The organism is Haloimpatiens massiliensis, assembly GCF_900184255.1.
Classification (GTDB): domain Bacteria; phylum Bacillota; class Clostridia; order Clostridiales; family Clostridiaceae; genus Haloimpatiens; species Haloimpatiens massiliensis.
Map to the genome: position 1 here is coordinate 2,157,401 of NZ_LT854640.1, position 204,507 is coordinate 2,361,907.

A 204,507-nucleotide genomic window follows, 5' to 3' on the forward strand; every position below is an offset into this window, starting at 1 on the left:
TTATTTATAAATATAGGGAACTCCACATTCAATGGAAGATCACTATTTTCCATTGCAAAACTCAACACAAGTAATTTTCTACCTTTTACTTCTCCATGAAAACCCACGGTTTTCTCACCTATTTTAAAGACACTTTTCCCCCAAGATGGCAATTTTATATCCTTCATTTTTGAAACTACAAAGTTAGAGTTCTCCATGTAATTAGTTATATCACTCTTTTGTACTCCAACTTGTCCCCCTTTTATTTCCTTTCCTACAGAAAAAAATTTATTACTTGTAGGATTTATAAATATAATATTTCCTTTCTTAGGCAAGTTTTTAGGCGTCTCACCTATAAATATATAAACATCATAATTTTCATCTAAAGCATTTAAATCACTAGTTTTATAAACTTGTATTCCCTCCACTGTAGATAAGGCTTTTTCTATGAATAAATCACCCTTTGAAAAAAGTAAAACCTTACACTTTTTCTCTTCTTTTACTACACCATATATTACATTATCCCTATCTAATCCATCCTTCTCACTTATCTCTGCATATATATAATCTGATAATTTATTTACATTTTCAAAATATATAGTCTTAATTTCTTTAGGTTCTAACTGAACGTTCTTTACCCCTTGTATTTTTTCACCACTGTAAAGAGACACCTCTCTACTCAACTTAGAATTACTCCTATTGTTTATTCTTACCAAAGCTTTTAGATGATCTTCCTGAGATTTTTGCCATATATAATCCAAACTCACATTATCCACTTTTGAGTCAAGACTTATACTTTTGCCATTTATATCCTTTAAATTAATTTGATCATCTGTGTAAAAATAAGCTATGTAGTTTCCTAGCACCTTTCCCATAGCTTTTGTCATAGATATAGCATCATCCATATTTCCATAGGAATCTGTGGCTGGTATATTCTTTATCTTATCTACAGCTTCACTTTTACTACCTGAACTAACTTGAACTTTTGCGTACTTAGCAGATGAAATTACAGTGATTTTAGCATTGTTTGGCATTTTCTTTATAAGTTTTATAGCCTCTTCTTTCCCCTGCTCTAATCTAGTTTTTTCATTGTATAATGCATTCATACTTCCACTATTATCTAATATTATTATGGCATTTTGTACATTCTTACCATTTAGCTTTAACAATGGATTAGCTGCTGCAAGTACCAGCAAAGCTATAATAATAAGCTGGATAATCAAAAGAAGATTATTCTTCAGCTTTTGCCAAGGCTTATTTACTTCCACATCCTTGAGTGCATTTTCCCAAAGAAATGTACTTGAAATCTCTTTTTCCTTAAGTTTTTCCTTTAGCATGTACATAATTATAACTATGGGTATCATTGCTAAAAATAGGAAAAACCATGGATATGCAAAGGACATATCACCACATCCTTCCTCACTACAAAATTTCCATAGACTTGCAATTATTACTTATGCTTACCTATTATTTGTCATTTATCACTTGAAACTACTTATATTTTTGCACTTTCACTTGCTTGCCTCTGTGTTTAAAACATAACATCAAAGCTCACATATTAAATACTTTTATTTTAGCAAGACCAAAAATATTCCTTAAAATTTACCTGTTATGTAATTCCAAAGTTTTTTAAATATAATTTCTTCTAAAGACTCATCACTAGAAATAGCTACATATCTGCCACCTAATCTTCGAGAAATATTATTTAAATTTACAGTGAATCCCTTTAGTGCTTTATTATATTTTTTTACCATGTTATCAGTTACGGTTATATCTTTATATCTCTCTGTTTCACTGTCCTTAAGCCTTAAATGCCCCCGTAATTTAGGATTTAGTTCTTCTGGAGATAATATGTGTATAAGTATAAAATCTTGTTTTTTATACTTTAAATATTTGAGGCTTTCTTCTAAATTCTCCTCCGTAAAAAAGTCCGATATAATTATTGAAAGACCTCCTAAAAGTTTATGTTTCTTTTTTATACATTCATTTATTTTTGTTTTTCCCTTAAACTCTATACTTTGAAGAAAATCTGTATAATACTTAAAACTATTTTTGCTATTTAGTGCCTTAGAACTATAAAGCCCATTTTCCCCTAAGATATTTATACACACTCTATCAGAATCCTTTAAACTTAAAAAAGCTAAAGCTGCAGCTAATTGAAGAGCCCTTATACTCTTTTTTTCTTCTCCAAAATCCATAGATCTACTAGCATCTAAGAATATGTTAACTTCTGCTTCCCTTTCTTCCATAAAAAGTTTTAAAAGCAATCTATTAGATCTGCCATAAGCATTCCAATTAATTTTTCTTAAATCATCCCCTGGTGAGTATTCTCTAAAGTCTGAGAACTCCTGTGACCCTCCAACATCTTTAGATTTCCTAATACCTGAATTTCCACAGTGTGTTGACACTTTTATCTTTAAAGATATATTTTGTAGTTTTCTTAAAAAATCGCTGTTAAATATATCACTATACATACAAAACTCTGCTTTCTACATGTTGTACAAGGTATGCCCCTTGTCATGGCAATTTTTAAACTTCTGTATGGCAATACTGTAAAATTTCCTTTATAATTTGTTCAGTAGTTATTCCTTCAGATAATGCCTCAAAATTTAATAGAATTCTATGCCTTAATACTGGATAACTTACATATTTTATATCATCGAAAGATACATTATATCTTCCATTCATTAACGCTCGCACCTTTGCAGTAGAAATTAAACTTTGTGCTCCTCTAGGACTTGAACCATATCTAATATATTTTTTTGCTACCTCTGGAGAATTTTCTCCTTCTGGATGAGTAGAAAGAATAATTTTTAAGGCAAAATCCTTAACTGATGATGCTATAGGTATTTCCCTTGCTACCTTTCTTATTTCTAATATACCTTCTCCATCTATTACATTTTCTAGCTGCACTTTTTCATTGGTAACAGTTATATCTACTATGCTGCTAAGCTCCTGCAAATTTGGAAATTCCACATTTGTTTTAAAAAGGAATCTATCTAGTTGGGCTTCTGGCAAAGGGTACGTACCTTCCATCTCAATAGGATTTTGCGTAGCTAAAACCATAAAGGGCTGTGGAAGCTCATAACTACTTCTTCCTACAGTCACTGTACCCTCTTGCATAGCCTCTAATAGCGCTGATTGAGTTTTTGGTGTTGCTCTATTAATTTCATCTGCCAAAACTAAATTTGCAAATATAGGACCTTTCTTATATTGAAACTTACTACCTCCTTGGTCTTTAATAATAATATCCGTTCCTGTAACATCACTAGGCATAAGATCTGGAGTAAACTGAATTCTTGAAAAAGAAAGATTCATAACCCTGGATATGGTCTTTACCAATTGCGTCTTACCTAGTCCTGGCAGTCCCTCTAAAAGTATGTTTCCTCCTGCCAATATTCCTATCATAACCTGATCTATGACAGCACTTTGTCCTATTATGCCTTTAGAAATTTCTTCTTTTACTTTATTTATTTTATCCACAATTTCCTTTAGCCTAACTTCACTTATATCCACATTTTTTCCCCCTTAGTTAGTAGCTTTTATACTATGCCTTGTTATTTCTCATCTTTCTCATTCCAAAGATGAAAAATAACTTTTAATAATTTCTTTCATTCCCTCTGGTATGCTATAGGAATTTATATTATCCATGGCCCTACTTTTGTATTCTCCTACTACTTCATTATAAGGAACTGATTGACCTCTTAGGGTAATTCCATTAGAAGTTCTTATTTCTTCTACCTTTCCGCGTTCCCCTCTTTTACCATCTATATTAGAAGTATCCCCTTCACCTCCTAGGGTTTTTGTAGTAAATATTCTTGGATAATCCCTAACATTATTTTCAGCTCCATTCTCCTTTTTACTTATACCCGCACTTCTTGTACTACTACCTTCATCTTCCTTTCCTTGACTACTGCCGCTACCTGTACCATTGCCAGAACCATTTCCACTAGAGCTTCCTTCATTACTTGTGCCTTGACCATTTCCAGAATTATCCTTACCACTTCCAGCATTTCTAGAGTCCTCTTCATCAGATTTTGCCTGTGCATCTCCATCTAAATTACCATCATTTTCTCCAGAAGCCGCTACATTGGAAGCCAATGAATTTTCCGCTTCTCTTACAGCCTTTTGAAAATCCGTATCCTTCATCAAATCAGCTAGCACATCATTTAATTTCTGCATTTCACTAGATAAATCTCCTAAATCTCCTTTAGCTATAGACTCTCCTAGCTTTTTAACTGCAGAGGCAAGTTTAGGATTATTTTTTAAGTCATTAGCCAGTTTTTTGTATGACTCTGCTAATTTTTTTCTATCCTCTGGAGAAATTTTCTTAAGTTTTTTTGTATTTTCCTCAATAAACTTTTTAATTCCCTGTGTATCCTTATTTTTTAAAGCTTTACCTAAATCCTTAGTAACATTATTTTTCATAAATTCTTCTGCAATTTTTTGCAAATCATTTTTGCCATATTCTTCTCTTAAAAGTTCCAATTTCTTTGAAGTTTTTTGCAAAGATTTATTTATTTCCTCTTTACCTTCAGATTTTTTTATTTCTTCTTGAAGCTTTGTAAGGTTATGCCTTAAAGTTTTTTTCTCCCACTCTTTAAGACTATTATTTTTATTTACATCTTTTTTAATCTGTTCTACTTTTTTCACTTGAGCATTTTTAGCCACTTTAACTTCATGTATATTTCGTGCTGTATCTTTTAAGGGATCTGGCAATATAAAAGTGCTTATCATTGCCACTGCTATAATAGAAAGTTTCTTTATATATTTCTTATTTGCTTTAAGTTTTATAGCTCTATAATTTGTGTTACTCAGGAATTTCAAGGCATCCATCTTCTGAATTTCATAAATCTCCTTAGATTTTTTCTTAAGTTCTACCGCAGTTACTATCCTCTCTTTAAGCCCAAAAGAATCCGCTGCCATAGCCGCTTCTTTCTCATTAGGATATTTCACAAGAGAATAAATCACAGATATAAAGCTAAAACTTAATATTATCCACAAACTTTTAATATAAGGTGTATAAATTGGTATAAACTTAGATAATATAATCAAACATATACAAGCTATAACAGCGTAAAAGGAAAAATTCATAAAATTATCTATTGCTTTTTTGAAAAAAATCCTCCTTCTCCACTTTTTAAGTTTTTTGCTTATAGAATCATCTAAAGTGTTCAAGCTGCTAAAAACACCTCCTTTAATATTAACTCTTCATATTATCAATATGAATTATAAAAACTAATAATATGATTAAACCATAAAAGGTACAATGGGGTAGAATTATGTAATGCTTTTTGTGGAATAATCATAATATATTTACAGTTATTTTATTAATTCCATATCTAGAAGCTTATCTTTTCTTCTTCATAGGATCTAATTTATATATAGATAAAGATAACATTATTGCTGAAATTATTACATCTATTATCATATTCACTGCCCAAAATGGCATAGCACCAAGATTTACAATACCAGGTATACCAATACTTGCATTCTTTCCAAACTGGTCCATAACCAAAGATACAAAACCTGCTCCAGGATTAAAATACATGAGAGGTAATCTTTGCCCCATAGGATTTGTACTGTATCTATACTCTATACTCATATAAAATATGCTTATTATAAGTGTTCCTAGCATTAAAAATAGTATGGCTCCATAAGTAAGCACTGTAGAAGTGGTAGTCTTTTTTATATACGTTGAAAAAAACATTCCTATACTTCCAAAAGTCACTGCAAGTATTATATAATAAGCAAACAATTGAAGTATTTCTTTAATGGAAATTCCTCCAAATAAAAACATTATGGAAAATATAGGCAATGCAGACATTATAAGTAGCAATATCTGACTTATGGATGTTACAAGTTTACCTATCACTATAGAGGAAGGCTTTAACTTAGTACAAAGCAACAAATCCAAAGTTTGCCTTTCTCTCTCATTAGAAATAGCACTTGAAGTAAATGCTGGCACTATAAAAGCTATTAGTAGAAACTGAATTCCCGCTAATACTGCATAGGAAGTTATTATATCATTATAATTAAATCCTTGATTGTATGGATCAAAGACAGTATTTAAAAGTGCAAAAGCAGCTATAAAAGCCAGTATTCCTATATAAATTGCTATGAGAAAAGGAGCTCTCCAAGTTCTCATCCTAACTTTAACTTCTTTTCTAAGTATAGGATTAATCTTTATCTTTTCCATTACTCTTCGCTCCTTTCAGTAACTTTCATAAATACATCTTCTAATTTTCCACTTTCTTCTCCGAAAGAAATAACAGGAATTTCATTCATTATAAGCTTCTTAAGTATATTTTGTAATTCTTTATCTCCACCATTAATAGAAATTTCTATATTATTTCCATTTCGTCCCGCATTTATAACCTTAGGCATTTCTTTGATTATAATCATCGCCTCTTCTACTTTGTTTATGACTCTCATTTTAATAGTTCTATTGCTCTGAAGCTTCATCATTATATCTTCAACTTTTCCATTAGCCACCATTTTACCCTTATCTATAATTCCTATACTAGTACATATCTCTGAAAGCTCTGACAAAATATGCGAACTTATAATTACGGTTTTCCCCATATCTCTTAGTGATTTCAAAATTTCCTTCATTTCAAATCTAGCCCTTGGGTCCATTCCTGATGCAGGCTCATCTAATATTAGAAGCTTAGGGTTGTGTATCAAACTTCTAGCAAGACATAGCCTTTGCTTCATTCCTCTTGAAAGTGAATCCACATATTCACCTTTTTTATTAGACAAATCCACTAATTCTAAAAGATCATCACATATTTTATCCTTTTCAACACCATATATATCATATATAGAAGCGTAGAAATCCAAATACTCACTTACCTTTAAATTATCATACACACCAAAAAAGTCTGGCATATAACCTATATGTTCTTTCACCTCTCTATAGTCGCTTAGTGCATCTACGCCATCTACATATACCTGTCCTGAAGTTTCCTTTAGAAGTCCAGCTACTATTTTCATGGTAGTGGTTTTTCCAGCTCCATTAGGCCCTACAAATCCGAATATTTCTCCCTCTGGTACATGAAATGTTAAATTATCCACTGCAGTAAATCTTCCAAACTTTTTACATAAATTATTTACTTTAAGCATTATTTAACACTTCCTTTCACTGAAATTTTAGGAATTTCTCCTTTTGTCTTTTCATTAACCATTTGAAGTTTAATTTTTAATTCTCCTGTTTGGGACAAATATTTATTTAAATCCTTCTTTTCTATTACAAAATCCCTAAAATCACCCTGTTGCCACTTTCCTTCCTTCACATTCCAAATAAATTGTTTTACAATTTCCTGCTCACCTTTCAATATGTCTAATCTATAATTCATAGTTATTTTTTCAATATCTATTTTTTCATTTATACGAAATGTTGCTTTATATTCCTTACCCAAAAAAATCTTTTCAAATTCATCATATCCTCCATCTTTATCATTTTGTTCAGGTTTAAAATAGCCAAAAGGATATTCTATTTTATTGTCTTTTTTATAGCTTAGATTTATAGGTACAACTACCAAACTCTTTTCGATTTTTTTAAAATCTTTTCCATTTACATCTAATTTTTTGATGAATTCTCTATTATTCCATCCAATTAGTACAGGCCCATCCATTTTCATTCTATTTTGCATAAAATAAGCCATAACTATGTCTCTTTTCTGAGAAATCTTCCTCATACTATCCTTAGGTAAATTTTTATTACTACTATTATACATATCTCTAGTAGGATATAACATTTCTACAAAATTATACAATTCGCCATAAGTGTTTCCTTCAGTATTTATACTCTTTTCCTGTGAATTTTTAAAATCACCTATTTTTATATAGCTATTTTTAGTAACTACATAACACTCCTCTAAATCCAGCATAGTATTATTTTTTATATTTCCTGTATACTTTCCATCGTAATAACTTAATTTACTCTCTAGCTTACCTAGCAATATATTAGGCATTTTAATTTTCAAGATATTATTTGCAAAGACTGGTGAGTCATAAAACTCTATATAATTATTCTGTCCTTCATTAATTTTCATTTGAACTTTTTTAGTTTTTGATAAATTAGTGTTACCACCCTGAGGTCCCCAAGCTCCATTTAACATTTCTTCTTGATATGGATACACCTTAAGTCCACCATTACCTTTAACTTTTATATCACCTTTTTTTGGAGAAAATATATTTGCATTACTAAAAATTTGACTTTCACCACTTTTATCTATTTCAATTATATTTATTATATTTGCTATATTTTTAGTATTTCTAGTTCCCATGCCTGAAATATAAATTATAAATACAAATACTAAAGCTAAAATAGGTACTACTACCCACATATATTCTCTTTTATCCTTTTTCTTTAATATAATATAAGATATGGGTGATACTAAAATTATATATATACATATTATAATTAATATATTATTACCCTTTGGAAGAGGCATTTCCACTATATTGTTAAGAGCACTTCTAATAGAGTATATATCTTCATTCCTATCTCCCTCAGGAATATAAGATCTTTCAAAATGAGAATGTTTAACAGCACTTTGCATAAGAGCCGATATAAAATCCTGCTTCATGTTCCAACTAGTTAATGCATCTTCCCCTAAATCAAAAGAATTAAAACATACAATTCCTTTACCTTTTTTTATATTAGTGGATAGTATATCTTTGCCTTCTGTAATTAACTTTTCACCATTCTTAAAATTAAACTCCAATGAATTTATGTTTAAAGGAGTCCCTTTTCTCTTTTCTTCTGGAAGAATACTGTAAAGAGCTGACGAATTTATTTTTTTCACATTGCCAATACTTCCAGTTAAAAAATCATCCTTAAAAATTGCTAAAGTTTTATTATAAAAAGCTCCTGTACCTATTATTAAAATTCCACCTCTATTTACCCAAGCCTTTACAGCTTTATACTGTTCCTTAGAAAGTTTTGAAGTATCAAAATCATTTAATATTATTAAATTAATTGCATCCATCTCTTCATTTTCATCTATAAGATTCTTTTCATTTAAATTTATATAATTTATAACTGCGGAATTACCACCTAAACTTAAAGATTGTACTGCCTTTATATAGTTTAAATTTTGTATTTCGTTACTTAAAATTCCCACTACTACCTCTGGTCCTGAACTCCCTGACTTTATAATTTTCTTTTCCTCATAAACCACCTTTTTATTATCTAATATTTTAACGTTTACATAACCCAAATTTTTAACTACAACCCCAGACATGTCTATAGTTTTAATAGAATTCATAGGAAGATTTACTTCTTTAGAATACACTCTCAATTGATTATTTTCGTTTATAACTTCTATTTGAACTTCTCCATTTATATTCTTTAACTTATTTTCTATTTTAAGTCGAAAAGGCGTCCAATGTTTTAATTTGTAATATCCATCAAACCCAACTTCCATATCTACTTTCAAATTTCCTTTGGCATATACTCTATTGCTACCCTTGTGTCCATTAATATTAGTATTACCATTATTACCAGTAATACTGAAAGCCATAGTAGAAACCATAAAAGTCATCATAAACATAACTACAACTTTTGGCAGCCACAACATTGACCTTCTCTTAGATACTAGCACAGTTTTTACGTTTATTTTGTTTAAAAATTTCACTATTCCCCCTCCTTATTCTCAGCATATCTGTATTTATCCTCATTAGTATCTTAATTTATATTCCTATTACCAAGCGACTCAATAAAATTTTACCATTATCATACAGTTAATTCAATTAAAAAATAAAGAAACAAAGAGTTAATTAAACTTTCAAGAAAAATATTGCATATTTATAATTATAGTTGTATAATTATACACGTAATTGATTAATTATTCATCAACTTAATATATACTCAAAATTTAAATGAAATTTTATTACAGTTACATACAAAAGATATAATAAGGAGGATTTACAAATGAAAAAATTTAAACTAAAAAACATATTATCCATATCACTAGTAGCATTATTAAGTTTTTCACTAGTAGCTTGCGGAAAATCAACAGAAAAAAACAGTTCTTCTTTAGATAAAATCAAAGAAAATAAAAAAATAGTTCTCGGAACCTGTGCTGATTATCCGCCTTATGAATTTCATAAAGAAGTAAATGGTAAAGATACTATAGTAGGTTTCGATATAGAAATTGCTAAGGAAGTTGCTAAAGATTTAGGGGTAGAATTAGAAATTAAAGATATGAAATTTGATGGACTTTTGCCAGCTTTATCTTCTGGAAATATTGATTTTATAGTAGCCAGCATGACTCCTACAGCTGAGAGAGCAAAAAGTGTGGATTTTTCAAAAATATACTATAAAGCAAGCCAAGCTATAGTAGTAAAAGCTGGAGAATCTCATAAATTTACTTCTTTAGACTCTCTTAAAGGTCTTAATATAGGCGCTCAAAAAGGTACTCTTCAAGAAGAGATAGCTAAGACTCAAATATCAAATTCAAAAGTTAAATCCCTTCCAAAAGTTACAGATCTTATCTTAGCTCTTAACACAGGTAAGGTGGATGCAGTAGTTATGGAGGAACCTGTAGCAAAAGCTTATGTTGCTCACGATAATTCTATAAGTCTTACAAATATTAAAGTAGTAGACGAAGATGGTGGCTCTGCCATAGCTGTGAAAAAAGGTTCTTCAGATTTTGTAAAAGTTTTAAACACAACTATAGATAGACTTCAAAAGGAAAATAAAATAGATCAATTTGTTATAGATGCAAATAAGCTTCAAAATTAATTAATATTGAAAAATAAGCGCTGAGGATATTCCTTAGCCTTTATTTTCTAGTGAGTTTTTAAAGGAGGTTTTCACATTGGATTTATCATTTTTATCTCAATATTATGGTTTTTTCCTAACTGGAGTAAAAAATACAGTGCTTATTTCTATTTTCACTGTACTTTTAGGCGTCATATTCGGGATTTTCATAGCCTTAATGCGATTGTCTAACAATAAAATACTCAAAATTATTTCCAGCGCTTATATAGAATTTGTAAGGGGTACACCTATTATGGTTCAACTATTTATAGTTTACTATGGCCTTCCTAGCATTGGAATTCCTCTTCCTACAATACCTGGTATGGGAAGTGAAGCTTCTGATATTTTAGCTGGTATAATAACACTTTCTATAAATAGTACTGCATATGTAGCTGAAATAATACGAGGTGGAATTAACTCTGTAGATAAAGGTCAAATGGAAGCAGCTCGTTCTTTAGGTCTAACTAATGCTATGGCCATGAAAAATGTTATAATTCCTCAAGCTTTCAAAAATATATTACCAGCTCTTGGTAACGAATTTATAACCGTCATAAAGGAGTCTTCCATAGTTTCAATTATTGGCGTTCCAGAACTTATGTACAATGCTGACACTGTAAGGGGAAACACTTTTAAAGCTTTTGCACCATTATTAGTAGCTGCAGTTCTTTACTTTCTACTTACATTTACATTATCTAAAATTCTAAAAATATTGGAAAGGAGGATGGCTACCAGTGATTAATGTAGAAAATTTAAGAAAGAACTTTGGAAAACTAGAAGTATTAAAAGAGGTAAATGCTCACATAAAAAAAGGAGAAGTAGTTGTTGTAATAGGTCCTTCTGGTTCTGGGAAAAGTACATTTTTAAGATGTCTTAATTTACTAGAGATGCCTTCCTCTGGCGATATCATATTTGAAGGAAAATCTATATTATCTAAAGAAAATAATATAAATAAAATGCGTGAAAAAATGGGAATGGTTTTTCAACAATTTAATCTTTTTCCCAATATGACAGTTTTAGAAAACATAACTCTAGCTCCAATAAAGGTAAAAAAGTTGACCAAAGAAGCTGCTGAAAAAAAAGCCTTTATGTTATTAGAAAAAGTAGGTCTTAAGGACAAGTCTCACGTATATCCTAATAAATTATCTGGAGGACAAAAACAAAGAATAGCTATTGCTCGTGCTCTAGCCATGGACCCTGATGTTATGCTTTTTGATGAGCCTACATCTGCTCTAGATCCAGAAATGGTAGGTGAGGTTTTAAACGTAATGAAATCTTTAGCTAAAGAAGGCATGACTATGATAGTAGTAACACATGAAATGGGCTTTGCCAGAGAGGTAGGTACTCGTCTATTCTTTATGGATGAAGGGAAAATTTTAGAAGATGGAAATCCTAAAGAAATTTTTTCAAATCCAACACATCCTCGAACAAAGAATTTCTTAAGCAAAGTTTTATAATTTCATAAAACTTTAATGTTCAATATATGAATGATCAATTAACTTTAAAATTTCTTCAGTAGTTTTTGAAAATGTAATTAAAGAAATTCCTGTGTAAATTCCATCTTCATTGATTATTGAGCATTGCACTCAATAATTTTAAATATAAAGCAAAAGAGATGGCTAAATAAAGAACCATCCCTCTTGCTTTATATTTTGTTTCACCTTTTGTTTTCTATTTTATCTTAATCATATGTTTAAGTTTCTTTTCATAATTTTTTACAAGCAAAATTAATTTATTCTACTTGTTTTGATTTTTTTGTTTAACACTTGTACTTACATTAGTTTATTATACAATTTTTAAGCGTGAGTTATTTTTGTTTCATTTTTCTGTATAAATGTTTGTTCTATATAATTACCCACACATTTCCACACTGCTAACATGGTGACTATTTTTATAACTGCCATTATAGCATTTTTTATAGCTCTTGGAGCCAATATTGCATAAGCAGCCTTTCCTGTTATCATTGTTAGCCATAAAGTATTTAAGCACATATCCACAAATACAGTTACAATAATTACTGATGCAGCCATTCTCCAAAGGTTTTTAGGCTTTTTGTATAAGAATATTCCATATACAAATGCACCTAAAAATGCACTTAATGAAAATCCTGGAAAATATGCCCCTCCAGCTGGATTTATCATTACTCCTATAAAGTCTGTTACAACTCCATAAATTCCACCAACTATAGGACCAAATAACATAGCTGTAAGCATGTAAGGTATGAATCCAAATCCAATTCTAAGTATCGGTGTTTGAATTGAAAGAAATCTTGTAAGTACTATTTGTATAGCACCTAACATTGCTAGATAAACTAATGTTTTTGTGTTAAATATTTGTTTTTTTTGCATCAAAAAAACCTCCTACAACAGGACATGCCACATAGAGGTTATACCTTCTATGACAGCGGAAGCGAATTAAGAATCGTAACTCTTCACTATGAGTAAAGAGTTTTCGTCTAGAGGCAACCTCCCATCCTCTAGCACTTGACGCTCTTACGTCTACTCTGTCCATATATTTTATTATTTGTTATTATTATAACACAATTATCCAAAGAATTGTATATAATATTTTCAATTTTACTAACTTTTGAATTTTTTCTTGCACGATAAAATTAATTTATGCATCTTTAAGTAACAAATTTCAAGTGACAAGAGATAATCTATAGCAGCATATCTTGTAAACTTATCTCTTGTCACTTTTTACTTTTAACTAAAATAAATCTCATGATTTTTTTCAAATATATTATTTTAACATATTATTAATATATTAAATACCATTTACAAAAATATAATTACTCAAAGTTTTATACTGCCACTAATGAAATAAATTTAAAGATTTTCTTTTATAACTCTCAAAGTATTTTTATAGAAAATTTTCTCTATATCTACTTCTGAAAATCCATGCTTTTGTAGTGCGTCTACCAATTTATCCATCTCTCCTATGTGTTTTATTTCTGGTGGATTGTCAATCCCATCAAAGTCAGTACCTATTGCTGCTACATCTATTCCACCTATATTTACTATATGCTTTATATGACTAATCATATCTTCAACAGTAGCTACCTTGTTTTTAGATAAAAATGGATTACAGAAATTAAGCCCCATAACTCCGCCATTTTCTCCCAAAAGTTTTATCATGTGATCCGTTAAATTTCTTGAATGAGACTTCACTTTTCTAGCATTGGAATGTGATGCTACTATTGGTTTTTTAGAATATTTTATAGCATCATAAAAGCCTCCGTCAGAGAGATGTGACACATCTACTATCATGCCTAGATTATTCATTTCAGTTATAAGTTCTTTTCCAAACTCAGTAAGCCCCTTCTCCGCAAATTCTTCTACACATCCTGGATACCCTATTTCATTTTGATAATTCCAAGTTAAAGTTATTAACCTTACTCCTAATTTATAAAAATTTCTTAAATTTGAAAGTTTACCTTTTAAAGCCTCTCCACCTTCTATGGTCAATATTGCGGATATTTTATCTTCTTTTCTATTTGTAACTATATCCTGATAGCTTTTAGCAATAGCAATTGTCTCCCTGTGTTTATTAATTTCTAAATAAAGCTTATCCACCATATCTAGCGCTCTTTGTAAAGGATCCTTGTCTCCCTTTAAATCTACAAAACAAGCAAAAAACTCAGCAATAGAATTAGACCTCTTTAACTTGCTTAAATCTATTCCATAATTATTATTTTTAAAATTAAACTCTTCCTCCCTACCCATCATTTTAAGTATAGTATCACAGTGCATGTCAATTAAGTTCATTTTATATTCCCCCTACCGCTATAATTTTGTTCATCTAGTATCTACTTAACATAATACTCTCATTTCTATAAAAATACATCATAATGATAGGTACATCTTTTAATAACAATTGTATATAACTGATTAACCCACAAAGCATTATATTACTTGAATTATGAAATTTCTCTGGAATGACTTGCATAAGAAGCGAAGGAACTATTTAAATTTAATTTTAGAAATTCTTCTTTTAGACATATAAAATTATCGTAAGCCTGGCAAGGACGCCAGGCTAGCGAACCTGAGGCAGGACGCTGAATGTGAGCGTTAGATAATTTTATATGTCTAAAAGATTAGAATTTCTTAAATTAAATTTATTGTTCCGAGCTTTTATGCAAGTCATGGAGGAGAAATTTCATAATTTTACCACATTGTACCTTACTGTGGGTTAATCATATAACTGCTTAATAAATCCTTACACAATTTCTCCCATCATTTTTAGCCTTGTACAGTGCTTTATCTGCATCATGAATAACCTTTTGAATTTCTTTATTACTATCTCTATCACTAGCAGCTATACCAATACTTATGGTTACAGTAACTTCATGCTTTTCAATATTAAATCTTTTATTTTCTACTTCCTTTATGATTTCTTTAGCTACTAATTGTCCCTTGTCTAAAGTTGCGTTAAATAAAATAAATATAAACTCCTCTCCCCCAAACCTTACTAGTATATCATCTTTTGTACTGTGTTTTTTCATTATATTTGAAACTTCTTTTAAAATTTTATCTCCAACATCATGTCCATAAGTATCATTAATCTTTTTAAAATAATCTATATCTATCATTAACACAACATAACTTTCAATTAACTTTTTCTGTTTTTTAAGTAAATTCATCTTTTCATCTACATAACGTCTATTATATAGCCCTGTAAGGAAATCTGTCTTAGCTTCCTGTTCTTTTATTAAGTTATATGCATAAAGTTCATCATTAATAATCTCTAGCTGTTTCCTTTTATAATCCAGTTCCTGATTAGATTTTATAAGCAAATTCATTAATTTTTCATTTTCTATTAAAGTAAAGAATTGTCTTGTAATTATAAGAAATGAGCAAATACCAAACCCTACTATGATACTATTAACTCTTTCAATTTTATAAGCAATTATAATTACTAAACTTATAACTCCTATATAAGGAATAAATTTTTTTAACATATTTATTTCTCTACTATAAATTTTGCTTTCTACTTGTTCTTCACCATTTTGTATCATATCATCATAAACAATAGCTGAATATGATATGAACAATAATGATATAACCCAAAATGGATCTAAAAATTCTAATGAAATATGAATGTTGTTAAAGGTAATATAACAATACAATAAATCTATAAAGCTTTCTAACAATAATCCCCACATAATAAGAAAAATTACTTTACTAGGGAAAGCCTCTCTTGCTAATAGTATGATAAATAATCCTGAAAGCAATACTCCTAAATCTCCTATAGGATTTGCCAATAATGAAATCTTTTTTAAAATCTCTAACCCTATTTCTGAATAAACAGGTTCCATAATATAAAACCAACTTATAGATGCAATAGCAATAACTGTTATTAGAATATCCATAACCATCTGAAAAGTAAGAAATTTACTTTTCTTCTTATACACTATATATAACATTCCTATTATACTTAAAGGATATTGACTTAAATAGAAAAACTCCGATATATAGCAGGTAGTTAAAACATTTCCCAGGTATATCTCTGTAATTATCCAAATTAAATCTCCTATGAAATAGCTTATTATAGCCAAATCTATAAAAAGCCAAAAATTTTTTTCTGCACCAGAGCTTTTTCTATAGGTGTTAAAAATAACTTTACAAGCTACAAACTCCCCTATTATAAGAAATACGTTATTCCCCAACACCTTATAAAAATTATTTTCTCCGAATGTACAAATATAAAAAACCCAAAGAAATATATACGCAAACATTATATGTATTATATTCTCTTTTTTTACAACCCTATTCAAAATTTCCACTTCTCCCTTATATCTTTATGAAATCCGCCACATACAAGTATTATACCTATTAAATATACTATAACTCAATATGTTCCTATGAGTTTTTTATTATAAATTTAAACTAAAACATTAACAATAAGTATTAGAATAAATTGTGAAGCAAGTGCCATAAGAAAAATCTGTCTTTAAGTCCACAATAAATATATTTTTTAAGACTGCTCGCAATACGCCAAGAAATTCTAATGTCTTCAAATATCAATACCTTAAAGCTTTCAAACTCGCTTCTAACGGCGCTCAAACATGAAAGCTTCTTAACGGGTATTGATATTTGAAAACAAAGAATTTCTAAGGCTAGCTCAATAGTCTAAAAAAATATATTTATTGTTACCTTAAAGACAGATTTTTCGGTTCATACGTACATTACTTATGGGCGAGACAGCCTACTGAAGGAGAATTTTCCTCCACTATGTTACGGAAAATCTTTAATTAAATAAATGGAATAGCAAAAAAGCTATAACTATTTCATTAAACGGAATAGTTATAGCTTTTTCTTTTAGCGCTTTAAAAATCTTTTATTGGCGATATCCAACCTAAATACATAGAAATGATTAAGATTTATACAAACCAATGCCTCACGGCAAAATATATTAACTCTTACATATTAATGTATTTTCATAATCAATTATTCATTAGTATATAATCAAAGTTAATAATTCTATCTCACAATTAATAAAAATAATATTGTAGATTAAACGAAAGGCTACGCCTAAAAAAATATTATGAGCGTTTTTTTATAAATTAAAGATTTTCCATAGCGAAGAGGAGGAAAATCATCCTTTAGTAGGCTTCTCATCTCAAACCACATACATATTAAACTAAAAATCTGATTTTAATGTAGTAATAAATGTGGAATTTGGGACTATTGAACTAGCCTTAGAACTTCTTATGTCTCACAGTTAAAGACCCGTTAAGAAGCTTTCATGTTTGAACGAGGAACGAGTGAGTTTGAAAGCTTTAGGGGCTTTAACTGTGAGACATTTAGAAGTTCTTAGCGTATTGTGAACAGTCCCAAATTACACATTTATTACGGAATTAAAATTAGATTTTTCTTCAAAGTATTGCTTCACAATATTTTTATATAGTGCATCATTAAGTTTTTTAGCTGTCTATTTTATATAAATAAATGTAAATATTACCTTTTCCTAAAAGCTTTAGTATATATCCATAGAGGGATACATTTAGCCTATTAGCCGTATGCTGAGCAATAAAAAGATCATTTTGACCCATAAATGGATTAAAAACTTTATTATGAATTACCTGAGTATGATAAGGAAGTGGTTTTCCATATTGAATAACGTCTCCCACCTGAAATGTATTATAAATATATGAAAAATTTGTTATGGCCTCTTCTGGAGTTATTTTATAGAACTTATATGCTCTGTTAGCTCCCATACCATTTTCATTTCCCCAATGTCTCATAAAATATCTAGCTGCCCTCCAAGTAATAGCAACTTTTTTTAATGTTTTTTCCTCTGAAGTTCTGCAAAACCAAGAATCAAAATCATCCCATGAATTTCCCACCTCCTCCATCCCACCAGCTTTTAGGACTTGAGATACAAAATTAGTGCAGTCATCACTTCTATAATAAGGATATTGTTGAACATTAGGACTTAAAGCATACTTTTCTGCATAGTGCCTAGCTGCCACTCTATCATATTGCAGTCTTAACATATTATTATCACTCCCCTTTTATTTGGCTTTTTTAATTTTATAGGTTAATTTTTTACCTTATTATTGGTTATATTATATTTATATTTAAAATACTCTAATTAAGTTACAATGTTTATCCAATATTTACATCTTAGCAATGTGCTATACTATTTATTTTTTTACTGTTATTATGTTTTTATTATTTAATGCACCAAATTCCATTAAAAAGAATTATTTTTTTTAATAAATTGCATTGCATTATATATTTGTGTGTCATATAATGATATCATACGTTAAAATGAATTTATGCAGTATAAAATATTTCATATATAAGTGAGGTGCTAATATGTCAATTAAAAACTTCAAAAGAATTCTTGTGGCAAATAGAGGGGAAATTGCTATACGAATATTCAGAGCATGTGGCGAATTAAATATTCGAACCGTAGCCATTTATTCAAACGAAGATAAATGCTCTCTTTTTAGGACTAAAGCTGATGAATCATATCAAATAGGGAAAAATAACAATCCTGTTGATGCATATTTAAATATAGATGAAATTATAAATCTAGCCTTGAAAAAAGGTGTAGATGCTATCCATCCTGGTTATGGATTTCTTTCGGAGAATCCAGAATTCGCTAGAAAATGTGAAGAAGCTGGTATTGAATTCATAGGACCAACTGCCACTATGATGGAACAACTTGGAGATAAAATAAAATCTAAATTAGTAGCTCAAAAGGTTGGAGTTCCTACCATACCTGGAGTGGAAGAACCAATAAAAACCGAAGATCAAGCACTTGAATTTGCAAATTTCTGCGGATATCCAGTTATGCTAAAGGCAGCTGCCGGTGGTGGTGGAAGAGGTATGAGAATTGTAAAAGAAGAAAAAGATTTAATTTCTTCCTTCAGAAGCGCCAAAAACGAAGCTAAAAAAGCCTTTGGTATAGATGATATATTTATAGAAAAATATCTAGAAAATCCAAAGCATATTGAAGTACAAATTCTTGGAGACAAATACGGAAACATCGTTCACCTTTTCGAAAGAGATTGTTCTATTCAAAGACGTCATCAAAAGGTTGTAGAATTTGCACCCTCCTTATCTCTTTCCGAAGAAAAGCGAAAAGAAATTTGTGACGATGCCCTTAAAATAGCCAAAAGTGTTAATTATAGAGGAGCTGGCACACTGGAATTTCTTCTTGATAGCAAAGGAAATCATTACTTTATAGAAATGAATCCTAGGATTCAGGTAGAGCATACTGTAACAGAAGTAATAACTGGAGTAGATATTGTTCAAAGTCAGATTCTCATAGCTCAAGGATATACTTTAGATTCTGAAGAAATAGGATTATCCTCTCAAGATTCTATAAAAACTAATGGTTATGCTATTCAGTGTAGAATAACTACTGAAGATCCATCAAACAATTTTGCTCCAGATACAGGTAAAATTGATGTGTACAGAACTGGCTCTGGCTTTGGTATAAGACTGGATGGTGGAAACGGATTTACAGGAGCTGTAATAAGTCCTTATTATGATAGCTTGCTAGTTAAGACTACAGCTTATTCCAGAACCTTTAAGGATGCTGTTAGAAAATCTCTTCGTTCTGTAAAAGAACTTAAAATATCTGGAGTAAAAACTAACGTAGATTTTTTAATAAATGTACTAAATCACCCTACTTTCCAAAAGGGACTATGTACTACTAATTTCATAGGAGAAAATCCTGATTTATTTATAACTACTTATAAAGCTGATGAAGAATACAACCTTCTAAAATTTATAGGAGAAAAAGTAGTTAATGAAACTCATGGTGTAAAGAAATCCTTTGATGTACCTGTAGTTCCTACAGTTCCTGAAGTTAAAGATTTAAAAGGCGCAAGAAATATACTTTTAGAAAAAGGCCCTAAAGGATTAGTTAAGTGGATAAAAGCACAAGATAAATTACTTCTAACAGACACTACCATGAGAGATGCCCATCAATCCCTTATGGCCACTAGAATGAGAACAGTAGATATGGTTAAAATAGCTGATGCCACTTCCTATTTAGGTAAAGATTTATTTTCCCTGGAAATGTGGGGAGGTGCTACCTTCGATGTCTGTTATAGATTTTTAAAGGAATCTCCTTGGGAAAGACTTAGAAAATTAAGAGAAAAATGCCCTAACGTACTTTTCCAAATGCTTATAAGGGGAGCCAACGCCGTAGGATATAAAAACTATCCTGATAACGTAATAAGAGAATTTATAAAAGAATCTGCAACTTCTGGCATAGATGTATTTAGAATATTTGACTCTCTAAACTGGCTTAAAGGTATGGAAGTAGCTTTAGATGAAGTATTAAAACAAGGAAAAGTAGCTGAATGCTGCATATGTTACACTGGAGATATACTTGACAGTTCTAGAGATAAATATACTTTAGACTACTACGTTAAAAAAGCTAAAGAAATTGAAAAAATGGGAGCTCATATACTTGGCATAAAAGATATGTCTGCTTTATTAAAACCTTATGCTGCTTTTAAACTTATAAAAGCCCTTAAAGAAGAAATAAGTATTCCTATTCATCTACACACTCACGACACTACTGGAAACGGTGTGGCTACAGCCTTACTAGCAGCAGAAGCAGGTGTTGATATAGTGGATACAGCTTTTGACAGCATGGCAGGACTTACAAGTCAGCCATCTTTAAACTCTATAGTGGCTGCCCTTGAAAATACTAAAAGAGATACAGGCATAAATCTTGAAGATATACAAAAAATATCAAATTACTGGTCTGCTGTAAGACCTGTTTATACTTCTTTTGAATCTGGACTAAAATCTGGCTCTACAGAAATATATAAATATGAAATTCCAGGTGGACAATATTCTAACTTAAAACCTCAAGTTGAAAGTTTTGGACTTGGCCATAGATTTGGAGAAGTAAAAGAAATGTATAAAAAAGTTAATTCTATGGTAGGTGATATAGTTAAGGTAACTCCTTCATCTAAAATGGTAGGCGATCTTGCTATATTTATGGTTCAAAACAATTTAAATCCTGAAAATATTTTAGAAAGAGCTTCAAACTTATCTTTTCCAGACTCAGCAGTATCCTATTTTAAAGGTATGATGGGTCAACCAGAGCATGGTTTCCCAGAGACTCTTCAAAAGATGGTATTAAAAGGAGAAGAACCTATAACCTGCAGACCAGGAGAACTTTTAATGCCTGAGGACTTTGGAAAAATAGAAAAACATCTTAAGGAAAAACTAGAATTAGAGCCAACAAAGAAAGATATTATAAGCTATGCTCTATATCCAGATGTATTTGAAACCTATGTAAAATATATAAGAGAAAATGGTGACTTAAGTAGTGTAGGTAGTGACATATATTTCCATGGATTAGATGAAGGTGAAACTTGTGAAATTAAATTAGCCGAAGGTAAAATATTAGTAGTAAGACTTTTAGAGATTACAAAGCTAAACAAAGAAGGCTTTAGAACCTTAATATTTGAAGTAAACGGTAATAGACGTGAAATTAAAATAAAAGACAAAACAAGAGCTGAATTAAAAGAAACTTCTGAGGTTTTAATGGCTAATCCAGAAAACAAAAATGAAATAGGTGCCAGCATACCTGGAACTATTTTAGATGTACTTGTTAAAGAAGGAGACGAAATAAAAGAAAACGGAAATTTAATAGTTGTAGAAGCCATGAAAATGGAAACTATAATTACCTCTCCTATTTCGGGCATAGTGGAATCTATCCACGTGTCTAAAGGCCAACAGGTTAAATCTGGTGAAATGCTGATAAAGTTAAAATTTAAAAATTAATTTAATTATTTCGCTTAAATTTTCCTGATATTTTACAATTTCCAGTCACAAAATCTATCCCCTCTTTTTTAAAAATATTATGGAAACTATAAACTTCTCTATTAGAAAAGGACAACTAATTTAAATTAGTTGTCCCTTTTCAATTTTATTTATGCTCTTTTTCTTCTTCTAATAAATACGAATCCACAAGCTATTAAAACTCCGCCTATAGTTACTAACAAAGTTGCATTCATTCTACCGCCTGTTTGAACTAATTTATTATTAGAAGTTTGGCTACCTTTTTCATTTACATTATTGTTACTGCTATTGTTATTGTTGCTATTTGAAGCACCGTTAGAGCCACCATCTGCTGTATCTTTCAAACTAAACTTAATAGTTTTAGAAGAAGCATTTCCTGCTAAATCTACAGCAGTTACTATTAAAGTATAATCTCCTACTGAAGATATTCCTTTACCATCATAATTCTTTCCATTAAGTGTTACTGTAACTTTAGCTGTGTTGTCATCACATTTAACTACAGGAGTTACTTTATTATTATATACTTTACCATCCTCTACACCTGTTACTGTTATCACTGGGAAAGTCTTGTCTATAATAAAGTTAATCTTATATTCAGAAACATTTCCTGCCAAATCTACAGCTTTTACTACTAATTCATGGATGCCTTCTGTAGTAATCTTTTCTCCCTTATATGCTTTACCATCAAGAGTTGTAGTAACTTTTGCTTTTTCACTTGATGTGATTTTTGGCATAACATCTTTATTGTATAACTTTCCTTCTTCTACGCCTGTTATTGTTATTATAGGTTTAGTCTTATCAATTGTAAATTTAGCCTTATATTCAGAAGTGTTTCCTGCTAAATCTACAGCAGTTACTACTAATTCATGAATTCCCTCTGTAGTAATTTCTTCTCCTTTATATGCTTTACCATCAAGAATTGTAGTAACTTTTGCATCTTCATTACAAGATACTTTTGCTATAACATTGCTGTTATATACCTTTCCATTTTCTACACCAGTAACTTTTATTACAGGTTTTGTCTTGTCAATTGTAAAGTTAACCTTATACTCTGAAGTATTTCCTGCTAAATCCACAGCTTTTACTACTAATTCATGAGCGCCTTCTGTAGTAATTTCTTCTCCATTGTATGATTTTTTGTCAAGAGTAGAAGTTATAGTAGCAGTTTTATTAGAAGTAATTTTTGGTGTAACATTCTTATCATAAACTTTGCCATCTTCTACACCTGTTACTGAAATAACTGGTTTTTCTTTATCCACTACTACATTAATATTCTTAACAGTTTCATGACCAAATGCATCTACAGCTTTTATTTCTAAGAAAGAGTTATTAGTAACAGGAACTTCATAATCAAAAGTTCTTTCTGTTACATCATTTCCCATTTCACCATCTACAAATATATCTAGTTTTTGTTCTCCATTAACATATAGCTTGTATCCATAAGTATTGTCAGATACTTTTCCTTTAACGTTAATGGTGTCATTATTAACATATACTTTTCCATCCTCTGCAATCTTAGGAGATTCAAGTTCTATAACAGGAGCTGTAATATCGCAATCTACTTTATATGAGAAATCTTTTAGAACTGTGCCATCGAAATCCTCAGCATATATCTTTACTAAATTTCTGCCTTCCTCAAATGTAACATCCACTGAGAAAGTTAAATCTTTGTTTATCTTAACATCCTTATCATTTATCTTAAATACTTTTGGAGCATATCCTACAGAACCAGTTATAGTTAGATCTTTATAATCTACAGCCATTCTAGAGGATAAGTTATCGAATTTTAAATCAAATGATGGATTACCTTGTACAACTATTACATCTTTAACACCAACGTTAGATGCATAATCTATAGCACCTATAGATATAGAATTGTTTACATTTTCTTCTAGTGTTAAATCGCAACTATATACTCCATTTTCATCTATAGTTATTTTTGAAACATCCTGTTTCTTTCCATTTAAGTAAACCAAGCCAAATTTTCCGTCACCAGATAATTCATCAGATACTTTCCACTGTAGCTTATAATTAGACTTGTCTGATTTTGTTGCAGATATTACTTCTATAGTTGGAGCTACAGTGTCTATCTTTACTGGGATTTGAAGATGTTTTTCTTCTGCATTATCTATATCTACCTTAGTTACATAATCAATATAGTACTGACCATCTTGCACTACACCCATTTTACCTGTAGATGGATCATAAATCTTTCCATCCCACTTCCAACTCATATCCTGTCTATATCCTGGGTCATTTTGTGCTGAAATAACATTCTTTCTAATATCATTAGAAGTTGATAATTGTTTTATGAGCTTTCTATTCTTGTCTAATAATCTGATCTCCATAAACTTAGCATTTCTTAAGAATGCTAGGAATGGATATATATTATCATTTTGGTTATCACCGTTAGGAGAAATAGCAATTTTATCTTCGTCTATAATTGGATTTCCATCTTCATCTTCTCCTGTAACTCCTAAATAGTATAATGTGTCTCCATCTTCTCCTAAAGTTAACATTCTTGTTCCACCCAAATAGCTTTCTTTATCCCACATAGGCTTATCTATAACAGCCTGTTTTGACCAATTTCCATAGAAACCTATATATGGTACTACTAAATCTGGATTGTCTTTAGGTTCAGTAGATTTTAATTTAATAAAACCTTCTACAAAGCTTTCTGTTGGTAAATTATTTGGTAAATTAACTGTTACATTTACTTTTACAGTTCCATTAGCTGGTACTGTTACTGTAGGATTATCAAATGTAACCTTAGCATCCTTTATTTTTACATCATAAGACATTGCACTTGTAAACGGAAGTTTTTGCTCAGTTAAAACTCCTCCTATATCACTTAAATCAAAAGTAATAGGCTTATCCTTATAGTTCTTTAAATTCAAAGCAAAAGTTTTAGTTTTTCCTATTTCCTTTAAAGCTACTGCTGCATTGCCTCTATCGTCTTTTACTGTTACGCCATTGTTTACGGCATTTACTATTTGAACCAATCCTGCCCCTTGTCTTCTTGGAGAATAAGGAACTTGTGAATGGAATTTATCCATAATAGTTTTTGCAGTATTTATGGATGTAGTTTTTGCAAAATCCACCAATTCTTTTCCTGTTAAGCTTGGATGATTTTTCTTTACTCCTTGTAATATTAAAGCCTCAGCCCCTGATGTATGAGGTGCTGCCATGGATGTACCAGACATATTCTCATATTTATTATTATTAACGGTGGACCATATATTTCCACCTGGAGCTGATATTTCAGGTTTAAATTCTAAATTTGGAGCTGGGCCCCAAGAAGTAAAATCAGACATATCATTTTTATCTGTATTTTCTAATGAAGTCAAAGTTCCAGGGAATTTAACCTTTAATCCTGAAGAAATCTTTTCCTTAAGAGCTAAGCCATCAGCTGTTGTCATTCCTATGACTGGAATATTAACCGCTGGATCTACAAACATGCCTCCGATATAACCATCTCTATTATTGTAAATAATTATAGCCTTTGCGCCTGCTTTTTGAGCATTAACTTCTTTTTCTCCAAAAGTAAGTCCGCCCCTTTGCACTAATGCAATTTTTCCATTAACGTCCTTACCTTTAAAATCTGTTTCTTGCCCTAAACCACAATCTACCAATTCAAATTCAGATTTAAAAACTTCTGCTGGATTTAAATTATTTACTTCATAGGTATAACTTCCATTACCACTTGTACTAGTATATTCCACATTGAATAACATTATATTAGTATTCTCATAAGAAGCCACTTGTAAAGATTCTTTAGCAATACCAGGTGACCCTACTACTCCTGTGTCATATAAATCCCCAATTTTGTATGGAGCTGTGTTATATTGAGAGTTTCCTGCAGATACTACTACAACAACTCCATTTTCAGTAGCATTTTTTATTGCCTTTTGTTCAGGTTCATCTGATTCTTGAAATCCTGAATTAGAACCAAGGCTCATATTTATGACGTCTGCCCCATGTTTAACTGAATCTTCAATAGCTGCTATTATATCGTCAGAATATGCGCCACCTATTTCAGGATCATTAGCAAATACTTTCATTGCAAGTAATTGACATTCTGGTGCTACACCTTGTATAGCTTCTTTTTTATCCACTTCTGTCTTATTCCCATTAGCACCTACTATACCAGCAACGTGCATTCCATGCATATCTCCAGTATCTATTACATTATAATTTTGTTCAGCAAAATTATAACCATAAGGCACTTTGCTTGTAAAATATTTTCCAGGTCCTTCTGAGCTTTTTGATTTTATTTTTCCCTGTGAAGCATCTGTAAGTTTCATATCCTTATGTCTATAATCTATACCAGTGTCTATAATAGACACTACCATACCCTGTCCTTTATATCCATAAGATGAACTTTGAGCCTCATAAGCTTGAGTTAAACTTTTTGCTGATGTCATATCTGGATAATACTTATTAACTAGGGTTACGCTTTTTACCTCTGGTAAAGCTTTAATTTTATAGATTTCACTTTTCTTTACCATCATACTAAAGCCATTTAAAACTTTAGTATAAGTATTTCTAATTTTCGCCTCTTCTAAATCTGCAACTTTTGATTTTACAGATTTTTGTGTACTTTGTATAAAATTTAGCCCCTTATTGCCTTTTTCTAATAAAGGCTTGTCCTTTAACTGTACAATAACTCTAACTGTCTCTTCAGGCCTTATACTTAGTGGTTTGTTTTCATTCAAAACAAAATTTTTTCCGTATTTAGCCTTCATAAAGGTTTCAATGTCTTTTTCTGAATACTTAACCCTTAACGGATTATCAGATGACATTTGTGCTGAATTTGTATTTTCTTGAGCTTTTACTTCATTACTTCCAAATCCAGACACAAAGGACATTATCATCATTGATGACACGAACAATGACAATAACTTTTGATTCTTTCTTTTCATAATAACCCCCCTTTTATATTTTTTAAAATTTTTAATAAAGTTATTAACCTTATTAAAAAAATTAATCATAGTTCTAATAAGCCCCAATGAACTATATGAAAAGTTGAGTATATTTACATATACTTATTCCTTTTCCATTTATTTCTATGTAGATTCTACCATACTATTTTGTATTTTTCAATACCTGGATAATATTAATTTTATTACCATGTAAATTATTGTATATAACATGAATTAAAGTTCTAGATTTCATATAAATGTTTAACTACCTATTAAATCTAAAACTTGCTGTCCGTAAAAATGGCTACTACATTATTGCCTTTTTAATAGAATATGAAGCTATTAGAATAAATATCCATAAAGTAAATTCTATTCTTTTAAAAGTGTTAAATAAAATTATTGAAAATCAATTGTAATTTTACAGTCAAATTTACAATGCCAATAAACAAGTCATAATAAATAAAAGATGGTTAGGCATGTTTAATTACTAATTAGTTAAACAATACTTAACCATCTCTAAATTATATATTTTCTATTTTTTCAAGTTATATACTATAATGCTCACTTCAAATATAAAAAACAACACTTCATATAGTTTCTTTAAAATCTTTTTTGCAAGAATTTTTCTTCATCTTACCCTTTTTAGATTCTTTAACCTTTTTTATTTTCTCCTTTTTTGCCATGAACTCCGCTTCTTTTTTAAGTTTAATATAACTTTTATATCGTTTTTCAGATATTATACCTTTACTAATAGCTTCTTTAACAGCACAACCAGGTTCTTCATTATGAGTACAGTTTCCAAACCTACAATTAATAGTTAATTCTTCTATATCCCTAAAAGCACTTTCTATTCCATCCTCTATATCCATAATAGGAAGTTCCCTCATACCTGGGGTATCTATAACTACTCCGCCCTTAGGAATCACCAACAATTCTCTATAAGTAGTGGTATGCCTTCCTTTTCCATCACACTCTCTAATTTCTGAAACCTTCATTTTCTCATATCCAAGAAACTTATTTATAAGAGTGGATTTTCCAACACCAGATGAACCTATAAACGCCACTGTTTTCCCCTTAGTAATATAGTCCTTAACTTTATCTATACCTTCATTAGTCAAGCTACTTACCACTAATATATCTACACCAATTGCTACCTTCGAAACTTCTAGTAGTTTTTCATCTAAATCTTCACATAAATCAGCCTTTGTAAGCAGTACAATTGGCTTTGCTCCACTTTCCCATGCAGTGCTTATATATCTCTCAAGTCTTCTCAAATTAAAATTATTATTAAGAGACATGGTTATAAATACAATATCTATATTTACAGCTATTATCTGCTCATCATCTTTAGGTCCAACAGTTTTTCTTGAAAATTTGCTGTACCTTTCAAGTGTCCCATGAATTATAGCCTCTCCTTGAGAGTCCTCATCTCTATCCATAGCTACCCAATCTCCCACCGCTGGATAAGAAGCTATACTACAGGCATTATACATTATTTTACCTGAAACTCTAGCACTTATAACTCCTTTTTCTGTAATGACTTTATAATAATTTTTTTGCTCACAAGCCACTCTACCTAAATACATACCCTCATATAAACTTTTAAATTCCTTTATTATATTATCCTTCAATCCCAATTCTTTCAAATCAAATTTATTCAAATTCCATTCCTCCATATTAAAATAGTGTATTTAGGGCATAAAAATACCCTGAAGTCTTTCTTCTGCCACTCCAGGGTAATATACACAATAATGATATGAAAATTATCTGAATGAGATTTTATAACTCTTAATAATCAAAACATAAATTATTCATCAATGGATAAAACATAATTTACCCAAGGAGCAGCCCCTATGAAATTTTTCATTAATAAAAATTCTCTCATTTTTTTCATAAGACATCACTCCTTTCAAAAATTATAAAAATATCACAAATTCATTATATCACCAATATAAGTAAAAAACAACATGAAATTCATTTTCCTCCTCTTACATAGTTAGACACATTCAAATAATAACAAGTCAGTATGCTAGTCTATTTTGCATCATACTGCGTCAACAACCCACCCATAGTATCACCAAAGACGGAACCTGCTTCCTTGTCTGACACAAAATATACCAGCATCTTTGATTGTTATTTCTTTTCATGTACCTTACTATTTATTAAGTTCAATTTTAAACTTCAAGTCTTCTCTTACTTCCACATTAGAAAGATCACTTGTACAAATGCTATATTTTTCATTAGGCTTTAAGGCTTCATATACTATAGTATATTCATTAGGCTTTTCTGGGTTCATTGCTGCTAAAGGCATTTTTACTGAAACTCTTTCTCCCCTCTGATCCTTTATATAAACTTCAGAAGATTGAAGATACGGTGCTTTTCCCTTTGCTGTAAAATTAACTATAGTCTTATCATCTTCTACTTTTATATTATTCACTACAATTTTTCCTATTTTACCTTGAGAAAGTTCTTTAGGATATGCTCCATCTATGATACTGCTAACTTCTTTAAATTCATACCCCTCCTTATTTACTTTTGTAACTTCTTTACCATCTTTATAAGAACCCATTACACTGCCTTTATAAGGATTAACTTTACATGGTACAACAGTCAAATACTTAGGAATATGGTTCACTCTATTATATTCCATTTGAGATTGAAAAGTTGGCTTATTCATGTCAATGGTTCCACCGCCTATGCTCCTTGATACAATTTGTTCTCCATTATCGTCATAAATCATCCAATAGAAATAATCAAACACCCCAACATCAAAAGGTTTTTTAACACTTTCATCTTTATAATTTCCATTTACTGAAATATAAGTTCCCATGGGAGAAAAAGTAACCTTATTTACATTTACTGTACTCTGTGGAAAATCCACTTTAGTATTTGGTTTAAACGTAACACTTTCTTTATATATTTCATCCTTTGAAGTGGTAAAGGCTAAATTCCACTTTCCCTTTACATCCCCTATTTCATCTATATCAAGATTGATTTTGCATTTTTTAGGAATTTGAAATGGGCTAATACTAAGCTCTTCCTTACCAACATAAGTATAATCATCTATATATTGTCCTACACCATCTCCTGTTGATGCGAAATATTGGTTATTTATTTCTAAAAATCTCCCCAAACCAACTCCATGTAAATCTCTAATTTTTTTATCACTTTTTATAGTGTAACTTACTATTATTTTTGAATCATCCGCTATTATATCATTTAAAGTAAATGTCACTCCATTATCTTCAATACTTTTGTTTATTACCTCAGAATATTTACTATTTTCTTCATAAACACCCATATTTGCATTAAGTGCTTGTATAATAGAATTAAGGATTGGTACATCCTTTGCAAAAGATGGTGCCGCCTTTCCTACACCTATTAAACATACCAAGCTTATAGCCGCCGCTACCGAACCATACTTTAATATTGATTTTCTCTTATTATTATTAATTTTTTTATGAAGCTTTTTCTTCATTCTCTCCTTTTCAATAGTACTTACCTTTTCAGACTCATCATCAAACTCACTTTCATCTATTTCTATTTCATTAAACAATTTATATAAATCTTTCTCTTCCAATGTTAAACCATCCTTATTCATAACTATATATCTCCTTCCAAACATATAATCTTTTCCTTTAGGAATTTACGTCCTCTTGAAAGTCTTTTATCTATGGAATTTCTATTTACTCCAAAGTCCTTTGCTATATTCTCTATTTCCTCACAAAGAAAGTACCTTCTTATGAATATCTCCTTATCCTGTTGTTTCATGCAATCTATTGCTTTCATAAGTTCCTCTGTATCTTCTTTTAATACTATAGTTTCCTCTGTATTTTTATCATCACTTAAAGAATAATCATCTATACATTCAACAGTGCTATGCTTAAATAATTTTCTTTTATAATCTATAGCTTTGTATTTTGATATTGCTATTATCCAACTTTTAAAATTTCCCTTTTCTTCTTGAAAACTTTGGATATTAGTCCATATAGACCAAAATATATCATTTGCACATTCTTCCACATATTGTGAATGAAAACTTGAATTCAAAACATTATGCACAACTTTGAATACCAAATTGCTGTAATTATCCACAACAAAATCCAAAGCCTTGGGATTTCTTTTTTTCATTTGTTTTATGAAATTTTTCTCATCTACAATCATGCCTATACCTCCTTGAGAAGCTTCTCATAACATAATACGAAGGAACTTATGGTTTTCTGACATTAGTATATCAAAAAAATTAAAATACTTAGAATATATTGTGACATAACACATTGAAAAAGATCTGATCTTAATTCCGTAATAAATTTGTAATTTGGGACTGTTCACAATACGCCAAGAACTTCTAAATGTCTCACAGTTAAAGCCCCTAAAGCTTTCAAACTCACTCGTTCCTCGTTCAAACATGAAAGCTTCTTAACGGTTCTTTAACTGTAAGATATAAGAAGTTCTAAGGCTAGTTCAATAGTCCCCAATTCCACATTTATTACTACATTAAAATCAGATTTTTAGTTTAATATGTATATGTTTTGAGAGGAGATGCCTACTAAAGGATGACTTTCCTCCACTACGTTACGGAAAATCTTTAATTTATAAATGAGAAAGCGCTCATAATATTTTTTAGGCGTAGCCTTTCGTTTAGCACCTAATCTCTAATTACCAGGCTACAAATGGGTTAGTAGTAATTTTAAATTTAAAAAATAATGTAACTCTTGAAATTCATATGCGAAAGTCAAGTTCTTAACCATATCTTTGTATTTAAGCTGGCTACCGCCAATAAAAGATTTTTAAAGCGTTAAAGAGAAAAGCTAAAACTATTTCATTGAATGAAATAATTTTAGCTTTTGTCACTTTAACTTTTTATCTAATTAAAGATTTTTCGTAACATAATGGAAGAAAATCATCCTTTAGTTAGCTGTATTTTCCCATAGATAGCTTATGCATGAACCGAAAAATCACACTTTAAGGGAGTGAAAAAATTGTAATTTGGGACTATGGAACTAGCTTTAGAACTTCTTATGTTTGCAGATTTCAATTCCCGTTAAGAAACCTTCTTGTTTGAGAGACGCAAGGAGCGAGTTAAGGTTTTAGGGGATTGAAATCTGCAAACATGTAGAAGTTCTTAGCGTATTGTGATTAGTCCCAAATTACAATTTTTTCACGGACTTAAAGTGTGATTTTTCTTATAGCACTTGCTTCACAATATCCTTATACTTCCACACTATTATCTTCTAACTTCTTAAGCGCCTTCATAAACATAGCGGATATAAGCGCTACTGCTCCTAATATAAACCAAGCCTTTTGTACACTTATATACATTAAAACTTTTCCCATAACTACAGGACTTGCTATATATCCAAAGCCCATTATAAGTGGAAGTATTCCACTCATTCTTCCCCTATGAGAAATAGGAGTGTGATTAGCTATAAATGGCATAACACTTATAGATAAAATTATTTCTCCTATAGTAAACACAAAAACAGATATGAAGAAAAATATCATGCTGTTTACTAAACCAAGCATTCCAAAACCTACAGTATAAAAAATCCCTCCATATACTATACTAGTTAAATTTTCTGTTTTATTTAATATCTTTGTAATTAATGGAGTCATAATCATAACTACAATTCCATTGAAACTAGCTAAATATCCATAATATTTTGAGCCTAAAGCTCCGTAAGCCTGTGAAACTTGAAGAGGGAACATAAATCCCCATTGGTTATAAACAAAATTATATCCAAAAGTTATAATAGCAAAATACAATAAAATTTTTCTATTCCACAAAACCTTAAACATGGATCCCTCCTCTTTCTTTTCAAGTTTTCTACTTTCATCAGTTATGTCTTCTTTTGTAAGATGAATAGTTTCATTAACAAAGAAAAATATAAGTGTCAAACCAATAAGTGCTGTTAAAGCGTCCCCTATAAATACCCATTTAAGATGATTCTCAAATAAAAGTCCTCCAATTACAGGGCCTACAGCAAATCCTATATTCCAACCCATATAATCAAGAGCATAAGCTGCATTTCTATTATTTGGTTCTGTTAAATCTGCTATGATGGAATCATGTGCAGGTCCTGCAAATCCCATAACAGCACCTGCTGCCATAAGTACGTATATCATATATATACTGGGTTCCATAAATCCACACACTATATATAAAAAACAAGCTAAACCTTCAAATATAATAATCATTTTCTTTCTTCCTACAGTATCTGCAAGTTTTCCACCGATTACACCTGTTGGCATAAACAAAAGTCCTGATATGCTCATATAAAGTCCTGCAGCTTCTGTTGAAAGTCCTATCTTCTTAGTTAAAATAAGTGTCATAAGTGGTCCTACAAAGCATCCCATAGCATTTATAATTTTAGATGCAAATATTACATATATCTCTTTGGGTAATCCCTTGTATGGTTCTAAAAGCTTCTTTAAATAATTCATTATAAATTCCCCCTTTTATGCATATAAAGTTTGATAATCTTAGATTTCATCATCATGTTTTTAATAAATATCCCCGTATTAAATTTTGATGCTCACCTCTTCTCTTAACTCTATGAGTTATAACATTTAAATTGATATAAAAAAGCCCATCAGTATCACTATTTGTATACTAAAGGGCTTTATATTCCAAAATTCTATTGTTTATAAACATTGACTATTATAAAACTAAAAAACCGCTAAGCAAAAATGCTAGCGGCAATAAATTCCATATATTTTATATAAACTAAATAAATTTAAATTAATTTATAAATTATGAATTTCAGCAAATACATTTTTACTCTCTTTCAGTATACTACTATATGTAATTTTAGACGCACTTCTCCCATTAAAATTAAAATTCGCTTTTAAATTAGCATTTCCTATAACATTAGAATTTTCATATACCAAAAGTTGTAAAAACATACTTACACCTCCTTCATATTCATAATTTTATAATATTACAAAATTTATTATACTCTCTAAAATAACATTAGTAAAGTTTTTTTAATCCATTCACAAAAATTGTTTAATTATCGTACAAATCAAATAATATTCTTATAACATAATATTATTTGGATGGGTTTCACCATAGCACTTGTTCCACTTATACTCGCTTTATCTAAATTTAAACACCTATTACTTAAATTTTCTCAAAGTTATCAAATTGTACTGTTTAACTATTTTTATAAAAGTCTTTAAATGTCTTTATGAAGCTATTTTAATACTAAAATGAAGCTTAATTGCAAGAAATATTATAATAGTTAGTCGTATAATAAAATATTATGTACATATATAGTACACATGATTGAAAACGTATTCTTAGCTTCTTTCATTTGTCTAAAAAAGTAATTATTTGCACTTAAATTATTCATATCTTGTAAATCTCTATGGCCATTAGTTCAAACATAGATTTTGTTAATAATTTATTTACTTTTTGCGCCTAAATTTTTTATATTTTTTGAATTTATCTATTGATAATAATTCATTTTTCTTGTATAATTAAATTACAGTAAAGCTATTTTCATAAATGTGTGAAATGTTTAGTTTCTCCATTTAGCATTTCCCTTGAAAATTGTTTTCCTTAACAATTATTCCCCTCAAATTTCTAATTATTAGAAATTTAACCCCCTTAGGAAGCCAGAGCGTAGGGCTTCCTTTTTTTATGATCTTTTTTATAGTATCCTTTTACTTTTTTGTCAATTCTTAATCTCTAATTTCCAATACTTTAATTATTGTAATACTTTTGTAATACTTTTTTATAATTTTGTAACTCATTAAAGCTTTATATTTATTAAATTATTATAATAAGATACTTTTTAGCGCACACAGAAATCCTGTTAGGGGTTACTTATATCTTTATGAAAGTATATAATTAATATATAAATGAAATTATAAGTTTGAGGTGTTTTATAATGGTAGAAAAAATATTAGTAGTAGAAGACGAGAGCTCCATAAGAGGATTCTTAAAAATAAATTTACAAAGAAATAATTTTCAAGTTATAGAAGCTGAAACAGGAGAACAGGGCATACAAAAAGCTTTCATGGAAAGACCTCAGATAGCCTTATTAGATGTAATGCTTCCTGGAATAAATGGCTTTGAAGTTTGTAGAAAACTTAGAGAAAAATTTCCTCATATGGGAATAATAATGCTAACAGCCAAAGGTCAAGATATGGATAAAATAATGGGATTAGAATTTGGAGCTGACGACTATGTAGTTAAACCTTTTAATCCATTAGAATTAGTTTTAAGAATAAAAGCCCTTTTAAGAAGAATTGAAGAAAAAGATGGCGATATCAAAGATAACACTATAATAGAGTTCTATCCTTTTAAATTAGATACTTATTCTCAAAAAGCTTACAAAAATGGATTAGAACTAGATTTAACTCCTAAAGAATATATGATTTTAAAAATATTTATTGAAAACCCCGGCAAGGCATTTAGCCGAGACGAATTATTAAATACAATTTGGGGGTTAGATTTTATAGGCGATACAAAAATCGTAGATGTAAATATAAGACGTCTCAGAACAAAAATAGAAGAATGTTCCTCCAATCCTAAATATATAGAAACTGTATGGGGAACAGGTTATAGGTGGAATAAAAATGAACAGCATTAAAAAACGTCTTAGTTTAAATTTTCTAACTGTAATTTTTATAACTGTAGCCATATTTGAAACGCTTATTATAAGTGGTACTAAACAATATTATTATAAAAACATAGAGGACTCACTTACTAATCAAGTAAAAATCTCCTCTGAATTTTATACAAAATATTTTTCAAATTCATCTTTAAAGGAAAATGTTCAAGAAAATGTAGATGCGTTTTGGAAACAAACTTCAGCTCAAGTTCAAATAATAGATGAAAAAGGAAATATACTAATGGATTCTATAGGTGTAATTCCTTCTGAAATAATTAATGATGAATCCTTTAAAAGTGCTCTTGATGGTAACCTAGGGAAATGGCATGGTAATGTACCCTATTCTAAGCATAAAGTATTTTCTGTAACCTACCCTTTAAAATCCAATAATAAAATAGTAGGTGCCCTTAGATTTATAACTTCTTTGGCACCCGTGGACAAAGAAATTTTTGCTATATCAATGATTCTATCCGCTATTGGATTTATTACTTTGTTTACAGCCCTAGTTGTAAGTATATTTATGTCTAATACAATAGTAGGACCTATAAAAAGCTTAACAGATGTAGCACAAAAAATGGCTGGTGGAGACTTAAAAGTACGTAATACTAAGATATATGACGATGAGGTTGGTAAACTTTCCGATACCCTAAATTACATGGCAGATGAAATACTAAAAAAAGAACAGCTAAAGAATGAATTTATATCGTCTGTCTCCCACGAACTAAGAACTCCCTTGACTTCTATAAAGGGTTGGGCTATAACCTTAAAAACTGATGAATTAGATGATAAAAACCTTATAAGGGATGGCCTTCAAATAATAGAAGAAGAAAGTGAACGTCTTACTAACATGGTAGAAGAACTTTTAGATTTTTCAAAATTTGTATCTGGTAAAATTACTTTAAATAAAGAAATGGTAGATATTAATATATTGCTAGAATACATTAGAAAACAAATGAGTCCTCGTGCTAATAGAGATAATATTAATTTTATAGTTAAAAAAATTGAGAATGTTCCAACTGTAGCTATGGATCCTAATAGAATAAAGCAGGTACTTTTAAATCTTATAGATAATGCTTTTAATTTCACACCAGAAGGTGGTACAGTAACAGTTTGGACAGAAATTCAAAATAAATATCTAATACTTCATGTGGACGACACTGGCTATGGCATAAGTGAAGATGATCTTCCAAAAATTAAAGAAAAATTTTACAAAGGTAAAAGTAGCAAATCTAAAAATGGAATAGGATTATCTATATGCGATGAGATAATAAAGCTACATAATGGATTTTTCATCATAACCAGTGAGCTTAATATTGGAACAAACATTTCTGTTAAGCTTCCAATAGAAATTTAATTTCGAAAAAATACACAGGGAGATAATATACAATGAAGAAAAAGGAAGTACTTATACCTATTTTAATAATCATATTATTACTAGGGTTTTTTACACAATCTTGTAAATTTCCCAACATTAATCCCAAGGAAAAAATAACTGCGCCTAAAAACAAGCTTATTCCTATACAAGGAACTTGGAAAGTGGTGGATTATAAAACTCCTAATAAAAATATTAAACCTAATAAATCTACTATAGGAAAAACAGCAGAATTCAATGAAAAAGGAGCTATATTTTCAGATGAAGCTTGTAAATATCCTAAATATAAAGTTAAAGTAGTAAACGCCGTTGACTATTTATTTTATAACTATAAAGTAGTACCAAAGGATTTAGGTATAAAAAAAGATAAAATAGAAATTATTTCTGTAACCTGTAATGAGAATCTTTTCTATGATTTTATACTTATAGATAAAAATAAACTTTTAATTTATATGGATGAAACATTCTTTATACTACAAAAAATTTCTGACGACACTAAAAATGTAGAAAAAATACAAAATAACACTACTTATAAAAATAAAAATGTCAGTGAAGATTCTCAGCTTAATTCAGGAGTTTTCATTGGACTTCGCTCTGAAAGTTCAGATATATCAAATTCTCCTTCAACTTATAGAACAATCTGGATTTCATCAAAAGATAAAAAAACAACTAATATTTTAGAACACAAAGGAATATTTTTTCCTAGAAAAACTGGTTTTTGGTCTATAGATGTAAATAGAATTTCAACAAAAGGTATTATAGAAGATGCTATAGACTCTCATACAGTAGATGGTAGTGATAATAAAAACTCTAAACTGATTAAACTTCCTTTTAAAAGTTCTAAACAAAATTTATTTAGAAATATTTTATTTATATCTAATGATTATATAGGCACTGAATATTCCATAGGCTCTGTGTATAATAATACTTTAAATAAACTTCAAGTACTACCAGTAGATAACTTAGAAAATAAAAAAGGAATAAAAATATCTGACCTAGTGGGCAACATAGGCTCTGGAATTTTAAAAGATAGTATAAATTCTTTTTTATCTGTACGTAGTGACAAAAAACAAGCTTTTCAACAACAAATTATTGATGAAGAAAACTTTAGGTTATCCAGAAGAAATGGTCATTGGATTATGATGGGAAGATTGAATTCTACTGAAAATCAAAATGACTATATAGATTTTGACTTAAACGTTTTTCCTCCTAAGAAACTTTTAACTTACGATGAATTATCCTTGTCTTGGAGTGATGTAAAAAACAATATTCCTAGTGCCACAGATGTATTTACTTCACCAAATGGAGATATAGCCCTAGTAGTTTCTAGAAACAATCTTTATATTTACTCTATAGAAAACAGAACTCTATCTTCAGAGGCCATAGAAGAAATCCCTATTAAGGGGAATGAATCAATAATCATGGCAGAGTGGGCTACTGGAGACTATGTAGAAAAATGGACTCAAAGCTTTAGGGACTTTATAAAAAGTGAAAAAAGTAAAAAATGATTAAAAGCTAGAGTATTCCTTTTATAAGAATAACTCTAGCTTTTTTAATTGCAAATTACTAATCTTCTTTTATCTAGCCCTCTAGCACACTGATAAACTAGTCCACTAAAAACATAAATTACTTCTCAATTTATGCTTGTTTCACCCCTACTATTTTGTATACCTGCTCCATATCTAGATTTTCTCTAACTATATCTGCTAATTTATCTAGTTCCTTTTCCCTTAAGCTTTCATATTCATTAACAACTTTATGCTGTAATCCTTTTTTCATTCTCAAGGTATTTACCACATAATCCCTAAAGCTTAATCCATCAAAAACTCCGTGTATATATGTACCCATTACATTCCCTTTATCATTTATAGCCCCATCAAATACATCTACCTTTTCTCCATTTCTATCCTTTATTTTGAAAAGCGGCTTGCACCCCTCACCATAGGAGCTTATGCCCATGTGTATCTCATAGCCATAGACCGTTTTGTCTGTAATTTTGTGTCCTTCCAATTCCTGTAGAAGTTCCGCATTTACCCTAGTGGTAACCTTCTCCTTTTCAAATGTAGTAGTCATATTCAAAAGTCCCATGCCCTTTACTTCCTTTACCGCTGTCTCCACTTCATATGGATCTTTAAGCAAATCCCCTAGCATTTGATATCCTCCACATATGCCTATGACCATTCCAGTTTCACTGTACTTTTTAATTTTATCTTCTAGTCCATTTTTTCTTAAAGAAATCAAGTCTTCTATAGTATTCTTACTTCCTGGTATTATTAAAAGATCTGGATTTCCAAACTCTTCTATCGTTTCAACAAATCTTACTGAAACATCCTCTTCATTTTTAAGTGCATCTAAATCTGTAAAGTTTGATATATGTGGAAGCTTAATTACAGCCACATCAATATCTCCTTTAATTTCTTTGTTGAAACTTACAGCTCCATCTTCATCTTCTAGTGCTAACCTAAAATGTGGAATCACGCCAAAGCATGGTATTTTTATTATATCTTCTAACATATTAAGGCCAGGTTTTAATATTTCCACGTCTCCTCTAAATTTATTTATTATAGTTCCTTTTACTCTCTTTCTCTCTTCATCATTAAGAAGAAGCATCGTTCCTGCCAGTGAAGCAAAAACTCCCCCCTTATCTATATCTCCTACTAAAAGTACAGGAGCATCTATAAGCTCCGCCATACCCATATTGACTATATCTCTATCTCTTAAATTTATCTCAGCAGGGCTACCAGCACCTTCCATTACCACTATGTCAAACTCTTCCTCTAATTCTTCAAAATGCTCTTTTAACATATCTTTAAATTCCAATTTCATGTTATGGTATTCCATAGCGGTACTATTTCCATAGACCTTACCATTAACTATTATCTGACACTTTTTATCAGATGTAGGTTTTAAAAGAATAGGATTCATATATACTTCTGGTTCAAGTCCTGCAGCATAAGCCTGGAGTACCTGTGCCCTCCCCATTTCCTTTCCGTCTAATGTTATGTATGAATTTAAAGACATATTTTGTGATTTAAACGGACAAACCTTATATCCATCTTGCTTAAATATTCTACATAAAGCTGCTACTAATATACTCTTACCTACTGAAGATGCTGTTCCCTGAATCATTATTTTAGCCATAAATTTTCCCCCTCTATTAGTTTGTTTATAATTTGATGTTAAAACTTAATTATATTACCTAGCTATTCTCTATTTACAACTCTCACTTGTATTTTTAACTTCTACTACAAAATAAATTTAAATATGATTTTTATATTTTTAAATCTTTATAAAGATTATGGATTTCTTATATTAAAAATTTACGTCATTAGGTACATGAAAATAAATAACAAGTCAAAGATGCTGGTATATTTTGTGTCAGACAAGGAAGCAGGTTCCGCCGCTAGTAGAACTATCGGTGGGTTCTGCTGACGCAGTATGACGCAAAATAGATTAGCATACTGACTTGTTATTTATTTCAATGTGCCTTACATTTCAAATTCTTATATACTTTTCACTCTTTCTAATTTTTATATTAACAATTTACCCTTGATATTGCAATACTTTGTAAAGTATCTATATCTGCTATATTATACTTAACTACTTCACTTGCTTACACTTTTCCTTTAAACATTAGATTATCAAATAGCTTAAATTTATTTACAATACTCTGTAAATTTTCTGTAACACATATTTCTGTTATTTATTGTATTATTAATGTAGTATATTTGAATTTATTAATAAATTGTTTTAAAATAGTAATTAAGATTAAACTTTATCGAGGTGATTAACATGTATAGTAAAAAATTAGCTAAGTTAACACTTCCTTTAGCCTTTTGCTTTATTTTATCTATTGGAGGCATTTTTATGCCTACTAATTATAAAACAGCAAATGCATTTGGAACTAAAATTTCTATAGAAAATTTAATAGAATTTTTAAATATATCTTTTCCTTCTAAGGACAACAAAAAATCTTCTCATATAAAAGCTTCTTCTTATTCAATAAATGAAGATATTAATGGGGATGGAGAGAAAGAACTTATTATATGGAATCACGATACTAGAGATGCGTACAAAGTAGAAGTATTAAAGAAAAATGGTTCTGACTATGTGGACGACCCTCTAATGTATCCTTATTATTTTCAAAACGTAGTTAACTACTATAAAGCTCAAATTAAAAAACCCTATAATAGCAAGAGCCCTATAATGTGGTATTATCTAAGTGACGCTGAACTAAAGATAAATAATCCCAAAGAAGCACTTCTTTCTATTGAACAAGGAATATCTAATCTTAAAAATAACGATAGCGTCTTATATGGAATGTTTTTATCTCTTAGAGGAGAAGCTTTAAGACGCCTCGGTGATTATGAAGCTGCCTTAAAAAGCTTAGATAAAGCCATGAGTTCACTAGTATCATCTAAATTTAGTGACAATGAAAGTATTATAAATACTTATTTTTATATTGGGAAAACTCTAGATTCCATTGGTTATGATGAAGTTCAAAAAGAATATTACACAGCCGCCTTATCTCTTTCAGCAAAAGAATATGGTGCTAATTCTAAAAATTATAATAAAATAACCTATAAAATTCAAAGAAGATTAAACAAAATATCATGCACTCCTAAAGTAAGCGGACAAAAACTGGTTAAATAATGAATAAGTATAAATTCACACAAATTTATAAATTTATAATAAAGCATGCATAACATTTTGAAGGAAAGTTAACTTATTAAAAACCTATAGGATTGTGAAAAATGAAAAAGCACCCTTTTAGGGTGTTCTTGTTGTGCAATCTATTTCATTAATATTAAAATTAAGGCATAGAAATACTTCATAATCTCCATGCCCTTAAAATTATTATCATAAAAAGCTGTTTACAAATTTTTTTACACTCTCATTAAAAATAATTAGCCGTGCCCTATTTTATTTATATATATTCATTTATATTTCAATTCTATTTTTTCTATTATAACTCATTACAATAACTTCATTACAACTATTGTCTTTTCTTACTAAATAAACTTCCTATAAAACTATCTATACTAAATTTCACATTGCTCTTTCTTCTAAACCTTTTATTATAATCTTTAAAATTCCAAATTTCTAAAAATCTTTTCCCTGCATAATATCCTGCTGTATATAATGCTGCAGCTTTCTCTTTAGTAATATTGAACTCTGTTGATTCTACACCATCCACAGGAATAAATACAGTTCTGGCAACATCCCTTTCACTGAGTTCTTTGTATATAGAGTATTCACTCATAGTACTAGCTATATCAAATAAAAAGGACATAGGATCATTCTTGCCTTTTGAAGTCAAGCTTTCTTCCTTCTCTTTTGTTTTAAACTTGAATCCTATTATAGGCGTTTTCATATTATCCGTGTCAAATATATTTATGGGATAATTACAAGTAACTCCTCCATCTACCATATAACTAATTTCATTCTTATATTTAAACTCCACTGGCTTAAAGTAAAGAGGTATGCTTATGCTCATTCTCACAGCCTTAGCCACTGAAAATTCTCCTGGTTCTTCTCCATAATCCACCAAATCATCCGGAAGAACCACTTTTCTCTTTAAAGTTATATCCGAGGTTATAACCCTTAGCTTACTCTCTCCATTTTCCATAACATCTTTAAATTTAACTATACCTTTTTTCTCTAAAAGCTCTTTTATCCAGTTTTCAAAATAATCCCCCGAATATATACCCTTATCTCTAAAAATCCCTAATGCCGCTCCAAATAATGGTATTTTATTAACAGAATCTTTATCTAAGAATTTTATAAAATCCATTTCGGACAATATCTTCTCTAATTCCTTAGCTTTATATCCTGCTATTACAAGTGCTGCTATAATAGCTCCTACAGAAGTTCCTGCTGCCCTTTGCCATATATAATTATGTTCCTCAAAGCTCTTAAGAGCTCCTACTATGCCTATTCCTCTTATGCCTCCACCTTCAAAAACAGCCTCTGCTTTTATAAAGCTATTCATCTATATCCCTCTCCTATGCTTTTTATTATTATTATACAGCATTTTTCTTATAAATGTACAAACTATCGAATAAGCCGGTATAATTTAGTTAAACTACTTTATTAATAATTTCACAAATTTATCAATTCATTTTTATCTACCACTAAGACTCTCCCCCTATCTATTAAACGTAACTACATCACCCATTAGTGTTATTTCATCCTCATCTAATACAATTCCTCCAGTGTTTTTAATAGCATAAATACTATCTGTTTTTTCTTTTAATACCCGCTCTATGCACTTGTTTTGTATATGATTATCTTCATAATGTACTTCAATGTAAAAATTCTTTTTTATTAATCCCAGCCCTTCGCAATATTTAAATTCTGGATTGCCCTCATCTGTCGATATATAATAATTTTTAAGTTGCATTAAAGCTCCTGCGCTTGATCCAATAATTACTTTACCCTTCTCTATGCTGTGAAGTAAACCCTTTTCTAAAACACGTTCAACTGCATTTTCAGTATCACCACCTGTTAAGAATAAAATATCACTACTTTCTATAATTTTCTTCATCTCCTCAACAGTATGCTGAAAATAGTTAATCCATATAATATTTTCTTCACTAATTCCTAAATCTACAAAAGGCCCAACTGTTTCTCTGTAGTACTTACCATTATTTTTGTTGTACATATTCTGCCAATCCATATCATTACTTATCCCTTTACCAAATGAAAATGGAATAATTGCAACTTTATCATTACAATTTATATATTTTCTCATTGTATCTCTAGCCCATTCTTCATTAAAATTATACTGACTTAATAATGTATTTACCATTTTAATCCTCCCATTAAGTAAAATCCTATATTATATACCCTTATATCCTTGAATTCATATTTGCAAAATCATAAGATTATTGCAAATAACTATATTTATGATTTTGCCACAAAAAGCATTACATTACCTGAATTATACCTTTTTTTGGGTTAATCATATTTATTTTTAATTTTTGTTCCTTGGTGAAAAATCATCTGCCACCTATTATCAACAAGTTTCCATATGGAACTTCTCATGGCCTTCGCTTCATCTCCAATGCCTATAATAGTCGAATAAGTAATCAAAACAACATCCTTTGATAAAATTTTACCTTTAAAGTCATATGCCTTTATTTCTATTGGTTTTGAATTAGGTATACCTTCTAAAACATCTTTTTTATCACATACAAAACCTGATGAACAAAACTCAATAAATTCATCTGCTATCAATCTATCTAACTCTTCTCTAGATGCTCGTATTTCTGACTTGAGTGATTTTTTCTCAAGGTCTATTACTTCTTTTAACATGTCATTATCATTTATCATATGTCTGCGTCTCTCCTTCTTATAAATATATAAATTAAATATTAAATCCCTATTTACTATCTTAAAAATTACTTAACTGTCACCTATCTTACCCTCTATTTTCTGCCTTACTTATCTTTTATATCTTTCTGTATTCTCTTATTTGCCTGTTTCTACGCATATTATTCCATATAAACATTTTTATGGCTACACTAATTTTGTAAAATCAATATTGTCTGCTTTTTTAACAGTAATTAACTTGTCTTCATATTGGTTCAGCATTTCTTGAAAATTCACTCTATTTTTTTCAAAATCCCTAGTCCATTTATACATTAGTTTTAACATTTTTAAATCTGATTTGTAATGACATTTCTCTATTTTAAGTTGCTGCTTCACATAACGTAATAAAATACGACATTTTCGTTTCCAAAGTGGGGTATCAAGGAAAATTATTTTATCAGCCATATGAAATAATAAGTGACAACTTTCTCTATAAGTACCTTCTATAATCCAATCTCCTAATCTATCAATATTTTTAATGACCTCCACTTGTTGCTCCGGGGTTCGCTTATATCTACCTTTATCAGTTTTATGCCAAACGATACAATCCAACTCATAATGAGGAATTTTTAATTTTTTTGATAATTCCTTAGCTAAAGTAGTTTTTCCACTTGCCACTATCCCGATTATATATATCTTGCTCAACATCTTCACCTCAATGAATACACTAAATTTCTTATAGTATCTTTACTCAAGATTATAATTCAAATAAATTTTCTCTAACATAAAGTCTGCAAAATCAACTAATGATTGGGGATTATAATTAAATTTAGTTGTATTTTCATAGGATGATAAAGCTTCTTTTATAATATCAACGTACTCCTTCTGTAAAGAAACATTAGAATACACCCATTCGCCTCCTTCTTTTTTAGAACATATTGCCCCTTCCTTAAGATAATATAAAACCCTGCAAAGATTTAGAATGGTATACACGGGTAAATTAAGTATTTGTGATTTTGCATTATCTACATCATAAAGAATTGATTTAAAATAGTATTTTGGAGGAACAGGCTCAAATACATCCTTTATAGACTTCCCAAAAATACAAATGCCCCTTGCAATAGTAACCGTAATATGCGCAGCTAAATCTGGGTCTTGTCCATCTTCACACATATAACTATAGTCGTTTTCATATTTTTCCTTATGAACATTTGAATAATGTAAAATAAATGGCGTAGGATATCTAAAATGTTTTACATCATCTTCTAATAAAATACTCATTTCAAGCCCCTTATGTGGTCCCTTCTTAGACAGCTTCAATAAAATATCTATTAACTGCCTTTTAGTATTAAAATTTATTCTTTCCTTTATTACAACTAATAAATCAATATCACTTACATCAGGATTAAAACAATTCATTGCTAAAGACCCATGAATATAAATACCTATAAGATTATCCTGTAAAATATCATGGTAACTTTCAATAATACTATCCAATATATTTTCTACAGATTTCACTATTCATCCATCCTCAATTTCATTATTTAAATTAATCTTTTTACATTCTCTATAATCCCTTAATAATATTTAATAATTGTTTTCAACTATTACTTAATGCGCTTGCTTTTAGGTATAAACTCGTATCCATAAAAAACTTTTAGTACCTCATTGGGTATAATTGGACCTATGATCTCTATTTTCTTGTGTCCTGTATTAATTATGCTATTACAACTTGGTTTTGGTTTTCCTCCACTAATTTCTTGGAGCATATTCTGAGATACACTGAATATAACTTTAGAAATTTTTGGTCATTTTCTTCATGCTTCTCTTTTCTTTCCTATCCATTCTCTTTTTAATAATCCATATAGTATATGATTCACATATCTATCATTTAGCCATTCAGCATCTCTAATTATTCCTTCTTCTGTAAAACCGTACTTTTTAGGAAGTGCTCTGCTTTTTAAATTTTCTTCTGCAATAGTGATTTCAATTTTATTTAATTCCATTTCTTTAAATCCATAGTCAAGAAATACTTTTAAAGCTTTTGTCATTATTCCTTTCCCTTGGTATTCCTGTCCAAGCCAATATCCAATAGATACAGCTCCTCTACTCTTGTCCACATTATAATAACCTATCAATCCTGCAAACTTCCCTTTAAAAATAATTATTGCTTTAAATCCCTCATCTGAAACATATTGCCTTTGAGCTTCTTCTATAAAAGACATTATATCATCTACTGATTTAGTTTCTATTACCCAAGGCAGCCACCTTTTTAAATGTTCTCTACTATTATCAATTAATTTATAAAAGCGCTCAGCATCCTGTTTATTAGGCAGCTTTAACTCAATATCATTGTCTACTATATATTTGAACATACTTCCACCCCATTTCTAAACATAAATAATATTATTTTATATCTAATGTTATTTACGTTTATTTTTTAAGTCCATTTGTATTTATATAATTTAATCCTAAATTCTCTTACTCTTACTCGTTTTGTTCTAAACTTACTTAATAATTCTGTTTTTCACACTGTATGCACTATATATTTACTATTTATTAATTATATTTTTTCTTTATCAATACTTACTTTCTTTATATTTTTTATACAAGCATATATTTGCTTAAAACCAAATACCACCAAAATGCCTGAAAGAATACATTCTGAGTATCTTTTTTCATAAAGTGTATGTATGAAATAAATAAATAGTAGTATAGGCCATATTATTCCCCAAATAAATTCAAACAATTGTTTATGTTTATTCTCTCTATAATCTTTTATATAAGTAAGTATTTCTAAAAAACTAACTACAGCAAAAGTACTAAGTAGAATGACTTCCATATAATTTTTTTGATAAAATCCATATATAACACCACTCAACATTAATATAAACCATGCAATTTGTAGAATAACTTCAGATATTTTTTTACTTTCATCATTTTTTCTCAACATTTATGCCCCCTTTTTCCTCCCCTATTTATGTTTTAACATTTATAACTTATTGTACAAAACATATGTATTTGTAATTGTATAAATACTTTTATTATAAAATCACTTAATAGTTGTAGACTTTTCCATTATATATCTACTATCATGGATATTCTCTACAATTTTATATCCATTTCTAAGATATAAATTAACAGCTCCCTTATTTTTAACAAATACATATAGAAATATATCCTTATTTTTATCTTTTGAAACTAAATCAATATATTTCAGAACTTCCGTCCCTATACCTCTTCCTTGAAATTCTTTAAAAATATATAAATCATCCAGTTCAAGCTTTTCTCCATCAGTGTGCAAATAAAAATATCCTACCTTAACACCTTTAATATAAATACACATATAACTTTCTATATTATTTTGTATCTTTTTCTTAATCCAAGTAAATATCTTTTGAAAATCAAGCTGGAAATTAGTTTCGTACTTTTCAATAAGATTTTTATTTAACTCAAATATTTTGTCTTTATCTTCCTCTGTAGCATTTTTAAAGGTTATTTCCATAGTCTCACCCCAATAGTCATAAAAATTTATGGTTACTGCATATTCTTTACAGTTGCACCACCATTACTTCTTCCTCCCACATTATCTCACCAGTTTTCTCAAATCCCATGCTTTCATATAGCTTCTTGGCAACTATATTTTCAGGTACAACACTTGTGTAAAATTTAATTTTGCCATACTTCTCCCTAATCAATTCTAGCAATTTAACTATAGCTGCTTTTCCATACCCCTTATGTTGAAATTTTTTATCAATCATTAATCTACTCATTTCAATTCTTTTTGTTTCTGGATCTAAATCGTACATTAAAAAACCAACCATAGCATCTCCATCATAAATACATAATGGATAAAGCTCTTCTTCAAACTTAGACTCCAATATAGAATACCAATTTGTAGCAACATATTCCTTCTGCTCACTTAATACTTCTAAGTCAATACATTCTTCCCAGTTCTCTCTATTTATTTCTTTAAAAATAATATTCATGCTCCCAGCCCCTATATTCTATAAATTAATATATTTTGTCTTTAATACATTTGCTAATTTTCTAAATAATATTTTTGAATCATATTAAGCGTAAAATAGTATAGTTTCCGTCTAAAATTTCCCTGCAGAAGTTTGACATTTTGTTTGTTCAAATAAAAATAATATAAATCTTCAATTACTTCCAAGTCCGCCCTATCTGAAAAGATAGTTTTAGAGAACAGAAAAATATCACTTTTCCTTATGCTTAACATGCCATTATGTATACATATACACCTAATGGCTTCCCAAGCATTTTTTATTTGAGTTATACCTCCCTTATCCAATTCGTAATTAGAAACCCTATCATTTAAATCCATAACAGATCTTTGTATTCTTTCCACGCGAATAGGAACAAAAGATTTAGGTTCAATTTTAGTATAAAACTCTGTTATGTCTTGTCCATATATTACCTTATGATTTTTAATGCTATCAAAAGCATATAGCCACAATTTTGGATATCCTCTTGGAATATTATTTAAATTCCATTCATTTAATCGCCTTTGCCCACAGTCTTTTACAGTATCAATATCTTGCCATTGAATATCGTAAATTAAAGGTTTTCTTGGATATCCTCTTTTGGGCAGTTTACTTTGAATATTTTTCACTACTTCTTCTATATGCTGCTTAACTTGTAAATCTACCTTTTTATTTAACGTTGTAATTGTAATATCAATATCGCTGGAATCTTCAATAAAGTCTCCCCTTATAACACTTCCATCAATAATCACACTAATAATTTCACTTTGTATTAATGAACTTACCTTTTGTAACTCAAATTGTAATAGTTTTATATTTTCTAAAACTTCATTTAATATCAATATTTGTACACCACCTGAAATTCTTCAAATACTACCAACATGTCTTCTGAAAAATTCATTCCTTTCTCACTTAATTCTTTAGTAAAAAAGTCTATATGCACTTTTCTCCAATATTTTAAAGATTTATCTCCCTCACCTTCTATTTCAGCCAATTCTTCATTTACATCTCTAAACGGAACTAAAACAACATTTTTGTTTCTTATAATGCAATTTGCTATTCCATTCCAATCAGTAATAACGCTATATTCCCCTTCCTTAGGCAATTCCTCTTTTTCTAACTCATAAAGACAATAAAGTGAGGAGGTTCCTCTTTTTATTCCCTTATTAACTAATTCAGCTAAATTATTAGCACTTTTTTCATTATTGCAAAAATACCATGAAGTGTAATTTTTATTAGTAGTGGTGATATTCTCCCCTATAGATGTTAAATAATCTTCCCACATTTTTTTCACTGATTTATGCTCTTGTTCCATCATTTAAACTCCCCTTTATCTTATAATTTAATATTGTTCATTTAAAACATAAAAAAATGTAGCTTGTGGTGAACTATAGTTTATACTCATTACCTCTATAAGCTTCTTTCAATTTATCTTTCAATTTAGGATGCTTCTTAATACAATAATCAATAATATCCGTTTTACCTTGTTTATAAAAGTATACTGCTTCTTCAACTAAATCCGAATCATCTGAAGGTATATCTGGATGCCTCCTTGGATATCTATAAATTCTGATGTTTACTTGTTTCTCCATTGCCATAAGTTTTTCAAGTATATTCTGAATTTTTTCTCCATTAATTACTTGAGCTTCACCTTTTGAAACAACTTCTCCTTCAAATCTCGTCTGTTCTTCTAAAAAAACACTTCCATCCAATGTATAAATATATCCCTTTTTATTATCAAGTATTTCTTCTAATGCGCCTTCATACCTTTCGGTAATTTCCAAAATACTATCATATCCATATGCCACATTGAAAATAAAATCATTCCATCTTTGTAAAAATAGTAATGCAAGCGCTTTGTTTTTTGTAGCATAAACATAAGCTTCCCCATGTGTAGAAACATGTGGCCTAATTACTCTTAAGCCTCCACTTGGTGATCCATGATAAACTAAATTCATAATTTATGCCCCCTAAAATTCCTCAAATATTTTTCGTGCACTCATTTTCTTTTAAAATTCCTAAATAATCTAATTATTCCCTTAATAATAATTACTTTCTATGAATTTATAAGAATAGCAACCTAACTTTAACAACATAGAATCGTATCCATAATACTCTGCCAAAGCAACAATTATTGAATCAAAACAATCATTAAAAGCATTAGTATTTGGATGAATTTTCCATCACATGTTTTACGCCCCCCTACCTTTGTGATAATTATAAATTAAACAAAACACATTATTTCAGCATACACACCCTAACGTTCATACCACTGTGCTTGCGATTGTAATAGCTTGTAATATCTACCTTTCATGTTTAACAATTCCCAATGAGTTCCTTCTTCTACTATTTCACCTTTATCCATAACTATAATTCTGTCTGCAATTTTAGTTGAACCTAATCTATGAGTTACAAAAATGCATGTTTTCTTAACACTTATCCTTTTAAAAGACTCAAATACATTAGCCTCCTCAATTGGGTCAATAGCTGAAGTAGGTTCATCCAATACAATTAGATTATGTGTCCTATAAAGCCCACGGGCGATTGCAATTCTTTGCCATTCTCCACCTGAAAGGTCTTGACCTCCAAACTCCCTAGATAGAATTGTGTTACCTTTGATATTTAGTTCAGGTAAATTTATATCTACCTTATGGAGAAAATCCTCTATTGCTAGTTCAGATGTGATATTACTGATTTTGATATTGTCCTCTATTGACAACTTGTATTTAATAAAATTTTGAAAAACAGCACTAATTCCTTTGAACCTTGAAGCACTTGAATAAGTATGGAGTGATTTGTCTCCGTACAAAACCTGGCCTTTTGTAGGGTCATATAACCCCATAATTACCTTCGTCAATGTACTTTTCCCCGAACCATTTTCTCCTACAATTGCCAAGGATGTTCCAGACTTAATGGTAAGATTGATGTTCTTAAGCGCATTTCCACTAGCATTTGGATAAGCAAAACTTACATTTTTTAATTGAATATCTTGATCCTTTAGAATATCAGCATCCTGACCTAAGTTACAATTATCATCAAGAAGTCTCACTAAGAATGAAGTATTTGAAATACCAACAAGTGCTCTTCCCAGGTCTTCAATTGCTCTTCTCAGCATTGTTGTTATTTTAGAAATAGAGTAATAAATAGCTGCAAACAAACCAATTGATATAACTCCTGAGTAGACAAAATACACTAAAAGCATAAGTACACTTAAGAATCCTATAGAATTTAGCAACTTCATAAACACTGATAACTTAAGGATATGTCTTTTAGTAGAAACAAATTCTTTACTGAATTCCTTGTTTGATTCATTAAATAGTTTATAGAAATACTCAAAGGAACCATTAAGCAATGTATCTTTAAAGTATTCTCTTGATATGATACATTTTTCAAAGTACTCAGTTTTTCTTCTCCTGTTGCCCATTTTATCTTCAAAATCAAAACTTTGTTTTACCCTAATTTTCTCTAATAATAATGTAGGGATAAAAATCAGAACAATTACAAGTACCAACACAGGATTTATATTCATCAAATATATTAATAAACTTAAAATATACGGTATATATAAAAACAAAATCTGTACAATAACACGAAGTCCACTGGGAGCATCCTCACTGCCAAAGCTTGCTTTTTTCAGCCTATCCATATTAGCTGAATCCTCGAACTCTATAGGCTTCATAAGTTTTGTACGATTATGATGTAAAAATTTCATATATCCACTGCCACGTCTCCAAAAATAGCCTTTTGCCATGTACTCAATCCATTCCCCAAAAGGATACAATGCCAGAATCACTAGTAAACTTAGAATAGGCTTATAAATCAAATCTATTGTTGCTCCATTTGCAACATCTACAATACTATCAAACAATGTCTTTATTAAAACAATTTCAAGGAATCCAAGGGCACTCATAAATAAGGAAGAGATAACAAGTAGAACAAATGTTATAGGGCTTGCATGCCAAGTATATTTTATTAATCTTCTTATAACCCCTATCCCAGACATTTTTTTATTTGTCATACATTTCACCTTGCTTTCTAAATAATTGTGCATAGACATTATCATTCTTCATTAATTCTTCATGAGTTCCTTTTTCAATAATTTGTCCTTGATCAAGCACAATAATCTCATCAGTTATTTTTGTTGAACCTAACCTATGAGTTATCATAAATAGAGTCTTTTCATTGGCTATGTTTAAAAACTGGTTATAAATCATACTTTCTGCCGTTGGACTTAAGCTTGCAGTGGGTTCATCCATTATCATGAAAGGCGAATTCAAGTATAAAACACGTGCAATGGCAAGCCTTTGCCACTCCCCACCAGATAGATCACTTCCATCATCATAGATCTTTCCTAGATGACTATTCTCTTTCTTAGGTAAATCATTAACTACTCCCTCTAACTCCATCAATCTAATCACTTCACTAATATCTGCTTCTGAATCTTCAAATGCTATATTCTCTTTTAGTGATACATAATATTTTGCAAAGTCCTGAGAAACTACAGAAAATATACTTCTTAACTCTCCAAATTTATACGACTTTAAGTCCTTTCCATTTAGAAGTATTTCACCTTCATAATCACGATATAACCCTACCATAATTTTTGCCAAGGTGGATTTACCAGCTCCATTCAATCCAACCAGTGAATAAGATTTACCCTTATTGAGTGATAAATTAACTCCTCTCAAAATGTATTCTCCAGAATCCTCATACCTAAACCAAAGATCTTTTATCACAAGACTTTCAAATGGTATTTTCTCTCTAATCTCTGAACTTTCTAATCTGTTCCTTTTCAGTTTTGTAAACTCATCTAAATCTTTCGCATACTCATAGTGTCTTGAGAATTCTAAAATCAATTCAGATGACTGAAAAGCAACTATCTTACTTAAACTAATCATGCTTCCTGATATAGACGTAAACATACCTACTGATAACGCACCACTGGATACTTTACGTGACAACATAAAAATAATAAATACAGCTGCAATACTAGCTACAACATTCACCATCATACTGCTTGATGTCTCTTTAGCTAAAACCTTAGTATTATAGTTTGACCTAAACAGATGTGCTTTCATGAATCTTTTGTTAAGAGAGGGGGAAAATCCGAATAAAGCTCTTTCATTGGCCGTTTCCCTATTAACCAATATTTCTGACAAATAATTCATCTGTCGTGTAACAAATCCAACCTTTTTTTCTTCTTCATAGACGACTATACCATTCTTGAATGTCAGAAGTATTGTAGGAATAATAATAAATAGATATACGAAAACAATCCACAAGTTCACTGTTGCAACCGCATAAAGAACACCAAATAGTTGTATTAATACTGAAATTGCAGTATTAACTGAACGAATTACATCTACAATCTTAATTTCAATATCTTGTGTAACTCTTAACAAAAGGTCTTGAGTTTTAGTCGCTTCAAACAGCAAATAATCAATAGAAAATTGCTTTTTAATAATTTGTGCTTTAAATTCTTTTCTCAAATCATCTTCTAATAAATTGTAACTATATTGTCGAAAATCTTGACCTAATTGCGTGTACAAATAGCCAAGAACTGTGAGTCCTAAGTATATTAACATTGTTTTAATTTCCGGATTTGACGATGTTACTGTCATTGCTGCATCAATAAATTTTGCTACAGTAAACAGCATAAAAGGCACCATTAAACCTTCTACAATGGTTAATATTAAACATACTGCAAAATGAAATGGAGAATAAAGTGTAACAATTTTTATTAAAGATAATATCTTATTTTTTCTTTTCTCATCATATTTTCTCATAGTAAATCCTTTCTCGTTTTACAACCCTATTTTTTGATACGAAAAACAACCTACATTTATAAAAAGTAAATCCATTTATATCCTGTTTGCTAAACTATTTATCCAGAAACATTCTCTAAAAACTCACTTCTCAATTTATTCCTATCAACCTTACCACTATTAGAATGGGAAGTGAACTAACTTCAAGGATGTTATCCGGTATCATATAGTCAGGAAGTTTTTCTTTTAGTGAATTCTTTACATGTTCAACTGTACAACAATTTTCAAACATAACAAATGCATATATCATGGGATTAATGCTATCTTTATTAAATATTACTTCTGCTTCTCTAACTCCTGAAATGCAATATATCTGTGATTCAATTTCTTCTAACTCAATCCTATAACCTCTCAACTTAACTTGTTGATCACTTCTTCCTAAAAACACAATTGAATTGTTTGATGATACCTTTGCCAACAGCATGCGGTCCAAATATAACAACAAGTTTCATCTTTACATCCCACCTTGTATGAATTTAGTATATTTTCAAGCTTATATGAGCTTGCTTTCTTTTGTATTCAGGTTCACAACTCGAGTTCTTGTATCTGACTTTGATATAAATAAAGGTTCTCCACTACTATCAATACAATACGCAATAGGCATGGATATCCCGCAATTTTTATAGGAACCGTCTGCGTGGCTTGTACCCACTATAATTGTTTTATATGTTTTTGCAATTCTTCTAGCTTCATTTATCCACTCATCAAATTGGTCATCACTAAACATGCCTACACCTATTGGATGTGCTATAAAATTAATTTTTCCACTTATATTTTTTAAATCTCTAACTCCCTTTAGAATCTCCATACATAATAAATATCCAACTATCATCTGGCCATATTTAACTACCAATGGTGGATTTAATTGAATTTGTTCATCCGGTAGAGTTTTTGCCCTTTCTAAAATTTTCTCACCGTTATTATTTATTATTACTGCTCTATCTTTGTTATTTTTTCCATAAGATGTGATTATTGTAATATTGTTTTCTTTTGCAACATTACAAGCACTTTCTAATACTTCTTCACTTGATAAGTATCCTTCAGGATATAATACAATATCAATTCCTTTATTGCTCTCTATTTCTTTTTTTAACTGTTCTATTCCTTGTTCATGTATTGGTTGTCCTATTAAGACTTTCATATTTACTTACCCCTTTATAATTATTTTAGTTTAGCAACTAAAAAACAACTATCTTTTAGCTTAGTTAAAAGTTCCATTTATTGTAAGTACACTAACAACTCACTATTTATTTCTATAATTGAAGTATTATCCGTTTTAAATCTCATCATTTCATTAAAAGGAGTATTGGTTATATAACATTGTAAGCACATAATTACAGCACTATGCGTTATAATTATTACTACTCTACATAAACATTTGAATACACCAAGTTTTATAATCATGCTTTTTATAAAATTTAATAATACTTTCCATGTCTTTTGTGGAAGAATAAATTAAAGATCTTTTAACTCCATTTTCTTTAGCAATTTCTAATATTTTATCTAATAAAATTGTACCTATATTAAAACCTCTATTTTCAAAAGACACATAAATATCATCTATTTCAATATAAAATTGTCCATTATCCATTACAGCCATATTTTGCGATTTATGAACTGTACCGTAAACAAATCCTACAATCCTCTTATTTAACTCAGCCACAAAAAAATATTTTCCCAGTTTACTTTCTAAATAATCTTTATCAGCAGCAACAAATCCATAAGTTATCTCTTCTTTAGCCCATTGCTGTTGTAAAGCTATTATATAATCTAAATCTTTATATACACATTCTCGAATAATTAAATTATTCATAATATCCTCCAAAATTTTTAACATAAATTTGAGGTATTTAATAATTTTTATCCCTTAAATTTATATAGATTCTACTTAACCGTCCCTACAAATCATAACAACTTTATTTTATATTTTTTTCCTATTTCTTTGACATCTTCCCCATCAATAATAATTCCTGATTCCTCATATAGAATGTATAATTCATTATTATAGCAATCAATAAGTTCATCATCTGTTTCTTTATAATGACACCAAACATCTTTATTGTTTAAAAAATTTAAACCTTTTGAGTCTTTTAAATTAACAATGTTCTTATCTGCATGTTTTGCAGAATCAATTGTTTTTCCAAATATGATAGCTCCAGCAGAACCTCCATAAATAACACCACCATTATTTAAGAATTTAATGCATTCTTTATCAAACTTGGTATCTTTCAATGTTTTTAGCAGTTTATAAGTATTTCCAAGTTTCCAACTGTTACGCTAAGGATGTTTCTTTTCACAATCAATACTTTTATATTTTAAATAAGAAATAAGAATTATACTCATTTGATTACATTTCGTACTTCCAATTTCTATATAATGTATTACCACCATTAACTATGATATGACACAAAATTGAATAAATAATAGATTGAGTAACAAGGGTTAAATAAGCTATTTTACTCATTTATACATTCCCTCTTTAATTTTCATATTATATAAATAAAGTTTTATGTTTACTAAATTCTAATTTCATAATCTCATTTTCTATGGAAAGCCTTTGCCCTTCATATAAATTACTATAGATAATACTAAATTTGTATTTTAATTAATAAATTTTTGTTGCATCCCTTGGCAATTCTTTAATGTGTTTTATGAATGCAAAGCTTCTTTTGGCTTCATCATAATTATATTCATACCCAAGCATTTTACCTACTTTAGGTGCAACCTCCATAAATAACTCACATGTTGCAATCAATGCATTCCACGCAGAATTATAATCCCTCATATTAAAGGTACTCATGAATTTCGTCCACAAGTCTAAATCTAGATATTCTTTTAAATTTTTACTTGCTTTTCCCATACTTACCTTAAATTCCGTTTCAGTACCAACGTACCAATCTAACATGGTTAGTAACTCTTGTCGTACATAATTATTCATTACTTCTATTGTAAAAAGAATCTCCTCTCTCCAAAGTCCCTTTGCACAGTATGGGGCCACCCACCAAAAGTTATTACAGCGGCTAAAATATTGTCCATATGTAGGCTTTTTAATCCAATAATCTTCGTCAGATGCTACTGAAATTTGTGGCAAACAATTATCTTTATCAAGCAAAGGAACAGTGAGCTTGTCCTTTCCATATTCTTTTATTAATACTTCCATAGGCTGAATATGCAAGTCAATTCTATTTCCATCTGTAAACTGCATTAAATATGTATAACCCTTCTTAAAATCAATATCTTTTCCTTGCATTCTATCCAGTTCATCAGGGAATTGAAAAATAAGCTGCTCCCCAAATACATTTATCCAATCCTTATCTTGAATAAATGGCTCTGTTTCAGTAACTACATAAACAATGTCATAGTCTTGAAAAATATCCTTTTTCACATTAGGATTTGCCCTAGAACCATTCATATAAACAGCCCTTATTCGCTCCTCTCTATTTGCAACACCTAATATTAAATCAAACATTTCCTGCTCGGTCCTCATAACAACACTCCTTTTATTTAAAATAATCCTCTATAAAAGTAACAAAATGGCTCTTGGCTCTGTACTCCAGATAACTCAAGCCAATTAGATAAAAAAATTAAATATATTAAACTTAATAATTTATCCCTCTCCATATGTTTCAGTAAAATATAAAAATCCCATTTTTTTAACCTTATAATTACTTATCACATTGCCTGTTAATCTATCATATTCAGTATAACCCTCAATAGTGTAAACCATAGCATTTTCCTTATCAAGCATATCTTTATCTGCTTTATATAAAGAATCCATAGTTTTTATATTTCCTCTAAATGCTCCTATTGGATGTCCATATATAAATAAATGTGCTCTAATGGACATTGACGGATTTATATGAGCTATGATAAATCCACATATAACTATTGTAAAAATACATAATGTTACTATAATTTTTTTTGAAAATTTCATGTTCTTTCTCCTTTCTAACTTTATCAGTACCTATTCAACTACTATAAACACTGTAATTTTAATTGTATCTCTCAATGCACCTTTTTCATATTTAGAATAAAGAGAAAAAATTGCCTATCATTTATTCTCTTCTATAATCATAAATTTCATTTTTAACTCTTAATTGTACACCATTTATTTTTATCGTCTCATTATTTATCCATTCCATATGAACTTTTTCACAGTGGTACTGCCAATAAATATTTTCCGTTTTCTTGGTTTTATTATTCTTTAATGTTCCTAAAACCGCAAAACCTGTTGTGGCTCCACCATTATTCAAATAAACGGTTACAATATATGTTCCATTAGGTGAAGTTGATTCACTAAGATATTCTTCACCTTTAATTCTCTGAATATCAAAAATGAATAATTTTACATTTATAATAATTATAACATTTATACCATAATATATAAATTAATATTATGATTAACCCACAATAAGTATTACATTACTTGAATTATTATAAATGAGTAAGTTCAACTTACCAAATCAGAGATTTAGAGTTTCACTTATAGTTGAATGTGGGCTACTGGTATCACTCACCTTTCTTGTGAAAGGAGGTGATACATATGAGTAACGGTACTTTAATGTTACTATTTCAGGTAGGATTATTTTTATTAGCACTATTAACATTTATAGTGTTACTTATTGATAAAATGTCAAAAAAAATAGTAGCCCCAAGTCGAATTGGTTAGCTACTAATTTTTTATTATATATATTATAGTGATGCCAGTTGCCTAAGCAACTAATAAGGATTAATATAAAAATATACCCCTATAGCAATAATCATAATCAATACAATTACGGAGATTATTCCTAAAGCCTTATTTTTGTTAGTTATTCCATAGAGTATGCCTATAATTGCGGCTATTGCAAGAACAATCCCCAAGGCCATAACTGATCACTCCTTATTTTAATGCTTTTAACTATTTCTAAACATAAACCCCAAATATATCTTTCCCTTGCACTCTTATTCTCTCTTCTTTAAACTCTTTATTTTTATTAAAATTAAATATAACCAAGTATCCCTTATCCAAAGAGTTAATATCCAAGTAATCACAAAGCTGATTTACTCCATCTTCATGATATTTCTGCCCTCTCCATATCTTCATTTCTATGATATATTTAAAATTATTATAGGTTATAACCATATCTAATCTCTTTTCTTCGGAAATTTGAACTTCCTTAAAATCAAATCCAACTCCATTTATTATTGGCTTAATAAATGCTAAAAATAATAACCTTCCGTGGTGTTCTATAAATTCTTGATCTTTAGAGGAATATTGTTCTTTCATAAACTGCATAAATCTTTGGAGTATTTTTTCTACATTAAGTCCTCCATTTGGTTCTATAAATGCACCTTTAAAATTATAATCATCCATTTTACTATATATATTTTCAAGCTTTGATACCATGTAATTATACATTCTTTCTGAAAATATCTTATTAGCTATAGCAACTTTTCCATGGCTATTTTTAAAATATCCATAAGTTATTCCTAAATCTATAAGTGGATTATCTTTGTTAAAAGTCTTCTGCACTCCCCTTATGATTATATCTTCTATATAATCATAAAGTTCTTCATTATTTTCTAAGTTCTTTATCATAGTATCAAATAAGGTATTCTTTTCATCTAAAATTATTTTTACAGCCTTTTGAACATCCCATATACTCCAAGGCTTTTTATCCAATTCATAAATTCTTTCATCTATAATTTGACATATCCTACCAACTAAAAATGGGTAGCCTTCTGTAAAGAAGTATATTTCTTCACTAAGTTCTTTTATATCCATAGAAATATTATTCTCATCACAATATTCCTTTAGCATTGTGCTAATTTCAGCTGGTGAAAAGCTCATATCCACATTAAAATCTGCTGCTATGTTCCAAGGAGAATTGTATTTAGATTCCTGTTCTGGTCTCAATTTTAGTTTTAAACTTTTTACATCGTATACCCCAGCTAATATAACAGATTTAAAGGTATAATCTTTGCCCATTTCCCTTGATAAATATTTATTTCTAAGCATTCCTATAAAACTTAAAAACAATTGATTGTTTGAGCTTTTATCTACTTCATCTATGATTAAAATAACTTCCTTTTCTGCATCTTCTACGAAGCTCGTTATTACTTCTGACAGTTCTGCAATATCATTAATTTTTCTATTTCCTTAAGCTTACTACTTATATCAACCATGTAATGTTTTCTACTAACACACACTCCTGTAGTATTAAATCTTTTTTTCATAAATGAATTTTCACCACCTATAATTTAATTACTTACTTTCCCACATAATTTCCAAGTTCTACCTGTCAATTTATTCTAATCCCTAATCCCCAATCTCTAGTCCTAAAAAATTTCGTAGCGATGCTAATCTTTTTCTAGGTTCTAGGATCAGTATAGTTTATATATCTATTTTATCCTTTAACCCATTATAACATAAGCCAATGATACTTTTAATATCATTGGCTTTTCTACCTATTGGCTTCTTACACAAAATTTAAATGCATTCACAATGAGACCCTTATATTATGTTATATCTTAAGAAGGGTACGCTATCCCTTAAGCTATAATTATGTTACTTTAATCCTACAAGTTGGGAATTTATCAACTTAGTGTTATGCTCATAATCTCATTAATAAACTGAAATTTATATGTCTACTTCAACCCCTAATGCTCGGCACTTCTCCAAGGCTTCTGGGTGTCCATTAATTGCAGCCTTTTTATACCATTCTTTGGCTTTCGCAGTGTCCTTTTCCACAACAACGCCTTCCGCATAAAATAACTCTGCAAGATTATTCTGAGCGTCTCTATCTCCGTGTTTTGCAGCACGTTCTGTCCAATAAAAAGATTTTTCTAAGTCCTTATCAACACCAAGTCCATCATAATAGAAATATCCAACTTGACATTCAGCCAATGGATAGCCCTTTTCAGCAATTTTCAGATGACCTTCAAAGCATTTTCCATACTGTTTAGTCAAGAAGTATTTCTCAATCAGTTCATTGCACTCATCAAATTCTTTACATGGTTTGTAATAATTTTGTGACATATTATTTCTCCTCTCAATTTCTGTTTATAAATAATCTTCTCTACAAAATTACTATTTACTGAATTATTTCACATCTTGCATGCATCACAATAGTAAAAGGATTACAAAACTTATTCCATTTTATTTCATATTCTTCATGAAGTATTAATTTTAAATCATATTAAAACACACTCATTTTTCTCCTGTAATCTTATATAGTCACATAAATTATTATAATAATTGGCTACAGAAAAAAATTCTTTTTAATAGTTAATTAATCCCATTGCCCTGGAAATCTTAATTTTTGTAGTCGTGGAAACTTTTTATTATATTTTTCCACTTCTTCTTTTGGAAGATTTTCGAAAACTTCAGATTCGTAAAATTTTCCTTTTATGCCTTTCATACTATCTTCTGCCAATTCAATTCCCATAAATGCATCAAAGTTTTTACCATCTGCAGTGGTAATATTAAAGTTGTCACATGTTTTAAATCCTATTCGAGGATAGTAATCTGGTTCTCCAAAAATTACAATACCTTTATACCCTTTATTTGCAGCTAAGTTCATTGTTTCCCTTAATAGCAGTTCACCAACTCCACAACCTTGCCATTTAGGCTCTACGCAAAGAGGTCCAAAGGTTATAATTTCATGTGTATCTGTACCATCAACAACTCGTGCCTTAGAATACATTATGCATCCTATTACCTCTCCATCCTTTACTGCTATTCTGCTTAGCTCTGGAAGATAGTCTTTATCTTGACGTAATTTGTGCACGAGGTAATGTTCGTCACATCCAAGATGATGTTTATTCCAAAATGCATGCTGTGTCATTAGCTCTACATTGTACCAATCATCCTTTGTTTCCATTCTTATTTCTATTTCTTCACGATTTAATCTTTTCTTTTCCTCTGGAAACCATCCAAATTCTAACCTCACTTCTTTTCTTTGTAAATCATTGTTCTTATAGCAACAAGTGTCCATACCAATCAAGGTAAAACCCTCATGCTGATAAAAATCTACTGCATTAACATTACACGATTGTGTTTCTAGTATAATAGCTCTACGACGTTCTCTTCTTGCTTGTTCCTTTGCTATTTCAATTAATGCATGTCCTATTCCTTGCTTTTGATATTTTTCTGATACCCATAGCTCTGTAATTCTTAGACGATTAGACCATAATTCTTGATCAGTTTCAATTGCAGCAATTAATTCATCATTAACTAACACTCCCCAAGCATAAGCATTCTCCCAATGATCTTCATATAACTTATCTGGAAAATCATATTCTTCTGGTGTATGAGTTACTGGCTTTGTAAAGTCTTTCTTTTCTATCTCAATAGCAAATCCTTTATCTGTTTTATTTACTATAACATCATAATATTTATCCGTTTTATACTTTATTGGAATTATAGTTCCCTTCCATTTCTCTTTTGGTAAATGTATAATTTCATATTCCATAGTCTTTCTCCTCTCTTTTTATATAGTTATTGCATTAGCATACTATAGTTCCGCTGATTTTATAGTTACCATACTTCTCTCAACAAATTGCTATTTTTAATACTTAACTTTAAAATTGGAAACTTGTAGATAATTAATAGGTAATAGCTAAGAAGTAATAGTTGTGGCGAAAATTCAGCCTTGCTGAATTTTTTCAAGAACTCTTACTTTTTACCTATTAGTTCTTACTTAAATAACAATTTACTATTTAGTAAATTGTTTTACCCTTCTCATGTATCAAAATATAAGAAATCAACGAACTAAAGTATACATTTATAACATCTATACTTTTCTTTAATTTCAAATCCTGCATTCAAGGCTGCATTTAATTCATCCAGGGAGTCCTCATCAATAAAATATAAAAATTCCCTTAATGAACCAAATTCATTATACAATTGCATCAGCGTTTCATTAATTAAAATGCTCTCAATACCCTTATTTTTATATTCCTTATCAACAAATAAACCAACAACACTTGCTCCATCTTTTGAAGCCTTTGTGAAAATACTTCCACGTATTGCTTCATCCTGTCTGAAAGCAAATATACGAAAGTAATCTATATCCTTTTGAAGATTTTTGCTATTATAGTACATTCCTGATGGCATTGCATATTTATCATGGAACATAGCATATTCTTCAAAATTGCTATTTGTAATCCTTTCTACCTGATTATGGCTTTCATTTCCATGTAACTCTAAATTATATAGTGCTGCAACAATGCTGGATTCAACTAGTTCAACATTCTTTCTCATAAAATATTCATTTGCATTTTTATTAGTAAAGGGTACCCCTATGAATAGTTCATATCCTGGCAACTGTTTACTTATATGACTAATAAATTCATCTGCAATTTGATCATAATCTCCTCTTATTAAGAATACTACTGTTTGTGCATATTTTTCATCACACTCCCAAAAATAAGCGCAAACCCCGCATAGTACATTCTGGTGATAATAGGCTATTATATTACGTTCCTCCAAATTAATGGCCCTTTCAAGTTCTTTTTTAATCTCCTCTATTGAGTTTCTCCTTGGATAACTGGCATACAAATCATTCTGACTCAATTCCCATGCAAAATCCATTACTTCCTCAACCCTATAAATTTTTTTTATCATTGTTTACACCTCATTTGTCATTAAGATTTTAAATTTCTGTTTAGCTTATTCACATTTAAGTATGTAATCTTTAATAAATATGTAACAATTTTCATAAATCTAATCCCATTAAGCTAAAATTATATTACTGTAACTCTGCAAACTGGAAATTTATCAATTTAGCTGATGTTCTATTATAATAATTGATTCTTCATGGTCACCAATCATTTCAACTGATATTTTTTTGACCACAGTACTAAATTTATCGTTACATTTACTCACATCATCAAATGCTTTATCAAGTAACTCCTTAGATGATACTTTTCCAACTGTCATATGCGGAACATAATCACAACCTACATCAAATTGCTTCAGTTTATCTCTATATAACATATCATGAATATTTTTAATTACCTCAGTACCTTGTACTACATTTAAAAACAAGTAATTTCCATATTTATCTTCCTGCTTACTGAACCCTGCTAATTCAACTTTAAATGGTTGGATGTTGCTTAAACACTCTTTTAAATATAAATTAAGTTCTTCATTAGTCAACTCACTATCAAAGGGAAAAGCTAAAGTAATATGTGGCAATACTAAATCTGCTAATGGATCATATTTTTTACGAATATCATTAATAGCATCAATATTTTCAAATTCAGGAAAGATCATAATAGTTCTTGTATTCATACTTACATCTCCTATACAAATTACTATAACATCATTAACCTATATTTTCTTTTGAGAAGCTCTACATAATCCAAAAGTTTTACCATATATTTTTCTTTAAGCTTCATTTTTAATACTTAACTTTAAAATTGGAAGTCGCACACATAAAATACATTATTATACTTTTAATATATCTATCTTCTCAATTTTAACACATATCATTTCATCAAAAGTAAATTTCACTACCCACGGCGTAAGTAACCTTATTTCATCAAAATCTTTATATCCATATGAAGATTCATAATAGTTTATAATTGTACTTAGTGCAGTTCCATGTGTTCCTATAACTATATCTTTCCCATAAAACCTCTTTAAAACCTTTTCCAATGCTTTTATGTTTCGTTCTTGTACCTCATGCAAACATTCTCCATCTGATAGTTTGTAATTAAAGTCCTCCCATTGCTTTTGAGAAAATCCATGAAAATCTTCTATCCAACAACTATCAACTTTTCTTTCTCTAAAATTATCAACTAATTCAACATTTATATTATTTGTATCAACAAATGGTTTTATTGTATCTATTGCTCTTTTATATGGACTTGACAATGCAACTTCTATACCTTTATCCTTAAGATAAGCTGCAACCTTTAAAGCATCCTTTTTACCCTTATCTGTTAAAGGTCTAATAGCATCATCATGAACAGAATAATCTGGTTCAGCATGCCTAATAAAATAAACTACTGTCTTCATCATACATCCTCCTTTTAAAAGAACTATATGTTATTTATAGATAGTGGATCTCCCTTACCAATCTAATTTTTTATCCATAAAATTATTTGTCTTTCTAAATATTTTCTCTAACCACTCTGCATGGATTACCATATGCAATCTTATTAGATGGAATATCTTTTGTAACAACACTTCCTGCACCTATTACAACATTATCTCCAATTTTTACTCCAGGCATTATGATTGCCCCACCGCCAATCCAAACATTATTGCCTATAGTGACAGGTGCTGTTTGCGTTTTACAAAATTCAAAAGACCCATCTTCTTTAGGCTTACCAAAACGTTCCCTTGCATTTAGAGGATGAAATGCCGTATATATCTGAACACTTGGCCCAATCAATGCGTTGTCTCCGATGATAATTTTATTATCATCTAAAAAAGTACAATTCATATTCACTTCGCAATTATTCCCAAAATAAATATTATTTCCATAGTCAACAAAAAAAGGCACAGTAATCCAAAGATTTTTTCCTCTACTGCCAAGCAATTGATCAAGGATATTGTTTTTTGTATCTGCATCCTCAGACATAGTATTATTGTATTCCCTAATCAAGTTTTTTGCTTTATGCCATTGTGTAATCAATTCTACATCTCCACAATCATAAAGCTGACCTGCTAACATTTTTTCTCTTTCTGTCATAACAATCTCCTTTTCAAGTTATTATTTATTGAATTGTCTACCCAGCTTAATTATAAATTATCTCATTGTATTTACTTCAAAACGTGAGATATAAACAGAGCTCTTAGCTTCAGATGGAGTTTTTACTCCATCTGAAGGTTAGAGATCGTTATCCATGGACGTAGCTGCCGTTATCTCCCACTTTGTTAGAAGTGGGAGTGTTACGGCAGGTAGTCATCGGATAAATGCAATTAAAATACCAATGATAATTCCAATATCTATAGGAATACTTTTATCGCCTTTTTCCTTTTTAAGTAGTGCAAATAATTTTCCTAATATGACAAAAATAAATGCTATGCCTATGGATATTTTACTAAAAGATGAACTAAAGGGATTGTCAGTAATAAAAACTATAGCTATTGGAATTAAGATGACTAATGAAGCTATTAAATATAATATCCAATTTAAATCTCCATTCTTTATATATAATATTAAATCCAACTTATTAAATTTCATTTCACGCCACTCCTTGCAATATGTATTCTAATCTTATGAAGTATTTTTTACTATTATCAAATTAAAACTATTCATTAAGATACGTTCCTACTACTATTTCTTCAGATTTCACCTTAAAACCTAAACTCTTTGCTAAAGCAACTGAATACGTATTTTTTGCATCTACCCAATAAATTGGAATAATATCATTTTCATAACACCATTTCAATGATCCAATTGTTACAAATTTCCCATAACCTTTATTTCTATATTTTTCATTTGTAAAAACCGTAAGATTTCCTCCAGCAAAATCTATGTTAGAAACCTTACAGTATGAAATAATTTTATGTTCATCTAAAATTACATATTGTCTTCCCTCATTCACCTCTTCACGTTTTCTTGACCATACCTTATACTTTTCTTCATCACTGTAAGTGCATAAATTATTCATTAATATTTCTTTGGTAAGCTGAACTACATTATCTTTTAATACATATTCTTTAGGCATATTGTCACTATCCAAAGTCATTCTATACATTTTCCTAATGGTGTAATTTTTGACTTTATTATCAAAGAACCTTTTTAATATATTGATAGTTCTATCAATATCCATATTGTTGAAATACCCAATATAATCTTTAAACTCTTTATAAAATACTGGTGAAATTGAAAAAACATTAACACCTTCTATATTAGTTATTATTAAAGGTTGAAAATACCAATTATTTATTGGCTTTTCTCTTTGGTTACTTTGAAAAATAAACTTTTTTTCTTTCAAATCTTTAATTGATAATCCTAAATAATTTAAATAATAGAAATTAAACATTTTATTATAATCCATGTATTACTCTCCAATTAAATTTATTATTTAATATTACTGCTTGTCCCTAATTAAATAAATATAGCTTAAACTGCATTTACTATCTATATAATTCCACTATAATTTCCTGTTATTTCAATTATGTTTTCGTCTGGATCTTCTAGTAAAAAATGATAATAGGGTGATGCAATATTTACATACATAATTTCAGTAACTTTTCCTATATTAAGTTCTTTAATTCTTTTATATTCATCATCAAGATTATCTATATAAAAATTCAATACAAAATTATTACCATATTGAATTTCTTTATTTTCCCAGTATTTAAGATATTCTTTGTTATAATGTAAATCTAGATTTTCCCCTTTATTAATTAATTCTTCATCATATTTAGGATTATATAATGCAATACAATTTCCATTAAAATTAAACTGTGCCCATCTATCAAAATTTTGTGCCGATACCTTCATTCCCAATAAAGCTTCATAAAACATAACTGATTTTTTAATATCCTTTACTATGAGATAAGTAGATCCCAAGTTTAACATATTCTATTCCTCCATTTTCAGCTTTTTAATAGACTCTTCAACCAACTTTATAGAATTTAGCGCTACCCTTTCCACATTCATTTCAAATGTTTCTGAAGCATTTTCATTTGCACCATCTGATATTGAACGAATAACTATAAATGGAATGTTATTCACATAACATGTATGGGCTATACTAGCACTTTCCATATCCACACATAGAGGATTGAACTTCTCTATTAACCCATCCCTTTCATTATGTGTAATAAATGCTTCCCCAGTAATAATCCTTCCAGTAAAGCATTCGTTCGAAATCCTCAAGGAATTAGCAGCGTTTTTACACACTCTTAATAATTCAGCATCTGGCTTAAAATATATGTCTTCCATCCACGGATGATATTCCGTTAAAATTCCTTCAGCAACATCATGATAGGCAATGTCACTTGAAATAACTATATCTCCAATGTTAAGCTTTTTACTTAATGCTCCTGCAACTCCTGTCACTATAACATGCGTAACTTCAAATTTATCAATTAAAATTTGTGTAGCTATGGCAGCATTAACTTTACATACTCCACAAATTACTGCTACCACCTCTACTCCTTCATAAACTCCTGAATAAAATTTTAGCATAGCATATTCACTAAGTTTCTTATTTGATATTTTATTTATAAAAGGCATTATCTCTGTTTCAGTAGGGCCTACTATTTCTATTCTCAATTTCTCTCTCCCCTTTCTATTAAATCACTTTAGGTACATGAAAATAAATACCAAGTCAAAGATGCAGGTATATTTTGTGTCAGACAAGGAAGCAGGTTCCGCCGCTAGTGGAACTATCGGTGGGTTCTGCTGACGCAGTATGACGCAAAATAGACTAGCATACTGACTTGTTATTTATTTGAATGTGCCTTAATGCTTAATTACTATTTCCCGGTTTATCATCAAACCTAAAAACTTTTTATTCCATTTAGATAATCTTTAACTTCTATTAGTATTTTTTTAGTATTCTCAAAAGTTAGCAAATTGAGCATGTCCATATATTTTAGCCATCTAAAATCCTGAATTTCTGCCTTTTGAATTTTTACTGGTTGCCTAGATGTTGTTCCTATAAAAAAAATTACTTCTTTTAGGGTTTCCTCAGTCAATGCATATTTTATTTTTGTTCTAAATTTATCAAGTAAAACAACACTTAGTCCCGTCTCTTCAAAAACTTCTCTCTCTGCAGTTTCTTCTTCGCTCTCCCCTTTTTCCATATGTCCTTTGGGGAAACTCCAATGACCATTTGCTTTACTTTTTACCGCTAAAAATTCAATATCTTCACCTGATTTTCTATACACTACAGCACCACACGATTTTTCTATATTCATTCACCTTCCCCCTGCTTACTGGTTACTTTAATTTAATATCACTAAAAAAGTTATTTATTATGTAAATATTCCTCATGCTCATGGATAAAATCTCTGCCCATATTTTTAGAGTGCTTTTTTACGAAAGCCTTAGATAATTCCTCTGGAGTAATTTCATAACACATCAATGCATCACTATAATACATCATCACATCAACCATTTCTTCCACAAATGCTTCTCTCACTATGTGATCATTCATGATATCAGTTTCTCCACGTTTTTTTATGATTGATACAACTTCTCCCATTTCTTCTATCATCCACAATAAAGAATTACGACCATTTTCCGCAGTGAGAGGCGACCATTTTGCTTTATATTTTTCCTGAAGTTCCTTTTGCATAGACATTATTTCTGATAATTTTAAATCTAACATAATTTATTTAGCACCAAAGTGTATTACAAGTTGTCAATAATCTTTTCAATTAATATTTCAACTTATTATATTCACTCGCTACTAAAATTCACTTCCTTTCAATATATTATGTGGTAACTACACTAAATGCGTATTTATACTATTTTATATGTATATTTAGGTTATGGGTTCTGGCTCCTGTACAAAAACTTATGTTAAGAATCCATAATTTCCACCGAGATATTCTACCTTAAAAAATTTTAAATGTGTCTCTTTTTAAAATGTATCCCCTAAATATATGGGTGATATAATATTTCCCATCTCATCAAAAACTCTTTTCAATACTTCAGGATACACAGTTTTTTCTTTAATTTCATCATACCCTAACCACTGAACGCCTATTTGGTCAGAGTCCATATTAGTCGCTTTTGATAAGTCTATAGAAGATTTCATGGTACAAAGAAACATACATTCAATTCTGTGTAAATCTCAATGTAAATCTGCAAATTTATGATTTTTTCCAATGTACTCAGTAAGTAATACAAGTTCCCCCACATCTATTTCAGCCCCAAGTTCCTCCAAACATTTCCTCTTTAATGTATCACTAAAAGTTTCTCCAGCTTCCTGTCCACCACCTGGTAATACATAGTATATCGTTCCAGACCTTTTTGAAAGATATTTTACAAAGAGTATCTTATTATCTTGAACAATGATGGCTTTAGCAGTATTTCGTAACTTTATCAAATTCTTAGCTTCCCCATTAACAACATATGAAAGCATCTACACTTTTAAATTCCATAATTATCTAAAAAACTGTAGCTTCTACTCTTCACATAAGCTTAATTTAAGTAATTTCTTGAAATAATGAATAATAAATTATATTATGATTATCCCATAAAAAGCATTACATTACCTGAATTATGAAATTTCTCTGAAATGACTTGCATAAGAAGCGAAGGAACTGTTTAAATTTAATTTCAGAAATTCTTCTTTTAGACAGATAAAATTATCGTAAGCCTTAAAAGGACGCCAGGCTAGCGAACCTGAGACAGGACGCTGAATGTGAGCGTTAGATAATTTTATATGACTAAAAGATTAGAATTTCTTAAATTAAATTTATTGTTCCTAGCTCTTATGAAAGGCATGGAGGAGAAATTTCATAATTCCACTACATTGTACCTTATTGTGGATTAATCATACTTTAAATGAGCAAAAACACTTACATTATTTTACATTACTTAAGCACACTTATTGTGTGATAATTTAAGAGTATCAAAAATAGCATTTAAACTAACTCCTTTTTTATATTGAGAATATACCCAAGCAATTACTTCTTGTTGGGATTGTTTACGAGCTATTTTTAAACCTTCTCCAAATTTAGAACAATCTGTGCTTATGCAACAAGTACAATAAAGATAAGTCAATTGAGTTAAAATCCAAAATCTCTTTATGGCTTTTTCACCACGAACTTGATAATTATCAAAACCTAATTCCATCTTATTTTGACGGAAAAATACTTCAATTGTCCAACGTTCACGGTATTGAAAAAGTATTTCTTCTGTTGTGAGATTTATATCTGTTGATATAAAAGATTTTAATGCTTTTTCATTATAGAGAGCTTCTTTAGGATAACTAATAAGAATTACAACATTTTTAAAACCATTGATTTTGCCCTCATATCTATAAACATAGTAAGAGTGCTTATTCACTGTTACGAGGTGAAAGTCTTCCTTGTTTATAGTTTTGGCAAAACCATTAATTTTATGATTCATGCGCGAGCACTTTGGGTATATAATTCTATTAGTTTTTAACGCTCCTATATATTCAAAGCCTTTTGCCTTTGCTGTTTTTATAATTATTTCAGCACTATACCAACTATCCCCTAAGACGAAACCTTGAATAGGTGGTTCGGGTAATGAAGATATTATATTTACAGCAATATTAATCTTAGTAAATTTTTTATTGTCTTTATCGACTTTAGTCTTATCATAAAGCGTTAGCTGATAAGGAATTGTAACATCGCCACATTGTAGTAAAGCACCTACAACTTGGTGTCCATAGACTTTTTTATTTTCTAAATGTGATTGATGAAATTGACACTTTTCTATAGGATTTTTAGCCCGTGACGAAGGCTTTGTCTTCTTACAGATAGTATCATCAATAATCACATAAATAGGCTTTCCTGTATCACGAGATAACTGCCAAATTTTATTAACTGCGAACTTTTGTAATGCTCTCAAAATATAATCTTCATTCCATGGGCTTTTGGATAAAAATTGACCTATGGATGTTCTATAAGTACTCTGATAGCAACTTTCAGCTATATGAATAACTTTGCCATCATACCCACGACCTACGGCTGCAAAGATAAATTCACAAACATGTTTTAATTGAGGCAGTGTTAAATATAATGATAATCCAAGTTTAATTATGAAATTGTTAATCTCTTTATTATATGGTATATTATTTTCTGTAGACATTTATATTCATCCTTTGTTTATGTTTTCTGACAGAAATATAATACACTAGGATATTATGAATGTCTATTTTTATTCCATAATTTGTTATGAAATTTGCTCATTTAAAGAATCATATTATATAATGTAAATATCTGTTATTTTTTATGCCCAAATGCGTATATTACTGGCATATTAAAATGAAGTCCGTCATCTTTTTTAAACTGTTCAAGACCCTTAAATATATCTACCTTAAATTGTACATATGATTCAAAACCTAGCTTTTGAATCTGATCAAATATGCCCCTTACTGCATTGGTATGCATTTCTTCCCACCATTCCTTTTTATTCATATATACCACATCCGCATTTTCCTCGTAAATTTTTATATTTTGAAAACCAGAATCATGCAATATTTTTGTAATATCCTCTACATTATCAAACTTAGGAATGTCTAGTTTTTTATTATTTGAATTACTTAAATCTGCTTTTAAATATTTTTCAACTATATCTGTTAACCACTTCTGCTCCTTCTGCACACCCCATATGCTAAAGGCTGCTTGTCCATCAGTTTTTAATATTCTTAATACATCATTTAATTTATTTTCTCCTAACAAAAGATATCCCATTCCAAATCCACAAATAACATTATCAAAAGAATTTTCTGCAAAATCCATAGATTGTGCATTCATATTTTTCACTTCCGCATTACATATATTTCTAGCTGAAATATCCTTATGAGTTTCTTTTACCATGACATTAGAATTATCTATACCTACAACATATCCATCTTTACCTACCTTTTCTAGGGCAGGAAATAACGAAGCACCCCTACCCATTCCAATATCTAAAACTTTTCCACCAATTTCTATGTTTGAAAGTTTAACCAATTTTCTTCCAAAATCATCCCAATATTTTGGCCCAATTTCTCCAAAATTAGGAGCAACTTTATCCCATATGTTGATAGCTTTTTTCTTTGCTTTATTCATGTTCACATCTCCATTTCTTCTTTCGCTTCATGCTCATCTTAGTTGATTTTTAGGACTACTGGCATTACTTTCGCCCATGCAATCTGTGTATTTAACTCTTTATTCAAAGGTACTGCTCTCTTAGAATTTGTCTCTTCTATATAATTACAAATACATTGTTTTATGTTAATTAAATCTTGCTTTGCCATATCAGCAATGTTCTTTATATTACAATTAAAATACAGCTCTGCCCGCACACACTTCACTCCCGGTAATCTCATCAAATCACAAAGACAAACAATTTTATGCATTTCTAAATAAGGGATATCATATTTCTCAGATGCTCTTAATATCTCTTCATGGCATTTAAATTTACATAGAATTTGGCTTGATGTTTTTATACCAGAATCTTTAAGGAGTAAAATATATTTTTCACTTATACAATCAAGTTCCTTTAACTTACGTTCTTTAAAATTCTGATATGTGAAAAAAGAAGCTAATAACGCTAAAATATCTTTACTTAATCCTGTTTTCGTTTTTACTAATTCTAGGTGATCTTTATACTTATCCAAGAAATCATATTTATCCATAACTCCTGCCGCTAATAGTTCTTTTACTATTACATCTTTTATTTTTACCAGTGGATAATATCTTTTTAATGTTGTATCTTCATTTAGAACAACTGGTAAATTTTCTACTTTTATATTGTCAAACTCTATCATATATTTTCACCTCCAACTTATTACAGATTACTATTTGTTATAAAATTACTGTTCATTACCCTGTAAAGTATATTCCAACTCCAAATTTTTATCCCTAATGCAAATTTTTTTGTTATATTCCATAAACCCATATTTCACTTGTATAAACAGCTGTTAGTTAACATTTTACTGAAACCCATCGTAAAATTATTATTTTTCTAACGAAAATCCCCAAGCCTTTATTAATAAAAATATTTTAATACCGCTCATAAATTCAGTTATTACAAGTGTTAGTAAATATTCCATTTCTTCTTTTCTTTCTACAAGATACATTATCCGTAGAAAGATAATAATGCCCACACCAATAGTTAAAAATAAAAGTCCTACATTATTAAATGAAAACCAAACGTACGATGTTAATCTGCATACTTTTCCTTTACAAGCTCTATTATTTCCATTTCACTTTCGGCCTCGCCTTTTGCGGGACATGTTTTTTGAGCTATATAAGCCTCATTCAATAGCTTATCCGCCTTTTGTGTATTTTGTTCTATTATAAGCGCATAGGCATACATTAAACGTTTCCTTGACATATAACAATCAGTTGCCTTTATATAACTTTTTAATTCTTCGGTATATAGCTTATCAATTATATCTTTCCTAGCCTCGCCTATAATTTCAAAAAAAAGAAGATCACATTTGATTTCATTTTGGTATAACTTAATTAGATTAGGTACATCATTTAATAGCTTTTCATAACATTCTTTTGCTTTATGAAATTCTTTTTTATCTAAATAATAACCTGCTTTTATAATTTCCATAGTGCTAATTATAGGATTATTTAAATCAGCCCCGTCAGGAAGTTCAAACCACTCAAATGGCATGTCCTTTACACGAATGCCCCTATAAAGAAGTCCATTTACTCTAAGCATTGTATAATATGAATACTTTGCAATTTCATCTTTTCCAATGAAAAGCACATTATATGCATCATTGCAAACACCAGTTATTTTCATGGGAATACCATTTAATATTAAATCGTAAACTCCACTAATAGCAACAAAAATAAAAAATATAGATAACATATTAGGCATAGGACACCATAAATAAATGGCTATGCACAAACATGTTATTACAGCATTCATGAGTATACCACCCAAATTATAAAGGATGTATGGGCAATCATGTTTTTTATCTTTACGCGGCATCATAATACACTGTCCAGCTGTACCTTTAATAGTAAATTTTTTAGTTACTATCTTCCCATTATCTTTTACAAATGTTAAAGTTCCAATTCTGAATGATACAAATTCATATCCAGACCAAAGTCCACAAATCAAATGACCTACTTCATGTAGAATCAGTTGCAATATAAATGCAACTACAAAAATAGCCATACCAATTATAATTGTAAATAGACCATAATCACCAACCACTTCTTCAATTAATTTACACACAAAAATACCTGTAATAGCTCCTATCCCCATAGATAGTATAATAGCACCTATTTTTTTAAATAACTCTTTAACATTCTTTTGCTTTACATTTTTACTCACAGCATGTCCTCCTGAAATATTTTACATGTTCTTAAGTTATTTTTTATGTTTAATTTTAGTTAGTCTATCAAAAAATATACAAAATCCAATACATAACACTATCACTATAAAACCGAAAGCTAATGCAGCATTAGAAATTATACTTTCAGAATTATTTCTAATGCCATACTCAGTTATTTATATCAGAATTACTATTAGAATTGTAATAATTAACATTAAAATTCCAGTAAGGCGACAAACTTTTTTTTCATCATATTGAGCTTTTTCTTCTTTGCTCATAGTATTATACCCTGCAACCAGCCAGCTTCCTTTACCGCAAAGAAGAAATATACTTATAATTCCACAAATAGCTGCAACTATCCAAGCAATAATCATAATTATTCCCTCCTTTGTACCTTTATCTCTCTATTCATTTTAATTATATCTCCTCCATGTATGTGGGATTTTTGGGGAAGGTTTTGGGGGAATTTTTTTGGGGACGGTTAACAACTTTTCGCCTTTAAATTTATCTAATTGTTGTTAACCGTCCCCTTTGTTGTTGTTAGCTCCCCCTATATCCTGCATGACAGTACCCCATTTTTATTTAAAAATATTGTGTTTAAACTTGTATCAATTTTTTCTAAAAATGTCTAAACTATGGTGTGTTACCCCAACCAAATCAGAACGTTCACATATAGAGAAATGATATTTCAGGTAAGCTTCAAACATTTTTTCATCCATAGCATCAATTTCATCACGCATATAATTTGTTGCTAAATCAGTTGCAACAAAATGAAGACGTTCAACAGCATATCCTGCCATCAACTGATCTATTTCCTCTTTCCTGTACATTTCAAACAGCAAAGATGGATTGGACAAACATTTATACGTATCTTTATGAATAATACCACTTTGAATGCCTTCAAGAATATTACCTTTCTGAAAACCCCAGCTTATAATTGTTGCTTCATTCATGCAATAGGATACAAATATAACTCCACCTTTTTTTGTAACTCTCATCGCTTCACTGATAGCTTGTTTTTTATCCTTATCATTAAACAAATGGTATAAAGGCCCAAGAACTAATGTAATATCAAAAGTTTCATCATTATAGCAGGACAAATCTACGGCATTACCTTGTCTAATATCTATAGTGCAATTTTCTTCCATCTTGCTCTTAAGAATATCAATATTATGCTGAATAAGTTCTATTGCATCAACTCTAAATCCTTTTTCTGCAAGTGAAAGTGAATATCTACCTGTTCCAGCTCCTACTTCTAAAATGTGCATTCCTTTTTTTATGTACTTATTTATGTACTTCATTGTGGTAAGGAACTCAACCTGACCATGTTTAGATGTAAGACGCCCCTCTTCATCGTAGTTGTTATAGTATTGTGTCAAATATTTCAATTCATCCATAATTCATTTCCCCCATCGTATAATCAAATTTTTAAAAATCCTCTATAGAAATCTATTCTGATAATCTTAAGGGCTGGCATGAGGTGTCCATCCATTATTTTTTTCTATAGAATACTTTTGAAAGCTATCATGTAACTTAAGTAATTCATAGTTATCAATTTATTTTACTCTCTTTTACCTGAATAGAGTTCAGCCCATGCTGGGAAGAAGCCAGCATTTACAGCAATATTTTCAGAATGGATATGGGATTCCACTGTACCATAAAATGGCACCTTGCCTCTCTTGAAAATCTCATTCTTTAAAAGTACAACTAAATTTGTTCCTATGCCTTGTCCACGATATTTAGGCAAGACATCTATGCCTATTTGCCACATATTTTCACTATCTGAACTAGCACCTGCCATACCCATTATATTATCTCCATCTAAGGCTGCAACTCCAAGCATGTCTGGATAATTTTTATTGAAGGCAAATGCCTCTAAAAATCTGTTATCATCCTTAAATTGTAAAATTTCCTCACACTCATACCATTTTACTTTTGTAATAGGTTTTACATCCATTTCATCTAGTTTTGGAAGATAGTAGTGATGAACATCAGCAATCTCATGTCCAAATTCCTGTAATTTTTTATCTATTTCTCGAAGCTTTGGATATTCAAAAAACCATGCAGCGTCTCTATTCAAAAGCTTCTCTTCACACCAAGAAATCATTTTTTCATCTGTGCTAATAATTGCCCTACCTCCAAAACAAATTACTTTAAAAAAGCATCCATCACTTTCATATATTCGTCTACCTTCAATAAGCTTGTTTCGAACTATTGTATTCCCATTTTTCTCAAAGTCACATACCTTACAGTTATAATCTATCGATAATTGATCTTTTGCAATCTGTAAAATATCAGTTTTCCCCCTCATAAATTTATGTCCCCCTATAAATATTCTGCTATTTCTTATAATACTCATCTCTTAAAAGCCCCATAATTATCTCATCATAATACTTTCCATCTCTAAATATTTCTTCCCTCAATATCCCTTCTGTTTTAAAGCCACACTTCTCGTAGCATTTTATAGCTCTTTTATTAAATGAAAAAACATTTAATTTAATTTTGTGTATATTCATTTGTTCAAAAATGAATTTAATTAAAATATTTAAGGTATCACTTCCATAACCTTTGCTCCAATATTCTTTATCACCTATAAATATTCCGATAGTTGCTACGCTGTTTTTCCAATCTAAATTATTTATTCCACAACCACCTATATATTTCCTTTCTTTTAATGTTTCAATGGCGAAATTATATAGCTCTTTTGTAGCTGATTGACTTTCAAACCATTTTTCCTCATCTTCATAAGTGTATAAAAATGGTATACCCGGATTTAGCATTTTCTTTACTTCCACATCGTTTACAAATTCCTGAGCTAATTTAATATCTTCCCTTTTATATTCACGTAATTTTACCTTTTCTCCTACATACATAAATAAAATCCTCCTGTTTCTCATATTTTTATTTTATAATTACTATGATTATCCCATAATAAGTATTACATTGCTTGAATTATGAAATTTCTCTGGAATGAGTTGCATAAGAAGCGAAGGAACTATTTAAATTTAATTTTAGAAATTCTTCTTTTAGACAGATAAAATTATCGTAAGCCTTAAAAGGACGCCAGGCTAGCGAACCTGAGGCAGGACGCTGAATGTGAGCGTTAGATAATTTTATATGACTAAACGATTAGAATTTCTTAAATTAAATTTATTGTTCCAAGCTCTTATGCAAGTCATGGAGGAGAAATTTCATAATTCCACTACATTGTACCTTATTGTGGGTTAATCACTTTATTTGAATCAGCATTTTTAATTTCTGTGTAAATTATATCTAGCCATTATATACTCATCCTCATATTTTCCATTTCTTATGGCTACGTATTTTTTTCTGCCCTCTATTTCAAAGCCTAATGATTTATATAAATTTATGGCCTTTTCATTATCAACAAAAACTCCAAGTTCAATTCTTACAAGCATAAGCCAGTTATCTGCTATATCCAATATACTAGTCATCAAAGCTCTTCCAATGCCCTTGCCTTGATAATCCTTGTGTACAGATATACCCATACTCCCTGAATGTCTTACCCTATTTGATCTATTAACTGATAAAGTTGCAGCTCCTACAACTTTTATAATGCCATTTTCTTCAATCTCGGCAACTAACATATGATCATTTTCAGTAAGATTATTTATGATATTTTGAATTCTTGTAATTCTTTCACTGATAATACCCATGGTGTTTTCTCTTACTCCATCTTGCCTTCTTATTTCATTTATAGGTTCTGCATCTTCAATTCTTACTGGTCTTATTTTTAAGTTCATACTCAACTCCATACTACCCCCTGCTTAGTTTTAAGTTTTCCCTCTTTCTTAAGGAGCTTTTTTGGGGACAGTTAAGTATCGTTTTTTGAATTTTACTTAACATGGTTTTATTTTTTCTTAATTATTATCTACTTATTTAACTATTTTACTTAACCGTCCCCTTTTTTTCTAAACTATTTCTTCTGTTATTTTTGTAATTTCTTATCTACTATATTATTAACGTAAATTGATTGGTATTCCTTGTCTAAAATGTCCATAAAGATTTCATCATAAGCTTTTCCAGCTATAAGTTTTGCTTCTCGAAGTCTCCCAGCCTCTTTAAATCCCACTTTTTTATAACATTTTATAGCTTGCTTATTAAATGAATATACTTTTAGAGAAATATTGTGTAAATTTAATACATTGAATCCAAAGTCTAATAAAAGATTTAACACATCTTGACCGTAGCCTTTACCCCAATAATCTTTATTACCAATAAATATACCTACTTCTCCTATTCTATTTATATGGTTTAGCTTTGGATATCCACAATTTCCAATAAGTTCATCCTTTTCTATATCTATAATTGCAAAATTATATCCATTAGTAGAAATCCTTTCTAAAACTGATTTTTCTGCTTCGATTCCAATAAGTTTGGATGCAAATACAAGGCCCGCAGATACTTCCATATCATTAACCCATTTAGTATATTTTTCATAGTCCTCCACATTTATAGGAGACAAATAACATTTTTGTCCTATAAGTTTTTTAAAGTACATTCTAACTCCTCCTTCTTCACAATGATTGTTTTTCAGTGTTCAATTACACTAATTATTCGTTCTTACTTCTATCTTCTTGCTGCCAGTGGACATTCTGCCTCAACCCCCTATAGGAATAGTTGCAATTGGAGTTACGTGTCCAAAATTCACATTGGCCATAACTGGTATATTATTCAGTTCTCTCTTTGTTTTTATTATTTTTATAAGCTTTTCATTTGTCATAGCTGAAGCCTTTTGAAATCTCCCTATAAGAATTCCTCTTACTCCTTCAAATCCTGGTTGATGTATGGTAGATTGAAGATCTCTATCAAAAGTTTCCGCATCAACTAAGTCATCATCTTCTATAAACAATATGGAATTTCTTAGTGAAGGCATATATTCTGTGCCTTGAAGAAGATTGAATGTACATAAATTTCCTCCAATTAAAGTTCCTTCTGCTTCCCCTTCATTTATAACTAAATACCCATCGTTAGGAATAAAATTTCTACTTTCCTGATCTCTATACCAAGGGTCATCACTCCAAAATTCTGAAGGTTTAATCTCCATATAAGTTTTATTTTTAGTGTTTGTCTCCATATTATCTGACCCAGCTGTACTTTCTTGGTTATTTTCCCCTTTTACTTTGCTTTCTTCATCTAAAAAACTCTTTTTAAAATAATCTCTTGTATATTCAATACCTTTTTCCATAGCAAAAGATGAAAAATGAGGTCCATAGTAAGTTATAAGTCCTGTTTTATTATAAATTGCACAACATAAGGCAGTTATATCTGAAAAACCACAAAATATTTTAGGATTACTTTTTATAATTTCATAATCAATGTATCTTAATAACTGATTTGAATTGTACCCCCCTATGGTGGTTATAACGGCTTTTACATTCTTATCTAAGAAAGCCTCATGGATATCTTCCACACGGGATTCTATACTAGCTGATGAAAAATCATCGCATTCCTCCACGTGTTTAGCAAAAGTCACCTTAAGTCCTATTTCCTCAAATCGCCTCTTAGCTATTTCTCTTAACTCCTCAGTTATTATCTTCATACTTCTAGCTGGTGATATCACTCTTATTTCATCACCAAATTTCAACTTATTACATTTCATTGTAAGCTTCCCCCTAACCCTATTTTCAAAAATAAATTTCCATTTTTTAATAGTAATTTAAATTACTATTATTTAAACTATCCCTTAAGTTTGAAACTCCTTTGAAGCTTTATCCTAAATTAACAACTGGTGTATTTATCATTGCATTTGTTTCCATAAAAGCTACTATACTACTTAACCGTCCCCATAAATTCTTCCTTTAATATGCCCATCAAAACATAGTCCGTATATTTACCATCTACATAAAAACTATTTCTCTTTCTACCTTCTTCTTTAAAACCACATTTTGAGTAGCATCTATATGCCCTTTTGTTAAAATCATGAAGCCAAAGTTCTATTCTATTTAAATTAAGTTTATTAAAAGAATAATCCAAGAGAAGCCTTATAGCTTCCTCACCATATCCTTTTCCTAGATTAGTTTCTTGACCTAATACAATTCCCAATAAACCAACTCTATTTTTCCAATCTATTGTTAAAAGATCTATTTGTCCTAAATATTCTTCTGTATCTTTATTGGCAATTATAAAATTTTTTCCTTTAGTTTTTCCTTCCAATATGGAGTTTAAAAAATTCTCCGTTTCATTCAATGTATGTGGATATAAAAATATGTCTGATAAATACTTAGTAATATTGGGATTATTCACCCATTTTCTAATGTAAATTAAATCTTCTTTTTCGTATTCTCTCAGCATAATTCTTTTTCCTAATATTCTCCCCATAGCTATTCCCCCTAAAAAATTAATATGAAATATAGATTTTTTCTTTCATGATAAATCTTAGAAAATACTTATTTTTATCCGATGACTACCTGCCGTTAACTCCCACTTCTAACAAAGTGCGAGTTAACGGCAGCTACGTCCCTGGATAACGATCTCTAACCTTCAGTTGGAGTAAAAACTCCATCTGAAGCTAAGAGCTCTGTTTATAAAACAAAAAAACCCACAGAGTCACTTTTAAATCGTGACTCCGCAGGTTTAAATTCTAATCTGCGTGTAGGAAATTTCTTTATACATTTAGAAAGTCTCCCTGTACCGCTCAGGTATAACTTTAATTGAAGTATAAATATTAGCCCAGCAAACACACTAATAACTAATGCTATGCTCAGGTGTAACTCTAATTTAAGTATAACCCTAGATACACTCACTTCATGGTATATTTATTGACAATTTTAAGTGAAAAATTACAACCTTTAAGTTAACTAAAAACTAATACCCCAGTGCACTGAAAGCTGTGAAATATCACTTAATTGTGTAATATATTAACATGTTCAATAAAAACTGTCAATAGTGCAATTACAAATTTCCTTAAATGCTTTAATTAAACTATATCATGATTATCCCACAAAAGTATTACATTACTTAAATTATGAAATTTCTCTTGAATGACTTGCATAAGAAGTAAAGGAGCTGTTTAAATTTATTGTTCCCAGTTCTTATGCAAGTCATGGAGGAGAAATTTCATAATTCCACTACATTGTAGCTTTTTGTGGTTGAATCATATCATTATTTTGAGTATTTTTTATGTGTTAAAATCATTTCCTCGGTGATTGCTTTTAATGTTTCTGTTGTCATCAATTGATCTTCTGCATGCATTAAAAGCAATGATACTTTTACTGGTTCGCCCGAAGCTTCTTGCTGAATTAATGAACTATGTGATTCATGAGCCTTTAATAAACTTGCCTCTGCATCTTCAACACATTTTTCTGCTAGCTCAAAATTCTCTTCTCTTGATGCTTTTAGAGCCTGAAATAAAGATGACTTTGCATCTCCTACATTACTAATTAATTGGAATGATATTAATTCTAAATCCTCCATACCTATCTCCTCTTTTCTTTTTTAACTGTCCATTATTAAATTTAACTTTTAAACTACCTTACTGCCATGAATTTCAGTTGCACCTGTATAATCTAAAATATATTGTCTATTTTCTTTGGTAACACCTTTTCCAGGCATAATTGTAATTCTTCCATTAGCATATTGGACTAAAGCTTTCAATTCATCTTTTCCCTCTAAGGCATTAACTTTTCCGCCTTTAGTTAATATTCTATCTACTTTCAAACTTACCAGCTGATCTATAGCAGAGAACTTGTCCTCTATTTCATCAAAAGCCATATGGAAAGTGATACTCATTGGCTTTGCTATTTCTACTAGCTCTTCCACTGTTTTTACATCTATATTACTATGGACTAACGCACCAATAACTACTCCATGAGCGCCTAATTCTTTAGCTATTTTTATGTCCTCTTTCATTATTTCTACTTCTTCCTTTGAATATTCAAAGGAACCACCTCTTGGTCTAATTATAACCATTACGGGTATTTTCACATTAGCTATAGTTGTCTTTATAGTACCGTAGCTTGGAGTGGTGCCATCTTCTAATAAATTATCACATAATTCTATTCTATTGGCTCCTAACTTTTCTATAGAAATAGCATCTCTAAAATTTTCTACACATGCCTCATAAATATTCAAAGCTTTTCCTCCTTGTATAATAATGATGTAGTCATTAAGACTACTCATCTCAATTTAATTGTTTCTATAATAGATAACAGAAGAAGGATTTCTTCCTTCATCAGATGTTATCTTAGTTAATTATCATGCTTGACGGTTCCTATATAGACTCCAGACTTTTCATAAAGTATAATCTTCAAGGATAGGACAAATAATGTTTTCCTCCTTGGGAAGTCAGTATCTGCTGACTCATACCCGTGATTTAGTCAATTAGTCCATTCAATGAGGTTTTATGATTCGGCTGGTTGGGAGCCTCAGGCTATACCTGTATAACTCGCAAGGTTGTGTACTCATTAGATGGAAATGGATTCCTATCGGAAAGGAGCTTTTGCTCATGTCAAACATTTTATTTAAAAATTTATTTATCTCGGTCGGTATTGATGTTGGTGCAGATTTCAGTTGGATGTCTATCGCACTTCCTAACCAGACCTTTGTTGGAAAGCCTTTTAAAATACTACATTCAAACATTGATTCCCTTGAACTCGCTGTTTCTAAAATAAAAGAAGCAGAAGAGTTGTATTCTTTGGAAAGTCGCATTTTCCTAGAATCCACGGGAATTTATCATTACCCACTCTTCTGCTATCTTCGTGATACTGGATTTAATGTTAACCTAATTAATCCTATCATCACTAAGAATAGCACAAACATTAACATTAGAAAAGTGCATAATGACAGATTTGATTCAAAAAAAGCTGCCTTAATAGGCTTAAAGCCAGATTTAAAAGTATCTCTTATGCCATCAGATCTTGCTCTTGATTTAAGAAATCTTTCAAGAGAGTATTATGATTTGATGGACAACCGTTCTGCTTATGTGAACAAACTTCAAAGTGAACTTCGGATGGTATTTCCAGAATACCTTAAAATTTTTTCAAAAATAACTACTAATACATCATTAACCTTATTAGAAACATACACATCTCCAGATGCATTTTTAAATGCTTCCAAAGAAGAGATTATTGATTCTATAAGATCTACAGCTCGTTTTGGGCTTACATATGCTAATAATAAGTATAATGCCATTATAAAGGCTGCCAATGATGCAAAGACCTTCGGTTATTCTGTAAGTAGTAATTTTAAGCGTATTAGATTATACATAAGCTTTATTCGAAAGTATGATGAAGAGATTTCTTCTATACTCTCTGAAATGCATAAGCTTGTTGATGAAAATGAAAATACTGATTTTGTAAAGCAAATTCACTTGATTGAAACATTTAAAGGTGCAGGTTTTCTTTCTGCTGTAAGCCTCATGGGAGAAATCGGAGATTTCTCTGCGTTCAACTCACCAAAACAGCTTTTTGCTTATTTTGGTTTAGATCCAGCAGTAAAGCAATCTGGCAACTTTAATGGCACAAAAATCAGTATGTCAAAGCGAGGCTCTCGAATTGCCAGAAGAGTAATTCACACTATGGCATTAATCAGCATAAGCAAAAACAAAGATGGCTCCGCCAAAAATCAAGTACTTCGAGAATACTATCTTTTAAAGTGCCAAAGTAAGCCTAAAATGATTGCTCTTGGGGCAGTTATGCATAAAGTTTGTAACATATTATTTGCCATTCTTCGTGATGGGAAAGAATTTGAAATAATTACACCAGAAGAACACCAAAAGAATTATCTCAAAGCGAAATGCGGCTTCGCTGCGTAGTATAATTCCATAAATATAATTTCCGTTTTTTGTTAGTCTAACAAAAGTTTATTAAGGTTACCCTTTTTTAAGATAATAAAAATATTAATTATTTTTTTAATTCTTATTGACATTTCTTAGCTGGACTTGTTTTATATGCTTATGAAACTCTCCCGCCACTTGCTTATGCTAGAGTGCAGCTTTGCTGATTAATAATTATAAGTTTATTTCATATACCTATGCATACTTATAATATCATAACTGCATTTTAATCTACAGAACTAATTATTCTATAATAATACTTTATCTATAATAATACTTTATCTATAATAATACTTTATCTATAATACTGCTTTATCTATAACACTGCTTTATCTATAACACTGCTTTACCTATAACACTGCTTTACCTATAACACTGCTTAGTCTATAGTGCTAGTTAATTCAAGGAACTAAAAAATGTGCATTTGAAAAGTACTGTAATGATGCAAAATACTTGTAAAACCAATTTGGATTTTAAGCTATTATAGCAAACTAATCAAAAGTTATAGGAGATGTTATTCTTTTAGTGTATGCATCTAACCATTCCTGACTTGCTACTTCATAGGTTGTTTTGCCATCTACATTCTTACATACATAAACTGTAGGTTCTTTACTGTCTGTAGCCACTGAAAAAGAAAATCCATCAATATTAGTTGCTACTCCAAATTCACCCTTATTATTTAAACATACTACAGATAAATCTCCTGCTTTCTTTCTCTTTTTAATTAATTTTTCATTCAAATCTTCAACAGCTTTATCTGCAGCTTCCTGTGGAGTACATCCTTCTTTCATAAGTCTAACTATTTCATAGGAAATGCAGCCCTTCATTAAGTCTTCTCCAAGTCCAGTAGCTGTTGCTCCTCCTACTTCACTATCTACGTAGAAACCTGAACCACAAACTGGTGAATCTCCAACTCTTCCTTTTCTTTTCATAAATAACCCACTAGTTGATGTACCAGAAGCCATAGAGCCATTAGCATCTAATGCTATCATACCAACGGTATCATGACCATCATAAGGACTTAACCCTTTTTCTACAGTTTCTTTAACTCTTTTCTTGTAATGCATTTTAGCTCTATCTGTTAACATATTAACTCTTTCAAAGCCATTTTTATGAGCATATTCATCTGCTCCAGTTCCTACTAAAAAGCAATTGAATCTTTCGTCACTTAATTTTTTAGCTACACTTATAGGATTTTTAAAATCTCTTATACCAGCTACTGCTCCTATAGATAAAGTATCCCCATCCATATAAGCTGCATCTAACTCAACTTCACCGTTTTCATTTGGCAATCCACCATATCCAACTGATTTATAAAAAGGATAATCCTCAACCATACTAATTGCCTCTTCTATAGCATCTCCTGCTGGGGCTTTATCTTCTAATGATTTGCATGCCTTAGTTATTCCTTCAACTGCCATTCTCCACGTTGCTATTATTGCCCACTTCATAAATTTTTTCCTCCATTCTTAATTGTTAGTTATTGATACTTATTATCTATGCAATAACTATGCCAACTATAAAATACACAATGATTTTTCAATTTACTTATGCTTTTAAACACTTTTCCTAACTAATAATTGATTTTTGTATCAAGTGTATTGTAGAATAATACATATACACGTTTACATGGGTTATTTTTCTGCATAGTGTGTTTTATTTACGCAATTATTGACACAATAATTTAAAATTAATTACACACTTCATTATTTATAAGGGGATAGGATATTATGAAAAGAATAGATTTAGTATACAATTCTATAAAAACATTAGATAAAGGTAGTGGAGTAACCACTATTGAAGTTAGTGAATTATTAAATTTAGAGAGGTCTAATGTAAGTAAAGACTTAAATTTACTAGTTAATGAAGGCTTATTATATAAAAATAGTTCGAGACCTGTAAAATACTTTTTAAATAATGCTACTAATGTAGATTTTACAGCAAAATCATCTATGGATAACTTAGCTTATCTCTATCCATCATTGATACCATCTATAAAACTAGCTAAAACAGCTATTTTGTATCCAGATAACGGAATGAATTGCCTGATTATCGGAGATACTGGCGTTGGTAAATCCATGCTAGCAAAATTAATGCATGAATATGCTAAATCACTAGATATTAAGAAAAACATGCCTTTTCTACATTTTAACTGCTCAGATTATTCAAATAACCCCCAGCTATTAAGTTCTCATCTTTTTGGAGTAAAAAAAGGCACTTTTACTGGCGCAACTGAAAACAGAGCTGGACTAATAGAGCAAGCAGATGGAGGTATTTTATTCTTAGATGAAATACACAATCTTCCTAGTGAAGGTCAAGAAATGCTTTTTGTCTTTATGGATACAGGCTACTTTAAGAGATTTGGAGAGGTAACAAAAAAAATTCATTCTTCCGCACGTATAATCTGTGCAACAAATAAGGATATAAACTCTTCTCTTTTAGATACATTTATAAGGAGAATTCCAATAAAAATTTACATACCGGGATTGGAGGAAAGGCTTTTAGAAGAAAGACTTACCCTTGTAGAATATTTTATAAAGAATGAAAGTATAAAACTAAATAAGCCTATTTGGGTATCCTATAACACAATGCTTTGTTTACTATCCTATCATTGCCCTTATAATGTAGGTCAATTGAAAAATGATATTAAACTAGCCATTGCTAATGCATATTCCGACTATTTTATTCATAATAAGAAGCAAATTAAAATAAATAGTCCTGATTTACCTGATGAATTAAAAAACATGCTCAATACTCAATTATCCCAAGAAAGACTTTTATTAGATTCTTTAGATATGGTAGATGGCTATTTTATATATGATAAAAATTCCGTAATAACTAGTCATTCATTTTTAAAGCAGAAGCATCTTATTCTTAATAGTTTTAAAAAGCTAATAAAGGATACTGCTAGCAATATGATTAATAAAGAAATAAGCAGTGAAGCTATCATTGACTTTTTTATAGATTATCTAAATATAATTAAAGATGTTGCTTCAAGTTATCAATACAGCCTTAATAATTCTGCATACGAGGAGTTCTTATCAAGTTTATCCAATTTAGATAATGAACTTACAAACTACTTTACTGATGATATAGTAAAAAATTTCTTTCGTATTCACCTTGATATGGTATATGACAGAATTAATCTAATGGACTTTGATTCTCTACCTACTTTAAATAAAATTAAATCTGTTTTTCCAAACTACTATACTATATCGTTAAGCTTAAAATCTGTTATAGAAAGAGTTTACAATATTAATTTATCTAATACAGAAATACTTTTCTTAACTATTTTTACTATATATTTATATGAAAGACCTAGTCTATAAAAGTATATAATCCAACCCAGCAATCAGTAATAGTTCATTCATTAATCTTTTACTGAGTGCTGGGTTATATATTGATTGAAAAATAAATCAGAAATTTTCTAAATGAAATGAAAAAAGTCCACATTATTGATATTGGATATTTGCTATTTATAATTTCAATTATTATCTAATATAAATTCTAAAAATCATGCGCAAAGTTGAGATATTAATATTACTAAATTATTTAGCTAATTCATAAATTGCTTTAGCATAAATTTTAATACATTTTTCAAGTAAGGATATTTCTATAAATTCATTAGCTTTATGAGCTAAATCCTCACTACCTTTAAATAAGGCTCCAAAAGCTACTGTATTAGGCATTAATTTAGCATAAGTTCCTCCACCTGTAGATAAAAGTTCCGCTTCCTCCCCTACTATATCTTCATATGATTTTTTTAAAGCTTTTATCATTTTATGCTCCTTTGGGAAATGCAATGGTGGATTATGATTTCCCATATGAAAAGTTAAATTAGTATCTTTTATTTTCTCATTAATATTGTTTACTATACTATCACTAGAAACTGTAACTGGATACCTAATGTTAAATCTCATGCGTATTTCTGAACTATTACCATTAATAATTCCCAAGTTTAAAGTTAAATTTCCAGACTCCTCATCCCAAAAATTTATTCCTAATTTACTTCCACTATAATCCTTTCCAATTAACTGTGAAAAATCCTTTAAAAACATTGTAAAGCTATCTTGAAAATCTAATATTTCATTTAAGTATAATATCATATTAGCTATAGCATTTTCTCCTGCTTCTGGTGTACTTCCATGAGAAGCTTTTCCTCTGCTTATTATAATAATGTGATTTTCATGAGATTCTAAATCTATTCTATACTTTTCCTTTAAACCTTCATCTTTAAATACCTGAAGTAATTTAGAATTGCCATCATGTATTATTTTACACTCACAATAATCAGGAACTATATTAGATTTTTTGCCACCTTTTATATAGTCTATTTTATAGCCACAAAGATTATTTTCTAACTTTTGAACTAATTCAAAGGTAAAAATACCCTTTTCAGAGGTTACTATTGGAAAGTATGCATCTGGAGTGAAACAATATTTAGGTGCTTTTTCTTTCTTTAAATAATAGTCTATATCCTCTGTACCAGATTCTTCATTAGTTCCAAAAATAATTCTAACTTTTTTGGATAATTTAACATTAGAATCCTTTAATAGTTTTGCTGCATAAAGAGCTGCCATTATTGGCCCTTTATCATCTATGGCTCCTCTAGCGTATAATTTTTCATCTTTTATTATAGGTTCAAAGGAATTTGTATTCCAACCATTGCCTTCCGGCACCACATCTATATGTCCTAATACTCCTACGTATTCATCACCCTGTCCAAACTCCGCATAGCCTACATAGTTATCTAAATTAACTGTATTAAATCCATAGGATTTAGCTATGTCCAATACACAGTTTAATCCTTTTGCTACTCCCTTACCAAAAGGATTAAATTCATCAGGCACATCTTTAATTGTTTTTTCCTTTAATACAATTTTTAAATCCTCTAAAAAACTATTATTTATTTTAATATCTTTAATAAATTCCATAATACTCACTCTCCTAAATTTTTCGTAAAGCTATCTATTATTATCTTTTATTTCTTCTATCAATTTCCAATTTAATATTTTACAAAACTCTGCAATAACCTTTACTGTTTGTACATAATCTTTTCGATGAATTATTAATCTAGGTGAATGCATATATCTTGTTGGTATAGATAATGTCATTGTTACAATACCCTGAAATGTTTTGTGTATATTTCCTGCATCCGTGCCGCCTGCAGTCATACAATCATAGTTTATATCTAATCCTAATTTCTCAGAAATTTCTTCTAACTTTTTAATTAATCCTCTATTCGCTAGTGTTGAAGAATCTAGTATACTAAGTATTACTCCTCCACCTAGTTTTACTTCCCCTTTATCCATTGGAGTATCCTTAGCTGTTGTCACATCTAATGCAAAAGCAATATCTGGTTTTACAACCTGTGTGGAAGTTCTAGCTCCTCTTAATCCCACTTCTTCTTGAACTGTGCCAACTGCATAAATATTTGCACAATGCTCAACGTTTTGAAGCTCCTTCAATACATCTATCGCCACTGCCACACCTATTCTGTCATCCCACGCCTTACCTGCTAAATAATTTGGATTATTCATAATCTTAAATTTAGAATTAGGCGTTATCATATCTCCAATTTGTATTCCCAATTCTTCTGCCTGTTCTTTTGTATCTATCCCTAAATCCATAAACAAATCAACAGGCTTAATTACTTTTGCCTTCTCTGAAACTGACATTCCATGTGGTGCACGACTTCCAATGATACCAGTAATTTTTTTACCTTTTGATGTGGTTAAAATCATTTCCTGTGAAGGCAATACATGTCCCCACCATCCCCCTACAGGTAATATTTTTATATAACCTTTGTCATCAATATCTCTTACCATAAATCCTACTTCATCCATATGTCCAGCAATCATAACCCTTGGTCCATTATTCTTACCTTTTTTTAGTCCAATAATCGATCCTAGGTTGTCATATAAAATTTCATCAGCATAATTATCTAAATACTTTTTAACAACTCTACTAACTTCTTTCTCACAACCTGATATTCCATCAGCTTCACTTAACTCCTTTAGCATTTGTAAATCTACATTGCCATATGGTTCTATCCTATTTTCACTCATGAGCTTTCCTCCAACACATTTATTCATATATTTTATACACTAAATATATGAATTTTATCTATTTTCTGACTTGAATTTTTCAATAGTTTCTTCATCTAATGATTTAATTACTTCTATGATCGCTTCTTTTGCAGCTATGTAATCATCCACATGAATAATTGAACTATTTGTATTTATATTTCTAGCACATATATTAGTAGTTAAAGTTGGGCAACCTATAAGTAATTTATGAATCCATCCAGCATCTCCATCTCCCATGGAGTAAAAATATTGATGCTTTATATCTTCCGATTTACAAATATTAACTAAATGATTTAAAAGCGTTCTATTAGGCATCATAGATTTATCATAATAATTAATTAATACACCTTCTCCTAACTTACCCATTGATTCTTTATTACCATTCACATCATTTGCTCCTAAACAATCCATTACAATGCCTAAATCAGGCTTAATTAGATTAGTAGAAGTTTGAGCGCCTCTTAATCCAACTTCTTCTTGCACTGTACATCCAATATATAAATCCACATCTAAATCCACATCTTTTAACGCTTCTAATATTTCAATACCCATAACACAACCATAACGATTGTTCCAAGCTTTAGAAATAATTCTTTTATCTCCTGCCAACACTTCAAATTGCCCATCAGCTACAATTGAGTCTCCTAACTTTATTCCTAATTTATCAATTTCCTCTTTGCTAGTTGCCCCAATATCTACTAATAGTTTACTCACTTCTATTGCCTTAGACTTGTCTCTTTCAGAGCCATTATCTATTATACTTCCCTTAAATTCCTCGCCCTCTCTGTTTATTAATCTAACTCTTTGAGCTAATAAAGCTTGATTTTCAATATTGCCTAAAGGTAATATTTTAATTAATCCCATATCTGTAATTCCATTAACTATAAATCCCGCTTCATCCATATGCCCACAGATCATAACTCTCTTAGCATTTTCTTTTCCACAAGATTTTACTGCAAAAACTGAACCTAAATTATCGAAAATTATTTTATCTGTGTATTTTCTATAATGCTTTTGCAATGCCTTTGAAATGTATTTTTCATTACCTGAAATTCCGATTGTTTGAGTAATTTCTCTCATTAATTTTAGTGTGCTATCACTTAATTTCATATTTCTTTACCCCTTTTCTTTCATGTATGTCTTATTAATATGTGTGCGTCTTATTAATATGAACTAATAACCTTTTTGTGGTTTAATCATAACCTTAATAAAAATAATTTTGTTTATAATATTTTATTTTGCTAATTTATAAATTGCCTGAGTGTATATTTTTGCATTTAAAATAATATCGCTAATGTCCATATATTCATTAGGATTATGTGCAATACCCTTTTGTCCTGGAAAAGATGGTCCAAAGGGTACAATGTTAGGCATAAGTTTCGCATAAGTTCCACCTGTAGTTGTAACTGGAGTACCGTCTAAACAGGTAACTTCCTCATATGCTTCCTGCAAAGACTTAACTAAAAAACAATCTTTTTCAAACCTAACTGGATTATAATTTTGTAATAATTCTATTTGAAAATTAGTTGAAATTTTAGATTCTATTTGTTCAATTATTTCTTCTATAGTGCATACAGCTGGATAACTTAAGTCAAATTGAAAATTTAAACAACCTTCCTTCATATCTAAATAGTACTTTCGCATCTCCATAGCTCCAAACTCTTTATCATTATAATTAATTCCTAATCTATCGCCATCTGATTTACTAGATAAAAAGTAATCGTTAACCATATTAAAAAATTCTTGCGTTAATTCTTCATAATTTTCTTTATACACCTTTGTTCCTATCTTAATTTTAGCCCTGCCCCTCTCACCATAAACCACTGGATACTTGCAATCAGGCGTAAACCCCATAATTGGAGGTTTTTCCTTTGTCAAATAATAATTTAAATCTTTAAATCCACTTTCTTCATCAGTACCAAATATAATGCGTACTGGTTTGTTCAATTTTAAATTACATTCCTTTATGACATATAATGCATATAGAGCACTAATAATTGGTCCTTTGTTGTCTAGTACCCCTCTACTATAAATTTTGCCATCTTCAACGTGTCCACTAAATGGTGGGTTATTCCATCCCTCTTCTATAGGAACCACATCTAAATGTCCTAAAACTCCTATATAATCTTCTCCTTCACCTAATTGTGCATATCCTATATATCCATCAATATTTTTTGTTTTAAAACCTAATTCTTTAGAAATTTCTAGTGCCTTCATTAGTGCATTATTAACATTTTCTCCAAAGGGTGCCTGTGGCTTTGCTTCACCCTTTATACTTGGTATTTTTACCACTTCTATAATATGTTCTATTAGACTATCTTTTAATTCATCTATTTTATTATTTAAAATTTTTTCCATACTATGCTTGTGCTTTAAATCTAATATTTTATATTCACATAATTTGTATATTTTATAAAAGCACTACCTCCATATTTCATATTCTTATGTGAAAAGGTAGCCTAACTAAATTAGACTACCTATTTTTTAATAACATATTTTCTTTATATAATCACTTATATCTCCGCCGTCAACTTTCTTCTTAGCTAAAGCACAAATATTTCTAAGTGATTCACTTAACCCTGTTCCACCCTTTTTAGGCATAACTACAATATTTACTAAATCCTTATATTCTGAGATAGTTTCTTCATTTTCCTTTGACATTGCAGCTATAGCTGGAATATCAGTTTTTTCATTTATTTCATGAGCTAAAACTGCACACATTTTTGCATATCCAGCATAATTAAAAGCTGGTCCACATATAACTACATCTGGATTGATTTTTTTTACCATGGCAGTCATTTTTAATTTTACCTCATCTTCATTTTTTTTAAAAAATCCATCTCCACAATATAAACAAGCTACAACCTTTCCATCTACTTGTTTTAATGCCGGTTCTAACATACTTGCTGAACCTATAGCCATAGCTTTACCACCTAAAGGCAAATTAGGGTTTTCCTTACCACCTTGCCCTGCTTGGGTTTGGTCAAATATCATTAAAACCTTCATTGCTTTACCTCCTAAAGGTCATCAAAGGATAAATCATCAAATGAAATATCTTCTTCGTCTGATGCGTTATTCTTTGCTTCTTCTTCATCTTTTAAGTATTGTTTATCTAACATTTTTATAAATGGATAGTAAATTAAACATCCAAGTACTAGCAATCCTATTTGCCATACTCCTGCAAATAAGCTTCCTGTGGATAGGTATCCTGAAAATCCTATTGGAGTAGTCCATGGCAATGATACCCCTGTAGTATAAGGAATAATTCCCGCCTTAGTTGCAAATGTAGAAAGCATCAAATTGATTATTGGAACTCCAACAAAAGGAACAATTAATATTGGATTTAACACGATAGGTAATCCGAAAATAATTGGTTCATTTATTCCAAATATTCCTGGAACAATTGACAACTTACCTAATTGTGTAATTCTCTTTGATTTACAGAATAATAACATTACTATAACTAGTGAAAGAGTACTTCCTCCCCCTCCAAAACCTGTAAAGAAGTTTGAAAATGGGTCTGTAAATATGTTTGGCAATGCCTTTCCTGCTTCAAATGCTTCCAAGTTTTCAATTGTTAATATTTTTAAAATTGGTGAAAATACTGAATTTGCAACTGCTGGACCATTGATTCCAAAGAACCAGAAAACTGTACATACTAAGCTATAAATAACTTGTGCTATTAATGTATTTCCTGCTCCTTGCAGTGGTGTTTGTAATACTGTATATATAAAATTATGTGCTGATTCAAATGGTGTAAGCTCAAATCCTACACGTACAAGGAAAAATATCCCAATAACTATTGCACTAGGAATTAAAGCTGCAAATGAATCACATACTGCTGGTGGAACTCCATCTGGCATTTTAATTGTCCAGCCTTTTTTATAAGCCCAAGTAAACACATATACTGATAATATAGATACAATAAGTGCCAAAAATATACCGTTAGAACCTACGTATTCAAAACCTAGTGCACTCATAGTTTCTGGTCCTTTAACACCTTCAAATGGAATTCTTGTTGGCATAAGAATAATGAAAGCAACCATTGCTACCACAGCACCTTGAATTTTATCCCCTTTTAGTTCTCTAGCATAAGCATATCCTGTACCCACACAAGTTAATAAACCAATTATATTAAATGTTGCTCTAGATACATTTGTAAACCATGATTCCCAACCTTCTCCAAGAAATCTTGTCCAGAACTCTGACCAACCTGGTACTGGGAAATTAGCTATTAATAAGAAAATAGATCCTACTATAAGTAATGGCGTCGTTATTAAAAATCCATCACGAACTGCAACTAAAACTTTATTTCTTCCAAGCTTATCTGCAATTGGAACTAATACTTTTTCTAACGCTGCAAACATTTTAAGCCCCCCTATTTTTTATTTTTTTTAATGAGTACAATTGCCTTTTTTAAGACCTTTTCTCCATCCATCATTCCATAATCTGCTGAATCGATTACTGATATTGGAGTGTTGATATCTTTAAATCTTTCCACAGTTTCTTCATATAAATATTTAACCTGTGGTCCTAACAATATACAATCTGGGTTAAAAGTATCAATGATTTCCTGCAACTTACCATGTGGAAATGCCTTAACCTCAATTGGAAGTTTATGAGCATCTGCTACATTTTGCATTTTTTGTGCTAATAAACTCGTAGACATACCTTGACTACAGAATAGATATATTTTTTTCATAGTTTCCACCTACCTTCTTAAATGTTATTTTATTTATATATAATAAAAAAATAAATAATCTAATTAACTTTCACCATTTAAATTCTTATTATTTGTATTTTATGCCTAAACTTTAACTACTTTAGTTTTACCGATATAATCATGAATCATCCTTTTTTCAGCTGTTGCATACATTAATATAACTGATACTATGGTAATTATAGCACCTATGTACTCAAGTACTACGTAGTATCTATTAGAATTTAATCCTAATCGAATCATTTGACGTAAATATTCACTGCTAGAAACAATTCTACCTTCCACAATCATTATTCCAATAATTTCACGTCTAAACATCGTTTTCAAATTAATATCCTCATTATTCATTCTAATTACCTTTATCCCTAATAGTTTCTTACCCAGTGTTTGTCCCTTATACAAAAATGTTGGTATTAGAAGATAATATGTAGAGGATGCTAGTATTGCTAAAATTCCAGCCAGCATGCCACTTTTAAATGACATTGCTGATAAAGAACTAGCAATAGTAGCTTGTCCCGTATCCATGCTATAAATAAGCATTACAGGTATTCCTGCTAATACAGACGCTAAATACCAGTCAATCATCATAGCAACTGCTCTTTTCCATAGACTTACATCTTTATACTCCTTCTTCTTTTTATTCTTTTCACTTAACAATTTCTTTTTGATTTTAATCATTATACTCTCCTATTTTTTAAATAGCATTAATTTAAATATGTATACCTTATCATTAACTATATTGGTTACATTATTGTGCTTTACACATATAATTTAAATAGCAATTGTTGTGCCAATTGCTATTCAACACTGAAATATCAGATTTTTCAATGGTTCTACATGTAATATTTCATTTTAAAGCTTTAGTGTATTATATTTAAATACACTTCTCTATTACTTTTTATTTTTATTTCGTTAGTGTGTTATCTTTTGCATAACTTATTTATAGTGTATCATATGTTTTTTATAATTTATACATTAAAAAAATTATATTAAACTCACTTAAAAACTAAAAGATTCATGTAAAGTTGTATAACCTTGCATGAATCTTTAATTTACACTATATGGACTCTTTTCCTTTTCTACTTACTTAGCATGAATTAATTCTTAATCCTCCAAATAAATAGAGCTAAAACCAATAAAAATCTAAAGGTTAGAGTAAAGATTAATTCTTACTCTCCTTTATAGGTTTTAAAATTTTCTTTTTGAGAATTTATTTACTCCTATATATCTAACCTTGTAACAGAAAGCCATATAAAGTAAATATATCCATGCCACAAGTATAAATATTATACTCAATACCATCCATATTGTAGGCGTCTTAAATCTCTGATAAAATTCCACATACCATACTATATATAAAATGGCCAAAATTAATGGACCTATAAATGGTATTATTATAATAAAGGCAAATAATATATTCCACGCACTCTTATCAATTATGTGGAAAAAAATTATAAATTGGAAAAAAGGAATAAAAGCTATCCACCTATTATTAAGGTCTGCCTTTTCAGCTAACCTATAATATGAAATAGCTTGAATCACATAGCTTATAACTAAAGCCCAAATAAAATAAATGTTATTTAAATAGGAATAGTAATTGCAACCAAACATAACGTCCCTCCCTTAAATTGCTCTATACTTATATGCTATTCAAAAGAGCATTACAAATGCTAGTCCCAAAGTATTACAAACGACTTTTTTATATGTTTTATAAATATATGAGAGATATTACAGTAAATGCTTCATATATCTATAATTACGTTTTTTATATATAAACTGCCTTCAATAATTGCTACAAATAGTAAAAGTAACATCATATAAGCACACAATATTTTTTAAAATTTATTATTTCCTATTGATTTATAAAAATCCGGTGCTATACTAATATCGTATGTAAAAGATGGTATTTATTGCAAAGCCATACTATTTACGTGCTTTTCTTAAACAAACACTTAAATTCCAAATTATATCCTATTGGAATAAGAATGGAGGAATGTAAAAATGTCAGAAAAGACAGTGGAAAAAAGAAAATTTTCCACAAAACAAATCACTGTTACAGGTATGCTTTCTGCTATATCTGTAGTACTTGGTATTACTGGTTTAGGTTATATACCTATACCACCATTTCACACAACTATAATGCACATTCCTGTGATTATAGGCTCACTTCTAGAAGGCCCTGTAGTTGGCGGAATACTTGGTTTAATATTTGGATTAACCAGTATATTTCAAGCTATAAAAACCCCAGGACCAGTTTCCTTTATATTTATTAACCCATTAGTTTCAGTACTTCCTAGAATATTAATAGGAATTACTCCTTACTATATGTACAAGTTGTTAAAAAATATTAAGTTTAATAAACTAAAAGAAAAAGTTTACTCCAATGACGGTACTACTAAATGGGGAAAATTCACTAGATATCTGGTAGATTATATTCAATTAATATTGTCCATAACCGTTGGTTCATTCACCAATACCATAGGTGTATTAGGCATGATATACGTTTTATATCTAAATGAATATATAACGGCCTTAGGAGTTAGTAAATCTGCTGCTAATAAGACTTTTCTACTCTTAGTTTTAAATGGATTTGTTTCAGCTTCTATGGCTATTTTAGTTTCATTACCTATTATAAGAACCGTGAAAGCTGTATATTATAAAAATAAAAAGCTATAATACTATACTTAATACTGCTATAGCTAGAAATAAGAAATAATTGGGGACAGTTAACAACTTTTTATTGTAATATCTTACTAAAAGTTATTAACCGTCCCTTTCTTTTCCTTCTTTTTATACTTCTTTTTACTCTCGATTAATTTACATTTGTTTTATTGTATTTATTTTTATTTACTGTAAATTTGCATCAACTGCTCTTGTTAATGCTTTAATCATACATTATAGAATCATATATAATCTTTTCTTATTATTTCTTATTAACAGAGATTTATTTGATTTATCTACTTAATTTAACTATTTATTTACTTATTTATTTAATTGTTTACTCACTTATGCAATTAATTACTCTTGTATTTACTTATTTAATTACTTCGTTAATCTAAAAGTGCTTTATCTGGTGTTACTAATATTTTAACGTGTTTTTTCTTTTCTGGTCCTGTTAAAGTTCCAAAACCATCTTCTACTATATTATCAAGATGGATCTTCTTTGTAATATATCCCTCTGCTTTTATTCTTCCATCACTCATTTGAGCAATTGTAGCTGGGAATTCATGTCTATATGCTAAAGTACCTATTATTTTCTTTTCACTAAACACTAGCACATTTGGATTAAAGCTTACTTCATTTTCCCATATACTAGTTATGACCATAGTTCCTTCAAATTTTAAACTATCAAGACCTGTATCAAAACCTATCTTAGCTCCTGTTGTTTCAAATGCAGCATCTACTCCAAGTCCACCTGTAAGCTTCTTAACTTCCTCTGGTATATTAACTTCATTAGGATCTAAAACCACATCTGCACCAGCTCTTTTTGCATATTCTTGTCTTATGGACTTTCTCTGTAAAACTATAACAAGTTTTGCACCTGCTGCCTTTAGACACTCAATAGTGGCAAGTCCTATTGGACCGGAACCTAAAACTAAAGCAGTATCCCCTGTTGTAAAATTAGCTATTCTTACAGAGTGTAATGCCACTGCCATTGGTTCTACTAGAGCTGCTTGCTCATAAGTCATTGCATCTGGAATCTTGTGAATGAATTCCTCTGGAAATACAGTATACTCAGCAAGCCCGCCACCACTTCCACAAAGTCCATGGAAACCTAAAGATGAACAAAGATTATATTTTCCTTCTCTACAAGCAGCACATTTTCCACAAGCCACTATAGGTTCAACTATTACTCTATCCCCAGCTTTAAATTTTGTTACTTCTTCTCCTACTTCCACTACTTCTCCTGAAAATTCATGACCTAAAACTACTGGAGCAACATTTCCACTTAGTGGATGAGGTTGTCCTACTGGAATAAATATAGGTCCTCCTAAATATTCATGTAAATCAGAACCACAAATTCCACACCATTTAACTTTAATCTTTACTAAACCTTTTTCTACCTTTGGCTCTTCTATTTCTTCTACCCTTACATCCTTTTTTCCATACCATAATGCTGCCTTCATAATTGCAACCCCTCCTATTTATGTATTTAAAATACTAATTTAATACAAAAACATGTTAATTAATTCACAAATATTATTAAAGCAATTACTATGCCAAAGTATCCAAACCTATGAATAGCTTATTTCATAAAAAAATATGTATCATAATGACTCACTTTTTTACGTTTCATTCTGATACATAAGATATATAAGTGTCATTTTGACACAGTTTTTTATGCTAAGTTTTTACTATATTTCACAATCAACATTTGTGTCTCTTACAATTCCTTTATGCCATATTTTTTAATTTTTCTATATAAAGTAGATCTTCCAATATTCAAAAGCTTTGAAGCCTTAGCTCTATTGCCATAACACTTTTTAAGAGCATTTTCTATGGCTTCTTTTTCTAATATATGCATAGGTTCTATATTATTATGAAATTCCATATTAGTATGAGTTTTTATAGAATTATGTTGTACATTCTCAACAGAATTTTCTTCAGCATAACTCTTTTCTTGTAAACAATTAGAAGAAATAATATCTGTATCACTCAAATAATAATCTCTTTCCACCACATTTCTTAATTCTCGCACATTTCCATTCCAGCTGTGATTTTTAAGAGCATCTATATAATCTTTCTTAAGCTTTTTTTCACCACTTCCACTTTTTCTATCTAATATTTTAACAAAATAATTAGCTAAAAGTTCTATGTCATCTTTCCTATTATTTAAAGGTATGGTCTTTATATTCATAACACTCAATCTATAGTAAAGATCTTCTCTAAAATTTCTCTTTTCTATTTCTTTTTTTAAAATTCTGTTAGTGGCTCCTATAACTCTTACATTAAGTTGCTTTTCATAGGTACCACCTATTCTACTTATCTTATTATTATCTAAAACTCTTAAAAGTTTAGATTGTATGTCTAGAGGTAGTTCTCCTATTTCATCTAAAAAAATAGTTCCCCCATCCGATAACTCAAATTTTCCTGGATGTCCTTCCTTTGACGCTCCAGTAAATGCACCTTTTTCATATCCAAAAAGCTCACTTTCTACTAATTCTCTAGGTATAGATGCACAATTTATAGCTACAAAAGGTCCATTTGACCTGTTACTATAATTGTGTACAGATTGAGCTATCAACTCTTTACCTGTTCCACTTTCTCCTTCTATTAGCATATTGCAGTCACTTTTAGCTGCTTTCTTAGCAAATCTTATCATTTCTTTCATTTTTTCATTTTCTGTTATTATATCATTAAAAGTATATGTAGCTTTATATCCTACTACCTTATTTACTAATTTATGCACATACTTACTTTCACTAAAAGTTATAACAATCCCTACAAGTTTTCCATTAACCTTCATAGGAACTGCATTTATAATACATTTAACTAAATTATCGTAGCAAGCCTGTTTAGATGTTCCGTACTCCTGCGAATTACTGTCTTTACCACATTTAGACCATAATTTGCTTCCATTATTTTTTATATAAAAATCGCACTCTACATTATTAAAAGATCTATCATTTTTATTTATTATTTCATGAAAGCTAATGCCCTTTAAATTTTCCTCTATATTCATGTTCAGTATATCTTCAAGTCTTACATTTAAAATTTCTAAGGCCCTATTGTTGACTCTTTTTATTTTTAAATTTTCATCAAGCACAATCATTCCCTCAGAAATAAAATCAAATGTAATCTTCATTAACTTATTTGAAATAGTTAAAGCCAGCTGTTTTTGTATAGACTTAGCAGCAGAAGTCACAATTCCCAATGTATGAGAATGTGCATTATAATAGTTTCCAGACATATTAATACATCCTATTATATTCCCATCTTCGTCATGAATAGGGGAGCCAGAACAAGTCCATGAATGCTGATTTAGGCAATAATGCTCTGCTCCAATTGTTTGTATTGGTTTATCCATGTAAAGAGCGGTACCTATAGCATTAGTACCAACTATTTCTTCACTCCAAAGAGCTCCCTTCACAAAATTCAACTCATCCATTCTTTTAAGCATGGGCTCATCTCCCACTACATCTATTACATATCCATCTTTATCCGTTAAGATTATAGCAAATTCAGAGCCAGCTACTATATCATATACACTTTCCATTATAGGTCTTGCCACAGAAATAAGCTCTGCATTTTCCATAATTTTAACTTTCACAGGTACATTATATTTATCATTACCCTTTCCATTCATGGGGTTAACCCCATATTTTTTACACCTTTTCCATGAATCACTTATTTCTGTTCTAACCTTTGGATTTACATTTCCTTTTTCTATGAAGTCCTTCCAGCAACTTTTTATAAACTCTATATAATTCTCCATAATCCAACTCCTACCTAATTCTATAAATTAATTTTTATACACTACATTGAAAAACTAACATAAATTACGGTAAAATTATCAAATATATTTACTTATTATCCACTTCTTATCCATATCGAATGTTTAGGTACATGAAAATAAATAACAGGTCAAAGACGCTAGTATATTTTGTGTCAGACAAGGAAGCAAGTTCCGTCGCTAGTAGGACTATCTGTGGATTCTGCTGACGCAGTATGACGCAAAATAGACTAGCATACTGACTTGTTATTTATTTGAATGTGCGTTAACTACATAATTTATACATCTTTATATATAATCACATAATCACATAAAATTTTAAAATAAGATTTAAACAAATAAATAGGAACTTCTTTGAATTATATTATAACAAAATGTATATTTTGTATCCATATATACAAATTTAGGTGTGGGGTATATGGATATACCTGGGATACCCGGGGGATACCTGGGGACAGTTAACAACTTTTAGCTCTAAATACACTAAAACTTTTGCAGGCTCCTGGGGACAGTTAATAACTTTTGCGGAAACCTATAAAATGATTATCCCACAAAAATCATTACATTACCTGAATTATGAAATTTTTCTGCAATGACTTGCATAAGAAGCAAAGGAACTGTTTAAATTTAATTTTAGAAATTCTTCTTTTAGGCAGATAAAATTATCGTAAGCCTGGCAAGGACGCCAGCCTAGCGAATCTGAGGCAGGGCGCTGAATGTGAGCGTTAGATAATTTTATATGGCTAAAAGATTAGAATTTGTTAAATTAAATTTATTGTTCCGAGCTCTTTGGAGGAGAAAATTCATAGTTCCACCACATTGTACCCTATTGTGGATTAATCATAAAATAAAAATAACAATTAAATGTCCAAAATAGAAAACAAAGAGAGCAGTTAACTGACCCCTATTAAAAGTACCTAATACTTTTTATTCTAAATATACCTATTATTTTTTACCTAAAACAAATTTCTCAATAAAATACTTATGAAACTCCAAGTTACTGGAAAGTTCTGGGTGAAAAGAAGTAACTAATATATTTTTCTCCTTGGCTGCTACTATATTTTCACCTACTTTATGAACAACTTTTGTTTCTTTAGAAACTTCTACTATATAAGGTGCTCTTATAAATATAAGCTCTAATGGTTCATTACAAACTTCATATATATTATCCAATGTAACAAAGCTATCTAATTGAGAGCCATAGGCATTTCTCTTAACCTTTATATCCATTACTCCAAGATGGCATATATCTTCTCCTTCTATTTCCTTAGCTAAAAGTATCATTCCCGCACAAGTTCCCCAAGCTGGAAGCCCTTTACTTATAGCTTCTGCTAGCGGATGTAAAATATTCCTTTCTCTCAATATTTTACTTATAGCAGTACTCTCTCCACCTGGCAATATAATGCCATCTATTTGATCTAAATCTTCTATTTTCTTAACTTCTATAGCATCATATCCTAGCTTTCTTATGTGATTTATATGTTCTACTACCCCACCTTGAATAGCCAAAACTCCTATAACTAAGTGGCCTTTAGATTCGAATTTCTTATCCATATCTAGCTGTTCATTAGCATTAACATGCTTTTTCATATCCAAATCGCAGCTCAAAATTACCATCCTCTCTCAGCATATCTAGTTGATAAATCCTTTAGCTCTAAACCGCTCATAGGCTCACCTAAATCCTCAGATACTTCTGCAATAATCTTAGGATCATTATAATAAGTGGTAGCCATCACTATAGCTTTGGCTCTTTTTTCTGGATTTGAAGATTTAAATATTCCTGAGCCTACAAATACTCCCTCTGCCCCTAGTTGCATCATGAGAGCTGCATCTGCTGGCGTTGCTATTCCCCCTGCTGAGAAATTAACTACTGGAAGCTTACCATTTTCCCAAACGTATTGTATCAAATCATAAGGAGCTCTCATTTCTTTAGCTATACTCATGAGTTCTTCTTTTCCTGCATTTTTTACCGTTTTCATATCATTTATTATAGTTCTCATATGAGTTACAGCTTCCACTACATTCCCCGTTCCTGCTTCACCTTTCGTTCTTATCATAGAGGCCCCTTCTCCAATTCTTCTTAAAGCTTCTCCTAAATTCCTAGCTCCACAAACAAACGGTACCTTAAAATCTTTTTTATTTATATGATAAACCTGGTCTGCTGGAGTTAAAACTTCACTTTCATCTATATAATCTACTCCAATAGCCTCCAAAATTTGAGCTTCCACAAAGTGACCTATTCTAACTTTAGCCATAACAGGAATAGAAACCGCCTCTTTTATTTCTTTTATCATCTTTGGATCAGACATCCTAGCTACTCCACCCTGTTTTCTAATATCTGATGGAACTCTCTCCAATGCCATAACTGCAGAGGCCCCTGCCTTTTGAGCTATTTCAGCCTCCTTTGCATTAACCACATCCATAATTACTCCGCCCTTTAACATTTGAGCAAGATTTTTATTCAATTCATATCTCTCCATTACTAATCCCCCTATAAATAATAGTTTCTTTTGAAATACAGTATATTATTTACAAATGAATTTTTCAAATGTATCGATACATATAGCCTATCTATTATTGTAGCATTGATACATACTTTATATCTGTTTATCATATTTTTCATAACGCTAAAACAACAGGACATTACTGTCCTGTTGTAATTTCATAATATTCCAACATAATTAAGTCTATTTTCTAGGGCTGTAGCATTAAGAAATTCACATGCAATATATTGTTTTGCAATTTTAAAATAATATCTCGTAGAATTTATTCTTAGTGCAACAGCCCCATTTTAATATGCCTTTACTTTTTAATCTTCCCTACACATATTCATTACGGCACCTTTACAACATCAATATTTCCCGAGGTTGTATTAGTATTGATTTTTTTATATGGAGCAGAGCCTATCTTACCATAAGCTTCATTTTTTTTCTCACTTTCATAATCCATATGGAAATCAGAATGTATATCTCCTGAAGAACATTTTCCAGTGAACTTAAAGCTTATTTTTTCCGGAATCTCTATTTTAATATTTCCTGAAGTAGATTCTATATTTGAATAATCGCTAATGTCTTTATATCTAATTTTTATGTTTCCCGATGTTGCATGTGCATTTCCAGAACCTTCAAGAGAATCTATAGATATATTTCCTGATGAAGCATTAAACTCATAGTTTTTTGAATCTATTTTTTCTACATTTATATTTCCGGAAGTAGTTTTCAAAATGACTTCTTTAGCCTTAATATGATATTGTCCTTTAAAGTTTCCAGAACTCTGAGTAGATTTTAAATTATTTAATGTTAAATCAGACTCAATTTTAACATTACCTGAGCTTAAATTTATCTGCAAGTTCTTATTATAATCTTTAGGTATATATACTTCTATTTTTTCATTTAAATTAAAACCAAATATAAAAAACACTCTTTTACTTTGATCTTTTTTAATAGATATATTGTTACCCTCTTTAGTTATTATAATTTTTTCTTTTTCATTAATTTTGCCTGTAGCTTTTTGAACTACTTTAAGCTTCTGCTCATCTGTTGATTTTATAATTACATTGGAGCTATGAAAATCCAACATTATATTTTCACAGTTATCTATTGATGTATTCTCCTCATGCTTAATTTCATAGTTATTATTCTCTATATTTAATAAAGAAAAAATATCTCCAGAACTTTTTCCATAATAAATACCATTTATTAAAACCGTTGTAAAAAACACTGCAACAATTGCCAATATTATTATTCTTATTTTTATTAAAATTTTATCCATAATTACTGCCTCACTGCTTTTTTAATTGAAAACTTAATACTATAATTTTTTCTATGGCAGCACCTATTATAAATATAACCCAAGAGTATGCCCAGCTGCCAAAGTGGAAACTTATAAAAATATAGACAACTACAATAACCATCCACAATATTGACTTAATTGAACTTAATATTTGCTTCTCCTTTTCATTGCAGTACTTCCATTCCTTGAATTCTTCTACTACAGTGTCCTCTTCTCTTAAATATTTGGGTCTAGAACTATTATCGTATACTAACATACAGGTAGCCACACCACACATTAAAATCATTATGCAGACTGCCACCTCTTCATTAATATTAAAAACTTCTGTAAACAAAATAAGCACAACCACACTCATTATATATATTCCTATAGCTGTTGTTAAAACTATTGCATGTTTTCTTCTTTCCTTTTCTATATTTAAATAGCCATTGACATCTTTTTCTTCCAAACCTCTAAAAAGTTCATCTACGTCCCCTATTCCATCAATAGCGATTTCTATAGCATCTTCTTCACTTTTTCCTTCGTTTATCAAATCATTATATTTTTCTATAAGATTTCCCCAGAGCTCATCCTTAAGTTCCATTGCAGCTTTTGTTTTCGGTACATACTGAAAAATTTCATTAAATCTATTGCGTAAATTTTCATGCATAATTAAACACCCCCATCAATCAAAGTATCTATTATTTTTTTTGATTGTTGCCATTCTTGTTTATTTTGCTTTAGTGCCGCCCTACCAAGTTCCGTTATAGAATAATATCTTCTTCTTGCTCCTGTAGTTTCATTTCCCCAGTAGGATGTTATCATAGAAGCTTTCTCAAGCCTTCTAAAAGCTGAATATAGTGTAGCTTCTTTTAATTCATACTGGTTATTTGTTTTCTCCTTTATAGACTTATTAATCTCGTATCCATAACTATCTTTATCCACTAAATTAGCTAAAATTATAGTTTCTGTGTGACCCCTTATTATATCGGAAGTTATAGACATATACCCACTCCTTTCAATTCCTATATACTATATATTCTTTGTCCTTGTCATATATTTCAATAAAATCTAATTGTTATGGTTACAGTATAATTATATATACCTCGCCTGTCAAGGTATATATTTTATTTATATATATTTTTTTGTAATATACATTTTTTTAGAAGCTACAGTAAGACTCTACGAGTAAAATGGCTAGTTACTTATTCCTTTTAGAACAATGAAAAATATATAAAAGTATGCAAAAACAAGCAATAATAAACAAAAATAGATGAAAATAGATGAGAATAGACGGGAATAGACATAAAACGGTAGGTGCCAGGCACCTACCGTTTTATTATTTGAAAATCTTGCCACAAAAGATCTATCATCAGTATTTTGTTTCTTAAAATTTCTCCCCTGTTTAGTAGCACCTTTACTGCTTCACTTACCTGTATGGAGGCAACTACTGCTGGGGTAAAGGAAGGATTTCCAAGGGTGGTTTCTATACCCTTTTTGTTTTTATCCTTGTATATATTTTTTAAGGTTTTGTCTCCCGGAAATATGGTTGTGACTTGACCATACCATCCTGCGATGGCTCCATGTACGAAAGGTATTTTAAGTTTTTCACAGGCCTCCTGAAGTAAAAATCTAGTTTCTATATTATCCACTGCATCAATAACCACATGATGACCTTTTAAAATATCCCACACATTATCCACATTAATGAAATTTGTAATAGCTTCTACTTCTATTAAATCATTAACTATTTCCATTCTTTTTTTAGCTTCTATAGCTTTATTTCTACCTAAATTTAAATTACTGCTGATGATCTGTCTATTTAAATTAGATTCACTAAAACTATCTCCGTCCACTACTGTTATATGACCGATTCCAAGTCTACCTAACATTTCAATGACGTATCCACCTAATCCACCACATCCAATTACACACACTGAAAAACTCTTAAGCTTTTCATTTTCCTCTAGGGAAAGAGCCTTCATGTTTCTTTCATATCTACTGATGTTAACCACCTCCCACTGGTGGAAATAATGATAATACGTCTCCATCTTTTAAAGGGGCATCTGCGGTACCGTCTCTTCCATTTATAAGTAATATAGCTACTTCTTCCACAGGAATCTGGAGTTTTTGTAGTATATCCCTAGGTACTATCTTCTCCTCGCTTATTTCCATAAAATATTTTTTCTCTCTACCCTCTCTAAAATATGCAAATAACCGAACTTCAATCTTCACTTTCTCACCTTCTTTCAACTTTTCATCCTGCGCCTGCCTACCATAATGCTTCAATCTTATACAGTTATCCAGTAACAACAGAAAGACTTCCATTTTCTAATATTGAAAGCCTTTCTATTTTCTTAAAGCTATTTTATGATTATCCCACAAAAATCATTACATTACTTGAATTATGAAATTTCTTTGGAATGACTTTCATAAGAAGCCAAGGAACTGTTTAAATTTAATTTTACAAATTCTTCTTTTAGACAGATAAAATTATCGTAAGCCTTAAAAGGACGCCAGGCTAGCGAACCTGATGCAGGACGTTGAATGTGAGCGTTAGATAATTTTATATGGTTAAAAGATTAGAATTTCTTAAATTAAATTTATTGTTCCGAGCTCTTATGCAAGTCATTGAGGAGAAATTTCATAATTCCACTACATTGTACATTATTGTGGGTTAATCATTTTATATATTCCTCATATTCTTCAAGTCCTAATTTGTTTAGAGTTTCTGCTGTTGGTATACCCTTTTCGTCCCAGCCTCTTACTGAGTAATATTCAGGAAGCAATTCACTTAATTTATGAACATATCCCTTAGAAGGTCCATCTGGAATAGGTTCCTTAAGCAATCTCTTTGGAAGTGTATCATGTGTACTGTCTATGCCTGCCTGTAAATTAAATAATTTTTCTAATGTCCAAACTCTATCTCCGGCAAGCATTATGGACTCTGCATCATGCAATTCTCCGCCTACAACAGCATTGTACATATCTACGTAATCCTGTACTCCAAGTCCAAAAGTTGTAAATATACATAAACCTAAAGAATCTATTACAGCTGTTAAGTCATGGAATATCTTAGCATAAGCTGCTTTTCCTTCTAGTGAAAATCTATCAAGTTTTTCTGGATATCCAAGTATTTCTGGACTTATCATGTAGCCTTTTATATGGCAACCTCCTCTATTGTTAACTGCATAAGTTATACCGTGACCTTGAATTCCTCTTGGGTCATATGCTGGTAATTCTTGTTTTTTAACTGTCATAGAGAATTCTGGAACACCGTAAGATTCACATAGTCTGTAAGAACCATCTGCCATCTTATCACCAAAGCCTTCTCTTAATCCCATTTTTCTTGTCCAGCCCACAACAGCCTCTGCATCTCCCCAATTTAAAGATAATCCATCTGCTGCAATGTCCTCATCTTTTATATATCCTTTTTCATATAATTCCATAGCTGCTGCAATAGTTGCGCCTGCGGAAATTGTGTCAAGACCATACTCATTGCAAAGCATATTAGCCACGTTAATAGCATTTAAATCATAAACGTCACAGTCAGAACCAAATGACCATAAAGTCTCATATTCAGGACCTCCACATTCCGTTCCGTCATCTAGTTTTACCCATCTACCACAAGCTATAGGGCATCTGTAACATGGATTCTTTCTCACAAGACAATCCTTAGTAAGAGTTTCTCCACTTATTTTATCTGCCTCGTCAGTGTATGCTTTTTGGAAGTTTCTAACTGGATGTACTCCATTTTCATTAATTATATTCACTAGAACAGCTGAACCATAAGTAGGTAGTCCGCCCCCTGCTACTGGGTCGTCTCTTAATATTTTAATCTTTTCTAGTGATACCTTTTTAGCTTCTTCCTCATTAGCTACTTGAACTTTTCCTGAACCTTTAACTACTATAGCTTTTAAGTTTTTAGAACCCATTACAGCTCCAACGCCACCTCTACCTGCAGCCCTGTCCACATCGTTCATGATGGCACCTAAAAGTGAAAGTCTTTCTCCTGCTGGTCCTATGCATAAAACCTTTGCTTTAGCATTTGTTTCCTCGCAAAGCATCTCAGTAGTTTCCAATGAAAGCTTACCCCATACGTGATTCGCATCTCTTATTTCTACTTTATCATCCTCAATATTCACATAAACATGATCATCTGCTTTACCTTCTATTATTATCATGTCATAACCTGCATTTTTAAGCTCTGTTCCCCATTTTCCACCGGAGTTTGCTATTCCAATGGTTCCAGTTAAAGGAGCCTTAGTTACTACCATATATCTTCCGCTGGTTGGCATAGGTGCGCCTGTAAGTGGCCCTGTAACTATTATAAGTTTATTTTCAGGAGATAGAGCATCTATCTTAGGATCGATTTCTTCAAATAAAGTTTTAACCCCAAGTCCTCTACATCCTATAAACTTTTTAGCCTTTTTCTCGTCTAATGGCTCTAAAGTGCACTTTTTATTAGTTAAATCGATCCTCAAAACCTTTCCATTATAACCGTACATATGCAATTCCTCCTATATAAATTCATTTGCTAATTTATATGAGCAAATTGCATGCCAAACAAATTCTAGTTCAAGAGCTTTATTGTTTTCTAATAAAAACCACTATTTTGAAGCATTAATTATTAATGTTCCAGCAAACAGTATTGCAATTTAATAAACACTATCGCTAATTAAATAAACTCTATTATAGTTCAAATACCCTCTATTACTGGCTTAATATGATTATTTCGCAACATTACTGTGTTTTTCATGTTTTTCGGTTGTTTTTCTTTACTTTTCATCAATTTTACTTTGTTTTTTGTTTAGACTTTTATGGAATTTTATCAGTTTTAATCTACATTTTATCAAATATTATAATATATTTTATTAACATTTATAAAAACAATAACATTAAAAATATTATTAGCAAAACGAGAATCTCGTAATAGTATCTAGTTATTTCTATTTTTTGTTCCATTTAAGAGCATTTTTCATCTTTTCACTGTTCCATTTTAGAATTTTGTTCCGTATTAGCACACTCTGTATATTTATCACTATACATGAGAAAATTTCATTACATACATTCACAATTTATTTCCTAATCATATTTATTTCCTAATGATATTTATTTTCTAATCATATATTGCTACATTCATGGTTATATTCTGAAGCATAGCTTCCTACATTCATGGTTATATTCCGAGCATAACTTCCTAAATTCATAATTATTTTCTAGAACATATCTCGCTGTATTCGGAGCCATTTTCTAAGCTGTCGCTCCTCACTTCACAGTTATGCTCTTCCCTATATTTCCACTGCATTTTATGGTAAGCCTCCATATTGTACGACCCGGATCTAGCAATTTTTTATATGCTAAAACTTAATCTTTATACTTATATTATATTGCTATAATGAGTACTTTTCTATTTTTCTATAAAGAGTATTTCTACCTATACCCAGGGCTTTTGCAGCAGAAGAAATATTGCCATTAAATTTATCGAGCACATTTTGTATATGGTTTCTTTCAACAATTTCCAGATCAAAAACCATACTTTCTGCCTCCTTAGTTGTATATACTCCCTCTTTAATATTATAGTATTTTATATCATTTAATATCTCAACGCTCTCTGCATTTATTATAAGTTCTATCACATTCTCCAGCTCTCTTATATTTCCCGGCCAATCATAATTCATAAGTGTCTCCATGTAAATAGGTGGTATTTCTACTTGTCTTTTGTTTAAATGTTTAGAAGTTTTATTCATAAAATATTCCACCAAAAGAGGAATATCATCTCTTCTCTCTCTTAATGCTGGTAAATTTATAGGAAGCACATTGATTCTATAAAATAAATCTTTTCTAAAATTACCCTTCTCTACTTCCTCTCTTAAATCCTTATTTGTAGCAGCTATTATCCTAGAATTAACAGGAATTTGCTTGGAACTTCCTATTCTATTTATTACACCTTCTTCTATTACCCTCAAAAGTTTTATTTGCATATCAAAAGGCATCTCACCTATTTCATCAAGGAATATAGTACCGCCATCTGCAATTTCAAATTTCCCTGCATATCCACCTCTTTTCGCTCCAGTAAATGCACCCTCCTCATATCCAAATAGCTCTGATTCTATTAAATTTCTTGGGATAGCTCCACAGTTAACAGCTATAAAAGGCTTATCTTTCCTATCGCTGTAATTGTGTATTGACTGTGCAAAAACCTCTTTTCCCGTACCGCTTTCTCCAGTTATAAAAATAGTAGACCTACTATCTGCTATTTTTTTAGAATAATTTATTATATTTATAAGTTTTCTATTTTTACCTATGATTTTGTCAAAGGTGTAAACGGCCTGACCCCTAAGTATTCTACCTGCAAGCTTTCTAGCCTTTTTCACATCTAAAAATACACAAGTTACTTCAAAAATTCTCATAGCTGAATCATATATAGGATATGCACTTAAATTTAGCTGAAGTTTATTTTTGCGTACATTTACATATACATCTTCATGCATAAAACTCCCTTTGTTATAAATCTCATCTAAAACCATAGGCCACTCGGGAATTAAATCCCATATCTTCATGTCTTTTATTTCACTCTCACTAAATCCAAATAACTCTAATACATTTTTGTTTATGTTTTTTATAGTACCAGATAAGTCTGAGGTTAATATGGCTGTAGGGATTGAATTAAACACATTCTCCATACCCTTTTTAGATGCTGCTAAAGCTGCATTGTAATTATTTAACTCTATCATCTTTTCAATGGCATTAACTGCTGCCACTACCATACCTAAAGTATGTGGATGCACATTCTCACTATATCCTGTTAAATCAAGGACTCCTATTATTTCTCCATTGACATTTTTTATAGGTGCTGCGGAACATGTCCATTTGTGATAAGCTTCAATATAGTGATCTTCTCCAGATATTTGAATAGGACCTTTTTCGTTTAAGGCTATACTCATAGCATTGGTTCCTATATTTTCTTCATTCATATATGCTCCTGGAATCATCTTTATATTAAACGCTTCCTCTAATATAACCGTATCACCTATAACATTAAGAATACAGCCATTCTTATCTGTAAGAATAACAAAAAAGTTAGATCCTTTAACAAATTGATAAAGCTGATTCATAAAAGGCGTGGCAGTAATTATTAATTCGGAATTTTCCTGCATAATTTTCTTAAGTTCCACATCTTTTATTATTTTCTTACTATATACCAATCCCTTACTAAGTCCCAAACTTTGACATTTCTCATGAGACTTTAGCACGCATGACTTTTCCTTTGTTAGATTATTGTCCATATAATCATCTACCCCTTTAAAATAACTTATAATATGATTATCCTACAAAAACATTACATTGCTTGAATTATGAAATTTCTCTGTAATGACTTGTATAAGAAGCAAAGGAACTGTTTAAATTTAATTTTAGAATTTCATAATTCCACCGCATTGTACCTTTTTGTGGTTTAATCATAATATTTCTATTTCATCCCCAGCTTTAATCCAACCTTCTGATAATACCTTTGTGAAAATTCCTTCTCTAGGCATTATACAATCACCTATAAGTTCCCTTATTTGACAACCTGCATGGCATTCCTTACCTATTTGTGTTACTTCCATCAGTACCTCTCCTATTTTAAGCTTAGTGCCTACGGGTAATTCGTATAATACTAATCCTTCTGTAGTTATGTTTTCTGCAAACTTGCCGGTACATAAACCTTCAAGCCCTAGTTTCTTCATTTTATCAATGCTTTCTGTACCTAAAAGACTTACCTGTCTGTGCCAGTTTCCTGCATGAGCATCTCCCACAAGACCATGGTCTACTTTAAATAATCCTTTTTCTATAGGATGTTTTATCTCACCTTTTTTTTCACTTATATTAACTGCTATTACTTTTGCCATTTTAAAATTCCTCCTTTTTGTTTAATTTTAATTTTTTCTTTATTTTCGCTTCTATTATTTCCAAATACTCCGATTTTTTTGTTACCTTTAAATTATATTTTATTCAAAATATACCCAATTTCTTCTGTTACTTCCTACTCTTAGTTCTTTCTCCTTACCCCTTACTTCTTACTTCTTATTTTTTACTTCTTATTTTTTACTTTTTACTTCTTACTCCTTACTTCTTACCTCTTACCTCTTACTTCTTACTTCTTACCTCTTACTCCTTACTTCTTACTTCTTACTTCTTACCTCTTACTCCTTACTTCTTACTTCTTACTTCTTACTTCTTACCTCTTACTCCTTACTTCTTACCTCTTACTTCTCTTCCCTTTGAAATACTCCAGATTTTCCGCCGCTTTTTTTCATAAGCTTTATATCTGATATTATCATTTCTCTGTCTATAGCTTTGCACATATCATAAATGGTAAGAGCAGCTATGCTTACAGCTGTTAAAGCCTCCATTTCTACTCCTGTTTTTCCTGTATTTTTTACTGAAGCAGTTATGTCTATTTTATTGTTTTCAAAATCTAATTGAAAATTTATATCGCAGCCATTTATCATTATAGGGTGACACATAGGTATAATGTGCGGTGTAGACTTGGCCCCCATAATACCAGCTACCTGAGCTACTGATAACACATCTCCCTTGGATATGGTACCCTCTTTTATCTTCTGAAGAGTTTCTCTCTTCATATTTATACAACCATAGGCAATACCTTCTCTTTCTGTGTCCTTTTTGCTGCCTACATCTACCATTTTAGCTCTTCCTTGCTCATTTATATGCGTTAATTCCATATTTTAGCCTCCAATCTGATACATCATCTTTTTACTTTTACTCTTTTCATCCTCCACCAAATGATGTTCTAATGGTTTATCATAAATGGCCTCAGTTATCTTAGATAAAAGAATTTTGCTATCATTCACATACTCTTTTATATTTATTTCTTTTTCAGAATGAAGACATGGCTTTAATGTGCCTTCAGCCGTTAATCTTACCCTATTACAATTGCTGCAAAACTTACAACTCATAGGGCTTATAAATCCTATATTTTCTTTAGCTCCATTAAATCTATACAATGCCGCTGTACTGCTTTTATTAGTTTCCACAGGTATAAGATTTTCATGTTTTGATATTATCTCTTCTGAACTAATATAACTGTTTTTATATATTTTACTTCCTTCACCTATGGGCATAAGCTCTATAAATCTTACAGATATGGGATATTCCTTTGTTAAATTCATGAAATCATCTATTTCATCATCATTAATACCCTTCATAATTACAGTGTTGATTTTTACAGGCTTCATTCCAATGGATAGACATTTTTCAATGCTGTTAAAAACCTTATTTATATCTCCACCTCTTGTGATATTCTTAAACCTGTCCCCTTTTAATGAGTCCAGACTTATATTAACCCTTTTTAATCCAACTTTCTTTAAATCCTCCACCCTATCCTGTAGAAGCATGGCATTGGTGGTCATGGCAATGTCTTGGATAGAACTTATTTTTGATGTATAATAAATTAATTTATCCATATCTTTAAGTATAAGTGGCTCTCCACCTGTAAATCTAATCTTATTTATTCCTATAGTTGCCGCTGCTTTAACCACATTAAAAATCTCTTCATATCGCATTATGTCCTCATGTTGTTTTTTCTCAACACCTTCAGTAGGCATACAGTAAATACATCTTAAATTACATCTATCAGTTACGGACACTCTTAAATAATTAATTTTTCTTCCATGCTTGTCTAACATTGGGCTCCTCCTTTGTTTTAGTTTTGGTCATTTACATTGCTACCTTAATGTATAATAATTTTCAATGTAATTAAACCGCAAAGGTACAATGTGGTATAATTGTTGATTTTATCCTTGATGGCTTGCATAAGAGCTCTAACAATAAATTTAATTTAAATAGTTTCTTTGCCTCTTATGCAAGTCATTACAGAGAATTTTCATGATTCAAGTAATTTAATACTTTTTTGTGGGATAATTTTAATATAGAATTTAAAATATAAAATTAGAATAAATTTCAACTTATTTGTCCTATAACAAAACAATATTTCCTGCTTCACTATAATCATATCCACCTAATTCGTCCAATTTTTCTTTGAATTCCTGACTCTTTATAATATTTATAAATTCTTTTATGGTTGGCATGTCCAAAAACTCTGTTGGAATTGCTATGTCATATTCCTCATTGCAAACCGGTATGAAATCCAGTCCCATCATACTGGCAGCAGAATATACTCCAAGCCCACAATGAGCGTCCCCATTCTCTACAGCAGCTGCCACTGCTAAATGAGTGTATTCTTCTCTTGTATAACCGTCTATTTCTCTAGGATTTATACCTAATTTCTTAAGGTTGTAGTCAAAAAGAAGTCTTGTACCTGCTCCCCTTTGTCTATTCACAAACTTCATTTTTTTATCCTTTATATCTTTAATTGAAGTTATATTATTTGGATTTCCCCTAGGCACCATAATGCCTTGAATTCTCTTTACACATTTTATTAGAGCCATAGGTTTATCTCCAAGATATTTTTTAATATAGCTTATATTGTATTCTCCCGTTTCCATATCTAAAAGATGTACAGGCGCTATGTGGGTTTCTCCATTTTTAAGTGCCATTATTCCTCCCATACTGCCTACATGAGCTGAGGACAAGTAATATTCATCACGGTTTACATGAATTAAATCTGCTACCACATCTATAATAGGATCATGGCTACCTATACAAACTACAGTATTATTTATTTCCTCTTCATCTTTTAAAAGTTTTACCTCTACCTCTGTTCCCCTTTCTATACCTTCAACATTTTGAGGAACTTCAAGTATTCCGTCAGCTCTAACTAAAGACATGGTAGCACCAGCGCCCCTATTTAAAGGTGTAGCCACAAGCTTATCTCCAACTTTTCCTAATTTTATTCTTACAAATTCAAGATATTTCAGTGATGACATGACCCTTTTAGATAAAATGGCCTTTACAGTTTTAAACTGGCGTGGCTTCTCTCCCGCAAAGCTTTCCACAATTCTACTTACGAACATCTCCATAACTACATAGGCTGACACAGGATATCCCGGTATTCCTATAACAGGCTTATGGCCTACTTGTCCGAGAATTACAGGTTTTCCTGGCTTTATAGCTACTCCATGTATATACACCTGACCAAGTTCACTAATAACCTGTGATGTGTAGTCCTCTCTTCCCGCAGAGGAACCTGCATTTACAAGGACCATGTCACATTCTTCCGATGCCCTTTTTATAGTGTTTTTAATTTTTTCATAATAATCCTTTACAATTGAATATCTTTTAGGAATGCCACCATATTCAAAAACCTGTGCTGCAAAGGTTCTTGAGTTGAAATCTATTATATCTCCTGTTTTCAGTTCACTGCCTGGCTCCACCAATTCTGTACCCGTTGGGATTATGCCTACCACAGGTCTTTTATAAACTTCTACCTCATTCACTCCTCCTGCAATCATTGCTGATATATCCACAGGCCTTATTTTATGTGATGATGGCACAATAAGAGATTTCTCCACTATATCTTCTCCTAAAGGTCTTATATGTTGATATGGGGCAGCACTTTTGTATATTTCCACCTTTTTATCATCTACTTTTATTAAATCTTCCACCATTATTACACAATCGTATTCCCTAGGAATAGGGTCTCCCGTGTCCACCACTATATAATCTTTTTCTTCTTCAAGAACTATGTGCTTTTTTTCATTTGCCCCCAAAGTTTTTTCGCTGTTAAGAGTAATTCCATCCATAGCTGAAGAATTATAAAATGGAGATGATATCTTAGAATACACCGGTGAAGCTGTTATTCTGCCACTGGCATCCTCTGTTTTTATTACTTCCTTTTGCTTTGTTGGTGATATCTTACTAAAATAAAGCTTCACTGCCTCTTCAAGTTCATAATTTGAAAGATAAATATTTTGACCCATATTATTTCCATTGCCAATACACTATAAAAATCTATACCCATTTTTCAATTTCTTGTTCAACGTGTCCGATTTTTCTATAAAACTACTTTAGTTTGCTATAAAATTCTCAGTACTTAACTTAACATATAATACTACTCCTTGGTTTTAATTTTCCATATAATATAACCGGTTAAGCTTAATTTTAATTTTTCATATAATATAACTGGTTGAGTTTAAGTTTTCATGTAGTATAACTGGTTAAGTTTAAGTTTAAATTCCACGCATATTATACATATATTTTATGCAAGTTTATTTTTAAGATTTTTATAGATTCATGGCAACAGAGTTCACCTCCTTCTATTCTAGTAATTAAAACCTATATACAAATACCTTCTCACCTTTTTTCAATCCCTCAAGATTCTTGTTTATTTTTACAAAACCATAGGCCTTGGAAAAACCACTTATGAGTCCTGATTTAGAAAATACAGGCGATGCAATTATTTCATCTCCCTGCCAAGACAATGTAACTGGCAAATATTCTTCTCTCCCCTTTGCGCTGTGATAATTTATATCAAATTTACAAACTATAGGGAAAATTTCTTCCTGACGTCCTGTGATTTTATCAATATAGTATTTAACCATAACCTTATATACAATGGCCGCTGAAAGAGGGTGTCCCGGCAATCCAAAAACAATTTTATCCTTAACTTTTCCTATGATGGTTGGTTTTCCAGGCTTTACTGCTATACCGTGTACAAAAACCCCTGGCTCTCCTAGGCTATTTATAACATCTATAGTAACGTCTTTTTTACCTACTGAACTTCCACCGGATATAAGTACAATATCTGCCTCATCTACCGCTTTATTAACAGTACTTTTTAAAAGCTCAAAGTCATCTCTTATTACTCCATAATTAACTGGAACTCCACCATCTTCAATAATGCAAGCTTCTAAAAGATATGAATTTATATCCCTAACTTCCCCTTCCTTTGGAGTTTCATGGGGTGCTACTATCTCGTCTCCAGTGGATATTACAGCTACCTTAGGTTTTCTGCATACAGGCACTTTATATATTCCAAGGCTTGATAATACCCCTATTTCATAAGGCCTAAGTTTCTTGCCTTTTTTTATTATTACCTCACCTTCACTTATATCTTCACCTATCTCCACAACATTTTCTCCATAGGCGGTGGCCTTATCTATAAGCACTGTGTCCTCATGAACTTTTTCAGTGTATTCCACCATAACCACAGAATCTGCTCCCTCTGGAAGCATGCCTCCTGTAGGGACGTATATGCAATCTCCAGGAAAATCTATGCTAACCTCAGGCTTTTTTCCCATAAGCACTTCACCCTTATAATTCATCATGGCTGGCATACTCTCACTAGCTCCAGCCACATCCTTGGAGTTTACAGCATAACCATCCACGGTGGATCTTCTAAAATGTGGTACATTTATTTTGGAAATTATATCCTCATATATGACACTGCCCATGCTGTCCAAAAGTTCTACTTTTTCACTTAAAGGCTTTATATTAAAGTTCTTTTCTATAAGATTTCTAGCTTCTTCAATAGACACAACATTAAATAAATCCACGTTTATACCCTCCTTAAATCAATGTATATCCAGTAATTTCTCTAGCAATATGGGGTTGTGGCACTAAAAATAAATTCTACGATATATTATGTTAAGTTCAAACTTGCAAACAATATATTGTATGTAAAATTCTTAATACGACATCACCATTAAGCATGAATATAATATGTTTCAACTATAATGTTTTAATAAAATGCATATATTACCAGACGTATATATTACCAGGCACTACCATTGATTACCCAAATAATATATATAAATTATCTAACACATCTTCACCTAGTCATACTTAATTTATCCAACAAATTTTGCCTTGGTGTAAGTATAATTAAATTATCTAGCACATTCAGATGCCTGTCCTAGCAAAATTTCTATTCCATGTGGTATAGCCGGCAACACTACTTCTAGATTTTCCACTGCTGCTTTAGGGCTTCCTGGAAGATTTATTATAAGAGTATCTTTTCTAATGCCAGCAATTCCTCTGGAGAGCACAGCTTTAGGTGTTATAGCTAGAGATCCCGCTCTCATGGCCTCACCAAAACCTGGTACATACTTTTCAATTACCTCTTTTGTTGCCTCTGGAGTTACATCTCTCTTGGAAAAACCTGTGCCTCCATTAGTAATGATTAGATTTACTTTTCCTTCATCACATAATTTAATAAGCTCATCACTTATAATATCTATTTCATCTGGTATCACCTTGTAGTATTCCACTTGATAATTATCTTTCTTATAATCCTCCTTTTGTAAAAGCTTCTTTAAGACTTGTCCTGTTTCATCTACTCTCTCTCCCCTAGAACCTTTATCACTTATAGTAAGAATGGCTGTTTTTATCATAAATTACCTTTAGTGAGAAAATGTATTTTTAGCACACAAACCCACTAAATACTCACTTCCCTTCTTTAATATAATCTATAAATTCTATACATTTACTAATTTTATTTACTTTTAGCATATACTACGTATAATCTATGCATATATATGTTCTATAAAATGCATATATATGCAATAAATTACATATATGATTTATAAAACCTACATGTTTATAATATGTAAAATCCACATATAATCTATAAAGCCTACATGCTTATAATATGTAAAATCCACATATAATCTAGAGCCTACATGGGTATAATCTGTAAAATTCATATGTAATCTAGGTATAGTCTACATAATTTATACTTTAATAATTTTTGTAGTTAACTTATTTATAACTTTTAGTTAGTTAAATAAGAATATCTCAAATTAATAGGTAAATTCCATTCTAATAAATTGTCCACAACCAAGAGGCGTATCTCTTTCATAAGTATCTATTACATTGAATCCTGCTCGCTTATAACATTTAATAGCTCTTTCATTAAAAGAACGGACTTCTAAAACAATCTTTTTATCTGGGTACACTTTCTTGCACTGTTGTTTTAATATTTCCATTAAAACCTTTCCTAAACCTTTTCCACATAGAGATGGCTTTAGCGCAAGGCCAATAAGAACATACTTATCTTTGTTCATTAATCTTATATATCCGCATAAGCAATTGCATTCATCAATTACAGCTTTAAATTCACTTTTTCGCTTTTCTTCTATTGTAACGCCCCATTTTGCATTAGATATTTTGTCCCATTCTGGGTAGTTGTATATAGAATATTCACCGTCATACTTCCAATCACAAACCTCTTTCGCATGTACTCTTGTAAAATCCACTAAAATTAAATTCATTACATACACCCCTAATAATTTCTTTTGATTACACTACACTGTTTAATAATTAGTTTTTTATTTTATATTTACTTCTTCATTTTGTATTTGTATTTGTTTTTGTTTTTCTATTTTGATTTCAAATATTTATTTTGCTTTTATTTATTTTACTTAAGCATTTTCTTTTTATTTGTTTATTTTGCCTTCACCTATTTGTGTTGCATCTACCTATTATTTTCATTTACTTACTTTGCAGTTACTTACTCAACTTTCGCACATAAATTTCAAGCTCTACATTAGATGAATAAAGCAAATGTAAATATACAAATATAATTTTCAACTTGAAATTTAGAATGTAAAATTTAAAATTAAGATTGAAATTCATAGAGAATTTCTTGAATTTATATTTTATCAAAAACTCCTAAAGGAGTTTCGTAAATTGTAAATTTTAAATTTTAAATTCTTATTCTATAACTGAGAAAGCTTACTTATTTAAAATAAGTTTAACTTTAGAGTTTGTAGGGGTATTAAATACAACATTTTTTTCACCCTGCTCTATTACCTTACCCTTGTCCATAAATATCACATAATCCGCTATTCTCTCAGCTTGGTACAAGTCGTGAGTAACAATAATTATGATCTTTTTATTATCCATAATATCCTTAATTAACTTCTCAGCGGCCATAGTGCTTTCTATATCCATACTAGCTGTAGGTTCGTCCAATATCACAACCTCTGTTTCCAATATGGCTGTTCGCAAAAGTGACACTTTTGCCGATTCCCCTCCAGATAGTTTTTTTGCATTTTTATTAAGAATCTCATCTATTTCAAAATATTTACTATAATTTTCAAATCTTTTATTAATAATCTCTTTAGAAATTTTTCTAAATTTTAGTCCCATTATAACGTTTTCCTTCACAGAAGAATTAAATAAAAAAGGTTGCTGAGACATCATAGAAATTTCTTTCTTTTTCTCATTAAACTCTCCATCATCATATAAAATTTTCCCCTGAGTTAGTTCATTAAATCCTGCTATACATTGTAGCAGCGTGCTTTTCCCACTACCATTCAATCCCAATACCGCGTATATATGTCCCTCTTCAAAAACAATGTGTTCTGCATCTAAAACTTTCCTGCCACTATATTCTTTTACCCCATTAATTAACTCTATATTCACACTTTTTTACTCCTTTCAATGTAATGACATTTTTCCTTATTACCATTTCCATGGATTTTACTGTTTCATAAGTTTTATCTATATTCATTCTCATTATTTTTAATTATCTTTATGATTTTTCATTACATTGAAAGAAATGAAGAAGGGCATTAATTGCAAATGATATAATTAATAATATGCCACCTATTACTATGGCCTCATTAAAATTACCCTTACCTGTTTCCAGTGCAATATATGTGGTCATTACTCTTGTAAATCCCTTGATATTTCCACCAACTATCATAACCGCTCCTACCTCAGATATAGCTCGTCCAAAGCCTGCTGTTATAACCGACAATAACTGTATTTTATTTTCTTTTATGATAATAAAAAAGGTCTCAAGCCTATGAGCCCCTAATGTGGTACATGTATTTTTTATATCTCTACCATTTTTAGATATAATGGACACAGTAAGTCCAAATACTATAGGAAATATAAGCAATGTCTGTGCTATTATCATTGCAGTAGGTGTAAATAATAATTCCAGGTGGCCTAAAGGTCCTTTCCTAGATAATAAAAGATACACCAATAATCCCATAAGAACTGGTGGTACACTCATTAGGGTATCAGTAATTTGAGTTACCGCTCTTTTCAGCTTAAAATCTAATAAAGCACAGGGAATGCCTAAAAACATTCCCAGTATTGAAGCAATTAAAGTTGATGATAATGAAACATAAAGAGACATTAATACCACAGGCGTAATTTCCTTAAAATTAACCATATTAAAGATTCCCTGTTCCATAAAAATCACCTATTTCTCATGTATTTCCTCACATCTATTTTTTGTATCTATTTCTTTGAATTTATTTCTTTACATCTTCTTATTTGAACACATTTCTTTATATTTATTTCTTTATATACATATACATTTCTTTATATTTATTTCTTTGTGCATTTTATACATATTCTTTGCATCTATTTCTTTGCATTAGGTATAAATAATGCTTGTCCGAATTTATCTTTGCCATATTCCCCTATAAGCTTTTGACCTTTATCAGAAAGCATCCAATCTATGTATTCTTTAGCTTCCTTCTCTTTAATTTTATGTTTTTCAATATTTAACATTATAACTCCATATTGATTATATAAATTCTCACTTTTTTCAGTTACTATTTCTAAGTCAAGCTTGTCTTTCATAGACAAATAAGTTGCTCTATCTGTCAATGTATATGCCTTTTTTTCATCTGCCATTTGCAGTACTGCTCCCATACCTTTACCAGCACTAATATACCATTCCCCTTTAGGATCTACTTTTGCATCCTTCCAAAGTTTCTTTTCTTTAGTGTGAGTACCTGATTCATCTCCTCTAGATACAAATGAAGCTTTGCTTTCACTTATTAATTTTAAAGCTTCTACTGCATCATTAGGAGCTTTTTCTTTTAGCTTTGCAGTATCTTCTTTTGGTCCAACTATAATAAAATCATTGTACATAACATCATGTCTTTCTGTTCCATAGCCATTTTTAATAAATTCTTCCTCTTTAGCTTTAGCATGAACCAAAAGGCAATCTGCATCACCGTTTTGTCCGAGTTTAAGAGCTTCTCCTGTTCCCTTTGCAACTACCTTAACATCTATTCCTGTATCCTTTTTAAACTCAGGTAATAAATAATCCAAAAGTCCTGAGTCCTGAGTACTTGTAGTAGTAGCAAGTATCATAGTTCTGTTCTCTTTTTTTGCTGTATCCTTTTTAGTGGCATCATTTTTCGTAGCATTACCACAGCCCGCAATACTTAATGCCATAAAAAAGCTAGTTAGTAATAAAACACCTTTCTTCATAAAGTTCCCTCCTAAGATTTTTTGTTAGTGTAAAGTTTTTTTACACTATTTTTATAAAATTTCTTTATATATCAAGGGTTACAGAGTTTTTTAAATAAAAAAACAATGACCCCCTTTTTTATGCTATAATTGAATCGCCAAAACACAAAAATAACATGAAAGGATGTCATTGCTATGGATTCAATTATAACTTATTTAATTTCCTATAATCAATATCTTTTAAAAATAATTTATCAATTACTTATGTTTATTTGTAAATACATTCCTCTTAAGCAGTGGGCTTTTGAGGATTCACATAGTCCCGAATATCAAAAATTCAAAGTGGATAAACTACCTAAAATTGTTCGTTTTGAAAAGGTAGACTATCAACTTCTTTTAGCTTACTATAAACATAAATATAATAAACTAACCAAACCTGTTCAGAGACGTAATGGGAAGTCCGTCCCTGAAAATATCCTATGTCCTAAATGCGGTGCCCCTCACCAGTATATCTACGATAATAATGGCTCTAGAGGTCAATACCAGTGCAAGGTTTGTGGTCAAAATTTTAATGAAAGTAACCACACTACTAAACCTATAGTATTTAGTTGTCCTTATTGCGGACAAACTCTTTCTCCAAAGAAAGATCGTAAGCATTTTAGAATACATAAATGTGTTAATCCTAAGTGTTCCTACTACCGCAAGAACTTAGACAAACTGCCTAAAGACTTAAGTGACGCTGATAAACACAAGTACAAGCTCCACTACATCTATCGTGAGTTCACCATAGATTTCTTCAAAATGGACTTACATGAACTTCCTTCTAGAGCAATTAACTTTAAGTATAAGAAGTTCAATGCCCACATTATGGGGCTTTGCCTTACTTATCACGTTAATCTTAAGCTATCTACTAGGCAGACAGCACATGCCTTGGAGGAAGTACATGGTATAAAGATTTCACATACAATGATTGCTAATTATGCTATGACTGCTGCCGCAGTTATAAAGCCATTTGTAGATACTTTTGACTATAATCCTTCTAACATCCTTTCTGCTGATGAAACATACATTAAGGTAAAAGGCATAAAGCATTATGTTTGGATTATCATGGATGCTTGTAAAAAGTCTATTCTTGGCTACCAAGTATCCGATACTCGTGCTGTAGGTCCATGTATCCTCGCTATGCGTATGGCTTTTGAGAAGTTTAAAAACTTCCCTAATAAAGCCTTAAAATTCATTGCAGATGGCTATAGTGCCTACCCTCTTGCAAGTCAGCAGTGTAAACTCGTTAATGGCTGGGACTTTGATGTTACTCAAGTTATCGGACTCACCAATAATGATGCTGTATCCACCGAATTTCGTTGGGTAAAGCAAGTAGTAGAACGGCTTAACCGCACCTTCAAGTCTTCTTATCGCGTTACCTGCGGTTATGGAAGCGAGAATGGTGCACTTTATGGCGTTTCCCTTTGGGTTGCCTATTATAACTTTCTACGTCCTCATCCTTATAACTACTGGAAGCCACTAAATGAGATAGATATTTTAACTAATGCGGGCAATATGCCTGCTAAGTGGCAATTACTTATTTACCTTGGTCAACAAACAATATTAAAGATGCAAACTGAAAATTCTGCTTAATTTAGTTGTAAAGTAAATATGGGATATTTATTAACCACTACGTGAATAACTCAATGTAGAGATTACTAATATCAAAAATTTTCCTTCACTCAAAAGGATTTTTTGTCATGCCTAAAATTCGTTATTTCATCTTCAAATCACAAAGTATTTTATTATTCTGCGCCCTTCGGGCAAAACATTTTTAAACTTAGCTTTTTCATATTTCACTTTACACTATCGATTTTTTAACATTCTGAAAATAAAACTTTCTGATTATTTTGAATAATAAAATTCTACATACTCTTATATTATATAATATTTTGTATCACTTCAATACATTTATTAAATTTTTCTTATATCAAACCCTATTTCTAACATTTTTGTTCCATTTAAGAACACTCCGTAAAATAAAATATGGGGACAGTTAACAACTTTAATCATAAAAGCCATTAAAATAACAGGATGAATAGAGCAAAATAAGGGACGATTAACAATTAATTTTATAACTGTATTCCAAATTCCAAATAAAAATACAAATAAATAAAAATATAAAATAAAATATAGGGACGGTTAACAACTTTAATCATAAAAGCCATTAAAATAACAGGATAAATAGAGTTATACTTCATCTATACTTTTTTATTTTATATAGCACCCTTTACATAACCCCTATAAACCTTATATTTGCATTTTTATACTTTTGCTCTTAAATATCTTGCATATTTCATTAATTTCATTTTTGCAGTTCTTCTTTTTGATTAAAAGTTGTTAACAAAAAAATTGTTAACTGTCCCTATGTCCCTTATATATAAACTCTCCCTATATATTTTTTTGTCCCTTTGTTTTGCTCTTATTTTATTTCAATTTCTACTCCTTCTACATGCCTTTTGCTCATGATTTTCTCCTTTTTTCTGTTTTCTTTTGATTTTAAAATAATATCAAAATCATAATCTTCTGGATAAAGTTCCTCTTTTTCTATATAAAGGGTAAGTCTTTTTTTATTTATTTTAATTTTTTTCCTCATAACCATAACTCCATATTCCCCTTTATTGTTCTCAATGTCACAAATAATTCCGGTTCTATCCATGAAACTTATATAAACACAATCACCAATATTAAATTTAGGTTTTACATTTTGCTTTTCTGATACTTTTCTCATTTTTTCTGCATTTTTAAGCTTTTGAATTTGCTCTTTATGCTGATCATATCCTTCACTCTTTTTTAATAAAAATTCAACAAATTCTTTCTTATATACAGAGTAATCCTTTTGCTCTTTATAAGTTATTTCATGAGCTCTTTCTATTAATTTCTCAGGTATACCCAACCTTAACGCTATCAAAAATGCATTACTTTCCCCAGGTTTTCCTATATTAAGCTTATAAAGCGGCTTTAAAGTATTTATATCAAATTCCATACATCCATTTACAAACCCCTCATGATTATTTGCAAATTCCTTTATTTCATTGTAATGAGTTGTAGCTAATATAGTAGAACCTTTTTTATATATCTCCTCCAGCACTGCAACAGCTATGCCCATGCCCTCTCCAGGATCTGTACCTGATCCAATCTCATCTATAATCACAAGAGAATATTCATCTGCAGAATTTATAATGTCTATAATATTTTTAATATGAGATGAAAAAGTACTCAAATTTTGCTCAATACTCTGACCGTCCCCAATGTCGCCCAATATATCTGCAAACACAGAAAATTCGCTTCCTTCGTCTACAGGCACATGAAGACCTGACTGTGCCATCATTGTCAAAAGTCCCACAGTTTTAAGAGCAACAGTTTTTCCACCAGTATTTGGGCCTGTAATAACTACAGCTTTATACCTGTCCCCAACTGTAAAATTTAATGGTACAGCATTCTTACCTATTAAGGGGTGTTTACCGTTTTTTATGTTTATATATTTTCTCTTATTAAACTTCACTCCTCTACCATCCAAAGCCTTGCTATACTTACCTTTAGCAAAAATAAAATCGTAGTAACTCATGGTTTCAATATTAATATTTATTTCTTTTTCAAAACCACACACCATATTAGTAAGCTCTGAAAGAATTCTATAAACTTCTTTTTCTTCTTCAATTTTATATAAATTAAGCTCATCCTGAAGTTTTTTAATCTCTACTGGTTCAATAAACACTGTAGAACCACTGCCTGATTTATCATGAATACTTCCATGAACATTATTTTTATACTCACTCTTTATTGGAATAACATATCTGCCATTTCTTTGACTTACCAATGCATCTTGAAAATAATTTCTATACTTATCGCTTCTAAGCATACTCTCAAGTTTGTTTTTTATTCTATCCTCTAAAATCCATATTCTTTTTCTTATTTTTAAAAGTTTAGAACTGGCTCTATCATCCACTCTTCCATGAGAAATACATCTTTCAATTTCTTCTCTTACATCGTGAAGTTCATAAGCTGAAAGCACATAACTGCTTACATTAGGTGCAACAAACTCCTTATCTTTCATAAATCTCTTAAGCTTATTTATTTCTCTTAATAAACCTACTATAATATCTAAATCCTCTGGAATAAGTATTGCTCCTTTTTCTATCTTTTGCTTCACAGTTTTTATGCCCGTTAAACTATTAATTGGAACGCTAGAACTTATATCCACCACCGCCCTTGCTTCTGTAGTCTCCTGCATATTTTGCTGAATTATCTTCTCATCCAAGTAAGGCTCTAACTTATCAATCATGTCCTTTGCATAATCCGATAATGCATAACTTTTTAATATTTCCTTTATTTTATTGTATTCTAATATTTCAGTAGCTTTTTTATTCACTGTTAATCCCTCCATTTATTTAATCTTATAAGCCCTTTGCTTAATACTAATACACACAAATCACACACTTTTAATATGCTTAACTCACTTAATACTGATAAATCCAACTCCAAAACACTCAACATATACTAATTCCTCCTATTTTTTTGTATTAAAAAAGGCTGCAAATGAACAACAGCTCATTTACAGCCTTAATTAGCATTTTGTTTTATAGTTTATAACAAACCTATCTGCAATCAATCCAACACTTTTAAATTCTAATTGTAATTTAAATTTAGAATTTTCCCATGTACTTACATGTTATTTACAGACTTTCAATTACTTATGCATTAAGCTCTCATTATACTATATATTAACACTCATATCTCGCTCAGATCTCGATTATCCATGTTAATATATACTTAATGTATGCTTTATAATGTATGCTTCAGTAATCTCAGTAATAATCTTTATAAAATTATTAATTGCCTTTTTCTACCCTATAAAGATTATATTATAAACATAAACGCATTTTTAGGTATAAAAATACCGTGCTAATGCACGGTTAGTTATTACCAATACAAAAAGGATGCTGTTTTACCGTGTTCTTATCTAAGTGATGCCTAAAAAAGTCTAAACCAAATAAACCTTTAATACAGGTTTCAAAAAACTCTCTAGGCTACTCTATTAAATTTACTTACTTAGTTAAGAACAACCTCACTCACAAAACATTCTCCTTTACATTAAAACTATTCATCTAAATCATTTACTAAGTTTAATAAATTTTGTAATTTCACAAAATTTCAATATTATTATAACAGTTATTGCTATAATATTCAAGAAAAACTAAGAAACTTGGGGACAGTTAATAACCTTTATAGTTTTAAGAAAGTTTCAGAAATTTGAGAGTTAAAAACCAATCATTAATTAATGAAGGTTAATTTTTTATCTATCTCCTATTATTTAATTTAAATATATCCACAGTATATGCAGCATTGTAAATTCTTATATCAATAGGCTCGTACACATTAAATATAAAATCACAAATAAGACCCTCTATATAAAGTGAAAAATAAAAATGGTATTTTCAAATCAAATAAAAAAATTCTATTAAATTTTACAACGTAACTTCATCACGATGCCTGAGATTCATATTGGGAAATGAATTTCTCTATTATATTACTATATTTATTCCCTGAGGATATAAGCTCAACCCCTATAGAGCATAACTTTGACACTCTTGATTGAGTTATATTTCCAAGTACTTTACATATATCACCGCACTTGAAATCACAAAGACATCGCATTAAAAGTGCAGCTAGCGCCCTAGCAACCTTAGTATTTCTGCTGTTTTTTACATACAACATTACTTTTTTTATACCAGTTTCTTCTGCTACAAATTCCATTATTTTATCTGGATCAAAATCCCTGACTAATACTGTTTTTTCACTTATATATTCGGTCTTTTCGTTTTCAAATTCTACTTCTTCCTTTAACCTATCATCGTCACAAATATAAACAAATTTCATGTAATTTTCTCTTGCAGCCTTTACATCTGAGCCAAAAAATTTCATTACATAATCTTCATCTAAAAGTCCTGTTTTATCCTTTTCAAAGCCTAAATATACACTTAAACTTGAATATTTGTATTTTTGTGGCTGGCGCTCATATCCCTTTATTTTTAATGGGTTATTGTGAATATAAGCGGATAATACAACTAAATATCTATCTGTATCTACTACTTTGCTCTTAAATCTATCTTGGAATAGCGGTCCACGCCTTTGATGAATTTTATTGAATGTTATAGCATATTTGAAGTTTAAACCATGCATTATTTTTGATATATCCGCACCGTTAGGATCAATTATAAAATGAGCATGATTGGTCATCAGACAATATGCATACAACTTAAACTTATACATTTCCTTCCTTTTCTTCATTTCCTCTAAATATCTATCCTTATCTTCATCTTTCTTAAATAGTGGAACCTCCGTTATACTTCTTATCATTACATGATATATACCTCCATCCACCTTTATCCTATTTCCTCTTGCCATCAACTCGCCTCATTTCTTATCTATTTCTTATATATTTGAATTTTAGTCATAAAGTAATGTTTTTATTCAGAATTAACCATATATAGTACTTTAATTAAGATTCTAAAAATAAGATAAGGTAAAAACGGAGAAAAAAGGGACGGTTAATAACTTTTGCTATTAAAATTAGCCAAAAGTTATTAACCGTCCCTTTTTTTTCTTTTAACTTACCATTTTATTATCATCAGCATTTTCATCAGTACTTAACTGATCATTTGTAACCTGCTGATCATCTATATTTTCTACTGCTCTTGAATACTTTAAAAATCCATTTTGTATATTTAATTTTATAATTCCTATTTCATTTAAATATTCTACATATGACCTTAACATTCTCTCCATAAAATTATATTTAAATTTAGTTTTTACACTTATTTTAAACTTCTTAATAGATGCTTTTAAAATATCTTCCATTGTCATAGATCCTTTTATAACTGAATAAACTCCCCTAGCTCTTCCTTTATAAAACTCTATGTTATCTTCTATAAGTTTAGTAATATCATCATACATACCTTTATGGGCTACTACATATTTACTACAATTTAAATCATAAAGCTTCTCTTTACTTTTTAAATCTTCTAAAAGAATGTAGGCATATGGCATTTTAGCATTCCCCATAACTTCATAACTTATAAGAGAATCTCCAACATATGCTACGTTATCTGGAGTAATAATACATATATGTGCGGGACTATGACCAGGTGTATGAAGGATCCTAAATTCAACTCCACTTACACATGTTTTGTCCTGATTTTCAGAAATCATAATATCTGTTTTAAAAACTGCCTCCCCATAATGCTCTTCCACCTCAGTCAATGTTTGACTACTATAATAAAGTTTTAAATTGACCGTAGAACTACAAACAAGAGCTTCATAAGCTGGCATAGCAGTGATGCAATTATATTTTTCTTTTAAATATGCACAATTCCCCACATGATCTATATGAAAATGAGTGCATATAATACCAACAACTTCAAAATTATTCTTTTCAAGAACCTCTTCTATGCCTTCTCTTTCTCCCTTTGCCCAACCTGAATCTAACATAATAATTTCTTCATCATTAATTTTATAAAAAGGTATATATGTCATCCCTGTATCAATGCAAAACGTGTTTCCCTTTATACTCTTTATTTTCATCCCTTATCTTTAGTGAGAATGTATATTTAATTATACATCAAAACACTAAATATTCACTTCCTCTCTATATCTTGTGTACAAAAAATTATAAGCCTCTTATCATGACCATTTATGTATATTATATATTTATACATATATAATTCTTTATTTTATTAACTATTTATTGCTTATTTCAACTCAAACAATATGAAAATTATATCACTTGTTTTTCATTTCTAAACTGAAATTATAAAATTTAGAAATTTTTTAAAAGAGTAAATTAGGTCTAAATTGTAATTAGTAAGAAAATTTCAAAAAAATCAAAGGGACGTTTAATAACTTTTTACTATTAAACTTAGTTAAAAGTTATTAAACGTCCTTATTTTTTCTTCATTTTTTTATATTTTTTCTCTATACTTTTTCTTTAATTGTCTTGATTAGTTGTTAACCGTCCCCACTTTTTTCTTTTTTTAAAAGGGCTCATTTAGCTTCTCAGTGCCCTTTAGCACAAATTTTCCATCTTTTATGATGTCAATATAATCTCCTTTTTCTGTAACAACGGAAATAAATTCTATTCCTTCATATGGAAGAGTAATGTCTGTATGAACGTTGGTATATGCTTTATTTATATCTTCTTTCCTAAGAATTGACTTTTCATTATCTCTTGCTATTATCTCTTTTTTATCTAGCATATTGTAGACTGGCAAATCTTCAGCGTAGCCAAAGCATGTGTCGCCTATGGCAAAGTGTGGTCCCATTTTTTCAATAATAAGCACTGGTAGTTTTTCTATAATGCCATATTTTTCTGCCATTACATATGCCTCTGTATTAGTTCCTATAGCGAATTCTCCTAAAGGTAGAGTAGTATCATTAAGCTGTAATAAATTTTCCTTAACATACGCTCTATTGTCCTCTTCATTTTCAAAGTTACCGCAGGTATAATCACTTACATAACCATCTTTAAAGGTAAGCTTTAAATCTTTATACTTAAGCCCAAGATAAGTATCTTCTAAATGGAGAACACCATTAGTTCCTTTAAGTTGTGGTGAAGTGTAGACCTCTCCCAATGGAATATTTACGTCTGCCACACAATTTACAAAATTAGTTTCCTTGCTTTTATCCTTAAGTTTTTGCAATTTAACCTTTATGTCTGTTTTATTGTTGCCCTTACCTTTAACGTGCACGTATTCACCTTCATCAAGAGCATCAATTATCTTCTGCTGAATGCCTTCGTAAATATTGTTATCCATCATATTTATTTCAAAAACATCATTAAAGATTTCTTCAAATTTATCCCCAATTTCAGCAGTTGGGAAAGCAATTATGCTAAAGCTTGTATTTTCTTCTGGCTCAAATTTATCAAATAATTGATTAACATTATTTTTGTATTTCTGCATTAAATCCTGCTGTTCTTTTGATAATTTAAGACATTCTTTCTTATTTTCTGGCGAAAATGGTACCTCTCCAAAGCTTTCAAAAACCATAGGACCTGCTTGTACGCTAAAAATATCTTTGTTAAATTCAAAAGCCTTCTCCATCATGGACTCTTTCATTTGTATATATTCTTCATTTAAATATATAGCATTGTCAAATCTATGATCGTAGTTATACTGCTTATTAGCTTCAGATGAATCGACTATAGCTATAGTTGAATCAAATCCTGCTTTTTCAAAGTCTTTTATAAGTTGCCTTATAATAACTTCTTGGCCTGCTGCATATACTATTTGTACACTATTTCTATTTCCTCTGTTTTTATTTTCAACCACAAAGCCTCTTATAAATGCATCCACTGTTGTTTTCGATAAAGTTTCTATTTTTTCCTTTGGATAATTTGATAAAAACTTTGCTGTACCAACTTCAATGTTACTTATATACTTGTCTAGTCTAAATAAATATCTTGGATCACTTAAATCCTTCTCTAATATGGTGCTTAAATAAAATCCAAAGTTCTTGTCCATTCTTTCACGTCTTAAATATTTTTCGTTCTTGAAAATCCAATCTGCATCTGTAGGGTACATTATAGATTTCAACTCATCATAACTAGCTTTTTTATTTTTAACACTTTCAAATACCCTTAGTAAAGTATTATTGATTTTATCCATATTAAATATTCTGTGCTTGTACGCATAAGATATAGACTCTCTGCAACTAGCATAAAAAGCTGCCATAAGCTGACCCATGTTATCACCAAACACTTCAACGGTATAGGTTGGATTGGCATAACTTGTTTTATAATTTTCTTCTAAAAGCTCAGTGTAAAGCCCATTATTTTCTTCTTTTAACTCTTGAAAACTCTTTGTTTCAAAATACTCATCATTTAGATTTTCTTCAAACTTAGCAATCTTTAAAAGAAATTTACCAGTATGATTTAAAAACCTGTAGTATTCTTTAAGCTCTTTATCTTCCTGATACTTTTCTGTGCTTGTACACATATTCTCGATATCTAAAAGTCCCTTCTTGTAGCTGTCTAAAACCTTTTCGTTTTCCTCTTTATAAAATTCCATAACATCTAGCATAAATTATACCCCTTTTCTTAATATATTCTTTATTAACAAATAAATAAATTATTGTTAACTGTCCCTCTTTTTTACTCTTTTTTTATTTTTAATTTTTTAATTTTTAATATACCTTTTTTAATATATTTTTAAGTAACAATTTAATTATTTTTTCTTAACTGTACTCTCATTTCTTTTCTTACTTTATACTTTATGAAATTTAAACTTCTCACTGCTCTTTGAAAAAAACTGTTTCACTGCAATCCATTGTAAAACCAGAATTAATTAAATTATTTCTCATAGGATAGTTCTCAACATCAATGTCTGCAATTAACTTTTTTATTTTATATTCATAAGACAGGTTAATTGCTTTTGAAAGCAAGTCCTGTGAAAAATTATTTCCTCTGTATTCAGGCATAACACCTATATAGCCAACTCCTGCAATACCCTCCATAAGTCTCTGAACAATTACAAAACCTATAGGTTCATTTTTCAAATAAGCTATCACCCATAATTCTCTTTTGAAGTCTAACTGTTTCAATTCTGAAATGAAATCACTAGAGGCTTTCTTTAAACCTTTTTCTTTAATTTCTTTAAGAACTGTACTGTCTTTATTATCTTTTGCAGCTTGAATAAATAAATGAGTTAATAAGTTTTCGTCCTTTGAATCCATAGATTTAAATGATAATTTGCTATTCCTATAAACTGGTGCTGGCTGAATTGTATAGCTTTCTTTGTGTATAACATCTTTAAATCCATTTGCTAATAAACTTGCATATATTATTTTACAGTTCTTTTTATCCGAATATAAGTCCGTTGATAACTCTTTGTTAGGATATTTTTTTAAAACCCTTGCCAAAAATTCATTTGCTTCCTCTTGACCAATATTTTCTAGCGTATATAAGCCCAAATAGCAGTCATTTATAATTATTGCACGTGCAACTATTTGATGATTATGTACAAGAATATAGCAATGTTCTAACTTTATTTCTTTATCTTGAATAGCCTGTCTCAAATATTGGTTTTGCTCTTGACTTGATGATGGCATTGATGTAGCTTTGTAAATTTCATCTTGTGTTGTAATCATTTTGGTTTCAAACTCGGTTTTAAAATCAGTTACCATCTTGTTACACCTCTTTAAATTATTTTATCTCACTGTTTCTTCTACCTTTCTACTCTCATTTTCTAAGCATAATTTTATATTTTTGAGTCTATTTAAATATAATGCATACGGCACTTCATAATACGTTGGATTATTTTTAGCATCAATATAGTGATAGTCGGTATTTTGCTGTTTTATTAATTCAGAAAATCCCCATGATTTATACATAGCTGTTAATCTTTCAGCATCATCATTATCTGCACCAATTGTTGCTTCAATAAAGCCATTTTCTATAACTCTTTGTAAAACTCTTTGCATTAGTTTCTTTCCTAATCCACATCCTCTAAATTTCTTTTCGATTCTAAAGGCACAAAGATACGCTCTATCCTTACCATTAGCCTCATCCTTGTCTTCTGAGTTCCAAAATATATAAAGCTCACCTATAAGAGAGTTGTCCACTTCATTCTCAATTGTCCAAAATTCTACATTTCCCTTTTCCATACCTTTAATGAAATAATTCTTAGTAGACAAGTTGTTATTTCCCCATAGTGATTTTAATTCATCTATTGTTGCTGTACGAATTAACATTATAATTCCTTCTTCCTAATAATTTATTATATTTACAGCAATTTAAAATTATTTAACACTTTAGGTTACAATTTAATAATATTATGCCACCTATTATTGTGCGACACAGGATAACAAAGTACATGTTGCAAAGTTGTAATGTAATTTTAATCTATGATTATGCAAATTATCTCATAGTAATTTTTCATATAGTCTAAACCAGTTCAACCCGTAGTTTCCAAGTCCCAAGTCAACCGTATCAATATATTTAAAACCACATTTTTCATACAGACTAATGGCAGGTATGTTACCTTCATAAACATCTAATCTAATTGATTTAGCTTGTGACTTAATACCATGTTCAATAGAAAAATTCATTAATGCTTTACCTACGCCACATTTCAAAAATTTTGGATGCACTACAAATGTATATACAACAAAAACATCTGAATAATCAGATTCAATTTCCCATTTAGCTTTATAATATGCTGGTTCAGGTTCATGGCTTAAAATAATAGAACCAATAATTTTTCCATTATATTTTGCTACATAGAGATTACCGTGTTTAACCCCATCAATTGCATTTTTCCTAACAGGATATATACCCTTTTTCCATCCAGGATAATTTATTTCTTTTGCTAAATAGTCATTCAAATCGTTATAAAGCTGTTCTAATTCATCAATATCATCTGCTTTTCCCAAATCAAAAATTATATCCATATGTGTATTCCTCCAAACAACGTAAAAACGTAAAATATAAATAGTGTTAGTGATAATTTATCCCTGTGACATTCTATAAAAAGAATATATACACTCAAAAAAATCAACTTTTACAATTCAATTTTTTTATAAATATCATCAAATTCTTCACAAGTCATTCCATATAGAATCTCATCATAGTAATTACCATTAGTAAAAACAGCTCTTCTGATTGTTCCTTCGTACTGAAATCCTAAACTCTCATGAAGCTTTATTGACCTTTCATTAAAAGAATATATATATACATTGACTTTTTGATATCTTAATTCTCTGAAATAATATTTCAAAACAATTCTAATAGCATCCTTTGCATACCCTTTACCCCAATGCTCTCTAACTATACCTACTCCATACTTAAATATGCCAACCCTCTTATTGCAATCAAAGGTATTGATGCATCCAACTGCAACACCTTCTTGATTTTCAATAATCCACATAAATTCATCATTACTTGGCTCTCTTTTACACATGTATTCAACTCTTGCCATCATAGAATCATAAGACCTTGGAAAATGGATCTCATCACAAAACCTATCTGATTCATTGTCATAATCTGATGACCATTTAAAAAATGTACCTGCGTCCTTAGATTCAATTGACCTAAGTCTTATTTTTTCATCATTCCAAAAATTGTAATTCATTTAATCTCACCCACTGCTGTAAAATTTAATATTTTCTACTTATGAATAGAATAATCACCATAACTACAAATATTTATAAACATTTGTAGTTATATAATAAATTTCATTGGTATAAAACAAAAACGCTGTACTATAAAACAGCACAGCGTAAACTCCTAACATTAAATCTTTATAATGTATATTACAACACATATTACAAAATATATTTTTAAAATGCATTTTAAAAATATATCTATAAATAAATGTTTTGCACAGAATTTAGGATTATAACTGTTGTTGTTCTATATCTATAAATCAATCTTTTTATTTGCTCAACTAATAAACCAATTTATCTAGCTTATAAATAAATTAGTAAGCAAATATTATTAAAATTGTACATAACTTAACATACATTTAAATTAGTTAAGTTAAATTAATTTAATATTGATTAATCTAAATTGACATTAGAACAACTTTAACATTTCACCCAATCCCTCTTCCTTAATTCAATAAATTTTTATAATTTTCAATCTATTGACTTAATAAATGTATTGTATACCATATTATTCTATTTGTCAATTAAAAATTAGTATATGTTTATGTCAAGTTCTAGTGGACTATTTTATTTTTAATCTATAATAGTGCAAAAATCCTTGAATAATTTTACAACTAAATAAAATAAACAATACTATGATTAAACCACAAAAAGTACAATGTGGTGGAATTATGAAATTTCTCCTCCATGACTTGATTAAGAGCTGGAAACAATAAATTTAATCTAAGAAATTCTAATCTTTTAGCCGTATAAAATTATCTAACGCTCACATTCAGCATCCTGCCTCAGGTTCGCTAGCCTGGCGTCCTTTTAAGGCTAGCGATAATTTTATCTGTCTAAAAGAAGAATTTGCAAAATTAAATTTAAATAGTTCCTTTGCTTCTTATGCAAATCATTCTAGAGAAATTTCATAATTCAAGTAAGTTAATACTTTTTGTGGGATAATCATACTATAATCATTAAACTATCTCTAAGTAAAAGTCATAAAAAAATTTCCAGTTATTAAGAATAGCTTAGGAATATGTTTAGTTATTTAACTCTAAAACTATTAAAGTAAATATACACTATTATAGTTTTTTATATAATTATAGTAAATATGTGGTATATATGATAAACTAAGTATGAAAAAAAGCATATGCAAATAAATTTTATTGTTAATAAATGAAAGGGTAATGCTATATGAAAAATATATTAATTGTTGATGATGAAGTTGAAATTGTTGAATTGTTAAAGGTATATTTTAACAATAATGGTTTTAAGGTTTATGAAGCATATGATGGCAAAATGACTTTAAAAATTATGGAAAGTAATATTATAAATGTGATGATAATTGATATTATGCTACCTAAGATTGATGGAATACAACTAGTAAAGAAAATAAGAGAAAATTCAAATATACCTATAATGTTCCTTTCCGCAAAAGATGACGATATTGACAAAATATATGGATTGGAAATAGGTGCTGATGACTATATGACAAAGCCGTTTAATCCACTGGAAGTATTAGTAAGAGTACAAGCCCTATTAAGAAGGGTTAATGATTATGATAACAACCAAGAAAAAAAAGCAGGTAATGTTACTATAGGAGAGCTATACATAAATGAGGAAAGCTGTGAAGTATTTAAAAATAATATACAGCTTAATATGACTTCAATTGAGTATAAGTTGCTACTTTATTTTATGAAAAACCCTAATAAAGTATTTACTAAACAATATTTATATGAAACTATCTGGGGTGACAATTATTTAAATAATGAAAATATAATAATGGTTTACATAAGCAAAATTAGAGAAAAAATTGAAGATGATCCTAGAAATCCAGTCTATTTAAAAACTATTCGGGGTTTGGGATATAGATTTCAGAAGGTAGAAAAATGAAAGCTAGAAAATCAATTAAACATTTTTTATTTCAAAATTATGCAATTATAATTATAATATCTATAATTATTTATTTTATAGGCATGAATATTAGTAACTTTATTATTAAATCTCTAATTTATAGAAATATTGAAATAGATAAATTTGAACCAAAGCAATGCTTTAAATATCCCTATGATGAAATAAATTCAAAGAGTATTGAACTTTTTTATGGATGGGTAGAAATATTAGACGAAAACAAAAAAGTAGTGTGTGTAAGAGGTAATAAATTAGATGATAAATATCAGTATACTGAAGAAATGTTATATAACTATTGTGCTATACATGATTATAGTAAACCAAAGTCAAGTGACTCTAAAATTTATAGTCCTTACATTTACAGTATATATCCTATAAAAGGACCTCATGATGAAACTTATCTATATATAATAAAGTTTCCCCAAAAGTTATTTAACACTTCAGTTACACTTAAAATATTTAGTTTACCATCTAAATTTACTAGTTTACATATTATTGTGATTTTAGTTATAATAATTGTCTTTTTAATTTTATTTTTATCAGGATTAGTGTTATATAGTAGATTTACTGCTAAACATATAAAAAAACCTCTTGAGTGTTTACAAAGCGGATTTGAAGAAATAAAAAATAAAAATTATAAAGTAAGATTAAATTTCTATGCAGAAAGAGAATTCGCAGAAATTAGAGATGTATTTAACGATATGATTAATAGACTAGAAAAATCTGAAAAAGAAAAGGAAGAAATCTCTAGAAATAAACAAAGAATGCTTGTAGATATATCCCATGATTTAAAAACTCCTATTACATCAATACAAGGGTTTTCTAAACTTCTATACGACGGAGAAATAAAAAGTAAAGATGATAATGCAAAATATCTTAAATATATTTATGATAAATCCGTTTATGTGACTAATTTGATTCAAGATTTGTTTGACCTTTCAAAGATAGATGATGAATCTTACCCATTTATCTATATGAAGAGAGATTTTTCAGAATGGATTAGACGACTAATAAGTGAGATGTATCCTGAATTTGAAAAAAACAACTTTATAATAAACGTAGATATTAGTGAAATACCTATTATTTTTGCATTTGATGAAAAATGTATGAGCCGAGCAATTAAAAATATACTTAATAATGCTTTAAAATATAATCCTAGTGGTACAAATTTATGGATATATTGTTACAATGAAGGGCATAAGGTAATACTTAAAATTGGAGATAATGGAATTGGAATTAAAGATGACTTAAAAACTATTATCTTTAATCCTTTTGTGAGAGGTGATGAAGCTAGGAGTACTAAAGATGGTACAGGACTTGGGCTTGCAATAGCAAAAAAAATCATAGAAAGGCATAATGGAACTATTTCCCTTTCGTCAAATGAAAAAGCTGTCACCGTGTTTACTATTGAATTGCCTTTGTAATCATGTAAAATTTACCACATTGTTATTTTAATATTATTAGAAAGGTTATAAAAACTATCATGTTTTTGTAGCCTTTTTAACTGTTTTAAATTTAAGGTTTCATTAAGATTATACTAAGGTTACATATATTTTTTTCTGCTAATATATAGATATTGAATTTTTTAAAAAGTTAACCATGAGTTAAAGGGGGCAAGTGAGTATGAAACTAGAAATTAAAAATGTAAGTAAAAAATACCAGGGAGGTATATGGGGTATTAAAAATTTTAATTTAGAATTAGAATGTGGAGTATTAGGACTCCTTGGGAAAAATGGTGCTGGGAAATCTACTCTTATGCGAATGTTAGCTACTATTACTAAACCTACAGAAGGTAAAATAATGTGGAATGGAATAGACATTACTAAAAATCCAAATGAATTGAGAAAAGTATTAGGATATTTACCTCAAGATTTTGGGATTTATCCAAACCTTAATGCTATTGAATTTTTGAAGTATATGGCTGCTGTAAAAGGCGTTAGCGGGAAAAAAGCAAATAAACGAATTGATGAATTGATACAGTTAGTAAATTTAACAGAAGCATGTAAACGCCCTATAGGAGGATATTCCGGTGGCATGAAGCAAAGAGTTGGAATAGCTCAAGCATTATTAAATGATCCTAAATTACTCATAGTAGATGAGCCTACAGTTGGATTAGATCCTGAAGAAAGAGTACGCTTTAGAAATATTCTTTCAGATATTTCTAATGATCGCATAGTTGTTTTTTCAACTCATATAGTTTCAGATGCTGAAGCTACTGCTACTCGTATTGCAATAATATCTAAAGGTCATTTGCTTATTGATGCTGAGCCTGAAAAACTTACTAGCCCTATGGAAGGTAAAGTATGGGAAACTATTATATCTAGTAACGATTTAAATAAATTTAGAAATAAATATATTATAAGTAGCACTATTCGCAAAAGTGATGGAGTTCATATACGAGTAATAAATAATAATGCCCCTACAGTTAATAGTAAGCTTATCAGTCCTCAATTAGAAGATGCCTATCTTTACTATATAACTGGAAAGGAGTCAATATAAATGAATATTATTCAAAAACTATATCATATCCAGCTTGCAGATTTTCGTGAGCGTACTTACTAGACGATACAGTTTTTTAATAACAATAGGTGTAATAACTCTCCTATCATTTTTTACCTTACCCCCAGTTAATCAAAAAGGAAAGGCCCTTAGATTAGTTTTAAATAATGAATATAGAGCAGTTTATAATTCTTCATTTATCGGAAGTGCAATAGTTGTGTTGGTAGTTATGATCCTATCGTTATTTGGTTTTTATCTTGTAAAAAATTCAATTGAACGTGATTATAATACAGGCGTTGGGCAAATAATTGCAACTACTCCCACTAGCAAAGTACTTTATCTTTTAGGAAAGATGCTTAGCAATTTTTTTGTTCTTGCAGTAATAGTATGTATTATTGCTATTGTAGCTTTCATTTTGAATATTATAAGAGGTGAAACAGTAATAAATCTTTGGGAACTTTTTGCTCCATTTTTAATTATTGCTTTACCAAGTATGTTATTGATAGCTTCAATATCCGTGTTATTTGAAACTATACCTTTTTTAAGAGGTTCCTTTGGAAACATAATGTATTTTTTTCTATGGACATTATTAATTACATTAGATATGATGAATACCGTTAATATATTTGGCTTAGGTAGTATTTGTGAAAATATCTCAAACATATGCCCAAATGTGGGTGGTCTTAGTTGGTGTTATTGCCAAGAATATTCTATTAAGTCAATACTTTGGCAAGGTTTTGATTGGAATTCATTATTTCTAATTGAGCGTTTTGTATGGATCATAATTGCAATATGTATAGTATTATTAGCTTCTGCATTTTTTGATCGTTTTGATTTATCTAAATCATCTAAAGTAAATCAAAAAAGAAGTAAAAAGAATAGAGATAACCTAAAAATACCTGAAGAAAATACTTATAATACAGTAAAAATATTAAAAAGTATTAGTATAAAAAAATTAACTACTGTTCCAATTAAATTTAATTTTTGGAATATGGTTAAAGCTGAACTTAATTTTATACTTAGTGGACTAAGTTGGTGGTGGAAATTAATTGCTTTAGGATTAATTGCAGCATGTGTTTTTACTCCTATTCAAATAGCGCAAAATTTTATTTTACCTTTTGCTTGGTTATGGCCTATAGCAATTTGGTCTCAAATGGGTAGTATAGAAAAACGTCATAATATGGACCAAATAGTTTTTTCTTGTGAACATTATCTTCAAAGACATTTGCCATGTATTTTTATTGCAGGAACAATTATTTCCATGATAATGGGTAGTGGAATTGCACTACGCTTAATTATCACGAATAATTTTATGGGATTGTTAATGTTTATATTAGCTTCAATGCTTATACCTGCACTTGCACTTGTGCTAGGTGTATTGACCGGAAATAGCAAATTATTTGAAATACTATATGTTATTATTTGGTATCTAGGACCAATTAACCATGTTGAACTATTGAATTTTACACATATAATTACTCCTTCCTTATCATTAATTAAGATTTACTTCTTGGTTGATGCAATACTTTTCCTTTTTATACTGGCTGTAATGAATAATAATTAATCTTTTTTCGAAACTAGCTCTTTATATCTAGCTTCGAATTTTTTTACATATTAGAAATTGTAGCTTTTGTTTTTCATCTAGCTGATTTTCTACGTGTACACTTCTATTTTCATGCCTTATATTTTTTAGAAAAGTTATCTTTTATCATCTACAGGTCTATTTTTACTCTTACCTATTTTTAGTCAAAAGGTACTCTTTAAACTTACTCATTATTTCACCATTACTCCAATAAGATATCATTTCCTCCTGAGGTATATCTGAAATAGGACGGTCATAACCTTCAGGAATAAAAATCTTTTCAATTGAAGTACCAGATTTTCTACTAGGTTCATTTGCTAATTTTCCTCTATATGATCCAGTGAAAACAACGGGTTCTCCATCTGGGCAACAATACGCTAAGCAGTCCTGAATAATAATAGTACGATTGTTTTTTTCTTGCATTAAATTAATATAGTCTTCTGCAGAAAACCACTCATTTACAAACTTGATAAATGGACCAGGAAATCCATTCAAAGCTTCAATATAAAATCCAGCATCTGTCACTATAACAGGCTTATTTAACTGCTTACTTGCCCAGCTAGCTGAGTATATAGCTACTTCTTGCACATTTTTGCTCTGGATTTCCGGAGTACTCAATTTCTCTTGTAAAAGAACTATCCCTGTATTTGTAAATACTTGTAAAGCAACATTAAACTTAACATCATTACCTGTAACATAAACTAAAGTTTTATCCATATCTATACTCCTTCACTTTTTAATTAATTTGCATTTTCTATATACTTCAATGGAAACCAAAATAAACACTATAATCATGCTAACCCCATAAAAATAATGATTAGATTTTATATTCAACACCGCAACTATTAGTGAAATTAAAGCTGATATCACAAGTGATGCTCTGCCTTGCTCTTCATCTTTTGTTATCATAATAAACGTCTCCTTACTTAAATAATATAATCAACCTTTATTTTATTAAATTTACATTATATTACTTGAATTCATTAAAATGTATAAGCATAATACTACTATATAATTAGCTAGCAAACAATGTGTATATTCTAATTTAGTCCCTATAACTAGTTAACTAATTTTACTAATTACTTAACTAATATTACTTAACCGTCCCTACTTTCCTTAAATGTTTAACAATATAAATAATTTTAAGAAGTAAACCTTTTATATATAACCTTTTGTGGAAAACTAATTCTTATGCTTAACCCACAATAAGGTATAATGTGATTGAATTATTAAATTTCTCTGGAATGACTAGCATAAGAAGCAAATGAACTGTTTAAATTTAATTTATTGTTCCAAGCTCTTATGCAAGTCATGGAGGAGAAATTTCATAATTCCACTACATTGTACCTTTTTGTGGTTGAATCATATTTATCTATTCTCCAAAAGCTTTCTATAATTTGAATGTTGTCTTCTACATATTGAGCTATAACAGGATCAAACATTATTCCCTTATTATTAATAATCTCATCAATACACGCTTCAAAGCTCATAGCTTTTCTATAAGGTCTATCAGAAGTCATGGCATCTATAGAATCACACACCGCAATAACTCTAGAACCTAGTGGTATATCTGTTCCCCCTATTCCTTTAGGATAACCTTTACCATCCCATCTTTCATGATGATACAATACAATTTTACTTATATTTTTTAATTTATTCGATTTATTTAAGATATTAAAGCCTATTTCAGGATGCATCTTTATATACTGCCATTCATGAGGCAACAATTTTGTATTTTTATTTAATATTGTATCTGGAACTCCAATTTTTCCTATATCGTGAAGATGCCCTGCTATATGAATATTTTCAAGTTCCACTCCCCTAATTCCTATTTTTTTTGCAAGCTCATAAGACATATGAGCAACCCTATCAGAGTGACCCCTTGTATAGTTATCCTTTGCTTCAAGAGCTGCCACTAAACTTTCAATTATATCATGATACATTTGCTGTTGCTTAAACTTATATATTAATCTTTTAATCATTTCAGCTCTCTCTAATGTAGCTTTTAAAATTATTTTCTATATGTGTCCAAGAACGCTTAGCATACATTATTTTTACACCATTTCTCTTTGATTCATTTTTTATAATATTCATTAACGGATGATCTATATAATCTGTAAGAACCAAAACTAAATCTATTGTACTTGGAATCTTTAATTTCCTATCTCCATATTTTCTTCCACTTATATGCCTTATGTTTGAAACCCCATTATCCTTTAATTTTTTTGTAATATTGCCTAATTTGTCTCCGCCTACAATCAAAACACTCATAAACCCCTCCATATTTTAAATCAGAAATTAACAATACTTTTCAGTAGTCGATTGATAATGATTATCATTTTCTTATATAATTTAAGTATACTACTCTTGCATATTATTGTAAACACTTTGTTCTTTGCTTTTTAAACTAATTTTTAAAATTTTTTTACCTACTACTCACTTTTAAAACAGTTAGTAAAAACCGTTGGCCAAAATCGTGAACTATAAAAACTTAAAAAAATAAGAAAACTAAGGGCCGTTGTATAAAATAAAAGAACTATAAAATATAAAAAACAAAAAACCAGCAAAAAACCAGGGACAGTTAACAACTTTTTGCTATTAAATTTAGCTAATAATTCTTAACCGTCCCCAATATTTTTATATTTTTATTTTTATTTATTTTATTTTATTTTATTTTCTTGTTATTTTATTATTTAATAGTTGTTAACTAGTTCTTAACCGTCCCCTTATTTTTTCCTTCTCTTAAGCCAAACTGTAATACCCCAAACTAAAACTATTCCTGGTATTAGGATAACAACCATTCCTGTAAAGGTAAGCTTTTGGAATGCATTTAATTGAAGAGAATAATCTTCAAAACTCTTAGGTCTTATAGACAAACTATCTTTTCTATCAGCACACCAGTTTACAGAATTCATAAAGAAATCTAAATTAGCATTGCTGCTTAAAGAAGATATTTGAGGATTTATGAAACTGCCATTTCCAACAACTACGATTCTAGACTCCTTATCAGAGGATATTTTATTAGTAATACTTACAGCTACATTTAAAGGTCCATTAATATCTGAAGAAGTTTTTTCTACAGTATCAGAATGTAAATTTGTTTTTGCCCAGGATTTATCGGAAGTTACCAATAAAGGCTGTATAGTTAAAGAACTTTTAGGTTTGTCCAAAATCTTTATAGATTGAGCTCCTGGTATTAAAGTACGTAAATTACTATTATTTAAAGGATTTAAGATTTCATGAGATTGCTGCTTCGGAAGCAAGTATAGTGGGTTTTGTGTAACAAACATACTGTTGGACTCAACTGCTATAGCTTTTTGTACCTGTATTCCATATTCTTTAAATAAAGAATCAAAATTAGGCATTGTATCTTCAACCAAATCCATTAAGAATAATGTCTTTCCACCTTTAGCTAAAAACTCCTTAATAGTTTTAGTTTCTGGCTCTGATAAATCTCTTTTTGGTGAATTTATAATAAGTGTTGAGTTATCTTTTAGCTTTGCATCTTTCATGGAGAGATTTACCATGTCCACTGAAAAATTCTCTAACTCCAATTGTTTTGAAATCTGGCTAGATAAAGCTGCTTCACCATGACCTTCTAAAAAATATACAGTAGTTGAATTTGAAGAAGTAACACTTATTATTCTTGAAGTTATATTTTGTTCTATTGCCAGAGAATCAATAGTTGTACTACCACTAGCATCATAACCAATATTGACCAACGAATTTTCATCTATTACTTTAAATTTTGATCCACATTCAACTATTATAGAACCAATCTGGGGCTTCTCATTATCCTTGGTATATTTCTCCACAACCTGAGGATCTTTATTTGGATCCTTATACATTACTTTAATGTGTTTTGATCTAGATTGATATTCCTTTAAAAGAGTATTTACAGTATAATTTTCTTTTCCCGTTTCATAAAATGCATATATATTTATATCTTCTTTCAAATTATCTAATACTTTATTTGTTTGTTCTGATAAAGTGAACATTTTATTTTTAGTAAGATCTTTGCTTAAATCTATTTTTCCCACTAATAAATTTATGACTATAATGGCTGTTAAAAATATTACTGTACTAATAGTCGCTATGCTAGCTTGTTTTAAATTTCTTCTGTTATTATTCTTACTATTCTTAGATAATCTGTTATTATTATTCTTAAATGATTTGTTATTACTGCTATTAGATATTTTATTATTAGCTGTCTTATCATTGTTATGAAATTTATTATTGCTATTATTAAATAATTTTTTCAACTAAAGCACCCCCTAATTCCATCTTCTTCTAGATATTATTTGTATAGTTAAAAATAGAAATGTGGCGCAAAATGTTATATAGTACACTATAGAATTAAGACTCAATACACCCATATTGAAAGACTCATATCTTTTTATCAAAGAAAACCATTGGAAACATTTTACTAAAAGTCCTTCATAAAGTGTTTTATCTTTAAAATAAATAAACACCATAGTTAAAATCCCAAAGATAGAGATACCCAAGGCTACATATTTATTTTTAATATTTCGGTAAACTAAAAAACTTATTATAAATACTAATATTGTAGCAAAAATCAAACCTGAATTTACACTTGTAGGTAGTGCACTGCTTATCCACTCAGCTATCCATATTATAAATAAAGCGCCAAAAGTACCTATAGCTGCAACTACTTGATTATCTGTTAAAGAAGAAATAAAAATACCTATGGATATAAAACTCATACCTATTAAAATAAAGCCTATATAAGCTCCTATAATTTCACCTGTAGGAATTTTTCCAAATTTACTAAGAATAATTGGAAACAAGAAGGTTACAACTACTGCCAATATAAATATGGATGAAGCCGCAAAAAATTTACCTAAAACTATATGCCATATTTTTAAGGGACTTGTTAAAAGTAACTGGTCAGTTTTTTCCTTAGTTTCACTACATATAGTCCTCATGGTTAAAATAGGCGTTAAAAATAAAAATATAAATACAAAGCTAAATAAGGTATCTGTGTAAAACCCATTTCCAGGCATTAGATTTGTTAAACTAAACAACGCCCCTGCAAGTAATAAAAATACAACTAGAAAGATATACCCTGCGGAAGAACGAAAATAAGATTTAACTTCCTTATTAAATATATTAATCATTTTTTATATCCTCACTTTCATTCTTTGTTACTTCTAGGAATATCTGCTCTAAGGATATATTGTCTGGTTTCATCATAAGAATAGGAACACTGGTATTTTTAAATGCATTAAATACATCCTCTCTTATGTCTTTATCCCTTTTAGCTCCTACATTTATATCTGTAGTGTTTATTTCCACAGTACCTATATTCTCTACGTTTTCTACATTTTCTAATGATTTTAATATTGCATTGCCTTCTTCAAAAGACCCTTTTATTCTTAATAAAATTTTACTGCTATAATTAAGCTGTCTAGATAGTTCTTCTGGAGTTCCTTCTGCTACTATTTCTCCATTATTTATAATTATAATTCTTTCACATACTGCACTTACTTCTGAAAGAATATGAGAACTTAAAATTATTGTATGATCCTCACCTAAGGTTTTTATCAAATTTCTTATTTCAATGATTTGCTTAGGGTCCAATCCCTCAGTAGGCTCGTCTAAAATAAGCACTTCTGGATTTCCTATTAAGGCTTGGGCTATACCTACTCTTTGCTTATATCCCTTAGACAGATTCTTAATCAATCTATCTTTTACTTCCATTAACTTTACCTTATTCATTGCATCTTTAACATGCTCTTTTATATTAGCTTTTGGAACTTTTTTAATGTTGCTTACAAAGTTCAAATATTCTTCTACAGTCATATCCGTATACAAAGGTGGTACCTCTGGAAGATATCCTATTTTCTTTTTTGACTCTAAGGGTTTTTCCAATATATCACATTCACCTATTTCTACACTTCCTTCCGTAGAGGACAAGTATCCTGTAATAATATTCATAGTAGTAGATTTCCCTGCTCCATTAGGTCCTAATAAGCCAAGTATTTCACCCTTTTTTACATGAAAACTCACATCCTTTAATGCCTTATGATTCCCATAACATTTAACTAAGTTATTCACTGAAATCAAACCTTATCACTCCTTTATTTTATTATGATATTTTATGATTATCCCACAAAAAGCATTACATTCCCTGAATTATGAAACTTTTCTGGAATGACTTGCATAAGAAGCAAAAGAACTGTTTAAATTTAATTTTAGAAATTCTTCTTTTAGACAGATAAAATTATCGTAAGCCTTAAAAGGACGCCAGGCTAGCGAACCTGAGGCAGGACGCTGAATGTGAGCGTTAGATAATTTTATATGGCTAAAAGATTAGAATTTCTTAAATTAAATTTATTGTTCCTAGCTCTTNGCTCTTATGCAAGTTATGGAGGAGAAATTTCATAATTCCATTACATTGTACCTTATTGTAGATTAATCATTTTATTACATTTTATTTATCTTGTTGGCCACTTTATATATGTTGTGTAGTAATATATGGTAAATTCTGTTTTACTGCATTCAACATTGTTCTTATTAGTTATGGTGATTATATACAAATTGCTAAATCAATCCGATTGTAGACATTTACCATTTTATGCTACACGACATTTATTAAATAGCCATCTTGTTATTTTTTATTTTCGCCTAAATAAAAAATAACAATTTTATATCTATGAAATTTAAATGGGTTACTAATAATAACATATAAAAAGAATATGAATTCTATATTAGCGTACTTTAAATAAACTGTAAAAAAATTGCACCCTCTTAGGATGCAATTTACGAAACACTTATTTTAATCTTATTTTTATTTCATATTTATTTTAAATTTATATTTATTTCAAATTTACTTTAATTTTAGGTTTATCGTTATTTTAACTTTATTCTTATTCCATTTTACTCTAATTTTAGGTTTATCATTATTTTAATTTTATTTTTATTCCATTTTACTCTTATTTTAGGTTTATACTCCATATTATTGGCTCTCTCTTCTTTATAGGGGTCCTTTTTATGCACCAATGTCCTATTATTTTTATATCATTACTTTGTTCTAATAATTTAAGTAAAGCTTGTCCGTAAGTGAGGTTCTCATCAAACTCTATAGGAGCTGATTCACAAAAACCCAACTGCTCAAATGCTGTGGAGGTCTTTCCACATAAGTGAATTATAGAGTTATTCAAAAATGGTTGCACTCTTTTTAATATATTAAGGCTAATTTTTCCGCTTACATCCTTATACATCTTAGGTCCAACTATATCCATAGCCCCTGCAGGATCAGCAAAAGATATAATATCTGCACCTTTTTTTATTCCTTCTAAAATATACTTTACAATACTATCTTCAATAATCTTTATAAAATTATCAACTATATCTCTATTCTTTCTTATACCTCTATAAAAAATCATAGGATCTACAAGAGAAGAAATTATTGTAAAAGGGCCTTCTACATTTAAACAAACTATTTCTCCCTGCTTTTTAATATCCTCAACTGCACACAATACTTCTTTTATTCTACCTTTATTTAAATCTATCCCTCTTATATGCTCTAATTCCTCAACACTACTGTAAACGTAACTTTCCACTCTTGGTCCTGTTTTTTCATCACCAAGCTTTATATTTGCTCCTATAGCCTCAGCTTCAACAGTAGCACAAAAAGGTATCCTGCATATACTATCTTTTCTATAATCTTTTAATTTTCTAGCCAAAAGACTTATATCTTCCTTATTTGTATGAGCTACTGGAAAACATATGCCATTTTCTTCAACTATATTTTTGGGTACTGCTTCAAAATTATCTCCAGCACACTTAAATGTAAATTTAGATTCTAAAATATCCTGTTTCAAAAACAAAAACCTTCTTTCCCATAATAGGTAAAAGGTAAGAGTTTCTTTAAAAAATTCAGCAAACCTGAATTTTCACCACAACTATTACCTATTACTTACTTATTACTTACAAATTAATTATAAAAAACTCCTTGAGTTTTATCCTTAACTCTTACTTCTTAGCTCTTACCTATTACCTATTACTTACTTCTTACTTATTACTTATTACCTATCACCTATTACTTACAAATTAATTATAAAAAACTCTTTGAGTTTTATCCTTAACTCTTACTTCTTAGCTCTTACCTATTACCTATTACTTACTTCTTACTTATTACTTATTACCTATCACCTATTACTTACAAATTAATTATAAAAAACTCTTTGAGTTTTATCCTTAACTCTTACTTCTTAGCTCTTACCTATTACCTATTACTTACTTCTTACTTATTACTTATTACCTATCACCTATTACTTACAAATTAATTATAAAAAACTCTTTGAGTTTTATCCTTAACTCTTACTTCTTAGCTCTTACCTATTACCTACTTCTTACCTGCAAATTTCAATTATAGTTAGTTTCTAAAAGATCTTTATTCTTCATTTAATATTTTTATTTTTTAACTGCGAAAGTTGAATGTATTATAAATTCTATAATCTTATTTTCCTAACATATTAGTATAATGATTAAACCACAAAAAGCATTACATTACCTGAATTATGAAATTTCTCTGGAATGACTTGCATAAGAAGCAAAGGAACTGTTTAAATTTAATTTTAGAAATTCTTCTTTTAGACAGATAAAATTATCGTAAGCCTGGCAAGGACGCCAGACTAGCGAACCTGAGGCAGGACGCTGAATGTGAGCGTTAGATAATTTTATATGGCTAAAAGATTAGAATTTCTTAAATTAAATTTATTGTTCCGAGCTCTTATGCAAGTCATGGAGGAGAAATTTCATAATTCCACTACATTGTACCTTATTGTGGGGTAATCGTATAATACTAAATTCTAAAACTTTAACTCCTTAACGAAATATTCCTGAAACTTTGGCTTTGTAGAAAGCTCCAAAACCTCTATATTAGATTTCACCGCTGTCATACTTCTAAGCATATTATCATTAATAAGTGCCAATCTAGCCCCTTCAATAGATGAATTGCCCACAAAAGTTATTTTACCTTTAAAATTCTTAGGTATAAGTGAGATATCCATAATACTTTCAGGATTTATATGATATCCAAAAGAGCCGGCAATTACAGCCTCTTCCACTTCATCTATAGAAACATTAATTTCATCTAAAAGCATTGTTACTCCTGTGGCAATTGCACCTTTTGCCAGTTGAATCTGTCTTATATCCTTTTGTGATATATAAATTTCTTCAGTTATATAGAATTTTTTATCTCTCAATCTGTGTTTAACTCTTTCATCCAAATTAGGATTAAACTTTCCACTGGAAAGTACAATTTTGTTTTTTACTAAGCTAGCTGCAATATCCATAAGTCCACTTCCACAGATACCCTTTACCGGAACGTTATCTATAGTTGTATAATTTATATTAAAATCTTTATCAATAGAAAAAGTATCTATCGCTCCTTCTTCTGCCCTACATCCGCAATCTATATTCATGCCTTCTAGGGCTGGTCCTGCTGCAGTAGAAGTAGCTGCTAATTTTCCCTTAGAAATTGCAACAATTTCTCCATTGGTACCTATATCAATAAAAATTGAAGAATGCTTTTTCTCATTAAATCCTACAGCTATAACCCCTGATATTATATCCGCACCAACATATCCCGATGCTGAAGGAAGAAGCGTTACAATTCCACCTGGATTTATGCTTATATTAATATCTTTACCTTTAAAATTAAGTTCATTTAAAAATACGGATCTATAAGGTGCCCTGGCTATAGATTTTGGATTTACACCTAAAAATAAATGAAGCATTGTTGTATTTGCAGCAATCATAATACGATATACATTATTTCCACTAAATTTTCCATCTAAAAGTTCACTTACCATACCATTAATTTTATTAACTATAGTATCTCTAAGTATTTCCGTTCCATTTTCATTGTTAATGCAGTAACTTATTCTTGTTAATACATCTCCACCATATTGAGTTTGAGGATTTAAAGAAGATACCTTATTTAATACTTCACCATCTTCTAAATTCACTAAATAAGCAGACATTCCTGTAGTTCCAATATCAATTGCCACTCCTAATATATCTCCAAAATATTTTCCAATATCTAAAAGATAATTATTACAAACAACACCTTGTATCTCTTCAGCATTTTCTTTCTCAAGCTGAGCAATCTTTTCATATATGTCCACAGAATTTATATCATAATCAATAAATTCAACATAAGGCGTAGAATTTTTCTTATCTTTCATAGGCAATTTTACTTTTTTAATTGAACTATCTATTTCTGCATCTACTGAATATCCTCTATTTATTGTTTTAAGAACCTTTTTAGAATTTAATAACTCTACCTCCACATCGCCTTTAACTCTAGCAAGACATGCCAATCTAATATTATCTTTTTCATGGGTAAATTTCTTTTCTTCAGCAGTAGGAGGATATAACTCCCCTACTACTTTAACCTTGCACTTACCGCACATGCCTATGCCGCTGCATGGAGTTTCAATATGGAGACCTGCCTTTCTTATGCAATCTGTTAACTTGGTTCCTTTCTCTACTTGAACTTCAATATTTTCATTTTTAAAAACCACTTTAACCATTACTCATATATCCCCTTCTTAACATACTCTGTCATAGCTTTCAAATTATCCACAGGCGTCCCCATACTTAATCCACAGGCAGGGGATACAATATCCGTTCCTGAATCTATACAATTTTTAGTTATAGATATTATTTTTTCCCTCTTTCCTGTATGAAGCAATTGCGTATTCACATTTCCCATAAGTCTTGTGCTTATTCTTCTTCTTGCATCTCTTAAATTTACTATAGAATCAAAGCTAATTGCATCTGCACCTATTAAATTAAGACTATCTATTATAGTCCTTGTATTACCACAGATATGAATAATCACAGGAACATTTAATTTATGTATAGCAGATATAATTTCCTTATATAATGGTACTGCAAACTTTTCGAAGTTTTTACTTCCAAGTATTTCTCCTGTAGCTGTAGGATCTGAAATTGCTATTACATCAGCACCTGCTTTAATCATTTCAATAGCATATTCTATTAAATAATCATTTACATACTTGAAAAATTTGTATAGCTTTTCCGGTTCTTTTCTTATCATTTTAAATGCCATAAGAGGATCTACTATCGATGTTGCTGTGCTTACATGTCCAGTTATACTTCCAATCACCGGTACTTCATCATTTTTAAGCTCATTTATAACTTCAAGTACCATCTTCATTCTCTTTTCCTCTTTAGGCACAACTGAATATTCGGCCATTATATCCTCTAAAGGATTGCTATTATACTCCATAACTCTTGGCTCTACAAATTTGTTTCCTACATCAAGTTTCACTCCAAGAGGCTCCGCTTCAATAGTCATGCAATATGGAACCCCATAGTTTTCAAACCCCGTAAGCTTATAAACCTTTTTTGCTGCTTCAATCATAGCCTCTTTTTCTGTATTATGATTTCCAGTAATGTGGTCAAGTGTTTCAGTTACACATGCATTTAACATTCCACCAGGACAAATAACTGGTGGTCTATCAACTTTTTCTCCTTTTAAAACCCTTAATAGTCTTTCTTTCTGATTCACTACAAAGACGTTGCCAATAATCTATAAAAATCTTTAAATGAGCAAATTTTATAACAAATTATGAAATTAAAATAGACATTTATAACATCCTAGTGTATTATATTTCTGCTAAATTTCTCTGCTAAATTTAATCGATTCTCTTTTTATAGATTTATTGCAACAGTTCACCTCCTATTTCTGATAGTCATAAGTTCCATAAATTCTTACTGAATCCACCAATGCATCTATATTTTCAAAAGGTACTTTCTTAGGAATTTCACATCCTGAAGCTAAAATAAATCCACCTTCATACCCTTCCATTTGTTCTATTGTCTTTTTACATATTTCTAATATTTCTTCTCTTGTTCCAAATAACAATTCATTTGCTGGTGTTATATTTCCAAGTATTACTGCTCTACCTGCAACTTTTTCTCTTGCTATATTCAAATCGCAAATATCTATACTTAAAATATCAGCACCTGTATCTGCCATAAGATCAATAATTTTGTGGGTTTTACCACAAATATGTAGCGGAATTATTGTATTTAAACTATGAGCTAAATCTATTAATTCTTTAGTGTAAGGCAAAGAAAATTTCTTATACATTCTAGGGCTAAGCAAACTTCCTGATGAAATTGGTTCTAAGATTATAGGAACTGCTCCATGAGCTATAACTTCTTTCATGAAGTTTTTACAAGTTTCAGTAGTCATTTTAAGTAACTCAATACAAAATTCAGGATCATTATACATATCCTTTACGAAATTTTCAGTTCCTCTTAATGTTGCTGCAGTAGATAATGGGCCTGAAAAACATACCGCTGACACTATCTTGTCTCCAAGTTTTTCATTTAATATATCTAAAGCTTGATAAAATACAGGAAACTTTCCATCGTTTTTATCCGCAATCTTGATTTTGCTCAAATCTTCTCTTGACTTTATTACATGATCAAGGGTACATGCAGGCTCGTCTTCATAATATGCTAGCTCCTGTCCCATAGCTTCTGCAACAAAAGATGTGTTTGTAAAAAGATATGATAAATCATACTTAAATCTTTCATAGGCTGCAATATAAGAATCTGCCATAACTTGAGGATCTAACTGAAACTCATTAATGGTTTTACCTATCAAATGAGATGCATTTGCTGTTACAATTGGCATACAAGGGATTCTGTCCACAGGTTTACCTTGTAAAAATGCCATAACCCTATCTTTAGATATCATTATATCTTCCCTTACGTGCATCCTACGCTACCCCCATCATTGCTTTTGCTTTTCTCACTGCCTCATTAGCATCTTTAGTATATAAATCGGCACCTATTCTTTTCGCAAAATTACTAGATATTGGGCCTCCTCCAATCATAACCTTATATTTATCTCTAATACCGTTTTCATCTAACTTATCAATTACTGTTTTCATTCCATCCATAGTGGTAGTCATTAATGTTGACATACAAATAATGTCTGCTTCAATTTCTTCTGATTTTTCTATAAATTCATCTAATGGTACATCTCTTCCTAAATCATGTACCTCAAATCCCGCTGCTTCCATCATTATTCTAACAAGATTTTTTCCAATATCGTGTGTGTCACCTTCAATTACTCCTATAACCACTTTAATAGGTTTCTCTACTACAGATTTATCTAAATAAGGCTTAACTTTGTCCAATCCCGCATTCATGGCATCTGAACATATTAATACTTCTGGTAAAAAATATTCCTCTTCTTCATAAAGTCTTCCGACTTCATTCATTCCTGCTATAAGGCCATTTGTTATTGTTTCATAAGCAGGTATTTTCAGTTCTAAAGACTTATCACATAACTCAACTACTGTATCCTCTTCCATTTCAATCACTGCTTCTGCTATGTTTTTAAATAAAGTTCCTTTTTCCATGTTACACTCTCCCAACTTAACTTTTTTCTGAGTATTTTCTTTGAATTATACTTGTTACACATATGATTTTCTACAGCTATGGATAATTTCTATAGAAAGTGAATTATCTATTATTTTTTAACTATTTACAACTATTTTCCTATTTTTTTATAACTTTATCTTGGGATAAAAATTGGGGACAGTTAACAACTATTATATAAATTAGGGACAGTTAACAACTATTACAATTTATTTAAACCCCTTAAATATTCATTCTATTTAAGGGGTTTAAAGGGATAAAATTTATTTAATACTATATACAATTTTATTTAAGGCATTTTTCCTAAATTCATAGGTTTTAAAGCTTCTTCAATTTGTTCTACATTTTTTCCTATACTACTTTCTACTGCTGCTGTTATGCTTCCTTCAACTATTGGACAATCAACTATTCTGATTTTACTTTTCTTACTATCATCCATACACTCTATTGCCATCTCCGCATTCATAAAGGCACTACCTAAATCAAAGATGATAATTACTCCATTTTCTGAATACACACTTTCTATAGCACTGATTATTTTCTCTACATCAGTACCAATTCTTCCATCTCCTGTACCTCCTGCTGTGGCTATAGGAGTCTCTGGTGCCATTTGCTTTGCTAGCTCCTCTACTCCATCTACTATATTTTTGCTATGTGAAATTATCACTATTCCTACCATGTATTTTCTCCTTCTATTTTTAATTGACAATTTATCTAACTCTATTTCTTTCAATATAATTTGTTTATATCTGATTTATTTCTAATTTATTTTTTTCAATATAGTTTATTTATACCTAATTTATTTCTTCATAAATAGTTTCAATTATTATTGCAGACGAGGTAGCTCCTGCATCTTGATGCCCTATACTTCTTTCTCCAAGATAACTTGCTCTTCCTTTTTTAGCTATTATTTCTTTAGTATATTCCACTCCTTCATATGCGGCTTCTTTAGCTAACCTTAGAACTTCCTTAGTTTCAAGACCCTTCTCTATTCCTTCCCTGGTAGCATTTAAAGCTGGTTCTATAGCATCAATCATAGTCTTCTCTCCAACTTGTCCCTTACCTCTCATCTTTATTCCTTCAAGGGCCTCCTCCAATATTTTTACAAAATCATTTATATCAATCTCAGCTTTTCCACTTACCGCCGCTGATGCTTTCATAAAAGCAGTACCATATAGTGGACCTGAAGCTCCTCCTACATTAGATACTAAAGCCATGCCTGCTTTCTTTAATATACCTGCTACATCACTTCCATCATCATCTTTTAATTTTTCTACTACAGCTTTAAAACCCTTACTCATGTTTAATCCATGATCTCCGTCACCTATAGTAGCATCTAATTCTGAAAGATATGCTTTATTTTCATCCATCTTGTCGCTTATTTTCTCTAATATCTCTATAACTCTTTTTCCTTTAATACTCACAATATTACTCCTCTCAGGCTTTAAAATATTTTCTATTTACAACTATAATATTTACAACTATAATGTATCAATTATACAATTATATAACTATGCAACTATATAACTATATAACTTTAAAAGCTGGTGTATCTGCCGGTGCATCTAATAATTGTTTTAATTCATCATCAAGTTTTAAAATAGTCACTGAAAATCCTGCCATTTCAAGAGATGTCATAAATTCACCAACAAAAGTTCTATGGGTTTTTACTCCCTTTTTCTCTAGCATCTCATTAACTTTTTTATTTACAATATATAGTTCCATAAGAGGTGTTGAAGCTAAGCCATTTATCATAACTGCTACTTCTTCTCCATTATTCAACGGCATATCTTCAAATATTTTGTTCACTAAATGTTCAGTTATTTCATCTGCTGTTTTAATTTCTTCCCTATGCGTTCCAGGTTCGCCATGGATACCCATACCAATCTCCATCTCATTATCTCCTAGGGTAAAGTTTGGCTTTCCTGCCGCTGGCACTGTACATGAAGATATAGCCATACCCATACTTCTTACATTTGCTATTACTTTTTCTGCTACTGCTTTTACCTGTTCTAAACTGCCACCATTTTCTGCCTTAGCTCCTGCTATCTTGTGTACAAAGACCGTTCCTGCTATACCTCTTCTTCCTGCTGTATAGGTACTATTCTCCACTGCTACATCATCATTTACAACTACAGCTTCCACCTTTATTCCTTCCATATCCGCCATATCTTTTGCCATTTCAAAGTTCATAATATCTCCGCTATAGTTCTTTATTACTAATAATACCCCCTTTCCTGAATCCACAGCCTTAACAGCCTCATATACTTGATCTGGTGTAGGTGATGTAAACACCGCTCCTGCCACCGCACCATCAAGCATTCCTTTTCCTACATATCCACCATGAGCTGGTTCATGGCCACTTCCCCCTCCACTTACTAAGGCTACCTTGCCTTCCACTGGAGAATCTACTCTAACTAAAACATCAGCATTCTCTAATTTTCTAATATATTCCGGATGTGCAGCTACCATTCCTTTTAACATATCTTCCACTACTAAATTAGGATTATTTATTATTTTTTTCATAGCCCTCTTCCTCTCTTTTTTAAAATTTAGTATACTGTTATTAGTATAATGTTATTCATAGAAGTTAAATTATCTTTATCTCTGGAGCTGTTGCACTAAGAATAGATACTACAATATATTGTGCTAGTTTTAAATTTTTAGGACAATATGTCATATGTAAATTCTTTAATTAGGCAGCCCCTTTTTTACTTTTTTATATTATTTTTAATGAACAATTATATTATTAGAATATTGCGTTAAATATTATAGCTCCTACAATTCCTCCTACTATAGGCCCTAAAACTGGTATCCATGCGTAAGCCCAATCTGATTTTCCTTTATTCTTTATTGGTAATATAGCATGTGCAATACGTGGTGCTAAATCTCTAGCTGGGTTTATTGCATAACCTGTAGTACCTCCTAAGCAAAGTCCTATTGCCCATACTAAAATTCCTATAGCAAAAGGTGCCATTCCATCTGCCAGCTTCTGTGATGTTATTCCTAATATTCCAAATACCAAAACTGCTGTTCCAAGTGCTTCACTTAAGAAGTTAAATAAATTATTTCTAATAGCTGGACCTGTGGAAAATGCCGCAAGTATAAGCCCTGCATCCTCTGTTTCTTCAAAATGCTTATAATAGTGAATCCAAACAAGTACAGCACCTATAAACGCTCCTATAAACTGTGCTGCCAAATAACTTGGTACTTCTGTCCATGAAAATTTACCTATAGCTGCTAAACCTAAGGTTACTGCAGGGTTAAGATGTGCTCCACTTATACTACCTACTATATAAACTGGTATAACTACTGCAAATGCCCATCCTGTAGCTATTACTATCCAACCTGAGCTTTCTCCTTTTGATTTTCTCAAAACCACATTGGATACAACTCCATCTCCTAATAATACTAATAATAATGTTCCTATAAGCTCTGCTAAAAAGTGTGTCATAAAATTTTCTCCTCCTTTTTGTTTTAGGATTTATTTTTTACACTTTTATATATGAGCAATATCTATGCCAAAATTAATGTCTTAATCTAAGATTATTTTTAAACCTTGTGTTTGCAACCCTTTTCATAGATTTCTTTAGTAAACATTTACATATTTATCTTAAAAGCAATTCTTTTTATTGCAAAAAGTATCATGCTGTTCTTTTTTACCATGATACTTTTTACCAATATGATATTTATTTCTTATATTATTCAACTTTGGCAATTATAAAATATAAATATAAAACTTAAAATGAAGAATAAAGCTCTTTTAGAAACTAACTATAATTGAAATTTTCAAGTAAGTAATAGGTAAGAGCTAAGAAGTAAGAGTTAAGGATAAAACTCTAGGAGTTTTTTATAATTAATTTGCAAATAAATAAGACCATCTAGTAATAGTTGTGGTGAAAATTCAGCTTTGCTGAATTTTCACCACAACTATTACCTTTTACCTATTAGTTCTTATCTTTTCACTCTTACTTCTTACTTTTTACCTCTTACCTACTATTTTACATTCTAAATTCAAAACCCCTATTAATCTAATGTAGAGCTTGAACTTTATATGCGAAAGTTGAGTTATATTATTACCTAATTTTCTTTTTTAAGTATCCATATATATTTTTTAGTATCCAACTATCTTTTTTATGCTAAACTTCCTTTATTAGTTCCAAACTACCTTTTTTCAATGCCAAATTTTCTAGCTTTAGCCGCTACGGTTTTATGAGTTAGCCCTAAAGCCTTTCCCGCAGCATTGTAACTACCATATTTTTTTAAGGCCTTTTCTATTATTATCTTTTCATACTCCTCTAAAGGTAATATTTCTTCCTCTTCAATAATCTTTTCTATATAATTATTTTTTATAGGTTTAATTATGCTCTCCACTCCATTGATCTCTCCCCTCATATAAGGTGGAAGATCTGTTATATGGATAATATTATTTTCATTTAGTGTCATTACTCTTTCCACTAGGTTTTCCAATTCCCTTATGTTTCCAGGCCATTTATATTGTAACAAGGCCTCCATAGCTTCATTAGTTACTAAATCTATTTTTTTGTTCACTTTTTTACTGGTCTTACTTATAAAGTGTTCTAATAATGGCGCTATATCTTGTTTTCTTTCTCTTAAAGGTGGCAAAAATATAGGAATTACATTTAACCTATAGTATAAATCCTCTCTAAACTCCTTATTTTTTACCATCTCTTCTAAATTCCTGTGAGTAGCCGCTATTATTCTTACATTTATTTTTATAGTTTCTTCTCCGCCAACTCTTTGAAATTCTTTTTCCTGAATTACTCTTAATATTTTAGCTTGCATATTTTTATCCATTTCACCTATTTCATCTAAAAATATAGTTCCATTTTGAGCTAACTCAAACTTTCCTAACTTTCTTTTTATAGCCCCTGTAAAAGCACCTTTCTCATGACCAAAAAGTTCACTCTCCAATAAATTTTGCGGTATAGCGGCACAGTTTACTCTCACAAAAGGACCCTCACTGTTTGTACTTGCAAAATGTATTCCTTCTGCTATCAACTCTTTTCCTGTGCCACTTTCGCCTCTTATTAATATAGTGGTATTAGTTCGCGCTGCTTTAAAAGCCGTAGCCAAAGCATCTATAATTTTTCCACTATAACCTATGTATTTTGAAAAAGCTGAATCAGGTTTCTTTGTTCTTATAAGTTCTTCTTCTAAATATTCAGCCTTTGCTGATATCTTATTTAACTTTTCTGATAAATTCTGAATTTCTGTTACATTCTTTATTACTGATACTGCCCCTGTTATTTTCCCGTCAATAATTATAGGATTAACATTAGATACTATATTTATCCCATTTTTCTTATAACTTATGGCACCAATAATACTCTTCCCTGTCTTAAGCACCTTACTTCTAGCTCCATTAGGAGAAATTTCTTTAATATTTTTATTTATTAAATTCTCTTCTTTCTCCTTTAAAATTCTAACATAAGCTTTATTTACATAGGTTACATACCCATATTCATTTATAACACAGATTCCATCTTGTACAGCTTCTAATATTAACTGTAATCTTTCTTTTAACTCCCTTACTTCTTTTAATTCATCTTTTACTTTTTCAAGGTTAGAAATGTCTCTAAATACAGATAGAGCTCCTTTAGATTTTTCATCAATTATTATAGGTATTCTATCAATAAGAAGTATCCTACCATTTATTATTTCCCTTACCATTCTTTCAGATCTACCAAATTTATTTATATTATGCAGATTAGATTCTGGTATAACTGTATGTACTTTTTTACCCAGAACTTCCATAGCAGATATTTCTAGTATTTTTTCTGCTTCATTATTAAATATATTGATCAAATCATTTTCATCTGTTACAATAATGCCATTTGGTATATTACTAAATACTTGTTCTAAAGTTATTGTATTATCATTTATTATACTATCCACTTCATTTATTGTTGTTTTATCTTCTAAATTAAAATCACTTTGTAAAACATCACATAAAATATCTAAAGCTTCATTTGGGTTTTCCCCATGAGCTTCTACAGTTATTTTTTCACCTTTTCTTACTTTCAACAAAACTAATGGCATTAAACTGGTAGCAGGTACTTTTTTCTTGTTTTTATATATTATAAAAAATTCCACATTATATTTTTTCTGAAGCTCACTTACCTTATGAACAACCATAGCTAAAACTCTAGCATGCAGCCCTTTACCATGTTTTATAACTACATCTCTATAAAGCACCAATATCTATCACCTCCTAATAAATATAGTTTACACATTATTTGTTTTTTCATGAATTCACCTTAATTAATCATGAACATTTATTTATTCAATTATATACTATACTTACAGAAATATTTAAACTGAAATAACTGGAAATATTGCCTTCTAAATATTGACCAAAGAATTGAAAAATTATTAACCATCACTATTTAGCCTACAATAAAGGCTCAAAACCAAAATATGTTCTTGACACATTAATCTACCAAGAACACACTCTAGTATTGAGCCTTAATTTTATTTTAATTTTATAAAAAAATTTCACACAATCGTAAAAAATACCATACTATCAGATTTTTACACATTCTATAGTATGGTATTAATATGAAATTTGAGTACAACAAAAATGCTTAACCTATTACTTTAACTAATTATAAGAATAGAAACAAACATAAAAAAACGGGAAAATCTGGGATGGGAAATTGCTATTTTTCTCTAACAGTTATTAACTGTCCCCATTTACACCTTCATTTACACCTTTAACGTTAGTTAATTTTAACCTTCCCCATTGCTGCCCAAAACTCATTGCTACTCCCAAAAACATACCAACTACTGCTGGAATAACCCAGCCTAAGCCTTCCGAATAGAGAGGTAGTCTGCTAAATAAATCATTGATCATGCCTAATTTTATGCCTGTTTGTCCTAGTGCATCAACTACACTTACAACCCCAGTAAATAATATGGTTAAACCATAAATTATAGAGTCTCCTTTAAATAAATTGTCTAATATAGCAAGTACTATAAGCATTATTGCTATAGGATAGATGGCCACTAGTACTGGTACTGATATAGCAAGAATTTTTGTAAGTCCCATATTTGCAAGCCCCATGCTAGAAAGAGCTAATATTCTAACCCAATTTTTATATGATATCTTGTTAGTTAATGTAGAAAAATATTGACTACAAGAGGTTATAAGTCCAACACAAGTTGTCAAACAAGCTAAAGTAAATATAACTCCTAATAAAACTGCTCCTGAACTTCCAAAAATATATGTAGTAACATTTGTTAAAGTTTGAGCCCCATTTTTAGTAGCCCCAAATCTTCCGCCGCTAGTAGCTCCTAAATGTGCAAGCATTGAATAAATAACTATTAACAAAGTTCCTGCTATAGCACCAGCCTTTATAGAGTATGACACAACCTGTTTTTCATCCTTAACCCCTCTTGATTTTATAGCTAATGCAATAACTATTCCAAAATTTAAAGCTGCTATTGTATCCATTGTTAAATACCCTTCTAAGAAACCTTTAACAATGGGAGAATCCACATATGCCCCTGTAGCTTCACCATAACCCCCTAGTGGTTTAAAGAAAGATCCCACAAACATAAACAAAATTAGGGATAACAAGGTAGGCGTCAAAACCTTACCCATGCGGTCTACTAGCTTTGCTGGTGATAGTGAAAGCCAATAGGCCACCATAAAAAATACTAATGTAAATAAAAATAATGCTAAAGTTTTTGATATACTTCCTGCTAAATATGGTGCCACCGTCATTTCAAAAGGCAAGCTGCCTGCCCTTGGAATACCTAAACAAGGTCCTATAGATAAATATATTAAAACTGTGAAAACACTAGCAAATACCGGATTAACTCTTTTAGCTAAATTACTAAGTCCTCCAGATTTTGCAACTGCAACTACCCCCAAAATTGGGAATCCAACTGCTGTTATAAAAAAAGTAGCCATTGCCTTCCAAGTTGCAACACCTGCTGATTGCCCTAAAAATGGAGGAAATATTAAATTTCCTGCCCCAAAAAATAATGAAAAAAGCATTAAACCTATTAATAATAAGTCCTTCTTTTGTAAGTCTTTCATGTCAAAATTCCTCCTTAGTTATGTTTCTGTCTTTTTACTAACTGATAATGTTAAATGTAGTATTAAAATTTCTGATTTAGATAATTCATAATCTACACTTTTCTAACTTATAATGTCCTCTTCTATATCCATAAAATCAGCCCCCTAGTATAATAATTTATCGTCTTAAACTACTGCTTGGTGCTATGAGCTCCTATGCTGACTCAAACTGCTGCTTAGCCTTATCAACTGCCATATGAAGCTTTCACAGATTGGCGCACACCCGCACCCATGCTAAATCCTGAGTGCATATAAAAAACCCGTCCCTTGAAAAACAAGGGACGGGAATAATCCGCGTTACCACCCTAATTCTATAAAATAAGCTTATAACAAATAAACTATTTCATAGCACTCAGTTACGTATCCATCAATACGATTCTCTTTTAACGGTAAGAAACTCCGACAAAGCTTACTAAAGTTCAGCTTTGCTTCTCAGAGGTGATTTTCAGCTATATCTTGAACATTGGCTTGCAGCAAAATGCCAACTCTCTGTGGAACAAAATATTACTTACTTCTTCTCTTCATCGAATTTATTTTATTTATTGTTAATATAATATATGCTTATTTGCTATATGTCAATATTTTTTTAATCAATTAATTTACACTTCTAAGTGTTTTTATAACTACTGCTCGATCATTATTAAGTTGCGAAAAAGTTTTAAATTCTGGATTATCATTAAAATTATCACCAGGGAAAGTTACACCTGTAGGCCCACCGATAAGATATTTCTTATCATTTATTACCTTTATTTTATCTATTCCACCTATACTGTCTAAAAATTTTCCATCGTTATAATCATGAATATCAGTAGTTATTATAAATAAAAATCCATCTTCACTATCTAAATTGTGTTTATTTCTCATATAAACCCTCACTTCTGTTCCATTATCTTTTATAAAATATTTATTTGCCCAACTTGCTGGCATATCAAAACAGATTCCTAACTTTTTATTTTTATAAGTAATTGGTTTATTAGATACTTGTTTTTTTTGTATACCTTCTTTTTTAGTAGGATTAACTTTATTATTTTTAATTTTATTTTGTTTCACTAATTGTTTTTTTGCTGGTTTATTTTTATTATTTATATTTTTTTGTGTTACTTTATTATAACTTTTTTTTAATTTATTCTCTTTTATAAAAGTCTTTTCTATTTTAGGTTTTTCTTCAGCTTTAGTTCCACTTTGACTTAATTTTTTATCTTGACTTGAATCTGCTAAACTAATTTTAGGTTGAACTTTTTGTTTTGATGACTTACATTCTGGTTTAGAAATATTAATAGCATATATGACAAATCCACTTGTGAAAACTGTAATTATAACAGCACAAGCTATAATAACTTTTAATTTTTTTATATTTGGTATTTTTATTTTAGAAAATATAGTCCTTTTCATATTACCTCCTAATTCCTTTTTTAAATATTATTTACTTATATGGTACCACTCTATTCCTTTTTCTTCAATATATATCCATTAATTCTAATTAAAATAAGGATTTAAAAAAATATAATCTTGTGCCTAGTTACATATTTTTACTTTGATATAAATTAGAGCATATTTTAATAATATGTAACCATTAGCATTCATAGATTGGAATTAATATACTATTAAGAAAATTAATATTAAAATTTACACATAAATTTTGCAATGAAAAAATCAGCAACCTATGCTTTAGTGTAATTACCAAAAATACACAACAAGGAGACTACTGACTAATTATATTATGTTATTTCAAAAAAGCCCTTCACAAATCTCATTTTCAATTGTATAATAAAAATATATTTATCAATAAAATTTATTTTATCGATAAATATATTTTTATTAATATTAATAGCTAGATACTAAAAATAAGAATTGAAAATAATTATCCCACAAAAATCATTACATTACCTGAGTTATGAAAATTCTCCTCATTGTACCTTTTTGTGGTTTAATCATAAAATAATTTTTTATCATATGTAAATACATATAAATAAACAGTTTAGTAAGCTAACACACTAACTGTTTTAAGGAGGTCTAAATTATGTTAAAAAGCAAACGCTTAACTACCCCACAGGAAGTTAAAACTTTTTCAAATCCTTTTAGGTTTAAAATCATAAATTTATTTACTCAAGGAAAAACTCCACTAACTGTAAAGCAAATGGCGGATAAGCTTGGGCAGGTTCCGTCAAAAGTACATTACCATGTAAAAGCTCTTGAAAAAATAGGTGTGCTTGAAATTGTAGAAACTAAAGATAATTCTGGTATAACAGAAAAATACTATTTACCTACCGCTGAAAATTTTTATGTAGATCAAGTAGTTAAAACCAGCAAAAATAATGTTTATGATGATGGACAAGACGATTTCATAGGGGTAATAACCAAAGAAATAATAAAAAACCTTGATGATTTTAGGGACAACGTTAATCCAAATGAGGATGCAGGAAGACTTGTAAGCAATCTAGAGGGATATCTAACTCCTGCTGAAACAAGAGAATTACATGATATGTGCGTAGATTACATAAAAAGTAGAAAAAGAACAAAAGATTCTAAACCTTTCTTTTGTAGTCTATTAACTATAAAAAAATTTAATAACACTAAATAAAATTTATTACTTGATATTTAATATTAATAAAAATGGGGGCTGTAAATATGAAATCATTATTAAAAAATAGAAGCGCTATGTTATTGACAATTTCAAGAGCTTTTTCTAGGTCTGGAGATGCTCTTGAAACTCTTGCTCTTCTTTATCTTGTTTATGACTTAACCGGTTCTGGACTTGCAATGGGAAGCTTAATGCTTTTTAGCGTTCTTCCTAATGCTATAATAAGCCCTTTTGCTGGAGTAGTTGCAGATAAGTATAATAAAAAGAAAATTATGTTCATTGCTGAAATCACAAGAACTATATGTATATTAATTATTCCTATTTTAATGTACACAAACTCCATTGCACTATGGCATATTTATTTAATTTCCGTAATCGTATCCATAGCTGAAAGTTTCTTTGAACCTACAGTAGGCATAACCTTTGTATTAGTTGTAGGTAAAGAAAATATGCCTTTAGCCAACAGCGTTGGTACTACTTTAAACCATATCATGCGAATTGTTGGCTATAGTTTAAGCGGTATCATTATGACAACCATAGGCAAAGAACCTCTTTTTATCATTGACTCTTTAACCTTTCTCCTATCAGCTATTACTGCTATAATTATTACTATTCCTAATATGGAGAAAACAAAGGATGAAGAAGCAAATAACTTCATACAGGAACTTAAAAGTGGGTTTTCTTATGTAATTAAAAATAACTTAATTGTGGTTATTCTTTTTGTTGTACTTTTAGCTCAATTTTTAAGTACTCCTCTTGAAACTTATATTCCACTTATAATAAACAAAGTTCTAAAAGTTTCAAACACTTGGGCTGGCTACTTTTCCACTGCTACAATTGTAGGCGCATTAATTGGAACCATACTATATCCTGTATTAGTAAAAACCAAAATCAAACTCCAACATGTTTATCTTTTTGGATTATCATTTTTCGCTATAGCTCTAGGATTTAGTACTCTCTTAATTACTCCTTTTTACTTCGCATTTATGTTTTTTATTTGTGGTTTAATTTTATCTCTCATAGGGGTTTGGAGCTTTACAGAAATTCAGTTGCTTGTGGATATAAATTATTTAGGCAGAGTAGGCTCCATAATAACTATGATTTGTTTAATAAGCTCTCCTTTATCTGGAGTAATATTTGGTGCTTTAGCGGACAAAGTATTTATTCCTATTATTTTCAAATACCTTGCCTTAAGCTGCTTAATAATTAGTATTATATCCTATATGTTAACCAAATTTGCTTATAAATCTGCCCCTAAAACCCAGCCAATAGAAGGGTAATCTTGGTGAAAACTTTTTAGGACAGTTAAGAACTTTTCCATTAGTTCTTAACCGTCCTAAATTTGCTTTACCTATCTTTATCATCTATGTTTTTTATTTTTTATGTTTTTCACTTCTTACTTCTTACTTTTTACTTCTTACTTCTTACTTTTTACCTTTTACTTCTTACTTCTTACTTTTTACCTTTTACCTTTTACCTTTTACTTCTTACTTCTTACTTCTTACTTCTTACTTCTTACTTTTTATTTTTTATGCTTGTTTATGACTTCTTAAATATCAGTTATACCTAATTATCTTCTTACATAAACTCTGGGAAAACCTTGTTAAAGAACATATCAAAAAATTTATCTGCATGAACTTCAGTTAAAACATGACAATTAGGTTTTCTTTTATAAAAATTCTTTTCATCCACAATGGTTTGTCCAATAGCTATGCCCTCTGTAACCACCTGAGCATAGGAATGTATTCCCTCAGCCAATGTTTTATCTACGAAATATGCTAAAGCCAATGCATCGTGAACTAAACATCCAATAATCTTTTCCTGCTCCCAGTAAAAATCCAAATAAAATCTTGAAGCATCAAATAAAAACTTTGAAACAGGAGTATTAAAATGTCTAAAAAGTTCCATATGCTCAGGCTTTAACACCACTTTAGAAGTAACATCCAATCCCACCATGGTAAAAGGTGCTTTGATATTTTCCAAAACATACTGTACTGCATGGGGATCTACCCAATAATTAAATTCTCCCACAGGTGAACAGTTCCCAGGAACTCTAAATGCTCCACCCATGGATACAATTTCTTTAACCTTATTGAAAGTTTCCATATCCCTTTCCATAGCAGTGGCCAAATTAGTTAATGGAGCTAAGGAAACTATGCTCACGTCCTTATGGTTTCTTAAGGTTTTCAATATAAAATCTGCTGCATTGTCATGAATTAGGCGTTCATCTACATCCTCTAAAAATGCATTACCTAGACCATCTTTTCCGTGAACCTCACTAGCAGTAACAAGCTTTCTCTTTAAAGGCCCTTCAGCCCCAATATAAACTGGAATATCTAATCTACCCATTAGCTTTAATATTTTTAAAGCATTTTGGGCAGCAGTAATGGCCTGAATATTTCCTCCAAGAGTTGTAATTCCAAGGATATCAAGTTCCTCACATTTTAGTGCCAGAACAAGTGCAAATCCATCATCTATACCTGGATCGCAATCAATTATAATTTTCTTTTTTATCATCTGTATTACCTCATTTCTTTATGTTCTATACATTATTTATTTCAGCTTTATATATCTTATAATAATACCTATGATTATCCCACAAAAGCATTATATTACCTGAATTATGAAATTTCTCTGGAATGACTTGCATAAGAAGCAAAGGAACTGTTTAAATTTAATTTTAGAAATTCTTCTTTTAGACAGATAAAATTATCGTAAGCCTTAAAAGGACGCCAGGCTAGCGAACCTGAGGCAGGACGCTGAATGTGAGCGTTAGATAATTTTATATGGCTAAAAGATTAGAATTTCTTAAATTAAATTTATTGTTCCGAACTCTTATGCAAGTTATGGAGGAGAAATTTCATAATTCCATTACATTGTACCTTATTGTGGGTTAATCATACCTATATGTTTTACTTATTTCCTATTATACTCTAAAAAACCCCTTAAATAGTCACCTATTTAAGGGGTTAAAATATTCACTAATCAAATTATAGTATAGTAATATTTTCTGCTTGTGGTCCTTTTTGTCCTTGAACTACGTCATAAGAAACCTTTTGACCTTCTTCAAGAGTTTTGAAACCATCTGTATTTATTTGAGAAAAATGTGCGAAAACATCTTTTCCATCTTCTCCTGTAATAAATCCAAATCCTTTTTCTGAATTAAACCATTTAACTGTACCAGTCATATAACGTGTACCTCCGAAATTTTATTTTCCTTAAACTTTTTGTAATAATGCACCAATAAAATTTCGATTAATAAATCATTTATTTTATAATACTAATTGAAATATATCTGTGTTATATTATTTACTATTCATTTAAGCAATAGATTGATTATACCATACTTTATTATATAAAGCAATACGTTTTTTACAATTATTTTATTTTAAGTCAACAATACCCGTACAAGATTCAAATAGCCCTTGTAAAATCTCTCTTTACTTACACTAAAGTAAGGTTTTCTTCATTAAATCAATGTTCCTCTTAATCTTATTCTATTTAAAAGGCAAAAGAAACAGCACTGAGAAAAAATGACACATACTTCCTCCAAGTACAAAAACATGCCAAATAGGATGCGCATAACGTAGATTGTCCTTAGAATAAAAATATGCACCTACAGTATAAGTAACTCCACCAGCTACAAGCATAACTAAACTTATAGTTGATATTGAAAAATACAGTTTCTTTAGTGAAATAACTATGAACCAGCCCATAGCTATATAGATTATGGTTGAAATTTTGCCAAGCCTTCCATCCTCAAGTTCTTCATGTTTTCCTAAAACAATTGCTTTAAAAACTATGCCTAAAATTGCAAGTCCCCACTGGATTCCAAATATGGTCCATCCTAAAGGTCCTCTTAAAACAGTTAAAGTATAAGGAGTATATGTTCCTGCAATTAGTACAAAGATAGACGAATGATCAAAAACTCTCAACACTTTCTTTGCTTTTTTAGACTGTATACTGTGATACAAAGTTGAAAATAAATATAAAAGCACAAGGCTAGAACCAAATATTGTGAAAGACACCACATACCAAGCATCCCCATATATAGCGGAAAAAACAATGAGAATTACAAGGGCTGCAATAGCTATAAGTGTCCCCACTCCATGTATTACTGCATTTGCAATCTCCTCACCCTTAGTATAATATTTATTTACCATAAATACTCCTCCATTAATAAAAGCACCTCAAGGATGCATTTTTCAAAATTTTAATTCTTCACAAGCAAAATATATCTTCTTTTATTCATTATCTGTTCATTTGTCATCCATAAATTATTTGTATATATCTAATATTATTATACACCACGGCTCCTAAGGGTGTAAAATTTATCTGCTTATTATATAGAATTACCGTTCACCATTTAATTTGTAAAAAGGTATAAACCCATATGTGTTTCATGACTAAAATATAAGCCACGTATTAGCTAATTCTCAATACATTAACGCCTATTGGCCAATTCTTCTCTATTATAAATTTTAGATTTTATAACTATTTCTTTCATAATGTTGTAAAAGCATTTATTTTTATCCCCTTTTACATCTTCATAAAGTTTTAAAAATTCATCACAGTAATCTCTATCTTTATCTATGTTATTAACCATTTGCAACTGAATTTTATTTACTTGTTCAAACTTTCTCTTTCTTAATGCATTAGAAATATTTAATATATCGGTTTTTATTTTCACTTCATTTTTAAACATATTTTTTCTCCTTATATAAACTTTTTTACTAAATTATAACATAAAACTAACCTAGTTGTAACATTGTATTTCAAAATTCTCATTATATATTACATATATTACCTATATTGCATATCGCATAAGCTAAATAAATAGTTTATAATATACATAATATTTAAAAAAATATATACTCTGATTAACCCACAATAAGGTACAATGTGGTGGAATTATGAAATTTCATAATTCAAGTAATATAATGCTTTTTGTGGGTTAATCATACTCTTTAATAATATATATTTTTTGATATAAATGGTAATTATTATTGGAGGTGAGGATCATAATTAAAGAAATTAAAGCCAAAACCATATTGGGTACTATGAAATCTCCAGATTCTTGGTTCGGAGTAAAATATAATATGAATTTATATAAAGGTTGTGAACACAGATGCATATACTGTGACTCCCGAAGTGAATGTTACCAAATAGAAAATTTTGATGACGTGCTAGTAAAAATAAACGCTGAAGAAATACTAAATAAAGAGCTTAAAGGTAAAAAAGTCAAAGGTATAGTTGGCACTGGTTCTATGAGCGATCCCTATACTCCAGCGGAAGCAAAATACGGATTAACAAGAAAAGCTTTATCTTTAATAGCATTTTATAATTTCTCCGTGCATATTGTAACTAAAAGTAATTTAGTATTAAGGGATTTAGATATATTAAAACTAATTAACAGAAACTATGCCAATGTAGCCTTTACCATTACCACTACAGATGATGCTTTAGCAAAAAAAATCGAGCCTCTAGCTCCATATCCTTCCGAAAGATTTGAAGCTATGAAAGAGCTTTCTAGGGCTGGAATACGCACAGGCGTTACAATGATGCCTATTCTTCCCTTTATTGAAGATAATAAAGAAAATATTGAAAGCATCATAAAAAATACCACCAAATATGGTGGTAAATATATAGTCCCTTGGTTTGGAATGACTCTAAGAGACAGGCAACGCAGCTACTATTACTCAAAACTAAATGCTCTATTTCCTGATTTAAAAGCTAAGTATGAAAATATTTATGGAAATAAATACATGTGCAATGTTCCCAATAATAAATCTCTATATAATTTTTTTAAAGAAAAATGTGCACAATACGGTCTGGGTAGCCAGATGAAAGATGCCTATTACCATGAAAAAATTGAGCAATTGAAGCTATTTTAGTAATAATGTCTTAGAAACAAACGTTTCCGTGAAGTTCTTGGTCTATCGTGAAGTTTTTATTAAATTTATTTACCAAATGGTTATTTATCTATAAATTATCTATAATTATTTCTTTATAATTATTTCTTTTCCCTTTTTACGCCATTTTGCAAATTCAGCTGTAGCTGTAAAAAGTACATCTGTGGATGAGTTAAGTGCTGTTTCGAAAGAATCCTGCAGTACACCTACTATAAATCCCACGCCTACTACCTTCATAGCAATATCGTTTGGAATACCGAACAAGCTACATGCTAAAGGAATAAGTAATAATGAACCACCAGCTACTCCAGAAGCCCCACAAGCAGATACAGCTGACAATACACTCAAGATTACCGCTGTAGCAAAATCCACTTTAATACCAAGAGTATTAACTGCTGCCAGTGTCAACACAGAAATTGTAACAGCTGCACCAGCCATATTAATAGTAGCACCTAAAGGAATTGATACTGAATAAGTATCACTATCCAAACCCAATTTTTTACACAAACTCATGTTTACGGGAATGTTTGCAGCAGAGCTACGTGTAAAGAATGCTGTAATACCACTCTCCTTTAAACACTTAAATACAAGGGGATATGGATTTTTACGAATATTTAGAAATACAATAATTGGATTCACAACAAGAGCAATAAAAATCATACAACCAATTAAAACAGCAAGTAACTGTCCATAACCAAATAACGCCTGTATACCACTAGTAGTAATAGAATCAAATACTAAACCCATAATTCCTAGCGGAGCAAAATTAATAACCCATCTTACCATTTGAGATACTGCATCTGAAAAATTATTAATCATAGTTTTTGTAGATTCAGGTGCACCTCTTAAAGCAAATCCAAGAAGTGTTGCCCAAGATAATATACCAATATAATTTGCATTATAAATTGCTTTTACTGGATTATCAACAACATTTAAAAGCAGTGCTTTTAGAACCTCTACCACTCCTCCAGGCGGCGTCACATTTTGGGCTCCTCCTGCAAGTTCTATACTTACCGGGAATACAAAACTTGCAATAACAGCAACAAGTCCAGCTAAAAATGTTCCCAAAAGATAGAGGAATATAATAGATTTCATATTAGTTTCATGACCACTTTTATGTTGAGATATGGCAGCCATAACCAAGAAGAATACTAGCACAGGCGCAATAGCTTTTAAAGCCCCTACAAACAAAGAACCAAAAATCGCCACTGGCTTTGCTACATTAGGAACTGTTATAGCTAATATAATACCCACTATCAAACCTATAATAATTCTTTTTACTAAACTTAAATTATTCCATTTGTTAATTAAATTTTTCATAACCTTTTCATCCCCTTCTTAAATATATTTTAAACATTTTGCAAGTATAAATGAAATGTGAATATTTTATTTATGCAATAATATTATAGGTAGTCAGTACATTTCACTGCTCAATAACGCACATTATTGAAATTCAAATACGCATTGCATCCTTTTAAATATAATGCTTGTAAAAATATTTTCACTTTATATTCATTAAAAATTATGAGGTATTGATATTGTATCAAATATTCTGAATTTAGAAAAGAGAAATATATTGGAAATTCATATCTATACATTAACACACTATTACTTGTTCCCTCTAACAGCACATATTATGTATTTTTTAATGTAACAAATATTCGAACATAATACATATAAAAGTTAACAGGAAAATACTTTATTACTAAATTTTTCGAACTTTAAATAAGAAATTTATAATTTATATATAGTTTTCTTATGAATACATTGTATCCATACGCTTGACTCTGTAGAAAAATATTGTGAATAATTTAATTATAAAAATTCAAAATAGTAACATAATACTTTTAATATTATTCTTAACTGTATTCGTCATATCACTGATAACACTAATTTATATTATATTTCCAACCCTTTTTATCAATACATTTTTTACTAAAATATGAAATTATAAATTATATTTCCAACATTTGTTTTGTAAAGTTGATAAAAAAATATCACTATGTTATACTTGTTTTGGGTCAATTGTAAATATTTAATATTAAGGGGGAATTTTAAATGAAAAGTAAATTTGTATCATTATTGGTTTGCATGACCACTTCTTTATCTCTTGTATCAATGCCAAAGGTACAAGCTCAAGCCGTTGAATGTCAAAACATTAAGCAAGTTCAATGTTCTAGCACATCAACACAAAAAACTCAAGACAACAAAACGTACATTAAAAAAATTGAACAATCTCCATCTGTATTTTTAGGAGATAAGGAAATTAAAAATGCACCTAAGTATGTTAATGGTATACTTTCGCCTAAAATGTCGAAAAATTCCGACAACATAATGGATTTCTTTGAAATTAATAAAGATATATTTAGAATATCCGATCCAAAGAACCAGCTTGAACTCCTAAGGGATTCTGGTAATGTTTTTAGATTTTCGCAGGTAGTTAACGGCATTACTACTGATAACACTTATATTGTTATTTTTAATGACAACAACCAAATAGAAACTGTTCATGGAGTATTCGATAATAGTCTTTACGAAGCAAATTCTGAAGCAAATGTAACACCTATAATTACAAAAGGACAAGCTTTCCAAATAGCAAAAGCACATGAAATATCAAATATTCATAACGACCCTAGATTACCAGCTGGATCAAAAGAGAATCTTATAAAGACTTTAATTGGACTAGAATGCCCAGACTATAATAAGATTAAAACATATATCTGCAAATATACAGGATATGATGAATTCAAAAAAGGAAAATACTTCAAGACTTATAAGATTGAAAATATGGGACTAGCGGATGTATATGTTTCTGTTACAACAGGTGAGATTATATCAAATAGATCCTTAATAATGTATAACAACTAATTTTATATCTAAAAATATATAATTTTGATTAACCCACAAAAAGGTACAATGCGATGGAATTATGAAATTTCTCCTCCATGCCTTTCATAAGAGCTAGGAACAATAAGTTTAATTTGAGAAATTTCATAATTCAGGTAATGTAATGCTTATTGTGGGTTAATCATAATTTTATTAAGTTACCTTTAATATCATACACTTTCTTCGAGACATTTAAGATAGAATAGCTAAATAGTATACTTATTTGTAATCTATTTAGAGACATACTTATATTTAGGGACAGTTAAACTTAAATAGCTAGATAATATGCAAATTACCAGCTAAAAGTTGTTAACTGTCCCCTATTTTCTCTTTTTTTATTTTCCTTTAACCTACATTTTTTCTGGAGCTTCCATTCCAAGAAGATCAAGTCCTGTCTCTAAAACATCCTTAGTAAGTAGTAAAAGCTTTATCCATGACATCTTTTTATCTATATTTTCTTCTGAAATAATTTTATTATCATTGTAAAACTTATTAAACAGATTAGCTGTGTCATAAATATATTCACAAATTCTGTTTGGGGCCTTATATGCAAAGGACTGCTCAACTGTATCATTGAAGGATGAAAGCTTTAACATTAAATCTCTTTCTACTCCACTATATGGCCTAATAAATTTAGCTCCGTATTTACACATTTCATCAGCACTTTTATTTAAAATAGATTTAATTCTTACTACTGTATATAGTATATATGGTCCGGTATTTCCTTCAAAGGATGAAAATCTATCTAGATCAAATACATAATCCTTTGTAATTTGATTTGACAAGTCCCCATATTTCAAGGCCGCTAACCCAACCTTTCTTGAAATTTCCTCCATTTCAGCTTCGCCAATGGATTTGGTCTCTTTTAATTTTCCCTTTACATTACCTTTTATCATTTTTATTAAATCCTGGAGCCTCATTACCCCGCCCTCTCTTGTCTTGAAAGGCTTGCCATCCTTACCATTCATAGTACCAAAACCTATAAAGTCAAGTTTTAGCTTTTCACTTGCAATTTTGGTTTTTTCTGCACATCTAAAAACCTGTTCAAAATGTAAGCCTTGTCTTTTATCAACAACATAAATTATTTGATCCGGATCATATTCCTTAATCCTCTCCCATATAGTAGCCAAATCTGTAGTGCTATAAAGGGTTGCTCCATCAGATTTAAGGAGTATAAATGGAGGTATTGTATAAGTGTCACCTTCCTTAGCAACATCAATGACTAGGGCTCCCTGGCTCTCATAGGGATAGTTATTTTCTTTAAGGTAATTTATCATTTCTCCTATATATTTCTGACTATCACTTTCTCCCTTCCACAGGTCAAACTCAACATTTAGCTCTCCATAATTCTTTTTAAGGTCTGCAACAGAAACATTTAGTATATGTTTCCAAAGAGCAACATAACCAGCTCTTCCATTTTGCAGTTCATAGGTTGCCTTCCTAGCTTCTTCCATAGCCTCTTCATCACTTTTAGCTAACTTGCTTGCTGCTGGATATATTTCCTCCAGTTCATCTATAGTAAAAGGAGCCTCCTTTGGATAATCTCCTTTAAAGCTTTCATCAAAATATGGCAAATCAGGCTTACGTCTTTGAACCTCAGAAATTACCATACCTATCTGCAATCCCCAGTCCCCTAGATGTACATCTCCTATGACATTATGCCCTAGGAACCTAGAAATTCTCTTTATACTCTCACCAATTATTGCTGCACGAAGATGCCCTACATGAAGGGGTTTTGCAACATTTGCTCCGCCATAATCAACAATTATAGTTAAAGGCTTTGTGGCCTCCGTACATCCAAGTTTTTTATCATTATGCATATTATTTAAATAGTCTATTATGAAACTGTCTTTTAGTACAATATTTATAAAACCAGGCATGACAGCAGTAACAGCTTCAAACTCCTCATTATTCTTTAATTTCTCTACAATTTCATTTGCAATGTTAATAGGCGGTTTCCTATATTTTTTTGCCGCTACCAAAGCTCCATTGCATTGAAATTGACAGAGATCAGGACGATTTGATACATTAACCCTGCCATATTCTCTATCATATCCGCATTTTTCGAATTCTTCTTGAACCAGATTACTTAATTTCTTGATTAAATGTTCCATTTTCTCACCTTCCAATAATTTTTAATACTTTTTTAATCTTTAAACATACATTCAAACACACAAAGACTTTTTAATAATTTTGTTTTTGCATGTTTAAACACACAAAGTTTTTTTAATACTTTTTTCATAGTTACTTTTTACTATTTAGTTTTAAATAACTCATTAGCTTTCTAAAATTTAAAAGCATATGATTATACTACAAAAGTATTACATTACTTGAATTATGAAATTTCTCTAGATTACTCCAATAAAAAAACCCATCTCTTTACTTAGAGACGGGTGTAATTCCGCGGTACCACTCAAATTGACTAAAACATAGTCCACTCAAAACTTTAACGCAGCTTGCGACTTACCCTCACAAATTCACCTATACTAAAACCATGCTCTAAAGCCGTGCTGTACTTCAAAGTCATACTGTACTTTAAAGGCGCGCTATACTTTATAAGCCCACTTGTTCATTGCTACATTGCTAGGCTCATTTGCTCATAGCTACTTTGCTAGGCTTATATAATCCGGCTACTTTACTGGGTTTATTTACTCATAGCTAGGTCTGCTCAGGCAGTTCCTCCCAGGTCCTTTTCACCACAATCTTTCTTGCAGAACTTCCACTCTGTTCCTGCTCGCTGTAAGAAATCTTCATGGCTACTTTCCTCTTCTTAGGATTTTTGGATATTCATTTGTTACCATATTATAGCCTAATACAACATAGTTGTAAATATAAAACTTCTTAACCGTCCCCATTTTCCTTATTTATCCCCCATTCACATACTATTGTAATCTTATTATTTTCAAAATTAGATCTTATAGAGCCATTCATCTTTTCCATTAAACTCTTTGCTATGGATAACCCAAGCCCTGTGCCTTGTCCTTTTCTAACTTTATCAGCCCTATAAAATCTATCAAACATATAGATAACATCTTTCTCATCTATATATGTACATATATTCGAAATAGACAAAGTAACTGTGCCTCTAAATTCTTCTACGTTTATTTCAACATACTTTTGGGAATATTTTAATGTGTTAGAAAGCAAATTATCTATTATTCTCTCCAAACTATTTTTATCTCCATTTATGAAAATAGATTCCTTTGGGATATTTATAATAGGTTCTATTCCCTTTGTTTCAAAGGCTTCATAAAAAGATAAAATCTCATCCCGTATTATATTAGTTAAATTTAATTTTGTAATTTTTAATTTATAATCATTACTTTCTATAAAAGCTAATTCAAAAAAATCGTTTATAAGAACATTTAATTTATCTGTTTTATTTTTTATTACCCCTAAAGCCTCTTCTTTATTTATCTCATCATTTTGAAGGAGTTTTAAATACCCAATTATTGATGTTAATGGAGTTCTTAAATCATGAGACATATTAGCTATACCTTGCTGTAATGTGTTTTCAAACTGAACTTTTTCCTGTTCACTTTTTCTATAAAGTTCTAAAAACTCATTAGTTTCATAGGCTAAATTTTCTATATCTTTATCATATATTTCAGTAGTAATTTTTTTACCTGTTTTCTTCTCTCTAAATTCTCTGATTTGCCTAGCAATATCCCTTATTTGTTTTTGATTTAATAATAATTTAATTAAAACTGTTATGAAACTTACTAAAAGCAAACTAAAAATTAAAATAACAATTATGTACATAATATTCATCCTTAAAAAGAAAATTATATTTTATGCATGTTTTCATACTATTTCAATCACTTTATATCTAATTTACTTAAATATTTTCTCAAAACCATAGTAATCACAAAAATTGTTACTAATGCTGAAACTACAGAGATTATAATTGCATTTTTAGGTGCAAATGGTGCTATGCCTATGGTAGCAGCTCTATATGGAAGAAAAGCAAATATATGCTCATTATTTAAAAGCATAGGAATAAACATCACAACCGGTGAAGCTAAGGTTACTATAATACTTTTTGATATAACAGAAACAGCTGCTATTATTAATGTAGTGGCAATGCTACAAAGTAATTCAATAAATATTATTCTAATTAAATATAAACCTAAATTAATTTCACCAAAATCATTAAAACCATAAACAGCAGAAAAAATTATTCCCATAATAACCACTGTAACTAATTCCATAAACAAAGAGTAAATTATATAAACTATTATTTTACTTAATATAACTTTACTTCTACTATATCCATAGGTAAAAGTCATATTTATAGTATTATGTTCAAAATCACTGGCTACAAAAACCCCAGCAAATGCAGCATATAAAAAATTAATTAAAATTTGAAATTGTAAAAAGAATACTACAGCATTTATCCCTGAAACAGTCCTATGTGCATTGGCTTCTTTTATAATAATATATGAAATTGAAACTCCAAGCAAAGCCCACAGAAACATTATTCCAACAAAGTATTTACTTCTTTTTATTTTATAAAATTCTCCTCTAATTAAATTAATCATTATCCCTACCTGGTTCTAAAAACATGTACAAATGTACTCATATTAGATAATTCGCACTTATCACACCTTATGGTGGCTTAAAGTCTTGGATGTACCAGTTCGTAAAATCTTTTAAATATTTCAATTTAAAATCATTTACTATCCTACAACCGTATTTTAAAATTTTACAATGAAAGAATTATTTAACCCTCATTTCTGATAAAATGCATGCTCTATTTTCATAGGGTACATACATTTGTGATTAAATATTCCTTTATATTTATATCATTTACATCAATTTAAATTAACTAACTCCATTTTCTAAAATCTCTTTAACTTTTTTATAATTTGTATACAACGTAATTTCTTTATCATATTTTCTTTTTAATATATTTTTACTTGCATTAGTATCAGAATGAATTTCACCACATTTAGGACAAGTAAACACATCACCATATCTTTTACCAAAACTTCCACATACATTACAAACTTTGCTTGTATAAGCTGGATTAATATAAATATATTTAATCCTATTGTAATTACACTTATATTCTAGCCTTTCTCTTATATATCCCTTTATCCACCTTGATAATTTACGTTTTACTGATTTAGGATACCTATCATTCCAATTAACAAAATCTAGATTTTCCATAACTATTTCAGTAGGTTTTTCTATATTTATTAACTGATTTAGTGAATAATTTATATAGGCTTTAACAGTTTGGTCATGCTTCTTTTTATTGTGATTATATTTTACTTTACCTAAGTTATTTTCTTTTATGGTATTGGCTTTCTTAATATTGTCTTGTTCTAAATATTGACTATATAAAGCCCAAAATCTATTTCTATTTTCATTAACTTTACTTAATCTTTCAGTTTCCTTATTAAGATAATTATTAATATTTTCACCATAAAATTCATCGCTTGATACTGCAAACAAATATCTATAACCTTTATCTATTCCTATGATATTTTCTTTATTGTGATTTACCTTTGTTTTAATTTTTAAAGGACAGTCAATTTCTATTTTATTATCTATTCTTTTAACTGTCAGGGTTCTATCATATTGATTGTTATCAGTTAATTTAATAGATAATCTTTTGCCTTTCTTAGTAGATGTAATATTTATACATCCATCTTTATACCTATATAAACCTGTATCAATAGAAAATGCTCTTCCGGTTTTAGAATATGGTATCTTTTCTTTATATCTTCTTGTATATCTTTTAATAAGACTATTAAGATATTTATAATTTAAGTTTTTATGTCTAAATATTTTAGGAATCTCAAAAGATTTATTCGTTAATACTTTATAATAATAATCATTGAATTTAAGAATATAATTAATATAATGCCTATCTTCATTTGATAAATTATTATTTGCTTTACATTGTTCTTTAACTCTATTCTTGATATTAGTCCACTCAGTTTTAATATTTCCAAAAGCTTCACTTAAAGCTAATTTCCAATATCTCGCAGGTAATTTCCATTGTTCTGCAAATTCTGTTTTTACCCACCCATCTCTTATTTGTCTATCTTTTTTTAATAATGGGATACTATTAATTCCGCTATATCTTGAATATACATAATTCTTTACATTTCTATAGTTGTTTCCTATAAATGATAATTCTTTTATTATGTTATCATCTAATTCATGAGAATATTGTTTTACTGTTTTAATCATAGTACCCATTATTATTCACCTCGCTTGTATACTATACTTTTATATTATATAGTATACCCATCCTAGCCCTTTCATTTGCAACATTATAAAAATAATGCACTTATTTTATAAGGTGATTTTTTTAAATTAAGGTTACTACTCCAAAAGAAATTAATGAACAATTGAAAATTAAAGTTTAATAAAGAACAACATTTTGTAAATAATTACGTTTATACTTTAATTGTTAAAGATTTAGAAAATAAATAAATTGATTATCCCACAAAAACATTACATTACTTGAATTATGAAATTTCTATGGAATGACTTTCATAAGAAGCGAAAGAACTGTTTAAATTTAATTTTAGAAATTCTTCTTTTAGACAGATAAAATTATCGTAACCCTTAAAAGGACGCCAGGCTAGCGAACCTGAGGCAGGACGCTAAATGTGAGCGTTAGATAATTTTATATGGCTAAAAGATTAGAATTTCTTAAATTAAATTTATTGTTCCGAGCTTCTATGCAAGTCATGGAAGAGAAATTTCATAATTCTACCACATTGTACCTTATTGTGGTTTAATCACAATATAGTAAAATTAATACCAGCAAACCTATCTTTGCTGGTATCTTTATGGCATCTTTGTAGTTGGAATCTGCCTTTGTTTATATTAATTTTTATGCATTTTTTGTACGTTACCAAAAATATATTTTCTAATTTTTACTGACTTAAATTGTGGTGCACTCTACCTTTATCCTTGTTTATTTCTTTATCTCTGCTTTTCTAAGGTTTTGATTTACAACAATAGCAATAACCTCCTTAGAATCCGTATTCTTAACATTATATATCCATCCAAAATTCAAATCAATTCTCTCTTTCTTTAAATCTTCTGATGGAACTACATAAATCTTTCTAAGTTCTTCTTTACTTAACTTTTTATTATTGGCATCTATTGTAACACGCTGAGAAATCCTCCCTATAGGCTTATCTAAATCATCAACAGCAAATGACTCTTCTTTAATACAGTAAACCCTGCCTTCATAGGAAACCTCCTTAAAATTTTCTTCATTCAAAATATACTTTGGCAGATTCTTTTCAATTTCCATATTTTTACGAGCATTAGTTGCAAGTTTCTTTATTTTTGAGCAACCTAATAAGCTAATACATGAAAGAACTAAAAGTAAAGTTATTACAAAGCCCACTAGTTTTTTCATTTCACACACTTCCCATTCTATTTACCTATTCTTCTTTTAATATTTACATAATTCAATTTTCCCAGTTATAAAATAAAAATATAGAAGTTCTTAACCGTCCCCAGTTTTCCCTTGCTATTCCACAGTCTTTACGTAGGAATTCAAGGTGACAAAGTAGTATAAACAATAGATTGCAGCATATACAAGGGATATTACTGCGTAGCTCTTCATAAGATCAAGGAACATCATTTTCTCAAGAGCATAAGTTGCAGGATATGTGCTTATAATTGCAACCACAAGTGGTGCTCCAAATAAAACTAATAATTCTTTTGATATTGCCTTCTTTATTTCTTTTTTACTTACTCCTATATTTCTAAGAATCTTATATTTACTCTTATCTTCTCTAGCTTCCATGGTCATTTTAAAATATATTATGCTTCCTGTAGCCATGATGAATAATATTCCTATAAATAGACCTATGAAAGCCATCATTCCTAAAAGCTTTAATCCATCGCTGTAATGATCATAAAATGTACGCAGTCCACTATCTTTAGACATGTTTTTAGCTAAATCATCTACAAATTTTCCAGAAGAAAAATCATCTTTAAAAGTGTATCCTGTCATACTAATAATGTTTCTTTTACTAACATTGTTTTTCATTTCATTATATACATTATCTGTAACTACCACAGTCTTATTAAAATGATCCAACGATATAAATGGCGTTCCATCTGATCCTGCCACATTCATTTTATAGTCCTTTTTTCCAACTTTCAAAGTAATTTTTTCACTTGAAACTACTTCATTTTGGACGAAATTATTAATTTGAATAAAATAGCAATCACTATCAGATTTAAGGTTAGCTTTACGTTCAATGCCCTCATGCTCACTTAATTTATCAAATTTACTTTCATTTATTACATAAAAATTTCGTGTTATTTCTGAACTTTTATCAACCTCTACAATGTTAAGAAACTCAATATTATCTTTATACTTAACTGATATTTCATTATGGTTTTTTAATATGCTATCAAAATTACTCTGAGCCTTGTCCACATTAAAATATTCTACAGACAGAGGTCTCATGTATCTTGAATTCTGTTCACATCTTGTATAAGTTCCTACGCAAGTAACAAGTGCGCAAAGTGCCACTGTTGTAGTTATTGCTATTGTGCTAAGTGCACCTGCATTGCCCCTATATCTATAATATAACTGAGACACTGATATAAGTTTTGTACCTCTAAAAAGCTTCCTCTCATTTTTCTTATTTATATGAATTATTAAAGATGTAGTAGATGTAAAAAATAATATTATTCCTGCTACAACTAAAAGCACTACTATAGGTGACTTTGTAATATCTGTAGGCAACTTTTTAATAGCTATATAATAGCCTACACCCATAGAAATCATAGCCAATATACCAAATACAATGGTAACAAAAGACACTTTAAGTCCCTTCTCCACCTTTTTTGATGCATTAAAAAGATCTATAAGATTGCTTTTCCTTACCACAAATGCTCCATGTACTGTTATTACCGCAAAAATTCCTAAAAATATTAAAACAGAAATTTTTAATGCCTTTAAATTCCACTGAAAAGGCACATCTGCTGAAACCTTAATTATAAAAAATAGAAGCATGATGAAAAACTTTGTAAATACTAATCCCAATATAACTCCTGTTACTAGAGATGCTAGCATTATCAATATATTTTCTAAAAAATTTAGTCTAGATACTTGCTTTTTAGACATACCTAGCAGCATATATGTGGCAAATTCTTTCTTTCTCGATTTAATAAAAAATGAGTTAGAATACCATATGAAAAAAGCTGAAAACAATGCAATCATAGTGGCTCCCACATTAAAAAGTATTATAAACTTTTTTACTCCGCCTAAATTGTCCTGTATATTTTTGCTGTATAAAATAGACATAAAAAGATAAACAATAAAAACACTGAAGGATGAACTTAAAAAATAAGCCCAATAATTTTTAAAATTACTCCTAATATTTCTAATGGCCATTCTAAATATTTTCATCAATGTCACCTCCGATTACAGACAACACCTTCAATAATTTTTGATAAAATTCCTTTCTAGACATATCTCCCTTATATATTTCATTAAATAACTTTCCATCTTTTATAAATATAACTCTTTTACAATAGGATGCAGCAAATGCATCATGGGTTACCATAAGTATTGTGGCTTTATTTTTTTCATTAAGATATTGCATAGCACTTAAAAGCTCCTTGGATGATTTTGAATCCAAAGCACCCGTAGGCTCGTCTCCTAGTATAAGTGATGGATTAGATATAATGGCTCTTGCTGCGGCGGCACGCTGTTTCTGTCCTCCTGACACCTCATATGGATGTTTATTTAAAACTTCACTTATACCTAGCTTGGACGTAATTTCTTTTAATCTCTTTTGTATTTCCCCATAGGATGTATTTGATAAAGCAAGAGGCAATACAATGTTTTCCTTAAGTGTCATATTGTCCAGCAAATTAAAATCCTGAAATATAAATCCAAGTTTATCCCTTCTAAATGCTGACAAATGTGGTTCTCTAAGCTGTGATATATCTCTTCCATCTATCTCCACCTTACCTGATGTAGGTTTGTCAATGGTTGAAATAACGTTTAAAAAGGTTGTCTTTCCTGAACCTGATGGTCCCATTATTCCTACAAACTCACCTTCATTAACCTTTAAATCTATATTATCTAGAGCAGTATATTTTACTCCGCCAAATCTTGAACCATAAACTTTTCTTAAATTCTGTATGTTTAATACTTCCATTTTACAAACTTCCTCTCTATACTATTTATTTTCCCTTTCCAAGACCTAAAACTTATTAACCGTCCCCTACTTTTTCTCTATTTTATCCTCTACTTTTCCCTAACTTGTCAACTTGTCCCCAACTATACGTCCAAACTTATTAACTTATCCACAACTATATACTTACTTGTTAATTACACACTAGACAACTAACTAGCCAACTAATTTCTTTATCCTTATCCCATTCTACTTAAACTCCATTTACTAGCTAACTAATTTCATTATGGCTCCTTCACTTACACTTATATTATATAAAAAAGCAAAATGTTCAGCCATTTTTTGACCTTACATTTTGCTCTCTAAACTTACATTTTTGTAATATTAAAATTCCTAGGAATTATCAATTTTTAATATTATATTTTTAATATACCACAAGCTTATAGCTTTACATAAGCCGGCAATTACAACTATTAAAAAAATTTTATTTATATTTATCTAAAACTACCTTTTTAAAATAATTAAACTTATCTACACTTTTATCTTCATAAAGAAAAACTTCTTGCCCACTTACACTGGTATATTTTAAGTTTGTACTTAAAATTTTGTCTTTATCTAATTTCGAAACCTTACTTTCATCAATTTGGTATTTACTTAATATAGTAGAAGTTGGCAGATAAACTATATCTCCATGTCCATAATGAGAATCTTTCAGCGGTCTAAGAAATAAAATATATTCTTTGTCTTTATTCATCCAATTATAGCCATCAAGAGAACCAACCATATTATCTGTATCTGTCATATTTATAACATCTATAGGCTCAAATATAGAAATTAGCTCCTCATTAATATCTCCTTTATACACTTTAATAATTTTTACTGTTGTTAAAGTAGTTAAATAATACCTATTTCTGGGTGCTTGTGAATCTACTTGTACCCTAACTATTATCGGAGAAACTTTCTCTAAATCTCTCATAGAATTTAAATTTTCAAATTTTGTAAACACTTTTGTAATATCTTCTTCATATGTAGATATAGATAAATTTATACTCTTATCGTTAAAATATCTATTTGCATCTATATCGTTTACATAACTTCTTCTTGTAAGGATACCTAAAACTATCATACTGACAAATACACTCATAAAAATAATAGTGAAAGCTATATTTTTTTTATTCATATATTTTATCCTCCTATTATATCAACTTATATCAACAATTTTTCCTCCATCTATTTTTATTTTATAGTCACATAAAGTATCAATATCTACCTTATTATGACTAGATATTATTACAACTGCACCTCGTTTTTTTTCTTCCAATAAAATATTATATATTAAATTAACACCATTTTCATCTAATGCACTCGTAGGTTCATCTAAAATAATAATATCCGGTTTCTCCATAATAGCTTGTGCTATTCCCAATCTTTGTCTCATTCCTAAAGAATATTTTCTTACAATTCGCAAGTCATTATTATCAAGTCCAACTCTCTCTAGAGACTTTGAAATACCTTCATCACTTATAATTCTTTTAATATTTGCTAAAGTTTTTAATACTTCTTTTCCTGTATAATTTGGCCAAAATTTGGGGTTTTCTATTAGCACTCCTATACTTTTGGGGAAATCCATATCTTTATGTAACTGTTGACCAAATATATTTATTGTGCCTGTTGTTGGTTTTATTAATCCACTAAGAGTTCTAAATAACATGGTTTTTCCTGAACCATTATGTCCATATACACCGTAAATTTTTTTCTCCTCAAATACAAGATTTATGTCTTTTAATATTGGTGTTCCATTAATTACTTTCGATACGTTATTTACCTCAATAGTTCTCATCATTTACCTCCAAATATATAAATTCTCCCTAATACTTCTATAAAATAACCTATAAACTTATAGAAACAATTAGTATAAAATCTCTTTTTCTTTGAATACTTTTAAAGTTATAATAAGTACCACTAGTATAAGTATAAATAAATATAACAATGAGATATGGTTATCAATACCTATACCGTACCTATTTAATGATAATAGCGTATTAGTAGTAAATAGATATTTTAAAAAATATTTATTCCAATTTAATATAAGCTTTGATAAGTACAACATACCTAACTGAATAATTAATACTAAATACACTCCATATATAGATTTATATAATATTGAACTACTATTAACAATTAATATGATAAGAAAATTGTATAAAATAACTCTAGTCATCATAAAGACAGTATCTGTATTGATAAATAATTTTACACCTAATATTCCTCCTATTATTAGTACTAATATAAATTGAAGCAAATAAAAACAGTATATTTTCATAAATAATTCTCTAATAAATTTTAATAAAATATTTATTTTCATATTAGTTCTTGTAAAAATTAAAGCTGCATTATTTAACAATCTAACTTCTATATAATCACCTAAATATATTATCAAAATTAATTGTGGCAGCACCCAATATACTATATTTACAATATTATTTATATGCCATAAATCTACATACCCATATGCAAAGGTGATAAAATCATTTATCGTTTCTATATTTTTGCTGTAGAAAAATAAACTTAAGAAATTATATATTACTGAAAATATAAGTATAATCACAAAAGTCCGCTTAGCAATTCCATTATATATCTTCATAAATATCACCTTTCTATCCTAATATCCCTTTTTTTTAATAAAAAATTATATAAAATAAATAATGTTACTATAATAGCTATATTCATAAATAAATACTTTATCATAATCATATACCCCCTATTCAAATCGTAAAAAAACATTGTATTCCAAATTGGTATTATATAATTTCTAATAGGCAAAAAAGATAAAGGAGACATAATTAATTCTATAGCCAGAAAAAAAACAACAACAAACATATACGCTAACTTAATGTTATTTACCAGAGAAATTACACTAAGAAATAACATACCAATTAGAGACCATCCAACAATCTGGATTATTAATGATATATAATTAAAAATTAAAAAGCTTCTATTAAATAATAAATCCTTACTACAGGAAATCATAAATGCCGATGTTATTAGATTAAAAATCACGCAAAATCTTATACTTAGCATAACAATTATTTTAAGATTTGAACTGCTCCAATTACATATATTTTCATATCGTACTATCAGTTCAGATGTCATTCTTTTTGAAAATATCTGTAGCAGTATAAATAAAAATATGGGTATATATAATAACGTGACTATTTTACTATTTACTATCGCCATATATATAAGTTTCGCATCTGTAACTGATCCTATAAATTTATTAAAAAGTGCCAATAAAAAAACAGCCAAATATAAAAATACTTCTCCTTTAGTTATTTTCATCACAACTTTTACACCCTCCAATATTATAAAATCTCTTTTTTAGTGCCTTTCCATATCAATATAAAACTAATAATAAAATACATACACATTATAGATAACAGCCATATAAAGTTACCATAACTATTGGTCCATAAAATATTAGTTCCTATTGCTCTAGAAATACTTTTACTAGGTATGATTCTCGACAAAACATCTGTTGAAACCATAAACAAAATATTAATAACCATAGAAGATAATATTACTAAATATTTATTAATCCTATTCAAAAACGACATTCCAAAAGAAATTAGTGCAAAACTAGATGCAAATAAAGATCTTATTATAATAAAAATAAAGATATTAATATACGGATAATATGTCTTTAGTCTATTTAGTATAATACCGGGATCTATATAAGAAAGTTTTTTATAATCTGGTAGTCCAAATGTATTATGACCTTGAATTGGAAATGCAATAATTGCCAATAGCATATTCATTATCAATGGTATGAATATTATAAAAAAGCTTACAATAGCAATTGCAATAGCCTTAGCTAAAATATATTTATTTTTACTTATTCTTGTATTGATAAAGTTACTTAATCCCCAATTTCTCTCTTGTAAATAAGAATCTGAGTAAATAAAACTTACTGTCAATGGTAATAAAATACCTACTATTGGAGATAAAGGTGTTTTAACTAAGTTTGTAAGTATAATTCCATCATATGCAGACATTACTTTTGATAATGCCGCTCCATAATAACCCTTACAAAGAATTGCATAGTCAAGAAAAACTGCACAAAATACAGCTGAGAAAGCTATTTTAAATTCTGTCCTTTTTATACATTTACAAATCTCTAATTTAACTAATTTTATCACGCCATCACCTCAATATCCAAATATATTAGCCTTGAGCATAACTCTAAGGCCTTGATATCACTAGCCCCGTAGGGCTATTTTTTTTTAATCACTCAAATATATATCATAGGATTTCCTCACATTTTTGTCGAATTATACTATATTACCACACATAATATAAAAACAATAAGGAGGAAACCTCTATGTACCAACGTCAAGAAATCTTTAACATAATTGAACTTTTTACTTCTCAAAAGCTTATCAATTTTTATACAAAAATCTTTGATAATCTTGATTTATCTCCATTACCCGATAGGGTTCCTTCTAAATATGGCCCTACTGGATTTTCACGCCATGCTCTTTTTAGAGCTTTCATCGTCATGAAATGTGAGAAGTTTGCCCAAATTACTGATCTTAAAGATTTTTTAGAAAATAATTTAATTATAGCCCAACTTTGTGGTTTTAACATTCTTAAATCTTTACCTTCATACTGGGTTTTTCAGAGATTTATTAAAAATTTATCTAACTCTTATCTTAAAGAAATCATGAAAAATCAAGTTAATGTTCTTAAGGAGTTAGGTTTTATTGATAACAATTTTGTATCTGTTGATGCCACTCCTGTTAAAGCTAATACTAAATTTAATAATCCCAAATCTTTTTCAAGTAACAAGTTTTCTAAAAAGAATCCTCCATCTTCTGATAAAGATTGTAAACTAGGAGTTCATACTGCTAATAACTCCTTGAATGTTCAAGTTTCAGAGGATAAACCCAATAAATCAAAGAAAAATTATGAATTTTACTGGGGATACAAAAATCATGTTATTTGTGATGCTATATCGGGTCTTCCTATTGCTGAATTTACTACAACTGCCGATATCAATGAAATTTCTAATTTTATAGAAATTCTTACTGCTACAAATGAATGGTTTTCACTAAAAGACAGTTACATTATTGCTGATAAAGGCTATGATTCAAAGCAAAATCATGATTTTATTCGTAACACCCTTAAAGGGCTTGCTTTCATTGCCTTAAATAAGCGTGGCACTAAGAAAAATAGTTTAACATCTACAGGTAATGTTATATGCAATGGCGGTTTAGCCATGCATAAAGATGGCAAACAATACTTTGATTCCTATATTAAGCAAAAATTCTGTTGTCCTTATAGAAAATCAAAAGATGATTCATTATGTCCATGTAAGCATAAAAAATATTTTAATGGTAAGAAAAACAGAGGTTGTGTAAAATACATAAGCATTGGAACTGATTATAGAGCTTCTATCAATCGTAATTCTATATTTTTCAAGAAAATATATAGCTTAAGAACTGAATCTGAAAGATACAATTCAAGATGGAAAAATCTCAATACTGAACAAGCTCATGTTAGAAATATTAACTCTGTTACTAATCTAAATACTATTGGACACATTTGCCTTTTAACCGTTGCACTTGCTGCTATAAAATCTGATTGTATAGATAAATCCAAATCCCTATCGGGATTTAAAAGAACAGCTTAATCAAAATACATTTTTTAACATTGTTTTTTACTATGGGAGTAGTCTGCCCTTTTTGCTTTTTTTATTATTAATCTCTACTTCAAATTCTTCTCAACAAGCTCCGCTCAAGAAAATTTGGAACTATTTTACTTTAATCATTTGATTTTTTATCAATTATGCTCATCTCTAAAATATATCAATATAACAATTTTCTTAACAACTTATAACGTTTATTATATTTATTTTTTAATTAATCCTAATATTAGAAGGGGTTGTCGCACTAAAAATAAATACTACAATATATTGTGTTAAGTTTAAACTTGCAAAACAGTATATTGTATGTAAATTTCTTAATGCGACAGCTCCTTTTAAACACTACTTGTAATTTACAGTGCCAGCAGCATCATTATTAATAATACAAGTATCTTCCTTATCTTCAATTCCTAAAAACACCTCAGTACCAACAGCAGAATTACTTCTATATCTTACATTATAAACAACATTTTCAGTAGTAACTCCTGCGATATCAGTTATTTTTATTGGTCTTGAATGAGAACCAGTGTTAAACCATGCATTTACTCCTGGAGTTCCATCTAACTCAGTTGCCTTCACATAACCTTGTGTTTCCCTAGTCTCCTTGTCTCGAATAGCAAAATACACATTTCCATTATCATGTGGAAGAGACGCACTCCATGTTCTATCTGTTCCCGTAGCCGCCAAAACACCTACACTTGAAAAAATTGTTAATGCTGCAGTTAATAATAAAGCTTTTCTTTTCATTATAGTTCCTCCTCATTTTTTTTAAAATATATTATCCAAACCGTATTATCTACACCTACATAAAACATACAGTTAAGGATCTTAATGATATTTTTTAAGCGTTTTTATCGCTTAATTTAGATAAATAGACTTACTTTTTTTAATTTTAAAAGCTAAAAATCCATTTATAGATAAATATTTATATATATGAATATTATTACATTACTGATACTTATAGTTATCCTATAAACAAAATATACTAGTTCTTTAACCGCTAGGCTTTTGATGGTATGGTATCGCCAATTGTTTTAAACTCCTTAAGATAATATAATTGATTGCTAAAAATATAAAGTTCAAGTTATACTCTCTATCGAGAGGTATTTTCTACTTACATTCCTAAAAAATTTATATATTAATAGTTCATTTGATATGCTTGTCTACTTTTAAATGGTATCATACTTTAAATGAGATAAATGTCAAAATTTATAATTTCAAAAAAAAAAAAAAAAAAACACACAGTAATGCAAAATATTTGCAATATTATGTGTTTTTCATATACTAACATAATTATATTTAACCCATATACACAAATATGGCTCTGTAACTAAAAAATAAATCTATAAAACTCTTTTTATACAAACTAAAATGAGTTTTATATCACATATTAGCATACGATTTATACTTTCGTACTACTCCTCTTTCCAAAGTGCTAATTTTCCCACTTGGGAAAATGCACATACACACAAGTGCCCTTTCCATACTGAGATTCTATATAAATCAGGGATAAATCAGGGAGATAAATCAGGGACGGTTAACAACTTTTAGACTTTAAATTTAGCTAAAAGTTGTTAACCGTCCCCATCTTTGAACTTGAACTTATTTTTTTACATTTTTACATATCCAGAAGTGAACTTGAACTTATTTTTTTACATTTTTACATATCCAGAAGTGAACTTGAACTTATTTTTTTACATTTTTACATATCCAGAAGTGAACTTGAACTTATTTTTTTACATATCCAGAAGTGTTTTTATTGTATGAACTTTCATCTATTGGAGTGTTTACTTCTAATTTAGTACATTCCAATTTTTCTTTTATTTTTCCATTATCATCAAGTAATAAAAATTGAAGTATTATTCCAGTTTCTTTATCCACAAGTAAAGAAAATTTTCCTTGCATATTACTAGATAGATTTGGATCAATTACTCCATTTAACTTATATACATCTCTTCCTAAAAAGGTAGAGTCTGTGTAATTCCAATCTTCATAAATAAATAGATATGTTGGAACTACCTCTGCACAAATAATATTACTACTTACTCCTAAATATCCAATATCCTCCCTCTTAAGTGATGGTTCTATAAATAATCTAATGGGTCTTACTATTGTAGGCTTTCCTCTGAACTGCCTTTCCTCAAACTCCCTATAGCTTTTATCATTATCATCAAAAACCTTTCTTTTATCATTATGATAAATTAACGTTATAGTTTTTTTTCCTTCTTCTGCAATTACAGATACAGAAGATTTATTTTCCACATCAACTGCAAAGGTGGATTTCGTGCGAGAGTTTTGGATAGTTCCTTCTTCCGTAAATTCCCCTTTACAGGTTTTAAAATTATCTACAGCATTAATCATCTTAAAATGTATTTCTTCCTTATCAGAGTACTTTAAATTATTTTTGACTCTTTCTCCTATTGGCTCTCCTTTTAGCGCGTCTTCCTCTTGCTTTGAAAGTTTTATTTCCTTGTTAAGATTATCTTCCTTTAGATTTTCCTTTTGTACTATTGTAACTTCCTTCTTCTTATTGGAATTACTTACATTAGCATTAGTTCCTCTTAATTTAACTTCATAGACTATAAGAGACACAGCTAATATTGTCAATACTATTGCTACTATATACCCCCTAGATTTTTTATCCATACTTTCCCCCTAAATTTTTATTGCCTTTCTATATCTTATACCCTTGTAAAATTTTTCCTTTATCTCATTAGGATATAATTTTTCTCTTAAATACATATATACATTATCTTTTCCTTTTTCATAACGCTCTTTTTCAAGTGTATACACCTGTGTAAGAAGTAACTTTTCTCCTGGCTTAATATTTTCTAAATCTCCTCCAGTAACCTCAGGAGGGCCTGTACTAGCACTATAACAATCTATGACTATATCCGACTCTTGAAAACTAATAGCATTTTTCACTTCAGATGTGGTGTTCACAATTTCTGACTTTACCACAAGTTCCATAAATTCTGTTCCTACTTTATTTTTGGCATTAGATTTTCTGGTTTCCGTTGAAAGTATTTTTATTTGAAGTCCTTCACAGTCTGCATAATTTCCATCTTTGTAATACTCCATCGTGTATTTTAAGGGAACATTGTGGTTAACCTTGTAATATCGATATCCAAATATTACAAACAGCATAACTAATAAAAATATGGCTATTTTTCTTTTTTTCATTGCTGCTCCTCCCCCAGTATTTCATGGTCAACAATAGAGCCATTTTCTATATAAAAGATTTCATCCGATAAAAACCCTAATTCTTCCTTATCATGACTTGCTATTAAAATTAACTTATTGTTTTCTTTCATATTCATAAGTAATTTTTTAATTGATAATATAGCATCTGAATCTAATGCATTAGTAGGTTCATCTAATATTATTAGCTCTGGATTTTCCATTAACGCTTGTGCTATTCCTAAACGTTGCTTCATACCTAATGAATATTTTTTAAACTTCTTTTTATCCTCGGGATCTAATCCTACTGCTGCTATAGTTTCTTTAATTTCATTCTCTCCTATTTTATTATTAATTTCAGAAATAAGCTTAAGGTTTTCATAGCCGCTTAAATTTGGTAAAAAACCAGGATATTCAATAATAACCCCCACACTTTCAGGAAATGAAATATCCTCTCCTAACACTTGTCCATTAATTTCTACCTTTCCCTCTGTTGGCTTTATTAATCCACACAAAGCTCTAAATAACATAGTTTTGCCTGAACCATTTTTACCTCTAAATCCATATATTTTTCCCTTATTAAGCTTTAAATTTATATTATTAAGAACCCTTGTATTCTTTATTTCCTTAGATAAGTTTTCTACTTTTAAATAATAATTTTCATTCATGAATACACCCCACTAACTTTAACCATTTTAGCTCTCACAAGCATATTTTTTAAGGCTATTTTTTTCACATCTCACTTTACTCTATCCTATATAAAATCTTTATGTTTTAATAACTTATATCCCAAAATCATCAATATGACACTTATGAGTACCGTATAAATAATTGAGAATGTTATTGATAATCCAATTTTAATATTAAAATAATTATGTCTTAAAATCATAGAATGAGTTCCTATAAGAAATTTATTTTTAGATACTATAGACATTGTTAAAATTATAGTTGTTATTAAAAATGAATATCTAGAATTTATAACTATTGATAGTGTGCATTGAATAAATACCATTGCTATAGAAGTTAATATGTAAGTGATAATCATCCATATAATAATAGTTAAATGTGGTACTTTCATAACCAGTTCATCATTCATTAATTTACTACTATCTAAGCTAAATCCTAAAGCTATCCCTCCTAATAAATATGTTAAAAGCATTAGTATTAAATATATAAAAACTACATTTATAATGATCCAGGCACACTTTGATATCCAATATAGAGAAATTTTCTTACTTCTAAGTAAAATGTAATTGGAATCTCTTTTAATATTTTCACTAATAAAATCTCCTAAAATGAATATTATAAAGACGTTTATAATTAGCCAATTCATAGGGATATTTATTGAGTACATATTAAATATTAAGTCTTTATATATAAGGAAAAATAAATCCATTAAATTTCCATTATAATTAATTATAGTTACTATTTTGCCTATATTTAAAATAAGCATAATAGTTAAAAATAATATGAGTTTTTTCTTATAAAAATTAAATCCTTGAATAAGATCTAGCTTTAATATATTTCTAAACGATTTTAAATTATCCATTACACTAATATCCTTTACTTATAAAATCTTTATTCTTATAAATCTCTCTACCTATTAAGTAAAAAGCCATAAAAAGGAACATTAAATATATAATATTTATTAAAAAATCATTTGGATTAATCCAGCTTTCTATGGTTAAAGAAAATTTATTCATAAATAGTGAACCACTAAGAAAGTTAACATCTATAAAGGGAATTAATATTATGAGTAATCCTAACACACCACTATTATTTATAGCATTCTTTAAAATTACCACCAAAAGCCCTACTACAGCAAAGCCCAGGAATTTTATTATGAAGGTTTTCAAAATAACCATATATAGTGGTATAGAATTTAAAATTGCAGGTATATCTAAATCTTCATACTGCGGAAGTGTGTATGTAACATCATCTTTAGGCCATAAACTTTTAAAACCTCCTGCATATATGCCTCCAATAGAATACCCTAAACATATAATTAATAGGGATATAATAATTGAAAGAGCAATAACAAAAATCACATGACTATTAAATATACTTTTGCGATTTTTCATCTTTATTATGAAACTTTTTCTCTCACTATTTACCATATAGGAATTAATCCCAAAGAATAAAATAGGTATATACAAATATATACATGCTAAGCCTCCAGCCATTCCACCTTGTCCACTTAAAGTTGAAACAATATTTATTACTGATTTATCCTCTGATGAATACATGGCAAAATAAACAGCTAATGAATAAATTAAAATAAATACTGAAATTAAAATAAAATATATTTTTTTATTCTTAATTTCCTTTTTTAAGTTATTAAATAAGCTCATTTTTCATTCCTCCAATTATAAATATTGAAAAACAAGCTGTGATTAATATAAGTGGAACAGCTATAAACATATGATTATATCCAGTAGGATTAAACAGAAACATCATTGGAGAATATCTATAGCCTGATACCATCGGAAATACCATGGGAGCTATAACATCCATGGCCATATAAACTATAAAAGGAATAATTGTAATAACATATTTATTTCTAGAATATATACTACTAGCTAAAGCAATACTGCTAAATGTTCCTCCATATATAAATAATAAAAAAATTCTTATAAATACGTGTAATAATGGAAGCTTATAATATATATGTGGTAAAAAGTCCCTTGCTTCTAAAGCTGGTGAACTAAAAAATATTTTTGGCTCTATACTAGGAATGAAAGATGCATATAATAGGTAATTCACTATAAATGGAATGCTAATAATTAATCCACTAATAACAAAGTTCACTAAAAACCTATTAACTAAATATTTTTTCTTATCATATCTGGTGATTATATTTTTTATAAAACCGCTTTTTACATCTTCCAAATACGAATCCGCAAAGACAATGGTAACCATTAATGGAAATATAATTTGAAGCATTCTCTTGTGTTTTCCAACATTGTATAACATCAAATTATTATAAACTCCATTTGAAAAATCTATAAAATCCTTACAACTTAATTTTATATGATTGTTACTAGCTATTACTATTCCAATTAAAAGAGCTACATATAAGGATTTCCTTTTAAATATTCTTTTTATCTCAATTCGTATCATAAATTCCTCCTATGGAAATTTAATTGCCTAAAAAATTTGTATATTGATAGTTCATTTGATATGCTTGTCTACCTTTAAAGGTATCATACTTTAAATGAGATAAATGTCAAAATTTATAATTCTAAAAAAATAAAAAAACACACAATAATGCAAAGTATTTGCATTATTGTGTGTTTTTTATATATACCAACATAATTATATTTAACCACTATATACAAATATGACTCTGTAACTAAAAAATAAATCTATAAAACTCATTTTATACAAACTAAAATGAGTTTTATATCACATATTAGCATACGATTTACACTTTCATACTACTCCTCTTTCCAAAGTGCTAATTTTCCCATTATATCACTTCCATCACTTATACATAAACATTTTCTTGTCATATGAAGTTATTATATGCTTTCTTCCCACTTGGGAAAATGCACATACACACAAGTGCCCTTTCCATACTGAGATTCTATGGTTATATAGTGATTTAACTTTTTAGCCAATTTTTGAGAAAGATATAATCCCATACCTGTGGATTTTGAGTTAAAATTTCTCCCATTGTTTCCTGTAAAGGCTTTTGTAAATAATCTTTCTATATCTTCCTTCTTAATTCCCCTTCCATTGTCCTGTACAATCAAAATCTTTTCCCGTTCATTTTCCACTGTACTGACTTTAACCATTGGCTTTGGGCTTTCCTTGGTGTATTTAAGCGCATTAGAAATCAGCTGATCCACTATAAAAAGAATCCACTTTCTATCCGTATCCACCCACATATTAGCATCTACATTGTTAACAAAACTTATATGTTTTCTTATGAAAATTATAGAGTGCTTTTTTACACTTTCCTTCACAACACTATCTAAAAACACTTCCGATATAATATAATCTTTAGAAAAGTTATCACTTCGTGAATAGTAAAGGACCTTTTCAACATAATCATCTATTTTATCAATTTCCTCCTGAAGGGACAATAAGTTTTCGCCATTATTATTCATATTATCTGTAATAAGCTTTAAAGTGGTTATTGGAGTTTTAATCTCATGTACCCATGCGGTTATAAATTCATTGTCCTCTACAACTTGATTTTCCATATCCCTTAAGGATACAACATAATATTTATATAAATCCTCTAAAATCTCCGCGTAAACTTCATCCTTATACTCAATAGGCCTAGGGAAAATAGGCACCTTTTCCTTATTTCTTTTAAACTTAAGAAGCTTCTTTATATATCCGTATCTCACATTATAATCCCACACAAAATATATAATCATCATAAAAAGTGACACAGAAATTACATACAACATATTGGACTTTAGCATTCTGTTGCTTCTATCAAGGTAAGTAGTCATAAATATAAATGTCATAAAGAAAATATAAAAAATCAACAATCTAAAGTTTTCTTTTAAATATCTTACAAAATTCATTTCACCATATACCCCTGATTCTTTACTGTCTTTATAAATTCCTCAATGCCAACTTCACTAAGTTTCCTTCTAAGCCTATTTATATTAACAGTTAATGTATTGTCGTCAATAAAGCTCTCATGTTCCCAAAGTTCCTGCATAAGTTTTTCTCTGCTAACTATGCTCTCATGATTTTTCATAAGCACATAAAGTATTTTAAACTCATTCTTTGTGAGTTCCAACTTTTTCTCCTTGTAATATACCATATTATCTTTTAGAGAAAGCACTATCCCCTTATAATTTAAAGTATCTGTAGAGGTCTCTGTATAGGAGTATGCCCGTCTTAGAAGTGCATTTATCTTAGCCATAAGCACTTCCATTGAAAAAGGCTTGGTAAGATAGTCGTCTCCGCCCATATTTACACCCATAACAATGTCCATATTTGTACTTCTAGATGATAAAAATAACACTGGTACCTTTGATATTTCTCTTATTTTGCTGCACCAATAGAATCCATCATACTCAGGAAGGTTTATATCCATAATCACCAATTGGGGCTTGATTCTGGAAAACTCCTGAAATACATCTCCAAAATCTTCAGCACAATACACTTGAAATCCCCATTTTTCAATGGCTTCCTTTAATATATCTCTTATTTTAGCCTCGTCTTCCACTATCATTATTTTGTACATGCTACACCCTCCATTTTGCCTGCACTTCATCTGTTTTACTTATTTGTCCTACCATACTTATTTATCCTACATTCGGTTTTTACTATATTTTCATTATACTTCTAATTTTATTATACTGTTAGCGTGCTAGATAAACAATTAAAAACTAATAGTATGATTATCCCACAAAAAGCATTATATTACCTGAATTATGAAATTTCTCTGGAATGACTTGCATAAGAAGCAAAGAAGGTATTCTCTGAGTATTTAAACTATTACACAAAAGCTCCCGTTGAAAAGGATATGAAACTTAAAAATTATAAGATTAATGAAATTACAATCAGAAATAATGATAATTCTTCTTTTGAGTTTTTTGTAGATTTCTCAGTACAACCTGTTAATATTGATGCTTGGCTTATATCTAACGGAGTGAAGTCTAACGATTGGATAAACAATAAAAATTTATATGTAAAAGTGAAAATAAACGAAGATGTATATACAATAGAAGAAATGGCAACATCACCAATTGATGTGAATTAAGCATTTTTTAAAAACAGAGGAGAGTATAAAATAATCTTTTTTAACTCTATAAAAATAACATAAAAAAAAATAAAATTATAAATTTTGCAATTCTGTTACAAATGCAAAAAAAGTACAAAACATCTGTGGCATATCATTTTAATAACAAGCAACACACGTATCAATCTTTAACGTAAAAGAGGTGAAAAAATGCCCTTAAAGAATTCCTATTCTAAAAAGAAAAATAAATTAATAAGAAAAAAACGAAAAAGAAAAAGAAAAATTATAAAATTACTTTTTATTCAAATTATAATCTGCATATCTATTGTAAAACTTTTTAATAAGCTTCCCATTCTTTCTTCAATTAACACACAAAATACACTAATTACTGATAAAAACAATGCGAAATTTACAGTTTGTCTAGACCCCGGTCATGGAGGATACGATGTTGGGAGTATAAGCCCCTCCGGAGTTTATGAAAAAAATGTAACTTTAAATATTGCTCTTAAAGTAGGAAAAATTTTAGAAGAAAATAACATTAAAGTTGTATATACAAGAAGTAGTGATACTGTTTCTTGGCCATCTAATGTACGAGAAGACCTTAAAGAGAGAGTTAATGTATCAAATAAGTATAAACCAGATCTACTGGTGTCAATACATTGTAATGCAAACACAGGCCCTAGTTTTAATGGGGTTGAGACTTGGAGTAAAAATAATAGTATCTCATCAAAAAAACTTGCTGAAAATATACAAAATGAACTGGTCAGTCATAATTATACTTCAAATAGAGGAGTTAAATATGAAGGTACTCAACAATCTATATTTATATTAAAACATAGTACTTCTTCTGCAGTTCTAATTGAGACAGGCTTTATAACTAATATGTCAGATTCGGAATTTATAATTTCAGAAAATGGACAAGCAATTTGTTCTCAAGCTATAGCTGATGGTATTTTAAAATACCATAAAAACATAAAGAAATAATATTGCTAGTTTAAACTTAGTTTTTTATACATATGAAACTTAAAAGTTGTTATAAATAATCTATTTTATGATTAAACCACAAAAGGTACAATGTGGTGAATTTATGAAATTTCATAATTCAAGTAATGCGATACTTTTTGTGGGATAATCATTTTATATTGCTTTTATAGATAATAGTTCTTTAAGAACATACATACTTTTAATAAATTTTAAAATAGAAATTACTGAGATGATTAAGTTGACAAAAACCAAACCCGTAACATACTACTAGGTAAAAATCACACTCATAGCAGAGTTACTTGTCTCATATAACTGAAAAAATTCAAACCCATGAGTGTCCCTGTACCACTATGCATACTCTTTTATAACCGTATATACGCCATCTTCGTTATTAGTCTTTGCTACAAAGTTGGCCCCTTTTTTCACATCTTCTGGAGCATTACCCATGGCGTAACTGTAATGAGCAACTTTAAACATAGATAAATCATTATAATAATCCCCGAAAACCATTGTGTTCTTAGAATCTATATTAAATTTTTCTTGAAGAATTTTTATGGCATTTCCTTTGCTCGTCCCTTTATTCATTATATCTATCCACTCACGGCCAGATACAACAAATTCAAGCTCATCGTTTAGATTTTTCTTTAAATAATTTATCATCTCTTCAGTGACACCATTTGGCATATGATAGGTTATTTTATAAACTGGCTCCTTCATTTCATCTAAAGAATTCAATATAACCACTGGAACCTTAACTTTATGAAAAATATTCATAATATACTGTGATGGATTTACTATATGAGGTTCATTTTCCCCAGCCAAAATTAATATTTCTCCTAAATTAGGTTTTAAATCCAATACACTTTGAACATTTTCTTTTGAAATACTTTTTGAGTAAAGAACTTCACCATCATTGTTATACTTTATGAATGCTCCATTATGAGCAATAAATATCATATCATTTTTGACCTTTTGAAAGTTCACTTTAAGCTGGGAATAAAATCTTCCACTAGCTGCTGCAAATATTATATTTTTATTATTAAGCTTAGCAATTAAGTCGAATATCTGCTCATTTATTTTACCATTGTCATTTATCAATGTACCATCCATATCTGTCGCTATAAATTTTATCATAAGTATCCTCCATCCTTTTCTTCGGCACATTCAAATAAATAATAAGTCAGTATGCTAATATATTTGACTTGTTATTTCCTTTCATGTACCTTATGTATTTTCTTACTCTATTATTTCTTCTTATATATTTTCTTTTTTCTATATATTTTCTTTTTCTATCTATTCTCTTTTCTTATTCATTCCTCATTTACATTTTACCATAGTAAAAAAATTCATAAAGTTATAAATTGATTAACCCACAAAAAGCATTATATTACTTGAATTATGAAATTTCTCTGGAATAACTTGCATAAGAAGCGAAGGAACTGTTTAAATTTAATTTTAGAAATTCTTCTTTTAGACAGATAAAATTATCGTAAGCCTGGCAAGGACGCCAGGCTAGCGAACCTGAATTCCACCACATTGTACCTTATTGTAGTTTAATCATAAGTTAAAATTCATAAATCTTTAAATTTAATATTACCAGATAAGGTACATGAAAAGAAATAACAAGTCAAAGATGCTAGTATATTTTGTGTCAGACAAGGAAGCAGGTTCCGTCGTTAGTAAGGCTATCGGCGGATTCTGCTGACGCAGTATGACGCAAAATAGGCTAGCATACTGACTTATTATTTATTTGAATGTGCCTAAGTGATATAATACTTATTTATAGGCCTGTAAATATATTAAAGATTTTCAATGTAGGAAAGAAACTTCAATTTATTTGCTATGACAAAACTATGAAAGGAGATATCTTTAGTTATTTAAAATATAAATAAAAGTAATCAAATATAGTAAAATCCACTTATGAAAAGGAAGTGAGTACATTTGAAAAATAATAACTATAAACCAAATGAATTTGCAGAATTAATTAATGTATCAGTTAGAACATTGCAAAGATGGGATAACGAAGGAATATTAAAAGCATTTAGAACACCAACAAATAGGAGATATTATACTTATGAGCAATACAAAGAAAATATAAGAAAAAGATAAAGGAAGATGAAGAAGTTGAAAAAAGCATACAAAATAGAAATTAAACCAACAGAAGAACAGATAACTAAAATTCATCAAACTATTGGTGTAAGTAGGTTTATATACAATTTTTATATTGCTCATAATAAAGAAGTTTATGAAAAAGAGAAAAAATTTATTAGTGGTATGGATTTTTCTAAATGGATTAATAACAAATATATTCCTAATCATCCTGACAAAGCTTGGATTAAAGAAGTGTCTTCCAAAGCTACTAAACAAGCCATTATGAATGGAGAAAAAGCATTTAAGAAATTTTTTAAAGGGGAAAGCGGCTTTCCTAAATTTAAGAAAAAGAAAAATCAAGATGTTAAAGCTTACTTTCCAAAGAACAATAAAACAGATTGGACTATTGAAAGACATAGGGTTAAAGTACCAACTTTAGGCTGGATTAGATTAAAAGAATTTGGATACATTCCAGTTAACTCCATAGTTAAAAGTGGTACAGTAAGCCAAAAAGCAGATAGATATTTTGTTTCAATTTTAGTTGAAGAAGCTATTAAAGTAGATAATAAACCTTATTCAGAAGGAA

The 204,507-nt window shown here is 29.8% G+C and carries 180 protein-coding genes, 2 pseudogenes, 1 riboswitch and 1 other annotated feature (1 of these 184 running past the window's edge); of the genes and pseudogenes, 26 read left to right on the forward strand and 156 right to left on the reverse strand.

Annotated features, from left to right (window positions below):
- The 7 genes from C1715_RS18200 to C1715_RS18230 all read right to left on the reverse strand — a co-directional run.
- Positions 1-1,382, reverse strand: partial view of a vWA domain-containing protein gene (locus C1715_RS18200; protein ID WP_102401755.1) — the 5' portion only. The gene continues 424 nt to the left of window position 1, outside the view; 1,382 of the gene's 1,806 nt are visible here — the first part of the coding sequence; the start codon lies at positions 1,380-1,382; its stop codon lies off the left edge, out of view.
- 192 nt (positions 1,383-1,574) lie between these two features.
- The gene (locus C1715_RS18205) at positions 1,575-2,453 is read right to left on the reverse strand and encodes a DUF58 domain-containing protein (RefSeq protein ID WP_102401756.1); all 879 of its coding nucleotides are present in this window, start codon (positions 2,451-2,453) and stop codon (positions 1,575-1,577) included.
- A gap of 55 nt (positions 2,454-2,508) precedes the next feature.
- On the reverse strand, positions 2,509-3,495 hold the full coding sequence (locus C1715_RS18210; protein ID WP_102401757.1) for an AAA family ATPase: 987 nt from the start codon (positions 3,493-3,495) through the stop codon (positions 2,509-2,511).
- A gap of 57 nt (positions 3,496-3,552) precedes the next feature.
- On the reverse strand, positions 3,553-5,157 hold the full coding sequence (locus C1715_RS18215; protein WP_102401758.1) for a hypothetical protein: 1,605 nt from the start codon (positions 5,155-5,157) through the stop codon (positions 3,553-3,555).
- Positions 5,158-5,329: 172 nt separating this feature from the next.
- On the reverse strand, positions 5,330-6,178 hold the full coding sequence (locus C1715_RS18220; RefSeq protein ID WP_102401759.1) for an ABC transporter permease: 849 nt from the start codon (positions 6,176-6,178) through the stop codon (positions 5,330-5,332).
- Positions 6,178-7,104 (reverse strand): ABC transporter ATP-binding protein, encoded by a 927-nt coding sequence (locus C1715_RS18225; RefSeq protein WP_102401760.1) that lies wholly within the window; start codon positions 7,102-7,104, stop codon positions 6,178-6,180. The genes C1715_RS18220 and C1715_RS18225 overlap by 1 nt, the downstream gene beginning before the upstream one ends.
- Positions 7,104-9,623, reverse strand: coding sequence for a hypothetical protein (locus tag C1715_RS18230; protein WP_102401761.1), 2,520 nt, complete (start codon positions 9,621-9,623; stop codon positions 7,104-7,106). Before C1715_RS18230 ends, C1715_RS18225 begins: the two co-directional genes overlap by 1 nt.
- Positions 9,624-9,919: 296 nt before the next feature.
- Between C1715_RS18230 and C1715_RS18235 the strand changes: the two genes are divergently transcribed.
- The 3 genes from C1715_RS18235 (at position 9,920) to C1715_RS18245 (ending at position 12,204) form a co-directional block, all read left to right on the forward strand.
- Positions 9,920-10,732, forward strand: coding sequence for an ABC transporter substrate-binding protein (locus C1715_RS18235; RefSeq protein WP_102401762.1), 813 nt, complete (start codon positions 9,920-9,922; stop codon positions 10,730-10,732).
- 76 nt (positions 10,733-10,808) lie between these two features.
- The gene (locus tag C1715_RS18240; protein ID WP_102401763.1) at positions 10,809-11,489 is read left to right on the forward strand and encodes an amino acid ABC transporter permease; all 681 of its coding nucleotides are present in this window, start codon (positions 10,809-10,811) and stop codon (positions 11,487-11,489) included.
- Positions 11,482-12,204, forward strand: a complete 723-nt coding sequence (locus C1715_RS18245) for an amino acid ABC transporter ATP-binding protein (protein ID WP_102401764.1) — start codon at positions 11,482-11,484, stop codon at positions 12,202-12,204. Before C1715_RS18240 ends, C1715_RS18245 begins: the two co-directional genes overlap by 8 nt.
- Positions 12,205-12,543: 339 nt before the next feature.
- Here C1715_RS18245 and C1715_RS18250 read toward each other — a convergent pair whose 3' ends face one another.
- The 4 genes from C1715_RS18250 to C1715_RS18265 form a co-directional block, all read right to left on the reverse strand.
- The gene (locus C1715_RS18250) at positions 12,544-13,095 is read right to left on the reverse strand and encodes a folate family ECF transporter S component (protein WP_102401765.1); all 552 of its coding nucleotides are present in this window, start codon (positions 13,093-13,095) and stop codon (positions 12,544-12,546) included.
- A 51-nt stretch (positions 13,096-13,146) separates the two neighbouring features.
- Positions 13,147-13,255, reverse strand: a riboswitch (THF riboswitch).
- Between the two features lie 320 nt (positions 13,256-13,575).
- Positions 13,576-14,514, reverse strand: a complete 939-nt coding sequence (locus C1715_RS18255; RefSeq protein WP_102401766.1) for a dipeptidase — start codon at positions 14,512-14,514, stop codon at positions 13,576-13,578.
- 440 nt (positions 14,515-14,954) lie between these two features.
- Complete coding sequence (locus C1715_RS18260) at positions 14,955-16,523, reverse strand: GGDEF domain-containing protein (protein WP_102401767.1); 1,569 nt, start codon at positions 16,521-16,523, stop codon at positions 14,955-14,957.
- Between the two features lie 1,149 nt (positions 16,524-17,672).
- Entirely contained in the window at positions 17,673-18,245 is a 573-nt protein-coding gene (locus tag C1715_RS18265; protein WP_102401768.1) for an amidase domain-containing protein, read from the reverse strand.
- 325 nt (positions 18,246-18,570) lie between these two features.
- On the opposite strand from C1715_RS18265, the gene C1715_RS18270 reads away from it, so the two are divergent.
- A complete protein-coding gene (locus C1715_RS18270; RefSeq protein WP_242971998.1) occupies positions 18,571-22,014 on the forward strand; it encodes a pyruvate carboxylase in 3,444 nt (1,147 codons plus the stop codon).
- A 149-nt stretch (positions 22,015-22,163) separates the two neighbouring features.
- On the opposite strand, the gene C1715_RS20150 is transcribed toward C1715_RS18270, so the two are convergent.
- The 6 genes from C1715_RS20150 to C1715_RS19585 all read right to left on the reverse strand — a co-directional run bounded on the left by C1715_RS20150 (position 22,164) and on the right by C1715_RS19585 (position 33,860).
- Entirely contained in the window at positions 22,164-26,954 is a 4,791-nt protein-coding gene (locus tag C1715_RS20150; RefSeq protein WP_180964141.1) for a S8 family serine peptidase, read from the reverse strand.
- A 587-nt stretch (positions 26,955-27,541) separates the two neighbouring features.
- Positions 27,542-28,615, reverse strand: coding sequence for a ribosome small subunit-dependent GTPase A (rsgA, locus tag C1715_RS18280; protein WP_102401770.1), 1,074 nt, complete (start codon positions 28,613-28,615; stop codon positions 27,542-27,544).
- 494 nt (positions 28,616-29,109) lie between these two features.
- A complete protein-coding gene (locus C1715_RS18285; RefSeq protein WP_102401771.1) occupies positions 29,110-30,555 on the reverse strand; it encodes a DUF4179 domain-containing protein in 1,446 nt (481 codons plus the stop codon).
- 2 nt (positions 30,556-30,557) lie between these two features.
- Positions 30,558-31,118 (reverse strand): sigma-70 family RNA polymerase sigma factor, encoded by a 561-nt coding sequence (locus C1715_RS18290; RefSeq protein WP_102401772.1) that lies wholly within the window; start codon positions 31,116-31,118, stop codon positions 30,558-30,560.
- Between the two features lie 1,047 nt (positions 31,119-32,165).
- The gene (locus C1715_RS18295; protein WP_102401773.1) at positions 32,166-33,398 is read right to left on the reverse strand and encodes an MFS transporter; all 1,233 of its coding nucleotides are present in this window, start codon (positions 33,396-33,398) and stop codon (positions 32,166-32,168) included.
- Positions 33,399-33,701: 303 nt separating this feature from the next.
- The gene (locus C1715_RS19585; protein WP_180964142.1) at positions 33,702-33,860 is read right to left on the reverse strand and encodes a hypothetical protein; all 159 of its coding nucleotides are present in this window, start codon (positions 33,858-33,860) and stop codon (positions 33,702-33,704) included.
- Between the two features lie 989 nt (positions 33,861-34,849).
- On the opposite strand from C1715_RS19585, the gene C1715_RS18300 reads away from it, so the two are divergent.
- The 3 genes from C1715_RS18300 to C1715_RS18310 are packed head-to-tail and all read left to right on the forward strand — an operon-like array spanning position 34,850 to position 38,455.
- Positions 34,850-35,554, forward strand: coding sequence for a response regulator transcription factor (locus C1715_RS18300; protein ID WP_102401774.1), 705 nt, complete (start codon positions 34,850-34,852; stop codon positions 35,552-35,554).
- Positions 35,535-36,929, forward strand: coding sequence for a sensor histidine kinase (locus tag C1715_RS18305; RefSeq protein WP_102401775.1), 1,395 nt, complete (start codon positions 35,535-35,537; stop codon positions 36,927-36,929). The genes C1715_RS18300 and C1715_RS18305 overlap by 20 nt, the downstream gene beginning before the upstream one ends.
- A gap of 32 nt (positions 36,930-36,961) precedes the next feature.
- Positions 36,962-38,455: a hypothetical protein gene (locus C1715_RS18310; protein WP_102401776.1), complete on the forward strand. Its 1,494-nt coding sequence runs from the start codon at positions 36,962-36,964 to the stop codon at positions 38,453-38,455.
- Positions 38,456-38,585: 130 nt separating this feature from the next.
- Here C1715_RS18310 and C1715_RS18315 read toward each other — a convergent pair whose 3' ends face one another.
- A complete protein-coding gene (locus C1715_RS18315; RefSeq protein WP_102401777.1) occupies positions 38,586-40,088 on the reverse strand; it encodes a cobyric acid synthase in 1,503 nt (500 codons plus the stop codon).
- 726 nt (positions 40,089-40,814) lie between these two features.
- Here C1715_RS18315 and C1715_RS18320 point away from each other — a divergent pair.
- Positions 40,815-41,600, forward strand: coding sequence for a tetratricopeptide repeat protein (locus C1715_RS18320; RefSeq protein WP_180964143.1), 786 nt, complete (start codon positions 40,815-40,817; stop codon positions 41,598-41,600).
- A 343-nt stretch (positions 41,601-41,943) separates the two neighbouring features.
- Here C1715_RS18320 and C1715_RS18325 read toward each other — a convergent pair whose 3' ends face one another.
- The 22 genes and pseudogenes from C1715_RS18325 to C1715_RS18425 form a co-directional block, all read right to left on the reverse strand.
- Positions 41,944-42,939 carry a patatin-like phospholipase family protein gene (locus C1715_RS18325; RefSeq protein ID WP_102401779.1) on the reverse strand — a complete coding sequence of 332 codons (996 nt, stop codon included), beginning with the start codon at positions 42,937-42,939 and terminating at the stop codon, positions 41,944-41,946.
- Between the two features lie 156 nt (positions 42,940-43,095).
- A complete protein-coding gene (locus C1715_RS18330) occupies positions 43,096-43,758 on the reverse strand; it encodes a Type 1 glutamine amidotransferase-like domain-containing protein (RefSeq protein WP_102401780.1) in 663 nt (220 codons plus the stop codon).
- A 149-nt stretch (positions 43,759-43,907) separates the two neighbouring features.
- Entirely contained in the window at positions 43,908-44,282 is a 375-nt protein-coding gene (locus C1715_RS18335; RefSeq protein ID WP_102401781.1) for a nuclear transport factor 2 family protein, read from the reverse strand.
- Positions 44,283-44,468: 186 nt separating this feature from the next.
- Entirely contained in the window at positions 44,469-44,939 is a 471-nt protein-coding gene (locus C1715_RS18340) for a P-loop NTPase family protein (protein ID WP_242971999.1), read from the reverse strand.
- A gap of 69 nt (positions 44,940-45,008) precedes the next feature.
- Positions 45,009-45,779, reverse strand: coding sequence for an aminoglycoside adenylyltransferase domain-containing protein (locus C1715_RS18345; RefSeq protein WP_102401782.1), 771 nt, complete (start codon positions 45,777-45,779; stop codon positions 45,009-45,011).
- A gap of 299 nt (positions 45,780-46,078) precedes the next feature.
- The gene (locus C1715_RS18350) at positions 46,079-46,636 is read right to left on the reverse strand and encodes a GNAT family N-acetyltransferase (protein WP_102401783.1); all 558 of its coding nucleotides are present in this window, start codon (positions 46,634-46,636) and stop codon (positions 46,079-46,081) included.
- 188 nt (positions 46,637-46,824) lie between these two features.
- Positions 46,825-47,214: a hypothetical protein gene (locus tag C1715_RS18355; RefSeq protein ID WP_102401784.1), complete on the reverse strand. Its 390-nt coding sequence runs from the start codon at positions 47,212-47,214 to the stop codon at positions 46,825-46,827.
- A 99-nt stretch (positions 47,215-47,313) separates the two neighbouring features.
- Positions 47,314-47,766, reverse strand: a complete 453-nt coding sequence (locus C1715_RS18360) for a GNAT family N-acetyltransferase (RefSeq protein ID WP_102401785.1) — start codon at positions 47,764-47,766, stop codon at positions 47,314-47,316.
- A gap of 46 nt (positions 47,767-47,812) precedes the next feature.
- On the reverse strand, positions 47,813-48,250 hold the full coding sequence (locus C1715_RS18365) for a GNAT family N-acetyltransferase (protein ID WP_102401786.1): 438 nt from the start codon (positions 48,248-48,250) through the stop codon (positions 47,813-47,815).
- A gap of 53 nt (positions 48,251-48,303) precedes the next feature.
- On the reverse strand, positions 48,304-49,107 hold the full coding sequence (locus C1715_RS18370; protein WP_102401787.1) for a hypothetical protein: 804 nt from the start codon (positions 49,105-49,107) through the stop codon (positions 48,304-48,306).
- On the reverse strand, positions 49,104-49,583 hold the full coding sequence (locus C1715_RS18375) for an ASCH domain-containing protein (protein ID WP_341457758.1): 480 nt from the start codon (positions 49,581-49,583) through the stop codon (positions 49,104-49,106). The genes C1715_RS18370 and C1715_RS18375 overlap by 4 nt, the downstream gene beginning before the upstream one ends.
- Before the next feature lie 70 nt (positions 49,584-49,653).
- Positions 49,654-50,223 (reverse strand): hypothetical protein, encoded by a 570-nt coding sequence (locus C1715_RS18380; RefSeq protein WP_102401788.1) that lies wholly within the window; start codon positions 50,221-50,223, stop codon positions 49,654-49,656.
- A gap of 299 nt (positions 50,224-50,522) precedes the next feature.
- Positions 50,523-52,322: an ABC transporter ATP-binding protein gene (locus tag C1715_RS18385; protein WP_207654987.1), complete on the reverse strand. Its 1,800-nt coding sequence runs from the start codon at positions 52,320-52,322 to the stop codon at positions 50,523-50,525.
- A complete protein-coding gene (locus tag C1715_RS18390; RefSeq protein WP_102401790.1) occupies positions 52,273-54,051 on the reverse strand; it encodes an ABC transporter ATP-binding protein in 1,779 nt (592 codons plus the stop codon). The genes C1715_RS18385 and C1715_RS18390 overlap by 50 nt, the downstream gene beginning before the upstream one ends.
- Positions 54,052-54,181: 130 nt before the next feature.
- Positions 54,182-54,508 carry an AMP-binding enzyme gene (locus C1715_RS18395; RefSeq protein ID WP_207654988.1) on the reverse strand — a complete coding sequence of 109 codons (327 nt, stop codon included), beginning with the start codon at positions 54,506-54,508 and terminating at the stop codon, positions 54,182-54,184.
- Between the two features lie 75 nt (positions 54,509-54,583).
- Complete coding sequence (locus C1715_RS18400) at positions 54,584-55,231, reverse strand: hypothetical protein (protein WP_102401792.1); 648 nt, start codon at positions 55,229-55,231, stop codon at positions 54,584-54,586.
- Positions 55,232-55,308: 77 nt separating this feature from the next.
- Positions 55,309-55,494, reverse strand: a complete 186-nt coding sequence (locus C1715_RS20155) for a histidine phosphatase family protein (RefSeq protein WP_146005414.1) — start codon at positions 55,492-55,494, stop codon at positions 55,309-55,311.
- Positions 55,457-55,903: a GNAT family N-acetyltransferase gene (locus tag C1715_RS18405; protein ID WP_180964145.1), complete on the reverse strand. Its 447-nt coding sequence runs from the start codon at positions 55,901-55,903 to the stop codon at positions 55,457-55,459. Before C1715_RS18405 ends, C1715_RS20155 begins: the two co-directional genes overlap by 38 nt.
- A gap of 92 nt (positions 55,904-55,995) precedes the next feature.
- Positions 55,996-56,337, reverse strand: a pseudogene (locus C1715_RS18410) (Type 1 glutamine amidotransferase-like domain-containing protein); the annotation flags it as partial.
- A gap of 358 nt (positions 56,338-56,695) precedes the next feature.
- Positions 56,696-57,577, reverse strand: a complete 882-nt coding sequence (locus C1715_RS18415) for an aminoglycoside 6-adenylyltransferase (RefSeq protein WP_102401795.1) — start codon at positions 57,575-57,577, stop codon at positions 56,696-56,698.
- 120 nt (positions 57,578-57,697) lie between these two features.
- On the reverse strand, positions 57,698-58,024 hold the full coding sequence (locus C1715_RS18420) for a hypothetical protein (protein WP_102401796.1): 327 nt from the start codon (positions 58,022-58,024) through the stop codon (positions 57,698-57,700).
- Between the two features lie 121 nt (positions 58,025-58,145).
- Positions 58,146-58,475, reverse strand: a complete 330-nt coding sequence (locus C1715_RS18425) for a DUF5412 family protein (protein WP_180964172.1) — start codon at positions 58,473-58,475, stop codon at positions 58,146-58,148.
- 158 nt (positions 58,476-58,633) lie between these two features.
- Between C1715_RS18425 and C1715_RS18430 the strand changes: the two genes are divergently transcribed.
- Complete coding sequence (locus tag C1715_RS18430; RefSeq protein ID WP_102401797.1) at positions 58,634-58,759, forward strand: putative holin-like toxin; 126 nt, start codon at positions 58,634-58,636, stop codon at positions 58,757-58,759.
- A 50-nt stretch (positions 58,760-58,809) separates the two neighbouring features.
- Here C1715_RS18430 and C1715_RS19590 read toward each other — a convergent pair whose 3' ends face one another.
- The 31 genes from C1715_RS19590 to C1715_RS18575 all read right to left on the reverse strand — a co-directional run bounded on the left by C1715_RS19590 (position 58,810) and on the right by C1715_RS18575 (position 83,130).
- Complete coding sequence (locus C1715_RS19590) at positions 58,810-58,959, reverse strand: hypothetical protein (protein WP_180964147.1); 150 nt, start codon at positions 58,957-58,959, stop codon at positions 58,810-58,812.
- Between the two features lie 37 nt (positions 58,960-58,996).
- Complete coding sequence (locus C1715_RS18435; RefSeq protein ID WP_479724088.1) at positions 58,997-60,112, reverse strand: GxxExxY protein; 1,116 nt, start codon at positions 60,110-60,112, stop codon at positions 58,997-58,999.
- Positions 60,113-60,712: 600 nt separating this feature from the next.
- Positions 60,713-61,111 carry a tetratricopeptide repeat protein gene (locus C1715_RS18440; RefSeq protein WP_051931987.1) on the reverse strand — a complete coding sequence of 133 codons (399 nt, stop codon included), beginning with the start codon at positions 61,109-61,111 and terminating at the stop codon, positions 60,713-60,715.
- Positions 61,112-61,364: 253 nt separating this feature from the next.
- Positions 61,365-62,546, reverse strand: a complete 1,182-nt coding sequence (locus C1715_RS19925) for a GNAT family N-acetyltransferase (protein ID WP_242972000.1) — start codon at positions 62,544-62,546, stop codon at positions 61,365-61,367.
- Positions 62,547-62,845: 299 nt separating this feature from the next.
- On the reverse strand, positions 62,846-63,700 hold the full coding sequence (locus tag C1715_RS18455) for a hypothetical protein (RefSeq protein ID WP_102401798.1): 855 nt from the start codon (positions 63,698-63,700) through the stop codon (positions 62,846-62,848).
- A gap of 153 nt (positions 63,701-63,853) precedes the next feature.
- The gene (locus C1715_RS18460; RefSeq protein ID WP_102401799.1) at positions 63,854-64,369 is read right to left on the reverse strand and encodes a 2'-5' RNA ligase family protein; all 516 of its coding nucleotides are present in this window, start codon (positions 64,367-64,369) and stop codon (positions 63,854-63,856) included.
- Between the two features lie 156 nt (positions 64,370-64,525).
- The gene (locus C1715_RS18465) at positions 64,526-65,098 is read right to left on the reverse strand and encodes a histidine phosphatase family protein (protein ID WP_102401800.1); all 573 of its coding nucleotides are present in this window, start codon (positions 65,096-65,098) and stop codon (positions 64,526-64,528) included.
- A 94-nt stretch (positions 65,099-65,192) separates the two neighbouring features.
- Positions 65,193-65,777, reverse strand: coding sequence for a sugar O-acetyltransferase (locus C1715_RS18470; RefSeq protein ID WP_102401801.1), 585 nt, complete (start codon positions 65,775-65,777; stop codon positions 65,193-65,195).
- Positions 65,778-65,990: 213 nt separating this feature from the next.
- A complete protein-coding gene (locus C1715_RS18475; protein ID WP_102401802.1) occupies positions 65,991-66,272 on the reverse strand; it encodes a histidine kinase in 282 nt (93 codons plus the stop codon).
- Between the two features lie 67 nt (positions 66,273-66,339).
- Complete coding sequence (locus C1715_RS18480) at positions 66,340-67,092, reverse strand: GNAT family N-acetyltransferase (protein WP_035294594.1); 753 nt, start codon at positions 67,090-67,092, stop codon at positions 66,340-66,342.
- An 83-nt stretch (positions 67,093-67,175) separates the two neighbouring features.
- Complete coding sequence (locus C1715_RS18485; RefSeq protein ID WP_102401803.1) at positions 67,176-67,619, reverse strand: VOC family protein; 444 nt, start codon at positions 67,617-67,619, stop codon at positions 67,176-67,178.
- A gap of 3 nt (positions 67,620-67,622) precedes the next feature.
- Positions 67,623-68,318, reverse strand: coding sequence for a 5'-methylthioadenosine/adenosylhomocysteine nucleosidase (locus C1715_RS18490; protein ID WP_102401804.1), 696 nt, complete (start codon positions 68,316-68,318; stop codon positions 67,623-67,625).
- A gap of 227 nt (positions 68,319-68,545) precedes the next feature.
- A complete protein-coding gene (locus C1715_RS18495) occupies positions 68,546-68,965 on the reverse strand; it encodes a bis(5'-nucleosyl)-tetraphosphatase (protein ID WP_102401805.1) in 420 nt (139 codons plus the stop codon).
- A 50-nt stretch (positions 68,966-69,015) separates the two neighbouring features.
- Positions 69,016-69,378, reverse strand: a complete 363-nt coding sequence (locus tag C1715_RS18500) for a nucleotide pyrophosphohydrolase (protein WP_102401806.1) — start codon at positions 69,376-69,378, stop codon at positions 69,016-69,018.
- A 255-nt stretch (positions 69,379-69,633) separates the two neighbouring features.
- A complete protein-coding gene (locus C1715_RS19595) occupies positions 69,634-69,825 on the reverse strand; it encodes an NUDIX hydrolase (protein WP_180964148.1) in 192 nt (63 codons plus the stop codon).
- Positions 69,826-69,846: 21 nt separating this feature from the next.
- A complete protein-coding gene (locus C1715_RS18505; protein ID WP_180964149.1) occupies positions 69,847-70,101 on the reverse strand; it encodes an NUDIX domain-containing protein in 255 nt (84 codons plus the stop codon).
- Between the two features lie 494 nt (positions 70,102-70,595).
- Entirely contained in the window at positions 70,596-71,837 is a 1,242-nt protein-coding gene (locus C1715_RS18510; protein ID WP_102399572.1) for an IS701 family transposase, read from the reverse strand.
- A 134-nt stretch (positions 71,838-71,971) separates the two neighbouring features.
- Complete coding sequence (locus tag C1715_RS18515; RefSeq protein WP_102401808.1) at positions 71,972-72,802, reverse strand: class I SAM-dependent methyltransferase; 831 nt, start codon at positions 72,800-72,802, stop codon at positions 71,972-71,974.
- Positions 72,803-72,840: 38 nt separating this feature from the next.
- Positions 72,841-73,503 (reverse strand): DUF4332 domain-containing protein, encoded by a 663-nt coding sequence (locus C1715_RS18520; protein ID WP_102401809.1) that lies wholly within the window; start codon positions 73,501-73,503, stop codon positions 72,841-72,843.
- Between the two features lie 189 nt (positions 73,504-73,692).
- Positions 73,693-73,815 carry a hypothetical protein gene (locus C1715_RS20160; protein WP_278320133.1) on the reverse strand — a complete coding sequence of 41 codons (123 nt, stop codon included), beginning with the start codon at positions 73,813-73,815 and terminating at the stop codon, positions 73,693-73,695.
- A gap of 83 nt (positions 73,816-73,898) precedes the next feature.
- A complete protein-coding gene (locus C1715_RS18525) occupies positions 73,899-75,035 on the reverse strand; it encodes a hypothetical protein (protein WP_102401810.1) in 1,137 nt (378 codons plus the stop codon).
- 177 nt (positions 75,036-75,212) lie between these two features.
- Positions 75,213-75,410 (reverse strand): DUF3784 domain-containing protein, encoded by a 198-nt coding sequence (locus tag C1715_RS18530; protein WP_102401811.1) that lies wholly within the window; start codon positions 75,408-75,410, stop codon positions 75,213-75,215.
- A gap of 234 nt (positions 75,411-75,644) precedes the next feature.
- Entirely contained in the window at positions 75,645-76,433 is a 789-nt protein-coding gene (locus C1715_RS18535) for a class I SAM-dependent methyltransferase (RefSeq protein WP_102401812.1), read from the reverse strand.
- Positions 76,434-76,597: 164 nt separating this feature from the next.
- Positions 76,598-77,347: a GNAT family N-acetyltransferase gene (locus C1715_RS18540; protein WP_102401991.1), complete on the reverse strand. Its 750-nt coding sequence runs from the start codon at positions 77,345-77,347 to the stop codon at positions 76,598-76,600.
- Positions 77,348-77,375: 28 nt separating this feature from the next.
- Complete coding sequence (locus tag C1715_RS18545; RefSeq protein WP_102401813.1) at positions 77,376-77,909, reverse strand: GNAT family N-acetyltransferase; 534 nt, start codon at positions 77,907-77,909, stop codon at positions 77,376-77,378.
- Positions 77,910-78,287: 378 nt separating this feature from the next.
- Positions 78,288-78,800, reverse strand: coding sequence for a GNAT family N-acetyltransferase (locus C1715_RS18550; RefSeq protein ID WP_102401992.1), 513 nt, complete (start codon positions 78,798-78,800; stop codon positions 78,288-78,290).
- 185 nt (positions 78,801-78,985) lie between these two features.
- Positions 78,986-79,558, reverse strand: a complete 573-nt coding sequence (locus C1715_RS18555) for a GNAT family N-acetyltransferase (protein ID WP_102401814.1) — start codon at positions 79,556-79,558, stop codon at positions 78,986-78,988.
- Positions 79,559-79,657: 99 nt separating this feature from the next.
- Positions 79,658-80,659 (reverse strand): S66 family peptidase, encoded by a 1,002-nt coding sequence (locus C1715_RS18560; RefSeq protein ID WP_102401815.1) that lies wholly within the window; start codon positions 80,657-80,659, stop codon positions 79,658-79,660.
- 170 nt (positions 80,660-80,829) lie between these two features.
- Positions 80,830-81,378: a GNAT family N-acetyltransferase gene (locus C1715_RS18565; RefSeq protein WP_102401816.1), complete on the reverse strand. Its 549-nt coding sequence runs from the start codon at positions 81,376-81,378 to the stop codon at positions 80,830-80,832.
- 783 nt (positions 81,379-82,161) lie between these two features.
- Positions 82,162-82,473: a PTS sugar transporter subunit IIA gene (locus tag C1715_RS18570; protein WP_035287744.1), complete on the reverse strand. Its 312-nt coding sequence runs from the start codon at positions 82,471-82,473 to the stop codon at positions 82,162-82,164.
- A gap of 48 nt (positions 82,474-82,521) precedes the next feature.
- Positions 82,522-83,130, reverse strand: coding sequence for a copper homeostasis protein CutC (locus tag C1715_RS18575; RefSeq protein ID WP_102401817.1), 609 nt, complete (start codon positions 83,128-83,130; stop codon positions 82,522-82,524).
- A gap of 373 nt (positions 83,131-83,503) precedes the next feature.
- Here C1715_RS18575 and C1715_RS18580 point away from each other — a divergent pair, with 373 nt between their 5' ends.
- Positions 83,504-84,811: an IS110 family RNA-guided transposase gene (locus C1715_RS18580; protein ID WP_035287686.1), complete on the forward strand. Its 1,308-nt coding sequence runs from the start codon at positions 83,504-83,506 to the stop codon at positions 84,809-84,811.
- 512 nt (positions 84,812-85,323) lie between these two features.
- Here C1715_RS18580 and C1715_RS18585 read toward each other — a convergent pair.
- Positions 85,324-86,283, reverse strand: coding sequence for a glycosylasparaginase (locus tag C1715_RS18585; protein ID WP_102401818.1), 960 nt, complete (start codon positions 86,281-86,283; stop codon positions 85,324-85,326).
- A gap of 279 nt (positions 86,284-86,562) precedes the next feature.
- Between C1715_RS18585 and C1715_RS18590 the strand changes: the two genes are divergently transcribed.
- Positions 86,563-88,161, forward strand: a complete 1,599-nt coding sequence (locus C1715_RS18590; protein WP_102401819.1) for a sigma 54-interacting transcriptional regulator — start codon at positions 86,563-86,565, stop codon at positions 88,159-88,161.
- 219 nt (positions 88,162-88,380) lie between these two features.
- On the opposite strand, the gene pepV is transcribed toward C1715_RS18590, so the two are convergent.
- The 9 genes from pepV to C1715_RS18635 form a co-directional block, all read right to left on the reverse strand.
- Positions 88,381-89,766 (reverse strand): dipeptidase PepV, encoded by a 1,386-nt coding sequence (gene pepV, locus C1715_RS18595; protein WP_102401820.1) that lies wholly within the window; start codon positions 89,764-89,766, stop codon positions 88,381-88,383.
- A 30-nt stretch (positions 89,767-89,796) separates the two neighbouring features.
- The gene (locus C1715_RS18600; RefSeq protein WP_035288663.1) at positions 89,797-90,900 is read right to left on the reverse strand and encodes a M42 family metallopeptidase; all 1,104 of its coding nucleotides are present in this window, start codon (positions 90,898-90,900) and stop codon (positions 89,797-89,799) included.
- A gap of 54 nt (positions 90,901-90,954) precedes the next feature.
- The gene (locus C1715_RS18605; protein ID WP_102401821.1) at positions 90,955-92,031 is read right to left on the reverse strand and encodes a M42 family metallopeptidase; all 1,077 of its coding nucleotides are present in this window, start codon (positions 92,029-92,031) and stop codon (positions 90,955-90,957) included.
- Between the two features lie 123 nt (positions 92,032-92,154).
- On the reverse strand, positions 92,155-93,279 hold the full coding sequence (locus C1715_RS18610) for a Sapep family Mn(2+)-dependent dipeptidase (RefSeq protein WP_102401822.1): 1,125 nt from the start codon (positions 93,277-93,279) through the stop codon (positions 92,155-92,157).
- Positions 93,280-93,405: 126 nt separating this feature from the next.
- The gene (locus C1715_RS18615) at positions 93,406-93,927 is read right to left on the reverse strand and encodes a GrdB-related putative oxidoreductase (protein ID WP_035287685.1); all 522 of its coding nucleotides are present in this window, start codon (positions 93,925-93,927) and stop codon (positions 93,406-93,408) included.
- 11 nt (positions 93,928-93,938) lie between these two features.
- Positions 93,939-95,288 (reverse strand): PTS sugar transporter subunit IIC, encoded by a 1,350-nt coding sequence (locus tag C1715_RS18620; protein ID WP_102401823.1) that lies wholly within the window; start codon positions 95,286-95,288, stop codon positions 93,939-93,941.
- Positions 95,289-95,299: 11 nt separating this feature from the next.
- Positions 95,300-95,623: a PTS sugar transporter subunit IIB gene (locus tag C1715_RS18625; RefSeq protein ID WP_102401824.1), complete on the reverse strand. Its 324-nt coding sequence runs from the start codon at positions 95,621-95,623 to the stop codon at positions 95,300-95,302.
- A gap of 105 nt (positions 95,624-95,728) precedes the next feature.
- Positions 95,729-96,319 (reverse strand): RDD family protein, encoded by a 591-nt coding sequence (locus C1715_RS18630; RefSeq protein ID WP_102401825.1) that lies wholly within the window; start codon positions 96,317-96,319, stop codon positions 95,729-95,731.
- A 510-nt stretch (positions 96,320-96,829) separates the two neighbouring features.
- Positions 96,830-97,252 carry a DUF5684 domain-containing protein gene (locus tag C1715_RS18635; RefSeq protein WP_051931336.1) on the reverse strand — a complete coding sequence of 141 codons (423 nt, stop codon included), beginning with the start codon at positions 97,250-97,252 and terminating at the stop codon, positions 96,830-96,832.
- A 390-nt stretch (positions 97,253-97,642) separates the two neighbouring features.
- On the opposite strand from C1715_RS18635, the gene C1715_RS18640 reads away from it, so the two are divergent.
- Positions 97,643-98,317, forward strand: a complete 675-nt coding sequence (locus tag C1715_RS18640) for an ECF transporter S component (RefSeq protein WP_102401826.1) — start codon at positions 97,643-97,645, stop codon at positions 98,315-98,317.
- Between the two features lie 374 nt (positions 98,318-98,691).
- Here the strand turns inward: C1715_RS18640 and C1715_RS18645 are convergent, their stop codons facing one another.
- The 21 genes from C1715_RS18645 to C1715_RS18745 all read right to left on the reverse strand — a co-directional run bounded on the left by C1715_RS18645 (position 98,692) and on the right by C1715_RS18745 (position 124,013).
- Entirely contained in the window at positions 98,692-99,768 is a 1,077-nt protein-coding gene (locus C1715_RS18645; protein WP_102401827.1) for a 2,3-butanediol dehydrogenase, read from the reverse strand.
- Between the two features lie 257 nt (positions 99,769-100,025).
- Positions 100,026-102,077, reverse strand: a complete 2,052-nt coding sequence (locus C1715_RS18650; protein ID WP_102401828.1) for a sigma-54-dependent Fis family transcriptional regulator — start codon at positions 102,075-102,077, stop codon at positions 100,026-100,028.
- A 963-nt stretch (positions 102,078-103,040) separates the two neighbouring features.
- On the reverse strand, positions 103,041-103,649 hold the full coding sequence (pdxT, locus tag C1715_RS18655) for a pyridoxal 5'-phosphate synthase glutaminase subunit PdxT (RefSeq protein ID WP_102401993.1): 609 nt from the start codon (positions 103,647-103,649) through the stop codon (positions 103,041-103,043).
- A 56-nt stretch (positions 103,650-103,705) separates the two neighbouring features.
- Positions 103,706-104,575, reverse strand: a complete 870-nt coding sequence (gene pdxS / locus C1715_RS18660; protein WP_102401829.1) for a pyridoxal 5'-phosphate synthase lyase subunit PdxS — start codon at positions 104,573-104,575, stop codon at positions 103,706-103,708.
- A 352-nt stretch (positions 104,576-104,927) separates the two neighbouring features.
- The gene (locus C1715_RS18665) at positions 104,928-105,866 is read right to left on the reverse strand and encodes a DUF4097 domain-containing protein (RefSeq protein ID WP_102401830.1); all 939 of its coding nucleotides are present in this window, start codon (positions 105,864-105,866) and stop codon (positions 104,928-104,930) included.
- Positions 105,867-105,876: 10 nt separating this feature from the next.
- Complete coding sequence (locus C1715_RS18670; RefSeq protein ID WP_102401831.1) at positions 105,877-106,536, reverse strand: permease prefix domain 1-containing protein; 660 nt, start codon at positions 106,534-106,536, stop codon at positions 105,877-105,879.
- A 2-nt stretch (positions 106,537-106,538) separates the two neighbouring features.
- Positions 106,539-106,871: a PadR family transcriptional regulator gene (locus tag C1715_RS18675; RefSeq protein ID WP_102401832.1), complete on the reverse strand. Its 333-nt coding sequence runs from the start codon at positions 106,869-106,871 to the stop codon at positions 106,539-106,541.
- Positions 106,872-107,194: 323 nt separating this feature from the next.
- Positions 107,195-107,872, reverse strand: coding sequence for a HesA/MoeB/ThiF family protein (locus tag C1715_RS18680; RefSeq protein ID WP_102401994.1), 678 nt, complete (start codon positions 107,870-107,872; stop codon positions 107,195-107,197).
- 1 nt (position 107,873) lies between these two features.
- Positions 107,874-108,101 (reverse strand): MoaD/ThiS family protein, encoded by a 228-nt coding sequence (locus C1715_RS18685; protein ID WP_102401995.1) that lies wholly within the window; start codon positions 108,099-108,101, stop codon positions 107,874-107,876.
- Between the two features lie 446 nt (positions 108,102-108,547).
- Positions 108,548-110,374 (reverse strand): aldehyde ferredoxin oxidoreductase family protein, encoded by a 1,827-nt coding sequence (locus C1715_RS18690; protein ID WP_102401833.1) that lies wholly within the window; start codon positions 110,372-110,374, stop codon positions 108,548-108,550.
- 885 nt (positions 110,375-111,259) lie between these two features.
- Positions 111,260-113,155 carry a sigma-54-dependent Fis family transcriptional regulator gene (locus tag C1715_RS18695; protein WP_102401834.1) on the reverse strand — a complete coding sequence of 632 codons (1,896 nt, stop codon included), beginning with the start codon at positions 113,153-113,155 and terminating at the stop codon, positions 111,260-111,262.
- 171 nt (positions 113,156-113,326) lie between these two features.
- Positions 113,327-113,758: an MOSC domain-containing protein gene (locus C1715_RS18700; RefSeq protein WP_102401835.1), complete on the reverse strand. Its 432-nt coding sequence runs from the start codon at positions 113,756-113,758 to the stop codon at positions 113,327-113,329.
- A 357-nt stretch (positions 113,759-114,115) separates the two neighbouring features.
- Positions 114,116-114,595: a cyclic pyranopterin monophosphate synthase MoaC gene (gene moaC, locus C1715_RS18705; RefSeq protein ID WP_102401836.1), complete on the reverse strand. Its 480-nt coding sequence runs from the start codon at positions 114,593-114,595 to the stop codon at positions 114,116-114,118.
- A 3-nt stretch (positions 114,596-114,598) separates the two neighbouring features.
- Positions 114,599-115,558, reverse strand: a complete 960-nt coding sequence (moaA, locus tag C1715_RS18710; protein ID WP_102401837.1) for a GTP 3',8-cyclase MoaA — start codon at positions 115,556-115,558, stop codon at positions 114,599-114,601.
- Positions 115,559-115,846: 288 nt separating this feature from the next.
- Positions 115,847-117,751: a molybdopterin biosynthesis protein gene (locus tag C1715_RS18715; protein ID WP_102401838.1), complete on the reverse strand. Its 1,905-nt coding sequence runs from the start codon at positions 117,749-117,751 to the stop codon at positions 115,847-115,849.
- A 348-nt stretch (positions 117,752-118,099) separates the two neighbouring features.
- Entirely contained in the window at positions 118,100-119,326 is a 1,227-nt protein-coding gene (locus C1715_RS18720; RefSeq protein ID WP_102401839.1) for a molybdopterin molybdotransferase MoeA, read from the reverse strand.
- Between the two features lie 333 nt (positions 119,327-119,659).
- The gene (mog, locus tag C1715_RS18725) at positions 119,660-120,163 is read right to left on the reverse strand and encodes a molybdopterin adenylyltransferase (protein WP_102401840.1); all 504 of its coding nucleotides are present in this window, start codon (positions 120,161-120,163) and stop codon (positions 119,660-119,662) included.
- Positions 120,164-120,571: 408 nt separating this feature from the next.
- A complete protein-coding gene (locus C1715_RS18730) occupies positions 120,572-121,042 on the reverse strand; it encodes a GNAT family N-acetyltransferase (protein WP_102401841.1) in 471 nt (156 codons plus the stop codon).
- Positions 121,043-121,505: 463 nt separating this feature from the next.
- Entirely contained in the window at positions 121,506-122,198 is a 693-nt protein-coding gene (locus C1715_RS18735) for an ATP-binding cassette domain-containing protein (protein ID WP_102401842.1), read from the reverse strand.
- A 109-nt stretch (positions 122,199-122,307) separates the two neighbouring features.
- Positions 122,308-122,979: an ABC transporter permease gene (locus C1715_RS18740; RefSeq protein ID WP_102401843.1), complete on the reverse strand. Its 672-nt coding sequence runs from the start codon at positions 122,977-122,979 to the stop codon at positions 122,308-122,310.
- 173 nt (positions 122,980-123,152) lie between these two features.
- On the reverse strand, positions 123,153-124,013 hold the full coding sequence (locus C1715_RS18745) for an ABC transporter substrate-binding protein (RefSeq protein WP_102401844.1): 861 nt from the start codon (positions 124,011-124,013) through the stop codon (positions 123,153-123,155).
- Positions 124,014-124,187: 174 nt separating this feature from the next.
- On the opposite strand from C1715_RS18745, the gene C1715_RS18750 reads away from it, so the two are divergent.
- Positions 124,188-125,627 (forward strand): DDE-type integrase/transposase/recombinase, encoded by a 1,440-nt coding sequence (locus C1715_RS18750; protein WP_102400240.1) that lies wholly within the window; start codon positions 124,188-124,190, stop codon positions 125,625-125,627.
- Positions 125,628-126,456: 829 nt separating this feature from the next.
- On the opposite strand, the gene C1715_RS18755 is transcribed toward C1715_RS18750, so the two are convergent.
- The 9 genes from C1715_RS18755 to C1715_RS18790 form a co-directional block, all read right to left on the reverse strand.
- Positions 126,457-128,406, reverse strand: a complete 1,950-nt coding sequence (locus C1715_RS18755) for an endonuclease MutS2 (protein ID WP_102401845.1) — start codon at positions 128,404-128,406, stop codon at positions 126,457-126,459.
- Positions 128,407-128,408: 2 nt separating this feature from the next.
- A complete protein-coding gene (locus C1715_RS20165; RefSeq protein WP_278320134.1) occupies positions 128,409-128,531 on the reverse strand; it encodes a hypothetical protein in 123 nt (40 codons plus the stop codon).
- A gap of 987 nt (positions 128,532-129,518) precedes the next feature.
- Positions 129,519-130,442, reverse strand: a complete 924-nt coding sequence (locus C1715_RS18760; RefSeq protein ID WP_102401846.1) for a transposase — start codon at positions 130,440-130,442, stop codon at positions 129,519-129,521.
- Between the two features lie 201 nt (positions 130,443-130,643).
- Positions 130,644-131,618: an MBL fold metallo-hydrolase gene (locus tag C1715_RS18765; protein WP_102401847.1), complete on the reverse strand. Its 975-nt coding sequence runs from the start codon at positions 131,616-131,618 to the stop codon at positions 130,644-130,646.
- 449 nt (positions 131,619-132,067) lie between these two features.
- Entirely contained in the window at positions 132,068-134,113 is a 2,046-nt protein-coding gene (locus tag C1715_RS18770) for an aminopeptidase (RefSeq protein ID WP_102401848.1), read from the reverse strand.
- A 208-nt stretch (positions 134,114-134,321) separates the two neighbouring features.
- Positions 134,322-135,215 carry a GNAT family N-acetyltransferase gene (locus tag C1715_RS18775; RefSeq protein WP_102401849.1) on the reverse strand — a complete coding sequence of 298 codons (894 nt, stop codon included), beginning with the start codon at positions 135,213-135,215 and terminating at the stop codon, positions 134,322-134,324.
- 24 nt (positions 135,216-135,239) lie between these two features.
- Complete coding sequence (locus tag C1715_RS18780; RefSeq protein ID WP_102401850.1) at positions 135,240-135,782, reverse strand: GNAT family N-acetyltransferase; 543 nt, start codon at positions 135,780-135,782, stop codon at positions 135,240-135,242.
- Positions 135,783-135,953: 171 nt separating this feature from the next.
- Complete coding sequence (locus C1715_RS18785) at positions 135,954-136,481, reverse strand: GNAT family N-acetyltransferase (protein ID WP_102401851.1); 528 nt, start codon at positions 136,479-136,481, stop codon at positions 135,954-135,956.
- 110 nt (positions 136,482-136,591) lie between these two features.
- Positions 136,592-137,161 carry a GNAT family N-acetyltransferase gene (locus C1715_RS18790; protein ID WP_102401852.1) on the reverse strand — a complete coding sequence of 190 codons (570 nt, stop codon included), beginning with the start codon at positions 137,159-137,161 and terminating at the stop codon, positions 136,592-136,594.
- A 1,213-nt stretch (positions 137,162-138,374) separates the two neighbouring features.
- On the opposite strand from C1715_RS18790, the gene C1715_RS18795 reads away from it, so the two are divergent.
- From C1715_RS18795 to C1715_RS18810, 4 genes are all read left to right on the forward strand, one after another.
- Positions 138,375-139,073 (forward strand): response regulator transcription factor, encoded by a 699-nt coding sequence (locus C1715_RS18795; protein WP_102401853.1) that lies wholly within the window; start codon positions 138,375-138,377, stop codon positions 139,071-139,073.
- Complete coding sequence (locus C1715_RS18800) at positions 139,070-140,515, forward strand: HAMP domain-containing sensor histidine kinase (RefSeq protein WP_102401854.1); 1,446 nt, start codon at positions 139,070-139,072, stop codon at positions 140,513-140,515. Before C1715_RS18795 ends, C1715_RS18800 begins: the two co-directional genes overlap by 4 nt.
- A 199-nt stretch (positions 140,516-140,714) precedes the next feature.
- Entirely contained in the window at positions 140,715-141,590 is an 876-nt protein-coding gene (locus tag C1715_RS18805; protein ID WP_102401855.1) for an ABC transporter ATP-binding protein, read from the forward strand.
- 229 nt (positions 141,591-141,819) lie between these two features.
- Entirely contained in the window at positions 141,820-143,154 is a 1,335-nt protein-coding gene (locus C1715_RS18810) for a hypothetical protein (RefSeq protein ID WP_146005415.1), read from the forward strand.
- 168 nt (positions 143,155-143,322) lie between these two features.
- Here C1715_RS18810 and C1715_RS18815 read toward each other — a convergent pair whose 3' ends face one another.
- From C1715_RS18815 to C1715_RS18905, 19 genes are all read right to left on the reverse strand, one after another.
- Complete coding sequence (locus C1715_RS18815) at positions 143,323-143,889, reverse strand: non-canonical purine NTP pyrophosphatase (RefSeq protein WP_102401857.1); 567 nt, start codon at positions 143,887-143,889, stop codon at positions 143,323-143,325.
- A 12-nt stretch (positions 143,890-143,901) separates the two neighbouring features.
- Positions 143,902-144,081 (reverse strand): hypothetical protein, encoded by a 180-nt coding sequence (locus C1715_RS18820; RefSeq protein ID WP_102401858.1) that lies wholly within the window; start codon positions 144,079-144,081, stop codon positions 143,902-143,904.
- Between the two features lie 416 nt (positions 144,082-144,497).
- Positions 144,498-145,154 carry an HD-GYP domain-containing protein gene (locus tag C1715_RS18825; protein ID WP_102401859.1) on the reverse strand — a complete coding sequence of 219 codons (657 nt, stop codon included), beginning with the start codon at positions 145,152-145,154 and terminating at the stop codon, positions 144,498-144,500.
- Position 145,155: 1 nt separating this feature from the next.
- Positions 145,156-145,443: a DUF2325 domain-containing protein gene (locus C1715_RS18830; RefSeq protein WP_102401860.1), complete on the reverse strand. Its 288-nt coding sequence runs from the start codon at positions 145,441-145,443 to the stop codon at positions 145,156-145,158.
- 455 nt (positions 145,444-145,898) lie between these two features.
- Positions 145,899-147,434, reverse strand: coding sequence for a GldG family protein (locus C1715_RS18835; protein WP_102401861.1), 1,536 nt, complete (start codon positions 147,432-147,434; stop codon positions 145,899-145,901).
- 12 nt (positions 147,435-147,446) lie between these two features.
- Positions 147,447-148,310, reverse strand: coding sequence for an ABC transporter permease (locus C1715_RS18840; protein ID WP_102401862.1), 864 nt, complete (start codon positions 148,308-148,310; stop codon positions 147,447-147,449).
- A complete protein-coding gene (locus tag C1715_RS18845) occupies positions 148,303-149,259 on the reverse strand; it encodes an ATP-binding cassette domain-containing protein (protein ID WP_102401863.1) in 957 nt (318 codons plus the stop codon). Before C1715_RS18845 ends, C1715_RS18840 begins: the two co-directional genes overlap by 8 nt.
- Positions 149,260-150,128: 869 nt before the next feature.
- Positions 150,129-151,019 (reverse strand): uroporphyrinogen decarboxylase family protein, encoded by an 891-nt coding sequence (locus tag C1715_RS18850; RefSeq protein ID WP_207654989.1) that lies wholly within the window; start codon positions 151,017-151,019, stop codon positions 150,129-150,131.
- A 990-nt stretch (positions 151,020-152,009) separates the two neighbouring features.
- The gene (locus tag C1715_RS18855; RefSeq protein WP_102401864.1) at positions 152,010-153,737 is read right to left on the reverse strand and encodes an ASKHA domain-containing protein; all 1,728 of its coding nucleotides are present in this window, start codon (positions 153,735-153,737) and stop codon (positions 152,010-152,012) included.
- Entirely contained in the window at positions 153,737-154,741 is a 1,005-nt protein-coding gene (locus C1715_RS18860; protein WP_102401865.1) for a uroporphyrinogen decarboxylase family protein, read from the reverse strand. The genes C1715_RS18855 and C1715_RS18860 overlap by 1 nt, the downstream gene beginning before the upstream one ends.
- Before the next feature lie 171 nt (positions 154,742-154,912).
- Positions 154,913-155,962 (reverse strand): uroporphyrinogen decarboxylase family protein, encoded by a 1,050-nt coding sequence (locus tag C1715_RS18865; RefSeq protein WP_102401866.1) that lies wholly within the window; start codon positions 155,960-155,962, stop codon positions 154,913-154,915.
- 1 nt (position 155,963) lies between these two features.
- Positions 155,964-156,611, reverse strand: coding sequence for a corrinoid protein (locus tag C1715_RS18870; protein ID WP_102401867.1), 648 nt, complete (start codon positions 156,609-156,611; stop codon positions 155,964-155,966).
- Positions 156,612-156,919: 308 nt separating this feature from the next.
- A complete protein-coding gene (gene dhaM, locus C1715_RS18875; RefSeq protein ID WP_102401868.1) occupies positions 156,920-157,309 on the reverse strand; it encodes a dihydroxyacetone kinase phosphoryl donor subunit DhaM in 390 nt (129 codons plus the stop codon).
- A gap of 115 nt (positions 157,310-157,424) precedes the next feature.
- On the reverse strand, positions 157,425-158,054 hold the full coding sequence (gene dhaL, locus C1715_RS18880) for a dihydroxyacetone kinase subunit DhaL (RefSeq protein ID WP_102401869.1): 630 nt from the start codon (positions 158,052-158,054) through the stop codon (positions 157,425-157,427).
- A gap of 103 nt (positions 158,055-158,157) precedes the next feature.
- Positions 158,158-159,156, reverse strand: a complete 999-nt coding sequence (gene dhaK, locus C1715_RS18885; RefSeq protein ID WP_102401870.1) for a dihydroxyacetone kinase subunit DhaK — start codon at positions 159,154-159,156, stop codon at positions 158,158-158,160.
- A 223-nt stretch (positions 159,157-159,379) separates the two neighbouring features.
- Positions 159,380-160,084 carry an MIP/aquaporin family protein gene (locus C1715_RS18890; RefSeq protein ID WP_102401871.1) on the reverse strand — a complete coding sequence of 235 codons (705 nt, stop codon included), beginning with the start codon at positions 160,082-160,084 and terminating at the stop codon, positions 159,380-159,382.
- A 710-nt stretch (positions 160,085-160,794) separates the two neighbouring features.
- Positions 160,795-162,849: a sigma 54-interacting transcriptional regulator gene (locus C1715_RS18895; RefSeq protein ID WP_242972018.1), complete on the reverse strand. Its 2,055-nt coding sequence runs from the start codon at positions 162,847-162,849 to the stop codon at positions 160,795-160,797.
- A 484-nt stretch (positions 162,850-163,333) separates the two neighbouring features.
- A complete protein-coding gene (gene brnQ, locus C1715_RS18900; protein ID WP_102401873.1) occupies positions 163,334-164,698 on the reverse strand; it encodes a branched-chain amino acid transport system II carrier protein in 1,365 nt (454 codons plus the stop codon).
- Positions 164,699-165,011: 313 nt separating this feature from the next.
- Positions 165,012-165,271: a binding site (T-box leader), on the reverse strand.
- Between the two features lie 60 nt (positions 165,272-165,331).
- Positions 165,332-166,129 (reverse strand): hypothetical protein, encoded by a 798-nt coding sequence (locus tag C1715_RS18905; protein WP_102401874.1) that lies wholly within the window; start codon positions 166,127-166,129, stop codon positions 165,332-165,334.
- Between the two features lie 628 nt (positions 166,130-166,757).
- On the opposite strand from C1715_RS18905, the gene C1715_RS18910 reads away from it, so the two are divergent.
- Both C1715_RS18910 and C1715_RS18915 read left to right on the forward strand, forming a co-directional pair.
- The gene (locus tag C1715_RS18910; RefSeq protein ID WP_102401875.1) at positions 166,758-167,318 is read left to right on the forward strand and encodes an ArsR/SmtB family transcription factor; all 561 of its coding nucleotides are present in this window, start codon (positions 166,758-166,760) and stop codon (positions 167,316-167,318) included.
- Positions 167,319-167,365: 47 nt separating this feature from the next.
- Positions 167,366-168,598, forward strand: a complete 1,233-nt coding sequence (locus C1715_RS18915; RefSeq protein ID WP_180964151.1) for an MFS transporter — start codon at positions 167,366-167,368, stop codon at positions 168,596-168,598.
- A 298-nt stretch (positions 168,599-168,896) separates the two neighbouring features.
- On the opposite strand, the gene C1715_RS18925 is transcribed toward C1715_RS18915, so the two are convergent.
- From C1715_RS18925 to C1715_RS18940, 4 genes are all read right to left on the reverse strand, one after another.
- Entirely contained in the window at positions 168,897-169,835 is a 939-nt protein-coding gene (locus C1715_RS18925; RefSeq protein WP_102401878.1) for a nucleoside hydrolase, read from the reverse strand.
- A gap of 473 nt (positions 169,836-170,308) precedes the next feature.
- Complete coding sequence (locus tag C1715_RS18930) at positions 170,309-170,506, reverse strand: cold-shock protein (RefSeq protein ID WP_102401879.1); 198 nt, start codon at positions 170,504-170,506, stop codon at positions 170,309-170,311.
- A gap of 309 nt (positions 170,507-170,815) precedes the next feature.
- Entirely contained in the window at positions 170,816-171,481 is a 666-nt protein-coding gene (trhA, locus tag C1715_RS18935) for a PAQR family membrane homeostasis protein TrhA (protein ID WP_102401880.1), read from the reverse strand.
- 281 nt (positions 171,482-171,762) lie between these two features.
- On the reverse strand, positions 171,763-172,023 hold the full coding sequence (locus C1715_RS18940; protein WP_102401881.1) for a hypothetical protein: 261 nt from the start codon (positions 172,021-172,023) through the stop codon (positions 171,763-171,765).
- A 355-nt stretch (positions 172,024-172,378) separates the two neighbouring features.
- Between C1715_RS18940 and C1715_RS18945 the strand changes: the two genes are divergently transcribed.
- On the forward strand, positions 172,379-173,212 hold the full coding sequence (locus C1715_RS18945) for an SPL family radical SAM protein (protein ID WP_242972019.1): 834 nt from the start codon (positions 172,379-172,381) through the stop codon (positions 173,210-173,212).
- A 105-nt stretch (positions 173,213-173,317) separates the two neighbouring features.
- Here C1715_RS18945 and sstT read toward each other — a convergent pair whose 3' ends face one another.
- Positions 173,318-174,550, reverse strand: coding sequence for a serine/threonine transporter SstT (gene sstT, locus C1715_RS18950; RefSeq protein WP_102401882.1), 1,233 nt, complete (start codon positions 174,548-174,550; stop codon positions 173,318-173,320).
- A 771-nt stretch (positions 174,551-175,321) separates the two neighbouring features.
- Here sstT and C1715_RS18955 point away from each other — a divergent pair.
- Positions 175,322-176,098 carry a hypothetical protein gene (locus C1715_RS18955; protein WP_146005416.1) on the forward strand — a complete coding sequence of 259 codons (777 nt, stop codon included), beginning with the start codon at positions 175,322-175,324 and terminating at the stop codon, positions 176,096-176,098.
- A gap of 368 nt (positions 176,099-176,466) precedes the next feature.
- Here C1715_RS18955 and argS read toward each other — a convergent pair whose 3' ends face one another.
- From argS to C1715_RS19015, 11 genes are all read right to left on the reverse strand, one after another.
- Positions 176,467-178,230, reverse strand: a complete 1,764-nt coding sequence (gene argS / locus C1715_RS18960; RefSeq protein WP_102401884.1) for an arginine--tRNA ligase — start codon at positions 178,228-178,230, stop codon at positions 176,467-176,469.
- Positions 178,231-178,957: 727 nt separating this feature from the next.
- The gene (locus tag C1715_RS18965; protein WP_102401885.1) at positions 178,958-179,878 is read right to left on the reverse strand and encodes a sensor histidine kinase; all 921 of its coding nucleotides are present in this window, start codon (positions 179,876-179,878) and stop codon (positions 178,958-178,960) included.
- Positions 179,879-179,934: 56 nt separating this feature from the next.
- Positions 179,935-180,657 carry an ABC transporter permease gene (locus C1715_RS18970; RefSeq protein ID WP_102401886.1) on the reverse strand — a complete coding sequence of 241 codons (723 nt, stop codon included), beginning with the start codon at positions 180,655-180,657 and terminating at the stop codon, positions 179,935-179,937.
- 283 nt (positions 180,658-180,940) lie between these two features.
- The gene (locus C1715_RS18975; RefSeq protein ID WP_102401887.1) at positions 180,941-182,329 is read right to left on the reverse strand and encodes an RNA-guided endonuclease TnpB family protein; all 1,389 of its coding nucleotides are present in this window, start codon (positions 182,327-182,329) and stop codon (positions 180,941-180,943) included.
- A gap of 727 nt (positions 182,330-183,056) precedes the next feature.
- Positions 183,057-183,509, reverse strand: coding sequence for a NisI/SpaI family lantibiotic immunity lipoprotein (locus C1715_RS18980; protein ID WP_102401888.1), 453 nt, complete (start codon positions 183,507-183,509; stop codon positions 183,057-183,059).
- Positions 183,510-183,623: 114 nt separating this feature from the next.
- Positions 183,624-185,522, reverse strand: a complete 1,899-nt coding sequence (locus C1715_RS18985) for an FtsX-like permease family protein (protein ID WP_102401889.1) — start codon at positions 185,520-185,522, stop codon at positions 183,624-183,626.
- Positions 185,509-186,279 carry an ABC transporter ATP-binding protein gene (locus tag C1715_RS18990; protein ID WP_102401890.1) on the reverse strand — a complete coding sequence of 257 codons (771 nt, stop codon included), beginning with the start codon at positions 186,277-186,279 and terminating at the stop codon, positions 185,509-185,511. The genes C1715_RS18985 and C1715_RS18990 overlap by 14 nt, the downstream gene beginning before the upstream one ends.
- 460 nt (positions 186,280-186,739) lie before the next feature.
- Positions 186,740-187,435 (reverse strand): hypothetical protein, encoded by a 696-nt coding sequence (locus C1715_RS18995; RefSeq protein ID WP_102401891.1) that lies wholly within the window; start codon positions 187,433-187,435, stop codon positions 186,740-186,742.
- A 21-nt stretch (positions 187,436-187,456) separates the two neighbouring features.
- Positions 187,457-188,095: an ABC transporter ATP-binding protein gene (locus tag C1715_RS19000; RefSeq protein ID WP_102401892.1), complete on the reverse strand. Its 639-nt coding sequence runs from the start codon at positions 188,093-188,095 to the stop codon at positions 187,457-187,459.
- A 69-nt stretch (positions 188,096-188,164) separates the two neighbouring features.
- A complete protein-coding gene (locus C1715_RS19005) occupies positions 188,165-188,899 on the reverse strand; it encodes a hypothetical protein (protein WP_102401893.1) in 735 nt (244 codons plus the stop codon).
- A gap of 718 nt (positions 188,900-189,617) precedes the next feature.
- Positions 189,618-190,451 (reverse strand): hypothetical protein, encoded by an 834-nt coding sequence (locus tag C1715_RS19015; protein ID WP_102401895.1) that lies wholly within the window; start codon positions 190,449-190,451, stop codon positions 189,618-189,620.
- 182 nt (positions 190,452-190,633) lie between these two features.
- Here C1715_RS19015 and C1715_RS19020 point away from each other — a divergent pair, with 182 nt between their 5' ends.
- On the forward strand, positions 190,634-191,944 hold the full coding sequence (locus C1715_RS19020) for a transposase (RefSeq protein ID WP_102400152.1): 1,311 nt from the start codon (positions 190,634-190,636) through the stop codon (positions 191,942-191,944).
- Between the two features lie 354 nt (positions 191,945-192,298).
- Here the strand turns inward: C1715_RS19020 and C1715_RS19025 are convergent, their stop codons facing one another.
- The 9 genes from C1715_RS19025 to C1715_RS19065 form a co-directional block, all read right to left on the reverse strand.
- Positions 192,299-192,703 (reverse strand): hypothetical protein, encoded by a 405-nt coding sequence (locus tag C1715_RS19025; protein ID WP_102401896.1) that lies wholly within the window; start codon positions 192,701-192,703, stop codon positions 192,299-192,301.
- 981 nt (positions 192,704-193,684) lie between these two features.
- The gene (locus C1715_RS19030) at positions 193,685-194,602 is read right to left on the reverse strand and encodes a hypothetical protein (RefSeq protein WP_102401897.1); all 918 of its coding nucleotides are present in this window, start codon (positions 194,600-194,602) and stop codon (positions 193,685-193,687) included.
- Between the two features lie 9 nt (positions 194,603-194,611).
- The gene (locus C1715_RS19035) at positions 194,612-195,139 is read right to left on the reverse strand and encodes a hypothetical protein (RefSeq protein ID WP_102401898.1); all 528 of its coding nucleotides are present in this window, start codon (positions 195,137-195,139) and stop codon (positions 194,612-194,614) included.
- On the reverse strand, positions 195,136-195,804 hold the full coding sequence (locus C1715_RS19040) for an ATP-binding cassette domain-containing protein (protein WP_102401899.1): 669 nt from the start codon (positions 195,802-195,804) through the stop codon (positions 195,136-195,138). Before C1715_RS19040 ends, C1715_RS19035 begins: the two co-directional genes overlap by 4 nt.
- Before the next feature lie 86 nt (positions 195,805-195,890).
- Entirely contained in the window at positions 195,891-196,685 is a 795-nt protein-coding gene (locus tag C1715_RS19045; RefSeq protein ID WP_102401900.1) for a hypothetical protein, read from the reverse strand.
- A gap of 4 nt (positions 196,686-196,689) precedes the next feature.
- Entirely contained in the window at positions 196,690-197,487 is a 798-nt protein-coding gene (locus tag C1715_RS19050) for a hypothetical protein (protein WP_102401901.1), read from the reverse strand.
- On the reverse strand, positions 197,474-198,256 hold the full coding sequence (locus tag C1715_RS19055) for a hypothetical protein (RefSeq protein WP_102401902.1): 783 nt from the start codon (positions 198,254-198,256) through the stop codon (positions 197,474-197,476). The genes C1715_RS19050 and C1715_RS19055 overlap by 14 nt, the downstream gene beginning before the upstream one ends.
- 401 nt (positions 198,257-198,657) lie before the next feature.
- Positions 198,658-199,677, reverse strand: coding sequence for a sensor histidine kinase (locus tag C1715_RS19060; RefSeq protein ID WP_102401903.1), 1,020 nt, complete (start codon positions 199,675-199,677; stop codon positions 198,658-198,660).
- The gene (locus C1715_RS19065) at positions 199,674-200,348 is read right to left on the reverse strand and encodes a response regulator transcription factor (RefSeq protein WP_102401904.1); all 675 of its coding nucleotides are present in this window, start codon (positions 200,346-200,348) and stop codon (positions 199,674-199,676) included. Before C1715_RS19065 ends, C1715_RS19060 begins: the two co-directional genes overlap by 4 nt.
- Before the next feature lie 282 nt (positions 200,349-200,630).
- Between C1715_RS19065 and C1715_RS19070 the strand changes: the two genes are divergently transcribed.
- Positions 200,631-200,867, forward strand: a complete 237-nt coding sequence (locus C1715_RS19070) for a hypothetical protein (protein WP_102401905.1) — start codon at positions 200,631-200,633, stop codon at positions 200,865-200,867.
- 189 nt (positions 200,868-201,056) lie between these two features.
- Positions 201,057-201,830 carry an N-acetylmuramoyl-L-alanine amidase family protein gene (locus C1715_RS19075; RefSeq protein ID WP_102401906.1) on the forward strand — a complete coding sequence of 258 codons (774 nt, stop codon included), beginning with the start codon at positions 201,057-201,059 and terminating at the stop codon, positions 201,828-201,830.
- Between the two features lie 348 nt (positions 201,831-202,178).
- On the opposite strand, the gene C1715_RS19080 is transcribed toward C1715_RS19075, so the two are convergent.
- On the reverse strand, positions 202,179-202,964 hold the full coding sequence (locus C1715_RS19080) for an HAD family hydrolase (protein WP_102401907.1): 786 nt from the start codon (positions 202,962-202,964) through the stop codon (positions 202,179-202,181).
- An 807-nt stretch (positions 202,965-203,771) separates the two neighbouring features.
- On the opposite strand from C1715_RS19080, the pseudogene C1715_RS19085 reads away from it, so the two are divergent.
- Positions 203,772-203,968, forward strand: a pseudogene (locus tag C1715_RS19085) (MerR family DNA-binding transcriptional regulator); the annotation flags it as partial.
- Positions 203,946-204,507 (forward strand): RNA-guided endonuclease InsQ/TnpB family protein (locus C1715_RS19090; RefSeq protein ID WP_180964152.1); only part of this gene is annotated, 562 nt, incomplete at its 3' end. The pseudogene C1715_RS19085 and the gene C1715_RS19090, both read left to right, overlap by 23 nt.

Excerpts from the sequence above, each read along its gene's own strand:
- C1715_RS18930 (WP_102401879.1), bottom strand. The coding sequence starts at position 170,506 with ATGACTGGTACAGTTAAATGGTTTAATTCAGAAAAAGGATTTGGATTT.
- mog (WP_102401840.1), bottom strand. The coding sequence starts at position 120,163 with ATGATAAAAACAGCCATTCTTACTATAAGTGATAAAGGTTCTAGGGGA.
- C1715_RS18665 (WP_102401830.1), bottom strand. The coding sequence starts at position 105,866 with ATGGATAAAATTTTAATAAAAATAAGAATAATAATATTGGCAATTGTT.
- C1715_RS18325 (WP_102401779.1), bottom strand. The coding sequence starts at position 42,939 with ATGAATAGCTTTATAAAAGCAGAGGCTGTTTTTGAAGGTGGAGGCATA.
- C1715_RS19065 (WP_102401904.1), bottom strand. The coding sequence starts at position 200,348 with ATGTACAAAATAATGATAGTGGAAGACGAGGCTAAAATAAGAGATATA.
- C1715_RS18565 (WP_102401816.1), bottom strand. The coding sequence starts at position 81,378 with ATGGGGAGAATATTAGGAAAAAGAATTATGCTGAGAGAATACGAAAAA.
- C1715_RS18465 (WP_102401800.1), bottom strand. The coding sequence starts at position 65,098 with ATGAAGACAGTAGTTTATTTTATTAGGCATGCTGAACCAGATTATTCT.
- C1715_RS18550 (WP_102401992.1), bottom strand. The coding sequence starts at position 78,800 with ATGAACTTAAAAATAAGACCAGTAAGAATTGAAGATGCAGAACCTATA.
- pdxS (WP_102401829.1), bottom strand. The coding sequence starts at position 104,575 with ATGGAGAGATATGAATTGAATAAAAATCTTGCTCAAATGTTAAAGGGC.
- C1715_RS18730 (WP_102401841.1), bottom strand. The coding sequence starts at position 121,042 with ATGAATTTAATTTTAGTGGATTTTACAAGAGTACATGCGAAAGAGGTT.
- C1715_RS18600 (WP_035288663.1), bottom strand. The coding sequence starts at position 90,900 with ATGAGTGAAAATAGGATAGAACCATATGGCAATGTAGATTTACAAATG.
- C1715_RS18335 (WP_102401781.1), bottom strand. The coding sequence starts at position 44,282 with ATGATAAATGATAATGACATGTTAAAAGAAGTAATAGACCTTGAGAAA.
- C1715_RS18780 (WP_102401850.1), bottom strand. The coding sequence starts at position 135,782 with ATGTTAATTCGTACAGCAACAATAGATGAATTAAAATCACTATGGGGA.
- C1715_RS18740 (WP_102401843.1), bottom strand. The coding sequence starts at position 122,979 with ATGGAACAGGGAATCTTTAATATGGTTAATTTTAAGGAAATTACGCCT.
- moaA (WP_102401837.1), bottom strand. The coding sequence starts at position 115,558 with ATGTTAGACAAGCATGGAAGAAAAATTAATTATTTAAGAGTGTCCGTA.
- C1715_RS18290 (WP_102401772.1), bottom strand. The coding sequence starts at position 31,118 with ATGATTGTAGATGAGAAAAATTTCATAAAACAAATGAAAAAAAGAAAT.
- C1715_RS19590 (WP_180964147.1), bottom strand. The coding sequence starts at position 58,959 with ATGGCCTTGGGGATTGTTCTTGCAATAGCCGCAATTATAGGCATACTC.
- C1715_RS18925 (WP_102401878.1), bottom strand. The coding sequence starts at position 169,835 with ATGATAAAAAAGAAAATTATAATTGATTGCGATCCAGGTATAGATGAT.
- C1715_RS18330 (WP_102401780.1), bottom strand. The coding sequence starts at position 43,758 with ATGGTAAATACATTATTAAGTCAGTATAATTTTAATGAAGAATGGGCT.
- C1715_RS18440 (WP_051931987.1), bottom strand. The coding sequence starts at position 61,111 with ATGTCACAAAATTATTACAAACCATGTAAAGAATTTGATGAGTGCAAT.
- C1715_RS19035 (WP_102401898.1), bottom strand. The coding sequence starts at position 195,139 with ATGAAAAAAAGAAAAATAGCCATATTTTTATTAGTTATGCTGTTTGTA.
- C1715_RS18635 (WP_051931336.1), bottom strand. The coding sequence starts at position 97,252 with ATGTTTGGTTGCAATTACTATTCCTATTTAAATAACATTTATTTTATT.
- C1715_RS20150 (WP_180964141.1), bottom strand. The coding sequence starts at position 26,954 with ATGAAAAGAAAGAATCAAAAGTTATTGTCATTGTTCGTGTCATCAATG.
- C1715_RS18785 (WP_102401851.1), bottom strand. The coding sequence starts at position 136,481 with ATGGATATAATTTTTGATTTGGGAAAAGCAGATGATATTGATGAATTA.
- C1715_RS18400 (WP_102401792.1), bottom strand. The coding sequence starts at position 55,231 with ATGAAAGTCTTAATAGGACAACCAATACATGAACAAGGAATAGAACAG.
- C1715_RS18235 (WP_102401762.1), top strand. The coding sequence starts at position 9,920 with ATGAAAAAATTTAAACTAAAAAACATATTATCCATATCACTAGTAGCA.
- C1715_RS19025 (WP_102401896.1), bottom strand. The coding sequence starts at position 192,703 with ATGAAAAGAAAAGCTTTATTATTAACTGCAGCATTAACAATTTTTTCA.
- C1715_RS18300 (WP_102401774.1), top strand. The coding sequence starts at position 34,850 with ATGGTAGAAAAAATATTAGTAGTAGAAGACGAGAGCTCCATAAGAGGA.
- C1715_RS18250 (WP_102401765.1), bottom strand. The coding sequence starts at position 13,095 with ATGCAAAAAAAACAAATATTTAACACAAAAACATTAGTTTATCTAGCA.
- pdxT (WP_102401993.1), bottom strand. The coding sequence starts at position 103,649 with ATGGATAAGAAATTCGAATCTAAAGGCCACTTAGTTATAGGAGTTTTG.
- C1715_RS18315 (WP_102401777.1), bottom strand. The coding sequence starts at position 40,088 with ATGGCTAAAATAATGATTCAGGGAACAGCATCTTCAGTAGGTAAGAGT.
- C1715_RS18605 (WP_102401821.1), bottom strand. The coding sequence starts at position 92,031 with ATGAAATTAAGTGATAGCACACTAAAATTAATGAGAGAAATTACTCAA.
- dhaK (WP_102401870.1), bottom strand. The coding sequence starts at position 159,156 with ATGAAAAAAATAATAAATAATCCTAATTTAGTAGTGGAAGATATGTTA.
- C1715_RS19595 (WP_180964148.1), bottom strand. The coding sequence starts at position 69,825 with ATGTTTCTTTGTACCATGAAATCTTCTATAGACTTATCAAAAGCGACT.
- trhA (WP_102401880.1), bottom strand. The coding sequence starts at position 171,481 with ATGGTAAATAAATATTATACTAAGGGTGAGGAGATTGCAAATGCAGTA.
- C1715_RS19585 (WP_180964142.1), bottom strand. The coding sequence starts at position 33,860 with ATGTTTTTACAACTTTTGGTATATGAAAATTCTAATGTTATAGGAAAT.
- C1715_RS18415 (WP_102401795.1), bottom strand. The coding sequence starts at position 57,577 with ATGAGGACCGAGCAGGAAATGTTTGATTTAATATTAGGTGTTGCAAAT.
- C1715_RS18890 (WP_102401871.1), bottom strand. The coding sequence starts at position 160,084 with ATGACACACTTTTTAGCAGAGCTTATAGGAACATTATTATTAGTATTA.
- C1715_RS18965 (WP_102401885.1), bottom strand. The coding sequence starts at position 179,878 with ATGTACATAATTGTTATTTTAATTTTTAGTTTGCTTTTAGTAAGTTTC.
- C1715_RS18670 (WP_102401831.1), bottom strand. The coding sequence starts at position 106,536 with ATGCATGAAAATTTACGCAATAGATTTAATGAAATTTTTCAGTATGTA.
- C1715_RS19055 (WP_102401902.1), bottom strand. The coding sequence starts at position 198,256 with ATGATACGAATTGAGATAAAAAGAATATTTAAAAGGAAATCCTTATAT.
- C1715_RS19050 (WP_102401901.1), bottom strand. The coding sequence starts at position 197,487 with ATGAGCTTATTTAATAACTTAAAAAAGGAAATTAAGAATAAAAAAATA.
- C1715_RS18470 (WP_102401801.1), bottom strand. The coding sequence starts at position 65,777 with ATGACAGAAAGAGAAAAAATGTTAGCAGGTCAGCTTTATGATTGTGGA.
- C1715_RS18805 (WP_102401855.1), top strand. The coding sequence starts at position 140,715 with ATGAAACTAGAAATTAAAAATGTAAGTAAAAAATACCAGGGAGGTATA.
- C1715_RS18620 (WP_102401823.1), bottom strand. The coding sequence starts at position 95,288 with ATGTTTGCAGCGTTAGAAAAAGTATTAGTTCCAATTGCAGATAAGCTT.
- C1715_RS18205 (WP_102401756.1), bottom strand. The coding sequence starts at position 2,453 with ATGTATAGTGATATATTTAACAGCGATTTTTTAAGAAAACTACAAAAT.
- C1715_RS18405 (WP_180964145.1), bottom strand. The coding sequence starts at position 55,903 with ATGAATAATTTAATTATTCGAGAATGTGTATATAAAGATTTAGATTAT.
- C1715_RS18775 (WP_102401849.1), bottom strand. The coding sequence starts at position 135,215 with ATGGTAACTGATTTTAAAACCGAGTTTGAAACCAAAATGATTACAACA.
- C1715_RS18420 (WP_102401796.1), bottom strand. The coding sequence starts at position 58,024 with ATGAAATTTTCAAAAAAAATTATAGTAACATTATGTATTTTTACAATA.
- C1715_RS18515 (WP_102401808.1), bottom strand. The coding sequence starts at position 72,802 with ATGAATAAAGCAAAGAAAAAAGCTATCAACATATGGGATAAAGTTGCT.
- pepV (WP_102401820.1), bottom strand. The coding sequence starts at position 89,766 with ATGGAATTTATTAAAGATATTAAAATAAATAATAGTTTTTTAGAGGAT.
- C1715_RS18630 (WP_102401825.1), bottom strand. The coding sequence starts at position 96,319 with ATGATTAAAATCAAAAAGAAATTGTTAAGTGAAAAGAATAAAAAGAAG.
- C1715_RS19030 (WP_102401897.1), bottom strand. The coding sequence starts at position 194,602 with ATGGATAAAAAATCTAGGGGGTATATAGTAGCAATAGTATTGACAATA.
- C1715_RS18530 (WP_102401811.1), bottom strand. The coding sequence starts at position 75,410 with ATGATTATTGCTTGGATAGTTGCAGCTATTTGTGGAATTATAAGTATA.
- C1715_RS18990 (WP_102401890.1), bottom strand. The coding sequence starts at position 186,279 with ATGGAAGTATTAAACATACAGAATTTAAGAAAAGTTTATGGTTCAAGA.
- C1715_RS18650 (WP_102401828.1), bottom strand. The coding sequence starts at position 102,077 with ATGGAGAATTATATAGAGTTTATAAAAAGTTGCTGGAAGGACTTCATA.
- C1715_RS18640 (WP_102401826.1), top strand. The coding sequence starts at position 97,643 with ATGTCAGAAAAGACAGTGGAAAAAAGAAAATTTTCCACAAAACAAATC.
- C1715_RS18570 (WP_035287744.1), bottom strand. The coding sequence starts at position 82,473 with ATGGAGGATTTAGAATTAATATCATTCCAATTAATTAGTAATGTAGGA.
- C1715_RS18870 (WP_102401867.1), bottom strand. The coding sequence starts at position 156,611 with ATGGAAAAAGGAACTTTATTTAAAAACATAGCAGAAGCAGTGATTGAA.
- C1715_RS18810 (WP_146005415.1), top strand. The coding sequence starts at position 141,820 with ATGATCCTATCGTTATTTGGTTTTTATCTTGTAAAAAATTCAATTGAA.
- C1715_RS19060 (WP_102401903.1), bottom strand. The coding sequence starts at position 199,677 with ATGAATTTTGTAAGATATTTAAAAGAAAACTTTAGATTGTTGATTTTT.
- C1715_RS18865 (WP_102401866.1), bottom strand. The coding sequence starts at position 155,962 with ATGCACGTAAGGGAAGATATAATGATATCTAAAGATAGGGTTATGGCA.
- C1715_RS18830 (WP_102401860.1), bottom strand. The coding sequence starts at position 145,443 with ATGAGTGTTTTGATTGTAGGCGGAGACAAATTAGGCAATATTACAAAA.
- C1715_RS18940 (WP_102401881.1), bottom strand. The coding sequence starts at position 172,023 with ATGTTTAAAAATGAAGTGAAAATAAAAACCGATATATTAAATATTTCT.
- C1715_RS18350 (WP_102401783.1), bottom strand. The coding sequence starts at position 46,636 with ATGTTCAAATATATAGTAGACAATGATATTGAGTTAAAGCTGCCTAAT.
- C1715_RS19070 (WP_102401905.1), top strand. The coding sequence starts at position 200,631 with ATGAAACTTAAAAATTATAAGATTAATGAAATTACAATCAGAAATAAT.
- C1715_RS18560 (WP_102401815.1), bottom strand. The coding sequence starts at position 80,659 with ATGAAATGTAATAAGTTGAAATTTGGTGATGAAATAAGAGTGATATCA.
- brnQ (WP_102401873.1), bottom strand. The coding sequence starts at position 164,698 with ATGAAAGACTTACAAAAGAAGGACTTATTATTAATAGGTTTAATGCTT.
- C1715_RS18430 (WP_102401797.1), top strand. The coding sequence starts at position 58,634 with ATGAGTAACGGTACTTTAATGTTACTATTTCAGGTAGGATTATTTTTA.
- C1715_RS18390 (WP_102401790.1), bottom strand. The coding sequence starts at position 54,051 with ATGAGAAAATATGATGAGAAAAGAAAAAATAAGATATTATCTTTAATA.
- C1715_RS18745 (WP_102401844.1), bottom strand. The coding sequence starts at position 124,013 with ATGAAGAAAGGTGTTTTATTACTAACTAGCTTTTTTATGGCATTAAGT.
- C1715_RS18945 (WP_242972019.1), top strand. The coding sequence starts at position 172,379 with ATGAAATCTCCAGATTCTTGGTTCGGAGTAAAATATAATATGAATTTA.
- C1715_RS18750 (WP_102400240.1), top strand. The coding sequence starts at position 124,188 with ATGGATTCAATTATAACTTATTTAATTTCCTATAATCAATATCTTTTA.
- C1715_RS18955 (WP_146005416.1), top strand. The coding sequence starts at position 175,322 with ATGACCACTTCTTTATCTCTTGTATCAATGCCAAAGGTACAAGCTCAA.
- C1715_RS18980 (WP_102401888.1), bottom strand. The coding sequence starts at position 183,509 with ATGAAAAAACTAGTGGGCTTTGTAATAACTTTACTTTTAGTTCTTTCA.
- C1715_RS18985 (WP_102401889.1), bottom strand. The coding sequence starts at position 185,522 with ATGAAAATATTTAGAATGGCCATTAGAAATATTAGGAGTAATTTTAAA.
- C1715_RS18820 (WP_102401858.1), bottom strand. The coding sequence starts at position 144,081 with ATGATAACAAAAGATGAAGAGCAAGGCAGAGCATCACTTGTGATATCA.
- C1715_RS18995 (WP_102401891.1), bottom strand. The coding sequence starts at position 187,435 with ATGAATAAAAAAAATATAGCTTTCACTATTATTTTTATGAGTGTATTT.
- C1715_RS18255 (WP_102401766.1), bottom strand. The coding sequence starts at position 14,514 with ATGAACTTAATTGACATGCACTGTGATACTATACTTAAAATGATGGGT.
- C1715_RS18500 (WP_102401806.1), bottom strand. The coding sequence starts at position 69,378 with ATGTTAGATTTAAAATTATCAGAAATAATGTCTATGCAAAAGGAACTT.
- C1715_RS18915 (WP_180964151.1), top strand. The coding sequence starts at position 167,366 with ATGAAATCATTATTAAAAAATAGAAGCGCTATGTTATTGACAATTTCA.
- C1715_RS19000 (WP_102401892.1), bottom strand. The coding sequence starts at position 188,095 with ATGAGAACTATTGAGGTAAATAACGTATCGAAAGTAATTAATGGAACA.
- C1715_RS18360 (WP_102401785.1), bottom strand. The coding sequence starts at position 47,766 with ATGGAAATAACCTTTAAAAATGCTACAGAGGAAGATAAAGACAAAATA.
- C1715_RS18385 (WP_207654987.1), bottom strand. The coding sequence starts at position 52,322 with ATGTCTATGCACAATTATTTAGAAAGCAAGGTGAAATGTATGACAAAT.
- C1715_RS18715 (WP_102401838.1), bottom strand. The coding sequence starts at position 117,751 with ATGGGTCAAAATATTTATCTTTCAAATTATGAACTTGAAGAGGCAGTG.
- C1715_RS18970 (WP_102401886.1), bottom strand. The coding sequence starts at position 180,657 with ATGATTAATTTAATTAGAGGAGAATTTTATAAAATAAAAAGAAGTAAA.
- C1715_RS18555 (WP_102401814.1), bottom strand. The coding sequence starts at position 79,558 with ATGTACTTTAAAAAACTTATAGGACAAAAATGTTATTTGTCTCCTATA.
- C1715_RS18355 (WP_102401784.1), bottom strand. The coding sequence starts at position 47,214 with ATGTTGAGAAAAAATGATGAAAGTAAAAAAATATCTGAAGTTATTCTA.
- C1715_RS18285 (WP_102401771.1), bottom strand. The coding sequence starts at position 30,555 with ATGAATAAGGATGGTTTAACATTGGAAGAGAAAGATTTATATAAATTG.
- C1715_RS18840 (WP_102401862.1), bottom strand. The coding sequence starts at position 148,310 with ATGATTAATATATTTAATAAGGAAGTTAAATCTTATTTTCGTTCTTCC.
- C1715_RS18295 (WP_102401773.1), bottom strand. The coding sequence starts at position 33,398 with ATGAATTATTTAAAGAAGCTTTTAGAACCATACAAGGGATTACCCAAA.
- C1715_RS18695 (WP_102401834.1), bottom strand. The coding sequence starts at position 113,155 with ATGGACAATAATCTAACAAAGGAAAAGTCATGCGTGCTAAAGTCTCAT.
- C1715_RS18535 (WP_102401812.1), bottom strand. The coding sequence starts at position 76,433 with ATGGATGAATTGAAATATTTGACACAATACTATAACAACTACGATGAA.
- C1715_RS18585 (WP_102401818.1), bottom strand. The coding sequence starts at position 86,283 with ATGAAGTGGGCAATAATAGCAACGTGGAGAATGGCAGTTGAAGGAATA.
- C1715_RS18365 (WP_102401786.1), bottom strand. The coding sequence starts at position 48,250 with ATGAATATTATTTTTAAAGAAATAAATAGAGAGAACTGGGAAGAATGT.
- C1715_RS18320 (WP_180964143.1), top strand. The coding sequence starts at position 40,815 with ATGCCTACTAATTATAAAACAGCAAATGCATTTGGAACTAAAATTTCT.
- C1715_RS18765 (WP_102401847.1), bottom strand. The coding sequence starts at position 131,618 with ATGAAAATAAAGAGTATAAAGGGAAACACGTTTTGCATTGATACAGGG.
- C1715_RS18225 (WP_102401760.1), bottom strand. The coding sequence starts at position 7,104 with ATGCTTAAAGTAAATAATTTATGTAAAAAGTTTGGAAGATTTACTGCA.
- C1715_RS18825 (WP_102401859.1), bottom strand. The coding sequence starts at position 145,154 with ATGATTAAAAGATTAATATATAAGTTTAAGCAACAGCAAATGTATCAT.
- C1715_RS18905 (WP_102401874.1), bottom strand. The coding sequence starts at position 166,129 with ATGAAAAGGACTATATTTTCTAAAATAAAAATACCAAATATAAAAAAA.
- dhaM (WP_102401868.1), bottom strand. The coding sequence starts at position 157,309 with ATGGTAGGAATAGTGATAATTTCACATAGCAAAAATATAGTAGATGGA.
- C1715_RS18580 (WP_035287686.1), top strand. The coding sequence starts at position 83,504 with ATGTCAAACATTTTATTTAAAAATTTATTTATCTCGGTCGGTATTGAT.
- C1715_RS18975 (WP_102401887.1), bottom strand. The coding sequence starts at position 182,329 with ATGGGTACTATGATTAAAACAGTAAAACAATATTCTCATGAATTAGAT.
- C1715_RS18800 (WP_102401854.1), top strand. The coding sequence starts at position 139,070 with ATGAAAGCTAGAAAATCAATTAAACATTTTTTATTTCAAAATTATGCA.
- C1715_RS19925 (WP_242972000.1), bottom strand. The coding sequence starts at position 62,546 with ATGGAATATGAAATTATACATTTACCAAAAGAGAAATGGAAGGGAACT.
- C1715_RS18610 (WP_102401822.1), bottom strand. The coding sequence starts at position 93,279 with ATGGAAAAAATTTTAAATAATAAAATAGATGAATTAAAAGATAGTCTA.
- C1715_RS19005 (WP_102401893.1), bottom strand. The coding sequence starts at position 188,899 with ATGAAGATATATAATGGAATTGCTAAGCGGACTTTTGTGATTATACTT.
- C1715_RS18310 (WP_102401776.1), top strand. The coding sequence starts at position 36,962 with ATGAAGAAAAAGGAAGTACTTATACCTATTTTAATAATCATATTATTA.
- C1715_RS18510 (WP_102399572.1), bottom strand. The coding sequence starts at position 71,837 with ATGTCTACAGAAAATAATATACCATATAATAAAGAGATTAACAATTTC.
- C1715_RS19045 (WP_102401900.1), bottom strand. The coding sequence starts at position 196,685 with ATGGATAATTTAAAATCGTTTAGAAATATATTAAAGCTAGATCTTATT.
- moaC (WP_102401836.1), bottom strand. The coding sequence starts at position 114,595 with ATGGAATTAACGCATATAAATGAGCAAGGAAGAGCTAAAATGGTAGAT.
- C1715_RS18770 (WP_102401848.1), bottom strand. The coding sequence starts at position 134,113 with ATGCTAGATGTTATGGAATTTTATAAAGAGGAAAACGAAAAGGTTTTA.
- C1715_RS19020 (WP_102400152.1), top strand. The coding sequence starts at position 190,634 with ATGTACCAACGTCAAGAAATCTTTAACATAATTGAACTTTTTACTTCT.
- C1715_RS18675 (WP_102401832.1), bottom strand. The coding sequence starts at position 106,871 with ATGTCTATAACTTCCGATATAATAAGGGGTCACACAGAAACTATAATT.
- C1715_RS18460 (WP_102401799.1), bottom strand. The coding sequence starts at position 64,369 with ATGAATACAAGAACTATTATGATCTTTCCTGAATTTGAAAATATTGAT.
- C1715_RS18485 (WP_102401803.1), bottom strand. The coding sequence starts at position 67,619 with ATGTTAAACTTGGGATCTACTTATCTCATAGTAAAGGATATTAAAAAA.
- C1715_RS19075 (WP_102401906.1), top strand. The coding sequence starts at position 201,057 with ATGCCCTTAAAGAATTCCTATTCTAAAAAGAAAAATAAATTAATAAGA.
- C1715_RS20165 (WP_278320134.1), bottom strand. The coding sequence starts at position 128,531 with ATGTTGAGTGTTTTGGAGTTGGATTTATCAGTATTAAGTGAGTTAAGC.
- C1715_RS18855 (WP_102401864.1), bottom strand. The coding sequence starts at position 153,737 with ATGGTTAAAGTGGTTTTTAAAAATGAAAATATTGAAGTTCAAGTAGAG.
- C1715_RS18760 (WP_102401846.1), bottom strand. The coding sequence starts at position 130,442 with ATGGCAAGAGGAAATAGGATAAAGGTGGATGGAGGTATATATCATGTA.
- C1715_RS18645 (WP_102401827.1), bottom strand. The coding sequence starts at position 99,768 with ATGAAGGCAGCATTATGGTATGGAAAAAAGGATGTAAGGGTAGAAGAA.
- C1715_RS18615 (WP_035287685.1), bottom strand. The coding sequence starts at position 93,927 with ATGAAGGTTTTAATGATATTTGACCAAACCCAAGCAGGGCAAGGTGGT.
- C1715_RS18690 (WP_102401833.1), bottom strand. The coding sequence starts at position 110,374 with ATGTACGGTTATAATGGAAAGGTTTTGAGGATCGATTTAACTAATAAA.
- C1715_RS20160 (WP_278320133.1), bottom strand. The coding sequence starts at position 73,815 with ATGTATCTTGTAGAAAGAAAAGAAGAAATGGAATATTTACTAACACTT.
- C1715_RS18380 (WP_102401788.1), bottom strand. The coding sequence starts at position 50,223 with ATGAATTTAGTTTATCATGGATCACCAAGTGGAGGCTTAAGAGTAATT.
- C1715_RS18270 (WP_242971998.1), top strand. The coding sequence starts at position 18,571 with ATGTCAATTAAAAACTTCAAAAGAATTCTTGTGGCAAATAGAGGGGAA.
- C1715_RS18795 (WP_102401853.1), top strand. The coding sequence starts at position 138,375 with ATGAAAAATATATTAATTGTTGATGATGAAGTTGAAATTGTTGAATTG.
- C1715_RS18220 (WP_102401759.1), bottom strand. The coding sequence starts at position 6,178 with ATGGAAAAGATAAAGATTAATCCTATACTTAGAAAAGAAGTTAAAGTT.
- C1715_RS18480 (WP_035294594.1), bottom strand. The coding sequence starts at position 67,092 with ATGGATTATAATAAAATGTTTAATTTCTATTATTTAAATTATTTAGGA.
- C1715_RS18540 (WP_102401991.1), bottom strand. The coding sequence starts at position 77,347 with ATGAGGGGGAAAACTGATATTTTACAGATTGCAAAAGATCAATTATCG.
- C1715_RS18265 (WP_102401768.1), bottom strand. The coding sequence starts at position 18,245 with ATGTTAAGACTGCAATATGATAGAGTGGCAGCTAGGCACTATGCAGAA.
- C1715_RS18590 (WP_102401819.1), top strand. The coding sequence starts at position 86,563 with ATGAAAAGAATAGATTTAGTATACAATTCTATAAAAACATTAGATAAA.
- C1715_RS18790 (WP_102401852.1), bottom strand. The coding sequence starts at position 137,161 with ATGAATTACAATTTTTGGAATGATGAAAAAATAAGACTTAGGTCAATT.
- C1715_RS18815 (WP_102401857.1), bottom strand. The coding sequence starts at position 143,889 with ATGGATAAAACTTTAGTTTATGTTACAGGTAATGATGTTAAGTTTAAT.
- C1715_RS18475 (WP_102401802.1), bottom strand. The coding sequence starts at position 66,272 with ATGAAATTTAATAAGTTGGATTTAATATTATATATAAAGAATGGAGAT.
- sstT (WP_102401882.1), bottom strand. The coding sequence starts at position 174,550 with ATGAAAAATTTAATTAACAAATGGAATAATTTAAGTTTAGTAAAAAGA.
- argS (WP_102401884.1), bottom strand. The coding sequence starts at position 178,230 with ATGGAACATTTAATCAAGAAATTAAGTAATCTGGTTCAAGAAGAATTC.
- C1715_RS18520 (WP_102401809.1), bottom strand. The coding sequence starts at position 73,503 with ATGATAGAGTTTGACAATATAAAAGTAGAAAATTTACCAGTTGTTCTA.
- C1715_RS18375 (WP_341457758.1), bottom strand. The coding sequence starts at position 49,583 with ATGATGGAACAAGAGCATAAATCAGTGAAAAAAATGTGGGAAGATTAT.
- C1715_RS19040 (WP_102401899.1), bottom strand. The coding sequence starts at position 195,804 with ATGAATGAAAATTATTATTTAAAAGTAGAAAACTTATCTAAGGAAATA.
- C1715_RS20155 (WP_146005414.1), bottom strand. The coding sequence starts at position 55,494 with ATGATTATAAAACTTGGTGTATTCAAATGTTTATGTAGAGTAGTAATA.
- C1715_RS18625 (WP_102401824.1), bottom strand. The coding sequence starts at position 95,623 with ATGAAAAAAATATATCTATTCTGTAGTCAAGGTATGTCTACGAGTTTA.
- C1715_RS18700 (WP_102401835.1), bottom strand. The coding sequence starts at position 113,758 with ATGGCAAAAGTAATAGCAGTTAATATAAGTGAAAAAAAAGGTGAGATA.
- C1715_RS19080 (WP_102401907.1), bottom strand. The coding sequence starts at position 202,964 with ATGATAAAATTTATAGCGACAGATATGGATGGTACATTGATAAATGAC.
- C1715_RS18495 (WP_102401805.1), bottom strand. The coding sequence starts at position 68,965 with ATGAATATAGAAAAATCGTGTGGTGCTGTAGTGTATAGAAAATCAGGT.
- C1715_RS18455 (WP_102401798.1), bottom strand. The coding sequence starts at position 63,700 with ATGATAAAAAAAATTTATAGGGTTGAGGAAGTAATGGATTTTGCATGG.
- C1715_RS18545 (WP_102401813.1), bottom strand. The coding sequence starts at position 77,909 with ATGTATGTAGGAGAAAAGGTAAAATTACGTGAATATAAAAGGGAAGAT.
- C1715_RS18910 (WP_102401875.1), top strand. The coding sequence starts at position 166,758 with ATGTTAAAAAGCAAACGCTTAACTACCCCACAGGAAGTTAAAACTTTT.